Origin of the sequence: Pseudoduganella sp. UC29_71 (assembly GCF_042693265.1) — a bacterium.
Taxonomy (GTDB): domain Bacteria; phylum Pseudomonadota; class Gammaproteobacteria; order Burkholderiales; family Burkholderiaceae_D; genus Rugamonas.
The window spans coordinates 225,375-451,665 of sequence record NZ_CP170549.1 but is presented as its reverse complement, the minus strand read 5'-3'; the positions used below and the strand labels follow the sequence as shown (position 1 = coordinate 451,665).

General features: G+C 65.7%; 198 protein-coding genes, 1 tRNA gene, 1 other RNA gene and 3 pseudogenes (2 of these 203 only partly in view). 83 read left to right on the top strand and 120 right to left on the bottom strand.

Annotation, left to right across the window (positions count from 1 at the left end; all coding sequences use genetic code 11):
• The 5 genes from ACFJI2_RS02045 to ACFJI2_RS02025 form a co-directional block, all read right to left on the bottom strand.
• Positions 1 to 414, bottom strand: partial view of a chemotaxis protein CheW gene (locus ACFJI2_RS02045; protein ID WP_377703548.1) — the 5' portion only. 120 nt of this gene lie to the left of the window's left edge; 414 of the gene's 534 nt are visible here — the first part of the coding sequence; it begins with the start codon at positions 412 to 414; its stop codon lies beyond the left edge, outside the window.
• Positions 415 to 436: 22 nt separating this feature from the next.
• Complete coding sequence (locus ACFJI2_RS02040; RefSeq protein WP_377703547.1) at positions 437 to 2,605, bottom strand: chemotaxis protein CheA; 2,169 nt, start codon at positions 2,603 to 2,605, stop codon at positions 437 to 439.
• 64 nt (positions 2,606 to 2,669) lie between these two features.
• Positions 2,670 to 2,972: a lipid asymmetry maintenance protein MlaB gene (locus ACFJI2_RS02035; RefSeq protein ID WP_377703546.1), complete on the bottom strand. Its 303-nt coding sequence runs from the start codon at positions 2,970 to 2,972 to the stop codon at positions 2,670 to 2,672.
• Positions 2,969 to 3,337 carry a response regulator gene (locus ACFJI2_RS02030; RefSeq protein WP_107876323.1) on the bottom strand — a complete coding sequence of 123 codons (369 nt, stop codon included), beginning with the start codon at positions 3,335 to 3,337 and terminating at the stop codon, positions 2,969 to 2,971. Before ACFJI2_RS02030 ends, ACFJI2_RS02035 begins: the two co-directional genes overlap by 4 nt.
• A gap of 9 nt (positions 3,338 to 3,346) precedes the next feature.
• Positions 3,347 to 4,498 (bottom strand): methyl-accepting chemotaxis protein, encoded by a 1,152-nt coding sequence (locus ACFJI2_RS02025; RefSeq protein WP_377703545.1) that lies wholly within the window; start codon positions 4,496 to 4,498, stop codon positions 3,347 to 3,349.
• A 199-nt stretch (positions 4,499 to 4,697) separates the two neighbouring features.
• Between ACFJI2_RS02025 and ACFJI2_RS02020 the strand changes: the two genes are divergently transcribed.
• Positions 4,698 to 4,774, top strand: a tRNA-Pro gene (locus ACFJI2_RS02020).
• 7 nt (positions 4,775 to 4,781) lie between these two features.
• Here ACFJI2_RS02020 and ACFJI2_RS02015 read toward each other — a convergent pair.
• The 5 genes from ACFJI2_RS02015 to ACFJI2_RS01995 all read right to left on the bottom strand — a co-directional run bounded on the left by ACFJI2_RS02015 (position 4,782) and on the right by ACFJI2_RS01995 (position 9,334).
• On the bottom strand, positions 4,782 to 5,786 hold the full coding sequence (locus ACFJI2_RS02015) for a porin (RefSeq protein WP_377703544.1): 1,005 nt from the start codon (positions 5,784 to 5,786) through the stop codon (positions 4,782 to 4,784).
• 30 nt (positions 5,787 to 5,816) lie between these two features.
• Positions 5,817 to 7,130 (bottom strand): MFS transporter, encoded by a 1,314-nt coding sequence (locus ACFJI2_RS02010; RefSeq protein WP_377703543.1) that lies wholly within the window; start codon positions 7,128 to 7,130, stop codon positions 5,817 to 5,819.
• Positions 7,131 to 7,163: 33 nt separating this feature from the next.
• Complete coding sequence (locus ACFJI2_RS02005) at positions 7,164 to 7,955, bottom strand: substrate-binding domain-containing protein (protein ID WP_377703542.1); 792 nt, start codon at positions 7,953 to 7,955, stop codon at positions 7,164 to 7,166.
• A gap of 105 nt (positions 7,956 to 8,060) precedes the next feature.
• A complete protein-coding gene (locus tag ACFJI2_RS02000) occupies positions 8,061 to 8,969 on the bottom strand; it encodes a LysR family transcriptional regulator (protein ID WP_377703541.1) in 909 nt (302 codons plus the stop codon).
• A 71-nt stretch (positions 8,970 to 9,040) separates the two neighbouring features.
• Complete coding sequence (locus ACFJI2_RS01995) at positions 9,041 to 9,334, bottom strand: hypothetical protein (protein ID WP_377703540.1); 294 nt, start codon at positions 9,332 to 9,334, stop codon at positions 9,041 to 9,043.
• A gap of 177 nt (positions 9,335 to 9,511) precedes the next feature.
• Here ACFJI2_RS01995 and ACFJI2_RS01990 point away from each other — a divergent pair, with 177 nt between their 5' ends.
• On the top strand, positions 9,512 to 11,230 hold the full coding sequence (locus ACFJI2_RS01990) for a galactose oxidase-like domain-containing protein (protein WP_377703539.1): 1,719 nt from the start codon (positions 9,512 to 9,514) through the stop codon (positions 11,228 to 11,230).
• Positions 11,231 to 11,253: 23 nt separating this feature from the next.
• On the opposite strand, the gene ACFJI2_RS01985 is transcribed toward ACFJI2_RS01990, so the two are convergent.
• A complete protein-coding gene (locus ACFJI2_RS01985; protein ID WP_377703538.1) occupies positions 11,254 to 11,922 on the bottom strand; it encodes a glutathione S-transferase family protein in 669 nt (222 codons plus the stop codon).
• A 16-nt stretch (positions 11,923 to 11,938) separates the two neighbouring features.
• On the bottom strand, positions 11,939 to 14,338 hold the full coding sequence (locus ACFJI2_RS01980; protein ID WP_377703536.1) for a DNA polymerase II: 2,400 nt from the start codon (positions 14,336 to 14,338) through the stop codon (positions 11,939 to 11,941).
• A 129-nt stretch (positions 14,339 to 14,467) separates the two neighbouring features.
• Between ACFJI2_RS01980 and ACFJI2_RS01975 the strand changes: the two genes are divergently transcribed.
• Entirely contained in the window at positions 14,468 to 14,941 is a 474-nt protein-coding gene (locus tag ACFJI2_RS01975; protein ID WP_377703535.1) for a lysozyme, read from the top strand.
• 22 nt (positions 14,942 to 14,963) lie between these two features.
• On the opposite strand, the gene ACFJI2_RS01970 is transcribed toward ACFJI2_RS01975, so the two are convergent.
• From ACFJI2_RS01970 to ACFJI2_RS01955, 4 genes are read right to left on the bottom strand one after another with little or no spacing between them, the layout of a single operon-like run.
• Positions 14,964 to 15,752 (bottom strand): sensor histidine kinase, encoded by a 789-nt coding sequence (locus ACFJI2_RS01970; protein WP_377703533.1) that lies wholly within the window; start codon positions 15,750 to 15,752, stop codon positions 14,964 to 14,966.
• A complete protein-coding gene (locus ACFJI2_RS01965) occupies positions 15,749 to 16,273 on the bottom strand; it encodes a response regulator (RefSeq protein WP_377703532.1) in 525 nt (174 codons plus the stop codon). Before ACFJI2_RS01965 ends, ACFJI2_RS01970 begins: the two co-directional genes overlap by 4 nt.
• 1 nt (position 16,274) lies before the next feature.
• The gene (locus ACFJI2_RS01960) at positions 16,275 to 18,788 is read right to left on the bottom strand and encodes an ATP-binding protein (protein ID WP_377703531.1); all 2,514 of its coding nucleotides are present in this window, start codon (positions 18,786 to 18,788) and stop codon (positions 16,275 to 16,277) included.
• Between the two features lie 9 nt (positions 18,789 to 18,797).
• On the bottom strand, positions 18,798 to 19,820 hold the full coding sequence (locus tag ACFJI2_RS01955; RefSeq protein WP_377703530.1) for an ABC transporter substrate-binding protein: 1,023 nt from the start codon (positions 19,818 to 19,820) through the stop codon (positions 18,798 to 18,800).
• A gap of 187 nt (positions 19,821 to 20,007) precedes the next feature.
• Here ACFJI2_RS01955 and ACFJI2_RS01950 point away from each other — a divergent pair, with 187 nt between their 5' ends.
• Together ACFJI2_RS01950 and ACFJI2_RS01945 are read left to right on the top strand one after the other, a co-directional pair.
• Positions 20,008 to 22,401, top strand: a complete 2,394-nt coding sequence (locus ACFJI2_RS01950; protein WP_377703529.1) for a prolyl oligopeptidase family serine peptidase — start codon at positions 20,008 to 20,010, stop codon at positions 22,399 to 22,401.
• Positions 22,402 to 22,545: 144 nt separating this feature from the next.
• Positions 22,546 to 22,851 (top strand): NIPSNAP family protein, encoded by a 306-nt coding sequence (locus ACFJI2_RS01945; RefSeq protein ID WP_377703528.1) that lies wholly within the window; start codon positions 22,546 to 22,548, stop codon positions 22,849 to 22,851.
• 4 nt (positions 22,852 to 22,855) lie between these two features.
• On the opposite strand, the gene ACFJI2_RS01940 is transcribed toward ACFJI2_RS01945, so the two are convergent.
• The 3 genes from ACFJI2_RS01940 to ACFJI2_RS01930 are packed head-to-tail and all read right to left on the bottom strand — an operon-like array spanning position 22,856 to position 25,798.
• Positions 22,856 to 23,302, bottom strand: a complete 447-nt coding sequence (locus ACFJI2_RS01940) for a thioesterase family protein (protein ID WP_377703527.1) — start codon at positions 23,300 to 23,302, stop codon at positions 22,856 to 22,858.
• A gap of 14 nt (positions 23,303 to 23,316) precedes the next feature.
• Positions 23,317 to 24,543, bottom strand: coding sequence for a M20/M25/M40 family metallo-hydrolase (locus ACFJI2_RS01935; protein WP_377703526.1), 1,227 nt, complete (start codon positions 24,541 to 24,543; stop codon positions 23,317 to 23,319).
• A gap of 10 nt (positions 24,544 to 24,553) precedes the next feature.
• Positions 24,554 to 25,798: a urate hydroxylase PuuD gene (locus ACFJI2_RS01930; RefSeq protein WP_377703525.1), complete on the bottom strand. Its 1,245-nt coding sequence runs from the start codon at positions 25,796 to 25,798 to the stop codon at positions 24,554 to 24,556.
• A gap of 112 nt (positions 25,799 to 25,910) precedes the next feature.
• Here ACFJI2_RS01930 and ACFJI2_RS01925 point away from each other — a divergent pair, with 112 nt between their 5' ends.
• Positions 25,911 to 26,846, top strand: coding sequence for a LysR substrate-binding domain-containing protein (locus ACFJI2_RS01925; protein WP_377703524.1), 936 nt, complete (start codon positions 25,911 to 25,913; stop codon positions 26,844 to 26,846).
• Positions 26,847 to 26,923: 77 nt separating this feature from the next.
• Positions 26,924 to 28,681 (top strand): allantoate amidohydrolase, encoded by a 1,758-nt coding sequence (locus ACFJI2_RS01920; protein WP_377703523.1) that lies wholly within the window; start codon positions 26,924 to 26,926, stop codon positions 28,679 to 28,681.
• 19 nt (positions 28,682 to 28,700) lie between these two features.
• On the opposite strand, the gene ACFJI2_RS01915 is transcribed toward ACFJI2_RS01920, so the two are convergent.
• A complete protein-coding gene (locus ACFJI2_RS01915; RefSeq protein WP_377703522.1) occupies positions 28,701 to 29,126 on the bottom strand; it encodes a DUF2442 domain-containing protein in 426 nt (141 codons plus the stop codon).
• Entirely contained in the window at positions 29,113 to 29,361 is a 249-nt protein-coding gene (locus ACFJI2_RS01910) for a DUF4160 domain-containing protein (RefSeq protein WP_377705783.1), read from the bottom strand. The genes ACFJI2_RS01915 and ACFJI2_RS01910 overlap by 14 nt, the downstream gene beginning before the upstream one ends.
• Positions 29,362 to 29,496: 135 nt before the next feature.
• Here ACFJI2_RS01910 and ACFJI2_RS01905 point away from each other — a divergent pair, with 135 nt between their 5' ends.
• A complete protein-coding gene (locus ACFJI2_RS01905) occupies positions 29,497 to 31,380 on the top strand; it encodes an McrB family protein (RefSeq protein WP_377703521.1) in 1,884 nt (627 codons plus the stop codon).
• Positions 31,373 to 32,683 (top strand): McrC family protein, encoded by a 1,311-nt coding sequence (locus tag ACFJI2_RS01900; RefSeq protein WP_377703520.1) that lies wholly within the window; start codon positions 31,373 to 31,375, stop codon positions 32,681 to 32,683. The genes ACFJI2_RS01905 and ACFJI2_RS01900 overlap by 8 nt, the downstream gene beginning before the upstream one ends.
• A gap of 7 nt (positions 32,684 to 32,690) precedes the next feature.
• Here the strand turns inward: ACFJI2_RS01900 and ACFJI2_RS01895 are convergent, their stop codons facing one another.
• The 7 genes from ACFJI2_RS01895 to ACFJI2_RS01865 form a co-directional block, all read right to left on the bottom strand.
• On the bottom strand, positions 32,691 to 33,434 hold the full coding sequence (locus ACFJI2_RS01895) for an ABC transporter ATP-binding protein (protein WP_377703519.1): 744 nt from the start codon (positions 33,432 to 33,434) through the stop codon (positions 32,691 to 32,693).
• A gap of 12 nt (positions 33,435 to 33,446) precedes the next feature.
• A complete protein-coding gene (locus ACFJI2_RS01890; protein WP_377703518.1) occupies positions 33,447 to 34,298 on the bottom strand; it encodes an ABC transporter ATP-binding protein in 852 nt (283 codons plus the stop codon).
• 11 nt (positions 34,299 to 34,309) lie between these two features.
• Complete coding sequence (locus tag ACFJI2_RS01885; RefSeq protein WP_377703517.1) at positions 34,310 to 35,365, bottom strand: ABC transporter permease; 1,056 nt, start codon at positions 35,363 to 35,365, stop codon at positions 34,310 to 34,312.
• Positions 35,365 to 36,387, bottom strand: coding sequence for an ABC transporter permease (locus ACFJI2_RS01880; protein ID WP_132136675.1), 1,023 nt, complete (start codon positions 36,385 to 36,387; stop codon positions 35,365 to 35,367). Before ACFJI2_RS01880 ends, ACFJI2_RS01885 begins: the two co-directional genes overlap by 1 nt.
• Positions 36,388 to 36,420: 33 nt before the next feature.
• Positions 36,421 to 38,052, bottom strand: coding sequence for an ABC transporter substrate-binding protein (locus ACFJI2_RS01875; RefSeq protein ID WP_377703516.1), 1,632 nt, complete (start codon positions 38,050 to 38,052; stop codon positions 36,421 to 36,423).
• Between the two features lie 9 nt (positions 38,053 to 38,061).
• Entirely contained in the window at positions 38,062 to 39,216 is a 1,155-nt protein-coding gene (locus tag ACFJI2_RS01870; RefSeq protein WP_377703515.1) for a mandelate racemase family protein, read from the bottom strand.
• Positions 39,217 to 39,297: 81 nt separating this feature from the next.
• The gene (locus ACFJI2_RS01865) at positions 39,298 to 42,003 is read right to left on the bottom strand and encodes a TonB-dependent receptor domain-containing protein (protein ID WP_377703514.1); all 2,706 of its coding nucleotides are present in this window, start codon (positions 42,001 to 42,003) and stop codon (positions 39,298 to 39,300) included.
• Positions 42,004 to 42,195: 192 nt separating this feature from the next.
• On the opposite strand from ACFJI2_RS01865, the gene ACFJI2_RS01860 reads away from it, so the two are divergent.
• On the top strand, positions 42,196 to 42,942 hold the full coding sequence (locus tag ACFJI2_RS01860) for a FadR/GntR family transcriptional regulator (protein ID WP_107876251.1): 747 nt from the start codon (positions 42,196 to 42,198) through the stop codon (positions 42,940 to 42,942).
• A 111-nt stretch (positions 42,943 to 43,053) separates the two neighbouring features.
• Here the strand turns inward: ACFJI2_RS01860 and ACFJI2_RS01855 are convergent, their stop codons facing one another.
• Positions 43,054 to 43,761, bottom strand: coding sequence for a histidine phosphatase family protein (locus ACFJI2_RS01855; RefSeq protein WP_377703513.1), 708 nt, complete (start codon positions 43,759 to 43,761; stop codon positions 43,054 to 43,056).
• A 96-nt stretch (positions 43,762 to 43,857) separates the two neighbouring features.
• Here ACFJI2_RS01855 and ACFJI2_RS01850 point away from each other — a divergent pair, with 96 nt between their 5' ends.
• Positions 43,858 to 44,766: a LysR family transcriptional regulator gene (locus tag ACFJI2_RS01850; RefSeq protein ID WP_377703512.1), complete on the top strand. Its 909-nt coding sequence runs from the start codon at positions 43,858 to 43,860 to the stop codon at positions 44,764 to 44,766.
• A 104-nt stretch (positions 44,767 to 44,870) separates the two neighbouring features.
• On the opposite strand, the gene ACFJI2_RS01845 is transcribed toward ACFJI2_RS01850, so the two are convergent.
• Positions 44,871 to 45,611, bottom strand: a complete 741-nt coding sequence (locus ACFJI2_RS01845) for a sulfite exporter TauE/SafE family protein (RefSeq protein ID WP_377703510.1) — start codon at positions 45,609 to 45,611, stop codon at positions 44,871 to 44,873.
• Between the two features lie 91 nt (positions 45,612 to 45,702).
• On the opposite strand from ACFJI2_RS01845, the gene ACFJI2_RS01840 reads away from it, so the two are divergent.
• A complete protein-coding gene (locus ACFJI2_RS01840; protein WP_377703509.1) occupies positions 45,703 to 46,626 on the top strand; it encodes a LysR substrate-binding domain-containing protein in 924 nt (307 codons plus the stop codon).
• Here the strand turns inward: ACFJI2_RS01840 and ACFJI2_RS01835 are convergent.
• Positions 46,605 to 47,504, bottom strand: coding sequence for a LysR family transcriptional regulator (locus ACFJI2_RS01835; RefSeq protein ID WP_377703508.1), 900 nt, complete (start codon positions 47,502 to 47,504; stop codon positions 46,605 to 46,607). The genes ACFJI2_RS01840 and ACFJI2_RS01835 overlap by 22 nt on opposite strands.
• Positions 47,505 to 47,606: 102 nt before the next feature.
• Between ACFJI2_RS01835 and ACFJI2_RS01830 the strand changes: the two genes are divergently transcribed.
• Both ACFJI2_RS01830 and ACFJI2_RS01825 read left to right on the top strand, forming a co-directional pair.
• The gene (locus ACFJI2_RS01830) at positions 47,607 to 48,569 is read left to right on the top strand and encodes a TerC family protein (protein WP_377703506.1); all 963 of its coding nucleotides are present in this window, start codon (positions 47,607 to 47,609) and stop codon (positions 48,567 to 48,569) included.
• A gap of 23 nt (positions 48,570 to 48,592) precedes the next feature.
• Complete coding sequence (locus ACFJI2_RS01825; protein ID WP_377703505.1) at positions 48,593 to 49,006, top strand: TerB family tellurite resistance protein; 414 nt, start codon at positions 48,593 to 48,595, stop codon at positions 49,004 to 49,006.
• Between the two features lie 31 nt (positions 49,007 to 49,037).
• Here ACFJI2_RS01825 and ACFJI2_RS01820 read toward each other — a convergent pair whose 3' ends face one another.
• From ACFJI2_RS01820 to ACFJI2_RS01770, 11 genes are all read right to left on the bottom strand, one after another.
• Entirely contained in the window at positions 49,038 to 49,763 is a 726-nt protein-coding gene (locus ACFJI2_RS01820) for a membrane integrity-associated transporter subunit PqiC (protein ID WP_377705782.1), read from the bottom strand.
• Positions 49,763 to 51,376, bottom strand: a complete 1,614-nt coding sequence (locus ACFJI2_RS01815; protein ID WP_377703504.1) for an intermembrane transport protein PqiB — start codon at positions 51,374 to 51,376, stop codon at positions 49,763 to 49,765. Before ACFJI2_RS01815 ends, ACFJI2_RS01820 begins: the two co-directional genes overlap by 1 nt.
• Positions 51,369 to 52,679, bottom strand: a complete 1,311-nt coding sequence (locus tag ACFJI2_RS01810) for a paraquat-inducible protein A (RefSeq protein WP_377705781.1) — start codon at positions 52,677 to 52,679, stop codon at positions 51,369 to 51,371. Before ACFJI2_RS01810 ends, ACFJI2_RS01815 begins: the two co-directional genes overlap by 8 nt.
• 193 nt (positions 52,680 to 52,872) lie before the next feature.
• Positions 52,873 to 54,111 (bottom strand): Zn-dependent hydrolase, encoded by a 1,239-nt coding sequence (locus tag ACFJI2_RS01805; RefSeq protein WP_377703503.1) that lies wholly within the window; start codon positions 54,109 to 54,111, stop codon positions 52,873 to 52,875.
• A 77-nt stretch (positions 54,112 to 54,188) separates the two neighbouring features.
• Positions 54,189 to 55,583: a dihydropyrimidinase gene (gene hydA, locus ACFJI2_RS01800; protein WP_377703502.1), complete on the bottom strand. Its 1,395-nt coding sequence runs from the start codon at positions 55,581 to 55,583 to the stop codon at positions 54,189 to 54,191.
• 18 nt (positions 55,584 to 55,601) lie between these two features.
• Positions 55,602 to 57,086: an NCS1 family nucleobase:cation symporter-1 gene (locus ACFJI2_RS01795; RefSeq protein WP_377703501.1), complete on the bottom strand. Its 1,485-nt coding sequence runs from the start codon at positions 57,084 to 57,086 to the stop codon at positions 55,602 to 55,604.
• Between the two features lie 133 nt (positions 57,087 to 57,219).
• Positions 57,220 to 58,500, bottom strand: a complete 1,281-nt coding sequence (gene preA / locus ACFJI2_RS01790; RefSeq protein WP_377703500.1) for an NAD-dependent dihydropyrimidine dehydrogenase subunit PreA — start codon at positions 58,498 to 58,500, stop codon at positions 57,220 to 57,222.
• A complete protein-coding gene (locus tag ACFJI2_RS01785; protein WP_377703499.1) occupies positions 58,500 to 59,867 on the bottom strand; it encodes an NAD(P)-dependent oxidoreductase in 1,368 nt (455 codons plus the stop codon). The genes preA and ACFJI2_RS01785 overlap by 1 nt, the downstream gene beginning before the upstream one ends.
• Positions 59,868 to 59,903: 36 nt before the next feature.
• Positions 59,904 to 61,406, bottom strand: a complete 1,503-nt coding sequence (locus ACFJI2_RS01780; protein WP_377703497.1) for a CoA-acylating methylmalonate-semialdehyde dehydrogenase — start codon at positions 61,404 to 61,406, stop codon at positions 59,904 to 59,906.
• A 14-nt stretch (positions 61,407 to 61,420) separates the two neighbouring features.
• Positions 61,421 to 62,536 (bottom strand): alanine dehydrogenase, encoded by a 1,116-nt coding sequence (gene ald, locus ACFJI2_RS01775; protein WP_377703496.1) that lies wholly within the window; start codon positions 62,534 to 62,536, stop codon positions 61,421 to 61,423.
• Between the two features lie 19 nt (positions 62,537 to 62,555).
• Positions 62,556 to 63,872, bottom strand: coding sequence for an aspartate aminotransferase family protein (locus tag ACFJI2_RS01770; RefSeq protein ID WP_377703495.1), 1,317 nt, complete (start codon positions 63,870 to 63,872; stop codon positions 62,556 to 62,558).
• Between the two features lie 164 nt (positions 63,873 to 64,036).
• On the opposite strand from ACFJI2_RS01770, the gene ACFJI2_RS01765 reads away from it, so the two are divergent.
• Together ACFJI2_RS01765 and ACFJI2_RS01760 are read left to right on the top strand one after the other, a co-directional pair.
• Positions 64,037 to 65,512 (top strand): PLP-dependent aminotransferase family protein, encoded by a 1,476-nt coding sequence (locus ACFJI2_RS01765; RefSeq protein ID WP_377703494.1) that lies wholly within the window; start codon positions 64,037 to 64,039, stop codon positions 65,510 to 65,512.
• Between the two features lie 14 nt (positions 65,513 to 65,526).
• Positions 65,527 to 66,258, top strand: coding sequence for a TetR/AcrR family transcriptional regulator (locus ACFJI2_RS01760; protein WP_377703493.1), 732 nt, complete (start codon positions 65,527 to 65,529; stop codon positions 66,256 to 66,258).
• Here the strand turns inward: ACFJI2_RS01760 and ACFJI2_RS01755 are convergent.
• On the bottom strand, positions 66,182 to 67,276 hold the full coding sequence (locus tag ACFJI2_RS01755) for a collagen-binding domain-containing protein (protein ID WP_377703492.1): 1,095 nt from the start codon (positions 67,274 to 67,276) through the stop codon (positions 66,182 to 66,184). The two genes, ACFJI2_RS01760 and ACFJI2_RS01755, sit on opposite strands and share 77 nt — an antisense overlap.
• Positions 67,277 to 67,389: 113 nt before the next feature.
• Between ACFJI2_RS01755 and ACFJI2_RS01750 the strand changes: the two genes are divergently transcribed.
• The 7 genes from ACFJI2_RS01750 to ACFJI2_RS01720 all read left to right on the top strand — a co-directional run bounded on the left by ACFJI2_RS01750 (position 67,390) and on the right by ACFJI2_RS01720 (position 72,663).
• Positions 67,390 to 67,953 (top strand): GNAT family N-acetyltransferase, encoded by a 564-nt coding sequence (locus tag ACFJI2_RS01750; protein WP_377703491.1) that lies wholly within the window; start codon positions 67,390 to 67,392, stop codon positions 67,951 to 67,953.
• A 134-nt stretch (positions 67,954 to 68,087) separates the two neighbouring features.
• On the top strand, positions 68,088 to 68,351 hold the full coding sequence (locus ACFJI2_RS01745; protein WP_377703490.1) for a hypothetical protein: 264 nt from the start codon (positions 68,088 to 68,090) through the stop codon (positions 68,349 to 68,351).
• 15 nt (positions 68,352 to 68,366) lie between these two features.
• Positions 68,367 to 69,293, top strand: a complete 927-nt coding sequence (locus ACFJI2_RS01740; RefSeq protein ID WP_377703489.1) for a sensor histidine kinase — start codon at positions 68,367 to 68,369, stop codon at positions 69,291 to 69,293.
• Positions 69,293 to 70,051: a LytR/AlgR family response regulator transcription factor gene (locus ACFJI2_RS01735; protein WP_377703488.1), complete on the top strand. Its 759-nt coding sequence runs from the start codon at positions 69,293 to 69,295 to the stop codon at positions 70,049 to 70,051. Before ACFJI2_RS01740 ends, ACFJI2_RS01735 begins: the two co-directional genes overlap by 1 nt.
• An 85-nt stretch (positions 70,052 to 70,136) precedes the next feature.
• Positions 70,137 to 70,565 carry a VOC family protein gene (locus ACFJI2_RS01730; RefSeq protein WP_107876203.1) on the top strand — a complete coding sequence of 143 codons (429 nt, stop codon included), beginning with the start codon at positions 70,137 to 70,139 and terminating at the stop codon, positions 70,563 to 70,565.
• Complete coding sequence (locus tag ACFJI2_RS01725) at positions 70,529 to 70,972, top strand: YybH family protein (RefSeq protein ID WP_377703487.1); 444 nt, start codon at positions 70,529 to 70,531, stop codon at positions 70,970 to 70,972. Before ACFJI2_RS01730 ends, ACFJI2_RS01725 begins: the two co-directional genes overlap by 37 nt.
• A gap of 74 nt (positions 70,973 to 71,046) precedes the next feature.
• Entirely contained in the window at positions 71,047 to 72,663 is a 1,617-nt protein-coding gene (locus ACFJI2_RS01720) for a PQQ-binding-like beta-propeller repeat protein (protein WP_377703486.1), read from the top strand.
• On the opposite strand, the gene ACFJI2_RS01715 is transcribed toward ACFJI2_RS01720, so the two are convergent.
• The 7 genes from ACFJI2_RS01715 to xapA all read right to left on the bottom strand — a co-directional run bounded on the left by ACFJI2_RS01715 (position 72,655) and on the right by xapA (position 81,302).
• Positions 72,655 to 73,881 (bottom strand): nucleoside deaminase, encoded by a 1,227-nt coding sequence (locus ACFJI2_RS01715; RefSeq protein ID WP_377703485.1) that lies wholly within the window; start codon positions 73,879 to 73,881, stop codon positions 72,655 to 72,657. The two genes, ACFJI2_RS01720 and ACFJI2_RS01715, sit on opposite strands and share 9 nt — an antisense overlap.
• 5 nt (positions 73,882 to 73,886) lie before the next feature.
• Complete coding sequence (locus ACFJI2_RS01710; RefSeq protein ID WP_161072562.1) at positions 73,887 to 74,294, bottom strand: cytidine deaminase; 408 nt, start codon at positions 74,292 to 74,294, stop codon at positions 73,887 to 73,889.
• A gap of 98 nt (positions 74,295 to 74,392) precedes the next feature.
• Positions 74,393 to 75,715 (bottom strand): thymidine phosphorylase, encoded by a 1,323-nt coding sequence (deoA, locus tag ACFJI2_RS01705; RefSeq protein WP_377703484.1) that lies wholly within the window; start codon positions 75,713 to 75,715, stop codon positions 74,393 to 74,395.
• A gap of 115 nt (positions 75,716 to 75,830) precedes the next feature.
• Positions 75,831 to 78,224, bottom strand: a complete 2,394-nt coding sequence (locus ACFJI2_RS01700) for an aldehyde dehydrogenase family protein (protein ID WP_377703483.1) — start codon at positions 78,222 to 78,224, stop codon at positions 75,831 to 75,833.
• Positions 78,225 to 78,245: 21 nt separating this feature from the next.
• The gene (gene deoC / locus ACFJI2_RS01695) at positions 78,246 to 79,202 is read right to left on the bottom strand and encodes a deoxyribose-phosphate aldolase (RefSeq protein ID WP_057153405.1); all 957 of its coding nucleotides are present in this window, start codon (positions 79,200 to 79,202) and stop codon (positions 78,246 to 78,248) included.
• On the bottom strand, positions 79,199 to 80,392 hold the full coding sequence (locus ACFJI2_RS01690) for a phosphopentomutase (protein WP_107876193.1): 1,194 nt from the start codon (positions 80,390 to 80,392) through the stop codon (positions 79,199 to 79,201). The genes deoC and ACFJI2_RS01690 overlap by 4 nt, the downstream gene beginning before the upstream one ends.
• Positions 80,393 to 80,462: 70 nt before the next feature.
• Positions 80,463 to 81,302 (bottom strand): xanthosine phosphorylase, encoded by an 840-nt coding sequence (xapA, locus tag ACFJI2_RS01685; protein ID WP_377703481.1) that lies wholly within the window; start codon positions 81,300 to 81,302, stop codon positions 80,463 to 80,465.
• Positions 81,303 to 81,534: 232 nt separating this feature from the next.
• Between xapA and ACFJI2_RS01680 the strand changes: the two genes are divergently transcribed.
• The 3 genes from ACFJI2_RS01680 to ACFJI2_RS01670 are packed head-to-tail and all read left to right on the top strand — an operon-like array spanning position 81,535 to position 84,506.
• A complete protein-coding gene (locus ACFJI2_RS01680) occupies positions 81,535 to 82,653 on the top strand; it encodes a carbohydrate kinase (RefSeq protein WP_377703480.1) in 1,119 nt (372 codons plus the stop codon).
• A gap of 20 nt (positions 82,654 to 82,673) precedes the next feature.
• Positions 82,674 to 83,594, top strand: a complete 921-nt coding sequence (locus ACFJI2_RS01675; protein ID WP_377703479.1) for a pseudouridine-5'-phosphate glycosidase — start codon at positions 82,674 to 82,676, stop codon at positions 83,592 to 83,594.
• A gap of 12 nt (positions 83,595 to 83,606) precedes the next feature.
• Positions 83,607 to 84,506 (top strand): LysR family transcriptional regulator, encoded by a 900-nt coding sequence (locus tag ACFJI2_RS01670; RefSeq protein ID WP_377703478.1) that lies wholly within the window; start codon positions 83,607 to 83,609, stop codon positions 84,504 to 84,506.
• Between the two features lie 55 nt (positions 84,507 to 84,561).
• Here the strand turns inward: ACFJI2_RS01670 and pcp are convergent, their stop codons facing one another.
• The 4 genes from pcp to ACFJI2_RS01650 all read right to left on the bottom strand — a co-directional run bounded on the left by pcp (position 84,562) and on the right by ACFJI2_RS01650 (position 89,279).
• Positions 84,562 to 85,209, bottom strand: coding sequence for a pyroglutamyl-peptidase I (gene pcp, locus ACFJI2_RS01665; protein ID WP_377703477.1), 648 nt, complete (start codon positions 85,207 to 85,209; stop codon positions 84,562 to 84,564).
• 1 nt (position 85,210) lies between these two features.
• Entirely contained in the window at positions 85,211 to 86,167 is a 957-nt protein-coding gene (locus ACFJI2_RS01660; protein WP_377703476.1) for a DUF979 domain-containing protein, read from the bottom strand.
• A complete protein-coding gene (locus ACFJI2_RS01655) occupies positions 86,164 to 86,958 on the bottom strand; it encodes a DUF969 domain-containing protein (RefSeq protein ID WP_377703475.1) in 795 nt (264 codons plus the stop codon). The genes ACFJI2_RS01660 and ACFJI2_RS01655 overlap by 4 nt, the downstream gene beginning before the upstream one ends.
• A gap of 68 nt (positions 86,959 to 87,026) precedes the next feature.
• Positions 87,027 to 89,279 carry a TonB-dependent receptor gene (locus ACFJI2_RS01650; RefSeq protein ID WP_377705780.1) on the bottom strand — a complete coding sequence of 751 codons (2,253 nt, stop codon included), beginning with the start codon at positions 89,277 to 89,279 and terminating at the stop codon, positions 87,027 to 87,029.
• Positions 89,280 to 89,812: 533 nt separating this feature from the next.
• Here ACFJI2_RS01650 and ACFJI2_RS01645 point away from each other — a divergent pair.
• The 7 genes from ACFJI2_RS01645 to ACFJI2_RS01615 all read left to right on the top strand — a co-directional run bounded on the left by ACFJI2_RS01645 (position 89,813) and on the right by ACFJI2_RS01615 (position 96,224).
• On the top strand, positions 89,813 to 90,808 hold the full coding sequence (locus ACFJI2_RS01645) for a BMP family protein (RefSeq protein ID WP_377703474.1): 996 nt from the start codon (positions 89,813 to 89,815) through the stop codon (positions 90,806 to 90,808).
• A gap of 85 nt (positions 90,809 to 90,893) precedes the next feature.
• Positions 90,894 to 92,423 (top strand): ABC transporter ATP-binding protein, encoded by a 1,530-nt coding sequence (locus ACFJI2_RS01640; protein WP_377703473.1) that lies wholly within the window; start codon positions 90,894 to 90,896, stop codon positions 92,421 to 92,423.
• Positions 92,420 to 93,499, top strand: a complete 1,080-nt coding sequence (locus tag ACFJI2_RS01635) for an ABC transporter permease (protein ID WP_377703472.1) — start codon at positions 92,420 to 92,422, stop codon at positions 93,497 to 93,499. Before ACFJI2_RS01640 ends, ACFJI2_RS01635 begins: the two co-directional genes overlap by 4 nt.
• 4 nt (positions 93,500 to 93,503) lie before the next feature.
• Positions 93,504 to 94,475, top strand: coding sequence for an ABC transporter permease (locus tag ACFJI2_RS01630; RefSeq protein WP_377703471.1), 972 nt, complete (start codon positions 93,504 to 93,506; stop codon positions 94,473 to 94,475).
• Positions 94,476 to 94,700: 225 nt separating this feature from the next.
• Complete coding sequence (locus ACFJI2_RS01625) at positions 94,701 to 95,408, top strand: glycine-rich domain-containing protein (RefSeq protein WP_377703470.1); 708 nt, start codon at positions 94,701 to 94,703, stop codon at positions 95,406 to 95,408.
• A gap of 25 nt (positions 95,409 to 95,433) precedes the next feature.
• Positions 95,434 to 95,745, top strand: coding sequence for a hypothetical protein (locus tag ACFJI2_RS01620; RefSeq protein ID WP_377703468.1), 312 nt, complete (start codon positions 95,434 to 95,436; stop codon positions 95,743 to 95,745).
• A 71-nt stretch (positions 95,746 to 95,816) separates the two neighbouring features.
• Positions 95,817 to 96,224: a VOC family protein gene (locus tag ACFJI2_RS01615; protein ID WP_377703467.1), complete on the top strand. Its 408-nt coding sequence runs from the start codon at positions 95,817 to 95,819 to the stop codon at positions 96,222 to 96,224.
• Positions 96,225 to 96,229: 5 nt separating this feature from the next.
• Here the strand turns inward: ACFJI2_RS01615 and ACFJI2_RS01610 are convergent, their stop codons facing one another.
• A complete protein-coding gene (locus ACFJI2_RS01610; RefSeq protein WP_377703466.1) occupies positions 96,230 to 96,850 on the bottom strand; it encodes an NUDIX domain-containing protein in 621 nt (206 codons plus the stop codon).
• Positions 96,851 to 96,891: 41 nt separating this feature from the next.
• Here ACFJI2_RS01610 and ACFJI2_RS01605 point away from each other — a divergent pair, with 41 nt between their 5' ends.
• The 3 genes from ACFJI2_RS01605 to ACFJI2_RS01595 all read left to right on the top strand — a co-directional run bounded on the left by ACFJI2_RS01605 (position 96,892) and on the right by ACFJI2_RS01595 (position 99,531).
• Positions 96,892 to 97,650, top strand: a complete 759-nt coding sequence (locus ACFJI2_RS01605) for a DeoR/GlpR family DNA-binding transcription regulator (protein WP_107876165.1) — start codon at positions 96,892 to 96,894, stop codon at positions 97,648 to 97,650.
• A 74-nt stretch (positions 97,651 to 97,724) separates the two neighbouring features.
• On the top strand, positions 97,725 to 98,540 hold the full coding sequence (locus ACFJI2_RS01600) for an isocitrate lyase/phosphoenolpyruvate mutase family protein (RefSeq protein WP_377703465.1): 816 nt from the start codon (positions 97,725 to 97,727) through the stop codon (positions 98,538 to 98,540).
• Positions 98,541 to 98,616: 76 nt separating this feature from the next.
• Positions 98,617 to 99,531, top strand: coding sequence for a hypothetical protein (locus tag ACFJI2_RS01595; RefSeq protein ID WP_377703464.1), 915 nt, complete (start codon positions 98,617 to 98,619; stop codon positions 99,529 to 99,531).
• Here the strand turns inward: ACFJI2_RS01595 and ACFJI2_RS01590 are convergent, their stop codons facing one another.
• The 10 genes from ACFJI2_RS01590 to puuE all read right to left on the bottom strand — a co-directional run bounded on the left by ACFJI2_RS01590 (position 99,532) and on the right by puuE (position 116,562).
• A complete protein-coding gene (locus ACFJI2_RS01590; RefSeq protein WP_377703463.1) occupies positions 99,532 to 100,647 on the bottom strand; it encodes a S1/P1 nuclease in 1,116 nt (371 codons plus the stop codon). It abuts the gene before it with no gap.
• Positions 100,647 to 101,864, bottom strand: a complete 1,218-nt coding sequence (locus ACFJI2_RS01585) for a phospholipase D-like domain-containing protein (protein WP_377703462.1) — start codon at positions 101,862 to 101,864, stop codon at positions 100,647 to 100,649. The genes ACFJI2_RS01590 and ACFJI2_RS01585 overlap by 1 nt, the downstream gene beginning before the upstream one ends.
• Positions 101,865 to 101,878: 14 nt before the next feature.
• On the bottom strand, positions 101,879 to 103,582 hold the full coding sequence (locus ACFJI2_RS01580; RefSeq protein WP_377703461.1) for a bifunctional metallophosphatase/5'-nucleotidase: 1,704 nt from the start codon (positions 103,580 to 103,582) through the stop codon (positions 101,879 to 101,881).
• 159 nt (positions 103,583 to 103,741) lie between these two features.
• Positions 103,742 to 107,146, bottom strand: a complete 3,405-nt coding sequence (locus ACFJI2_RS01575) for a TonB-dependent receptor domain-containing protein (RefSeq protein WP_377703460.1) — start codon at positions 107,144 to 107,146, stop codon at positions 103,742 to 103,744.
• A gap of 520 nt (positions 107,147 to 107,666) precedes the next feature.
• Entirely contained in the window at positions 107,667 to 109,154 is a 1,488-nt protein-coding gene (locus ACFJI2_RS01570) for an adenosine deaminase (RefSeq protein WP_377703459.1), read from the bottom strand.
• Positions 109,155 to 109,242: 88 nt separating this feature from the next.
• Complete coding sequence (gene guaD, locus ACFJI2_RS01565) at positions 109,243 to 110,547, bottom strand: guanine deaminase (protein WP_377703458.1); 1,305 nt, start codon at positions 110,545 to 110,547, stop codon at positions 109,243 to 109,245.
• Positions 110,548 to 110,557: 10 nt separating this feature from the next.
• A complete protein-coding gene (gene xdhC, locus ACFJI2_RS01560) occupies positions 110,558 to 111,712 on the bottom strand; it encodes a xanthine dehydrogenase accessory protein XdhC (protein ID WP_377703457.1) in 1,155 nt (384 codons plus the stop codon).
• 2 nt (positions 111,713 to 111,714) lie between these two features.
• The gene (xdhB, locus tag ACFJI2_RS01555; protein WP_377703456.1) at positions 111,715 to 114,045 is read right to left on the bottom strand and encodes a xanthine dehydrogenase molybdopterin binding subunit; all 2,331 of its coding nucleotides are present in this window, start codon (positions 114,043 to 114,045) and stop codon (positions 111,715 to 111,717) included.
• Between the two features lie 11 nt (positions 114,046 to 114,056).
• Positions 114,057 to 115,523 (bottom strand): xanthine dehydrogenase small subunit, encoded by a 1,467-nt coding sequence (gene xdhA / locus ACFJI2_RS01550; protein WP_377703455.1) that lies wholly within the window; start codon positions 115,521 to 115,523, stop codon positions 114,057 to 114,059.
• Between the two features lie 85 nt (positions 115,524 to 115,608).
• Positions 115,609 to 116,562, bottom strand: a complete 954-nt coding sequence (gene puuE / locus ACFJI2_RS01545) for an allantoinase PuuE (RefSeq protein WP_377703453.1) — start codon at positions 116,560 to 116,562, stop codon at positions 115,609 to 115,611.
• Positions 116,563 to 116,644: 82 nt separating this feature from the next.
• On the opposite strand from puuE, the gene uraH reads away from it, so the two are divergent.
• Both uraH and bla read left to right on the top strand, forming a co-directional pair.
• A complete protein-coding gene (gene uraH, locus ACFJI2_RS01540) occupies positions 116,645 to 116,998 on the top strand; it encodes a hydroxyisourate hydrolase (RefSeq protein WP_377703452.1) in 354 nt (117 codons plus the stop codon).
• Positions 116,999 to 117,001: 3 nt separating this feature from the next.
• Complete coding sequence (gene bla / locus ACFJI2_RS01535; RefSeq protein WP_377703451.1) at positions 117,002 to 117,859, top strand: class A beta-lactamase; 858 nt, start codon at positions 117,002 to 117,004, stop codon at positions 117,857 to 117,859.
• Between the two features lie 251 nt (positions 117,860 to 118,110).
• Here bla and ACFJI2_RS01530 read toward each other — a convergent pair whose 3' ends face one another.
• Together ACFJI2_RS01530 and ACFJI2_RS01525 are read right to left on the bottom strand one after the other, a co-directional pair.
• Entirely contained in the window at positions 118,111 to 119,346 is a 1,236-nt protein-coding gene (locus tag ACFJI2_RS01530; protein WP_377703450.1) for a glutamate carboxypeptidase, read from the bottom strand.
• A 59-nt stretch (positions 119,347 to 119,405) separates the two neighbouring features.
• Positions 119,406 to 119,834: an META domain-containing protein gene (locus ACFJI2_RS01525; RefSeq protein WP_377703449.1), complete on the bottom strand. Its 429-nt coding sequence runs from the start codon at positions 119,832 to 119,834 to the stop codon at positions 119,406 to 119,408.
• Positions 119,835 to 119,948: 114 nt separating this feature from the next.
• Between ACFJI2_RS01525 and ACFJI2_RS01520 the strand changes: the two genes are divergently transcribed.
• Entirely contained in the window at positions 119,949 to 120,266 is a 318-nt protein-coding gene (locus ACFJI2_RS01520) for a PsiF family protein (protein WP_377703448.1), read from the top strand.
• A 17-nt stretch (positions 120,267 to 120,283) separates the two neighbouring features.
• Entirely contained in the window at positions 120,284 to 121,762 is a 1,479-nt protein-coding gene (locus tag ACFJI2_RS01515) for a sodium/glutamate symporter (RefSeq protein ID WP_377703447.1), read from the top strand.
• A gap of 29 nt (positions 121,763 to 121,791) precedes the next feature.
• Here ACFJI2_RS01515 and ACFJI2_RS01510 read toward each other — a convergent pair whose 3' ends face one another.
• From ACFJI2_RS01510 to ACFJI2_RS01500, 3 genes are all read right to left on the bottom strand, one after another.
• Positions 121,792 to 123,006 carry a hypothetical protein gene (locus tag ACFJI2_RS01510; RefSeq protein WP_377703446.1) on the bottom strand — a complete coding sequence of 405 codons (1,215 nt, stop codon included), beginning with the start codon at positions 123,004 to 123,006 and terminating at the stop codon, positions 121,792 to 121,794.
• A 62-nt stretch (positions 123,007 to 123,068) separates the two neighbouring features.
• Positions 123,069 to 123,587: a NuoB/complex I 20 kDa subunit family protein gene (locus ACFJI2_RS01505; RefSeq protein ID WP_377703445.1), complete on the bottom strand. Its 519-nt coding sequence runs from the start codon at positions 123,585 to 123,587 to the stop codon at positions 123,069 to 123,071.
• Positions 123,588 to 123,667: 80 nt separating this feature from the next.
• A complete protein-coding gene (locus ACFJI2_RS01500) occupies positions 123,668 to 124,546 on the bottom strand; it encodes a helix-turn-helix domain-containing protein (RefSeq protein WP_377703444.1) in 879 nt (292 codons plus the stop codon).
• A 188-nt stretch (positions 124,547 to 124,734) separates the two neighbouring features.
• On the opposite strand from ACFJI2_RS01500, the gene ACFJI2_RS01495 reads away from it, so the two are divergent.
• The 3 genes from ACFJI2_RS01495 (at position 124,735) to ACFJI2_RS01485 (ending at position 129,099) form a co-directional block, all read left to right on the top strand.
• A complete protein-coding gene (locus tag ACFJI2_RS01495) occupies positions 124,735 to 126,012 on the top strand; it encodes an HlyC/CorC family transporter (protein WP_107876125.1) in 1,278 nt (425 codons plus the stop codon).
• Between the two features lie 122 nt (positions 126,013 to 126,134).
• A complete protein-coding gene (gene pilB, locus ACFJI2_RS01490; protein ID WP_377703443.1) occupies positions 126,135 to 127,865 on the top strand; it encodes a type IV-A pilus assembly ATPase PilB in 1,731 nt (576 codons plus the stop codon).
• A gap of 10 nt (positions 127,866 to 127,875) precedes the next feature.
• Positions 127,876 to 129,099 (top strand): type II secretion system F family protein, encoded by a 1,224-nt coding sequence (locus ACFJI2_RS01485; protein ID WP_107876121.1) that lies wholly within the window; start codon positions 127,876 to 127,878, stop codon positions 129,097 to 129,099.
• Between the two features lie 255 nt (positions 129,100 to 129,354).
• Here the strand turns inward: ACFJI2_RS01485 and ACFJI2_RS01480 are convergent, their stop codons facing one another.
• Positions 129,355 to 129,936, bottom strand: a complete 582-nt coding sequence (locus tag ACFJI2_RS01480) for a TetR/AcrR family transcriptional regulator (RefSeq protein ID WP_377703442.1) — start codon at positions 129,934 to 129,936, stop codon at positions 129,355 to 129,357.
• 123 nt (positions 129,937 to 130,059) lie between these two features.
• Between ACFJI2_RS01480 and ACFJI2_RS01475 the strand changes: the two genes are divergently transcribed.
• The 3 genes from ACFJI2_RS01475 to ACFJI2_RS01465 are packed head-to-tail and all read left to right on the top strand — an operon-like array spanning position 130,060 to position 132,199.
• Positions 130,060 to 130,794: an SDR family NAD(P)-dependent oxidoreductase gene (locus ACFJI2_RS01475; protein WP_377703441.1), complete on the top strand. Its 735-nt coding sequence runs from the start codon at positions 130,060 to 130,062 to the stop codon at positions 130,792 to 130,794.
• 12 nt (positions 130,795 to 130,806) lie between these two features.
• Positions 130,807 to 131,574, top strand: coding sequence for an SDR family NAD(P)-dependent oxidoreductase (locus ACFJI2_RS01470; RefSeq protein ID WP_377703440.1), 768 nt, complete (start codon positions 130,807 to 130,809; stop codon positions 131,572 to 131,574).
• A 28-nt stretch (positions 131,575 to 131,602) separates the two neighbouring features.
• Positions 131,603 to 132,199 carry an NADPH-dependent F420 reductase gene (locus ACFJI2_RS01465; RefSeq protein ID WP_377703439.1) on the top strand — a complete coding sequence of 199 codons (597 nt, stop codon included), beginning with the start codon at positions 131,603 to 131,605 and terminating at the stop codon, positions 132,197 to 132,199.
• A 183-nt stretch (positions 132,200 to 132,382) separates the two neighbouring features.
• Here ACFJI2_RS01465 and ACFJI2_RS01460 read toward each other — a convergent pair whose 3' ends face one another.
• The 3 genes from ACFJI2_RS01460 to ACFJI2_RS01450 all read right to left on the bottom strand — a co-directional run bounded on the left by ACFJI2_RS01460 (position 132,383) and on the right by ACFJI2_RS01450 (position 135,278).
• Entirely contained in the window at positions 132,383 to 132,964 is a 582-nt protein-coding gene (locus ACFJI2_RS01460) for an MEDS domain-containing protein (RefSeq protein WP_377703438.1), read from the bottom strand.
• 128 nt (positions 132,965 to 133,092) lie between these two features.
• Entirely contained in the window at positions 133,093 to 133,872 is a 780-nt protein-coding gene (locus ACFJI2_RS01455) for a 3-hydroxybutyrate dehydrogenase (RefSeq protein WP_377703437.1), read from the bottom strand.
• 14 nt (positions 133,873 to 133,886) lie between these two features.
• Positions 133,887 to 135,278: a GntP family permease gene (locus ACFJI2_RS01450; protein ID WP_377703436.1), complete on the bottom strand. Its 1,392-nt coding sequence runs from the start codon at positions 135,276 to 135,278 to the stop codon at positions 133,887 to 133,889.
• A 253-nt stretch (positions 135,279 to 135,531) separates the two neighbouring features.
• Here ACFJI2_RS01450 and ACFJI2_RS01445 point away from each other — a divergent pair, with 253 nt between their 5' ends.
• The 5 genes from ACFJI2_RS01445 (at position 135,532) to yacG (ending at position 139,535) form a co-directional block, all read left to right on the top strand.
• Entirely contained in the window at positions 135,532 to 136,959 is a 1,428-nt protein-coding gene (locus ACFJI2_RS01445; RefSeq protein WP_377703434.1) for a sigma-54 interaction domain-containing protein, read from the top strand.
• Positions 136,960 to 137,013: 54 nt separating this feature from the next.
• Positions 137,014 to 137,883 (top strand): prepilin peptidase, encoded by an 870-nt coding sequence (locus ACFJI2_RS01440; RefSeq protein WP_377703433.1) that lies wholly within the window; start codon positions 137,014 to 137,016, stop codon positions 137,881 to 137,883.
• Between the two features lies 1 nt (position 137,884).
• Positions 137,885 to 138,535, top strand: coding sequence for a dephospho-CoA kinase (gene coaE / locus ACFJI2_RS01435; protein ID WP_377703432.1), 651 nt, complete (start codon positions 137,885 to 137,887; stop codon positions 138,533 to 138,535).
• Between the two features lie 64 nt (positions 138,536 to 138,599).
• Complete coding sequence (gene zapD, locus ACFJI2_RS01430) at positions 138,600 to 139,355, top strand: cell division protein ZapD (RefSeq protein ID WP_107876110.1); 756 nt, start codon at positions 138,600 to 138,602, stop codon at positions 139,353 to 139,355.
• A gap of 9 nt (positions 139,356 to 139,364) precedes the next feature.
• Positions 139,365 to 139,535 (top strand): DNA gyrase inhibitor YacG, encoded by a 171-nt coding sequence (gene yacG / locus ACFJI2_RS01425; RefSeq protein WP_107876108.1) that lies wholly within the window; start codon positions 139,365 to 139,367, stop codon positions 139,533 to 139,535.
• Between the two features lie 68 nt (positions 139,536 to 139,603).
• Here the strand turns inward: yacG and mutT are convergent, their stop codons facing one another.
• Genes mutT through argJ form a run of 3 tightly spaced genes read right to left on the bottom strand, consistent with a single transcriptional unit; the run spans position 139,604 to position 142,139 of the window.
• Positions 139,604 to 140,017, bottom strand: coding sequence for an 8-oxo-dGTP diphosphatase MutT (gene mutT, locus ACFJI2_RS01420; RefSeq protein WP_377703431.1), 414 nt, complete (start codon positions 140,015 to 140,017; stop codon positions 139,604 to 139,606).
• On the bottom strand, positions 140,018 to 140,899 hold the full coding sequence (locus tag ACFJI2_RS01415; RefSeq protein WP_377703430.1) for an ATP-binding protein: 882 nt from the start codon (positions 140,897 to 140,899) through the stop codon (positions 140,018 to 140,020).
• 1 nt (position 140,900) lies between these two features.
• Positions 140,901 to 142,139, bottom strand: a complete 1,239-nt coding sequence (argJ, locus tag ACFJI2_RS01410; RefSeq protein WP_377703429.1) for a bifunctional glutamate N-acetyltransferase/amino-acid acetyltransferase ArgJ — start codon at positions 142,137 to 142,139, stop codon at positions 140,901 to 140,903.
• A 311-nt stretch (positions 142,140 to 142,450) separates the two neighbouring features.
• On the opposite strand from argJ, the gene ACFJI2_RS01405 reads away from it, so the two are divergent.
• The 3 genes from ACFJI2_RS01405 (at position 142,451) to ACFJI2_RS01395 (ending at position 146,222) form a co-directional block, all read left to right on the top strand.
• On the top strand, positions 142,451 to 143,668 hold the full coding sequence (locus tag ACFJI2_RS01405) for a porin (protein WP_377703428.1): 1,218 nt from the start codon (positions 142,451 to 142,453) through the stop codon (positions 143,666 to 143,668).
• A gap of 21 nt (positions 143,669 to 143,689) precedes the next feature.
• Positions 143,690 to 144,085, top strand: a complete 396-nt coding sequence (locus tag ACFJI2_RS01400; protein WP_377703426.1) for a hypothetical protein — start codon at positions 143,690 to 143,692, stop codon at positions 144,083 to 144,085.
• A 193-nt stretch (positions 144,086 to 144,278) separates the two neighbouring features.
• Positions 144,279 to 146,222: an ATP-binding protein gene (locus tag ACFJI2_RS01395; RefSeq protein WP_377703425.1), complete on the top strand. Its 1,944-nt coding sequence runs from the start codon at positions 144,279 to 144,281 to the stop codon at positions 146,220 to 146,222.
• Positions 146,223 to 146,272: 50 nt separating this feature from the next.
• Here ACFJI2_RS01395 and secA read toward each other — a convergent pair whose 3' ends face one another.
• Positions 146,273 to 149,026 carry a preprotein translocase subunit SecA gene (gene secA, locus ACFJI2_RS01390; RefSeq protein WP_377703423.1) on the bottom strand — a complete coding sequence of 918 codons (2,754 nt, stop codon included), beginning with the start codon at positions 149,024 to 149,026 and terminating at the stop codon, positions 146,273 to 146,275.
• Positions 149,027 to 149,323: 297 nt separating this feature from the next.
• Here secA and ACFJI2_RS01385 point away from each other — a divergent pair, with 297 nt between their 5' ends.
• Positions 149,324 to 149,764 (top strand): DciA family protein, encoded by a 441-nt coding sequence (locus ACFJI2_RS01385; protein WP_377703422.1) that lies wholly within the window; start codon positions 149,324 to 149,326, stop codon positions 149,762 to 149,764.
• On the opposite strand, the gene lpxC is transcribed toward ACFJI2_RS01385, so the two are convergent.
• Together lpxC and ACFJI2_RS01375 are read right to left on the bottom strand one after the other, a co-directional pair.
• Complete coding sequence (gene lpxC, locus ACFJI2_RS01380; RefSeq protein WP_132136585.1) at positions 149,765 to 150,703, bottom strand: UDP-3-O-acyl-N-acetylglucosamine deacetylase; 939 nt, start codon at positions 150,701 to 150,703, stop codon at positions 149,765 to 149,767.
• A gap of 102 nt (positions 150,704 to 150,805) precedes the next feature.
• Positions 150,806 to 151,648, bottom strand: a complete 843-nt coding sequence (locus ACFJI2_RS01375) for a DMT family transporter (RefSeq protein ID WP_377703421.1) — start codon at positions 151,646 to 151,648, stop codon at positions 150,806 to 150,808.
• A gap of 222 nt (positions 151,649 to 151,870) precedes the next feature.
• Between ACFJI2_RS01375 and ACFJI2_RS01370 the strand changes: the two genes are divergently transcribed.
• A complete protein-coding gene (locus ACFJI2_RS01370) occupies positions 151,871 to 152,326 on the top strand; it encodes a DUF2628 domain-containing protein (protein ID WP_377703420.1) in 456 nt (151 codons plus the stop codon).
• Positions 152,327 to 152,332: 6 nt separating this feature from the next.
• Here the strand turns inward: ACFJI2_RS01370 and ACFJI2_RS01365 are convergent, their stop codons facing one another.
• Together ACFJI2_RS01365 and ACFJI2_RS01360 are read right to left on the bottom strand one after the other, a co-directional pair.
• On the bottom strand, positions 152,333 to 152,569 hold the full coding sequence (locus ACFJI2_RS01365) for a helix-turn-helix transcriptional regulator (RefSeq protein ID WP_377705779.1): 237 nt from the start codon (positions 152,567 to 152,569) through the stop codon (positions 152,333 to 152,335).
• A gap of 186 nt (positions 152,570 to 152,755) precedes the next feature.
• Positions 152,756 to 153,269: pseudogene (locus tag ACFJI2_RS01360) on the bottom strand (cupin domain-containing protein); the annotation flags it as partial.
• A 132-nt stretch (positions 153,270 to 153,401) separates the two neighbouring features.
• On the opposite strand from ACFJI2_RS01360, the gene ACFJI2_RS01355 reads away from it, so the two are divergent.
• Together ACFJI2_RS01355 and ACFJI2_RS01350 are read left to right on the top strand one after the other, a co-directional pair.
• A complete protein-coding gene (locus tag ACFJI2_RS01355; RefSeq protein WP_377703419.1) occupies positions 153,402 to 153,938 on the top strand; it encodes a carboxymuconolactone decarboxylase family protein in 537 nt (178 codons plus the stop codon).
• A 95-nt stretch (positions 153,939 to 154,033) separates the two neighbouring features.
• Positions 154,034 to 154,525: an SET domain-containing protein gene (locus ACFJI2_RS01350; RefSeq protein ID WP_377703418.1), complete on the top strand. Its 492-nt coding sequence runs from the start codon at positions 154,034 to 154,036 to the stop codon at positions 154,523 to 154,525.
• A 62-nt stretch (positions 154,526 to 154,587) separates the two neighbouring features.
• Here ACFJI2_RS01350 and ACFJI2_RS01345 read toward each other — a convergent pair whose 3' ends face one another.
• The 20 genes and pseudogenes from ACFJI2_RS01345 to ACFJI2_RS01250 form a co-directional block, all read right to left on the bottom strand.
• Positions 154,588 to 155,091, bottom strand: coding sequence for a peroxiredoxin (locus tag ACFJI2_RS01345; protein ID WP_107876078.1), 504 nt, complete (start codon positions 155,089 to 155,091; stop codon positions 154,588 to 154,590).
• 107 nt (positions 155,092 to 155,198) lie between these two features.
• Positions 155,199 to 156,420: pseudogene (gene ftsZ, locus ACFJI2_RS01340) on the bottom strand (cell division protein FtsZ).
• A 124-nt stretch (positions 156,421 to 156,544) separates the two neighbouring features.
• Positions 156,545 to 157,777: a cell division protein FtsA gene (gene ftsA / locus ACFJI2_RS01335; protein WP_056398831.1), complete on the bottom strand. Its 1,233-nt coding sequence runs from the start codon at positions 157,775 to 157,777 to the stop codon at positions 156,545 to 156,547.
• Positions 157,778 to 157,791: 14 nt separating this feature from the next.
• Positions 157,792 to 158,559 (bottom strand): cell division protein FtsQ/DivIB, encoded by a 768-nt coding sequence (locus ACFJI2_RS01330; RefSeq protein ID WP_377703417.1) that lies wholly within the window; start codon positions 158,557 to 158,559, stop codon positions 157,792 to 157,794.
• A 5-nt stretch (positions 158,560 to 158,564) separates the two neighbouring features.
• Positions 158,565 to 159,533 carry a D-alanine--D-alanine ligase gene (locus ACFJI2_RS01325; protein WP_377703416.1) on the bottom strand — a complete coding sequence of 323 codons (969 nt, stop codon included), beginning with the start codon at positions 159,531 to 159,533 and terminating at the stop codon, positions 158,565 to 158,567.
• 4 nt (positions 159,534 to 159,537) lie between these two features.
• Positions 159,538 to 160,965, bottom strand: coding sequence for a UDP-N-acetylmuramate--L-alanine ligase (gene murC, locus ACFJI2_RS01320; RefSeq protein WP_377703415.1), 1,428 nt, complete (start codon positions 160,963 to 160,965; stop codon positions 159,538 to 159,540).
• Positions 160,962 to 162,041, bottom strand: coding sequence for an undecaprenyldiphospho-muramoylpentapeptide beta-N-acetylglucosaminyltransferase (murG, locus tag ACFJI2_RS01315; RefSeq protein WP_377703414.1), 1,080 nt, complete (start codon positions 162,039 to 162,041; stop codon positions 160,962 to 160,964). Before murG ends, murC begins: the two co-directional genes overlap by 4 nt.
• A complete protein-coding gene (ftsW, locus tag ACFJI2_RS01310) occupies positions 162,038 to 163,249 on the bottom strand; it encodes a putative lipid II flippase FtsW (protein WP_377703413.1) in 1,212 nt (403 codons plus the stop codon). The genes murG and ftsW overlap by 4 nt, the downstream gene beginning before the upstream one ends.
• 3 nt (positions 163,250 to 163,252) lie before the next feature.
• Positions 163,253 to 164,797 (bottom strand): UDP-N-acetylmuramoyl-L-alanine--D-glutamate ligase, encoded by a 1,545-nt coding sequence (gene murD, locus ACFJI2_RS01305; RefSeq protein ID WP_377703412.1) that lies wholly within the window; start codon positions 164,795 to 164,797, stop codon positions 163,253 to 163,255.
• On the bottom strand, positions 164,797 to 165,966 hold the full coding sequence (mraY, locus tag ACFJI2_RS01300) for a phospho-N-acetylmuramoyl-pentapeptide-transferase (protein ID WP_107876061.1): 1,170 nt from the start codon (positions 165,964 to 165,966) through the stop codon (positions 164,797 to 164,799). The genes murD and mraY overlap by 1 nt, the downstream gene beginning before the upstream one ends.
• Before the next feature lie 2 nt (positions 165,967 to 165,968).
• The gene (gene murF / locus ACFJI2_RS01295; RefSeq protein WP_377703411.1) at positions 165,969 to 167,453 is read right to left on the bottom strand and encodes a UDP-N-acetylmuramoyl-tripeptide--D-alanyl-D-alanine ligase; all 1,485 of its coding nucleotides are present in this window, start codon (positions 167,451 to 167,453) and stop codon (positions 165,969 to 165,971) included.
• Positions 167,453 to 168,986, bottom strand: a pseudogene (locus ACFJI2_RS01290) (UDP-N-acetylmuramoyl-L-alanyl-D-glutamate--2,6-diaminopimelate ligase). Before ACFJI2_RS01290 ends, murF begins: the two are co-directional and overlap by 1 nt.
• 8 nt (positions 168,987 to 168,994) lie before the next feature.
• Positions 168,995 to 170,776: a peptidoglycan D,D-transpeptidase FtsI family protein gene (locus ACFJI2_RS01285; protein WP_377703410.1), complete on the bottom strand. Its 1,782-nt coding sequence runs from the start codon at positions 170,774 to 170,776 to the stop codon at positions 168,995 to 168,997.
• On the bottom strand, positions 170,776 to 171,048 hold the full coding sequence (gene ftsL, locus ACFJI2_RS01280; protein ID WP_132136545.1) for a cell division protein FtsL: 273 nt from the start codon (positions 171,046 to 171,048) through the stop codon (positions 170,776 to 170,778). Before ftsL ends, ACFJI2_RS01285 begins: the two co-directional genes overlap by 1 nt.
• Positions 171,045 to 172,013 (bottom strand): 16S rRNA (cytosine(1402)-N(4))-methyltransferase RsmH, encoded by a 969-nt coding sequence (rsmH, locus tag ACFJI2_RS01275; RefSeq protein WP_107876053.1) that lies wholly within the window; start codon positions 172,011 to 172,013, stop codon positions 171,045 to 171,047. Before rsmH ends, ftsL begins: the two co-directional genes overlap by 4 nt.
• Before the next feature lie 12 nt (positions 172,014 to 172,025).
• Positions 172,026 to 172,454: a division/cell wall cluster transcriptional repressor MraZ gene (gene mraZ, locus ACFJI2_RS01270; RefSeq protein WP_107876051.1), complete on the bottom strand. Its 429-nt coding sequence runs from the start codon at positions 172,452 to 172,454 to the stop codon at positions 172,026 to 172,028.
• 579 nt (positions 172,455 to 173,033) lie between these two features.
• A complete protein-coding gene (locus tag ACFJI2_RS01265) occupies positions 173,034 to 175,289 on the bottom strand; it encodes a collagenase (RefSeq protein WP_377703409.1) in 2,256 nt (751 codons plus the stop codon).
• A gap of 189 nt (positions 175,290 to 175,478) precedes the next feature.
• The gene (locus tag ACFJI2_RS01260) at positions 175,479 to 175,757 is read right to left on the bottom strand and encodes a helix-turn-helix domain-containing protein (protein WP_377703408.1); all 279 of its coding nucleotides are present in this window, start codon (positions 175,755 to 175,757) and stop codon (positions 175,479 to 175,481) included.
• A gap of 38 nt (positions 175,758 to 175,795) precedes the next feature.
• Positions 175,796 to 176,248 carry a PAS domain-containing protein gene (locus ACFJI2_RS01255; RefSeq protein WP_377703407.1) on the bottom strand — a complete coding sequence of 151 codons (453 nt, stop codon included), beginning with the start codon at positions 176,246 to 176,248 and terminating at the stop codon, positions 175,796 to 175,798.
• 70 nt (positions 176,249 to 176,318) lie between these two features.
• Positions 176,319 to 177,968 carry a methyl-accepting chemotaxis protein gene (locus ACFJI2_RS01250; protein ID WP_377703406.1) on the bottom strand — a complete coding sequence of 550 codons (1,650 nt, stop codon included), beginning with the start codon at positions 177,966 to 177,968 and terminating at the stop codon, positions 176,319 to 176,321.
• Positions 177,969 to 178,229: 261 nt separating this feature from the next.
• Here ACFJI2_RS01250 and ACFJI2_RS01245 point away from each other — a divergent pair, with 261 nt between their 5' ends.
• Positions 178,230 to 179,225 (top strand): TauD/TfdA family dioxygenase, encoded by a 996-nt coding sequence (locus ACFJI2_RS01245; RefSeq protein ID WP_377703405.1) that lies wholly within the window; start codon positions 178,230 to 178,232, stop codon positions 179,223 to 179,225.
• Position 179,226: 1 nt separating this feature from the next.
• The gene (locus ACFJI2_RS01240) at positions 179,227 to 180,144 is read left to right on the top strand and encodes an AEC family transporter (protein ID WP_377703404.1); all 918 of its coding nucleotides are present in this window, start codon (positions 179,227 to 179,229) and stop codon (positions 180,142 to 180,144) included.
• 15 nt (positions 180,145 to 180,159) lie between these two features.
• On the opposite strand, the gene glpK is transcribed toward ACFJI2_RS01240, so the two are convergent.
• Positions 180,160 to 181,665 carry a glycerol kinase GlpK gene (glpK, locus tag ACFJI2_RS01235; protein ID WP_377703403.1) on the bottom strand — a complete coding sequence of 502 codons (1,506 nt, stop codon included), beginning with the start codon at positions 181,663 to 181,665 and terminating at the stop codon, positions 180,160 to 180,162.
• Between the two features lie 30 nt (positions 181,666 to 181,695).
• Positions 181,696 to 182,037: RNase P RNA component class A (gene rnpB, locus ACFJI2_RS01230), an RNA gene on the bottom strand.
• A 171-nt stretch (positions 182,038 to 182,208) separates the two neighbouring features.
• On the opposite strand from rnpB, the gene ACFJI2_RS01225 reads away from it, so the two are divergent.
• The gene (locus ACFJI2_RS01225; protein WP_377703402.1) at positions 182,209 to 183,909 is read left to right on the top strand and encodes a thiamine pyrophosphate-binding protein; all 1,701 of its coding nucleotides are present in this window, start codon (positions 182,209 to 182,211) and stop codon (positions 183,907 to 183,909) included.
• A gap of 65 nt (positions 183,910 to 183,974) precedes the next feature.
• Here the strand turns inward: ACFJI2_RS01225 and ACFJI2_RS01220 are convergent, their stop codons facing one another.
• The gene (locus tag ACFJI2_RS01220; protein WP_377703401.1) at positions 183,975 to 184,541 is read right to left on the bottom strand and encodes a hypothetical protein; all 567 of its coding nucleotides are present in this window, start codon (positions 184,539 to 184,541) and stop codon (positions 183,975 to 183,977) included.
• A 79-nt stretch (positions 184,542 to 184,620) separates the two neighbouring features.
• Positions 184,621 to 185,697, bottom strand: coding sequence for a porin (locus tag ACFJI2_RS01215; RefSeq protein ID WP_377703400.1), 1,077 nt, complete (start codon positions 185,695 to 185,697; stop codon positions 184,621 to 184,623).
• A gap of 761 nt (positions 185,698 to 186,458) precedes the next feature.
• Between ACFJI2_RS01215 and ACFJI2_RS01210 the strand changes: the two genes are divergently transcribed.
• The 7 genes from ACFJI2_RS01210 to ggt all read left to right on the top strand — a co-directional run bounded on the left by ACFJI2_RS01210 (position 186,459) and on the right by ggt (position 193,873).
• Complete coding sequence (locus tag ACFJI2_RS01210; RefSeq protein ID WP_377703399.1) at positions 186,459 to 187,400, top strand: MerR family transcriptional regulator; 942 nt, start codon at positions 186,459 to 186,461, stop codon at positions 187,398 to 187,400.
• Between the two features lie 131 nt (positions 187,401 to 187,531).
• Complete coding sequence (gene ftsY, locus ACFJI2_RS01205) at positions 187,532 to 188,596, top strand: signal recognition particle-docking protein FtsY (RefSeq protein WP_377703398.1); 1,065 nt, start codon at positions 187,532 to 187,534, stop codon at positions 188,594 to 188,596.
• 22 nt (positions 188,597 to 188,618) lie between these two features.
• The gene (locus tag ACFJI2_RS01200) at positions 188,619 to 189,302 is read left to right on the top strand and encodes a cell division ATP-binding protein FtsE (protein WP_377703397.1); all 684 of its coding nucleotides are present in this window, start codon (positions 188,619 to 188,621) and stop codon (positions 189,300 to 189,302) included.
• The gene (gene ftsX / locus ACFJI2_RS01195; protein WP_377703396.1) at positions 189,299 to 190,213 is read left to right on the top strand and encodes a permease-like cell division protein FtsX; all 915 of its coding nucleotides are present in this window, start codon (positions 189,299 to 189,301) and stop codon (positions 190,211 to 190,213) included. Before ACFJI2_RS01200 ends, ftsX begins: the two co-directional genes overlap by 4 nt.
• 392 nt (positions 190,214 to 190,605) lie before the next feature.
• Positions 190,606 to 191,505 (top strand): RNA polymerase sigma factor RpoH, encoded by a 900-nt coding sequence (gene rpoH, locus ACFJI2_RS01190; RefSeq protein ID WP_132136798.1) that lies wholly within the window; start codon positions 190,606 to 190,608, stop codon positions 191,503 to 191,505.
• Positions 191,506 to 191,644: 139 nt separating this feature from the next.
• Positions 191,645 to 192,088 carry a hypothetical protein gene (locus ACFJI2_RS01185; protein WP_377703395.1) on the top strand — a complete coding sequence of 148 codons (444 nt, stop codon included), beginning with the start codon at positions 191,645 to 191,647 and terminating at the stop codon, positions 192,086 to 192,088.
• A gap of 30 nt (positions 192,089 to 192,118) precedes the next feature.
• Positions 192,119 to 193,873: a gamma-glutamyltransferase gene (gene ggt, locus ACFJI2_RS01180; protein ID WP_377703394.1), complete on the top strand. Its 1,755-nt coding sequence runs from the start codon at positions 192,119 to 192,121 to the stop codon at positions 193,871 to 193,873.
• Between the two features lie 87 nt (positions 193,874 to 193,960).
• On the opposite strand, the gene ACFJI2_RS01175 is transcribed toward ggt, so the two are convergent.
• Positions 193,961 to 194,329: an antibiotic biosynthesis monooxygenase family protein gene (locus ACFJI2_RS01175; RefSeq protein WP_377703393.1), complete on the bottom strand. Its 369-nt coding sequence runs from the start codon at positions 194,327 to 194,329 to the stop codon at positions 193,961 to 193,963.
• Positions 194,326 to 195,444 carry a cytochrome P450 gene (locus tag ACFJI2_RS01170; RefSeq protein WP_377703392.1) on the bottom strand — a complete coding sequence of 373 codons (1,119 nt, stop codon included), beginning with the start codon at positions 195,442 to 195,444 and terminating at the stop codon, positions 194,326 to 194,328. Before ACFJI2_RS01170 ends, ACFJI2_RS01175 begins: the two co-directional genes overlap by 4 nt.
• A 76-nt stretch (positions 195,445 to 195,520) precedes the next feature.
• Between ACFJI2_RS01170 and ACFJI2_RS01165 the strand changes: the two genes are divergently transcribed.
• From ACFJI2_RS01165 to ACFJI2_RS01150, 4 genes are read left to right on the top strand one after another with little or no spacing between them, the layout of a single operon-like run.
• A complete protein-coding gene (locus ACFJI2_RS01165) occupies positions 195,521 to 196,219 on the top strand; it encodes an ArsR/SmtB family transcription factor (protein WP_377703391.1) in 699 nt (232 codons plus the stop codon).
• A 50-nt stretch (positions 196,220 to 196,269) separates the two neighbouring features.
• Positions 196,270 to 196,947 (top strand): signal peptidase I, encoded by a 678-nt coding sequence (gene lepB / locus ACFJI2_RS01160; RefSeq protein ID WP_377703390.1) that lies wholly within the window; start codon positions 196,270 to 196,272, stop codon positions 196,945 to 196,947.
• Complete coding sequence (locus tag ACFJI2_RS01155) at positions 196,944 to 197,678, top strand: ABC transporter ATP-binding protein (RefSeq protein ID WP_377703389.1); 735 nt, start codon at positions 196,944 to 196,946, stop codon at positions 197,676 to 197,678. Before lepB ends, ACFJI2_RS01155 begins: the two co-directional genes overlap by 4 nt.
• The gene (locus ACFJI2_RS01150) at positions 197,675 to 200,080 is read left to right on the top strand and encodes a CPBP family intramembrane glutamic endopeptidase (protein ID WP_377703388.1); all 2,406 of its coding nucleotides are present in this window, start codon (positions 197,675 to 197,677) and stop codon (positions 200,078 to 200,080) included. Before ACFJI2_RS01155 ends, ACFJI2_RS01150 begins: the two co-directional genes overlap by 4 nt.
• A 3-nt stretch (positions 200,081 to 200,083) precedes the next feature.
• Here ACFJI2_RS01150 and ACFJI2_RS01145 read toward each other — a convergent pair whose 3' ends face one another.
• Both ACFJI2_RS01145 and garD read right to left on the bottom strand, forming a co-directional pair.
• A complete protein-coding gene (locus tag ACFJI2_RS01145; protein WP_377703387.1) occupies positions 200,084 to 200,890 on the bottom strand; it encodes an NAD-dependent epimerase/dehydratase family protein in 807 nt (268 codons plus the stop codon).
• 61 nt (positions 200,891 to 200,951) lie between these two features.
• Positions 200,952 to 202,514 carry a galactarate dehydratase gene (garD, locus tag ACFJI2_RS01140; protein WP_377703386.1) on the bottom strand — a complete coding sequence of 521 codons (1,563 nt, stop codon included), beginning with the start codon at positions 202,512 to 202,514 and terminating at the stop codon, positions 200,952 to 200,954.
• 135 nt (positions 202,515 to 202,649) lie between these two features.
• On the opposite strand from garD, the gene ACFJI2_RS01135 reads away from it, so the two are divergent.
• From ACFJI2_RS01135 to ACFJI2_RS01115, 5 genes are all read left to right on the top strand, one after another.
• Positions 202,650 to 203,351: a FadR/GntR family transcriptional regulator gene (locus tag ACFJI2_RS01135; protein ID WP_107980861.1), complete on the top strand. Its 702-nt coding sequence runs from the start codon at positions 202,650 to 202,652 to the stop codon at positions 203,349 to 203,351.
• A gap of 189 nt (positions 203,352 to 203,540) precedes the next feature.
• On the top strand, positions 203,541 to 206,231 hold the full coding sequence (locus ACFJI2_RS01130) for a TonB-dependent receptor (RefSeq protein WP_377703385.1): 2,691 nt from the start codon (positions 203,541 to 203,543) through the stop codon (positions 206,229 to 206,231).
• Between the two features lie 27 nt (positions 206,232 to 206,258).
• The gene (locus ACFJI2_RS01125; protein WP_377703384.1) at positions 206,259 to 207,122 is read left to right on the top strand and encodes a rhamnogalacturonan acetylesterase; all 864 of its coding nucleotides are present in this window, start codon (positions 206,259 to 206,261) and stop codon (positions 207,120 to 207,122) included.
• Positions 207,119 to 208,810 carry a pectinesterase family protein gene (locus tag ACFJI2_RS01120; RefSeq protein WP_377703383.1) on the top strand — a complete coding sequence of 564 codons (1,692 nt, stop codon included), beginning with the start codon at positions 207,119 to 207,121 and terminating at the stop codon, positions 208,808 to 208,810. Before ACFJI2_RS01125 ends, ACFJI2_RS01120 begins: the two co-directional genes overlap by 4 nt.
• Positions 208,811 to 208,820: 10 nt before the next feature.
• A complete protein-coding gene (locus tag ACFJI2_RS01115; RefSeq protein WP_377703382.1) occupies positions 208,821 to 210,680 on the top strand; it encodes a glycoside hydrolase family 28 protein in 1,860 nt (619 codons plus the stop codon).
• A 56-nt stretch (positions 210,681 to 210,736) separates the two neighbouring features.
• Here the strand turns inward: ACFJI2_RS01115 and ACFJI2_RS01110 are convergent, their stop codons facing one another.
• From ACFJI2_RS01110 to ACFJI2_RS01075, 8 genes are all read right to left on the bottom strand, one after another.
• Positions 210,737 to 211,612: an SMP-30/gluconolactonase/LRE family protein gene (locus tag ACFJI2_RS01110; RefSeq protein ID WP_377703381.1), complete on the bottom strand. Its 876-nt coding sequence runs from the start codon at positions 211,610 to 211,612 to the stop codon at positions 210,737 to 210,739.
• A complete protein-coding gene (locus tag ACFJI2_RS01105; protein ID WP_377703380.1) occupies positions 211,600 to 213,174 on the bottom strand; it encodes an aldehyde dehydrogenase (NADP(+)) in 1,575 nt (524 codons plus the stop codon). The genes ACFJI2_RS01110 and ACFJI2_RS01105 overlap by 13 nt, the downstream gene beginning before the upstream one ends.
• 14 nt (positions 213,175 to 213,188) lie before the next feature.
• Entirely contained in the window at positions 213,189 to 214,100 is a 912-nt protein-coding gene (kdgD, locus tag ACFJI2_RS01100) for a 5-dehydro-4-deoxyglucarate dehydratase (RefSeq protein ID WP_377703379.1), read from the bottom strand.
• A 125-nt stretch (positions 214,101 to 214,225) separates the two neighbouring features.
• Positions 214,226 to 214,969, bottom strand: coding sequence for a FadR/GntR family transcriptional regulator (locus ACFJI2_RS01095; protein ID WP_377703378.1), 744 nt, complete (start codon positions 214,967 to 214,969; stop codon positions 214,226 to 214,228).
• Positions 214,970 to 215,223: 254 nt separating this feature from the next.
• Positions 215,224 to 215,805 (bottom strand): TerD family protein, encoded by a 582-nt coding sequence (locus tag ACFJI2_RS01090; protein ID WP_107877216.1) that lies wholly within the window; start codon positions 215,803 to 215,805, stop codon positions 215,224 to 215,226.
• A 14-nt stretch (positions 215,806 to 215,819) separates the two neighbouring features.
• On the bottom strand, positions 215,820 to 216,515 hold the full coding sequence (locus ACFJI2_RS01085) for a TIGR00266 family protein (protein WP_056398695.1): 696 nt from the start codon (positions 216,513 to 216,515) through the stop codon (positions 215,820 to 215,822).
• 2 nt (positions 216,516 to 216,517) lie between these two features.
• Positions 216,518 to 217,093, bottom strand: coding sequence for a TerD family protein (locus ACFJI2_RS01080; protein ID WP_107877218.1), 576 nt, complete (start codon positions 217,091 to 217,093; stop codon positions 216,518 to 216,520).
• 88 nt (positions 217,094 to 217,181) lie between these two features.
• Positions 217,182 to 218,228, bottom strand: a complete 1,047-nt coding sequence (locus tag ACFJI2_RS01075) for a DUF475 domain-containing protein (protein WP_377703377.1) — start codon at positions 218,226 to 218,228, stop codon at positions 217,182 to 217,184.
• A 101-nt stretch (positions 218,229 to 218,329) separates the two neighbouring features.
• Between ACFJI2_RS01075 and nhaR the strand changes: the two genes are divergently transcribed.
• The gene (gene nhaR, locus ACFJI2_RS01070) at positions 218,330 to 219,241 is read left to right on the top strand and encodes a transcriptional activator NhaR (RefSeq protein ID WP_107877222.1); all 912 of its coding nucleotides are present in this window, start codon (positions 218,330 to 218,332) and stop codon (positions 219,239 to 219,241) included.
• A 4-nt stretch (positions 219,242 to 219,245) separates the two neighbouring features.
• Here the strand turns inward: nhaR and ACFJI2_RS01065 are convergent, their stop codons facing one another.
• A complete protein-coding gene (locus tag ACFJI2_RS01065) occupies positions 219,246 to 220,127 on the bottom strand; it encodes a LysR family transcriptional regulator (RefSeq protein ID WP_377703376.1) in 882 nt (293 codons plus the stop codon).
• 111 nt (positions 220,128 to 220,238) lie between these two features.
• Between ACFJI2_RS01065 and ACFJI2_RS01060 the strand changes: the two genes are divergently transcribed.
• Positions 220,239 to 221,426 (top strand): MFS transporter, encoded by a 1,188-nt coding sequence (locus ACFJI2_RS01060; RefSeq protein ID WP_377703375.1) that lies wholly within the window; start codon positions 220,239 to 220,241, stop codon positions 221,424 to 221,426.
• 3 nt (positions 221,427 to 221,429) lie between these two features.
• Here the strand turns inward: ACFJI2_RS01060 and ACFJI2_RS01055 are convergent, their stop codons facing one another.
• Positions 221,430 to 222,104: a CerR family C-terminal domain-containing protein gene (locus tag ACFJI2_RS01055; protein WP_107980792.1), complete on the bottom strand. Its 675-nt coding sequence runs from the start codon at positions 222,102 to 222,104 to the stop codon at positions 221,430 to 221,432.
• A 91-nt stretch (positions 222,105 to 222,195) separates the two neighbouring features.
• Here ACFJI2_RS01055 and ACFJI2_RS01050 point away from each other — a divergent pair, with 91 nt between their 5' ends.
• The 4 genes in view from ACFJI2_RS01050 to ACFJI2_RS01035 are tightly spaced (at most 7 nt apart) and all read left to right on the top strand, a layout consistent with a single transcriptional unit that may run on beyond the window.
• Positions 222,196 to 223,203, top strand: a complete 1,008-nt coding sequence (locus ACFJI2_RS01050; RefSeq protein ID WP_377703373.1) for an HlyD family efflux transporter periplasmic adaptor subunit — start codon at positions 222,196 to 222,198, stop codon at positions 223,201 to 223,203.
• Complete coding sequence (locus ACFJI2_RS01045; protein WP_377703371.1) at positions 223,200 to 225,014, top strand: ATP-binding cassette domain-containing protein; 1,815 nt, start codon at positions 223,200 to 223,202, stop codon at positions 225,012 to 225,014. Before ACFJI2_RS01050 ends, ACFJI2_RS01045 begins: the two co-directional genes overlap by 4 nt.
• Positions 225,011 to 226,174: an ABC transporter permease gene (locus ACFJI2_RS01040; RefSeq protein ID WP_377703370.1), complete on the top strand. Its 1,164-nt coding sequence runs from the start codon at positions 225,011 to 225,013 to the stop codon at positions 226,172 to 226,174. Before ACFJI2_RS01045 ends, ACFJI2_RS01040 begins: the two co-directional genes overlap by 4 nt.
• Positions 226,175 to 226,181: 7 nt before the next feature.
• On the top strand, positions 226,182 to 226,291 hold the 5' portion of the coding sequence (locus ACFJI2_RS01035; RefSeq protein ID WP_377703369.1) for an ABC transporter permease. 1,021 nt of this gene lie beyond the right edge of the window; the window shows 110 of its 1,131 coding nt (coding positions 1–110); its start codon is at positions 226,182 to 226,184; its stop codon lies beyond the right edge, outside the window.

The window sequence follows — 226,291 nt, the reverse complement described above, 5'->3', positions numbered from 1 at the left end:
GATGAATTCCGATCGGATGCGGGCGCCGAACTGCGGCGCCGGCTCGATGTCGGACGGCGGGATGTCGATCACGGCATTGACCGCGTCCACCATCACGCCCACCACCTGCTGCTCGCCGTCCGCGTCGATCTCGACGATGACGATGGCGGTGCGCTTGCCGATCTGCGTGGCGGGCCGGCCGAAGCGCGCGGCCAGGTCCATCACCGGCACCACGGCGCCGCGCAGGTTGATCACGCCGCGCACGCACTCGGGCATCAGCGGCACGGTGGTCAGGCCGTCGTATTCGATGATTTCCTTGATGGCCAGGATGCCGATGGCGAACACTTCGCCGCCCAGCATGAAGGTGAGGAACTGGGCCGATTCCTGCACCACGGCCGGCGGCGCGTTGCGGGCGGCTTGCACCATTGCTGTCATGGGGATCTCCTTGTAGTTCGGTTCAGGCGGCCAGCTGCGGCGCTTCGGCGCCGCCGCTGCTGCGGCCGACAATGGCCGGCACGTCCAGGATCAGCGCCACTTCGCCGCTGCCCAGAATGGTCGAGCCGCTGATGCAGCGCAGCTGGCTGAACATGCGGCCGAGCGGCTTGATGACGGTCTGGAATTCGCCGTGCAGCGCGTCCACCACCAGGCCGATGCGCTGCCCGGCGTGCTTGACCACGACGATGCTCTCGCGCCGCGGCGGCGGCGTGGTGACGCCGAACAGCGAACGCAGGCGGATGAAGGGCAGCACCTGGCCGCGCAGATTGGTGTAGTCGTGGCCGGGCTCGGCGGCGAATTCGATGCACTCGTCTATCATGTCCAGCGGCACCACGAAGGTGGCCGTGCCGAGGCCGACCAGGAAGCCGTCGATGATGGCCAGGGTCAGCGGCAGGCGCACCGTGACGGTGGTGCCCAGGCCGGGCGCGCTGTCCACGGTGACGGTGCCGCGCAGCGCGGTGATGTTCCTCTTCACCACGTCCATGCCCACGCCGCGCCCGGACAGGTTGGTGATGGCGGCGGCCGTGGAAAAGCCCGGCTCGAAGATCAGGCCGTAGATTTCCTGGTCGCTCAGCTTGCGGTCCGGCTCGATCAGCCCGCGCTCGATGGCCTTGGCCAGGATGCGTTCGCGGTCCAGCCCGCCGCCGTCGTCGGACACTTCGATGACGATGCTGCCCGAATCGTGGAAGGCGTTCAGGCGCACGGTGCCGCGCAGGGGCTTGCCGCGCGCGGCGCGCACCTCGGCCGGCTCGATGCCGTGGTCGATGGCGTTGCGCACCAGGTGGGTCAGCGGGTCGCCGATTTTCTCCACCACGGTTTTATCCAGCTCGGTGTCCTCGCCGCTGACGGCCAGGCCGATGTCCTTGCCGATCTCGCGCGCCACGTCGTGCACCACGCGCTGGAAGCGGTTGAAGGTGGCGCCGATCTTCACCATGCGCAGCTGCAGCGCCGAGTCGCGCACCTGCTCCACCAGGTCGCTCAGCATGGAGGTGCATTCGAGCAGCTCGCTGTTGCGCACCTGGCGCGCGATCAGGTTGGCCGAGGCGCCGACGATGATCAGCTCGCCCACCAGGTTGATCAGCAAGTCCAGCTTGTCGGCATCGACGCGGATCGAGCGGCTCTCGGTTGGCTTGGGTTCGCCGGCCTGTTTCTGCTTGGTCAGCGCCGCTTCCACCATGGCCGGTTCGGCCGTGCCCTGCCCCACCAGGATGGCGCCCAGCGGCGGCGCGGCAGCCGGCGAGTGGCCGGCGGCGGCCTGCACCTGCAGCGCCGCGTCCAGCTCGCGCTGGGTGATGCAGCCGCAGCGCATCAGGATGTCGCCCAGCAGCGCCTTCTGTTCGGGCAGTTCGCGGATCAGGCGCACATACTCCTCGACGCGGCTGCGCGGCGGCAGGATGTGCAGCGTGCAGGCGTCCTGCACGAATTCGAACACGCCTTCGATGGCGGTCTTGTCGGCTTCCGTCTCGAGCGCGATTTCAAAGCCGAGGTAGCAGGTTTCCGGGTCCATCTGCTCGGCGGCGGGGATGCCGTCGGCCAGGGTGACGATGCCGACGATGCGGCCGATCTGGCCCAGGTAGCGGATGAAGGACAGCGGGTCCATGCCGTCGCGCAGCACGTCAGGGCCGAAGCGCAGCGACAAGTGCCAGGCGTCGGCCGAGCCGCCCGGCTCGCCCATGCGTTCGACGCCGGGGTGTTCCTCGGCCACCAGTTCGCCGCCGTGGCCCTCGCCGTCGGCCGGCTGGCCCATCTGCACGCGCAACTGGGCCAGCAGCGGCTTGCCTTCGGCCAGCATGGCGGCATCCGCTTCGGTCTGGCCCGCCTCCAGCGCGGTGATCATGCCGGACAGGTGGTCGCAGCAGGACAGCAGCAGCACGATCAGCTCGTCGCTCAGCGCCAGCTTGCCGTCGCGGACTTCGTCAAGCAGGCTTTCCACCACGTGGGTGAAAGCGACGATGTGGTCCAGGCTGAACAGGCCGGCCGAGCCCTTGATGGTGTGGGCGGCGCGGAAGATGGCGTGCACGGCTTCGTCGCTGCCGCCGGCCTGGCCGGCGTTGAGCAGCGCGTTCTCCATGTCTTCCAGCAGTTCCCGGCTTTCCAGGATGAAGGTTTGTAGCGCCAGGTCCAGGTCCATCGTCTTGCCTCCACTAAGGGGGTGCTCTATGGGGGTGCTCTATGGGGGTGCTCTGAGGGGATGCTTAATGATCTTTGCGCGGCTCGATCAGCAGCGCGTCGCCGAACCAGGCGCCCAGGTCCAGCAGTTCGAACACCTCCAGCACGGCCGGGCTGTGGCCGGTGAGGCGCAGTTCGCGCTGCTCGGCGCGCGCCACCTGCTTGGCCAGCATCAGCACCTGCAGGCCCGCGCTGTCCATTTCGGTCACGCCGGCCAGGTCCACTTCCAGGCTGGTGCTGCGCTGCAGCTCGCCCAGCAGCAGGATCTTCATGTCGGCCGCGCGGTAGATATTCAGTTCGCCGTCAATGGCGACGCGGCCGGCGCTCACGGCAGCACCAGTTTCTGCACCGCGCCCAGCAGTACTTCAGGCTTGAAGGGCTTGACCACCCAGGCCTTCGCGCCGGCCGCCTGGCCCTCGCGCTTCTTGGCTTCCTGCGACTCGGTGGTCAGCATGATGACGGGGGTGAACTTATAGTTGGGCAGCTGCTTGATTTCCTTGACGAAGGTGATGCCGTCCATATTGGGCATGTTGACGTCGCACACGACGAGGTTGACCTTTTGCCCGGTCAGCTTGGACAGGGCGTCCATGCCGTCGCGCGCCTCGATCACGTCGTAGCCGGCGCTTTTCAGCGCGATGCCGACCACTTGCCGCAAGGAGGCCGAATCGTCGATGACCATAATGGTTTTTGCCATAGTGCTTTCCTAGAAAAATGTCACTTCGTCGGACGGCGCGGCGATCACCTTCTGTTCGCCCCGGTGCACTGCGTGCTCCTCCGCCATCGCATAGGTTTTCTCCAGCTCGCCCAGCAGCGCCGAGGCTTGCGGCGCCTCCAGCGTAGCCTCATGCTGATAGTGCTGGCGGTTCTCGTCAAGCAGGCTGGGCAGTAAGCCGATATTGTGGCTGACGTGACCCAGCACCTGACTGACGCGGTCCTGGAATTGCAGCTGCACCAGCGCCTCGCCCACTTCGCCCTTGATAGTGACGCTCTCCTGCTTGAGCAGTTCGGACGACTGCGCCATGGCGTCGGTGAGGTTGCGGAATTCGCGCAGCACGGCGTCGATGGTGCCTTCGGACGACTGCATGGCCTGGTCCTCCGCCGCGCTCGATTCGGTGGCAGCCTTGCAGGCGCTGACGATGGCCACGCTGATCTTGCCGACGCGGTCGCTGATGCTGCGGCCGGTTTCGGCCGAGCGGTTGGACAGGTTGCGCACCTCCTGCGCCACCACGGCGAAGCCGCGCCCGGCCGGGCCGGCGCGCGCCGCCTCGATGGCCGCGTTCAGCGCCAGCAGATTGGTCTGCGCGGCGATGCTGGCCACGCCCTCGGCCATGTCGCGCAGCTCGCGCGTGAACTGCTCCAGTTCGCGGATGCGGCTCAGCATGGCGTGCTTGGACGCCAGCGCCGACTTCATCGTGGCCACCACTTCGCCCAGCTGGCGCTCGCTGTTGGAAAATACCTGGCTCAGCGACGCGCCGTCCTGGCTGTCTGCGGCCGCGTTGGACAGGCGCAGCGTGTCGTCCAGCTTGTCGACGATGGTGGAAAAACGGGTGGCCAGTTCGGACACGGCCTCCTCCATCTGGCTGCGCGACGATTCGATGTGGCGGCACCAGACGGGCGTGACTTCTTCCGCGAATTGCTGGCGCGCGTCGAGGTAGTCCTGCACGTTGGCGCTGGCGCCGCCGGCGCTGCCGCCGCTGAGCTGGAACCAGGCGTAGGCGCCGGCGCCGAGGAAGGCCAGCGCGCCCAGCATGCCGTACCAGCCGCCGTTGGGCCAGAACAGTGCCATCAGCGCGCCGGCGATGGCGAGAACGGCCGGATAGTGACGGCCGCCGGTGTTTTCCAGGAGTGAGTTCAATGGTGTCTTCTCGGGTTGGGGAACCTCTAGCCATGCCATGCACACTGCCGGATCATTCTATCAAAAAGCTATTTGCGATATGCAATATCGATGCGCTTGTTCAAAAAAACCACGCTTGCACGAAAATAGTGCCTACTGGTGTTGAACCGGCATAGTTGCCAAATGCGTTAGTTTCTGATGTAATTTAGGCCTACACCGTCGGGGTGTAGCTTAGCCCGGTAGAGCGCTACGTTCGGGACGTAGAGGCCGGAGGTTCGAATCCTCTCACCCCGACCACCCTCTCTCAGAATGAATGGCGCAGGCCGAGATTGGCCGCTTTGCTGCCGCTGCCCTTGTCGGTCGCATTGCCGACCTTGTAGGCCGCTCCGCGGCGATTCAGGATGGAAGCGTAGGCGGCATACAAATCGGTGCGGGGCGATAGCGCGTGAAAATAGCCGAGGCCCCACTGGGTTGCGTCCTGGGCGGCGGCGGTGCGGTCGGCATGCCGTACCCGCGACAGCAGCAGCCGGTTTGCTCCCAAGGGCATGGTCACCCCCATCACCAGATCGCGGCTGTCGGCTGCGGCGGGGCCGCAGTTGCGGGCCGCCGCAGCGTGCAGGATCAGCGCGCCGGCGTCGTAGCTGGCGGCGAGCAGCGTGTTGTTGGTGTGGTCGGTCGCGCCGGCATTGTTCAGCTGATGCGCCGCCAGTTGCAGGCGCAGCGGCCCGCGCGCATAGGCCAGCGCGCCGCTCAGCGCGCGGTTGCCGGCGCTGCCGCCCGCCGTTTCGCCGGCCACATAGGCCAGGTCCGCCTGCAGTCCCCCCGCACTGGGCGTGATGTATTCGACCGCATTGTCCACCCGCGTGTTGGTTGCCATGATATTGCCAGCGCGGCCGGCCAGGTTGACCGCGCCGAAGGCGTCACCGACGTCGCGCAAGGCTTTGTAGTAGGGTGAATACTGCCGCCCCAGCGTCAGCGCGCCGAAGCCGCCGCTCAGGCCCACGTACGATTGCCGTCCAAATAGCAGGCCGCCCTGCCCTGCCGCGCCGGTGTCGGCATTGAGGCCGTTCTCCAGCACGAAGCTGGCCTTCAGTCCTCCTCCCAGGTTTTCGCTGCCCTTGAAACCGAGGCGCGAGCCGGAGGCGACACCGCTGCTCAGATTGGTGACCCTGCCTTTCGGCGCGTCGCTTTCGCGTACCAGCCCGACATCGACGATGCCGTACACAGTCACTTGGCCTTGGGCCTGCACCGGGGCGAACGCCATCGACGCCAGTGCGGTCAGCACCAGCGCGCAGTCATTTCTTTTCATGGTTTTGTCTCGTTGTTGTTATCGTTGTTGTTATGGATATTGCGGGTCAGGCCGCCGCCGCCAATCCCCCCCGCGCGCATGGTAGCGGCGGTACAGGACGAGCGTCGCGCCCAGGCTGCAGGCGGCGGCAAAGCTCATCCACAACGCTGGAGCGGCCTTGTCCCCGCTGGTTTCGATCAGCGCGGTGGCGATGGCCGGCGTGAAGCCGCCGAATACCGCCGTCGCCAGGCTGTAGGCCAGCGAGAAGCCGGCGGTGCGCACCGATACCGGCATGACCTCGGTCAGCGCCACCACCATGGCGCCGTTGTAGCTGCCATACAGGAAGGACAGCCACAACTCCACCGCGAGCATCTTCTCGAAGCTGGGATCGGCCACCAGCCAGCGCATGGCCGGATACGCGCTGGCCATGGTCAGCACGGCGAACACGATCAGCAGCGGCCGGCGGCCGACGCGGTCCGACAGCGCCCCCATCACGGGCAGCCAGATGAAGTTGGACAGGCCGACGCACAGCGTGACGATCAGGCTGTCGCTGCCGCCAAGCTTGAGCACCGCCTTGCCGAAGGTCGGCGTGTAGATGGTGATCAGGTAGAACGACACCGTGGTCAGCGCCACCAGCAGCATCCCGGCCAGCACCAGGCCCCAGTTGTCCAGCATCGAGCGCAGGATGGTGCGCAGGTCCGGCTTGTGGGTGCGGCGCTTGAATTCCTCGGTCTCCTGCAGCGTGCGGCGGATCACGAACAGCACCGGCACGATCAGGCAGCCGATGAAAAATGGAATGCGCCAGCCCCACGCGCCCATTTCGGCCGGCGTGAACCACAGGTTCAAGCCATAGCCCAGCGCCGCCGCCACGATGATGGCGACCTGCTGGCTGGCCGATTGCCAGCTGACGTAGAAGCCCTTGTTACCCGGCGTCGCCATTTCAGCCAGATAGACCGACACGCCACCCAGTTCCGCGCCGGCGGAAAAGCCCTGCAGCAAGCGCCCGGCCAGCACCAGCGCCGGCGCCAGCGCGCCGATGCTGGCATAGCCGGGAACACAGGCGATCAGGATGGTCCCCAGCGCCATCAGGCCCAGGGTGACGATCAGGCCCTGGCGGCGGCCGACCCGGTCCACGTAGGCGCCGAGCACGATCGCGCCCAGTGGCCGCATCAGGAAACCGGCGCCGAAGGTCATCAGCGTCAGCATCAGCGACGCCACCTCGTTTTCGGCCGGGAAGAAGGTCTTGGCAATCGCGGTCGCGTAAAAGCCGAACAGGAAAAAGTCGAACATTTCCATGAAATTGCCGCTGGTAACACGCAGCACCATGCCGACGCGGGACGGCGTCGCCGTTGAATGGGCAGTCATCGTAGTCTCTCTGGATGGACCAAAAGGAAGCGCTTAGCGCGCGGCGGCAGCGGGCGGCACCAGGTCAAGTCCGCTGCCCACGACGGCGTCGTGCGAGTGCGGCGAGGCCAGGAAGTCCAGCAGGCGGCGCGCCGCTTGCGGATGGCGGGCACCGACCGGGATGCCGGCGGCAAAGCGCGTCACGCTCTGCACCGGTTCCGGCAGGCGCGCCACGAAGGTGGCGCCCTGCACCGGCAGGATTTCGCTCACCTGCTGGAAGCCCAGTTCATACTTCCCTTCCGCCACCAGCACGGCGACCGGGGTCTTTTGCACCATGTGCGACTTGGGTTTCACGGCCGCTTCGATATCGAGCTTTTTCAGCAGCTCGCGTTGGATGTAGACGCCGCTGGCGCTGTCGGAATAGGCGATCGATTCAGCCTGCAGCATGGCCTGGCGCAGCGCCGCCACGGTGGAGATGTCCGGCTTGGCATGGCCGTTGCGGACCACCAGCCCGATGCGCGAATCGGCCAGTTCGGTGCGGCTGGCGCGCTCGACCTTGCCCTCGGCGATCAGCTGGTCCAGCGCATAGCCGACCATGATGACGACATCGGCCGGCTCGCCGCGCGCCAGCCGGTTCGGGATCGCTTCCGGCGACTTGCCCATCGACGGCCCCCAGGCGGTGACGAGCGTGTCGCCGCTGGCGGCTTCGTAGCGCGGCTGCAGGGCCTTGTAGGCGGCGGTGAAGCCGCCCGAATTCATGACATCGATTTGCTCGGCGCCGGCGGCGGTTGCAGCCAGGGCGAACACGAGGAAGATGGTGGTGGCGGGCTTGAAACGGCGATGCATGCTGGTCTCCTGATGGGTTAGCTGAACTTATCAGGCGATTATCTGGACTTGCATCGATAATGTAAATTGCATAATTTCTCATCATTGATACCTTCTCGGCATCAATCATTTTTTCCCGGCCAGCGCCTCCTTGAGCAGTTCGTACAGATGCTGGGCAGCGGGCGAGAACACCCGGCCAGATCGGCGTATCACGCCCAGCGTGCGCTCGACGCCCTCGCCGGCCAGCGGCACCGCGCGCAGCATCGCGCCGGCGGCGCCGGCCGGCATGGACAGCTGCGGCACCACCGCGATGCCCATGCCGGCGCGTACCAGCTCCAGCACCGTGGACACATGGCGCGCCTCGATAAAGGAGGTCGGCCGCTGCTCGGCCGGCGCCATGGCCTGGTCCAGCACCATGCGGTTGCCGCTGGATTTGGCGACCGCCATGTAGGGATGCTTGCCGATCTCCTCCCAGCTCACGCTGCGCTTGCGCGCCAGCGGATGCGTGGCGAGGCAGGCCAGCACAAAGCGTTCCCTGAGTATCGGTTCGAAGTCGATGCCCTGTTCGCCGTCGCCGAGGAAGTTGATGCCGAAATCGGCATCGCCGCGCGCCACGATGTTCAGCACTTCATGCGCGCCCTCGTCGGCCACGCGCATGCGGATGCCGGGCAGCTCGGTGTAGAAGCGCTGCAGGATGGGCGGCAGGAGGTTGTGCGCGACGGACGGCACGCAGGCCACGGTCACCTGGCCGAAATGGGTGCGCGAGATATCGCCGATCTTGTGCAGCGAGCGCTCCACGCCATCGAGTATCTCGACGGCCCTGGCGAAGAATTCGCGTCCCATCAGGGTCAACGCCACGCGCCGCGTGCTGCGCTCGAACAGCTTGACGTTGAGCGCCTCTTCCAGTTTGCTGATGCGGCGCGACAGCGCCGGCTGCGACAGGTTCAGGGCGACGGCGGCGGCGCGGAAGCCGCCCTGTTCGACCACGGCCACCATGGCCTGCAAGTCATTCAAATCAAAACGCAGTTGGTTCATCTCGTCGTATCAAAAATACCGGGCCGCAGGCGGAGCGCCGTGGCACCGTCCCGCCGCGCGCGACACGGGCTTCAGATCAGCCCGCGGCGGAAATAGGAGCGCGGCTTGGAGACCGGCAGGTCGGCCACGTCCAGCGTGGGCGCCAGGCCCAGCTGGTCCGAGGCGCGCACCTTGCCCTCGGGGCCGAGCACGCGCGCAATCACGCCATGGTTGATGCCTATGCCTTTCAGGAAGTCCTCCGCGGCAGAGGTGCCGATGTCGCGCTGCACCTCCAGCGCCTGCCGCACCACATACTCCAGCGAATGCCAGCCGGCTGTTTCGGAAGTGGCTTGGGATGGTTCGCGTCGGTCGTGCTCTGGGCGCATGGCAGGCCTCGTCTAAGCATTGGTCGGAAGAATGATGCCATGGTACTTCAATCCGCTCACTTACAGTTCCACAGTTCCACAGTTGCACAGTTCGCGCGATGGCGCGGCATTGCCGAGATAGCATCCTTGTAAAAAAATTCACATCGCCTACCCTTGATTCACAGGGAGGGAACTATCATGGCGATACCAACAAAACGCATATGGATACTGCTGTTCGGCGCGGCGCTGCATACCGGCGCCATGGCTGCGGAGCCGCGCGCCGGCGACGGCTGCCTCAGCGAGACTGCCGAAGCCGCGCTCAAGCTGCGCGAAACCGCCTTGCTGGGTGCCAGGCACGCCAGCGAGCACGCCGAGGCACGCGCCTATCGATGCCGGGTGAAGTCCGGCGGCGTGACGCAACTGGCGGCGGCAGCCGTGCCAACCGCTGCGGCGGGCGGCGCAGCCACCGACGCCGAAGCCGGCCGGTGGAGCGCGCCGTTCGTCATTCCCGTCGCAGGCATCACGGCAGTGCTGCTACACACGGGAAAGGTACTGTTCTGGTCCTACGATCCGGCGAACGTTGCCGCGCCCAACGCCGGCAATACCGGCGTGGCCATGCTGTGGGACCCGGCAACGCGGCTCGGCACCCCCATCACGCCGCCGGAGAATATCTGGTGCGGCGGCCAGACCATCCTGAGCGACGGCAGGGTCTTCGTAGCGGGCGGCAACCTGCGCTATCCAGACCCCACCGCCCCCGCCGGACAGACCGGCTACCAGGGTTCGCTCTCGGCCTACACCTTCAACCCGGCCTCGCAGGCGTGGACGCGGCAGCCGGACATGGCCAACGGCCGCTGGTACCCCACCGTCACCAAACTGGCGGACAACCGCGTGGTGATCACCAGCGGCTATGACGAGACCGGGTCTCAGGCGATCAACCAGGCCGTTGAAGTGTTCACGCCGGCTGCCGATGCGAATGGCGTCGGCAGCATGAGCGCGGTCGCCATTCACAACTCTTTCGGCACGTATCCCCTGCAGTTCGTGATGCCATCCGGACAGGTGCTGCAGGCCGGCCCGCCTTACAACAACAGCGTGCTGCTGACGCCCCAGGCAAGCGGCACGTGGCCGCTCAGCGTCGTGCCGTCCATGCAGGCGTCGCACTACGGCTACGGCAACGGCATCAGCGTGACCAACGCCGAGCAGGCACAGGCCAGGCAGGTGGTGGTCGCCGGCGGCACCAACAACGGCGTGGTCGGGACCAATAACGAATGGCTGGACGGCATGAATCCCGGCACGGGATGGAAGCCTTATCCGCAGTGGCTGCAAGCGCGGCACAACTCGAACACGGTGATCCTGCCGGACGGCACGCTGTTCACGGTGGGCGGCAGCAGCAACGCAGGCACCTATACCGACCCGCTGCTCGAGAGCGAGCTGTATAACAAATCCGCCGAGGACACGTCGGGGACATGGGTACGCATGGCGCCCAACAGCATCCCCGCCGCCTATCACTCCAGCGCCATCCTGCTGCCCGATGCGACGGTGCTGCTGTCGGAAGACGACCGTGACCCCAGCCAGGCCAGCACGCATCGCGCGCAGATCTACTCGCCGCCCTATCTGTTCCGCGGGCAGCGCCCGGCGATCGTCAGCGGGCCGTCGGCGCTGCAGGCCGGCGGCAGCTACGCCTTCTCCGTCGGCACCGGCAAGAAGATCGTCGCCGCCACGCTGCTCGCGCCCGGCGCGGTCACGCATGCAAACGATATGCACCAGCGCCTGGTACGGCTGGCCATGCGGCAAACCGGGGCCGAGATCAGGGTCACCTTGCCTGCTTCCCGGGCCTTGCTGCCGCCCGGCTACTACATGCTGTTCGTGGTGAACGACAAGGGCGTGCCCTCGGTGGCGCGCTTTGTGCGCGTGTCCTGAATGGCATCGGCCAAGGCGGCGGCTCACATCCTCAAGTCGGGCGCGGCAACGGGCGACACGCCTTGCGCCAGCGCCGCGCGCTCCTGCGCCGCCATGGCGCGCCGGTAGCCGTCGCGCGCCTGCAGGCGCTGCCAGTAAGCCAGCACGGCGGGCGTGAAGCGCGGCGCCAGGCCGAGGTGCTGCGCCAGCAGCAAGGCGTAGCCCACCGACACGTCGGCCGCAGTGAAGCGGCCCGCCGCCAGGTAGTCCTGCTGCGCGAGCAAGGGCTCCAGCGTGCGCAGGCGCGCCAGGAACCACCTGGTGTAATCCTCCACCACCTGCGGGCTTTGCCGCTCGGGCGGCTCGAAATGCGCGTAGCGCAGCAGCAGGGTTTGCGGAAAGGTCAGCGTGGCTTCGCCGAAGTGCAGATAGTTCAGGTAGGCCGCGTAGCCCGCATCGCCAGACGGGACGTCCAATGCCGCCGCGCCCGCCCGCGTGGCCAGGTATTGGCAGATGGCGGCCGATTCGGTCATGCGGACGGCGCCATCGAACAGCGCCGGCACGGTGCCCAGCGGATTGAGGTCCAGGTAGCTCTTGTCGAACACGCGCGGCGGAAACGGCAGCATCTTCAGCTCGTACGGCCAGCCCAGTTCCTCCAGCATCCACAGGGGACGGAAGGAGCGCGCGCTCATGCAATGGTATAGCGTGATCATGGTTCAGGGTCCGGTGTCAGAACAGGTTTCCTTGCGACGTGGTCAAGCCCGCGAAGCTGTCGTTCATGGGCAGCAGTATAGCGTCGGCGATGGGCTGCAGCTGCTTGCTCAGGTAGTGTTCGTAGTCGATGCTGGACTTGACCACTTCCAGCGGCTCGGCGCCGCTGGTGGTCATCAGGTAGCTGATCCAGCCGCCGTTCTGGTAGCGCAGCGGGCGCTGCAGGGACTTGTTGTAGTCGTCCGCCAGGCGCGCCGCGCGCACTTGCGGCGGCACGTTCACCTGGTAGTCGTCCAGCCGGTGGCGCAGCCGCTTGCGGTACACCAGCAGTTCGTCGAACTCGCCCGACACGGTCTTGCGCGCGTATTCGCGCACGTAGTCCTGGTAAGGCTGGTTGCGGAAGATGCGGTTGAACAGGCCTTTCTGGAACTCGTGCGCCAACGGCGTCCAGTCGCTGCGCGCCACTTCCAGGCCGCGGTAGATCACTTCTTCCTCGCCTTTGGCGTTGGCGCTCAAGCCGGCGTAGCGCTTCTTGCTGCCCATGTCGGTGCCGCGTATGGTGGGCATGAAGAACTTGCGGTAGTGGGTGTCGAATTCGATTTCCAGCTGGCTTTCCAGCCCCAGCTCGCGCTTGAGCTTTTCCTTCCACCAAGTGTTGATGCTATCCACCAGGCCCTGGCCGATGGCGATGGCTTCGGCGTCCGCGTATTCCTTCTTCAGCCAGATGAAGATGGAGTCCGTGTCGCCGTAGATGACGTCGTAGCCGGCCTGCTCCACCAGTTCGCGCGTGAGCTTCATCATCTCGTGCCCACGCAGCGTCACCGAGGACACCAGCTTGGGATTGAAGAAGCGGCAGTCGGGCGAGCCGAGCACGCCGCAGAAGGAATTCATCAGCAGCTTGAGCGCCTGCGACAGCGCCTCGTTTTTCTGCCGCTTGGCTTCGTCGCGCCCGGCCGACAAGATGTTGACGATGGCGGGCAGGCAGTGGCGCTGGCGCGAGAACACGGCGCCACGGAAGCCGGGCACGCCCTCTTTTTCATCGGCCGCCGCGCCTTCGATCAGGCCGACCGGGTCCACCAGGAAGGTGCGGATGATGGAGGGATACAGGCTTTTGTAGTCCAGCACCACCACGGAGTCGTACAGGCCGGGCTTGGAATCCATGACGAAGCCGCCCGGCGACGGGCCTACTTCGATGTCGCCGACGCTGGGCGCGACATAGCCTTCGCGGTGCATGCGCGGCAGGTAGTGGTGGCTGAAGGCGGCGATGGAGCCGCCGAAGTGGTCGGCCTGCAGCCCGGTCACGTGCGCGCGCTCGAGGATGAAGGCCATCAGCCGCGCCTTGTCGAAGATGCGCGTCACCAGCTCGCAGTCCTTCAGGTTGTACAGCGCCAGCGCGGGCTTGTCCTCGCGGAAGCGGCGCTCGATCTCGGCCATCTTGTCGTAGGCGTCGCCGATGTCCTTGCCCTCGCCCAGCATGGCTTGCGCCACGTTCTCCAGGCTGAAGGACGGGAAGGTCCAGGAGGCCGCGCGCAGCGCTTCGATGCCGTCCAGCGCCACGCGCCCGGCCAGCGAGGCAAACACGTATTCCTGCTTGGCGTGGTGCTTGCGCCAGTCGATCTGCCTGCCCTCGCGGCCCAGCAGCAGCGACACCTTGTGCTTGTCGGCGTTCTTTTGCAGCACGCGCAGGTCGAACTGCACCAGGCTCCAGCCGATGATCACGTCCGGGTCGTGCAGCTGGAACCAGGCGTTGAGCTTTTCGATCAGCTGGCGCGGGGTGGCGCAGTATTCCAGGCTGAAGTCCAGCGCCGGGCTGTCTTCCGGCGCGGCGCCCAGCATGTAGACCTGGCGCTGGCCGCAGCCTTCCAGGGCAATGGAGTACAGGTCCTCGTAGGCGCTGGTTTCGATGTCGAGCGACACCACCTTCAGCGCGGGCCGGTAGCCGGGCGCGGGCTTGAGCTTGCAGCCGGTGACGGTGTGGCCGTGCAGCTCGCCGCCTTCGACCTGCACGGCGGCGGTGATGAAGCGCTCCATCAGGTAGCGTTCGGGCGGGCGGATGTCGGCTTCGTACAGCTTGATGCCGCGTTCGCGCAGCGTGCGCTCCAGCGCGGTCAGCTGCTTGTAGTGGCTGGCGTAGATGCCGACCACGGGCTCGCGGTCGAAGGTTTTCAGCGGCAGCTCGCGCACGTCGATGCGGGCGTCGCCGCGCTGGCCGCCCCGCCCGCCGCCGGTATCGAGCGCCAGCTGGGCTTCGATGGCCGAGCGCTGGCCCGCCTCGGCAAAGGCGACCGAGGTTTGCGCGTCCAGCCTCACCTTGCGCGGCCCGTCGTCGGTGGCCAGCCAGAATTCGATCTCGGTGCCGTCGCGGGTGTCGCGCCAATGGCGGGTCAGGATGAAGCCTTGCTGGGAAGTCGGAGCCACGGTGCGGTATCTCAATGCGATGCCGGAATTATACTGTATATAAACCCAGCACGAATCTCCCGGATAACTGTTGAACTAACCCGGCTATTTCTTGTCCAAGCAATTATCGTGACAAGCACGGAGGCCATCATGCAAATCGGCGACCGAGGCAAGGCCCTGTTCAGGGAATGGGAAGGCGTGGTGCCCCACGTGTATCTCGATTCGGGCGGCGCGCCCACCATCGGCATCGGGCACTTGCTCACGCCGTCGGAGCGCAGTTCCGGCACGCTGTGGCTGCGCGGACAGGCCCTCCGCCTCCAGGACGGCATGACGGCGGACGACTGCGAAGCGTTGCTGGAGCAGGACCTCGAACCGGTGCAGCGCTGCGTCAACAGCGCCGTGACGGTGCCGCTGACGCAGAACCAGTTCGATGCGCTGGTGTCGTTCGCCTTCAACGTCGGCAACGATGCCTTCCTCAACAGTACGCTGCTCAAGCGCCTCAACGCCGGCCGGCTGGACGAGGTGCCGGCCGAACTGGCGCGCTGGAACCGCGACAACGGCCGCGTGGTACCGGGGCTGGTGAACCGGCGCAACAAGGAAATTGCGCTGTGGCTGCGGGCGTAGGCCGGAGGCGCGCGCAGTACAGCTAGGCCAGGCAGCCGGGCAGCGCCACCCAGAAGGTGCTGCCCATGCCGGGCGTGCTCACCACGCCCAGTTCGCCGCCCATCTTCTCCACCAGCTGGCGCGTCATCACCAGCCCCAGTCCTGTGCCCTCCTGGGTGCCGCCCTCCTGCCCCAGGCGGTTGAAAGGCTGGAACATGGCCGCCAGCTGGTCTTCGTTCAGTCCCGCGCCGGTATCCTGCACCGACACGCGCAGCCGCTGCTGGCCCATCTGCGCGCAGTGCACGCTGACGGTGCCATGGTCGCGGTTGTATTTGATGGCGTTGGACAGGAGATTGATCAGCACCTGCTTGAGGCGCACGCGGTCGGCCGTGACGCTGGCATTGTCGCCCACCGCCATGCGCAGTTCCACGCCGCGCACGCGGGCCAGCGGGTCGACCAGCGTGCGGCACTCTTGCAGCACCTGAGACAGCGCCACCGGCTCCGATACCAGCGCCAGCGCCCCCGACTCCACCTTGGCCAGGTCGAGGATGTCGTTGATGAGCCGCAGCAGATGGCGCGACGCTTGCAGGATATTGCCGGCGAATTGCTTCTTCTGCGCCGGCGACGACGGCAGGCTCTCGGAGGTGAGGATTTGCGAGAAGCCGAGGATGGCGTTGAGCGGCGTGCGCAGCTCGTGGCTCATATTGGACAGGAAGGCCGATTTCGCCTGGTTGGCGAGGTCGGCCTGCTGGCGTGCGGCCCGCAGTTCCTCGTTGATGCGCACCAGTTGCACCGCATGCTCGCGCAGGCGGCGTTCCAGGCTGACGTTCATGATGCGCAGCTTGCGCGTTTCCAGCGCGCGCGCGCGATCGCCGGCAGGATGGCCGATACGCGGAAGGGTTTGAGGATGTAGTCCAGCGCGCCGACCTGCATGGCCTGCACGGCCGAGCCGATGGTGCCTTCGCCGGTCATGATGATGCAGGCCAGGTCGGGGTCGATGGCGCGCGCCGCCTGCACCAGCGCGATGCCGTCCAGGCCGGGCATCATCAGGTCCGCCAGCAGCAGGTGGAAACGCGGGCCGTCGTCGGCATCCAGGCCATCGTCGACGGCGGCGATGGCATTGCCTTCGCCGCCGTCCGCGCCGTCCGCGCCGGCTGCGTCCGCCGCGCCGGCCGCCGCAGCGGCCCGCTCGGCGGCCGCCTGGTCCTCGGCGGCCTGCATCAGTTGCAGCGCCATCTCGCCGGAGCCGCAGCCCACGGTCTGGTAGCCATGCTGGCCCAGCGTATCGCACAGGGCGCGCATCTGCGCCAGCTCGTCGTCCACAATCAGGATGCGCACCTGGGCCGCCGTCATCTCAGGCCTCCTCGCCGCAGCAGGCCACCAGCGCTTCGCGCAATTCGCTCAGCTTGGGCGGCTTGCCCAGCACGCGGTCCACGTGTACCGGCAGGTCGCCCTCGGCCACGATGCGCTGGCCCCAGCCGGTCAGCAGGATCACCGGCGTGGACGGCGACATTTCCTTGATCGCCTGCGCCACCTTGCGCCCGTCCACATAGGGCATGCCCAGGTCTGTCACCACCAGCGCGTAGGGTTCGCCGCGCGCCTGGGCGGCGCGGAAGGAATCGATGCCGGCCTGGCCGCCGTCGGCCGCCGTCACCACGTGGCCGTCGCGCGACAGGATGTCGCGCATGGATTTGAGCACCAGCGGGTCGTCGTCCACCGCCAGGATGCGCACGCTGTGCCGCAGCGGCGCGGCCGGGCGCGCCGCCGCCACCGCCGTTGTCGCCGCCGGCAGCGGGAAGCTCAACCGCATGGTGCTGCCCTGGCCCGGCGCGGTGATGATGTCGATCTGCGCCCCGTGGCGCTCCACCATGCCGTACACCATGGCCAGCCCGAGGCCGGTGCCGCGCTCGCCCTTGGTGGTGAAGAACGGTTCCAGGCAGCGCCGCCGCGTGTCTTCGTCCATGCCCACGCCGCTGTCGCCCACCTCGATGCAGACGCGCTGCGCGCCGGGATCGCCCTGCAGCGCGGTGCGCAAGGTCAGCCGGCCGCCTTCCGGCATCGCGTCCACCGCGTTGAACACCAGGTTGGTGAGCGCCTCGCGGATTTCACCTTCCACGCCCATGATGGACGGCAGGCCGGGCGCCGCTTCCAGCGCCAGCCGTATCGTGATGCCGCGCTGCTGGGGCATGTCGTTCCAGCGCGCGCGCGTCAGGTCGGCCACCTGCTGGAGCAGCACGTTCACGTCCAGCGGCGCCAGGCTCGCTTGCGGCTCGCGCAGCCGGTAGAACTCGCGCATGCGCGCCACCGTGGCCGCCACGTCGTCGATGGCGCGCTTGATCACTTCCAGGCAGGAACGCGCGTGCACGCTCAGCCCGGGCTCGTTCTCCAGCAGCGACTCGGTGTACAGCACCACCGGCGAGATGGCGTTGTTGATGTCATGCGCGATGCCGCTGGCCATCTGGCCCAGCGCGCGCAGGCGCTCCTGCTGCAGCGAGGCTTGCTGCGTCTGGCGCATTTCGTCGTAGGCCGCCTGCAGCGCCGCGTACAACTCGCTCTGCTTGGACGCCAGCGCCACGTGCTCGCTGAGCTGGCGCAGGAACTCGCACTCGCCGCTGGAAAAACTGTTGGGGGCGCGCCGCGCCGCCACCAGCACGCCGAACACATGGCTCTCCACCAGCAGGGGCGCGAGCACCAGCGCGCGCAGGCCGCCGCCGGCCAGGCGCTGCGGGAAGGGAAAGTTCACCTCGGCGATGTCGGCCTCGTACACCAGCGCGCCGCGCACGCAGCGCGCCAGGCCGTTCTCGTCGATGTCGATGTGGCCGCGCTCGGTGATCGGCGCGGCCATGGCCAGCGCCGCGCCCTGCAGGCCGACGCAGCTCACCAGCAGCCTCCCGGTGGCGTGGTCGACCAGGCAGATGCAGCCGAAGTCGATCGGCAGCTGGTCCTCCAGCGAGCGCACCACCACCTGGAAGATGCTGCGCAAATCCTGGCGTTCGCCGATCGAGCGGGTGATCTGCTGCAGCAGGTTCAGACGCTGCAGCTGCGCCGTGGTGCGCGCCTCGGCCTGCTGGCGCACGCCGATTTCGGCCTGCAGGGCGCCGTTCAGGCCGGCCAGCGCGTCGCGCGACACGGTGGTCTGCTGCAGGCGTTCCGTCATGCCGTCGAAGGCGCGCGCCAGGTCGCCGATTTCATCGCGCGTGGTCACGTTCAGCTTGAATTCCAGGTCGCCCGCGCCCACCTGCGCCGTGCCCTCGCGCAGCCGCTCCAGCGGCCGCGCCACGCTACGGTAGCCGACGAAGGTGGTGCCGGCCACCGCCAGCAGCGCCACGCCGCCGATCAGGCCCACCACAAGGTTGGCGCGCTGCTGCGCCGCCAGCAGCTCCTGCCGGCTCAGCGCCGACAGGCGCAGCGCATCGGCGATCATGGTCTGCATCTTGTTGCCGATCTGGCCGGCCAGGCGCGATTCGAATTCGTCCGCCACCGCGCGCTCGGGGGTGCCCAGCGGCGGCTTGCCCGGCTGCGCGGACAGGGTGCCGAACAGGCGCTCCAGGCTGGCGTGCGTGCGCTGCAGGCCGGCCAGCAGCGCGGCCTCCTCGCGGCCCTCGAACTCGTCGGCCTGCGTCATCAGCTTGGCCAGCGAGTCGCTGCGCAACTGCCATTGCGCCTCCGAGCGCTGCTCGTGGCGCAGCACGAATTCCAGCGTCAGATAGCGCAGCGCTGTCACGGCGTTCAGCATTTCACCGGCGACTTCGTTCTTGTCCAGTTCCTGCTGCACGCGCTGCGCGGTGGCCAGCAGCACCACCACAATGGTGGCTACGATGGCTGCCGAGAACCAGCCCATCAACTGAAAACGCGTTGCCAGTTTCACGTCGCCTCCCTAATGGATAACCGTCACCGCGGCCGGGGCCACCGTCTTCAGCGGCCGGTAGTCCAGCGCCGTCAGGAAGTTGGGCACGGCGCCCGGCGCCACCAGGCTGTTGGCCACGGCCCAGCGGGTCTGGTCTTCCAGCGCCACCAGCAGCGCCTGGTCCAGGCTGACGGCAAAGCGGTAGGTCGGCCACAGCTCGCGCCACTTGTCGCTGCCGCTCTTGAGCACCGCGCCCGTCATGGCCTGCGCCGCCTGCGGCTGGTCGGCGCAATAGCGGTTGCCCTCGATCAGGGCGCGCAGCAGCTTCTTGATGGTCTCCGGGTGGCTGCGCACGTATTCCCGGCCGCCGGCGATGTTGTACGGGATTTCGTACAGGTCTTCGGCGTCGAACATCACGCCGTTCGCACCCAGTTGCTTGAGCACCGCGTCCAGGTAAGGCTCCCAGCCCGACACCGCATCCACGTCGCCGCGCAGCAGCGCCGCGCCGAACTCCTCCGGCTTCAGGTTGACCATGGTGACGTCGGCGGCAGCCAGGTGCTGCCGGTTGAGGAAGGCGTTCAGCACGAAATGGCTGGAGGTGCTGAGCGTGACGCCCACCCTCTTGCCTTTCAGGCTGGCCGGCGCGGTCACGCCCCGGTCCTTGCGGCCGACGATGCCGTGATCGCGCTCGGCGCGGAAGTAGGTGGCCACCACCGTCACAGGCGTGTGCTCCACCACCGCGAACATAATGGGAATGTCGGCCACCGTGGCCAGTTGGGCGCGGCCGTCCAGCGCGGCCTGCAGCGCCGCCTTGCCGCTGGTGTGCGGCTGGATCTGGGCGGCGATGCCATGGCGCGCAAAATAGCCCTGCTGCTGCGCCGCCAGGATAGGGCACATCGCCACGTAGGCGGTATTGGTGGCCACCACCACTTGCTCCAACGGCATGGCCGAGCCCGGTCCTGCGGCCCCGCCCTGCCACCACCACGCAGCCGCTCCCAGCGCCGCGAGCAAAAGCAGGGCCGCCGTCACACGCTGCACTGTTCGCTTAGCCATTTTGTATCTCCGTAGAAACGAAGGTCACCGGACCAGCTTACACAATCGCCGCAGCGATGTAACATTTTGGCACTTGGCCTTTAGATAAGGCCTCGGCAGGCTTGCAAGCTGATACATGCTTATACAAAAGACCCCCGCCAGTTGCGCTAGAATGCCCGCTCTCCTTTGCCCTTTCCCATAAGAAACGATGCGAACTATTGCCCTTTCCGCGCTTGGCGCGGCACTGTGCGCTGCGCTGGCGATCCCTGCTGCAGCCCAAAGCCCGACTCCCACCCCGATCACACTGGACCAGGCCATGTCCCACCCGGACTGGCTGGGCACGCCGGTGGAAACCGCCTGGTGGAGCTGGGATGGCAAGCAGGTGTACTACAAGCAGAAACGCACCGGGTCGCCGCTGCGCGACACTTTCCAGGCCGCCGCCCGCGCCGGCCTGCCGCCGCGCAAAGTGGCCGACAGCGAACTGGCCGGCCTCGATAGCGCCAGCGTGCAGTACAACCGCGACCACAGCCGCGCGCTGATGCTGCGCAACGGCGACCTGTTCGAGCGCGACTTGAAAAGCGGCGCGCTGACCCAGATCAGCAAGGGCGCCACGCCGGCGCCGGTACAGGCGCAGTACTCGGCCGACGGCCGCAGCGTGCAGTACCGCGTAGGCCACGACTGGTTCAGCTGGAGCCGCGCCGAGCGCCTGGTGTCGCCGGTGGCGCTGCCGCGCACCGCGAAGGACCCGGCCGCCGCGCCGGAGGCGGACTCTATGCGCGACATGCAGCTGCGCCTGATCGCCACGCTGAAACGCCAGAAGGACGATAAGGAGGCGCAGCGCGAGCGCGGCGACGCCGAGCGCGCGGCCGACGCCACGCGCGGCCCGCAGCCGATCTACCTGGGCGACAAGGCCGTCATCGACGCCACCTCGCTGTCGCCGGACGGCCGCTACCTGGTGATCGCCACCTCGCCCAAGGGCGACAAGGGCCGCATCGGCAAGATGCCGCGCTACGTGACCGAATCGGGCTACGAGGAGGTGGACGACGAGCGCACCCGCGTCGGCCGCGACATGCCCAAGGCGCAGACGCTGAAGCTGGTGGACCTGCAAACCCGCGCCGTGCGGGACATTGCGCTCGACGCCCTGCCCGGCATCGCCACCGACCCGCTGGCCGCCATGCGCGAAGCGCAGAAGCTGCCCGCGCAAAAGGGCAACCGCGCCGTGCGGCTGGACGACGAGAGCGACAACGGCATCTCGTGGACCGACAACGGCGCCAGGGTGGCCGTGATGCTGCGCGCGGTGGACAACAAGGACCGCTGGATCGCCGCCATCGACCTGCCGGCCGCCTCGCTCAAGCCGCTGCACCGCATCAGCGACACGGCCTGGGTGAACGGCAGCTACAACGAATTCGGCTGGCTGCCGGACAATGCCACGCTGTGGTTCCTGTCCGAGGAAAGCGGCTATTCGCACCTGTACACCCTGGGCGCGGACGGCAAGCAGCGCGCGCTCACGCAGGGCAACTGGGAAGCCACGCGCGTCACCTGGTCGTCCGACGGCGCCACCGCCTTCGTGCTGTGCAACCGCAAGACGCCGGGCGAGTACGAGGTGTGCTCGGTCAACGCGAAAGATGCGTCGGTGCGCGAAGTGACGGCGCTGGAAGGCGGCGTGGAGCAGTACACCGTGTCGCCGGACCAGCGCAAGCTGCTGGTGCACTACTCGTCGGCCTACGTGCCGGCGCAGATCGCCACGGTGGCCGTCAGCGGCGGCGACACCGCCAAGCTGACCGACACCCGCACGCCGGACTACAAGGCGCGCAACTGGGTGCAGCCGGAACTGGTGGCCGTACCGTCGACGCACGGCGCCGGCCCGATCTGGTCCAAGCTGTACCGCCCTGCCAGGCTGGAGGCGGGCAAAAAGTATCCGATCGTGATGTTCGTGCACGGCGCCGGCTACCTGCAGAACACCACCAAGCGCTTCCCGGTCTACTTCCGCGAGCAGATGTTCCACAACCTGCTGGTTGAAAAAGGCTACATCGTGCTGGATATGGACTACCGCGCCTCGAAAGGCTATGGCCGCGACTGGCGCACCGCCATCTACCGCCAGATGGGCCACCCGGAGCTGGACGACTACGTGGACGGCTTGAACTGGATGGTGGCCAACCACCAGGGCGATGCGGCCAGCGTGGGCATCTACGGCGGCAGCTACGGCGGCTTCATGACCTTCATGGCGCTGCTGCGCGAGCCGGGCAAGTTCAAGTCCGGTGCCGCGCTGCGCCCGGTCACCGACTGGACCACTTATAACCACGAGTACACCGCCAACATCCTGAACACGCCCGAGCTGGACCCGGAAGCGTATAAGGTATCGTCGCCGATCGAATACGCCGACAAGCTGCAGGGCAACCTGCTGATCGCGCACGGCATGGTGGACGACAATGTGTTCTACCAGGACTCGGTGCGCATGGCGCAGCGCTTCATCGAACTGAAGAAGGACAACTGGGAACTGGCCAGCTACCCGCTCGAGCGCCACGCCTACACGCAGCCGGAAAGCTGGTACGACCAGTACCGCCGCATCTACCAGCTGTTTGAGCGCACGCTGAAGAAGTAAGGCAGCGCCAGGGCCGGGAGCGTGGTCCCGGCTCGCGCCGATCGCAGACTAGCCGGCGCCGATGGCCCAGAGCGCAAAGCGCTGCGGAACGCGCTGCGCCGAATTGATATACATTGCTGGTTCCCCGATTTTCAAGGACTGACCATGATCACCTGTCACCTGCGCTACATCATCGATGCAGACAAGCTGCCCGAATTTGAACACTATGCCCGCCTGTGGATTCCACTGGTCGAAAAGCTGGGCGGCACGCACCACGGCTACCTGATGCCCAGCGAAGGCGCCAGCAACGTGGCGCTGGCGTCGTTCTCGTTCGAGTCGCTGGCCGCCTACGAGCAGTACCGCATCGCCGCCGCCACCGATGAGGCATGCGTGGCTGCAGTGGACTACTACAAGCAGACCAAGTGCTTCATCAGCTACGAGCGTTCGTTCTTCCGGCCGGTATTCCGCTAAAAACTCAGCGCGCCACGCTGCTGGGCAGCTCGGTGAAATCGTCGGTCTTCTCGAGGATCTGCCAGGTCGCCAGCAAGGCCGGCGGCGGCACGATCAGTTTGCGCGCCACCAGGTCCAGCCAGCCGCCGGCGCTGGTGATGCGCGCGGCGAGCTTGCCGTCGCCGCGATACACGTCGCTGCGCAGCAGCCAGCGGCTACCGTCCTCGGACATGCCCGCCAGCCCGAGCGTGACGGTGATGGATTCGAGCAGCATCACTTCCTTGAAGTAGGCGATATCGTCCTTCATCACGACCGGGCCGATGTTCTGGCGCTTGAATTCGCCCATGCCAAAGCCATGCTCGGACAGGAACAGCATGCGCACGTCGCCCGCCTTGTCCAGGAAGGCCGTGTTGCGCATATGGCTGTTGAAGTCCATGTCGCCCCAGCCTGCCATCATCTTCTTTTCAAACATACGCAGCTCCTTGTTCAGGCCAGGAAATCGGCCAGCGTCAAAGCGACGATTTTAGTCGCTTTGCGCAGATCGTCCAAAGCCAGGCGCTCATCGGCTTTCTTGGCGTTCGATTCGGGAACGGTGCGCGGGCCGGCGCCGTACAGCACGGCCGGGATGCCCTGCTCGCCGTACAGGCGCGCGTCGGCGTACAGCGGCGTGCCGACGGCGGGAATGTCTTCGCCCAGGATGGCCCTGGCGTTCTTCTGGATGTTGGCCACCAACTGCTCGGAGCCCGGCTGCGGACGCAGCGCATGCGACAGCAGCAGGCGCTTGATCTCGATGCGGATGCCGGGCTCGCCGCGCACCGCGTCCTCGATCAGCGCGCGTACCTGCGCCTCCACCGCCACCGGATCTTCTTCAGGGATCATGCGGCGGTCCATCTTCATCACTACTTTGCCGGGCACCACGTTGGTGTTGGTGCCGCCGTCGATGCGGCCAACCAGCATGGTCGGACTGTCGATGCCGGGCACCTTGGACTTGACTTTCTTCAGCTCGGCCACCTGGCTGTACAGGGCGTTCAGGATCTTGGTGGCAGCCTGCAACGCGTCGTGGCCGGTTTCCGGCATGGCGCCGTGGCCGGACTTGCCGTGCACGGTGATCTCGAACTGCAAGCAGGCGTTGTGCGCGGTGACGATGTTGTAGCTGAAGCCCGCCGCGATGACGAAATCCGGCCTGGTGAGCTTTTGCTCCAGCAGCCAGCCGGGACCCAGCAGGCCGCCGAACTCCTCGTCATACGTGAAGTGCAGTTCCAGCTTGCCCTTCAGCGGCACGCCCAGCGCTTCCAGCGCGCGCACGGCGAAGATGTAGGTGGCGAAGTCGCATTTCGAGACGGCGGCGGCGCGGCCGTAGATGTAGCCTTTGTCCACCACGCCGCCGTAGGGCGGATAGGTCCAGCCTTCGCCCGGCGGCACCACGTCGCCGTGGGCGTTCAGCGCCACCGTGGGGCCGCCGTCGGCGTAGGGCCGGCGCACGATCAGGTTGGTGATGGTTTCCATGCCGTAGTCGCGCACCAGCTGCTCGGGCACGGCGTGTTTCTCGGCCTGCCAGCCGTAGGCTTGCACCGCCTCGGCGATCATGTCCGCGTGCGGCGCGTTGTTGCCCGGCGGGGTGTCGGTGGGCACGCGCAGCACCCGCTGCAGGAAGGCGACTTCTTCATCGAAGTGGGCGTCGATCCACTGGATCAGCTGTTCTTGCTTGTTCATGGTCGTCCTTTTATTTTGCGCCGGATTCGAACCAGGCGGCCAGCTGGGCGCGTTCATCGTCGGTCATATTGGTCAGGTTCGCCAGCGGCATGGCTTTCAGCTGCACCGCCTGTTTATAGATCTTTTCCGCGTTCTGGCGGATTTCCGCCTCGTTCTCCAGCATCACACCGGCCGGCGCTGCGGCAAAGCCAGGCTGCGTGGGCGCCGCCGCATGACAGGACACGCAGCGCTGGGCCATGATGGCCTGCACCCTGGTGAACTGAGAGGCCGGCGCAGCGCTCGCAGCAGCAGCAGCAGCACCAGCAGCAGCCGAACGTGCGGTCGGAGGCGGCGGCGCTATTGCCACTGCCACCGCGATCAGGATCGCCACGCCAACGGCCGGATAGCGCCATTCCACGCGGCCCTTGTGGCGCAGGTTGAAGAAGTGGCGGATGAACACGCCCGCCGCCATGATGGCCGCCAGCACCAGCCATGCGTGCTGGTGGCGGTACGTCATCGCGTAATGGTTGCTGATCATGATGAACAGCACCGGCAAGGTGAAGTAATTGTTATGCACGCTGCGCTGCTTGGCGCGCTGGCCGTGCACCGGGTCCGGCAGGCCGCCGGCCGCCATGGCGGCCACCATCTTGCGCTGGCCCGGAATGATCAGCATCAGCACATTGGCCACCATGATGGTGCCTATCATGGCGCCCACGTGGATGTAGGCCGCACGGCCGCTGAGGAAGTGCGTCAGCACCCAGGCGGCGCCCACCAGCAGCGCGAACACCACCACGCCGAACCAGAAGTCGTGCTTGCCCAGCGGGGAACGGCACAGCAGGTCGTACACGGTCCAGCCGACCACCAGCGAAGCGATGCCCACGCCCACGGCCTGCAGGCTGCTCAGGTCCGCCACGGACTTGTCGACCATCATGGCCTGCGCGTTGAAGTAATAGGCAATGGTCAGCAGCGCGAAGCCCGACAGCCATGTGGTGTAAGCTTCCCACTTGAACCAGTGCAGTTCCTTGGGCAGTTCGGCCGGCGCCACCAGGTACTTCTGCGGGTTATAGAATCCGCCGCCGTGCACCGCCCACAGTTCGCCCGACACGCCTTTTTTAGCGAGCTCGGAACCTGGCGCGGGCGGGCGGATCGAGTTGTCCAGCCAGACGAAATAGAACGAGGCGCCTATCCAGGCGATGCCGGTAATGATGTGCAGCCAGCGCACGATCAGGTTCAGCCACTCAAGGCCATACGGGATCAGATAGGCGAAAACTTCCATGGATTCCTCAAGAATGAAGTAGCGGCAATTTACAGAAGATAAACGGTTTTCGGCCCCGCGCCATGAAATATATCGTATATTCGACATATTCGATCTGATATAAAGCCAGCCCATGTCCAGCCTGCCCAAAAATCTCGATCTGCACCTGATCCGCATCCTCTACCTGCTGCTGGTGGAGAAGAACGTGTCGCGCGTGGCGCTCAAGCTGAATCAGCCGCAGCCATCGATCTCCGCCTCCCTGCGCAAGCTGCGCGAACTGACCGGCGACCCGCTGCTGGTGCGGGGCGCGCGCGGCATGGTGCCCACGCAGCACGGCGAAAGCCTGCTCAAGCCGGCCAAGCGCATTCTCGACGAGACGGAGAACCTGTTCGTCAAGAAGACGCCCTTCGTGCCGCAGGAGGAGGCGCGCGTGTTCCATATCGCCGCGCCGGACTACCTGGACACGCAATTCCTGCCCAACGTGGTGTCGCTGCTGCGGCGCGGCTCGCCGCTCAGCCGCATTGTCATCCACGGCCTGGGACCGGGCGTGGACTACGTGCGCCTGCTGTCGGACGGCGACCTGGACCTGGTGATCGCCAACTGGGACGAGCCGCCCGAGCACCTGCACATGTCCAAGCTGTTCGAAGACCCCATCATCTGCGCCATGCACGCCGGAGCGCCCTACGCCAAGCGCACCGCCAGCGACGCCATGACGGCCGAGGACTACCTGTCCCTGCCGCACGTGGCGCCGTCGCAGCTACTGCCCGGCTACCACGGCGTGATCGACTCCTACCTGGAGCGCCAGAACATGCGCCGCAACGTGATGGTGGAATCGGCCTATTTCGGCCTGATTCCCTACATGCTGACGCAGACCGACCTGGTGCTGACCACCGGCCGCCAGTTCATCCGCTTCCACGAGAAGACGCTGCCGCTGAAGACCTACACGGTGCCGATCAAGTTTCCGCCGATGCGCTTCTACCAGCTGTGGCACGAACGCGTGCACGCCGCGCCGGAACACAAATGGCTGCGCGACCAGGTCAGCGAGGCCGCGAAAGCTCTGCTGAAATGATAAGGGTCATAGGCGGCCGCATATAGCCCGCTTATACCGGCAGATATATCATCGACGCTCCAAGGATGGATAAAACGATGACTACACTCTCCGAACTGAATAGCTGCGACGTCCCCACTTTCGCCGAGCGCCTGCACGGCATCTACGAGCACTCACCATGGATACCGCAGCGCGCCGCCGCCCTGCGCCCCTTCGCCAGCGTGACCGCGCTGAAGCAGGCCTTGCAGGCGGAGGTGAGCCGCGCCACCAACGAAGAACAACTGGGCCTGATCCGCGCCCACCCGGAACTGGCGGGCAAGGCCGCCATCGCCGGCGAGCTGACGGCCGAATCGACCAGCGAGCAGGCCAAGTCCGGCCTGAACCTGTGCAGCGCCGAGGAATTCGCCACGCTGCACAAGCTGAACGCCGACTACAACGCCAAGTTCGGCTTCCCCTTCATCCTGGCGGTGAAAGGCCCGACCGGCAACGGCCTGACGCGCCAGCAGATCATCGCCACGTTCACGCGCCGCTTCCGCAACCAGGTGAGCGACGAGCAGCAGGAGTGCCTGCGCCAGATCCACCGCATTGCCGAGATGCGCATCAACGACCTGCTGGGCGTGAAGCTGGAATTCGGCCCGGCCATCATGCAATGGTCGGAAGAGCTGGCGCAATGGAGCGACGACACCGACGGGCTGACCTGCGCCTACATGACGGAGGCGCACCGCAAATCCGCCGCCCAGCTGGCGGACTGGATGCGTGCGGCCGGCATGGAAGTGCAGATCGACGAGGTAGGCAACGTGGTGGGCCGCTACCTGTCCGGCGCCGCCGGCGCCAGGACGCTGATGACCGGCTCGCACTACGACACCGTGCGCAACGGCGGCAAGTACGACGGCCGCCTCGGCATCCTGCTGCCGATCGCCATCGTCAAGCACCTGAACGAAACCGGCGAGAAGCTGCCGTTCGACTTCGAGATCGTCGGCTTTGCCGAAGAAGAAGGTGTGCGCTTCCGCTCCACCTTCCTGGGCAGTAACGCCATCACCGGGCGCTTCGACATGAGTCTGCTGGAGCAGCTGGACGCGGACGGCGTGAGCATGCGCACCGCGCTGGCCGGCGCCGGCCACAACGTGTCCGCGATTCCGGCGATTGCGCGCGATCCTGCGAAACTGCTGGCCTTCGTGGAAGTCCATATCGAACAGGGGCCGGTGCTGCTGCAGCGCGGCCTGCCGCTGGGCGTGGTCACTGCGATTGCCGGCAGCTCGCGCTACCTGGTCGAACTGCGCGGCCTCGCCAGCCACGCCGGCACCACACCCATGACCATGCGCAAGGACGCAGCCGCGGCGGCGGCCGAAATCGTGCTGCTGGTGGAGCAGCGCTGCGGCACCGCGGACGCGCTGGTCGGCACCGTGGGGCAGCTGCAGGTGCCGAACGGTTCGGTCAACGTGATCCCTGGCGCATGCAAGCTCTCGCTCGACATCCGCGCGGCCGACGACGCAGTGCGCCAGTCCGCCGTGCAGGACGTGCTGGACGGGATCGCCGCCATTTGCGAGCGCCGCCACATCGAGTTCAAGCTGGAGAAGGTGGTGGAAGCGTCGGCCGCGCCGTGCGCGCCGTGGCTGATGGACCAGCTGGGCGCTGCCGTCGAGCGCACCGGCTTGCCGCGTTTCGACCTGCTGTCCGGCGCCGGCCACGATGCCATGGCCATGGCCGCGATCACCGACGTGGCCATGCTGTTCACCCGCTGCGGCAACGGCGGCATCAGCCACAACCCGCTCGAAACCATGACCGCCGACGACGCCGACATCGCCGCGCAAGCGCTGCTCGACTTCCTGCGCCGTTTCCAGCCGAAAGCGCAATAAGCCTGCGGCGGCAATTCGCCTACTCGGCGGCCGATTCCTCGATCTTTCGTGGGCGGCCGCCGAGTTTTCCGTTTTTTCGCGCAGCGGCGGTCTTGGCACCGGACGATGCCTTGCCGCCCACCTTCCCCATCTCGGAAGCCATCCAGCTTTTCGAACCGAGAAAGCCCTCCAGCAAAGCAGGTATGTAGAGATCCGCATCCAGTTTGGGAAAATGAACGCCAAAGCCGGAAGCGCTTATCTCAGCATCAGCAAGATCGGCCGGACGAGCGCCTTCAAGCCCCTGGACGTCGCGCGGTGAAAATGCGATCTGCAAACCAGAGGCAAGCGAAATCACCACCCGCGCGATGCGGCGGTCATAACGTACCCGCACAGCAGCGGGAAAAGCGGCCCTCTTCATCGCACCACGGCGGTTTGCCGCACGAACGTCGCTATCAGAAATTTCCATGCATGGTCCACCAGCCAGCGCACAGCCGCGCCAGATCCACAGTCAGCACAGCGAATATCTTCCCCAGTTCCTTCCTCGAGAAGCCATAGTTTTCCCTCAGTTCGGGCGGCCCGTCGGGACAGTGCAAATTGGAAACTGCCTCACGTCCCTTACCCTGAGCGTGCACATGAGCCGGGCGGTGGTCATTGGAGTAGATGACCACCCGTAGGCCGAACTTCTCGAGCAATGTAGGCATTGTATATAAAACCCAAACGGCTTGGGTTCCCAATAGATGCTCTGATATTGCATAATAGAAATTACCCATGCAATTGAATTGACTATGAACAAAACTCCGAGAGTTTGGAAGGTATCGCACGGTAAAAGCGGTGCAATGAGTGATCTGGATCATGCGTGGCTCACGCAGCGCCAGTACGTAGCCCAAGGCTGGGCGCCGGACGACAAGAAAGGCCAGGGCCAAGGCCAGAGTTTTGCGGAGATCCGCCAGGGCGACTACTTTTACCTGGTGAGAAACGGCAAAGTCATCCTCCTGGGGAAATTCTCAACCAACGTACCTGAGCCCGCCCCTGCAGAACGTCACGGCCTTGCCAAGTGGTGGATACGACAGTACGACATCATCAAGAGTATTGCTGATCAACCATTGCTATCCACTGCTGTCCCAGGCAGCCAGGCATGGAAACCGCAGGGATACTCGACAATCTGGGAGATTCCGACAAAGGACTACGCCGAGTTCGAAACTGCTCTTCTGCGGCCGGCGTTCTCCATGAATTTGGCCGAACTTGGCCTCAACGCATCCGCATCAGGACATTCCATGAGCACGATCAAGCAGTCGCCTGTCATCGCACTGAATCGCATTTTGTATGGTCCTCCGGGTACGGGAAAAACCTTCAACACGGTAGTGGAGACCTTGCGCGTTATTGAAGGAACAGATAAGCCCGAGGGCAGCCACGAAGAGCAAAAGCGACGCTTCGACAAGCTCAGAAAGGAGGGCCGCGTCGCATTCGTCACCTTCCACCAAAGCTTCAGCTACGAAGACTTTGTAGAAGGTGTCCGGGCCGACGTAAGCGGCAACAATCTCAGCTACCGGAACAAAGACGGCATCTTCAAGCAGATGGCGACGTCGGCGCTGTTTGACAAAATCGTCTGGACCAGCGCCAGCGACGTTAGCTTCCCAATCTTGTATCAGGAATTTATCAAGACGGTCAAAGCCAATTTGCCCTATCCGCTGACCTCATCCACCGGCAGAGCCCTGCGGATCACGCACGTTTCAGAGCAGGGCACGATGAATATAGCCCATCACGGCAGCGACATAAGCCATCCGATGGGCGTCAATCGCATGCAGAAGCTCTACGAGGCCTATCCTAGCCGCGAAAAGCTGAAGGCGATCACGAATCTGGAAACTGGTATCAGTGGCGTAATCAAGCAGGGCAATCGCACAGCTTACTGGGCAATGATCTCGGGCCTTCTAGACTTCAAGGAGCGACAATACGATGACCTGAAAGAAGCTCAAAGCGATAACAATGACGGGGGCGATGTCGCGTATGAAGACAAAAAGGCCCGCATCGCAAGCGCGGACGAACCCGTGTACCGCACCGGCAAGCCGTATGTACTGGTGATAGACGAAATCAACCGGGGGAATACCTCACGCATCTTTGGAGAACTCATCACGCTTATCGAGGCCAGCAAACGCATAGGTGCCAGCGACGAGATCCAGTTGCAGCTGCCCTATTCGAACGACACGTTCGGCGTGCCGGACAACCTGTATCTGATCGGCACCATGAACACAGCCGACCGTTCGCTGACCCATATCGACACCGCGCTGCGCCGCCGCTTCGATTTTATCGAAATGATGCCCCAGCCGAAGCTGCTCAAGTTCTCTGTCGCTGGAGTGGACCTGTGCCGGATGCTGGAGGCGATGAACAATCGCATCGAGCACCTGTACGACCGCGAACATACAATCGGCCACGCCTTTTTCATGCACCTGAACGAGAATTCAACCATCGCGGATTTGGCGCAGATATTCAGGAACAAGGTCTTGCCGCTGCTAGAGGAGTACTTCTTCGAAGACTGGGACAAAATAGCCAAGGTGCTGGGAAAGGCAGACATCTATGCCGTCAGGCAGACCAAGGATCTGGGCTTCGAGACAACCACGAAAGTCTATTGGCGCGACACTGAAAAGCTCGAGCAGGCCAGTACCTACATCCGGATCTACGAGCTTCACGTGATGGCGCCGCTTGCGCAAGCCGCGAATGCATGAGCTTTGCCTGAGCGAATACGGCCTGCTGACCCAACAGGATGTCGGCCGAGACGACCTGCAGGTACGCTGGCTTCAAAATCCCCAGGCCTGGGCGCTCCTGGAGGGGTATGCCTACTCCAGCGACAAGCAGCACCGCTTTGTCCAAGTCGCCTCCTATCGCGGCATCAAGGCCCTGCGCGTAGTCAATTTCGTCGGCCTGCTTACCACGCCGGACGGCACGCAGATCGAAATTCTGCCCAAAACGTCGGAACACGGCCAGGATGTGGCGCAGACCCGCGCGCTGCTGTGGAAAATGCTGAGCGTGGTTGAGGACCTGACTTTTCTCGCCAGTACCGAAGCACAGCTCATGCTGCGCAACATGCCGCTGCCGGAAGCACTGATATCGATCTTTCTTCAGCAGGCAGCTACCTTGATACGGCGCGGCCTGCGGCGCGACTATGAGCGCATCGAGGCGGAGGAACCATTCCTGCGCGGGCGCTTGCGGGTGTCCAGCCAAATGCGCCAGCCGCCGGGCCGGCAGCACCTGTTCCAGATCGAATACGACGTCCATTCCGCCAACCGCGCGGAGAACAGGCTGCTGCATGCGGCGATCATCCTGGCCGGCAAGTGGAGCAAGGCGCCCGGCAATCAGCGCCTGGCGCGCGAACTGCGTAGCGCAATGGACCAGGTCCCGGTATCGCAAGATTTCGCGCTGGATTTCACGCGCTGGCAGGATACACGGGACATGGCGCATTACCGCCCCGTGCTGCCCTGGATCAGGCTCATACTCAACCGGCAAAGCCCCTACACGCTGAAGGACCAGCATCACGGCATCTCTTTCCTGTTCCCGATGGAGACGCTGTTTGAGAAGTATGTAGCCGTCGTGCTAAGCAAGCAGGCCCAAGCCCATGGTCTGCACCTGAAGACCCAGCTGGCCAACCGCTGCTTGTCCGACTCGCCGGCTGCATTCCTGCTGAAGCCGGACCTGGCCCTCTACCAAGGCAGCCGCCTGCTGGCCATCCTGGACACAAAATGGAAGCTCATCGACCAGGACACACGATACGACAACGGTGACCCAGATCCCAAGGCGGGCATAAGCCAGGCTGACATGTATCAGCTGTTCGCGTATGGCCACAAGTATCTGTCTGGCGCGGGCAAGCTCGTCCTGATCTATCCCCACTGGCGGGGATTTTCGTCACCACTCCCCACCTTCACTCTCGGTCCCGGCCTAATGCTCGAGACCGTGCCCTTTGACCTTTGCGACGACGGCAACCCGGCCATCGGCGCACTCCTGCGGGATATCGCCGGCCAAGCCGCCGCCTAGGCGCGCATCAAGCCGCCATCCGGGTTGCCTCGACCAGGCTGCGGGTGTAGGGGTGGGTGGCGCCGCCGCTGCTGAGCAGGGCGCTGTCCAGCGTATCGACGATGCGGCCCTGCTGCATCACCGCCACGCGGTCGCACAGGTGGACTACCACGCCCAGGTCGTGCGTCACGAGGATGTAGGTCAGGCCGTCGCGGGCGCGCAGTTCGACCAGCAGGTTGAGGATCTCGGCCTGCACCGACACGTCCAGCGCGGAAGTGGGCTCGTCCAGCAGCAGGATGCGCGGCTCGAGGATCAGGGCGCGCGCGATCGCGACGCGCTGCCGCTGGCCGCCGGACATCTGGTGCGGATAGCGGTAGCGGAAGGAGTCGTTCAGGCCCACCTTCAGCAGCATCTGCCGCACGCGCTCGCCTATGTTGTCCATCTTGTGGATCTTCAACGGCTCCGAGAGCGCCGTGTCTACCGTGTGGCGCGGGTGCAGCGAGCCGTAAGGGTCCTGGAACACCATCTGCATCAAGCGGCAGCGCTCGCGGTCTATCTTGCGTCCCAGCGGCTGGCCGGCGATGCGCATGTCGCCTTCCCAGTGCGAGTACAGCCCGGCCAGGCAGCGCAGCACCGTGCTCTTGCCCGAGCCGGATTCGCCCACCAGCCCGAACACCTCCCCTTCCGCCACCGAGAAGCCCACTTCGTTCAATACCTTGTTGCGCTGCGCGCCGCTGCCAAAGCTGAGCGCCAGTTCATTTACCGTGATCATGCGGTCACACTCCTAGTGAGTAAGCCAGTTGGGATCGCGCTGCAGAACCGGCAGTACCGGGCGCCGCACGTCGATGCTCGGCAGCGCGGCCAGCAAGCCCCGCGTATAGGGATGCTGCGCATTGTCCAGCTCCGCCGCCGCGATGGATTCGACCACGCGGCCGGCGTACATCACCAGCACGCGGTCGCAGAAGTGGCGCACCAGGTTCAGGTCGTGGCTGATGAAGATCAGGCCCAGGTCGCGCTGGCCCACCAGATCGTCCAGCACGGACAGCACCTGCGCGCGCACCGACACGTCCAGCGCCGATGTCGGCTCGTCGGCGATCACCACTTCGGGGTTCGGGATCAGCATCATGGCGATCATGATGCGCTGGCCCATGCCGCCGGAGACTTCATGCGGGTAGCGCTCGTAGACCTTGTGCGGGTCGCGGATGCGGACCTGCTCCAGCATGGCGATAACGCGCTCGCGCACCTCGGCGCGCGGCAGCCGCCGGCCGCTGTCATGCGCCAGCACGGCTTCGGCGATCTGGTCCCCCACTTTCATCACGGGGTTCAGCGAGTACTTGGGGTCCTGCATGATCATCGACATGCGCTGGCCGCGAATGGCGCGCATCTGCTTTTCGCTGGCCTGCAGCAAGTCGGTGTCGCCGAAGCGCAGCGCGCGCGCATCGATGCGGGCGCTGGCCGGGTGCAGCTTGAGCAGCGCCCGGCCCACGGTCGATTTGCCGGAACCGGATTCACCGACGATGGCCAGCTTCTCCCGCCCCAGCTTGAACGACACGCCGCGAACAGCGTCCACCAGCCCGTCGCGCGTGGCAAAGCGCACGCTCAGGTCGTCCACTTCCAGCTTGGTATCTGTTTTCATCCTTGTTCCTTTCAGCTGCGGGGATCGAACACGTCGCGCAGGCCGTCGCCCAGCAGGTTGAAGGCCAGGCTGACCACCATGATGGCGGCGCCAGGCATGGCAACCAGCCACCAGCACTCCATCATGTAGCGGCGACCGGCCGATATCATGGCGCCCCACTCGGCCGATGGCGGCTGCGCGCCCAGTCCGAGGAAGCCCAGGCCGGCCGCCGTGAGGATGATGCCGGCCATGTTCATGGTCAGCCGTACCAGCACCGAGGACAGGCATAGCGGCGCAATGTGCCGCACCAGGATGCGCAGCGGCGAGGCGCCCTGCAGTTGCACGGCCGCCACGAAGTCGGCCTTGCGCAGGGTGCGCGTTTCGGCGCGCGCCAGGCGGGCGATGGGCGGCCAGGCGGTGAGTGCGATGGCAATGACCGCATGCTCCAGCCCCGGCCCGAGCGCGGCCACGAAGGCCAGCGCCAGCACCAGGCTGGGGAAGGAGATGAAAATGTCGGTGATGCGCATGAACAGCGTGTCCACCCAGCCGCCGAAATAGCCGGAGGTGGCGCCCACCGCCAGGCCGACCGGGCCGACCACGATAGTGACCAGGCCCACAATATACAGCGTGGTGCGGGCACCGTACACCAGGCGGCTGAAGGTGTCGCGGCCGTACTCGTCGGTGCCGAACCAGTGCGCGGCGCCGGGTGCCTGCAAGGTGGCGGCCAGGTCCTGGCGCAGCGGGTCGTGGGTAGCGATCCAGGGCGCGCAGCAGGCCACCGCAATCAGCAGCACGATCACGACCAGGCCGGCCAGCGTCATGGGGTTGAGCAGCAGGTGGCGCAGCGCGCGCCGCAGCGATTCGCGCAGCGCCGAGCCGGCGGTGGCGGGAGCTGCCGCGCGCGGTGGAGGTTGCGGCGACGGCGGCGAAGATGGCCGAGACGGCGCGCCGGGTACGCCGGTGTCGCCGGTGTCGCCGGTGTCGCCGGATACCTCGGATACACCGGATAGGCCGGATACGCCGGAGGCGGTTTCGGCGCCGGGGGCCGGGCCGTGGCTGGAAACGACAGGCATGGTAGGTGTCAGCATCAGTGCATCCGTGGGTCGAAGACTTGGTACAGGGCGTCCGAGACGAGGTTGAGCGTGACGAAGATGACGCCGACCAGCAGCACGCACCCCATCACCGAATTCATGTCGCCCAGCAGCAGGCTGTTGGTCAGGTACTGGCCGAAGCCCGGCCAGGCAAACACCGTCTCGATCAGCACCGCGCCTTCCAGCAGGCCGCCATAGGCCAGCGCAACGATGGTGAGCAGCTGCACCAGGATGTTGCGGAAGGCGTGGCGCCAGATCACGGCCGCTTCGGACAGCCCTTTCACGCGCGCCGTGAGGATGTATTCCTGCGACAGCTGCGCCAGCATGAAGCTGCGCGTCATGCGGCTGATGTAGGCCATCGAGTGCAGGCCCAGAATCGCGGACGGTAGCAGGATGTGCTTGACGCTGTTGGCGAACGCGTCCCAGTGGCCGGACAGCAGCGTGTCGATCAGCAGCAGTCCGGTCACGCGCGGAATCATGCCGTCATAGGCCAGCGCAATACGGCCGGAGCCGCCGGCCCAGCCCAGCCAGGCGTAAAACACCAGCAGCCCCATCATGGCGAACCAGAACACCGGCGTGGAATGGCCCGCCAGGCTGATCACGCGCACCACGTGGTCCACCAGGCGGCCGCGCCGGCTGGCGGCCCACACGCCCAGCGGCACGCCGGCCAGCACACCCAGCACGATCGCCAGCGTGGCCAGTTCCACCGTGGCCGGGAATACCCGCGCAATGTCCGCGCTGACGGGGTTCCCGGTCAGCAGAGACGTGCCCAGGTTGCCATGCGCCAGTTCGCCCAGGTAGCGCCCGAACTGCACCCACAGCGGCTGGTCCAGGCCCAGGCGCGCCGCCGCCTCGCGGTAGGTGGAAGCGTCGGCATCCGGCCCGACGATGGACAGCACGGGATCGATCGGCATCACCCTGCCGATGAAAAAGGTCAGCACCAGCAAGCCGAGTAGCGTGGCCAGTGTGCTTAGCAAGCGCGCCCGCATGGTGCCGGCGCGTGCCCAGAAAGCGTTCATGTCTTGTCTCCGTTGTTCTTTGGTGGCGGGCGCCTAGTCTTTGTAGACGTCCCGCAGGTGGGTGGTGGCCGACGGGTGGCCCACGTAGTTGTGCACCCGCTTGCTCAGCACCACGGTCTCCAGCATCTGCGAGATGGGCTGGATCGCGCCCACTTCGCTGTCGTATAGCTGCTGCACTTCGCGGTACATGGCGTTCTGCGCCTCCGGGTCCCGCTCGCGCACGGCCTGCTCGATCAGCCGGTTGATCTCCGGGCTGTGGAAGGAAGTGCGCCAGCCCTGGAAGTTGGTCAGCTTGGCGGCGTCGCGGTTGTCCGGGTTGTAGACCAGAGCGCGCAGGTTGGCGTGCGGATGCGGCTCCACGCCGCCGCCGCCCCGCCCCACCACGATCTCGAACTTGCGGTCGCGCATGGCGCCGTACACCTGGTTGCCGGTGCCGGACTGGATGCTGGCCTGGATGCCCGCCAGCGCCAGCGTACCCTGCAGCGCGGTGGCGATATTGATCATGGGCGGATCGGACAGCACCTTGATGGTGGTGCGGAAGCCGTCCGGGTAGCCCGCCTCGGCCAGCAGCCGTTTCGCGGCCGGCACGTCCAGCTTGTAGCCGGGATCGGGCAGCGTGGCCGCCAGGCCTATCATCACCGGGCGCTGATGCGACACGCCGTAGTGCGGCATGATGGCCTTGTTGATGCCGTCGTAGTCGATCAGCTTGCGCAGCGCCAGGCGCACGCGCTTGTCGGCGAACTTGGTGTCTTTCATGCTGACGGCCACGTAGTACGACGTGCCGCGCAACACCGGCTGCACCACCGCACTGGCGTCGTGCCGCAGCGCCTCGATGTCCGGGCCGGCCATGCCTGCGGCCAGATCGACGTCGCCGCGCGAGATCATAAAGCGCAGCGACAGGGACTCGGGCACATGCCGCATCACCACGCGGCGCAGCTTCGCCGGGCCGCGCCAGTAGGCGTCGTAGCGGTCCAGCAGCATGGCATCCTTGGCGCGCCACTCGGTGAGCGCGTAGGGGCCGGAGCCGGCGGCGTGCGTGAGCAGCCAGCCCGCGCCCAGGTCGCCGTTCTTCTGGTGCGACAGTACCGTGTCCCGGTCCAGGATGGCCGCGCTGACCGATGTGCCCAGCGTGTACAGCACCATCTTCGGGTCGGTGGGCTCGGGCAGCGTGATGCGCAGGGTGCGCGCATCCACGGCCTGGATCAGGCGCTCGGCGTTGCCCGCGCTGAAGCCGTAGCTTTTCCACGGCGAGGCCATGGCCAGGTTCAGCTTGAGCACACGCTGCAGCGACCAGGCCGCGTCGGCCGCCGTCAGCGCGCGGCCGGACTGGAAGCGCGCGTCGCCGCGCAGCGTGAGCGTGATGCTCATGCCGTCCGGCGCGATCTCCCAGCGCTCGGCCAACGCGGGGCGCACCACGCTCAGGTCATGCGGGTCCAGCTCCACCAGGTAGTCGTACAGATTGGCCACCACGCCCAGCACGTCGTTGCCGGTGGCGCCGGCCGGGTCCAGCGACAGCAGGTTGTTCATGTTCATGCCGATCACCAGCTGGTCGCGCGGCGTATCGGCCAGCGCCTGGGCGCACGGCAGCGCCAGCGCCGCAGCCAGCGCCCCAGCCAGCGCGCACGCGCGGGCACGGGAACGGGCACCTTGGATTGCACGTTTCATGGCCGCGCCTTAGTAGGATTCCACGGTGCTGGCCGCGATGTAGTCGAAGTCGATGTCTTCGCCCAGGCCCGGCTGCTGCGACAGGTGCACATAGCCGTCCGCGTCCATCGCATCCGGCAGGCTGCGCAGGTAGGCCGGCGGCACGTCGTAGTCGAGGAATGGATGCAGCAGGCCGCGTTCGTACCATTCGCAGTTCTTGATGGCGGCGGTGACGGCCAGGTTGGCCGCGCCGTTGCCGTGCACTTCGCAGTTCATGCCGAAGGCGTCCGCCAGCGCCGCCACCTTCATGGTGGGCGTGATCCCGCCCACGCCCGGCACGCCGGCGCGCAGGATGTCGCAGGCGCCGGCCTGCACCCAGTCGGCGCGGCTGTGGTGCTTGCCCGAGATGGACTCCGGTCCGACGATGGGAATGTCGAGCTGGTTGGCCAGCCAGGCGTACGACGCTATGCTTTGCTCGTTCATCATCTCCTCGAACCAGGCGAAGTTGAGCCGCTCCAGCGCGCGGCCGATGGTAAGCGCGTCGCTGCGGCTGTACCAATGATACCCGTCCAGCATCAGCGCCACGTCCGGACCGACCGCTTCGCGCACCGCCGCGCAGGCCTTGATGTCCATGGCCACGCTGGGCGCGAAGGACACCGGCGGCATCCAGGTGTGCAGCTTGATGGCCTTGTAGCCGCGCTCCACCAGCTTGACGGCGAAGGCCGCGTATTCGTCCGGCGTGGACAGGCCGCCTTTGAGTTCGTCGCCGCACATGGTGCTGCCGTAGGCCGGCACCTTGTCGCGGTAAGCGCCCAGCAGCTTGTACACCGGCGTGTTCAGCGCGCGCCCGGCGAGGTCCCACAGCGCCTGCTCGATGACGGCCAGCGCGCGGTCGGTGAGCTGGCCGGCGCTGCCGCGCTGCCAGTGCACCAGGTCCTGCCACAGGCGTTCGCGGTCGAACGGGTCCTGCCCGATCAGCACCTTGCGCGCAAACGCTTCCAGGATGTGCGGGCGCACCACTTCCGGCGGGCCGAAGGCGTAGCCCTTGCTGCCGTCGTCGGCGGTTATGGTGATCATGGCCATGTTGGCGCGCTTTTCAGGGCCGGGATGCGAGTGCCCCGCGCTATCGACGCTGCGGCTGGTCAGATAGTGGAACACGGTTCCTTGTACTCGTTCGATTTTCATGTGCTGTCTCGGATTTGGTTCAAAAAAGGGTGGGCGCCGCGCTTCTGGCACGGCGCCCGCCAAAACGGGCCGGGGCCGGCCTTAAAACTCGTAGCTGAGCCTTGCGTTGAACGCGCGCCCGATCGGGCTGGCGATGTTGTTGGCGTAGGCGGTGGAATTCGAATTGGTGACAGGCGGATCCGTATCGAACAGGTTGCTCACGCCCGCCGTCAGCGTGATGTGCTGGAAGCCCTTGTACGACGCCGTCAGGTTCCACACCGAGTACGGCTTGATGTCGCGGAAGTATTCCGGCGCCACGTTGTTCAGGTCGTGGTAGCCGGTATTGAAATTCTGCGTCAGCTGCGAGAACCAATCGCCCTTGGCCCACGACAGGCGCAGCGTGTGCTTCCAGCGGAAGGTGTAGGTGGGGCTGGCGCTCACGTTGCCCGAACCGACAGAACCGAAGCGGCCCAGGTTGGAGATCCACACGCCGTCCTTCTCGTTCTGGTTCTCGAACTGGTTAACATAGGTGCCATCCAGGCCGATCTTGAAGTCACCCACCGGCTGGCGCGGGAAGGCGTAGCTGAAGCCGACGTCCACGCCGCTGGTGCGCAGGTCGCCCAGGTTCATCACGGTGTTCTTCACATAGGCCAGCGAGCCGTCCGCATTGCGCACGAACAGGTCCGCATACTTGGCGGGGTTGGTGAAGATGGCGTTCTGCGGCAGCTGGCCGATGCTGTTGCGGAAGTGGATGTTGTAGTAGTCCAGCGACAGCATCATGTTGCGCATCGGCTCGACCACCACGCCCAGCGTCAGGCTGCGCGACTTCTCGGGCAGCACGTCCGGGTTGCTGCCCTGCTGCACCGGCAGCAGCGCGTTGCACACGATGAGCGGATTGGCGCCGGCCACCGCCTTGCCTGTGCCGGCCAGGCCGGGCTTGCCGGGGCACAGCAGCGGGTCATCCCAGCGGCTGGTGGTCAGCGCGGTGGCGCCCGGCAGGCGGTAGCCATAACGGTCGAACAGCGTCGGTGCGCGGAAGCCGGTGCTGGCCGAGCCGCGGAACATCAGGTTCTTCGCGGGCTGGTAGCGGAAGCTGGCCTTCGGATTGACGGTGTTGCCGAAGTCCGAATAGCTGTCGGCGCGCGCGGCGATGTTGAAGTCCAGCTCCTTGGTCACCGGCAGGTCGGTTTCCACGAACAGGGCGCTGATGTTGCGGTGCCCGGCGGCGTAGCTGGGCAGGCGGTTCTGGTAGGGCACGTCGATCACGCCGTCCAGCGCACGGTCCTTGTTGCCGTCGTGGTGGAACTCGGCACCGGTGGCCAGCGTCAGCGCGCCGCCGCCCAGCTGCATCAGTTCGCGCGTGACGGTCAGGTCCACGCCGGTGTAGAGATTGGTGGTGTGCCGGATCTGGCCACCGTCGGCCGAGATGTCCTTCAGGTAGGCCAGGCCGGCCGCGCTCTGCGTGCCGAAGGGGTTGAGGATGCCGTTGCGCACGCCGGCCTGCAGCTTCAGGCCGTTCACATAACCCTGGCGGAACCAGGAGTCGCGCTCGCCGGCGCCGTAGATGAAGCCCAGGCGATAGTCCCACTTGCCGACGCGACCTTCGTCGGCCACCACCAGGCGCGTGGCCTGCTGCTGGTCGCGCGCAATGGCCGGCCCCAGTTCGGCCACGCTCCACGACACGTTCAGCGTGGAGCCGTTCAGGCCGGGGATGGCCGGAACGCCCGCCGTCCCGCCCGGATAGTACGGGCTGCTCGGCGTGATCTGCGCCACGGCGCCGTTGAAGCCCACCGTGGTGCTGGGCGCGCGCTGCGTGGTGATGTGCTCTTTCGCGTACAGCAGTTCGGCCGTCAGCAAGTGGTCTTCGGACAGCTTCAGGCTGCCCTTGGTGAAGAAGGTGGTCTGCGAGTTGGCGGGCAGCGCCAGCACGTAGTAGTTGGCGTTCTGGATGCAGGTGTTGCGCAGCGCCGGCGTGGAGTACGGCGGCGTGCAGCCGCTGGCGAAGTAAGGGTTGCCGGTGATGCCGGTGCTGGGCGAGAAGATATTGGCCGGCTGCGCGTAGCTGCCCGTGGCCGCGCGCGGCGCGATGCCCAGTTCGGCCAGCCGTTCGGGGCTGGTCAGGTCGGGACGGTCATTGGCGCTCAGCGCGGTGCGCTTGTGCGTGTCCACCGTGGCGTAGATGTTCCAGCCGTCCGTTTCCAGGTCGCCGATGCCGCCCAGGATGCTCAGGCGATGTTCGCGGCCGCCGCCGGACGCTTCCGGCACCACGCCCTGCGCCGTGACGTTCAGGCCCTTGTAGGTGCGCTTGGTGATGAAGTTGACCACGCCGCCGATGGCGTCGGTGCCATAGGTGGAGGAAGCGCCGTCGCGCAGCACTTCCACGCGGTTCAGGGCGCTCATCGGTATCATGTCGACGTTGACGAAACCGTTGCTGAGCGGCTCGTTCACCATGCGCCGGCCGTTGAGCAGCACCAGCGTGCGGTTGATGCCGATGCCGCGCATATTCATGTTGGTGCCGGCGCCGGCGGCGGACGGCACGTTGGTGGAAGCCACCGGCATGGCGGTCACCACGTCGGCCACCGTGGTCAGGGCGGCGTTGGCGAATTCGTCGGCCTTGACGGTGGTGACCGGTAGCGCCATTTCGCTGGCCACGCGCTTGATGGTGGAACCGGTGACTTCAACCTTCTGCATCGGCGCGGCGCCGGCATCGGCCTGCTGCGCGGCGGCCTGCCCGGCCAGGGTCAGGACTGCCAGGGCGATGGATGTGCGGGCCAGCCGGCGCGGCGAAATGCGGGTACGGTACTGCATGGTGTCTCCTCCATGGTGTAAGAATTTTCTTCTTCACGTCGGCGGAGGATCATGCGTTGCCGCGCTGTCCTTTTTGTCTCGCCGTGACGCTGGTATTACCGGCCCCAAGTCATCTGTCGTCTGACAACTTGGAAACAAGTATAATCATCACTTTTAGAAAACGCAACTTGTGTTTTGCGACCCAGCCCATCCATGGATTCAAGCCACCCTACCCCCGCCCCCGCCAAATCACGCTCGCTGGCGCACGGCGTTGTCAGCTATGTTGCGGACCTGATCAAGGACGGCCGTATCGCGCCGGGAGAGAAGGTGCCGTCGGAGGCGGAAATCATCCGCGCGCTGGGCGTGAGCCGCTCGGTAGTGCGCGAGGCGATCTCGCACATGCAGGCGGCCGGCATGGTGGAAACACGCCAGGGCGTGGGCACATTTGTGCTGGGCCGCACGCCGCAGCACATGGGCCTGAGCGTGAAAAATGCGATGACCAAAGAGGATGTGCTGTCCATCCTGGAACTGCGCATCAGCCTTGAAACCGAGGCCGCAGGCCTGGCGGCCAGCCGGCGCAGCGAGCCACAGCTGGCGCGCATCCGCGCCGCGCTCGATGCCTTCCTGGCGCGCTGCAACAGCGGCGGCGAAACCGCCACGGCAGACACCCAGTACCACCTGGCCATCGCACAGGCGGCCAACAACACCTATCTGCACGATGTGCTCAGCCACATCAACCAGGAACTGCTGCCGCGCGCACGGCAGACTTCCGCCCACATCCCGCGCGACGCCCCCGAGGTTTATCTGGAACGGGTGCGGCGCGAGCATGAGGACATCTACAGCGCCGTGGCGCGGCAGGATCCGGAATCCGCGCGCGCCGCCATGCGCACGCACCTCAGCAACAGCCGCGAACGCCTGCGTCGCGCGCACGAACAATACGAAGCGGCCAACAAGGCCTGAGCACTCCGCCCGGCAGCGTCGTAGCGGGCCTTTTTTTGGCCTCAGCCCGTCAGACGTCTGACAGGCTGAGGCCAAAAAAGGCGGTCCATATGCCGCCTTTGTTGCGAAAAACTAACGGTAAGTGACGCTATTGGCCTCGCCCAGCCACTCCAGGTGGGCGTAATTGTTCAGGTAGTTCAGGCTGGTCTTGCCCGGACGGTGCTGCAGTTTGGTCAGCGAGCAGTTGGCGATGGACCAGTTCAATTCCAGCGTTTTGTGGTTGGGCAGGTCCAGCAGGTGCTGGCAGATCGCCGAGATCGTGCCGCCGGAAGTGAACACCACGGTGGTTTCGGACTCGGCGCCCTGCTCGGTAAGGCGCGCCAACGCGGCCACGCAGCGCGCCTGGAATGCTTTCCACGTTTCCGTGTAGTCGGCGTCGTGCTCTCCCCCCATCCAGCGCTGCATGGCCGCGACGAAAATGTGCTCGAAGGCGTGCTTCGGGTCCGGCTGGCGCGCCACGTAGGCCTTGAATTCCTCCGGCGACGAAAACTCGGGACAGTGCTGCACCAGCACTTCCACGTGGTTGAACTCCGCAAAACCGGGGTCGGTGAGCCACTCCGTGTCGGCCAGCAGCGTCCTGGCCAGTTCGGACAGGCAGGTATCCGCCGTTTGCCGGTGGCGCGCCATGCCGCCGCACACCACGCGCTGGAAAATCTGGCGGCTATTGGCGAACCATTGCCCCAGCAGGCGCGCCTGCTCAAACCCCAGCGGCGACAGCTGGTCGTAGTTGGCGGACCCGAACGAGGCTTGGCCGTGGCGCACCAGATAAATTTGTCCCATCGCGCGGTCTCCGTGTAACAAAAAGAATAAAGCAAAGCTTAGCGCCCGATGTAGAATTCATCAAATGAATAGTTTTAATGCATCCGAATAAAGATCATGCATATATCCAAGGTCGACCTGAACCTGTTCGTCGTGTTCGACGCTATCTACACGGAAGGCAGCCTGACGCGCGCCAGCCTGAAGATGAATCTCACGCAGCCGGCCGTCAGCCATGCGCTGGCGCGCCTGCGGCAATTGCTAAACGATGCGCTGTTCGAGCGCCAGGGCCACGTGATGGTGCCCACGCCGCTGGCGCGCAGCATCATCGAACCGGTGCGGCAAGCGCTGCGCGGTTTCGAGGTGACCCTGAGCGGGGCCGAGCGCTTCGACCCCGCCACCAGCGAGCGCACCTTCACGCTCGCCATGCGGGACGTGGTGGAACCCACCATCCTGCCGCCGCTGATGGCCCGCATTGCCGTGGCCGCGCCGTCGGTGGGCGTGAACGCGCTGCGCGTGGCGCGGGGAGACCTGGAAGGCGAGCTGGCGGCGGGCAGCGTCGACGCGGCGATCGACCTGCTGCTGCCGCTGTCCAAGGATATCCGCCAGATGCGACTGCCGTCCGACCAGACGGTGGTGCTGGTGCGCGCCGGGCATCCGCAAGTGCAGCAAGCGCTGGACCTGGAGATGTATCTGCGGCAGGAGCATATCCAGGTGAGTTCGCGCCGCAGCGGGCCTAGCCTGGAAGACGTGGAACTGAGCCGGCGCGGCCTGCAGCGCCGCATCCGCATGCGCTGCCAGCACTACTACACGGCCTGCACGGTGGTGAGCCAGACCGATTTGCTGCTGACCATGCCCGAGCGCTACGGCCAGGTGCTGAACCAGCAGTTCGGCCACCAGCTGCTGGCGCTGCCGCTGGAGCTGGCGCACATCGACAACCAGCTGTACTGGCACGCCAACGTCGACAGCGACCCGGCCAACCGCTGGCTGCGCGAGCAGATCGCCGAGGTGCTCAGCGCCCTGCCGTGACGCACGGCGGGTTACGGCTCCGCCTAACCCGCCCTACGTGATTCGAGGTGGATGCGTAGGGCGGGTTAGGTGCGCAGCACCGTAACCCGCCGGCGCCGCCACGTTCAGTGCCACGCTGCATCCAGCGCCAGGTGCATGCCCAGCAACAGCAGCGCAAACAGGAAGCATTTGCGGAACAAGGCCGGCGCCATGCGGCTGCGCAAGCGCTGCCCCAGCAGCATGCCCGCCACCGCCGGCAGCTGCGCCACGAAGGACATCCCCGCCGCCTCCGGCTGCCACGCCCCACGGGCCGCCAGCGACACCGCCAGCGCCACGGTGGACACCGTGAACGCCAGCCCCATGGCCTGTACCAGCTCATCCTTCTCCAGCTCCAGCGCCTGCAGATAAGGCACGGCCGGTATCACGAACACGCCGGTGGCCGCCGTGATGGCGCCGGTAATCGCCCCCACCGCAGGCGACATCGTCCCCTCGCTGCCGCGCAAACGCCAGCGCACCGACAACAGCCCCATGGCCGCATACGCCACCAGCGCCAAACCCAGCGCCCCGCTGGCCATCTTCGCATCGAAAGCCAGCGCGCCGCCGACCAGCGTGCCGGCACCGGTCCCCACGCAGATCCCGGCCATCATCGGCCACAGGCGCTGCCACAACGGATACACAGGCGATCCAGACAGCAGCTGCCAGACATTCGTCAAAAGCGAAGGCACAATCAGCAAGGCCGCCGCCTGCACCGGCGTCATCACAAGGCTGAGCAGCGCCACCGCCACCGTCGGCAGCCCCATGCCGGTAACGCCCTTAACCATTCCCGCAAGCAGGAACACCACGGTGATGTAGATGATATTTTCCATAGTCCACAGTCTGGCACGGCGAACCGGCGGAGGGAATGTGGAATATACTCAGTGAGCCTACGGCTGTTCCGAAGGCAGAACAAGGAATGCAATGCGATTTGACCTCACCGACCTGCGGCTGTTCCTGCATGTGGCCGAAAGCGGCAGCATCACTTCCGGCGCCGAACAGTCGCACCTGGCGCTGGCATCGGCCAGCGCGCGCATACGCGGCATGGAGGAGATGCTGGGCGTGCCGCTGCTGGAACGCGGCCGGCGCGGCGTGGAGACCACCGAAGCGGGCCGCACGCTGCTGCACCACGCACGCATGATCACGCAGCAAATGGAAAAGATGCGCGCCGACCTGGGCGAATACGCGTCCGGCCTGAAAGGCCATGTGCGGGTACTGTGCAACACCTCCGCGCTGGCCGAGTTCCTGCCCGACGCGCTGGCCGGCTTCATGGCCGCGCACCCGCAGGTGAACATCGACCTCGAAGAAAGGCTCAGCTACGACATCGTGCAAGCCATCAAAGACGGCCTGGCCGACATCGGCGTGATCGCGGATTCGGTGGACAGCACCGGCCTGGAAACCTTCCCCTTCCGCGACGACCGGCTGGTACTGGCCATGTCCCCGCAGCACCCGCTGGCGGCCCGGCTGAAACGCAAGCGCAGCATGGCCTTCGCCGACGCGCTGGGCTACGATTTCATCGGCCTGGCGGGCGACAGCGCGCTGCACAAATACATCGCGGGCCACGCCGCGCGGCTGGGCAAGCGCCTGATCTACCGCGTGCGCCTGCGCAGCCTGGACGCCGTCTGCCGCATGGCCGCCAGCGGCGCGGGCCTGGCCGTGCTGCCCGAATCCGCCGTGCTGCGCTCGCGCGACGTGATGGACATTCGCCACGTTCAGCTCACCGACCAGTGGGCCGTCCGCAAATTGCTGATCTGCGTGCGCCACTATGCCGACCTGCCCGGCTATGCGCGCGAACTGGTGGACGCGCTGCAGCCGAGCGCCGCAGGTCAGACGGACAAGGTGCGCTGAGCGGCCTGGCTGATCGCTTGCGTGATCGGGTGGCTGATGCGACGCTCGGTGGTGATGCCGTACACGCGCTCGCGCAGCGTGGGGATGCTGCCCACCACGGACACGCCATACTGCTGGCACACGCGGCCCGCGATGGCGGCCGGAACGAAGAACAAGCCCGCACCGGACTGCCCGAAGGCCTTGATCATGGCGCTGTCGTCGAACTCGCCCACCACGTGGGGATGCGCGACATGCTCCTGCAGCCACTGCATCAGCTTGGGGCGTACCGCGAAGTCTTCGCCCGGCAGCAGCAGCGGCGCGTGGTTCAGGCAGCCGGGGAAGGCGCCTTGCAAGCCTGCGGCCAGTGCCGGAGCGGCCAGCACCTGCAGCTGGCTTTCGCCCAGCAGGTGGCTGTATCCGCGCACATGCAGGTGGCTGGGCATGGCACGGTCGGCGATGATGAGGTCCAGCTTGTGCACGGCCAGGTCGGCCAGCAAGGCTTCCATGCGCCCCTCGCGGCAAATCAGCCGTGTCGGCGACGGCACCGACAGCGCGGGCGCCACCAGCTCGCAGGCGATGGCCTTGGAGACGGAATCGGAGACGCCGACGCGGAACGTGGCGGTGGCTGCGCCGGCCTGGTCGCGCACCACTTCCAGCAGCTCGTCGCCGGAGCGGAATATCTCCTCGGCGTGGTGCAGCATGCGCTGCCCGGTATCCGTCAGCACCAGCCGCCGTCCTGCGCGGTGGAACAGTTCCACCCCCAGCGTGTCGGCAAACTCGCTCAACTGGCCGGAGATGGATTGCGGCGTCAGGTGCAGCTGCTCCGCCGCCTTGGCGATGCTGCCGGTGCGCGCCACCATCCAGAAGTAGCGCAGATGCTTGAAGTTAAGCGTTGTCATGGCCAGGCAATACGTCCGCTTTTTCGATGTATTGTCCAAGTATATTCGAATTGTTCGATGTGATTCGATTGCTTACCATGGCCTCTCTACAAGGAGGTGGATATGAACGGCCTGGAGCAGTTTGCGACGGCGCCCATGTGGGCCGGCTTCGTCGTTTTCGTGCTGGCGATGCTGGCACTCGACCTGTATGTCTTCGGCGGCGACAAGGCGCACAAGGTGACCGTGCGCGAAGCGGGCACCTGGTCAGTGATCTGGTTCTCGCTTGCGCTGCTGTTCAATGCCGGCCTGTGGTGGTATTTGCGCGGGACCGTGGGGCCGGAGATCGCCGAGCGCAAGGGACTGGAATTCCTGTCGGGCTACCTGATCGAAAAGGCGCTGTCGGTCGATAACATCTTCATCTTTCTGCTGATTTTCTCATCCTTCCATGTGAAGCCCGAGTATCAGCGCCGCGTGCTGATTTACGGCGTGCTGGGCGCCATCGTCATGCGCGCCGTGATGATCATGGCCGGCGCCTGGGTGGTGAGTGAGTTCAGCTGGATGCTGTATGTGTTCGGCGCCTTCCTGGCCGTCACCGGTATCCGCATGATGGTGGCGGCGGACCATGAGCCGGACCTGCAGAAGAACCCCGTGCTGCGTCTGGCGCGGCGCCATCTGCGCGTGGCGGACGGGGACCACGGCGAGAAATTCTTCGTCTTCAAGGATGGCCTGCGCTATGTAACGCCGCTGTTCCTGGTGCTGATCCTGATTGAAGCGACCGACCTGGTGTTCGCGGTCGATTCGATTCCGGCCATCTTCGCCATCACGTCGGACCCGTTCATCGTGTTCACGTCGAACATGTTCGCCATCCTGGGCTTGCGGGCGCTGTATTTCCTGTTGGCCGATATCGCGGGCCGGTTCCATCTGCTCAAGTACGGCCTGGCGCTGGTGCTGATCTTCATCGGCGCGAAGATGCTGATCATGCCCTGGTTCCATATGCCGGTGCATATCTCGCTGGCCGTGGTGGCGACGCTGATCGCTGGCAGCGTGCTGGCCAGCCTGTATGCCACCCGCAAGAGTACCAACTAACCTGACAAAGAAGGAGTAGCACAATGCGACATTACCAACCCAATAGTGCCAGCGCGGCTGGCCGTATCCTGGCCCTGGCCATGGTGGTGGACGGCCACATGGCGCCGTCCGAATTGCGCGCACTGGAACGTTCGCGCCTGCTGGAGCATATCGATATCGACATGGACAGCTTCCATGACCTGGTGCAGGAGCTGTGCTATGACCTGCTGGCCAGCAATGTGAAGAACGACTACGTGGAGCTCGATCCGGACACCACGGACCTGCTGCTGGCCGATATCACCGACTCAGAACTGCGCCGCGAGCTGCTGCGCGCCATGTGGAATATCGCCGACGCCGACGGCGTGCTGGCGGATGGCGAAGCCAAGCTGCTTGCCCGCGCCTGCGTGGTGTGGGCGGCCGAGGCGCGCTTCATCACGGAGCCGGATCTGGCGCCGTAAGGCTGGCCTCAGGCGCAGCTTGGGCGCCGGTTCAGGCGCCGGTTCGCGCGGCGGATTGAGCAGTGGATTGAGCGGCAGCCGGGCAGGCGGCCGCACCGGCGGCTGGCGCGGCGCTGGCCTGCACGCGGATCGCCTGCGAAATGTCGGCGGCGATGCGCGCCACGGCGCGGCGATGGCCGGCCACCAGTGCGTCGTAACCCGGCGCCACTCTTTCCTCGGCCATGCTGCGGCAGGTGAGCACCTTGCTGCTGCCGCTGTTGCTGCCGATCCCGCGCACGCTCCACACGGCGTCCACCAGCGCGTACTGGCCTGGCACGGACTCAAAGCGCTGCACATTGGTGCTGACGCGGTAGACCGTGGCCTGCTCCGGCGTCGGCGTGCGGAACACGTCGATGGCGCCCAGTTCAGACGTCACGCCAAGCGACAAGGCCTGGCCGATTTCCGACGCCAGCGGCGCCGCCCAGCGCTCCTGCTCCAGCAGCTCCACCCTGCCCGCGCCACGCGTCACCACCAGCTGGTTGCGGCTCACTTGCTGCGGCACGGTGACGGCCTGCAGCTCGATGTAGAGCGGCGCCTGTGCCGGAGCGGCGCCCCCATCGGCGGCTCGCGCGGCTGAAGGCACGGCCCCGGCAGTCAGGCTGTAGAAGCGCTCCGCCGGCAGCGAGCTGGCGCAGCCGGCCAGCAGCGCAGCGGCAAGCGAGGAAGCCAGCACGGCAGCCAGGGGCGCGCGGCGCGCGCGGTCGCGGAAAGATTGCATCATTTCTTGTCTCCTTGCTTGCCCCGGATCAGCGACTCCGGATGGCGTTCCAGATAATCCGACAGCGCGTTCAGCGATTGCAGCGTCTGCGTCAATTGCTGCAGCGCCTCGCGCAAATCGGACTGCACCGGTGAATCCTTTTGCAGCAGTAGCTCGGCCGTGCCGAAGGTCTGCCTGGCCGCGCCCAGCGTGTCCTTCATCTCCGGCACTACTTGCGCGTCGAGCTGCTTGAACAGCGCATTGGCGTTCTTCAGCGTAGCGTTCAGGTTGTTGCCGACCTCGGCGAACGGCACCTGATCCAGCTTGCGGGCGATGCTGGCGATCTGCGTCTGCAACTCTTCCAGGCTGTTCGGGATGGTCGGTATCTCGAGCGGGAAGGCGTCCACGTCCAGCTTCACCGCCGGCGAATTCGGGAAGAAGTCCAGCGCGATATACAGCTGCCCGGTCAACAGGTTCCCGGTGCGCAGTTGCGCGCGCAAGCCGCGGCTCACCATGCGCTCGAGCACTTCGGAGCCGGCCTTGCCTTCCGGGTCCGCCGCCAGTGACTGCTGGAAGCGCTTGCCCAGCCGCGCCGGATACAGGTCCACCGTCACCGGCATGCGGAAGCTCTTCTTCTTCGGATCGAACTCCACACCCACCGAGCGCACTTCACCCAGCACGATGCCACGGAAGTCCACCGTGGCCCCGGGCTGCAGGCCGCGCAGTGACTGGTCGAAGTAGAACACGCTCGATATCGGCTGGCCGTCCGGCTCGCGCATGGCGCTGGCCTGGTCTTCGGCCAGCAGGAATTCCGAGCCGGACGGCGCCACCGCATCCGGCTTGTGGCCGCTCATCGATTCAAACGCGATGCCGCCCACCAGCAAGGCCGCCAGCGACTGCGTATTGAGCTTGAAACCGGACGAGTCCAGCCGCAGGTCGACGCCGCTGGCGTGCCACCAGCGCGTGTTCCTGCCTACATGCTGGTCATAAGGCGCATTCACAAATACGCGCATCGTCACGCCCGTGCCTTTCGGCTCAAGCGCGAAGTCGATCACCTGCCCCACCTGGATGCGGCGGTAAAACACCGGCGAACCGATATCGATGGACCCCAGGCTCTCGGCGTGCAGTGTGTACATGCTGCCCTTCTGGTCCACCGTGACCGGGGGTGCGCGCTCCAGCCCCGTAAACTTCTCGCTGCCCAGGGCGCCCTTGCCCGCATCCACGCCGATGTAAGCGCCCGACAGCAACGTGCCCAGCCCGGACACGCCGGACGCGCCCACGCGCGGCCGCACCACCCAGAAGCGGGTATCGGCCGCCGTGAAGCGCTTGGCGTCCTTGCTCATCTCTATCGTCACCAGCACCTTGGACAAGTCCGGGTGCAGCGCGATGCTGCGCACAATGCCGATGTCCACGTCCTTGTACTTCACCTTGGTCTTGCCGGCCTCCAGGCCGTCGCCGCTGCGGAAACTCACCTCCACCACCGGTCCCTGGTCCAGCACCGACTTGGCCACCAGGCCCAGGCCGATCAGCGCGGCCAGCAGCGGCACCAGCCACACCAGCGAGGGCAGCCAGCGGCTGCCCTTCTCCACTTGCGGTTCGGGCAGGACGGGATATTCGCCTTCTTGTTCAGGCATGGTTCTCTCCAGATTTCTGTACAGGGTCCCAGATCAGGCGGGGATCGAATTGCATGGACGCGAGCATGGTCAGCACCACCACCGCGCAGAACGCCAGCGCGCCCGGCCCTGCAGTGATCACTGCCAGCGAACTGAAACGCACCAGCGCCACGGTGAGCGTGATGACGAAAATATCGAGCATGGACCAGCGGCCCACAAATTCCACCAGCCGGTACAGCACCGTGCGCTGGCGCGGCCGCCAGCGCGAGCCGCGCTGCGACGTGAACGCCAGCAGCGCCAGCGCCCCGAGCTTGGCCACCGGCACCACGATGCTGGCGATGAAAATGATGGCGGCCAGCGCGGGCGAGCCGCTGGTCCAGAAGTACACCACGCCGCTGATGATGGTGTCGTCTTCCTTGCCGAACAGGGAATGCGTGTACATCACAGGCAGCAGGTTGGCGGGAATGTAGAGGATGGCCGCGCCCAGCAGCAGCGCCCAGGTGCGGGCGATGCTGTCGGGCTGGCGGCGGTGCAAAGTGCTGCCGCAGCGCGCGCAATGCTGGCGCTGCCCACGCGCGTGAGCGCCGATGTCGGCAGCCACCAGTCCGCACGCATGGCAGGCCAGCGGATGCACACCCTTGGCCAGCGCCGTATAGCGCATCGGCCGCGGCGCCGCTGCCGATGCCGCCGCCGGCACCCCGGCGCCGCCCGGCGCGGAGGCCACCAGCCGGTCGCCTGCCAGCCACAGCGCGCGCGGGTCGAAAGACACCACCACTGTCAGCAGCAGCGTCAGCGCGCCGAACGCGAACAATCCCGGCTGCGGGACCACCTGCGCCAGGCTGGTCATCTTGATGATGGTGATCAGGATGCCTATCATCAGCACCTCGGTCATACCCCACTGGCGCGCCTTGCGCACGGCGCGCAGCAGGCGGTGGAAGCCGGGCGGTTGGTAGCCGGCGCGCAGCGCCAGCGTCACGTACAGCAGCGCGCCCAGTTCGATGGCCGGGAAAACGATGGTAAACAGCAGCACGTTCACGGCCACCACCTGCATCTGCTCGTGCCACAGTACGCGAATGGCGCCCAGCAGCGTGGCGCTGGTCGTGTAGCCGTTCACCTCCAGTTCGACGATGGGGAAGAATTGGGCAATCAGGAAAACGATGATGGCGCCCAACGTGATGGCGGCGATGCGGTCCAGGCTGGGAGGCGCGCCCCGGTACAGCACCGACCCGCAGCGCACGCAGCGCGCCTTCTCGCGCGGCGCGAGCGGTCGCCGGCGATGCAGCACGCCGCAGTCATGGCAGCTGATCAGGTCATTTCGATGCAGGTATTCTTGCACTGGTCTTTATTCGCGTGGGCCAGCCTGCATCATACGTGAAAAGTCGCGAGCGACGCCTGCGCAATGGCGCCAGCTGCCAAGCGGAATGATACCGCCGGTTTCCTCGGCGAGCGCAATGAACTCGGCGGGCGTCACCATGCCGCGCCGGAGATGGCGCCAGCGCAGCGGCGGGCGCGGATCGTCATTGCATGGCTTTTGCCCGCTCCAGCATGGCGTGCAGCAGCACGTTGCAACCGGCTTCGAGGTGTTCAGCCTTGGCATCCTCGATCTCATTGTGGCTGATGCCATCCTTGCACGGCACGAAAATCATGCCGGCCGGCGCCACGCGCGCGGCATAGATGGCGTCATGCCCGGCGCCGGATACCACGTCCATGGTGGAGTAGCCCAGCCTGGCCGTGGCGCTGCGCACCGCGTCCACGCAATCCGGGTGGAAGGGGCACGGCGGATAATACGAAACCCGCTCGATCTTGATGCCGAGGCCAGTTTCGCTGCGCGTCCTGTCGATAAAGGCCAGCATTTCCTCGTGCATGGTGTTGAGCAGTTCGTCGTTCACGTTACGCAAATCTATGCTGAATTTCACCTCGCCGGGAATAACATTCCGGCTATTGGGAAAAACCTGCATCATCCCTACTGTGCCCCGGCCGTAGGGCGGATAGCGGTTTGCTATCGAGACCACTTCCTGGATGATGCGGGTGGACACCTGCATGGCGTCCTTCCGCAGGTGCATGGGCGTGGGGCCGGCGTGCGCCTCCATGCCGGTGACGGTGCAGTCGTACCAGGACAGGCCCATCACCGCGGGCACCACGCCGATCACCTTGTCCTCGTCCTCCAGCACCGGGCCTTGTTCGATATGGGTTTCGAAGTAGGCGCCGATGGGGTGCTGGCCGGGCACCTGGTCGCCCTTGTAGCCGATGCGCTCCAGTTCTTCACCGACGGTCTTGCCCTCGGTGTCCCTGGCGGCGTAGGCGTGTTCCAGCGTGAAGGCGCCGCAGAATACGCCGGAACCCATCATCACGGGCACGAAGCGCGAGCCTTCCTCGTTGGTCCAGAAGGCCACTTCGATCGGTGCTTCGGTCTTGACGCCATGGTCGTTCAGCGTGCGCACCACTTCTATGCCGGCCAGCACGCCGTAGTTGCCGTCGAACTTGCCGCCGGTGGGCTGGGTGTCGATATGGCTGCCGGTCATGATGGGCGGCAGCGCGTTGTTGGTGCCGTCGCGCCGCATGAAGACGTTGCCGATCTGGTCGATGGTGATGCTCATGCCGGCCTCCTTGGCCCAGCCGACCACCAGGTCGCGGCCCTGCTTGTCCAGGTCGGTCAGGGTCAGGCGCTTGACGCCGCCTTTTTCGGTGGCGCCGATCTTGGCCAGTTCCATCAGCGAGGCCCATAGGCGGTCGCCGTTGATGCGTAACTCGTTCATATCGATCTCCTTCTTTGCTTTGTCGTGCCGGGCCGCCGGCTGCTCCCGGCGGGTTACGCGGTGCCCGCTAACCCGCCCTACGCGGCGGTGACGGGTTTGAACGCGGGGCGGTCGATATGGCGGCCGGCGCCTTCCTTCGCGCGCAGCTCGCCCTTGTGCCAGACCACTTTCCCCCCCGCCAGCGTGGTGGTGGGGATGCCTTTCACCGTGCGGCCTTCGAAGACGTTGAAGCCGCCTTTCGCGTGCTGGGTCTTGGCGGAGATGGTGCGCGTGGCCTCGGGGTCCCACACCACGATATCGGCGTCCGAGCCAACCGCGATCAGGCCTTTGCGCGGATAGATGTTGAAGATCTGGGCCGCGTTGGCCGACGTTACCTTGACGAATTCGGATGGTGTGAGGCGGCCGGTGTTTACGCCCGCATCCCACACTACGGCCATGCGGTCTTCCACGCCGCCGCAGCCGTTCGGGATCTTGCTGAAGTCATTTTTCCCGGCCGCCTTCTGCTCGGCGCAGAAGGTGCAGTGGTCGGTGGCGGTGGTGTGCAGGTTCCCGCCCTGCAGGCCGTGCCACAGCGCAGCCTGGTGCTGCTTGCTGCGGAACGGCGGGCTCATCACGTGCGCCGCGGCGAATTCGAAATCCTCGTGCTGGTACACGCTGTCGTCGATGACCAGGTGGCCGGCCAGCGCTTCGCCGTATACGCGCTGGCCGTTGGCGCGCGCCCGCGTGATCGCCTCCAGCGATTCCTGGCACGACACGTGCACGATGTAGAGCGGCGTGTGCATCACGTCCGCAATGGCGATGGCGCGGTTGGCCGCTTCCGCCTCCACTGCGGGTGGGCGCGACAGCGGATGCGAGCTTGGCCCGGTCAGCCCCTGGCGGATCAGGTCTTGCTGCAGCTGGAACACCAGTTCGCCATTCTCCGCGTGCACGGTGGGGATGGCGCCCAGCTCCAGGCAGCGGCGGAAGCTTTTCACCAGCGTTTCGTCGTCGGCCATGATGGCGTTCTTGTAGGCCATGAAGTGCTTGAAACTGTTCACGCCGTGGTCGCGCACCAGCGTGCCCATGTCGCGGTGCACCGACTCGTCCCACCAGGTGATGGCGACGTGGAAGGTGTAGTCGCCGGCCGCCTTCTGCGCCCAGCCGCGCCACTGGTGGTAAGCCTCCATCAGAGGCTGCTGCGGGCTGGGGATGACGAAATCGATGATGGTGGTGGTGCCGCCCGCCAGGCCGGCGGCGGTGCCGGTGAAGAAGTCGTCCGCCGTCACCGTGCCCATAAAGGGCAGGTTCATGTGGGTGTGCGGATCTATCCCGCCCGGCATCACGTACTGGCCGCTGGCGTCGATGACGGTGGCGGACGCCGGTGCGTCCAGGTTCTCGCCCACGGCGACGATCTTGTCGCCGTAGCACAGCACATCGGCCTTGAACGCCCGGTCGGCGTTGACGACGGTACCGCCGCGAATAATGGTGGTCATGTTGCGGTTCTCCTGAAATTAGGGCTGGGCGGCCGGGCGCAGCGCCGCCGCTGCCCTGCCCTTCATCACCACGCCGTACACCAGCGCAGAAATGGCAATGCCGACAAACCAGGCATATGTATAAATCGTTTTGAAGGCGTCGCCCACGCCGGGGAAGGACGCCGGGAAGGCCGCGTTCAGGAAGCCTGGAATGTTCGGCACCACGCCCAGGATGAAGGCGACGATGGCCGCGCTGTTCCAGCCTGCCACGTAGGAATACTGGCCGTCCTCGCGGTACAGCTGCTCCACGTTCAGCTCCGTCTTGCGGATCAGGTAGTAGTCGACAATGAGGATGCCGGCGATGGGACCCAGCAGCGCGGAATAGCCGATCAACCAGGTGAAGATGTAGCCCTGGGTGGACTCCAGCACTTTCCACGGCATCATGACGAGCGCGATGGAGGCGGTGATGTAGCCGCCCGCGCGGTAGCTGATGTGCTTGGGCGCCAGCGCGGAGAAGTCGTACGCCGGGCCGACCAGGTTGGCGGCCAGGTTCACGCTCACCGTATCGATCAGCAGGATCACCAGCGCCACCAGCACGGCCACGCCGGTCATGCGGCTGGCCAGGTCCACCGGGTCCCAGATCGCCTTGCCGTACAGGACCACGGTGGCGGAGGTGACGATCACCGCCAGCGCGGCCAGCAGCCCCATGGGCACGGGCAGGCCGACGCTCTGGCCCACCAGCTGGTCGCGCTGGGTCTTGGCGAAGCGGGTGAAGTCGGGAATGTTCAGCGCCAGCGTGGCCCAGAAACCGACCATGGCGGTCAGCGAAGGCCAGAACGAGGACCAGAACTGGCCGGCCTTCTTGCCGCCTTCGACGAACTGCGATGGCTGCTCCAGCAATGGGCCGAAGCCGCCGGCCTTCTGGTACACCCAGCCGAGCAGCACGAAGCAGATCAGGATCTTCAGCGGTGCGGTGTAGGTTTCCAGCTTGCGGATGGCGTCCATGCCGTGCACGATGTACCAGAACTGGATGGCCCAGAAGGCCAGGAAGCACAACAGCTGCATGCCGTTGATGCCCAGGCCGGCGATCTTGGCGCCGCCGATCTCGCCGCCGAGCAGCACGCCGATCAGGGTGTAGATCATCTGTCCGCCGAACCAGGTCTGGATGCCGTACCAGCCGCAGGCGACGATGGCGCGCATCAGTGCAGGCAGCCGCGCGCCGGCGGTGCCGAAGGAAGCGCGCGCCAGCACGGCGTAGGGGATGCCGTACTTGGTGCCGGCGTGGCCGATGGCCAGCATGGGCAGCAGCACGATGGCGTTGGCGAGGAAGACGGTGAAGACGGCCTGGTAGGCCGACATGCCGCCTTCGATCAGGCTGGCCGACAGGGTGTAGGCCGGGATGCACATCACCATGCCGACCCACAGGGCGGCAAAGTGATACCAGCGCCAGGTGCGCTGGGCGGCGCTGGTGGGCGCCAGGTCTTCGTTCCAGAGTTGGGTGCTGCCGGACAAATCGTTGTTCACTGCATCTCTCCCGGGAGGTTGCGGGTTCTTGGCGGCTCTTGGCGGGTTACGGCTTCGCCTAACCCGCCCTACGTCACTACCGTTGCGTGCGGCCCATTATGCCGTGATGCCACCGTTGTGCGTGATCCATATCTTACGCGGCTTTGACCTCGCGGCGCGGGTTGCGCGGATCTTGCGTCCAGTTCATGTAGGGCTTGCCGGTATCCTGCGGCACCATGGTGATGCAGCCCTGCACGGGACAGGTGATCTCGCACAGGTTGCAGCCCACGCACTCCTCCTTGATCACCTCATAGGTGCGCACGCCCGCCGCGTCGATCAGCTGCGCGATCGACTGGTGCGAGGTGTCCTCGCAGGCCACGTAGCAGCGCCCGCACTTGATGCATTCGTCCTGGTTGATCTGCGCGATCACATGGTAGTTCATGTCCAGGTATTTCCAGTCGGTGGTGTTCGGCACCGCCTTGCCCATGAATTCGCCGACGTTCTGGTAGCCCTTCTCGTCCATCCAGCGCGACAGCCCGTCTTTCATCTCCTCGACGATGCGGAAGCCGTGCAGCATGGCCGCCGTGCACACCTGCACGCAGCCCGCGCCCAGCGCGATGAACTCGGCCGCGTCCTGCCAGTTGCCGATGCCGCCGATGCCCGAAATCGGCAGCCCCCTGGTCTGCGGGTCGCGCGCGATCTCGGCCACCATGTTCAACGCGATCGGCTTCACCGCCGAGCCGCAGTAGCCGCCGTGCGTGCTGGCATTGCCCACGGCCGGGAAGGCCACCATGCGGTCCAGGTCCAGGTGCGTGATGGAATTGATGGTGTTGATCAGCGAAACCGCGTCCGCCCCGCCGGCCTTGGCCGCGCGTGCCGGCGCCCGCACGTCGGTGATGTTGGGCGTGAGCTTGACGATGACCGGCAGCTTGCAGTGCGTCTTGCACCAGCGCGTCACCATTTCCACGTACTCGGGCACCTGGCCCACGGCCGCGCCCATGCCGCGCTCCGGCATGCCATGCGGGCAGCCGAAATTCAGCTCGATGCCGTCCGCGCCGGTGGCTTCCACCAGCGGCAGGATGTCGGCCCACAGTTTCTCTTCGCACGGCAGCATCAGCGAGACGACGATGGCGCGGTCCGGCCAGGCCTTCTTCACCTCGGTGATCTCGCGCAGGTTGATCTCCAGCGAGCGGTCGGTGATCAGCTCGATGTTGTTGAAGCCCAGGACTTCGCGGTTCTTGCCGTAGTGCGCCGAATAGCGCGACGACACGTTGACGGCGGCGGGGTCCTCGCCCAGCGTTTTCCACACCACGCCGCCCCACCCTGCTTCGAATGCGCGCACCACGTTGTACGCCTTGTCGGTCGGCGGCGCGGAGGCCAGCCAGAACGGGTTAGGCGATTTGATGCCGCAGAAGTTGACGCTCAGATCGGCCATTATGCAGCCTCCACTTTGGAAAGTATGTCGTGATGAATCGCCTGCGCTGCCAGCTTCCCGTGCTGCACCGCCTGCACCGTCAAGTCCTGCCCTGGCGCCACGCAGTCGCCGCCCGCGTACACGCCCGGCACCACGGTGCGGTAATGCCCGTCCACGTGGATCTTGTCGCCCTCGCGCTTGATGGCGGACGCCATCGCGTCCGACAGGCTGGCGCCGTCCATGCTCTGGCCGATGGCCTTGAACACCGCATCGGCCGGCAGTTCGAAAGTGACGCCGGTGCCGATCAGGCGGCCGTTCTCCAGCACCGTGTTCTCGAAGCGCATGCCGCACACCTTGCCGTCCCCGTCCAGCAGCACCTGCTGCGGCGCGGCCCAGGTGCGCATGCGCACCTGGTTCGCCTTGGCGATGTCCTGCTCATGGTGGGTGGCGCTCATGTCGTCGAAGCCGCGCCGGTACACCAGCGTCACTTCCTCCGCGCCCAGGCGCTGGATCTGCACCGCCATATCGATGGCCGTATTACCCGCGCCGATGACGATGGCGCGCTTGGGCACCGGCAGCTTGCTCAGGTCGTCCGCCTGGCGCAGCGCCGAGATGTAGTCCACCGCCGCCAGCAGGCCGGGCGCGTCCTCGCCGGTCAGGCCCAGCTGGCGGCTGGCGCCCAGGCCCAGGCCGAGGAACACGGCGTCGTACTGCGCGTGCAGGTCTTTCAGCTGCAGGTTGCCGCCCAGCTTCTGGCCGTGCCGTACTTCGATACCGCCTATGCCGAGCAGGAATTCGACTTCCTTCTGCGCGAAATCGTTGGTCAGCTTGTACTTGGCGATGCCGTACTCGTTCAAGCCGCCGGACTTTTCCTGCGCCTCGTAGATCACCACGTCGTTGCCCAGCATGGCCAGGCGGTGCGCGCACGACAGGCCTGCCGGCCCGGCGCCCACCACGGCGATCTTCTTGCCGGTGGACGGCGCGCGCTGGAAGGGGTGCTGCGTGATGGTCATGTTGTCCAGCGCGTAGCGCTGCAGCAGGCCGATCTTCACCGGCTGGCCTTCGGCTTCGTGGTTGCGCACGCAGGCGTCCTCGCACAGGATCTCCGTGGGGCACACGCGCGAGCAGCTGCCGCCGAGGATGTTCTGCTTCAGGATGCCCACCGCCGCGCCGTTCACGTTGTGGTCGTGGATGTTGCGGATGAAGCTGGCCACGTCGATTTCGGACGGGCAGATGCGCGTGCACGGCGCGTCGTAGCAGTACAGGCAGCGCGCGCTTTCTATCGCCGCCTGGCGCGCGTTGAGCGGCGGCGCCAGGTCGGTGAAGTGTTCGCCCAACTCGGCGTTCGTGGCTTTCGGCTGCGGTAAATGAGTGAGTGTGGCGATCATGTTGTCATCCCGTGTTTTGTCCAGGCTCTTGAAAAGTCACTTCATCTGCGGAAATGCAAATTCCGCGCCAGCGCTGGCGGTGTTGGGCCAGCGCTGCATCACGGCCTTGTGGCGCGTGTAGAAACGCACGCCTTCCGGACCGTAGGCGTGATGGTCGCCGAACAGGCTGCGCTTCCATCCGCCGAAACTGTTGAAAGCCATCGGCACCGGCAGCGGCACGTTCACGCCCACCATGCCCACCTGGATCTGGCGCACGAATTCGCGCGCCACGCCGCCGTCGCGCGTGAAGATGGCCACGCCGTTGCCGTACTCGTTGCTGTTGATGAGTTCCACCGCGTGCACCACGTCCGGACAGCGCATCACGCACAGCACGGGGCCGAAGATTTCTTCCTTGTAGATCGTCATGTCCGGGGTCACGTGGTCGAACAGCGTGCCGCCGACGAAGAAGCCGTTCTCGCGTCCCGGCACCTTGAAGTTGCGGCCATCGACCACCAGTTCCGCGCCCTGCTCCACGCCTTCGCCGATCAGGCGCTCGATGCGCTGCTTGGCCGCGCTGGTGACGACAGGCCCCATTTCAGCGCCCGCCTCCATGCCGTCGCGTACTTTCAGTGCAGCGGTGCGCTGTTTCAGTGCGCCCACCAGCTTGTCGCCCGCGTCACCCACGGCCACCACCACGGAGATCGCCATGCAGCGTTCGCCGGCCGAACCGTAGGCCGCGCCCATCAGCGCATCGACCGCCATGTCCATGTCCGCGTCCGGCATCACCACCATGTGGTTTTTGGCGCCGCCCAAGGCCTGCACGCGCTTGCCGCTTGCGCTGCCGCGCGCGTAGATGTATTCGGCAATCGGCGTGGAGCCGACGAAGCTCACCGCCTGCACCACCGGGTGGTCGAGGATGGCGTCCACCGTCACCTTGTCGCCCTGGATCACGTTGAACACGCCGTCCGGCAGGCCGGCTTCCTTGAGCAGCCTGGCGTGCAGCAGCGAAGGCGACGGATCGCGTTCGGATGGCTTGAGCACAAAGGTATTGCCGCAGGCGATGGCGACCGGGAACATCCACATCGGCACCATCACCGGGAAGTTGAATGGCGTGATGCCGGCCACCACGCCCAGCGGCTGGCGCATGGACCAGGCGTCGATGCCGCGCGAGATCTGGTCGGTGAATTCTCCTTTCAGCATCTGCGGTATGCCCACCGCGAACTCCACCATCTCGATGCCGCGCGCCACTTCGCCTTGCGCGTCGCTGAAGGTCTTGCCGTGCTCGCGGGTGAGCATGGCGGCGAATTCGTCGGTGTGCTGCTGGCACAGCTGCAGGTACTTGAACAGCACGCGGGCGCGCGTCAGCGGCGGCGTGGCGGACCAGGACGGGAAGGCGGCGGCGGCGGCTTGCGCGGCCGCATCCACTTCCTGCGCCGTGCCCAGCGCCACGCGCGCCACCGGCTCGCCCAGCGCGGGATTGAACACGTCCGCATAGCGGCCGCCTTGCGTGTCGGCCTTGGCGCCGTTGATGTAATGGGTGATGGTATCTAAATCGTTCATGCTGCTTGCTCCGGTCAGGCCAACAGGGAGTCGGCCGAAATATAGGGGTAGCCCAGGCCGTGCGCCACCGCTTCATAGGTGACGTGGCCCTGGCAAACGTTCAATCCATTCTTCAGGTGCGGGTTGGCCTGCATGGCGCGCTTCCAGCCCTTGTCGGCCAGCGCCACGGCGTGGCCGATGGTGGCGTTGTTGAGCGCGAAGGTGGAGGTGCGCGCCACCGCGCCCGGCATATTGGCCACGCAGTAGTGCACCACGCCGTCCACGATGAAGGTGGGCTGCTCGTGCGTGGTGGCGTGCGAGGTTTCGAAGCAGCCGCCCTGGTCGATGGCCACGTCCACCACCACCGCACCTTTCTTCATGCGCGAGATCATGTCCTTGGTCACCAGCTTGGGCGCGGCCGCGCCGGGCACCAGCACGCCGCCGATCACCAGGTCCGCGTCCAGCACCGCTTCCTCGATGGTGTGCGCGTTGGAGTACATGGTGGAGACGCGGTTGCCGAACACCAGGTCCAGCTGGCGCAGGCGGTCCACGCTTTTGTCGAGCACCGTCACGCGCGCACCCATGCCGACCGCGATCTGCAGCGCATTGGTGCCCACCACGCCGGCGCCGATAATGGCCACGTGGCCCGGCGCCACGCCCGGCACGCCGCCCAGCAGCAGGCCCATGCCGCCCTTGGATTTCTCCAGGTGGGCGGCGCCGGCCTGGATGGACATGCGGCCCGCCACTTCGCTCATCGGCGCCAGCAGCGGCAAGCCGCCGTTGACGCCGGTGATGGTTTCGTACGCGATGCAGACCGCGCCGGATTTCACCAGCGCGCGGGTCTGCTCCGGGTCCGGAGCCAGGTGCAGATAGGTGTACAGGATCTGGCCTTCGCGCAGCATGGCGCATTCCTGCGGCTGCGGTTCCTTCACCTTCACGATCATCTCCGCGCGCGCGAAGATCTCTGCCGCCGTATCGATAATGGAAGCGCCCGAGCCCTGGTACATCGCGTCGGTCAGACCGATGGCCGCGCCTGCGTTTTTCTGCACCAGCACCTGGTGTCCGCGCAGGACCAGCTCTTTCACGCTGGCCGGGGTAAGGCCAACGCGGGATTCCTGATTTTTGATCTCTTTCGGTACGCCTACTAGCATGACTGTCTCCTTGTGGGTTTTAGTCTAGATTTTTCAGTACCTTGGCCAGCTTCCCAAACAGTTCGTCGATGTGCTTCTTCTCGAACACCAGCGGCGGCGACAGCGCAATGATGTCGCCGGTGGTGCGGATCAGGATGCCGTCCGCAAAGGCCTGCTTGAAGGCGCTGAAGGCGCGCGCGCCCGGCTTGCCCTCGATCGGCGCCAGCTCGATGCCGGCAATCAGCCCGATGCTGCGGATGTCGATCACATGCGGCAGGCCTTTCAGCGAATGCACCGCGTCGGCCCAGTATTCCTGGATGCCCTTGGCGTGTTCAAGGATGTTCTGCTCCTTGAACACTTCCAGCGTCGCCAGCGAGGCGGCGCAAGCCACCGGATGGCCCGAATAGGTATAGCCGTGGAACAGTTCGATGCCGGCCGGCGCTTCCATGAAGGCGTCGTGGATGAATTTTTTCGAGAACACCGCGCCCATCGGAATCACGCCGTTGGTCAGGCCCTTCGCGGTGGTCATCATGTCCGGCTCCACGCCGAAGTAGTCGGCCGCGAACGGCGTGGTGAGGCGGCCGAAGCCGGTGATCACCTCATCGAAGATCAGCAGGATGCCGTGCTTGGTGCACAGTTCGCGCAGGCGCTTCAGGTAGCCCTTGGGCGGGATCAGCACGCCGGTGGAACCGGCCACCGGCTCCACGATCACGGCCGCGATGGTGGACGCGTCGTGCAGCGCGACGATGCGTTCCAGCTCGTCGGCCAGGTTGGCGCCGTACTCAGGCTCGCCGCGCGTGTAGGCATTCTTTTCCAGGTTGTGGGTGTGCGGCAGGTGGTCCACGCCGGGCAGCATCACGCCGTAGGGCTTGCGGTTGCCGGCGATGCCGCCCACCGAGATGCCGCCGAAGCCCACGCCGTGGTAGCCGCGCTCGCGGCCGATCAGGCGCGTGCGGCTCGCTTCGCCGCGCGCCTTGTGGTAGGCCAGCGCGATCTTGAGCGCAGTGTCCACGGCTTCGGAGCCGGAGTTGGTGTAGAACACGTGGCCGAACTTGTGGCCGGTGTAGTCCATCAGCTTTTCGGCCAGGTCGAAGGCGGCCGGGTGGCCCATCTGGAAGGTCGGCGCGAAATCGAGCTGGCCTATCATCTCGCGCACCGCCGCCACGATCCTGGGCTGCGCGTGGCCGCAGGGCACGCACCACAGGCCTGCCGTGCCGTCGAGGATCGCGTTGCCGTCCACGTCCTTGTAGTACACGCCTTCGGCCGACACCAGCAGGCGCGGATTGGCCTTGTAATCGCGGTTGTTCGTAAAAGGCATCCAAAACGACGACATGGATGCTGGTCTGGACTCGTTCATGCATTTCTCCTTATTTTTTACAAACCGTAAAAGTCTTTACCAGTTGGCAAAATCATGGTGCAATAATAGTCAGCCGCTTCACTATGGCACAGATACACAATCAGCAAAACCAGCCAACCGTACAGGCAGCAAAAACGATACAGTTTGAAACGGAGAGCCAGTTGATGGACGAGGCAGTAACAGCAAGCGAGCAGGGCTGCGCCCAGGACGATGGCGGCGGCTGGCCCGTGCTGTCCATAGAACGGGCCGGCAAGGGCAGCCTCGGCAGCCTGGTCGATCAGATCGTCTCGGCCATCACGGGCATGGTAGCGCGGCGGGAGTTGCGCATCGGCACAAAAATGCCCTCGGTGAGACAATTCGCAAAGTGTAATGGCGTGTCCACCTTTACAGTTGTCGAGTCCTACGACCGCCTCGTGACGCTGGGCCTGTTGTCCTCGCGCCGCGGTTCCGGCTATTTCGTGGCCCGCCAGGATGTTCCCGCCACGCTGCTGCCGCAGCCCCACCACCCGACCCCGCTCCATATCGACGCGCTCACGCCCGAGCTGTATTCCGGCGTCTCCGAAGCGCTGCCGGTGGGAGCCGGTTGGCTGCCGCCGGAATGGTACGGCGAGGACACCATCCTGGACGCCGTGCGCCACGCCATGCGCATTCCCGCCAACCGGCTGCGCGGCTACGGCCACCCGCTCGGTTTTCCCACGCTGCGCCAGCACATGGCGGCGGTGCTGACCGAGGAACTCTATCCGGTGGAGCCGGAGCAGATCCTGCTCACGCACGGCGCGACCCACGCCTTCGACCTGGTGCTGCGCACGCTCACCAAGCCGGGCGACACGGTGCTGGTGGAAGACCCCGGCTACAGCAACCTGCTGTCGCTGATACGCCACCATGGCTGCATCCCGGTCGGCATCCCGCGCGACGCCCATGGCCTGGACATGGCGGCGCTGGCCGAGCAAGCCAGGGCGCACAGCCCCAAGTTGATGTTCGTCAACACCGTGCTGCAAAACCCGCTCGGCACCTCGCTCACGCACGCGCAGGCGCACCGCTTGCTGGCCCTGGCCGAGCAGTTCGATTTCTGGCTGGTGGAGGACGATATCTACCGCGAACTCACGCCGCGCGGCGAAGCGTCGCTGGCGGCCATGGACGGCTTGCGGCGCGTGATCCGCGTGGGCAGTTTTTCCAAGACACTGTCGCCGGTGCTGCGGGTGGGCTCCATCTGCGCTTCCAGCTCGCTGCTGCCGGAGCTGCTGCGCGTGAAGATGCTGGCCGGGCTCACCACGTCCGAGATCAACGAGCGCGCCGTGTTCCACGCGATTACCGCGCGGCCCTACCGGCGCATGGTGGAGAAGCTGGCGGGCCAGCTGGAGGAAGGCCGCCGGCGCAGCATGGAGAACCTGGCGGCGGCCGGCTTGCAGCCGCTGGCGCAGCCGCGCGGCGGCATGTTCGTCAGCGCCGGCTGGGAGACGCCGCCCTCGCCCGCCATGAACGGCCGCACCGTGGCCGACCTGGCGCTGAAAGCCGGCATCCTGCTCTCGCCGGGCGAGTTTTTCATGCTGCGCCCCAGCGCCAGCATCTGGTTCCGCTTCAACGCAGCCTACAGCGACAGCCCGCAGCTGCGCCAGTTCCTGCAGTCCGTCCGACCCTAGCCAGAGAGTCCGCCATGCCTGAGACCAAACTGAATATCGTTCCCGGCCTTGCCGCCGCGCCCAAGGTCAAGCGCCGCGTCATCAACCGCGACAAGCTGGAAGCGGATATCGCCCAAGTGGCGGTGCGCATGTTCGCCGAATGCGGCTACGAAGGCACCTCCATCGCTGCCATCGCGGACGCGGCCGAGATGTCCAAGCAGAACCTGATGTACTACTACCCGACCAAGCAGGCGCTCTACCAGCGCGTGCTGGACGACGTGCTGGACGACTGGCTCAAGCGCATGGAAAGCCTGGCCGACGAGGAACACGACCCGCGCGACGTGCTGCGCGCCTACATCCAGGCCAAGCTGCGCTTCTCGCGCGAGCAGCCGTGGGCGTCCAGGGTGTACGCGATGGAGGTCATCAGCGGCGCGCAGCTGTACGGCGAGCAGATCAGGAGCCGCGTGGTGCCGCTGCTGCGCAAGGATATCGACGTGTTTGAGAAATGGATTGCGGCGGGACGCATCGCGCCGCTGAACGCCACCCATCTGATCTTCATGATCTGGGCCATGACGCAGTCCTACGCGGACTTCTCGGCGCAGATGGCGCTGGTGCTGGACAAGAAGCAGCTCACGCGCAAGGATTACGACGATGGCGAGGCCACCATCGTGCGCATGGTGCTGGCCGCGATCAGCGGGCCGGGGCCGGGGCTGGAACCAGGGTTGGGGCCAGAGCAGCCCGGCGGCGGCGCGCCAGCCAGCCCATGACACCCAGGCCGGCGGCGAACAGCGCCATGCTGCCCGGTTCGGGCACGTTGGCGGCGGGCGCGCCGGCTGCGGCGTCCCCGGCCAGCTTGCCGGTAAAGCTCTGCAGGTGGATTTCACCGCGCTGGTTCAAGCCGTTGACGAACACGCCGCCTTCGATGTTCTGGTTGTTGGTCAGGTAGGCGCTGCTGGCCAGCAGCGAACCGCCCCACTGGTTGTTGATGGTGATATCGGTGGCGTTGTAGAAGTTCCACAGCAGCTTGCTGCCGTATTGCTGCGCCGAGCCGCCCAGGAAGTTGGCGCTGATGTTGGCGCTCTTGACGTCGGTGTTCAGGATCACGCTGCTGGCGCCGTTCAGGTTGAAGCGGAACTCGCCTTTGGAGAACAGCACGGTGTCGATCGCGGTCAGGTCGAACACGGCCACGCCGCTGGCATTGGCCACGGCGTTGAAGATGGCCAGGTTGCCGTCGAACGCCACCGAGCTGCCGGTGCTCGCGAGCGACTTGAGGCTGCCGGACAGGCCGCCCAGCACGCTGCCGAAATCGGTGGAGGTCGAGGCGAGCACGTTGGCCAGCATCGCCTCGCTTGGCGTGGCCAGCTTGCCGCCGTTGAAGTTGCCGGAGCTGCCGCCTTCCACGTAGGCCGCGCCGTTCAGGTTGCTGTTGCTGACGCCGCCGTACACCACGCTGTTGCCGCTGTTGACGGTGGAGTTGCTCAGGCTGCCGCCGATCACCGCGCCCAGGCCGTTGACCTTGACGTTGGCGGCGGAACCGGCCACCGTCAGGCCGGCATAGCTGGAGCCTGGCGTATCGTTGATGTGCTGCACGTAATCGCCGCCGGACAGCGCGCCGCCGACGTAGGTACGGCCATCGGTATGCGAGCTGGACGTGGCGCTGCCCAGTACCACGGTATTAAACTGCTGCAGGATTTCCGACGCGGACAGCGGCGAGGCATGCACGGTCGCCGGCAACAGGCTGGACGCGGCAAGGATCAGGGTGGAGGCGGCGCAACGAATCGGCATCTGGCTTCTTTCGCAACTTTAATTTATTTGCATTGTGGTAACATTAGGTGCAATTTTAGCACGAGTCGTCGCCGATTGTGTTCCAGTGGAAATTTAAATTTATAGGTAGAAATATGCCAAGCTTGCCCAAGATAACGTTAAGCACCGAGCGGCTGGTCTTGCGCCCCATCGGCGCGGACGACGCGCCTGCCCTCTACGGCATCTATTCCGATCCGGAAACCATGCGCTACTGGAGCAGCCCACCGTGGGAGCAACTGGCCCAGGCCGAAGCGCATGTGGCAGCCACCCTGGCCGGCTACGAGGACGGTTCCATCTTCACGCTGGGCATCACCTTGCGCGACACCGGCGAACTGGTAGGCGCCTGCCGCCTGCACCACTTCAATCCGCAAAACCGCCGCTGCGAGATGGGCTACATCCTGTCGCGCGCGCACTGGGGCAAGGGCTATATGCAGGAAGCGCTGGCGGCCGCCATCGGCCACAGCCTGGAAGCGTTCGATCTGCACCGCATTGAAGCGGACGTGGACCCGCGCAACGCCGGCTCGGCCGCGCTGCTCAAGCGCCTGCATTTCGTGCATGAAGGCCATCTGCGCCAGCGCTGGATCGTCAACGGCGAGATCTGCGATACCGACTTCTTCGGCCTGCTGCGCGCGGACTGGGAGGCCGCGCGCGGCGAATAAGCGGCGAATAAGCCTGCGCAGTTCGGCACCGGCAGCGCACCGCTTATCCCGCAGAAACGCCGATTCGTCGGATAGCGGCTGCAGCGCGCGGCGCGGATTGCTACATTGGGACCATACCAACCACGGAGGTCCTCATGAAAACCATCAACCGCACCATCGGCGGCGTATTCCGCGAAGTCGGCACGGCAGCCCAACAGATCGGCCGCGCCTTCACCCGCGCGCTGTCGCGCATGTCCTGGCCTGCCCTGCTGGCAAGCTGCATAATGATGGCGCTGCTGCTGACTATCCTGCCGCTGGCGCTGACGCTGTTCGCCATCTTCCTGCTGCTGAAGATCGCCATCGCACTGATCGCCGGCCACCATGCCAGCAAGCACGTCCACGAGAACAAAGAAAACTAAGCAAGGAATATGGAAATGGCATTCAGCCGCACCAAAAAAGGCACCCGCAGCCTGGTCGCGTTTATCGGCGAGGTGGGCGACACCGCCCGCACCCTGTGGTGGAACTTCTTCGACTGGCTGGCCCAGGTCGAATGGCGCAAGCTGGCCGTGATCGCCCTGGTGGCGCTGATCGTGGCCTCGCCGTTCAAGCTGGGCGAGTCGGTGGCGATGTTCATCGTCTTTTCAGTCGGCTTGAAAGTACTGGCTGGCGGCAAGCGCCGCGCCGAGGGCGAGGCGCGCGTGGCGGAACAGCAGGCCGGCACGGAAACGCTGGAGCGCCGCCTGGTCGAAGCGCAGATGGCCGCGCTGCAAGCCCAGGTCGAGCCGCACTTCCTGTTCAACACCCTGGCCCTGATCGGCCAGCTGATCGAAACCGATCCGCCGCAGGCCGCCAAGATCCACGCCCACCTGATCGACTACCTGCGCGCCACGCTGCCGCAGATGCGCGCCAAAGGCAACGGCACGCTGGGCCGCCAGATCGAGCTGTCGCGCGCCTACCTGGCCATCATGCAGGCCCGCATGCGCGAGCGCCTGGCGGTGTCGATCGACGTGCCGCCGGACTTGCTAAGCGCCTCCTTCCCGCCCATGATGCTGCAAACGCTGATCGAAAACGCCATCAAGCACGGCCTGGAGCCCAAGGTGGAAGGCGGCCGCATCGACATCCGCGCCAGCGCCAGCAGCACCGCCGCCGGCAATGTGCTGCAGATCGAGGTGCAGGACGACGGCGTGGGCTTCGACGTGCACGCCGGCGACGGCCTGGGGCTGACCAATATCCGCGAGCGCCTGCGCCTGTTGTACGGCAGCCGCGCCCAGCTCATCATTGAAGCGCCGCTGGACGGCGGCGCCCGCGCCATCATCCGCATGCCCTTCGCCCCCGACATTTTCGCCGGGAGCAAGCTGTGATGAAGACGCCGACCGCCATCATCGCCGACGACGAAGAACCGATGCGCCAGCTGCTGCGCGCGCGCCTGCACGAAGCCTGGCCACAGTTGCAGATCGTGGCCGAAGCGGCCAACGGCGTGGAAGCGATCGCGCTGACCGGGCTGCACCAGCCGGACATCGTGTTCCTCGACATCCGCATGCCCGGCCTGTCCGGCATCGAGGCGGCGCGCATGCTGTTCAACCGCTGCCACATCGTGTTCGTCACCGCCTACGACCAGTACGCCATCGAAGCGTTTGAACAGGGCGCGCTGGACTACCTGTTGAAGCCGGCCGGCGGCGAACGCCTGAAGACCACCTGCGCGCGGCTGCAGGCGCGCCTGGGGAAGGCGCCCGACAACATCGAGCGCCAGCTGACGCAGCTGCTGGCACACACCACGCAGCGCAAGCCGCAGGAATTCCTGAAGTGGATACAGGCCCAGGTCGGCAGCAGCCTGCGCATGATCAGCACGCGCGAAGTGCTGTTCTTCCGCGCCGACGAAAAGTACACGCGGGTGCAGACCATGGAAGGCGAAGTGCTGATCCGCAAGACGCTGAAGGAACTGGAAGACGAGCTGGACCCGAAGGAATTCTGGCGCATCCACCGCTCCACCCTGGTGCGGGTGGACGCGATCAGCGAGGTCAAGCGCGACCTGCGCGGGCGCCAGATGGTGCGCGTGCGCCATTCCGACGAAGAGCTCGAAGTCAGCCGCGGCAACACCCATTTATTCCAGCAAATGTAAGATCCTCGCGCACTGCAACAATTTGCTCCCCCACGCCTGCTGGTCTATATTGTTTGGACACCAAGCACACTACTAGGGGGAGCACATGTCCAGCATACCGAAGAACACACGCGCCACCATCACGCCCTGCCTGCGCTACCGCGACGCGCCCGCCGCCATCAACTGGCTATGCCGCACGCTGGGCTTCGAGCGCGCCCTGGTGGTGCCGAACGAAGACGGCACCATCGCGCACGCCCAGCTCACCTACGGCAACGGCATGGTGATGCTCAGCTCCATCTTCAACACCGAGTTCGGCGAGCTGATGACGCAGCCGGCCGACACCGGCATGAAAGTCACGCAGTGCTGCTACCTGGTGGTAAACGACGCCGACCTGGTGCACCAGCGCGCCGTCGAGGCCGGCGCGCCCATCGTGATGCCGCTCAAGGACGAGGAATACGGCGGGCGCGGCTTCACCTGCCGCGACCCGGAAGGCCAGCTATGGAGCGTGGGCACCTACGACCCGTGGGCGGCCTGATGGAGCAGGCCATGCTGGACGAACTGGCCATCCGGCGCGTGATCGCCCTGTGGATGGAAGCCACGCGGGAGGGCGACATCGACAAGGTGCTGCCCCTGATGACGCCGGACGTGGTGTTCCTGGTGGCGGGCCAGCCGCCCATGCACGGGCGCGACGGCTTCGCGGCCGGCCTGCGCACCATGCTGGCCACGCACCGCATCGAGCCGGACAGCACGGTGGACGAGGTGGAAGTGTGCGGCGACATGGCCTGGTGCCGCACCACGCTCGAAGTGCGCGTGCTGCCGCTGGCCGAAGGCGGCCAGCGCATGCGCCGCGCCGGCCACACGCTGTCGGTGTTCCGCCGCAACAGCAGCGGCGCCTGGCAACTGGCGCGCGACGCCAATCTGTTGGTTCCCGTGCCTATTTGATAAGCGATTGCTCCAAGGGAAATCCAGCTGCGCTATACTGGTGCTTTAAAGAAACACCAAAGGACGACATGCGCTTGAGCTTTCCCAACATGATGGCGGCCGCCGCGCTGCTGACGCTGGCCGCCTGCGGCGGCGGCGGCAGTACCGGTACAGGCAATGGCGGCACCGGCAATGGCGGCACCGTCACGCCGCCGACCACCCCGCCGGCACCATCCGAGCCCATCGTGCTGACACTGACCCCGTCGGCGCCGGCCGTCGCGCAGAACGCCGGCACGGCGACCACCTTCACGGTCAGCATCAAGTCCAACGTCGCCATCCCGTCGACCGTCAACGCCGCCATCGCGGCCAAGGCCGACCTGTTCGCCAACTCCAGCCTGACGGCGCTCTCGGCGCAGGAATACGAGGCGCGCATCACCACCAGCGCCGCGCTGCTGCCCGGCACCTACACCAGCACCATCGAAGTGAAGCTGTGCACCGACGCGGCCGCCACTTGCCGCCTGCCGCTGGCCGGCTCGCCGTGGCAACTACCGGTGACGCTGACGGTGAAAAAAGTCGGCACGCTCAGCCCGCTGACGGCGGTGGCCGGCCTGCATGCCTGGACGCAGCCGCAGTATGATGCCGCACGCACCGGCTACGTACCGGCCACGTTCACGCCGCTGGCGTTCAATTTCCGCTGGTCGGTGGACCCGGACAGCAGCAAGCCGCGCCGCTTCAATCCCGTCGTCATCGCCGACCAGCGTGTCTATCTGATCAGCAGCGAAACGGCTGCCGGCACCGAGCCGCTGTGGAAGCTGCAGTCCATCGAGGAGTCGACGGGCCAGGAACGCTGGCGCGCCAACCTCGGCAACTGGAGCCAGATCAGCGCGCCGGTACTGGCCAGCGGCAGCGTGAGCCTGTTCAGCGCCGGTCCGGCCGGCAATAGCTACCGCCTGTTCAACCTGGCCACCGGCCAGCCGATTTCACAAGCCACCAATCCCGGCATCGTGACAGCCGACTACTCTGCGCCGTTGATCTCGTTCGACCTGGTGTACGGGCAATATGGCGATGCCGGCACGCTCTCCAAATTCGAGCCGGCCACCGGCAAGCGCTTGTGGCAATTCACGGACTCGCGCCGCGCCGGCGGCGGCTGGGCCGTGTCGACCGATGGCACACTGGTGTACAACTACAGCCAGGGCTGGATGCTGGCCATCGATGCAAACAGCGGCACCCTCGCCTACGCATCGGCCAGCTTCCTGCCGTATTTCGGCGGGCCTGCCACCATGGCGCCAGTACTGTCGGCCACACAGTTATTCGTCACCGACTCCGACAGCACCGGCGGTGCGCTGGCGGCGTTCAACATCGCAACCGGGAAACTGAACTGGCAAGTGCAGTCGAGCTTCACCAGCTATCCAGCCTTGGTGGCAGACGTGCTGTACGCGATCAACGGCGGCAAGCTGGAAGCGCGCAGCGCCGCTACCGGCGCGCCGCTGTGGAGCAGCCCGGCGCTGGGCGCCGGGAGTCCCTACACCCAGGTGCTGGCGACCGACAACCTGGTGTTCGCCGCGTCGCAATCGCGCGTGGTGGCGGTGGACTTGGCCACGCATGCGGTGGTATGGGAATACGCGGCCGGCGGCAGCATGGCCATTTCCGAGAACGGCATCCTCTACATCACCCACCCCACCAACGGCGTGGTGGCGATCAACCTACGCTAGGGCCGCCACCAGTTCCGCGTCCGCCACCTGCACCGGGCGGATGCGGATCAGATGCCGGTACAGCGGCGGCATGGAGCGGCAGATCTGCTCCAGCGCCTGCTGCGGCAAGGCCGGCCGCACATACTGGAACTGCGCCGGATTCGATTCCGGCAGCTCCCCCTCCATGGTCGACCCGTACGCGCCCAGCTCCATGAAACTGAGCGCGCCGTCATCCGGCCCGTTGGCGAACACGAACGTGCCGTCCTTCGGATGGCCCAGGTACTGGCGGATTTCCTCGCGCAGCTCCGCGCTGCCGCGGGCGCCGGCGCCGTCGAGCAGCTTGAAGCGCAGCTGCGCATAAGCGCGCGTGCACTCCATGAACGCGGTGCGGATGCCCGACTTGTTGCGCCGCCCCGGCATGCACAGCAGCAGGTTGCCGAACGAATCCAGCAAAGCCACCGCATCGCCCTTCCCGCCCATCACCTTGTCGCGCGCCATGGCCTTCTTCAAGGCGGGCGCCAGGCGCACATCCGGCCGCTGCGGCACGCAGCGCACCGACAGCGCTTCCGGGAACACCTTCTTCAGCGCGACGATGATGGCGTGCTTGGGCGACAGCGTGGCCGGGTCCTTCAGCTGGCCGCGCGGCGGGTCCACATTGAACAGCGCCATCGCGCCCTTGGCCGTGGCCTCGAACACCAGCGAGCACAAAGCCTGCGTCGGCTCGGCGATGGTTTTCCCGATGAAGAAGGACTTCGGCGCCATGCCGTGCGCCGGGCGCGCGTACTGCGAGTCGCCCAGCACGGCCGGATAGCCGAACGTGGCCTGCGCCTGCGCGCGCAAGCCTTCGGGCAGCGCATCGAAATTGGCGCTGCTGTCGTAATTGATGCCCGCGTTGGCATCGGTGGCCGCCACCAGCACGTTGAAGCCGCCGGCCAGGATGGCGCCGGTGCACATGCAGCACGGGTCCAGCGAGGTGACGATGGTGATGTCCTGCGGCTCGGGCAGCGGCGTGCCCTTGGCGCGCTCGGCGTAATACCAGTCGATCAGCTGGCGCTCGCCATGCGCCGTCGGGTCGTACACCATGCCCTGGCGGATGACGTTGTTGTGCAGCGACTTGAGCACCTTGCCGGTCTGATCCAGCATGGCGCCGCCGACGCCGAAGGTGCCCTGCGTTTTCGCCACGATGGCCTCGGCCGCCGCCACGGCGACCGCTGCCTGTACATCAATAACCTTCTTCAAGATGCTTACTTCTTCTTCAGGTCCGCGCCGCCGAAGGCGTTCGGCAGCTGCGCCGCCGCGGTGGTTTCAAAGACATCGCCCTTCAGGTTGGCCAGCACCACCGGCAGCTCGTTGCCGCCCAGCTCCAGGGTCACCTGGCGGCAGGCGCCGCACGGCGCGATCGGGCCGTCGGTCTCGCCGATGACGGCCAGCTTGTCGAAGTCGCCCGGCTTGTAGCCGTGCGCGATGGCGCTGAAAAACGCGGTGCGCTCGGCGCAATTGCACAGTCCATACGACGCGTTCTCCACGTTACAGCCGTGGAACACCTTGCCGTCATTGGTCAGCAACGCCGCGCCGACCTTGAAATTCGAATACGGCGTATACGCCTTCAGCCGCGCCTGCGCAGCTTCCGCAATCAATTGTTCGTTATTCATTGTTTCCCTCAAATAGCGACCGGAGCCGCAGTCGGTGCCGGCCTGAGCCGCATTCGGGGTCTGACCCCGAATGCGGCTCAGGCCGGCTGGTGTGGCGGTCATGGACGGATGGTGCGGTAGATGACCGGGTTGGCGGCGGGGGCGGTGCCGGCGATGGTGTAGGCGGCCTGGACCTGGGCGACGGCGGCTTGCGCGGCCGCGGCGGTGCGGGCGTGCACCTTGGCCAGCGGCTGACCGGCTTGCACCGGCTGGCCCAGCTCGATCAGGTCGGTCAGGCCGACAGCGAAGTCGATCTTGTCGGTCGGCAGGCGGCGGCCGCCGCCCAGCGCGACCACCGCCAGGCCGAGGTCGCGGCAGACGGTCTTGCTGGCGTAACCGGAGGTCAGCGCGGGCACGTCCACCACCACCGGCGCTTGCTCCAGGTGCTTGTCCATATTGCTCATCAGGTCGGACGGGCCGCCCAGCGCAGTCACCATGCGCGCGAAGCGCTCGGCCGCTTCGCCGGAATCGAGCGCGTGCTGCAGCCTGGCGCGCGCTTCGGTTTCGGTGGCGGCCAGCTTGCCCAGCACCAGCATCTCGGCGCACAGCGCCATCGTCACTTCGTGCAGGCGCGCGGGACGGAACTTGCCCGTCAGGTAGTCGATCGCGCCGCGCACTTCGAGCGCATTGCCGGCCCATGGCGACAGCGATTCGTTCATGTCCGTCAGCAGCGCGGAGGTCAGCGTGCCGGCGCCGTTGCCGACGGTGACGATGCTCTCGGCCAGCTCCACGGATTTTTCGTAGCTCGGCATGAAGGCGCCGGAGCCCACTTTCACGTCCATGGCCAGCACGTCCAGACCGGCCGACAGTTTCTTCGACAGGATGGAGCCGGTGATCATGGCCACCGATTCCACCGTGGCGGTGACGTCGCGGATGGAGTAGAAGCGCTTGTCGGACGGCGCCAGCGAGGCGGTCTGGCCGATGATGGCCACGCCCACGTCCTGTACTACTTTGCGGAACTTGTCGTTGTCGGGCACGGTGGAATAGCCGGGGATGGAGTCGAACTTGTCGAGCGTGCCGCCGGTGTGGCCCAGGCCGCGGCCGGAGATCATGGGCACGAAGCCGCCGCAGGCGGCGATCATCGGTCCCAGCATGAGCGATACCACGTCGCCCACGCCGCCGGTGGAGTGCTTGTCCATCACGGGACCGGGCAGGTTCAGGGATTTCCACTCCAGCACCTGGCCGGAGTCGCGCATGGCCAGCGTGAAGGCGACGCGTTCGTCCATGTTCATGTCGTTGAAGTAGACGGCCATGGCCAGCGCGGCGATCTGCCCTTCGCTGACGCTGCCGTCGGTAATGCCGCGCACGAAGAACTGGATTTCTTCGGCGCTCAGCACGCCCTTGTCGCGCTTTTTGCGGATGATCTCTTGGGTGAGGAACATGGGTTACTCTCTATTCTGTAAGGTATTTTGGCCGCAGGCCAGGGTATGGTCTGCGGCCCGTTCCGGCAGGTCACGTAGGGCGGGTCAGGCGGGAACCGCCGTAACTCGCCGGCGCTTACACGCCGTATGGTATCCAGATGTTTTTCACTTGCGAGGCGTGCGCCAGCACGGCGCGGCCGCCCGCTTGCGCGGTGCTGTACCAGTCGCGCCCCTTGGCGCCGCCGGTCCAGGTGCGCTTCAGCGAGGCAGCCGACAGGCGCTCCACTTCGGCGCAGCCCGCGGCCGAGCCGTCGTGGCGCCATACGGCGTCCACATCCGAGTGCGAGGCCAGCGTGCGCGCCAGTTCGTCCGCCGAACCGGTGACGATGTTGACCACGCCGCCCGGCAGGTCGGAGGTATCGAACACCTGGTACAGGTCCGTCGCCGACAGCGGGTGCGCTTCGGACGGCACCACCACCACGCGGTTGCCCACGGCGATGGCCGGCGCCACCAGCGAGATGAAGCCCAGCAGCGGCGACTCGTTCGGCGCCACGATGCCGATCACACCGATCGCTTCGTTCAGCGCCACGGTGATGCCGTGCATCGGCGGCTGGTGCGCCAGGCCGTCGTACTTGTCGGCCCACGCCGCCCAGTAGAACAGGCGCTCGATGGCCGCTTGCACTTCCTTCTCGGGATTCTTGGCGCCGGTCATGGCGCCGATGCGGGCGGCGAATTCCTCGCCGCGCGCGGCCAGGTTTTCGGCGATGTAGAACAGCACCTGCGCGCGGTTGTGCGCGGTGGCCTTGGTCCAGCCGGTGGCCTTGTGCGCAGCTTCCACGGCGTTACGGATGTCCTTGCGGTTGCCTTCGCCCACTTCGCCGATGAACTTGCCGTCGGCGCCGTGGATGGCGCGGCTGTAGGCGCCGTCCGGGCGGGCCTGCTTGCCGCCGATGTAGAGCTTGGCGGTGCGGTCGATGGCGAATGCGTCGGTGGTAGCCGGCGCTGCCTTGGCTTTCGCAGGCGCGGCCAGCACCGGGGCTGCCGGGCGCGCGTCTTCCGACACGGGCACCAGGTATTCGTACATGCCTTCGCGGCCGCCTTCACGGCCGTAGCCGGATTCGCGGTAGCCGCCGAAGCCGCAAGCGGCGTCGAACTGGTTGGCGGTGTTGATCCACACCACGCCGGCCTTGATCTGCGGCGCCACGTCCAGCGCCAGCGAGATGTTCTCGGTCCACACGCAGGAAGCCAGGCCGTACACGGTGTTGTTGGCCAGGGTGACCGCTTCGGGCGGGGTGCGGAAGCTCATCGCCACCAGCACGGGGCCGAAGATTTCGGCCTGCGCCACGGCGGCGGAAGTCGACGCGCCGGTGATCAGCGTGGGCGGGAACCACGAGCCGTCGGCCGGGATGTCGCAGCCGGCCGGCTGGTACACGGTGCAGCCTTCGCTGCGCGCCGATTCCACCAGGCCGTGGATGCGCTGGCGCTGCACCGGATCGACCAGGGCGCCGATGTCCATCGACTTGTCGAGCGGCGAACCGAGGCGCAGGTTGTCCATGCGGGCGCGCAGCTTGTTCAGGAAGCGCTCTTCCACCGATTCCTGGATCAGCAGGCGCGAACCGGCGCAGCAGACCTGGCCCTGGTTGAACCAGATGGAATCGACCAGGCCTTCGACTGCGGCGTCCAGGTCGGCGTCTTCGAAGACGATGAAGGGCGACTTGCCGCCCAGTTCCAGCGACAGCTTCTTGCCGCTGCCTGCGGTGGCCTGGCGGATCAATCGGCCCACTTCGGTGGAGCCGGTGAAGGCCAGCTTGTCGATGCCCGCGTGGTTGACGATGGCTTCGCCCACGCGGCCATCGCCGGTGACGATGTTGACCACGCCGGCCGGCACGCCGGCCTGCACGCAAATGTCGGCGAACAGCATGGCGGTCAGCGAGGTGAACTCGGCCGGCTTGAAGACGATGGTGTTACCGGCGGCCAGCGCAGGGGCGATTTTCCACGCCAGCATCAGGAGAGGGAAATTCCATGGCACGATCTGGCCGACCACGCCCACCGGACGGTGGTTGGCGAACTCCTCGTCCTGCAGCTGTGCCCAGCCTGCGTGGTAGTAGAAGTGGCGCGCCACCAGCGGCAGGTCGGCGTCGCGGGTTTCACGGATGGTCTTGCCGTTGTCCAGCGTTTCCAGCACGGCGAACAGGCGCGAGTGCTTCTGCATCAGGCGCGCGATGGAGTACAGGATCTTGGCGCGGCCATGGCCGCCCAGGCCTTGCCAGGCCGGCTGCGCGCGGCGCGCGGCAGCTACTGCGCGGTCGACGTCGTCGCCGGTGGCCTGCGTCAGCTTGGCCAGCTCCTTGCCGTCGGCCGGGTTGTTCGATGCGAACAGCGCATCACCCGTTGCGGCATCGGTCCAGGCGTTGTCGATGAACAGGCCGAACTGGCGGCCTTTCTGGTCCAGCCACGCTTGCGCTTCTTTCTGGCTTTCTGGTGCCGGGCCGTATTCCATGGTATTGAGGATCTCGTTGATAGTTGGCATAGCGGTGTCTTCTCGATGTTCTTACGGTTGCGCGTGACGATGGGCAGCGGAGTAGTTGCCGGTGACGTAGTGCTCGAGCTGGCGCTCGATGTCGGTCAGCAGGCTCGACGCGCCGATGCGGAACAGGTGCGGCTCCAGCCACTCGTTGCCCAGTTCCTCTTTCATCACGGTCATGTACTGCAGCGCGCCCTTGGCGGTGCCCACGCCGCCCGCAGGCTTGTAGCCGATCTTGAAGCCGGTCTGCTCGTAGAACTCGCGGATGGCGCGCACCATCACCAGCGACACCGGAATGGTGGCGTTCACGCCTTCCTTGCCGGTGGAGGTCTTGATGAAGTCCGCACCGGCCATCATGCACACCCACGAGGCCTTGGCCACGTTTTCCAGCGTCACCAGGTCGCCGGTGGCGAGGATGGCCTTCACGTGCGCTTCGCCGCAGGCTTTGCGGTAAGCCAGCATTTCGTCGTACAGCGCCTGCCAGTTGCCGGTCAGGACGTGCTGGCGGGTGATCACGATGTCGATCTCGGTGGCGCCTGCCGCCACGCTCAGTTCAATCTCGCGCACCTTGGTTTCCATGCTGGTCAGGCCCGCAGGGAAACCGGTCGATACGGCGGCGATAGGCAAACGGCCTTGCAGCACCTGCACGGCCGGCTTGATCATCTCGTGGTACACGCATACGGCGCCGGTGGTCACATTCGAGATACCCAGCGCTTCCACCAGGTCCGAACGCAGCGGACGCATGGCCTTCATGCACAGGCGCTCGACGCGGCCCGGGGTGTCGTCGCCCGACAGCGTGGTCAGGTCGATCAGGCCGATGGCCTTCACCAGCCAGGCGGCCTGGTACTCTTTCTTCACCGAGCGGCGGTTCGCCAGCGAGGCGGCGCGCCGGTCGGCCGCTGCCTTGTTCACGTGGATGTGGTTCAGCCAGCTCAGGTCGAGGGCCATGGCCTCGGTGCGCTTGAAGTCGTGCGGGATGGTCATAGGAGGTTGGTTCCGTTGGAAAGTGGTTTCACGCCCAGGTGGTGGGCCAGCGTCTGGCCGATGTCGGAGAAGGTTTCCGAGATGCCGAGCGCGCGGCCTTGCACGCCCGGGCCGAAGAAGATCATCGGGATGTGTTCGCGGGTGTGGTCCGAGCCCGGCGAGGTGGGATCGCAGCCATGGTCGGCCGTGATCACGCACAGGTCGCCGTCCTTCATCCTGGCGAAGAATTCGGGCAGGCGCGCGTCCATCTCGTGCAGCGCGTTGGCGTAGCCGGCCACGTCGCGGCGATGGCCGAAGGCCTGGTCGAAGTCGACGAAGTTCACAAACGTGAGCGACTTGTCGCCCGCCTCGTCCTGCACCTTCAGCAGCGCGTCGAACAGGGCCATATTGTCCGGGCCTTTCACCACGCGGCTCACGCCTTGCGCGGCGTAGATGTCGCTGATCTTGCCCAGGGCGATCACTTCGCCGCCTTCGTTCTTCACGTGGTCCAGCAAGGTGGGCGCGTGCGGCGGAATGGCGTAGTCGTGGCGGTTGGCGGTGCGCTTGTAGTTGCCGTTGGCGCCCACGAAGGGGCGCGCGATGATGCGGCCGATGTTGTACGGCTTGACCAGCTCATAGGCCTTCTCGCACATGTCGTACAGGCGCTCCAGGCCGAAGTGCTCTTCGTGGCAGGCGATCTGCAGCACCGAGTCGGCCGAGGTGTAGAGGATAGGCTTGCCGGTGGCGACGTGCTCGTCGCCCAGTTCGTTGATGATGGTGGTGCCAGAAGCGTGGCAGTTGCCCAGGAAGCCGGGCACGCCGGTCAGTTCCTGCAGCTTGTCGGTCAGCTCTTGCGGGAACGACGGCACGGTCTTCGGGAAGTAGCCCCAGTCGAACAGCACCGGCACGCCGGCGATTTCCCAGTGGCCGCTCTGCGTGTCCTTGCCGGTCGATTGCTCGCGCGCGGCGCCGTAGGCGGCGGTGAAGCCGTCGCGCTGCGCGAAGCCCTCGGCCCACTGGCCGCTGGCTGCGTGGGCGGCCGCTGCCAGGCCCAGTTTTTCCATGTTCGGCAGCGACATCGGCTTGCCTTCGCTGGCGGCCCATGCGGCGATGTGGCCGAAGGTGTTGGCGGCGCTGTCGCCGTATTTGCCGGCATCGGGCGTTGCGCCCAGGCCGAAGGAGTCCAATAGGAGGATGAATGCGCGTGACATGATAGGCTCGCTCAAAAGGTCAGTTTATGCCGAATAAAGCACAGGGGCGGTCCAGCCGCCCCTTTTGTTATTACGCCTTAGGCGTTTTTGCCACGTTCTCAACGAAGGCCAGGATCAGCTTGATCAGGCTTTCGGCGCCGATGGCGGCGTACTTCAGGGTCTGCTCGTGCGACAGCGGGAACGGCGACAGGCCTTCGGCCAGGTTGGTGATGACGGACACGCCCACCACCTTCAGGCCGCAGTGGCGCGCCGGCACCACTTCCGGCACCACCGACATGCCCACCACGTCCGCGCCCAGCGTCTTGAAGGCGCGGATTTCAGCCGGGGTTTCGAAGTTCGGGCCGGCGTAGGCGATGTAGACGCCGTCGTGCAGCGTGATAGCCTGGTCGGCCGCGGTGTTCTTGAGCAGGTTGCGCAGGTCGGCGTCGTAGGCGTTGGCCATGCTGAAGAAGCGCGGGCCGAAGCGTTCGTCGTTCGGGCCTATCATCGGGGTGCCCGGCAGGAAGTTGATATGGTCGGTCAGCGCCACCAGCGAGCCGGCATCGACTTCAGGACGCAGCGAACCGGCCGCGTTGGTCACGAACAGGAAGTCCACGCCCAGCAGCTTCAGGGTGCGCACGGCGGAGGTCATCACCCCGAGGCCGTAGCCTTCGTAGAAGTGGCCGCGGCCCTTCAGGCACACCACCTGCACGCCGTTCAGCGTGCCCAGCACCATGGCGCCGGCGTGGCCGTGCACGGTGGAGATGGGGAAGCCGGGCAGTTCGTCGAAACCGATGGTGACCGCGTCCGTCATCTGCTCCGCCAGGACGCCCAGGCCGGAGCCCAGGATCATGGCCAGGCGTGGCTGGAAGTTCGCCGGCATGCGCGAACGGACGATGGCGGCGGCCTGGAATGGAGAATTGCTAGACATGGTTATCCTCGTTTTTAAGATGTTTTAACTATGAGATTTGGCGCTGCGGCAATGCGGATATGTGACATACGACTATACAGGCGACACTATGCCTCAGCGCCGATATGTATGGCAAATACCATTTTTCTTGGTCATTTATATGAAAGTCGTATAAATTACGGGATATGCCTCATTTGACAGCATGCAAACAAATGTTTACGATGAAGGACAAATGTTTACAAGGCCATTGCCCGTGACGGACACCTCCAAGAAAGAACAGCTCTACGAGCTGATCCGCGCCAATCCCTTCGTCTCGCAGCAGGACTTGGCGGTCGAGCTGCGGCTGTCGCGCTCGGCCGTGGCCGGCCACATCGCCAGCCTGATACGCGAACGCAGGCTGCTGGGCCGCGCCTACGTGCTGCCGGATAAGCGTCCTGTACTCTGTATAGGCGCTGCCAACCTGGACCGCAAGCTGCGCACGCTGGAAACGCTGCAGATGGGCACTTCCAATCCCGCCTACGCCGAAGAAGTGCACGGCGGCGTGGCGCGCAACATCGCCGAGAACCTGGCCCGCCTCGGCCTGCCCGCCGCGCTGCTGACGGCGGTGGGCGACGACGCGGCCGGCAACTCGCTGCAGGCGCGCGCCGAGAGCGCAGGCATCGACACGCGCGGCAGCCTGCGCCTGAACGACACCTACAGCGGCACCTACACGGCGGTGCTGGACGAGCGCGGCGAACTGGTGCTGGCCCTGGCCGACATGGCCCTGTACGACCAGATGACGCCGGACTTCCTGGCCAGCCGCGCGCCGCAGCGCAGCGGCGCGGCCATGGTGGTGGCCGACCTGAACCTGCCGCTCGACAGCGTGGCCCTGCTGCTGCAGGACGCGCGGCGCGACGCTGTCAACCTCATCATCGTGGCCGTGTCGCAGCCCAAGATGGCGCGCCTGCCGCGCGAGCTGCACGGCCTGCGCCTGCTGGTGCTCAACCGCGGCGAACTGGAAACCCGCGCCGGCCGCGCGCTGCCGGACGAAGCCGCGCTGGCGGCGGCCTGCCGCGAAGTGCAGCAGCAAGGCGCGCAAGACATCATCATCACCTGCGGCGGCGAAGGCGTGTTCCACACCGGAGGCGCGGACGGCGGCCTGGTCTGGCTGCCCGCGCCGCAAGTGGACGTGGTGGACGTGACCGGCGCCGGCGACGCCTTCTCGGCGGGCGTGTGCTGGTCCATCTACCAGGGCAGCGGCGATCTCACGCTGGCCTGCAGGCGCGGCCTGAAAGTGGCCGCCATGACGCTGGAAAGCCCCGACACCGTCTCCCCGCTGCTGGCCGCCGACATTCTCGACGAGATCAGCGAATTCCAACACCTGGCACCTTAGGACTAACTAGGATCAACACCATGCACCAATTCCTCTCCTACTCGGCCGAAGTGGCCAACGCGCGCGCAGCGGGCAAGCCGGTCGTGGCGCTGGAATCGACCATCATCTCGCACGGCATGCCTTATCCGCAAAACGTGCAGACGGCCAAAGAAGTCGAACAGATCATCCGCGACGCGGGCGCCGTGCCGGCCACCATCGCCATCATCGGCGGCAAGATCTGCATCGGCCTGTCGCCGGAGCAGCTGGAATTGCTGGGCAATTCGCCGGACGCCATGAAGGTCAGCCGCCGCGACCTGCCCTACGTGCTATCGACCGGCAAGCTGGGCGCCACCACCGTGGCCGCCACCATGATCTGCGCCGAACTGGCCGGCATCCACGTGTTCGTCACCGGCGGCATCGGCGGCGTGCACCGCGGCGCCGAGACCAGCTTCGACATCTCGGCCGACCTGCAGGAACTGGCCCACACCTCGGTGGCCGTGGTGTGCGCGGGCGTGAAGTCCATCCTGGACATCGGCCTCACGCTGGAATACCTGGAAACGCACGGCGTGCCGGTGGTCAGCGTGGGCCAGCCCGGCTTTCCCGCCTTCTTCACGCGCGAAAGCGGCTTCAACGCCGACTTCCAGCTCGACACGCCGGCCGAGCAGGCCTCCTTCATCAACACCAAGTGGAAGCTGGGCCTGAAAGGCGGCGTGGTGGTCAGCGCGCCGGTGCCGCAGGCCGACGCCATGCCGAAGGCGGAAATCGACGCCATCACCGCCCAGGCGCTGGGCGAGGCGGCCTCGGGCGGCGTCACCGGCAAGAAGGTCACGCCCTTCCTGCTGGCGCGCATCAAGCAGCTCACCGAAGGCCGCAGCCTGGCCACCAATATCGCGCTGGTGAAGAACAATGCGCGGGTGGGCGCCGAACTGGCGCGCGCCCTGCTGGAGCATCCTGTCGCATAAAGAAGGCTTGCCATGTCCATCGACCTGAAACAGCTAAAGTACTTCCTCGCCGTGGCAGAAGAAAAGAGTTTCAGCCGCGCCGCCGAACGCCTGCACATTTCGCAGCCGCCCCTGAGCCAGCAGATCATGAAACTGGAAAGCGAACTGGGCGTGCGCCTGTTCGCGCGCACCACGCGCACCTTCGAGCTGACGGTGGCAGGCAAGGCGCTGATGTCCGAAGCGTCCGACCTGCTGGCCAAGATGCGCATGACCATCGACACCATCCGCCAGATCGACCGCGGCGAGGTGGGCCGCCTGCGGGTGGGCATCGTGGGCTCGGCGATGTGGGGGCCGATTCCCTCGCTACTGGAGGAATTCCAGAGCAAGTTCCCGCGCGTGACATGGACCATCCACGAATTCGGCCCCACGGTGCAATACGAAGCGCTGCGCGCCAAGCAGATCGACGTCGGCTTCTGGCGCGAGCCGCGCCTGAACGATGACGACCTGAAGAACGACAACCTGCGCCAGGAACTGTGCTTCCGCGAGAACGTGTGCGTGGCGCTCAACGAACACCACCCGCTGGCCAAGCAGGACGCAATCGAGCTGACCGACATCGCCAGCGAACCGATGCTGACGCTGGCGCTCGACAAGTCCGCCTTCCCGCGCTACCTGATCCAGTGCTGCGTGAAGGCCGGCTTCCAGCCCACGATCTTCCAGGAAGCGTCCGAGCCGCAGACGCTGCTGGCCATGGTGGGCGCGGGCCTGGGCGTGGCGCTGCTGCCCGAGACCACCAGCCGCATCGGCTGGCCCGGCGTGGTATTCGTCCCAATCCGCACCAATCCCCCGTCAGCCAACCTCTACATCACCTACACCACGCTGGACGACGCCCCCGTCGTGCGCGCCTTCCTCAACATCCTCAAGCCCGCGACCTGAGCGAGCTGAGCCGCATTCGGGGTCTGACCCCGAATGCGGCTCAGCCCGGCTACGGCTACTGCGTGGCCCCGCCCTGCACGCGCAGGTCGGCGCCGGTGGTGAGCGCGGTGCGCACGGCGATGCGGATGCCCTCGACCATGTCCGCCAGCGACATGCTGGCCGCGCCGGAGTGGGCTGCCGCCTGTTGCGGCAAATACGGAATGTGGATGAACCCGGCCCGCATGCTTCCCTTGCGCGAGGCGGCGGCGTGCATCAGCCCATAAAACACGTGATTGCAAACGAAGGTGCCTGCGGTTTGCGACACCGAAGCGGGCAGCCCGGCCGCGCGCAGCGCCTGCACGATGGCCTTGATCGGCAGCGTGGAGAAATAGGCCGCCGGGCCGCCGGGCACGATGGGCTGGTCTACCAGCTGCTGCTGGCGGTTGTCCATGATGGGCGCGTCGTCGATGTTGATGGCCACGCGTTCCACCGACAGGTCGCAGCGGCCGCCGGCCTGTCCCACCGCGATCACCACGGCCGGATCGAGTGCGGCCACCGCCCGCGCCATGGCGTCGTTGGCCTCGCCGAACACGCACGGCAGCTGGCGCGCCACCACGCGGAAGCCGTCCTCGCTCCAGCCGTCCAGCGCGCGCACGGTTTCCCAGGCGGGGTTGATGGTCTCTTGGTTAAAAGGCTCGAAGCCGGTCAACAGTATGGTTTTCATTTCAATAGTGCATCAGGAAGTACAGCAACAGTATATTCGCCCCCAGCAGGGGCAGCGCGGTGGGAACCTGGGCCTTGATGACGGCGTGCTTGTCGTGCAGGTCCAGCAGCGCGGCCGGCACGATGTTGAAATTGGCCGCCATCGGCGTCATTAGCGTGCCGCAGTAGCCGCTGAACATGCCGATGGCGGCCATGATGGCCGGATTGGCGTGGTAGACGTTGACGAGCACCGGAATGCCGACGCCGCCCGCCATCACCGGAAAAGCAGCAAAGCCGTTGCCCATGACGATGGTGAACAGCGCCATGCCGCCGCAGTACACCGCCACCGCCACCAGTTTCCAGTCCATATTGATGTAGGAAGTGCTGACGTGCGCCACGGCCTTGCCCACGCCGGCCTCGGTGAACAGCAGGCCGAGCACGGCCAGCATATGCGGCAGCACGATGGCCCAGCCCATGGCGTCCACCAGGCGGCGCTGCTCGCGCGCGGCCTGCAGCGGCGAGGCGCGCAGCATGACGCAGGCGACGGCCACCGCGATCACCGAGGCGCAGCCCAGCGCGGCCAGCGTCAGGTGCTTCTGGTCGAACAGGAACAGGCCGCCCAGTTTCACGTCCTTGAGCAGCGTGGCGCAGGCCATGGTGACGGCGGGGATGACCAGCGCCGGCACGAACAGCTTGTTGCCCAGGCGCCGGGCGCTGCTGCGGCGCTCGGATTCCGGCAGGTGCTTGGGCGCGCCCATGCGCACGCCGCCAAAGCCGGCCAGCAGCGCCATGGCGATCATGATGGCGCCGGCGGTCGCTTCGGGCAGCGCTTCGCCGCCCAGGTAGATGGTGGCGTACAGCGCCCAGAACAGCGCGGTGCTGTGGCGGCGCGGGTTGCTGCGGTCCACCAGCGTGAACAGCGCGATCAGTGCGAGGACGGCGCCCAGCAGCAGGTAAAAGTAGTCGAGCTTGAAGATCATGGCTGCCCTCCCTGGTGCGGCGGCTGCGGAGAAGACGGCGCGGCGGCAGGCGATGCCGGCATGCCGGCAGCAGCGGCATGCGCGCCGGCTGCCTTGCCTGCGGCGGCAAGCAGTTCGCGTTCGATCTCGCGGTCCAGGCGGCGCAAGCGCCAGGCGTGGATGATGTAGGCCGACACGGCGGTGGGGATGCCCCACAGCGCCATGTGCAGCGGATTGGCCTCGATGCCCTCCCCGCGCAGGATGGTTTGCATCAGCACGATGGCGCCGAAGGCCACGAAGATGTCCTCGCCGAAGAACAGGCCCACGTTGTCGGTGGCGGCAGCCATGGCGCGCACGCGCTGGCGCAGCCGCTCGCTCAGGCCCGGATGGCGCAGCTCGGCCGCCGCTTCGGCCATCGGCGACACCAGCGGCCGCACCATGTTGGGATGCCCGCCCAGGCTGGTCAGCCCGGCTGCTGCCGACAGTTCGCGCACCGTCAGGTAGACAATCAGGATGCGCCCGGCCGTGGCCGACTTCACGCGCGCAATGGCCGCCTGCGCGTGCTCGCGCAAGCCGTAGCGCTCCAGCAGCCCGATGGCCGCCAGCGGCATCAGGTAGATCAGCGGCAGGTTGCGCGTCTTGACGAAGGCCCGGCCCAGCGACGCCAGCAAGGCCTCCACCGGCATCATGGCCGCGAACCCTGTGGTGAAGCAGGCCGCCACCACCACCAGCACCGGATGCGCGCGCAGCAGGAAGCCGATCACGATCACCGCCACGCCCAGCAAGGGCCATAAACTTACCGCTGTCTGCATGCGTCTCCCCAGAAAGTAAAAAAGCCCGCACATCTTACGATGCGCGGGCCTCGCCGATAAGGAAACTATCAGAAGTTGGCTTTGAACTGCACACCATAGGTGCGCGGCTCGTTGACGATGCCGGTCAGGTTGTTGAAGTCGATCGCGGCGATGACTTGCTCGCGGCCGGTGATGTTGCGGCCGTAGGCGGCGACTTCATACTTGCCGTCGGCCCACTTGTAGCCAGCGCGCAGGCCGCCTTCCAGCAGGGACTTGGCCTTGTATTCCTTCGCTTCGTACAGGAACATATTGTACTTGTCGCGGTAGGCCCAGTCGTTGTAGGCGTAGAACTCGCCGTTGGCCACAGGGGTGCTGTAGCGCAGCGTGAAATTGCCTACCCACTTAGGCGCGCGCGGCAGCGGATTGCCGTTGATCAGCGCAACGCGGCTGCCGCCCACGGTCTGGGTCGGGTTGGTCACGGTGCAGCCGTTGCCGCATGGGGACACGAACAGGCCGGCGTCCTTGATCTCGGTGTCGTTGTAGCTGCCGCCGATGGTGGCGCGCCATTCGTCCGAAATGATGGCTTGCAGATCCAGTTCGAAGCCCTGGCCTTCAGCCTTGTCGGCGTTGACCAGGCGGTTCTGGTTGACCGAGCCCGAACCTGCGGTCAGCTGCAGGTCTTTCACGCGGTATTTGAACACCGATGCCGACAGGCGCGCGCGCTTGTTCAGGAAGTCCTGCTTGATACCGGCTTCCACCGACAGGTTCTTCTCCGAGTCGCCCACCGAGATGGTGTCGCCGAACAGCACGCGGCCCTGGATGGACGGAGCGCGGTAGCCGGTCGCAATGCGGCCGTACACATTGGTGTTCTTGTCGATCTCGTAGTTGGTGCTCAGGTCCCAGCTCACGTTGGTGTCCTGCGGATGCGCGAACAGCGGGCCGACGTTCTTGCCGCCGAACGGCGTCAGCGTGCGGGCAGCGACGAAGTCCTTCTTGTCGTCGGTGTAGCGGATACCGGCGCGCACTTTCCATACATCGCTCAGCGCGTAGTTCACGGAGCCGAAAGCGGCCCACGAACGCGAGTTCTGGGTCTGCTGCGCGTAGCCGTTGACCACGCCGCCGCCCAGGGTGTCGAAGTTGAAGCTGTCGACGGTGATGTCTTCCTTGAAGTAGTACACGCCGGCGATCCACTGCAGGCGGTCCTTGGTGTTGGACTCGACGCGGAACTCTTGCGAGATCTGCTTGTGGTCCGGCAGGCCGTCGGCGGTTTCGGAAGTGAACGGGATGAAGGCCGGGGCCGGGCCGGAGGTGGCGCCTGAACCGTAGCCGCCGTCCACGTCGGCGCGGCTGTAGAACTTGGCCTTCTCGTAGCCGGTGATGGAGTGCAGCGTCATCGTCGGCAGGTCGTAGCGCATGGTCAGGCTGGAGCCGGTCACTTTCAGCTTCTGGGTGTTGAAGCCGTCGGTCGGGTAGCTGCCGTAGTCGAAGCCGTCGACGATCTCGTTGGTACCCTTCTTGATGATGCCGGCGCGGAACAAGGTGGCGCTGCCGTCCATGTCGCGGTGGTGCACATTGAACAGGGCGCTGAATTCCTTGGTCGGCTTGAACGCCACCTGCACGCGGGCCGCGTTGTCCTTGTAGCCCTCGAAGTCCTGGGTGCCGGTGATACGCGGGTTGTGCACGCGGTCGTCGCGCGACTGCGACTGCAGCGACACGCGGGCGCTGATCATGTCGTTGACCGGCAGGTTGAAAGCGCCTTCGGCATTGAACACGCCGTCCTTGCCGAAGCCGGCCGACACATAGCCTTCCTGCTTATTGGACGGCTTGACGGAGTCGAACTTGATCACGCCGGCCGGCGAGTTGCGGCCGAACAGCGTGCCTTGCGGGCCACGCAGCACTTCAATCTGTTCCACGTCGAAGACCGGGAAGCCTTTCAGCATCGGCGACTCCTGCACCACGCCGTCGTACACCAGGCCGACCGGCTGGGAAGCGTTCAGGTCGAAGTCGGTGTTGCCCAGGCCGCGGATGTAGAAGCGCGGGAAGGAACGGCCGAAGTCCGACTCCACGTTCAGCGACGGGGTGCGGCCGGACATGAAGCGGATGTCGTCGCCGCCGGCGGTCAGCACGTCCAGCTTTTCGCCTTTCATGGTGGAGATGGCCATCGGCACATCCTTGATGTTTTCCGAGCGGCGCGCTGCCGTCACGATCACCGTCTCGAGCTGGCCGGACTGCGGCTTGGCGTCGGCTTGGGCGGCTTCCTGGGCCATCGCGCCGTGCAGCGGGAAGGCGCCGGCGACCGCCAGGGCGATCAGCGTACGGGACGCGTACTTACTTTTTGTCATCATGAACCACTCCTTGCTGGGACTGCACCGGACGGTGCGAATTATTCGTTTAAGCTTTACAAAAAACAAAGAAAAATCGTTACAAGCGCGAATCCTAGCATGAAAAGTTTTGACTGGAAATTACGCGACAATAGTTTCCATTTATATGTTTGACATATAAATAAGCAATAAAAAACGTATTTGCCATACATATACCGGCTCATGCATAGTAAGCGACTATCCAACCGCCATGCTGGTACATATATGCAGCGAGCGCGCCATAGTGCGGCAGAGTGTGATAAGGGCGTGGGACGGCAGTGCCGATTTGGCTATACCGATCGGCAACTGCATGAAAAAGCAACAAGTGAAAATATTTCAGAGTGTATCGACAATGTTGCATCAACACGACATGGTCGCGACACAATATGACCAAGTTTCACGTTTTGCGTGTGATGCAACAATAACAATCTGGTAAGCGTGGGCGCGAAAAATCGGCCAAATTACATGTTTCCGCCGCAAAAAATATACAATATCGAACTTCCAGGAGCCTACTCATGAAAATCAAACAACTCAGTATGACGATAGCCGCCATGTGCGTGGCAGCTGGCGCTTGCGCCGCTGACCCGAAACTGGCTGTCGTCTACGATGCGGGCGGTAAGTTCGACAAGTCGTTCAACCAGTCCGCTTTTGAAGGCGCCTCGCGCTTCAGCAAAGAAACCAACATCAAGTTCATCGAAGTGCAAGCCAGCAGCGACACCCAGGCTGAGCAGGTGCTGCGCGGCCTGGCCCGCAAGAACCTGGACCTGATCGCCTCGATCGGCTTCGCGCAGACGCAGGCCGTGCAGAAGGTTGCCAAGGAATTCCCCAAAGTGCGCTTCGTGCTGATCGACGGCGTGGCGCAAGGCGCCAACGTGAACTCGGTCACCTTCAAGGAAGAAGAAGGCTCCTACCTGGTGGGCGTGGCCGCCGCCATGGCTTCCAAGACCAAGAAACTGGGCTTCATCGGCGGCATCGACATTCCGCTGATCCGCACCTTCGCCTGCGGCTACGCCCAGGGCGCCAAGGCGGCCGACAAGAAGGCCGAAGTCATCCAGAACATGGTGGGCACCACCTCGGCCGCGTGGAACGACCCGGCCAAGGGCGGCGAACTGGCGCGCTCGCAGTTCGAGCGCGGCGTGGACGTGGTGTTCGCCGTGGCCGGCGGCTCGGGCATGGGCACGCTGCAGACCGCCAAGGAAAAAGGCAAGCTGTCCATCGGCGTCGATTCCAACCAGAACAGCCTGTACCCGGGCAGCGTGCTGACCTCCATGGTCAAGCGCGTGGACAACGCCGTCTACGATTCCTTCATGCAGATGAAGAACGGCACCTGGAAAGCCGGCGTCACCGCCAAGGGCCTGAAGGAAGGCGGCGTGGACTGGGCGCTGGACGAGCACAACCGCAAGCTGATCACCCCGGAAATCGAAAAGAAAGTCCTGGGCGTCCGCAAAGACATCATCGACGGCAAAGTCAAAGTGATCGACTATCGCACCGGCAACAGCTGCCCGGTCTAATCACGTGATTCAAAAAGAGAACGCGCCGGCGGGTTATCCCGTCCGGCGCGTTTTTCAGTCATAGCAACCATCATCCAGTGATCCTATGCACCCAGCAGTAGAATTTCGCGGCATCTCCAAGCACTTCGGGGCGGTCAAGGCGAACACGGACGTCAGCTTCTCCATTGCCAAGGGCGCCATCCATGGCCTGGTGGGCGAGAACGGCGCCGGCAAATCGACCCTGATGAGCATCCTGTACGGATACTACCGCGCCGACGGCGGGGAGATCCTGCTGGACGGCCAGGTCCGCCACATCCACAGCAGCCACGAGGCGATCCGCCTGGGCATCGGCATGGTGCACCAGCATTTCATGCTGGTCGAGAACATGACCGTGCTCGACAACGTGATGCTGGGCGCCGAGGGCGGCTTCAAGCTGGCCGGCAAGCGCGCCGCCGTGGAAGCGCAGCTGCGCGAGATCTGCGCGCGCTACCGCCTGGACGTCGATCCGCTGGCCACCATCCATGACCTGTCGGTGGGCGCGCAGCAGCGCGTGGAGATCCTCAAGCAGATCTACCGCAGCGCCAACATCCTGATCCTGGACGAGCCGACCGCCGTGCTGACCGCGCAGGAGACCGAGTCGCTGTTCGAGATCCTGCGCCTGTTCAAGGAACAGGGCAAGACCATCATCCTGATCACCCACAAGCTGCAGGAAATCCTCGACATCACCGACACGGTGACCGTGATGCGCGGCGGCCGCGTGGTGGGCGCCGTGCAAACCGCGCAGACCTCGAAGGAAGAGCTGGCCAACATGATGGTGGGCCGCCCGATCGAAAACAACCTGCCGCGCGCCGCCTACCATCCGGGCGCGCCGGTGCTGGAAGTGCGCAACCTGCAGCTGACCGACGACCAGGGCGTGAGCCTGCTGAACAAACTGAACTTCACGCTGCGCGCAGGCGAGATCGTGGCCATCGCCGGCGTGTCCGGCAACGGCCAGAGCGAGCTGATGGAAATTTTGTCCGGCATGCGCCTGCCCACCTCCGGCGAAGTGGACTTCCAGGGCAAGCCGCTGCCCTACGCCGGCCGCAGCGACGCCGACGGCCTGCCGCTGGAGTTCCGCCACCTGGGCATCGGCCACGTGCCGGAAGACCGCCTGCGCGACGGCGTGATCAAGAACTTCTCTGTCATGCACAACACCTTCTTCGGCTACCAGGACCGCGTAAAGAACGCCTGGGGCCTGATCGACTTCAAGGGCGTGGCCGAGCGCTGCGCCGGCCTGCTGAAGGCCTTCGACGTGCGTCCGGCCAATCCGGACCTGCGCATCGGCCTGCTCTCCGGCGGCAACCAGCAGAAGGTGGTGATCGCGCGCGAAGTGCTGGCCAAGCCCAAGCTGATGCTGGTGGGCCAGCCCACGCGCGGCGTGGACATCGGCACCATCGAATCCATCCACACCCAGCTGCTCGCGCTGCGCGACGCCGGCGTGGCCATCCTGCTCGTTTCGGTGGAGCTGGAGGAAGTGCGCGCGCTGGCCGACCGCATCCTGGTCATGTGCGGCGGCAGCATCACCGGCGAACTGAAAATCGACGAATTCGACACCACCCGCATCGGCCTGCTGATGGGGGGCATGCATAAATCATGAACACTAACGATATGCCACGCTGGGCGACAGCCTTTGTCCTGCCCGTACTGAACCTGCTCTCGGCACTGCTGGTGGCGGCCCTGGTGATCCACCTGCTCGGCGAAGACCCGGTGGACTCCATGCGCATCCTGATCAACAGCGCCATCGTCAACCCGGAAGGCCTGAGCTACACGCTGTTCTACGCCTCCACCTTCATCTTCACCGGCCTGTCGGTGTCGATCGCCATGCAGGCCGGCCTGTTCAACATCGGCTCCGAAGGCCAGATGTACATCGGCGGCCTGGGCCTGACGCTGGCCATGCTGACGTTCGACGCCACGCTGCCATGGTGGCTGCTGATCCCGTGCGGCATCCTCGGCGCGGCCCTGTTCGGCGCGCTGTGGGGCTTCCTGCCGGGCTACCTGCAGGCCAGGCGCGGCAGCCACATCGTGGTGACCACCATCATGTTCAACTTCATCGCCGCCTCGCTGATGAACTTCTTCATCGTGAAGTACCTGATCCCGCCGGGCGAGCAGAACACCGCCAGCCGCGTGTTCTCGGCCGCCGCGGAAATGCCGCGCCTGAACACCTGGTTCCCGGTGCTGGGCGACACGCCGCTCAACGTGAGCTTCCTGCTGGCCATCTTCGCGCTGGCCATCTACGGCGTGGTGGTGACGCGTTCGGCCTGGGGCTACAAGCTGCGCGCCACCGGCTTGAACAAGCACGCCGCGCATTACGCCGGCATCCGCATCAGCAAGATGATCATCGTCGTCATGCTGATCTCGGGCGCGCTGGCCGGCCTGGGCTCGGTCAACTCCATCATGGGTTCCACCCACTACCTGTCGCTCAACTTCGTCGGCGGCGCCGGCTTCGTCGGCATCGCGATCGCGCTGATGGGCCGCCAGCACCCGGTCGGCATCTTCCTGTCGGCCGTGCTGTTCGGTGCGCTGATCCAGGGCGGCTTCGACCTGTCGCTGGAAAAGCCGAACATCCCGACCGAAACGTTTATCTTCATCCAGGGCCTGATCATCCTGTTCTGCGGCGCCATGGAGAACTTCTACGCACCGGCCATCATGAAGCTGATCAAGGCCAAGGGGTAATGACATGACTTTTGAAGACCTGCACATCGGCAGCATCCTGGTATCGACCGTGCGCAACGCGCCGGTGCTGATTTTCGCCGCCATGGCCGGCCTGTTCGCGGAGCGCTCGGGCGTGATCGACATCGGCCTCGAAGGCAAGATCCTCGCTTCGGCCTTCGTCTCGGCGGCGGTGGCCTTCGCCACGCAGAACCCGTGGTACGGCGTGGCGGCCGGCGTGGCCGTATCGGTGGCGCTGGCCACGCTGCAAGGCTACGTCAGCATCACGCAGAAGGGCAACCAGCTGGTGGCCGGCATCGCCATCAACATCGCCATGAGCGGGCTGACCTTCGTGGTGGCCCAGTTCTTCTTCCAACAAGGCGGCCGCACACCGGACCTGGGCCAGGCGCGCCTGTTCGACGTGGTGCTGCCGGGCAGCGCCGCAGTGGCGGACGTGCCCTTCCTGGGCTGGCTGTACACCAAGCTGATCGGCGGCCATTCGGTGCTGGTCTACCTCGCCTTCGCGCTGGTGCCGCTGGTGCACTGGGTGCTGTACCACACCCGCTTCGGCCTGCGCCTGCGCGCCTGCGGCGAGAACCCGCACGCGGCCGACGCGGCCGGTGTGTCGGTGGAATGGACGCGCTACAAGGCCATGCTGATCGCCGGCGTGCTGTGCTCGTTCTCGGGCGCCTACCTGGCCATCGTGCAAAGCGGCTTCTTCCTGCGTGACATGTCGGCCGGCGCCGGCTACCTGGCGCTGACGGCCATGGTGTTCGGCAACTGGCGTCCGCTGTACACCTTCTTCGGCTGCCTGATGTTCGGCTTCTTCGGCGCGGTGCAGATCCAGATCGAAGGCGTGGACCTGCCGGTGGTGGGCCGCATCCCGGGCTCGCTGATCCAGATGGTGCCGTACGTGGTCACCGTGATCGTGCTGGCCGGCCTGATGGCCAAGTCCGTGGCTCCGAAAGCCATCGGCGTACCGTTCGTCAAATCGCGCTAAGGCGCGTCCCCGTGGATGGCGCCGCGCGCGCCATCCGCATGCATCCTATTACGACAGTCCGCTCCATTAAGCCTCATCATCGCATAGCTGACGCACCTCAAGCCTGGCTGGCCGTATCATTTGACGCGATATTTCGCATATGCAATCATCCTTGCGCGGCGCTGGGTAAACAGCACCTGATGCACCGGCCGGCCCGCTCCCACCTTCGCGTAAAGGCCTGCCACCATGTCGATTCTCGTCACCATCGCCTGCGCCTCGCTTGCCGGGGTCTCCGCCTTCCTGTGGCAGCGCCAGGTCAAGCTGAAGCGGGAAGCCCATATCCGCACCTTCGTGCTGCCCAAGGGCCTGTTCGAGAAACTGACGCAGAAGCATCCCCACCTGAGCACCAAAGAGTGCCAGCTGGTGGCGCAGGGCCTGCGGCAGTTCTTCCTGGCGCACCTGAAGAGCGGCCGGAAGTTCGTGTCCATGCCGTCCCAGGTGGTGGATGACCTGTGGCATGAATTCATCCTGTACACCAAGAATTACCACCAGTTTTGCCAGCACGCGTTCGGACGCTATCTGCACCATACGCCAGCCATTGTGCTCGGCACGGCGCGCCAGGACGATGGCGGCCTGCGGCGCTGTTGGCATTTCGCCTGCCTGGAAGAAAACATCAACCCGGGCAAGCCCAGCCGCCTGCCGCTGCTGTTCGCACTGGACACCAAGCTGAACATTCCCAACGGCTTTATCTACACGCCCGACTGCAGCGGCTTCAGGCGGCAGAACGATAGCGGCGGTACGGTCTACTGCGGCGCCGAACTGGGCAGCAGCGACGGCAGCGGCGGCAGCGATTCGGGCTCATGCGGAAGCGGCGGCAACGACGGCGGCAGCGATGGCGGCGGCGGCGACAGCGGCTGCGGCGGCGGTGGCTGCGGCGGGGGCGGTGGCGATTGAAGGCGCAGCCCGTATAATGCCGCCCATGGAAAAAATCAAAACCCATCTCCTGGCCCGCGTCTGCTGGCTGGCCTTCGGCGCCGTGATGGCCGCCATCCGCGTGGTGGACGGCATCAAGACCGGCTCCACCGGCATGACCGTCACCGGCATCGGCTGGCTGCTGCTGGGCGTGCTGTGGTTTCTCAGCCCCCTGATCATCGGCAAGAAGAAAAGCGACATGGCGCAGCAGCAGCGCCAGGCGGCGCTCGGCTCGGACAACCTGCGCAACAAGCTGCTGTTCACGGCCGGCGGCTGCGTGATCGTGGGCATGGTGCTGCGCTACGGATTCGGCAATTGACGGCAGTCAAACTGGCGCGCCCGCCGCGCTAGCGCTTCTATACTGGCCCGACCCATTTCAAGGAGCGAGCCATGGAATTTCATCGAGGCAGACTGTTTGACCACGTGCACCTGCGCGTGGCCGATGTGGACGCGAGCAAGCGTTTCTACCGGGCGGCGTTCGGCGCCCTGGGACTGGCTGGCGAGATTGTGGAAGGCGAAGGCAACTTCTATCTCGACGACCTGTACGTGGACAAGGCCGACGGCCCGGTATCGCACGTGCACATCGCCTTCATCGCCAAGGACCGCGAGACGGTACAGGCCTTCCACAAGGCCGTGCTGGCGGCCGGCGGGCGCGACAACGGCGGCCCCGGCGAGCGCGAGTACCACCCCGGCTATTACGCCGCCTTCGCCTTCGACCCGGACGGCAACAATGTCGAGGCGGTATTCCACGGCCCGTTCAAGCGCTCGGCCGATTCCGTCGTCTATACCGCCCTGTAAGCGTATCAGCCGACCCGGAACAGCTGCAGCTGCGCGTATTGCAGCAGCATGATGGTTTTCGCGTCGCAGATTTCGCCGCTTTCCATCATCCGGACCGCGCGCTCCAGCGGCAGTTCCAGCACCTCGATGTCCTCGCCCTCGGCCGCCAGGCCGCCCCCGCCGCCGGGACGCGAGGCGGGGTCGTATTCGGCCACGAAGAAGTGCAGCCGCTCGGTGACCGAGCCGGGGCTCATGAAGGCAGAGAACACTTTCTGCACCTCCGCCACCCGGTAGCCGGTCTCCTCCTCCACTTCGGCCTTGATGCGCTCCTCCGGGCTGGCCTGGTCCAGCAGCCCGGCCGGCGCTTCGATCAGGAAGCCGTCGTGCCCGTCCTGCCCGTAGGCCGGGAAGCGGAACTGGCGCACCAGGACCACGCTACGCCGCGCGCGGTGGTACAGCAGGATGACGGCGCCGTGGCCCCGGTCGTAGGTCTCGCGCGACATGGTCTGCCAGCTGCCGTCGCCACGGCGGTAATCGAAGGTGGTTTTGCGCAGCAGATACCAGTCGTCCGACAGGGTCTCCACGGCGCGTATCCTGACGCGGTCTTCCGGCATGCTGCTCTCCTTGCTGTGTGATCGGGTTTCCATGATAGTATGCAAATTCGTGCAATATCAAGAAAATTCGTGCAATGCTGACACGCCAACGCAAAGAGCTGCTGCTCAAGATCCTGCGCGAGGACGGCCAGATCGTGGCCAAAACGCTGAGTGAGAAACTGGGCCTGTCCGAGGACACCATCCGGCGCGACCTGCGCGAGCTGGCCAAGGAAGGCTTGCTGGAGCGCGTGCACGGCGGCGCCCTGCCCGCCTCGCCCGCGCTGGGCAACTTCGCCCAGCGCCAGCAGATCTCGGCCGACTGCAAGCCCGCCATCGGGCGCGCCGCCGCCGCCATGGTGCGCCCCGGCCAGGTGGTGTTCATCGACGGCGGCACCACGGCGGTCCAAGTGGCGCGCCACCTGCCGCGCGACCTGCGCGCCGTGGTGGTGACGCACAGCCCCAGCATCGCGGTGGAACTGGCCGAACATCCCACGGTGGAAGTGATCATGATAGGCGGACGCCTGTTCAAGCATTCCATCGTCGGCGTGGGCGCCGCCACCATGGAAGCCATCGGCCAGGTCCGGGCCGACATTTTCTTCATGGGCGTGTGCAGCGTGCACCCGCAGGCGGGCGTGACCACCGGCGACTACGAGGAAGGCTGCGTCAAGCGCGCCATCAGCGCGGCGGCGCTGCGCACGGTGGTGCTGGCCTCGCCGGAAAAGCTGGACACGGCCGCGCCCTTCCACACCGTGCCGCTGGCGCAGGTAAGCGACATCATCGTCAACGCGGGCGTGGACGAGGCGCTGCTGGCGCCCTACCGCAGCATGGGCATCGCTATCACATTGGCAACTTAAATCGATAACAATGTAAAATAGGCCATTCTTCCACCGCCCACCTACCGCCAACCTACGCACATCTGGAGCCTGCCATGACACGACCCGCGACCGCCTTCCGCCAACTGCACCAGGGACCGGAGCTGCTGCGCCTGGCCAACGCCTGGGACGCGGGCAGCGCCCGCCTGATCGAGAGCCTGGGCGCGCCCGCCGTGGCCACCACCAGCGCCGGCCTGGCCTGGTCGCTGGGCTACGCGGACGGCCACAACATGCCGGCCAGCGCCGCCATCGCCGCTGCGCAGAACATCGTGCGCGTGCTGAACGTGCCGCTCACGGTGGACATGGAAAACGGCTATTCGGACAAGCCGGCCACGGTGGCCGCCTACATCATGCTGCTGGTCGACAGCGGCGTGGCCGGCATCAATATCGAGGACGGCGGCGACGCGCCCGTGCTGCTGGCGCGCAAGGTGGAAGCCATCAAGGAAGCGGTGGCCAAGGCCGGCGGCGACATCTTCGTCAACGTGCGTACCGACGTCTACCTGCGCGGCCTGGCGCCCGAAGGCCAGCGCGTGCGGGAAGTGCTGGCGCGTGCGGAAAGCTACCGCGCCGCCGGCGCGGACGGCCTGTTCGTGCCGGGCATCTGCCTGCCGGACGAGATCCGCGAGGTGGCGGCCGGTGCAGGCCTGCCGCTGAACGTGATGGACTGGCCCGGCATCCCGGCCGCGGCCGAACTGAGCGCGCTGGGCGCGCGCCGCTTCAGCGCCGGCTCCGGCATTGCGCAGGCGCTGTGGGGCGCGGCGCGCGAAATGGCGCAAGGCTTCCTCGAGACCGGCAGCGCCGGCCCGCTGATGCAGAAAGCCATGGCCTACGGCGACATCCAGCAGCTGTTCCTGGCCGGCCGCGCGAAGTAGCGCGGCAAGCAGCCGCGGGCAACGAAACCGCTGCGCGGCGCTTGCTGGCGCGCTGCGGGAATGGCACACTGGCTGAATGGCAGGCACCTCCCCCACCCGCAGGCGTTTTCTGGAGGGCACCCTTTCGGGCTGCCTGCTGCCGGTGCTCGGCAGCGCGGACGCCCGGGCTGCACCGCAACAGATCGTCTATCCGCGCCACATCGAGACGATGAACGAGCGCTACGATTACGACTGGCTGATACTGCGCACCGCGCTGGAGAAATCCGTGCCCGCGTTCGGGCCGTTCGAGATGCGCCAGCTGGACGAGGCCATGTCGCCGCCCCGGGTGACGCAGGAACTGACGCTGCCGCAGGGCCGCATCAACGTGCTGGCGCGCGCCACGTCGCCGGCGGTGGAGCGGCAGCTTCTGCCGGTCCGCATCCCCATCGACAAAGGGCTGCTGGGCTTGCGCGTGTTCCTGGTGCGTGAGGCCGACCTGCCGCGCTTCGGCGCCGTGCGCAGCCTGGCGGACTTGCGCGCCCTGCGCGCCGGCCAGGGCAAGGACTGGGCCGACGTCAATATCCTGCGCGCGGCCGGCATCCCCGTGGTCGAAGGCACTTTCGAGCACCTGTACTCCATGCTGATGGCGGGCCGCTTCGACTTCTATTCGCGCGGCGTGGACGAGGCGCCGCTGGAGCTGCGCGAAGCGCAGGCGCAGTTTCCGCGCATAGCGCTGGAACCGAGCCTGTTGCTGGCCTACCCGCTGCCGCGCTACCTGTTCGTGCGGCGCGACGCCGAGGGCGAACGGCTGGCAAGGCGCCTCACGGCCGGCCTGGAAAGCATGGTGCAAGACGGCACGCTGAGCGCGCTGTTCCGCAAGTACAAAGGCCCCATCATTGAGCGCTGCGGGCTGGAGAAGCGCCGCTTGCTGTCCATCCCCCATCCCGGCCTGTCGCCGGACACGCCGCTGCACCGGCCGGAACTGTGGTACCGGCCGCCTCCCGCGAAGTAGTTACTTCGCCGCCGGCTCCGGCCAGATCGCCTGCAGCAGCGAAGCCAGGTGGTAGCCGCCCTTGATCAGCTGTTCCTTGGCGATGGCCGACGACGGCACCGGATAGTTGTCCGGCACGTTCAGCTGCCACACGGTGTAGACGCTGCCGGTGCGGCTGGTCTGCGTGCCGGCCGGGCCAACGGTGACGCCGGCATGCGCGGCCTTGGCCACCGCCAGCGCGTCGTTGGCCCACTGGTATGGCCAGCTGGCCGGGTCGCCCGAGTTGAGCGCCACGGCGGGCTTGCCGGCGATGGCGATCTGCGCGAACTGCTCCGGCGTGCGCGCACTCACGCGGCGCATGGCGTAGTCCACCACGGTGGTATCCCAGTAGGAGTGGAACGGCTTGGTCTTCGGCGCCGGCTTGGCATCGGCGGCAGGTTTGGCATCGGCAGGCTTGGCCTCGGCGGCCTTGGCTTCCTCGCCCTCTTTCGGCAGCGGCGCGGGGATCAGCGCGCTGCCCATGGCAGCCACCTTGGCGTCGTCCAGCAGCATGTTGTTGCCGCCTTGCGGATTGAAGATGTTCACGCCGTCGATCTGCTCCTGCTTGAGCGGCACCACGAACACGCCCTCCTTGCTGATGAAGGCCGAGCCCACGTGCAGCGGCTGGTGCACGTCACCCGCCAGGTGGGTCAGCAGCAGCAAGGCCTGGCGCCTGGTGAACTTGTGCGGGTTGACGGCCGCGCCGTCCTTGCCCTGCAGGACCCAGATGGCCTGGCGCAGCGACTGCACGATGTCGTGCTCGTCGGTGCCCACGCCGTGGTCACGGTACTCATCCAGCTGGAACGGCACGTCAGTGTAATGGTATTCGCTGTGCTTGGGGTTGGCCGCCGTGTACTCGGTCATCTCGGCGGTCTGCGGGCCGCAGTAGCTGCCCTTCACGCAGTCCATCCAGGTGGCGACCTTTTCCAGGCTCTCGCCCGGCAGCAGCAGCGCGCGCACCTGCTTCTCGGCGTAGCTGCCCTTGATCAGCTGGTCGGCGATGGAACCGACGATGCGGTGGCCGTCGTTGCCCCAGGCCAGCGCATTGGTCGATACAAAGGCGGCGCCCAGCGCCAGCACGCATGCGAGCTTCTTCATTATTCTTCTTTCCCTTTACTTGGCTTCGGATAGGTCTTGTTCACGTCCAGCGGCGCCGCATACGGCGAGTCCCACAACTGCTGGTGCAGCGCGGCGATGCGCTGCGCCATCTGCTCGTTGCGCATCACCACTTCCAGGTTGCGCGACAGGTCGAAATAGCCGCCGGCCCAGTTGCTGGTGCCCACCCACGCCACCTTGCCGTCTATGCTCATGGTCTTGCTGTGGATGACGCGCGCGAATGGAATGAAGCCCTCGGATGCCTTCGGCAAGGTCACCACGCGGATCTCCACGTTGGGCAGCAGCGCCAGGCTTTTCAGGTAGGCGATGGCGGGCGCCTCGGTGTTCCAGTTGGACACCATCAGCTTGATCTTGACGCCGCGCTGCGCAGCCGCGCGCACGGCGTTGTCCACCACCGGATAGTAGGGACGCGTGCCTTTCGGGCCGTAGCTGAGCGGCGCGTAGTCCAGCAGCTGCACCCGCACTTCGCTTTGCGCTTCTTCCAGCAGCGCCGGCAGGCCGCGCTCGGAATCGGCCACGCCGGCCGGGTTGTAGGCGTAAGGGCTGGCCATCAGGAAGGCGTCCGGCGCGTAGTTCGCGCTGGACACCGCCGTGCCGATTTCCGGCACGCGCAGGCCGCGCGCCAGGCGCGCCTGGGCGCTCCAGTCCTGGTCGAAGATGGCCTGGATCTGCTTGACCACCTTGGCGTCCGTGATGCGCAGGCCGGTTTCGTGGATGTGCGTGAACGAGCGCCAGTCGAAGTTCTGGCTGCCCATGTAGGCCACCTCGTGGTCCACCACCAGGTACTTGGCGTGGATGATGCCGTTGCCTGTCAGCTGGTTGTAGTCGAGGACGCGGAGTTCCAGGTTGGGTATGGCCTTCAGGCGCTCGATGGTGGGCGCTTCGGACAGGTTCACGCCCTTCTTGTCGAGCAGGAAGCGGATCTTCACGCCGCGCTTGCCGGCCGCCTCCAGGTGCTCGAACACCTTTTCAAACGCGCTGCCCTCGCGCACCACGGCGTAGAACTGGCCGATGGCGATATCCTTCTTCGCGTTGTCGAACAGCTCAGTCCACACGGCCGCCGCGTCGCGCAGGTCGGGGTTGGCCAGCGTGGTTTCGACCGGCGTGGTCAGCACCAGCTCGTAGCCGGGAATGCGGAAGTCTGCATGGGCGCTGCCGAAGCTCGCGGCCAGCAGTGCGGTCAGTACTGGTTTACGCATGGTGGAGTCCTTGGTCATGGTGGGGATTGCAGGCGCTGGACGCGGCCCGCCTGCTGGGCGGAACCGGCCGGTTTGCCGTCGCGGTCGCGCTGGGCCAGGTAGGCCGCCAGCGCGTCGATGTCGCGGATGGGCGTGGGAGCGCGGCCGGTGCCGCGCGTGAACGTCGGGAAGTAGTCGCCGCCTTCGGCAAGAAAATGGTTGGTTACCACGCGGTAGGTGGCGCCGTCCTCGATCGGCACGCCGTGCAGCAGCACGCTGCCTGGCACCACGCGCTGCCCTTCCGGCTGCCTGGCGTCCCACTGGTAGGTGAAGCCGTTCGACACTTGCAGCAGGCCGCGCGTGACGTTGCGCCCTTGCAGCCACTGCTCTTCCAGCAGCGCGCGCAGCTGGGCGCCGGTGAGGTTCATCACGTCCAGCGCATTCCCGAACGGCAGCACGGCGTGCAGCTGCGCCAGCGTGGTCACGTTGCCGGCGCCGGCCAGCAGGTCGTTGCGCAAGCCGCCGCGGTTCATGAAGGCGATCTGGGCGCCGAACGGCTTGCCTGCGGCCAGCATGGAATCTGCCACCAGGTTGCCGATGGCCGATTCGCTGCTGTCGTCGCCGGTGGCGCGCGCCACCCTGGCCACGGCCAGGCGCGCCACCGGCTTGCCCAGCACTTCGTTGCTGCGTTTGCGCACCGTGTCCATGTAGGCCACCATGGCCGGATCGGCCGGATAGCGGTCCTGCTCCATCACCACGTTGCGTGCGCTTTCGGCCACCACGCTGTTGGTCGCCGTGTCCACGCTCAGCTTAATGCGCGACATCACGTGGCCCGCCGTTTCAGCCTGCGTCACCAGGCGGCCGTCCACGCGGCACAGATAGCCCTTGTGCGAGTGGCCGCTGATGACGACGCGGATGGCCGGGTCGAGCCGCTTGACCACGTCCACGATTTCGCCCTGCAGATTGGGGCAGTCCGGCCGGTCCAGCGCGTCCGTGGTGCGGCCGCCCTGGTGGATCAGCACCACGAACACGTTCACGCCCTGCGCGCGCAGCTCGGGCAGCACGCGGTTGATGGCTTGCGCCTCGTCGGTGAACTGCAGGCCGGCGATGCCGGAGGCCAGCACCACCTGCGCGGTATCCTTCAGCACGGCGCCGATGAAGCCCACCTTCACGCCGCGCACTTCCTCCACGTGGTAGGCCGGCAGGAAGGGCTTGTTGGTGACCATGTCCACCACGTTGGCGGCCAGGTACTGGAATTTGGCGCCCGGGTAGACAGGCCCGAACTTGCAGGCCTTGTCCGGGCGCGGCGATACGCAGCCGCCCTTCTGCTGGCGCAGCAGCTCGGCGCGCCCGGCGTCGAATTCATGGTTGCCCACCGAGCTCGCGTTCATGCGCAGCAGGTTGAGCGCGCCCAGCGTGGTCTCGTCGGCCCACATGGAGGAGATGGCCGGACTGGCGCCGATCAGGTCGCCCGCGCCCACCAGCAGCAGCTGCGGGTCTTCCTTGCGCCAGGCCTGCAGCGCGGCGGCGATGGTGTCGATGCCGCCGGCCAGTTCGCTGCGCGCGGTGCCGCCCGCATCGGTATAGGTGAATTTGCTCGGCTCGATGTAGCCGTGGAAGTCGTTCAGCGTGGCGATGTTGATGTCCACCACGGCGGCGGGACGCTGGCTGGCGCAGCCCGAGAGCAGCGCGGCGGCCAGGGCCAGCGCCATGGCTGGGGATTTGAATGGAGTCTTCATTGCAGGGATGGAGCCGGTAATCGGCTATTGTACCGCTCCGCAGCGGCCCGCTGGCGGGCGCCACGGCCGGCGAAACGTTACGTTACAGAGAAAATGCGGCGTAAAAAAAACGGCTGGTGTCGCCACCAGCCGTTCGTTCAAGCTATCAACGCGACGAGATTAGAACTCGTACTTGACGGTAGCCTGGATGGCCCACTGCGACTCGCCTTTTTCCTGGCGGGTGACCAGCTCTTCCGTGGTGCGGACGTTGTAGATGTAACGGCCCTGGGCGTCGATACCAACGTAGTCGACGAAGCTGCGTACCTGGCCACCAGCGGACTGGAATGCCACTTCATTGATACGGCCCCACTTCTTGTTGATCATGTTGCCAACGTTCAGGAAGTCCAGCGAGAAGATACCTTTGTGGCCGGTCCAGAAGCCTGGCACTTCCTGGGTGACCTTCATGTCGATGCTGTTGGTCCATGGCGAGAAGTCGGTGTTGCGGCCAACCACGCCGCCCTTGTACTTCGACAGGGCGCCATTGGCGTCCACCACTTTCCAGAACGCCGCCTCGGTGGCAGCGCGTGCCGCCGGGGTGGCGCCGAAGAAGGCCACTTCGCCCGAACCCGGTGCTTTCGGGATGTACATCAGGTCGTTGCCGGCCAGGCCGTCGCCGTTCAAGTCGTTGTTGATGGTCCAGCTGAACGGCTTGCCGGTACGGCCTTCATAGAACAGGCCGAAGCCGGTCTTGTAGCTGCCGAAGAACGCCTTCTGCCAGCTCACGTTGGCCGAGATGCGGTCTTTCACCAGGTAGTTCGAGTTGGAAGCGACGTTCTCGTTCGGATCGAACGATGCACGGCCGCCCCAGTTCGAGCTGGAGGTCGACGAGGTCAGCGGCGATACTTCGGTGGCGTCGGTGTAGGTGTACGCTACGCCCCAGCCCAGGCCGGCACGCATAGGCGCGCGCAGCGACAGGGTCAGCAGGTTGCCGGCGCCGCCCGAGGTGCGGGTTGCCTGCAGCACCTGGCCGAAGGCGGCGTTGCTCTGCGCCTTGGTGCGGGTGTCCGGGCAAGCCGCGCCGCCCACTGCGCCACCGGTTGGGGTGTAGCAGGTTGGCAGGTAGCCGGAGTTGGTGTAGTACAGAGGACGGCCGTCGCTACCGGTCTTGGTCGGTGCGCCCAGGTTCAGTTCCTTGTAGTAGATGCCGTCCTTGGTCTTGGTGCGCAGGTATTCCGCGCCGAAGACGATGCCGCCCCATGGCAGTTCATGTTCGAACGCCAGGTTGCCCTTCCAGACCGATGGCTGCGCCATGTCGCTGCTGATGGTGTCGACCTTCATGGCAGGAATGGTGCTGACCACGTTGGTCGGCTGGTTGTTCGGATCGGCGCTGAAGAAACCGCCTGCGGTCGGGCAGGTGCCGGCCGCGAAGGTGCAGGTGATGTTGCGGATCACCATGCCGGAGTTCTGGAACGGGTTGCCCAGCCAGACCGACAGGGCGGCGCCCTGGAACAGGCCGGCGCCACCGCGCAGCTGGGTAGGACGCTCGCTGTCGAACTTGTAGTTGAAGCCGACGCGCGGCTGGTACAGGTTCTGGCCGTCGATGGTGCGGGTGTTGTCCACGCCGAAGCCACCGGTCTGGCGGCCGTTGACCAGCGGGCCGGTCGGCAGCGCAGCGGTCGGGTTGGCCACCGGCACGTCGCCGATGCGGGCGCCGTCCATGCGGATGCCGGCCATCAGGGTCAGCTGCTTGTTGACGGTCCAGCTATCCTGCAGGAACAGGCCGATGTTTTTCAGCTCGAAGCGGGCGATCGCGTCGTCCAGGGTCTTGCCCGGGATGGCTGCTTGCAGCGTGTACGACGAAGGACGGCCCTTGCTGAAGTTCTCCAGCACTGCGGCGGCGTGCTGGGCCGAGGTGGCGCTCGAGCAGTTGATGGCGCCGAACGAGTACGTGAAGGTGCTGCTGCTGTTGATACAGGCGAAGGTGTAGTTGCCGTTCACGTTCTGCAGGAACGCGTTGTAGATCTCGTTCTTGCTGTAGTCGGTGCCGAACTTCACGTCGTGGTCGCCCACGTTCCAGTTGGCGCCGGCGTAGAAGTCCTGGGTCTTGGTCTGCAGCACGTTCTTCTGGCGGCTCAGCTCGGTACCGAAGTTGGCGAAGCGGTTGCCGGTCGACAGGCCGGCAGGCGAGCCGTCAGGCAGCGCGCCGGAGAACTGCAGGCCGATGGCCGGCAGGAAGGCATTGTTCTTCGGGACGCTGTCGTACTTGCGGTTCGACACTTTCACTTCGGTCGAGAAGCTTGGCGTCCACTCGGAGGTCCACTGGCCCACCAGGGTGGTCAGCGACTTCTCCTGGGCGTACCAGTACGAGCTCAGCGAAACACCGGTGGCCGAGAAGCCTGGGAAGATAGGCTCGGACTGTTCGGTTTTCGAGTAGCGCAGCATGGCGCGCTGGTCTTCGGTGATGTTCCAGTCCAGCTTGAGCAGCTTGTCTTCCGACGTGAACTTGGTTCCGCTCGGCACTTGCGAGGTGCCGATGTCCATGCCGTAGCGGTCTTTGGCAATGGTGGCCGCGCTGTCCAGTACGGACTGGGCGATGGCAACGGTGGTCTGGCCGCCTGCGCCGCCTACCGGGCCGAAGGCCGGCGAGTTGCGGCTGCTTTCGGTTTTTTCATAGTTCGCGAACAGGAACAGCTTGTCCTGGATCAGCGGGCCGCCCAGGGTCACGCCCTTGGTGGTTTCTTTCGACGGCGGCGCGTCGAAGTAGGAATCGGTGGCGCTGTTGTAGCGCTCGCCGGCCAGCTTGTCGTTGCGGAACACGTAGTAGACGCTGCCCTTGACCTTGTTGGTGCCGGACTTGGTGACCGCGTTGATGTTGGCGCCGGTGTAGCCCTTCTGGGTCACATCGTAGTTGGCCACGTTGACCTGCACCGACTGGATCGCTTCGATCGAGATCGGCTGCTTGCCGGTGGCGGTGCCGCTGGCTTCCAGGCCGAAGGTGTCGTTCACGGCCACGCCGTCGATGGTCATCGAGTTGTAGCGCGAGTTCTGGCCGGCCACGGAGATTTCGCCGCGTTCCTTGTCGGTCTGCGACAGGCGCGGGTCGACGCGGGCGTAGTCCTGCAGGCTGCGCGAGATCGATGCCTGGGTCGCCAGGTCGGTCGCGGTGATGCTGGTGCCGGTGCCCATGTTGGTGCGGTTGAAGGTCTCCGAGCGGCGGCCGGTAATGGCCACGGTCTGGATCTGGCCCAGCACCGCGTCCACGGAGGCGGTCTCGGCAACTTCGACATAAACGTTTTCGCGCTTCTCGACGACGCCGTTCTTGGTGATGGTGATCGTGTATGGACCGCCGGCACGCAGACCGCGGGCGACGTAGCGGCCTTCAGCGTCGGTGACGACGCTGTTGACCGAGCCCGATTCCGTGTGAACGATGGTCACGGCTGCGCCGGCGGCAGGCTTGCCGTCGTTGGACGAGATGCGGCCCGCGATGGACGACGTGGTGTTCTGTGCGAACGACGGTGCCGCTGCGAGCGCGATGGACAGACTGAGCGCAATCTGCGTCAATCGTAGCCGTTTATGCTTGATCATTGTATAACCCCAAAAAAGACTAATATTATTGAAACGCTGACGGCCGTCCTGTAGGGCGGCCGGGCATTTCCTCTTTACTGTGCTGCAAACCTGGACCGGCGCTGCTGGCTAAGCGACGGGAAAATTCTTCTGTAGCGTAACGAATGAGTCTACTTTGGCAATGTTTCAGGAGCGTGACATCGCCCACTGCAGGTATGACAAAAAACAATTGCAACATGGCACTTTTACAATGCTGATTCCACTATGCATGAAGCAAAAATGCATGACAAATTCGTTTTTCTTCGCGAATTCAGATCCAAAAGCTATAAATCCGACAGTTTTAGTCGGCGAAATGAACTCGGAGTAAGGGATTAGGCGGAATTATAAAGTTGGCTGAAATTAATTCATGGAGAAAATGACAAAAGGACGCATAAAAGCGTCCTTCTTGTTGCATTGCAACCACAATGTTTCAACGATGACATTGCAAAAAACTCTACCCGGCTAACGAACTACACCGGGTGTTACCGCTCGATGACAACCGTTAATGGCTGGCTTTGTGCAGCGAAGATGCAACATCCGCCTCGAAACGGGCGAACTTGCCGTCCAGCGCCTTGAGCAGGCGCTGCTTGTCGGCGGCGGCCAGGAAGCTGTAGCGGATGCTGTCATATGACAGCTTTTTGACTTCCGCATAGCTGGTCGGGTAACGGCTGGCGAACAGCACGTACTCGTTGGCCAGGTTATTACGCGACACGCCCGCATCGTCGGTGGAGATGACAAAGGGCACGCCGTATTTGCGGTACAGGGTAACCGGGTGCGCGTCGCCCTTGATGCCGAGGATGAAATCGTTGCTGGTCAAATTCACTTCCACCGCGATGCCGCGCTCGCGCATGGCTTTCATGGTGGCCAGCGCACCGGATTCGTGGGCGATGTCCATGCCGTGCCCGACGCGGCTGGCGCCGGCCACGCCGATGGCGTCCGCGATGTGCGACTGCAAGCCTTCCGGCGGCACCATGCCCAGCGCCAGCTCGCCGGCGTGCAGCGACAGTTTCACGTCCGGGTACTTGGCCTTCAGGAACTTGAACATCTGCATGTGCAGCTTGTAGTCGCGCATGGAGACGTAGGTGCTCTCCTGGCCGACGATGTTCACGCCCACCACTTTCGGGTTCTCGCGCGCGAGCCTGAAGGCCGACACCATGGACGAGAACACCTGCGACGGCGACAGGAAGCGCAGCACGAAGGGCTGGTAGCGCATGGTGAACTGCTCGTCGTCGATGCCGGCGCTGGAGGTGTCCACGTTCTTCTTGTAGGCGTCCAGCCAGCCGGTCCAGCCGGCGTCCTTGTCCAGCACCGGCAGCAGCGCTTCCAGCTGGGCGTTCAGCGCAGCGCTGTCCAGGTTGGGCGCCAGCACGGCCTTGTCGAAATCGGCGTTGGCGGTGAACGGCGCCAGTTCGAACACCGTTTCGATGTAGCTGACGTTCTCGTTGATGGCGCGCTGCTTCAGCGTGCGCAAGCCGTCCGCGGTGTTGGTCGAGGCGACGGCGTTGAAATAGCCGAAGGTGTCGAAGAAGGTGCGGTCGGGAGGGGTCTGCTGGCCGCTGTGGTTGTAGAAGTCCTTGGTGCCCCAGCGCTGCAACAGCTCGGCCAGCATGGTGTTGTCCAGCATGACGGCTTCGCCGCTGATGCAGGTGCGGGTGGCAGGCGACGCGGCGCGCTCCATGGCCAGCTTGCCGGCGTCGGTTTCGATCTGGTAGTTATTCTTGCGGACGCAGTAGCCCTGCTTGTCCACCCACTGCAGGAACTGCTCGGCGTAGATCGCGCCAGAATAGTGGTGGTGCAGGTCGCCGCCCTTGGGCATCATCGTGAAAAACAAAGTCAGCTCGGCCGACTTGGGCTGGCCGCCCGAAACCAGCGACGCGAAATGGCGGCTGGTCGCTTGCTCGTTGGCGTTCGGCGCAGCCTTCTGCGCATGCGCATTGCAAGCGGCCGCCACGGCCAGCGCCATCATCAGTTTCGGGAAAATCTTTGTCATCGCATGCCCTCGGTTAAACGTGCCCTCGTCAAATGTAGGGCGGGTTAGCACGCAGTGCGTAACCCGCCGCGTGGGCAGCCCCGCGGCATCACCGGCGGCAATGCACCAAGCGCCCCGCCGAATACGTGGCAGCCACGGTGCGGTCGTCGCCCAGAAGCGCCAGCGCAAACAGCAATTCTTCGAGGTTCCCGGTGTGTCCCGTGCGGCGCGCCAGCAACGGCGTGGCCTGCGGGTCCAGCACCACGAAATCCGCCTCCGCACCGATTGCGAAACTGCCTATCGTGCCTTCCAGCTGCATGCTGCGGGCCGCACCCAGCGTAGCCAGGTAGAACATGCGCAGCGCTGGCAGGTAACTGCCCTTCAAGCGCGCTACTTTATAGGCTTCGTTCATGGTTTGCAACATGGAGAACGACGTGCCCGCGCCCACGTCCGTGGCCAGCGACAGCAGCATGCCCGCCTGGTCGGCGCGCTCGAAGTCGAACAGGCCGCTGCCCAGGAACAGGTTGGAGGTCGGGCACACGGCGGCGGCGGCCTGCGTCTCGGCCATGCGGCGGCGGTCGCCCTCGTCCAGCCAGATGCAATGGCCGTACATGGCGCGCGGACGCAGCATGCCGTAGCTGTCGTACACGTCCAGGTAGCTGCGCGCCTGCGGGAACAGTTCCCTCACCCACTTCACTTCGTCCTCGTTTTCGGACACGTGGGTCTGGATATAGGTATCAGGATAAGCGCGCGCCAGTGCGCCTGCCACCGACAGCTGCGCCTCGGTGGAGGTGGGCGCGAAACGCGGCGTGATGGCGTACTGCGCACGGCCCCGGTTGTGCCAGCGCTTGATCAGCTCCTCGCTTTCCCGCCCGCCCGTCTCGGCGCAGTCCTGCAGGAAGGTGGGGCAATGGCGGTCCATCAGCACCTTGCCGGCCACCATGCGCAGGTTGCGCTTCTCGCTGGCCTCGAAGAAGGCATCCACCGATTGCGGATGCACGGTGCAATAGACCATGGCCGTGGTGGTACCGACGCGCAGCAGCTCGTCGAGGAAGAATTCGGCCGTGGCGGCGGCGTGCGCCGGGTCTTCGAACTGGCGTTCGGTCGGAAAGGTGTAAGTGTTCAGCCAGGGCAGCAGGCCGGGCGCCGGCGAAGCGATCATGTCGGTCTGCGGGTAGTGCACATGGGTGTCGATGAAACCCGGCGTAATCACCTTGCCGCGATAATCGTGCACCTCGGTGCCAGGCGGCAGCGTGGCGTGCAGCGCGGCGTAGTCGCCGGCGGCCTGCACCTTGCCGTCGGCAACGACCAGCAGGCCGTCCTGGTGCCAGTGGTGGGCGTCGGGCGTGAAGGCGGGATCGGCGTGGAAGTGCAGCAAGCCTGCGCGGTAGGCTTGCACCTGGGTCGTTTGCATAAGGGTCTTTCTAAACTTTGTATTGCGTGGAACCGGCTGCGCGCAGCAGGGTCGCGGTCTGGCTGAGGGGCTTGGGCATGCGCTCGGCATCCTGCTGCTCCCACACGCCCAGCAGCTGGGCGCAGACGGAAGCGGCGATCACGGCGGGCGCCTTGTTGGTGATGCCTGCGATGCCGATCGGGCAGACCATGGCGTCGATGCGGGCCTGGTCTATGCCCTTGGCCTGCAGGCGGTGTTCGAACTGCATGCGCTTGGTCTTGGAGCCGATCAGGCCGAACCAGTACACGTCCTGGCGCCGCAGGATGGTTTCGGTCAGGCGCTGGTCGAGCGCGTGGTTGTGGGTCAGCACCAGGTAGCTGCTGTTGGGCGGCGCTTCGGCCACGCAGGCTTCGGGCAGCTCGCTTGCTTCCACGGTGACGTTGGCGGGGATATCGGCCGGGAACATGTCCTCGCGCTCGTCCACCCAGGTGACGGTGCACGGCAGCTCGGCCAGTGCGCGCACGATGGCGGCGCCGACGTGGCCAGCGCCGAACAGGGTCAGGTGGGCGCGCGGGGCCAGGATGGGATCGACCATCCAGCGGCGGCCGGAGGCGTCCTGCATCAGGTGGGCGCCACGGTCGCGGGCGAAAGCGGGGGCGGACAGCGGATCGCTGACCGGCATGGCCAGCGGCGCGGCGGACGGCGCGGGAACGGCGGCGGCGGACGACGATGGCGCGGCAATGGAGGACGGCGCGGCGACGGCCGACAGGGCGGCGGCGCGTGCCGATGACAGCGGCTGGCCGTGCATGTCGAACAGCGCGACGGCGGCTGGGCCGTCTACGGCGCTCAGGCGCCAGCAGTCTTCGCGGCGGCGTTCGCGCAGCGCCGCAAGGACCGCGCCGAGCCGCGTATCGACGCGCTCGAACAGCAGGTAAACAACACCGCCGCAGCACTGCCCCAGGCTGGGGCCGAGCGCGAAGCGTTCATAGCGCACGGCCTGCCCGGACAGCATTTCGCGCGCGATGTCGATGGCGCGCATTTCCAGGTGGCCGCCGCCTATGGTGTCGAACTCGCGCTCCGCCGTCACCAGCATCTTGGTGCCGGCCTCGCGCGGGCCGGAGCCCTCCACGCGCGCCACGGTAATCAGCACCGACGGCGCCGAGGGATCTGTCAGCCAGTCGCTCATGTCTATTTCACCGCCGCTTCAACAGCGGCAATGGCCTTGAGGATTTCTTCGGAAGTGGCCGGCGCGTTCAGCGGCGGATTGACCTTATGGCCGCCCACCGACGAAATGGCGTCGCGGATGGCGAAGAACACCGAGAACGGCAGCAGCAGCGGCGGCTCGCCCACGGCCTTGGAGCGGTGGATGCTGTCCTCCACGTTGCGGTTCTCGAACAGGCGCACGCGGAAGTCCTCCGGGCAATCGGACACGCCCGGAATCTTGTAGGTGGACGGCGCATGCGTCATCAGCTTGCCGCCGGCGTTCCACCACAGCTGCTCGGTGGTGAGCCAGCCCATGCCCTGGATGAAGGCGCCCTCCACCTGGCCGATATCGATGGCCGGGTTCAGCGACTGGCCCGCGTCGTACAGCGCATCCGCGCGCAGCAGCTTCCATTCGCCGGTGAGCGTATCGACCACCACTTCCGACACGGCGGCGCCGTAGGCGTAGTAGGAGAACGGATGGCCGTTCATGGTCTTCGGGTCCCAGTGCAGGTGCGGCGTGGCGTAGTAGCCGTCCGACCACAGCTGCACGCGCGCCAGGTAAGCCTTCTGCACCAATTCCGCAAACGGCACGGCATGGCCATTGACGTGGACGCGGTTGTCGTAGAACTGCACCTGCGCCGCGTCACCGCCGTACTGCTTCACCGCAAAGGCAGCCAGGCGCTCGCGGATCTGGCGCGCCGCGTCCTGCGCGGCCTTGCCGTTCAGGTCCGCGCCGGTGGAGGCGGCGGTGGCGGAGGTGTTGGCCACTTTGCTGGTATCGGTCGCGGTGATGCGAACGTGCTCCAGGTCCAGGCCCAGTTCATGCGCCACCACCTGCAGCACCTTGGTGTTGATGCCCTGCCCCATCTCCGTGCCGCCATGGTTCACCAGCACCGAGCCGTCCACATAGACGTGCACCAGCGCGCCGGCCTGGTTCAGGTGCGTGACGTTGAAGGCGATGCCGAACTTGAGCGGCGTGAACGCCAGGCCTTTTTTCAGCAGCGGGCTGCCGGCGTTGAACGCGGCCACGGCCTCGCGGCGCGCGCGGTAGTCGCTGCTCTGCTCCAGTTCCGCCGTCAGTTCCGCGATCACGTTGTCGACGATGACCTGGCCGTACGGCGTGACATTGCGCTCGTCCTTGCCGTAGAAATTCAGGCGGCGGATATCGTAGGCGTCCTGCCCCAGGTCCCGCGCGATCTCGTCGATGATGTATTCGATGGCGATGGCGCCCTGCGGCCCGCCGAAGCCCCGGAAGGCGGTGTTCGACTGCGTGTTGGTCTTGCCGCAGGCGGCGCGGATGTCCACGTCGCTCAGGTAGTAGGTATTGTCGAAGTGGCAGACCGCGCGCGTGGCGACGGGGCCGGACAGGTCGGCAGAATAGCCGGCGCGCGACACCATGTCCACCTTGGCGGCGATGATCTTGCCGTCGTCGCCGTAGCCCACTTCGTATTCATAGTAGAAGCAGTGGCGCTTGCCGGTGACGAGCATGTCGTCGTCGCGGTCGGCGCGCAGCTTGACCGGGCGGCCGGACTTTTTCGCGGCGATGGCCGCTGCCGCGCACCACAGCGCCGATTGCGACTCCTTGCCGCCGAAACCGCCGCCCATGCGGCGGCACTCGACCTGCACGTTATGCGAATGCACGCCCAGCGCATGCGCCACCACGTGCTGCATCTCGCTCGGGTGCTGCGTGGAGCACAGCACCTGCATGCCGTTCTGCTCCTTGGGGATGGCGTAGGCGATCTGGCCTTCCAGGTAGAACTGCTCCTGGCCGCCCACGTACAGCGTGCCCTTGACGGTGCGCGGCGCCTGCTCGAACGCGGCCTGGTAGTCGCCACGCTTGAGCTGCATCGGCGGCAGCACATAGGACTGCGCGGCCTTGGCCGCCTGCGGCGTCAGGATGGCCGGCAGTTCCTCGTAGGTGACGTTGGCGCGGCGCGCGGCGCGGCGCGCGTTGTCATGCGTGTCCGCCACCACGATGAAGATGGGCTGGCCCACGTATTCCACCTTGCCGTCGGCGAGGATGGGATCGTCGTGGATGATGGGGCCGCAGTCGTTGGTGCCGGGGATGTCCCGCACCGTGTAGACGGCCACCACGCCGGGCGCAGCGCGCACCGCGTCCAGATCGACGGCGACGATGTTGGCGTGCGCCTTGGCCGACAGGCCGAGCGCCGCGTGCAAGGTGCCGCGCAGCTCGGGAATGTCGTCCGTGTAGGTGGCCTGGCCGAGCACATGCAGCGCGGCCGATTCGTGCGGCTTGCCCAGGCCGACGGCGGTCCACGCCATGGCTTTGATGTCAGTAGCGCCGGGATGGTTCATGGCGGCTCCTTTCAGGCGCGGCAAGCAAAGGCGTTGACGGCGTTGGCCGCAAGCGGCGCGTCAACACGGGTTTCGAACCAGAAGCGGCGCAGCAGGTTCTGCGCGGTCTTCATCCGGTATTCGCTGGAAGCGCGCATATCGCTCAGCGGCTGGTAGTCCTGCGCCAGCGCGTCCATGGCGACGGCGAGGTTGGCTTCGCTCCACGGCTTGCCGTTCAGCGCCGCCTCGGCCAGCGCGGCGCGCCTGGGCGTGGCGGCCATGCCGCCGAAGGCGATGCGCGCCTCGCGCACCAGGCCGCCATCGAGCGTCAAGGCGAAGGCGGCGCAGACGGCGGAGATATCCTGGTCGAAGCGCTTGGCCAGCTTGTAGGTGCGGAACTGCACCGCCGCGCGCGGCAGCGGCACGCGCACGGCCTGCACGAACTCGTCGGCGCGCAGGTCCTTCTTCTGGTAGTCGAGGTAGAACGCTTCCAGCGGCAAGGTGCGCGTGCCGGACGGGCCGCGCAGCACCACTTCGCTGCCCAGCGCGATCATCCACGGCATGGAATCGCCGATGGGCGAACCGTTGGCGACGTTGCCGCCCAGGGTGCCCGCGTTGCGGATTGGCAGCGAGGCGAAGCGCTGCCACATTTCGGCCAGCTGATCGGGGTAGTGCTTGCACAGCACGGCGTAGGCGTCGTTCAACGACACGCCGGCGCCGATTTCCAGCATGCCGCCGTCTTCGGCGACGGTCTTCAGCGCGTCCACGTGGCCGAGGTAAATGATGTCGTTCAGTTCGCGCATCTGCTTGGTCACCCACAGGCCCACGTCGGTGGAGCCGGCCAGCATCAGCGCCGATGGGCGGCTGGCGCGCAGCGCGGTCAGTTCATCCAGCGTGCGGGGCGCGTGGAAATGGCGTTCGCCCACGCTGTAGGTGGCCAGCTTGTCGCGCTTGAGCGCTTCCAGCTGCTGCGCCAGCGCGGCGCGGTCGAACTCCACCTTGGGCAGTTCGGTCATGCGCTGGGCGGCGTCGATGATGGGGCGGTAGCCGGTGCAGCGGCACAGGTTGCCCGACAGCGCATCGTCCACTTCCTTGCGGGCGCAGGGCTGCGCGTCGTTTTTGAGGTACATGCCCCACAGCGACATGGCGAAACCGGGGGTGCAGAAGCCGCACTGCGAACCGTGGCATTCCACCAGCGCCTGCTGCACCGGGTGCAGCGCGCCGTCCGGCTGCTGCAGGTCCTCCACGGTGAACAGCGCCTTGCCGTCCAGCGTGGGCGTGAACTGGATGCAGGAGTTGACGGATTTCAGCTCAACCTTGCCATCCACCAGCGTGCCGACCACCACCGTGCAGGCGCCGCAGTCCCCCTCGGCGCAGCCTTCCTTGGTGCCCGTGCAGTGCAGGTCCTCGCGCACATGCTGCAGCACGGTCTGCGTCGGCGAGGCCGTGCTCACTTCGTGCACGGCGCCCCGGTAGTAAAAACGAATCGGATCTGACATTGTAGCCTCGGCGTTGTCCCAGATTACAAGGTTAGCAGTTCACGGCCCCCGTTACTTATATTATTCTGATGATGTCAGATATTCGTCAAACTGAATAAGGATGGGTGGCGTGCCAATGCTCGGCGATGTCGATGCGGCGCGTGATCCACACCTTGTCCACACTCTGCACGTAATCGAGGAAGCGCGCCAGCGCTGCGGCCCGGCCCGGACGGCCGATCAGGCGGCAATGCAGGCCGATGGACAGCATTTTCGGGCGGTTCAGGCCGTCCGGATCGCCCTCGGCGTACAGCGTGTCGAACGCATCCCTCAGATAATCGAAGAACTGGGTGCCGGAGTTGAAACCCTGCATGGCGGCAAAACGCATGTCGTTGGTGTCCAGCGTGTAGGGCACGATCAGTTGCGGGCTCACCACATCCAGGCCGGCTTCATTCTTGTGCGCAACGGGCAGCCAGAACGGCAGGTCGTCGCCGTAATGGTCGGCATCGTAGCGGAAGCCGCCGTGCTCCATCACCAGCTTGTGGGTGTTGGGCGAATCGCGGCCGGTGTACCAGCCCTGCGGCGCGCTGCCGGTCATTTCCCTGATGATCTCGACCGCTTCCTGCATGTGAGCGCGCTCGGTGGCCTCGTCCACGTTCTGGTAAGAAATCCAGCGCAGGCCGTGGCAGGCGATTTCATGGTTCAGCTCCTGGAAGGCGGCCACCGCTTCCGGATTGCGCTTGAGCGCCATGGAAACGCCGAAAATGGTCAGCGGCAGCTTGCGCTCCTCGAACATGCGCAGCAGCCGCCACAAGCCGGCGCGCGAGCCGTACTCGTAGATGGTCTCCATGCTAAGGTGGCGCATCGGAAACGCCGCCGCGCCGATGATCTCGGACAGGAAGGTTTCCGAAGCCGGATCGCCGTGCAGCACGTTGTTTTCGGCGCCCTCTTCATAATTGAGAACGAACTGCAGCGCCACGCGGGCGCCGCCCGGCCATTGCGCATGGGGTGGAGTGCGGCCGTAGCCGATCATGTCGCGGGGGTAGTTGTCGTAAGTGCTCATCCGACAATAATATATGGCATTGCCGACACCAGTATAAGATTTATACGATATCGTGGTTCACTTAACGGATATAGGAAGCATCATGGGAAAACTCAGTACGCACGTGCTCGACACGGCAGCCGGCAAACCCGGCACGGGCGTGAAGGTGGCGCTGTTTGCGGTCAAGCCGGAAGGCAAGGTCCTGCTGAAGATGGACATCACCAACGCCGACGGCCGCTGCGCCACGCCGCTGCTGGAAGGCGAGGCCATGAAGGCCGGCCAGTACGAGCTGGTGTTCAACGCGGGCGACTACTTCGCCGGCCAGGGCGTAGACTTGCCGTCGCCGCGCTTTATCGACCTGGTGACCCTGGCGTTCGGCATCGCCGATCCGGCGCAGAACTATCACGTGCCACTGGTGGTCACGCCGTGGTCCTACTCCACTTACCGAGGCAGCTAACAGATGCAACGCCGACACTTCCTGGGCGCCGCCGCGCTCACCCCCTTGATGAGTTTTGCAGCCGACGCGCCGGACGGGCCCCAGAGCGCCTTCGCCGCGCTGGAAAAAGACCTGGGCGGACGCCTGGGCATTAGCGCCGTCAACCTGGCCACCGGCAAGCAGGTCGGCCACCGCGCCAGCGAGCGCTTCCCCCTGTGCAGCACCTTCAAGGCCATGGTGGCCGCCGCCATCCTGCAGCGCAGCGCCAGCGATCCCGCGCTGCTGAAGCGGCGCATCAGCTACACCAAGGCCGACCTGGTGCCGCACGCGCCGGTCACCGAAAAACACATCGACCAGGGCATGACGGTAGAAGAGCTGTGCGCCGCCATGGTCCAGTACAGCGACAACCCGGCCGCCAACCTGCTGATGAAAGTGCTGGGCGGCCCGGAAGCGGTGACCGCCTTCGCACGCAGCATAGGCGACACCGACTTCCGCCTGGACCGCTGGGAAACCGAGCTGAACAGCGCCATCCCCGGCGACCCGCGCGACACCACCACGCCGCAAGCCATGATGCGCAGCCTGCAAGCGCTGGTGGTGGGCGACGCCCTGCCCGCGCCGCAGCGCCAGCAGCTGAAGGACTGGCTGGTCGGCAACACCACCGGCGCCAAGCTGATCCGCGCCGGCGTGCCGGCGGGCTGGACCGTGGGAGACAAGACCGGCGGCGGCGCCTATGGCGCGCGCAACGACGTCGCCGTCATCTGGCCGCCCGGCCAGGCGCCCATCGTCATCGCCGTCTACACCGCGCACGAAAAAGCAGACGCCAAATACCGCGAAGACATCATCGCCGGCGCCACCAGCACCGCCCTCGCCCTCCTTCGCTAACCCCGGGGTCTAACCCCGGGGTCGGTCTAACCCCGGGGGTCAGATCCGGCATCACGCCACAGCCTCTGCCGTAATACCCTGGGGTCAGTTCCGGCATCGCGCCACGGCCTCTGCCGTAGCACCGCTAACGGTTGAGCTTGTGGCGTAATGCCGGAACTGACCCCGCCGTGGAATCGGTTCGTTAAAGCTGAGCTCGTGGCGTGATGCCGGACCTGACCCCGCAGGGGGACGGCGGCGGGTAATCGGTTGGCTTACTTGCCGTATTCTTGTATCAGGCGCGCCAGCAGATAGGCACGCGGCGCGATGCTTTCGACTTCGGCGTATTCTTCCGGTGTATGGATGCCTCCGCCGACGATGCCCAGCCCGTCTATGGTGGGTACGCCGGTGGCGAATGTCAGGCTGGAGTCGGCGGCGCCGCCGGAACTTTCCAGCGTCAGCTTGCGGCCCAGCTCGCCATACACGGCCTGCGCCTTGGCGGCGACCGCATCGGTGACGGGGCTCTTGGGCATCGGCGGGAACCCGCGCCGCAACCGGGCGCTGACCTTGGTGTCCGGGATCAGGTGGTTGGCGGAGATGCGCGCCAGGTCTTGCTCCACGCGGTCGAATTCTTCCGGCACGGCCACGCGTACGTCGGCTTGCGCGGTGGCGTGGTCGGGAATGACGTTGGTGCGCTCGCCCGCTTTGATCACGGTGAAATTGACGGTGGTTTGCTTGCCCGGATCAGCCAGCTTGGACAGCTGCAGCACCTGGTGCGCTGCTTCCATGGCGGCGTTGCGGCCCGCTTCCGGCGCCACGCCAGCATGGGCCGCCTTACCGGTTACGTCGAGTTCGATTTCGCCGCTGCCCTTGCGCATCACCACCAGGCCGTCGGCGGCTCGGCCGGGCTCGAGGTTCAGCGCCACGTCATGCTCCCGGGCCAGCTTGTCCATCAGCGCGCGGGTGCCGTGCGAGCCGGTTTCTTCGTTGGTGTTGAGCAGCAAGGTGATCTTGCCGTAGCCGGTGTCGCCGGACTGTTTCAGGATTTTCAGCGCCGCCAGCGCCACCACGATGCCGCCCTTGTCGTCCATGATGCCGGGGCCGTAGGCACGCGTGCCCTCGATGCGGAACGGCCGCGCGGCCGCCGCGCCGTCCGGGAACACGGTGTCCATGTGCGCTACCAGCAGGATGCGGCCTTTGCCGGTGCCGGTCAGCGTGGCCTGGATGTTGCGGCTCATGGCGGGCGTGGCCGGGAAGGTTTCGACCTTGGCGCCGAGCCGTTTCAACTCTTCCACCGCAATGGCGCCGACCCGGTCCAGCCCGGCGCCATTGAAGGTGCCCGAGTCGATGTTGACGAGGCGCTCCAGCAGCTTGAGCGCTTCCGGCTTGGCCTGCTCCGCCTTGGCCAGCAGTGCCTGGTTAACCTTGCCCGCCTCGGCCGCTGCAGCGCTCCCAGCCGATGCTCCCGCCAGCGCCACCAGCACCGCCGCCACGCCTCTTGTCACACTCATCCGTTTGCCCATCGCTACCCCGCAGGAAATATTGGTGGGCAAATCATAGCGCAAGCGGCCTATTGGGCGGTGAAACGCGCCAGCTGGCCGCTGTCGCCGCTGAGGATGAGGGTCTTGCCTTCCACCTTCCAGGTGCGCGTGGCGTCCAGGGCCTGCAGGTAGGCGTTTTCCTGCTTGCCGCTGGCGTCGTCCATGCAGGCGCGGCGGGTGGAGGCAAGCGGTCCCATCTTCAGGGACTTTCCGCTCCACTGGTAGGCGCCGGTGAAGTTGTTGCAGCCGCCGCTGCCGGAGACGATGCCTTTCGATGAATCGAATTTCAGCGATTGCTTGCCGGCCGGCTGGCCGCCCAGCTCGGCGAGCTGCCATGACGTGTCCGTCAGCGATGCGCTCGGCGCGGAGCCGCTGGCGCCGGTGGTGCTGCAGCCGGCGGCCAGCGCCAGCATGCCGCCCATGGTGGCGGCCGTCATCCATTTGCCCAAAGTTTGCATAACTCACTCCTTCACGTTGTGTTGCATATGAAACACTTAGATACCATGAATAGCGAAATACTGTCGTATAGTTAGCCTTAGCAGTTCCGCCACTCAACTTTACAGGAATACGACATGAAAAAAATTATTGCTGTTATCGCTGCTTTCGGTTTCGCCAGCTCGGCCTTTGCCGCGCCTGCTTCGGCATCCGCGTCGGCAGCCGCTTCGGCGCCGAAGAATTCGCAGCAATCCAAAATGGCGACCTGCAACGCCGATGCCGCCGGCAAGAAGGGCGACGAGCGCAAGGCCTTCATGAAGGAGTGCCTGAGCGCCAAGCCGGCCGCCCCTGCCACGCAACAGGACAAGATGAAAACCTGTAATGCCGATGCCACCGGCAAGAAAGGCGATGAACGCAAAGCCTTCATGAAGGAATGCCTGAGCGCCAAGAAGTAAGCGCCGAGTAAGCGCCGATGACGCCGGCTTGCTCGCCTTGGTATCTGCTGCTGCTCGCCATCCCCATCCTGTTGCTGGGCGAATGGCTGCTGAGACGAGTACCGCTGCTGGCGCGCATTAATATTCCTGTCCCAGTCGCAGGCGGGCTGCTGTTCAGCGCAGCCTGCCTGAGCATCAATTTGTCCGGGCTGGCGGCTGTCAGTTTCGGCACCAAGGTCAGTGCCGGCTGGTGGACCTGGCTGGTGACGCCGGATATCGAATGGCTGGCCCGTCCGGCCAAGAATCTCAATTTGCCGCTGTTGATTGCCTTCTTCACCTGCGTGGGGCTGGGCGCGCCGCTGCGCGTGCTGCTGGGCGGCGGGCGCATGCTGGTGGTATTGCTGCTGGCGACTACCGTGCTGTCGGCGCTGCAGAACGCGGCCGGGGTGGCGGTGGCCGTGGCGCTGGGGGCGCCGGCCTTGCTGGGCGTGGCGTGCGGCTCGCTGACCTTGGTTGGCGGACATGGCACGGCGCTGGGGTTTGCTTCGCGCTTTGAGCAGGCCGGGCTGGCGTCGGCCGCCACCATCGGCGCTTCCGCGGCGACGTTCGGGCTGGTGGCCGGGGCGCTGCTGTCCGGGCCGCTGGGCGCGTGGCTGTTGCGCAAGGTGTCGCCGATCGCCGCACGTGGCGCGAGCGCATCAGGCGCGGGAAACGAAGCGGAAAACAAGGCGGAAAACAAGGCGGGAAACAGGGCGGCAAACGAGGCAGGAAACGAAGCGGGAAACGAGGCGGCAGCTGCGGCGGCCGGGGCGGTGCCAGGCACGGCGGCGATGACGGCGCCCGCGGCGGCGGCCGGGGCGGAGGCGGCGCCCGCAGCGGCGGAGGTGGCGGCCCGGCCCGCCGTGGCGGCGCCGGCGGTGGCGAATTTTGTGGCGGATGTGCGCGCGCTGTTCGCCCTGGGGCGCGGGGCGGCGCTGCATCTGCTGCTCGTGGCAGCTTGCGTGAAAGCGGGCGCATGGGTGAGCTTCGGGCTGGACCGCATCAGCGCCGCCCTGCCCGCCTACATGGGCGCGCTGCTGGTGGGCTTTGCGGTGCGCGCCATCCATGACGCGCTGGGCGGCACCTGGCTGCGCGGCGAGACCATCGCGCGCATCGCCGCCGTGCTGCTGCCGCTGTTCCTGGCGGTGACGCTGGCGGCGCAGAACCTGGCCGACCTGGCTTCGGTGGCCGGCCCCATGCTGGCCATCCTGGCGGTCAATATCGCGCTGACCTTGCTGTTCTGCGCCGCCATCGTGTGGCCGCTGCTGGGACGCAATCACGAGGCGGGCGTGGCCACGGCGGGCCTGGCGGGCTACGGCATCGGCTCCACGGCGACCGCCGTTGCCGCCATGGACGCCATCACCCGCCAGCGCGGACCGGCGCCGCGCGCCACCACCATCGTGCCGCCCACCGGCGGCTTCCTGATCGACCTGACCAACGCGCCGGTGATCAGCGCCTTCCTGCGCCTGCTGGCCTGATCAGGCAGGCGCGGCGCGCGGCCAGCCGCCTATTTCAGCAAGCCTTCATACCAGCTCCGCTTGCTCTTCTCCACAATCACGGCCTGGTAAGCGCCGATGTCCAGCGCGCCCAGCACGGGGCGCGGCATGCCGCCCGCCGGATGCTTGTACTGCATGGTGGGCCGCAACGCCACGCCGGACGGCAGCATCGGCGGCTCGGCGCCGGCATTGATGATCTTGGCGTTCTCGGTCGGCACCAGCACATAGTTGGCCCGGTCCACGAAATCCACTTCCATGGCCGCGTAGTTGCGCCGGTCGATGGCCTTGGCCTGGTTGGTGATCATGCCCTTGCCCATGAAGATGTTGTTCTGGATATGCACCGGCACCTTGACGCGCTCGTGCACGCGCACGAACACGCCGTTGCGCTTGTCGTCGTTGATGAAGGTGTTGTTCACCACGTACAGCATGTCGTTCGCGCCGCTGCCCTCGTTGCCGTAGGCGAGCAAGGTGTTGTTGTCGTTGTCCGCCGGCTGTTCAATGACGTTGCCCAGCACGTAGGCCGAGCCCGCGTTCGGCAGGTCGATTTCAAAACTGGGGCGGCCCGCCGCCGTCGTGCCCTTCTCGCCCGGCGCCAGGCTGGAGAAGCGGTTATAGGCGATGGTGTTGATGCGCGCACGCGACTTCAGGTTGTGGCCGATGTTGGCATCGTGCGAGTAGTTGAAGCGGAACGTCAGGCTGGCCACGTCGCCCACGTAGATGTTGTGGGTCTGGCCGCTGCCGTCGCCGTTGTGGCCGAACTCGCTGTTTTCGATGACGATGCGGCTGGTGGGCGAGGCGCCCGTCAACACGCCGTTCTCGTTGTCGTGCAGGAAGCTGTTCTTCAGCGTGAAATTATTGCCCTCGATGCGCAGCGCGGCGCCGTTCTTGTCCGCCACCTTCGTGTTGAAGATTTCCACGTTGTCCACGGTCACGTCATTGCCGGCGATCACCCACGCTCCCTTGCCTTCGGCACCCCGACCCTGCGCGTCAATGCGCGCGCGGCCGCGCATGCCGCGTATGGTGAGGAAGTTGGGCGTGATGCGGCACACCTCGCCCGGATACAGGCCCGCCTCGATTTCCACCGTATCGCCGCTGCGGGCGGCGGCAAAGGCCAGGCAGGGCCGCGCATAAGCCATGCCCGGCCCCACGGTCAGGGTGGCGCCCCAGGCGGTAGCGCTGAAAGTCATCGATACGGCCAAGGCCAGGCTGCGGGCGCGCAACGTCATGTGCAATCTCCTCGTTTTCGGAATTGCAATTTTACGCCGAAGCGGACGCCTGCCCGCAAGTATCAGCGCGCGATCTCGTTCGGCAGCCGCCCGGCTTTCGGCCCCCGGATCTTGTGCTGCAACTGCAGCAGCCCGTACAGCAGCGCTTCCGGCGTCGGCGGGCAGCCCGGCACGTAGATATCGACCGGCACAATGCGGTCGCAGCCCCGCACCACCGAGTAACTGTAGTGATAGTAGCCGCCGCCGTTGGCGCAGGAGCCCATCGATACCACGTAGCGCGGCTCCGGCATTTGGTCGTAGGAGCGGCGCACGGCACGCGCCATCTTGTTGGTCAGCGTGCCGGAGATGATCATCAGGTCGGCGTGGCGCGGCGACGGGCGCGGCATCATGCCGAACCGGTCCATGTCGTAGCGCGCCGAGGCGGCCTGCATCATCTCCACCGCGCAGCAGGCCAGGCCGAAGCTCAAATACCACATGCTGTTGGTCTTGGCCGCGTGCAGCAGGCTGTCCACCGAGGTCAGTATGAAGCCGTCGCCTTCCAGCGTCGGCGCGCCTGCGCTTGCGTTGCTTGATTCGTCCATTGCCTTCCCCTTTCGTCTGGCCACACGATAAGGGGAAAAGCGCGCGCCTCATTGTACCGACACGACACGCGGCCAGGCATTCACCAGCCCTGCACCACCGCCGGCCGCGAACGCTCGTCGTAGCGCAGCAGGCGCAGTTCGCCCGCGTCCGGGCCGGCCAGCACGCCGCCCGGTGTCCGGCCCAGCAGTTCGCTGAAATCGCGCACCATATGGGCCTGGTCGTGGTAGCCCGCGTCCATGGCGATGCGGGTCAGCTGCCCGCGCGGCAGCGGGCGCGGACAGGACATCATCAGCGCCAGCGCGCGCGCATAGCGCGCCAGGCGGCGCGTCTCGCGCAGGTTCTGGCCGTATGCGGCCAGGAAGCGGCGCTCAAACTGGCGCACGCTGATGCCATGCTGCAAGGCAATCGTTTCCGCCGGACTGAACAGCAGCCCCGCAGGCAGGCGGAAGGCGGCGCGCAGCGCATCGTCGCGCCGCGCGGCCAGCCGCAGCAGCCAGTCCGACATCAGCCGCACCCATTCGCCTGCGCTGCGAGTGGCCAGCAGGCTGTCCTGCAGTTCGCGGCAGGGCAGGCCGGGCACGGCGTCGTCCAGCGCCACGGGCAGGCTGAGCAGTTCGTTGAGCGGCAGGCCGAACAGGCCGGCAAAGCGCGACGGCTCGATCAGCGCGCTGACGAAGGTGGTGCCCGGCTGCCACTCGGCCGGCATGGCGCGCGCCATCGGTCCGCACAGGAAAGCCTGGTTCAGCAGGCGGCGCTGCCCTTGCTCGGGCGGCAGCAGCGAGCCGCCGGCGATGAAAAACGTCAGCTGCGCCAGCGGCGAGGCCGGCACCACCACCCTGCCGGCACTGGCGTACTCGATATGGAAGTGATGCACCAGGCCGGACAGCGCTGGCGGCGGCGGCAGGGCCAGGCGCAGGGCGGCCGCCTCGGCGCCGGGTGGGGAATAGGGTCGGTCCATGGCCGGATTATAGTCCCGTCACGGCTTGCGCCTTATCAAACTTGCATTACGGAAACCGTGTCTGGCTTGCACCATGGCTGGGCTTGACTTAAAATCCACAACTCTGAAGCCGCATTGTGCAGCTTCCCGCTCTGGGCCGGCAACGCCTGACCAGCTACTCCCCATGTCCGCTTCTTCACGGTGACCCATTGGATACCGTTCCCATATGGGCGCAATTCCTTGCGCTTGCATTCCTGATACTTTGCTCGGCGTTCTTCGCCATGGCCGAAACCGCCCTGATGGCGGCCAACCGTTTCCGTCTGCGCCACCAGGCCAAGCGCGGCAGCCGGCGCGCGCTGGCCACGCTGTGGCTGCTCGACCGCACTGACAAGCTGCTGTCGCTGGTGCTGATCGCCAACACGCTGATCAACGCCACCGCCATCGCGCTGGTCACGGCCATCGTGATCCACACCTTCGGCTACGACGAATGGCTGATCGTGGCCTCCACCGCCTGCATGACCTTCCTGCTGGTGGTGTTCGCCGAGATCTCTCCCAAGATGATAGGCGCCACCTATCCCGAGCAGATCGCCCTGCCCACGGCCACGATATTGCGGCCCATGATGGCGGCGGCCAAGCCGGTGATCTGGTTCACCAACCTGTTCGTGGGCGTGGTGCTGAAGCTGTTCCGCATCAAGATGGGCACGCCGCTGCGCGACACCCGCCTGTCGCCGGAAGAGCTGCGCTCGCTGGTGCTGGAAGGCGGCAATTTCATTCCGCAAAAGCACAAGAGCATCCTGCTCAACCTGTTCGACCTGGAAGCGATATCGGTGGAGGATGTGATGACGCCGCGTTCGCAGATCGAAGCGCTGAACCTGGCCGCGCCGGTGGAGGAGATCGTGCAGCAGCTGACCACCTGTTACCACAACAAGCTGCCGGTCTACGAAGGCGAAATCAACCAGATCGCCGGCATCCTGCACGTGCGCAAGGCCATGGCGCTGCTGACGCAGGAGGAAGAACTGACCGCCGAACACTTCCGCGCACTGCTGTCCGAGCCCTACTTCATTCCGCAGGACACCGGCGTGTTCGCGCAGCTGCAGTACTTCCAGGAGAACAAGGAGCGCCTGGGCATCATCGTCGACGAGTACGGCGAAGTGCAGGGCCTGGTCACGCTGGACGATATCATCGAGGAAATGATCGGTGACTTTACGACATCAACGCCGGGCGCCGCGCGCGCCGACAGCTTCAACTGGACCGCGTCCGGCGACTGCCTGCTCGAAGGCACGACGGCCTTGCGTGACATCAATAAGCGTCTGGGATTACACTTCCCATTGGACGGACCGAAAACATTGAACGGGATGCTGCTCGAGTATTTGCAGGAGATCCCGGAGGCGGCCATCAGCGTGCGCCTTGGCGGTTGCGTCATCGAAGTGGTGCAGGTGCAGAACCAGGCGATCAAAGTCGTGAAATTGATACGGGCCGACGCGTAAAGGTTGTCATAGAGCCGCGCACGCCACGTATCGCGCTTTACAAAAGTGATGCCCACGGGCATCATCCGGTGGATGGCCTCGGGCCAGCCCCCTTATGTAGTCTTTCCTGACAGCGCGCTTCTATGGCAGCAGTTCAACCCAATACGGCGTCCAGCGCCCCCATGGCGGGGCTGGCGCGGGCCTTGATGCAAGCGGGCCGGCTCACGCCGGCGCAGGCGGACGCACTGCAAAAGAAGGCCTTGGCCGACAAGCTGCCGTTCATCGACACCTTGTTGGCCAGCAACGCCATCCAGCCGCGCGAGCTGGCTTCCTTCTGTTCCGAAACCTTTGCCTATCCGCTGATGGACCTGGCCGCGTTCAGCATCGACGCGCTGCCGCCCAAGATCATCGACGCCAAGCTGATGCAGGCGCAGCGCGTGATTGCGCTGGCCAAGCGCGGCAACAAGATGTCGGTCGCGATCTCGGACCCGACCAACACCCAGGCGCTGGACCAGATCAAGTTCCAGACCGAATCGCTGGTGGAGCCGGTGATCGTGGCGCACGACGCGCTGCTGGCCCTGCTGGGCAGCCTGGGCCGCAGCGCCGAACAGAACCTCAACGACCTGGCCGGCGACGAGCAGGACATCCAGTTCGCCGAGGAAACCGAGGTGCCGTCGGCCGCCGCCGAACAGGCCGCCAACGAAGTGGAAGACGCGCCCATCGTGCGCTTCCTGAACAAGATGCTGATGGACGCCGTTAACATGGGTGCATCGGACTTGCATTTCGAACCATTCGAAAAGTTCTACCGCATCCGCTTCCGCGTGGACGGCGTGCTGATGGAGCACGCGCAGCCGCCGGTGTCGATCAAGGACAAGCTGGTGTCGCGCATCAAGGTGCTGGCCAAGCTGGACATCTCGGAAAAGCGCGTGCCGCAGGACGGCCGCATGCGCCTGATCGTCTCGCCGACCAAGACCATCGACCTGCGCGTGTCCACCCTGCCGACGCTGTTCGGCGAAAAGACCGTGATGCGTATCCTGGACGCGACCCAGGCGCAGATGGGCATCGATTCGCTGGGCTACGACCCGGACCAGAAGGAACTGCTGCTGGACGCCATCCAGCGCCCCTACGGCATGGTGCTGGTGACCGGGCCGACCGGTTCGGGCAAGACGGTGTCGCTGTACACCTGCCTGAACATCCTGAACAAGCCCGGCATCAACATCTCCACCGCCGAGGACCCGGCCGAGATCAACCTGCCCGGCGTGAACCAGGTGAACGTGAACGACCGCGCCGGCCTGACCTTCCCGGTGGCGCTGAAGTCCTTCCTGCGCCAGGACCCGGACATCATCATGGTGGGCGAGATCCGCGACCTGGAAACGGCCGACATCGCCATCAAGGCCGCGCAGACCGGCCACATGGTGTTCTCCACCCTGCACACCAACGACGCGCCGTCCACGCTGACGCGCTTGATGAACATGGGCGTGGCGCCGTTCAACATCGCCTCCTCGGTGATCTTGATTACCGCGCAGCGCCTGGCGCGCCGCCTGTGCAGCTGCAAGCAGCCGGTGGACATTTCCAACGAGCTGCTGCTGAAGGCGGGCTACAAGCCGGAGGAACTGGACGGCAGCTGGAAGCCCTACGGCCCGGTGGGCTGCGAGCGCTGCAACGGCGGCGGCTACAAGGGCCGGGTCGGCATCTACCAGATCATGCCGATCACGCCGGCTATCGAGAGCATCATCCTGGCGCATGGCAACTCGATGCAGATTGCGGCCCAGTCGGAAAGCGAGGGCGTGAAGTCACTGCGCCAGTCCGGCCTGGTCAAAGTAAAAAACGGGCTGACCAGCCTCGAGGAAGTCCTCGGCTGCACCAATGAATAGGAAGTACACCATGGCCACTACGAGCACTCCGGGCAACCCCATCAAGGAATCGGTCTTCGCCTGGGAAGGCAAGGACAAAACCGGCAAGACCGTGCGCGGCGAACTGCGCGCCGGCGGCGAGGCGGTGGTCAACGTGACCTTGCGGCGCCAGGGCATCATGGTGACCAAGGTGAAGAAGAAGGTCTACCGCAGCGGCAAGAAAGTCACCGACAAGGACATCTCGCTGTTTACGCGCCAGCTGGCCACCATGATGAAGGCCGGCGTGCCGCTGCTGCAATCGTTCGACATTGTCGGCAAGGGGCACTCCAATCCCTCCGTGTCCAAGCTGGTGATGGATTTGCGCGCCGACATCGAGACCGGCACCAGCCTGAACCAGGCCTTCCGCAAGTTCCCGCTGTACTTCGACCCGCTGTTCTGCAACCTGGTGGGCGCCGGCGAACAGGCCGGCATCCTGGAAGACCTGCTGACGCGGCTGGCCATCTACAAGGAAAAGACCCTGGCCATGAAGGCCAAGATCAAGTCCGCGCTGACCTATCCGGTGTCCATCCTGGGCGTGGCCTTCATCGTCACCGCCGTCATCATGATCTGGGTGGTGCCGGCGTTCAAGGAGGTGTTCGCCAGCTTCGGCGCCGACCTGCCCGCGCCCACCCTGGCGGTGATGGCCATTTCCGAATTCTTCGTGTCCTACTGGTATCTGATTTTCGGCGGCCTGTTCGGCTCGCTCTACTTCTTCTTCCAGGCCTGGAAGCGTTCGCCGCAGGTGCAGCGCTTCATGGACGTGACCCTGCTCAAGCTGCCCATCTTCGGCGAGGTGATCCGCAAGGCCACCATCGCGCGCTGGACGCGCACCTTGTCGACCATGTTCGCGGCCGGCGTGCCGCTGGTGGAGTCGCTCGACTCGGTGGGCGGCGCCTCCGGCAACATCGTCTACCTGGAAGCGACGCGCCGCATCCAGAAGGAAGTGAGCACCGGCACCAGCCTGACGGTGGCCATGCAGAACGCGGACGTGTTCCCCAACATGGTGACGCAGATGGTGTCCATCGGCGAAGAGTCCGGCTCGCTGGACGCCATGCTGGGCAAGGTGGCCGACTTCTTCGAGGACGAAGTGGACGAGGCCGTGGCCTCGCTGTCCAGCTTGATGGAGCCGCTGATCATGGTGATCCTGGGCGTGCTGATCGGCGGCCTGGTGATTGCCATGTACCTGCCCATCTTCAAGCTCGGCTCGGTGGTGTAGGGTTAGCTGGTGTAGGTCCTCAGAAAACTTCGCAGTGTCTCAAAATACTTCGCCGTGCGTTCGCGGTAGCGCTACGTCCATCTGACGTAAAGCTACTGGGCAATCCCGCCGTTTTCAGTGCGCGCGAAGCAGAGGTTGTTGGGCCGATACTTTGACTGCAGCCTTGAGCTTTTCCTCCATGTACATGCCGTGCTCGCGGCATAGCGCCGGCACCGGCGTGCCGCTCTCGGCCAAACGCGCTTCATTTCCGGGGGACTACAGTTGCCCAGACTGCTTTGCATCGGTGCCAGGTCGACCTGTCAGGATAGCGCTCGTCATGAGTTTGACGAGATGATCCGCCCGCGGCGCGAATGACGGTTGATCGACTGTCCAGCCAAGCGCCGTTATCAGCGCGAACAGGTCGTCCCCGGTCATGTCGGCGCGTGCCGTTCCTTCGTCCTGGGCACGTAGCAGCAGTCGCGCGCCTGCCGAGTGTACGGCGGCGCACGAAGCGTAAAGCGCGGAGTCCGGATTGGCGTGAGCGGCCGCCATCATGGCGACCACGCCTCTGTAGCTCCGGGTGAATGCAACCAGCTCCCGAAACCAGGTCAAAAGCGCCTCGTCAGCCGAAGCCGAGCCTTCGAGTTCGTCCGCCTTCTGCGTCAGTGTGTCCAGATGGGTACATAGCAAGGCCTCGAACAAGGCTTCCCGTGTCGAGAAATGACGAAGCAAGGTGGCCAGGCCGACACCGGCGCGGCGGGCGATGTCGCGCATCGAGGCCTCGGCGCCATGCTCCGCTACGACGTCGCGCGCGACCGTAAGGATTTGATTGCGATTTTTTTGGGCGTCGGCTCGCATAAGTTCCCTTGACAAGTGGATCAGTGATCCATATATTGATTATGTGGATCGGTGATCCATATAATACAGCGCCAGCTAGGATTTTTCCAGCTTCCGCGCAACGCCAACGAAAGAGCACAACACATGAACAGATTAAATGGAAAGACCGCCGTCATCACTGGGGGTGCAACCGGCATCGGCCTCGCTGCGGCAAAGCGCTTCATCGAGGAAGGCGCCTTCGTCTTCATCTTCGGGCGCCGGCAGGAGGCGCTCGATGTCGCCATCACCACCCTCGGACCCAATGCCCGCGCCGTGGCCGGCTCGGTCTCCGTGCTGGCCGACCTCGACCGGCTCTACGCGGCCGTGAAGGCCGAGCGCGGGACCCTCGACATCGTCCTGGCCAACGCGGGTGCAGGAAGTCCGCTTCCGCTCGGCCAGATCACCGCCGAGCACATTGACGGCACCTTCGACACCAATGTGAAGGGAACGATCTTCACAGTCCAGAAGGCGCTGCCGCTGATGGGTCCGGGCGGTTCGATCATTCTGACCGGATCGAGCGCCGGCACCACGGGAGCTCCGGGGTTCACGGCCTACAGCGCTAGCAAGGCTGCGGTACGCAACCTTGCCCGGACCTGGGCGGAGGACCTGAAAGGCACCGGCATCCGGGTAAACGTGCTGTCGCCGGGGGCGACGGCGACCGAACTCGCCAAGCAGGCGCTAGGCGAAGAGGGGCAGAAGGCGTACGGCGCGATGACGCCGCTGCAGCGTATGGCCGATCCGGCGGAGATCGGGGCGGCGGCCGCCTTTCTGGCTTCGTCGGATAGCAGCTTCATGACCGCCAGCGAGGTCGCCGTTGACGGCGGCCTGGCACAACTCTGAGGAGAAAATCGCATGACACAATCACTGAAGGGCAAGACAGCTCTCGTCACCGGGGCATCAAGGGGTATCGGCCGCGCGATCGCCGAACGTCTCGCCAAGGATGGTGCGACTGTGGCACTGACCTACAACGCCAGCAAATCCAGCGCGGACGAGGCGGTCGCGGCGATCGGGAAAGCCGGAGGCACCGCGTTCGCGATCCATGCGGATCTGGTTGATCCAAAGACCGTCCCAGCTTTGTTCGAGAGCCTTGACGACGAGTTCACCAAACGGAACGGTAGCAAAGCGCTCGACATTCTGGTCAACAACGCTGGCAATGCCGGCTGGCTTGGCTTCAAGGACGCCACGCCGGAAAGTTGGGACACGCTGATGGCCGTCTACGCCCGCGCGCCCTTCTTCATCGTTCAGGCCGCTCTCGATCGTCTTGCCGATGGCGGACGCATCATCAACATTTCTTCCGCTGCAGCCACGAAGCCGGTGACGGCTGCGCCCGTCTACTCGATGGCGAAAGCGGCCATCAACACCCTGACCCACACGCTCGCAATCGAGCTGGGGCCGCGTCGCATCACGGCGAACGCCGTAGCGCCGGGCTTCACGCGAACCGACGCGAACGCCGACTTCCGCGAGAATCCCGAACTCGTCAAGGCGGTCGAGGCCCAAATCGCGCTGGGCCGCTTTGGCGAACCTTCGGAAATCGCCGCCGTCGTGGCTTTTCTGGCCTCCGACGAGGGCCATTGGGTGACCGGCCAAACGATTGAAGCCAGCGGTGGCTACAAGCTCTGAGCGCATGCACAACACGAAGGAGAGACATATGAGTTACGCAATTATTGGCTTCGGCAAGATCGGCCACGCACTAGCCAAGGCGTTCGCCCGCAAAGGCATCGAAGTGGCCGTTGCGACTACGCGCGACCCGGAAAGCTTTGCAGCCGAGGCGGCCGCAATCGGGCCGACGATCATTCCCACACCCCTTGCGGAAGCCGTCAAGGCCGACACCATCTTTTTGGCTGTCCGTTTCGAGTCGCACCCTGTGGTCGCAAAAGCGATATCCGACTGGAAGGGCAAGACCATCGTCGACGTGATGAACACGCAGGCCCCGCTTGAGGAACTGGACGGTCTCCCATCGTCCGCTTTTGTCGCGAAGGCGTTTGCCGGCGCCAGGCTGGTGAAAGGCTTCAACCATCTGGTCGCTGCCGTGCTCGACCAGGACCCGTCCGTACACGGCGGCAGGAGGGTCGTGTTCCTGGCCAGTGACGATGATGACGCTGCTTTGGAGATAGCCGCGCTGGCGGAACATCTCGGCTACGCGCCGATAAAGCTCGGCGGACTTTCGGAAGGAGGACTAGTTGTGCACGCGCGCGGGAAAAGCTGGGGACAGTTGATCTTCCAAGACCTGGTCAGGTTCGACTGATTCGATTGATGCGCGGGCGGCGCTGGCAGTCAGCCGCACTTCGTTCATCCGGCGTGCGCACCGCGGCATCGCGCACGCATTTTCTAAGCGTCATGAGGACAAGGACTGCGAGATACCTGAGAACTACCTAAGTATGTGTGGGAAGCAACTGCAGGGCATCGTGAGTGCCTGCAGCCGGCAAGGCTAGACCGAATACAGCCGCGAGTGGGCGGCGCACACTTCGGCCAGGGCTTGCGCCGGCTGCTGCGTGAAGCCGGTCTTGGGGTAGGCGCAGAACAGCGAGAACGCTTCCTGCTGGCACAAGCGCGTCCACAGGTGTTCCAGCCGGACGGTGGCGCCGCAGTTGCCCTCGGCCCACATCAGCGCCACCATTTCGCCGAAGGCGCGCACCTGGCGGTGCGTGCTGCGCACCTGCTGCAGGATGCCTTTGATGGTCTGGTGGAACAGGACGTCATCCGGCCAGCCGTCCACCATGAACCTGGACAGCGTGTCCTTGGCGTCCAGCGCGATGTACTGCTTGCGTTGCGCAGCGGCCTGAACATCGAAGCCGCCCTCCGCCAGGCGCGCGGCAATGGCCTCCAGGTGGCCCGGGGTGGCAATCAGAATGATGGCATCGCCGGCGCGTATGCCGCCCGCCACGAAGCCCTCCAGCGCGTCCAGGAAGCTGGCGTCGTTCTCGTAAATCTGCACGCAATGGTCGCACGCCGCCATCTCGCCCCAAAACACATCGACCCGGTTCCAGCTCTCTACATCTGCGTAATTCATAACCACTCCTGACTTTTCCCCCTCCACCTTAACACCAAGTCCGCCGCGGCGCCGTTCGCGTGGCTGTCACTACGGCACTGACTGCGCGGCGCGCCCGCCATCATGCTGGCGGTGCGCCGCGCTGCCGCTCATTGCGCGGCCCAGCCGCCATCCATGTTGAGCGCCGCGCCGCGGATCTGGTCGGCCGCCGCGCTGCACAGGAACACGGCCAGCGCGCCGATCTGCTCGGGCGTGGCGAATGCCTGCGAGGGCTGCTTCTCGCCCAGCAGTTTGGCGCGGGCCTGGTCGGGCGACAGCTGCTCGCGCGCGGCCAGGTCGTCGATCTGCTTTTGCACCAGCGGGGTCAGCACCCAGCCCGGGCAGATCGCGTTGCAGGTGATGCCGCTGCGCGCGTTCTCCAGCGCCACCGCCTTGGTCAGGCCCAGCACGCCGTGCTTGGCCGCCACGTAGGCCGACTTGTTCACCGACGCCACCAGGCCGTGCACCGAAGCGACGTTGATGATGCGGCCCCAGCCGCGCTGCTGCATCTGCGGCAGCGCCGCGCGGATGGCGTGGAAATTGGAGGACAGGTTGATGGCCATGATCTGGTCCCACTTTTCCAGCGGGAACTCGTGCACCGGCGCGGTGTGCTGGATGCCGGCGTTGTTGACCAGGATATCGACCGCGCCGAACGCGGCCGTGGCGTCCGCCACCATGGCGGCGATCTGGTCTGGCTGCGCCATGTCGGCCGCGCTGTGGCGCACCTGCACGCCCAGCGCGCGCAGCTCGTCTGCGATGGCGGCAATGGCGGCGGCGTCGCCGAAGCCGTTCAGCATGACGTTGGCGCCCTGCGCGGCCAGCGCGCGCGCAATGCCCAGGCCGATGCCGCTGGTGGAACCGGTGACGATGGCGGATTTATTCTTCAACATGGCAGTACTCCTTCTTAGTAGATGCCGAACGCGTAATAGGTGCCGATCACAACGAACACGGCCAGGGTCTTGATGCAGGTGACGGCGAAGATGTCGCCATAGGACACGCGGTGCGTCAGGCCGCTGACGGCCAGCAGCGTGATGACGGCGCCGTTGTGCGGCAAGGTGTCCATGCCGCCGCTGGCCATGGCAGCCACGCGGTGCAGCACCTCCATCGGGATATGGGCGGCGTTGGCGGCCTGGATAAAGGTGTCCGACATGGCGGCCAGCGCAATGCTCATGCCGCCGGAGGCGGAACCGGTGATGCCGGCCAGCGAGGTCACGGCCAGCGCTTCATTGACCAGCGGATTGGGCACGGCGCGCAGCGCGTCGGCCACCACCAGGAAGCCCGGCAGGCCGGCAATCACGGCGCCGAAACCGTACTCGGACGCGGTGTTCATGGACGCCAGCAGCGCGCCGGAAATGGCCACCTTGCTGCCTTCGGCGAAGCGGCGGCGCACCGTATCGAAGGCCAGCAGCAGCACGCTGGCGATGCCCACCAGCAGCGCCGCTTCCACGGCCCAGATGGCCGCCACCTTGGACACTTCGGTCACCACCGGCTTGGCCGAACCGGCCAGCGCCAGGCTGTGGCTCTTGCCGTAGTACAGCGGAATCATCAAGGTAAACACCTTGTTCAGCACGCCCACCAGCACCAGCGGCAGCAAGGCCACCAGCGGATGCGGCAGCGTCTGCTGCGTGTATTCCTCCGGCTCGTTGCTGTGGCCGCTGCCATAGCCTTCTCCCCTGGCTAGCGCCTGGCGGCGGCGCCATTCCAGGTAAGCCAGGCCGGTGACCAGGATGAATACCGAGCCGATCACGCCCAGCCACGGCGCGGCCCAGGTGTCGGTCTGGAAGAAGGAGGTCGGGATGATGTTCTGGATCTGCGGCGTGCCGGGCAGCGCATCCATGGTGAAGGTGAAGGCGCCCAGCGCGATGGTGCCGGGAATCAGGCGCTTGGGGATGTTACTCTGCCTGAACATCTCGGCCGCGAACGGGTACACCGCGAACACCACCACGAACAGCGACACGCCGCCGTAGGTCAGCACCGCGCACACCAGCACGATGGCCAGCATGGCGCGCTCGCGCCCCACCAGCCGGATGATCAGGGCCACGATGGACTTGGAAAAGCCGGACAGCTCGATCACCTTGCCGAACACGGCGCCCAGCAGGAACACCGGGAAATACAGCTTCACGAAGCCAACCATCTTGTCCATGAAGACGCTGGTGAACATGGGCGGCACCAGGCCGGGATCGGTCAACAGCACGGCCAGCATGGCGGCCACCGGGGCAAACAGGATGACGCTGAAACCGCGGTAGGCGACCACCATCAGGAATATCAGCGCCAGCAGGACGATCAAAAAGCTCATACACGCTCCATTAAGTTAGAACGTTGCATAAAGCACCATCCGTGCCAGCCTTATAAACCCCTGTAAATTCAAGGGCTTAGATATAAGCTGTGGTGATGCCGGAGTGCGGCTGAAATGCATATTGTCCGGATAGCCGGACATTCTGCGTAAAATTACGCAGAAAACCTGTCTGGAAATCCGGACATGGCGTATGAAATACTGGACAGTCGCGTCCGCAGCCGCCAGAATCGGTGCTTTTGCACGGGTGGGCCATATGGAACTGATGCGCTGGTTTACCGAGAATCCGGGCGGCGGCGGCCTGCGCCACCTGGCCATTCCCAAGCTGCTGGAGCGGCTGGACGCGCTGTGCGAAGGCACCATCGCGGTGGACACCGACGCCCGCATCGTCTGGTGCAACGACAAATACCTGCACATGCTGGGCTACACGGACCCGCAATCCCTGCTGGGCCGGGACGTGGAGGACATCATCCCCAACAGCCTGATGCGCCAGGTGGTCAAGACCGGCGAACCCATCCTGCTCGACCTGATGGCCTTTGGCAGCGAGACCTTCGTGGTGTCGCGCCTGCCGCTGACCGGGCCGGACGGCAGGGTGATCGGCGCGGTCGGCATCTGCCTGTACGACAAGCTGCACCACCTCAAGCCGCTGCTGGGCAAATTCGCGCAGCTGCAGGACGAACTGGCCGAAACGCGCCGCCTGCTGGTACAGGACCGGCGCCCGCGCTACACGCTGGCCAGCTACGTCGGCAACAGCCCGGCCAGCCTGGAAGTGAAGCGCCAGGCCCGGCGCGCCGCGCAGCTGGGCAGCACCGTGCTGCTGCTGGGCGAGACCGGCACCGGCAAGGAACTGCTGGCGCAAGCCATCCACGCCAGCTCCGACCGCGCCAGCCAGCCCTTCATCGCCGTCAACGCCGCCGCCATCCCCGAAGCGCTGCTCGAGTCGGAGTTCTTCGGCGCCGCGCCGGGCGCCTACACCGGCGCCGACAAGCGCGGCCGCGACGGCAAGTTCAAGCTGGCGCACGGCGGCACCCTGTTCCTGGACGAAGTGGGCGACATGCCGCTGCAGATCCAGGCCAAGCTGCTGCGCGTGCTGCAGGAACAGGAAGTGGAGCCGCTGGGCTCGAACAAGGTGATCAAGGTGGACGTGCGCATCATCGCCGCCACCAGCATCGACCTGGTGCAGGCGCTGGCCCAAGGGCGCCTGCGGCGCGACCTGTACTACCGCCTGAACGTGCTGTCGATCACCCTGCCGCCGCTGCGCGAACGGCTGCCGGACCTGGAAGCGCTGTGCGAAGGCGCGCTGGAGCAGATCGTCGAGCGCACCGGCATGGGCCGGCGCGAACTCACGCCCGGCGCGCTGCAGCGGCTGGCCGAGCATGACTGGCCCGGCAATGTGCGCGAGCTGCGCAACGTGCTGGAAAAGGCCGTGCTGCACAGCGACAACCGGCGCCTGGTGGCGGACGACTTCGACGCCATCCTGCCGCGTACGCCCGGCGCGCACAGGCCGGGCGCAGCGGACGCGCCGGCCACGGTGCAGCCGCTGGCGCAGGCGGTGGCGGCGGCCGAGCGCGCCGCCATCGACGCGGCGCTGCTGGCGGCGGGCGGCAAGAAAACCGAGGCCGCGCGCCTGCTCGGCATTTCGCGCGCCACGCTGTATGAAAAAATGGCGCAGCTGCAACTGTAGTTGTGCCGCGCCCTGCCTTATACTGTCTGCAAACAATACTACGGAACCCAACCGATGCAGGATATCTTGCTGTTCGCCCCGCCCGCCACCCTGATTGCCGCCATTGCGGCCGGCATCTTCGGCCTGCTGATCGGCAGCTTCCTGAACGTCGTCATCCACCGCCTGCCCATCATGATGCAGCGCGAGTCGGACAATTACGTGGCCTCGGAATCGGGCAAGGACCTGCCGCACACCACACGCTACAACCTGGTCGTGCCGCGCTCGGCCTGCCCGCACTGCCAGCACCAGATCACCGCGCTGGAAAACATCCCGGTGGTGAGCTACCTGGTCCTGGGCGGCAAATGCAGCAACTGCAAGGCGAAGATCTCGCCGCGCTACCCCATCATCGAAGCGTTGACCGGCCTGCTGTCGGCCGCGCTGGTGTGGCAGTTCGGCAGCGGCTGGATGGGCCTGGCGACCCTGTTCTTCGCCTATATGCTGATCGCCATGACCTTCATCGACGCCGACACCCAGCTGCTGCCGGACGACCTGACCTTGCCGCTGCTGTGGGCCGGCCTGCTGCTCAACATCCATGGCATGTTCGTGCCGCTGCAGGACGCCGTGATCGGCGCGGCGGCCGGCTACCTGGCGCTGTGGTCCATCTACTGGCTGTTCAAGCTGGCCACCGGCAAGGAAGGCATGGGCTACGGCGACTTCAAGCTGCTGGCGGCGCTGGGCGCCTGGCTGGGCTGGGCCACGCTGCCCACCATCATCCTGCTGTCGTCCGTGGTGGGCGCGGTGGTCGGCATCAGCCTGATGGTGTTCGCCAAGCGCGGCCGCAACAACCCCATTCCCTTCGGCCCCTACCTGGCCGCGGCCGGCATGATCGCCCTGATGTATGGCGGCCCGCTGACCGCCTTCACCTCCCACTTGCTGGGCCAGTGACGTGAGCGCAGGCGCCAGCGCAGGCAAGTTCAGCGTCGGCCTCACCGGCGGCATCGGCAGCGGCAAAAGCGTGGTGGCGGCGCGCTTTGCCGAACTGGGCGCCACCATCGTCGACACCGACCGCATCGCGCACGGCATGACCGTGGCCGGCGGTCCCGCCATGCCGGCCCTGCTGGCCGAATTCGGCCCCGAATTCGCCGACGCCAGCGGCGCCATGGACCGCGCCCGCATGCGCGCGCTGGTGTTCAGCGACGCCACCGCCAAGAGCCGGCTGGAAGCCATCCTGCACCCCTTGATACGCGCCGCCGCCGAAGCGGCCGGCGCCGCCGCCACCGGCCCCTATGTGATCTACGACGTGCCCCTGCTGGTCGAGTCCGGCACGTGGCGCAGCCGCGTGCAGCGCGTGCTGGTGGTGGACTGCCCGGAGGCAGTGCAGGTGGCGCGCGTGATGGCCCGCAACAAGATGCCGGCCAGCCAGGTGCAAGCCATCATGGCGGCCCAGGCGCCCCGTTCAACGCGGTTGGCAGCGGCCGACGATATCATTAATAATGAGGGGGATCTGGCAGCGCTGGAGCCGCAAATTGCGCGATTACACCATTTATACCTGGCATTTTCCGCAGGAACGATAACAATACCATCGCAACGTTTGTAATTTTGCTTCGCTTGGTTCAGAATCACGGAATTCTTTGCAGGCCCATCTATAGAGGGAAGTCATTTTGATTGTCTACGAATACCCTTTCAACGAGCGCATACGCACGTTGTTGCGGCTGGAAGACCTGTACGAGAAATTCAAGTTCTTTGTGCATCAAGAACACCCCATGCAGCACCATGTCGCGCTGGCCACGATCTTCGACATGCTCGAAGTGGCAGGCCGGGCCGACCTGAAGTCGGACCTGCTGCAGGAACTGGAGCGCCAGCGCCAGACTTTGCTGAGCTACCGTTCCAACCCGAATGTACAGGCCGAAACGCTGGACGCCATCCTGTCCGAGCTGGACAGCGTGAGCAGCGCCCTGGTCGCCGCGCAAGGCAAAACCGGCCAGAACGTGCGCGACAATGAATGGCTGATGAGCATACGCGGCCGCACCATCATCCCCGGCGGCGCCTGCGAATTCGACCTGCCCTCCTATTACGCCTGGCAAAAGCGCAGCGCCGAACAGCGCTTCAACGACATCGCCGGCTGGTTCGCGCCGCTGGCCCCGCTGTTCGACGCCCTGGCCCTGGTGCTGCGCCTGCTGCGCGACTCGGGCGGCCCGGTGAAAATGATCGCCAGCGCCGGCAGCTACCAGCAAATGCTGCAAGGCAAGGTCTACCAGATGCTGCGCCTGACATTGGACGAATCGATGGGCGCCATCCCCGAAATCTCGGCCAACAAATACATGCTGTGGGTACGCTTCACCACCCAGGGTGGCGATTTGAAACCCAAGCCGCTGGAAGAAGATGTACCATTCGAGCTCACACTCTGTAATTTTTAAAGACCAGCCATGACCGTAGTTGAATGCCCGACCTGCTCCGCCAAAGTGGAGTGGACCGAAAAGAACAAATACCGCCCCTTCTGTTCCGAACGCTGCAAGCAGATCGACCTGGGCGCCTGGGCCGAGGAAAAATACGCCATCCCGGCCGCGCCGCCGCGCGATCCGCTCGACGAGGAATAAAACGAAAAAATGGGGTCAGGGTTAGTTTTCGCGCGCGCGAAAACTAACCCTGACCCCATTTATTTTTTTTACGGCAGCGCTGCCGGATCGTGGCGGATCTGGTCCAGCCATTCGAGCAGCGGTATCGTGGCCGGCAGCAGCGGCTCGACGCCGACCGTGCCTTGCCACGCGAACGCCTGCCCTTCCAGGCTTTGCGGTTCGCCGTGCCAGTCGCGGCTGATGTAGAAGTGCAGCCGCACGTGGGCGTGCGGGTACACGTATTCCACGCCGCACCATTCCTGCGCGCTGTTCACCGTCAGTCCCAGCTCTTCGACGAACTCCCGTTTCAGCGCTTCCAGCACGGTTTCGCCCGGATCGACTTTGCCGCCGGGGAATTCCCAGTAGCCGTCGTAGGGCTTGCCAGCCGGGCGCTGGCCCAGCAGCACGTCGCCGTTGGGCTTGATCAGGATGCCGACCGCGACATCCACCTTCTTGTCAGTCATTCACTTGCTTTCTTCGGGTAGTTTGCCGGCGTAATCCTTGGCGAACTGCCAGGCCACACGGCCGGAGCGCGAGCCGCGCTGCAGCGCCCAGCGCAGCGCGTCGCCGCGCGCCGCTTCCACTTGCGCCGGCGTGCAGCCGAAGCTGGCCAGCCAGTGCGCGCAGATGTCGAGATAGTCGTCCTGCTTGAAGGCGTAGAAGGACAGCCACAGGCCGAAACGCTCGGACAGCGAAATCTTCTCTTCCACCGTTTCGCCGGGGTGCAGGTCGCCGTCCTCGTCATGCGTGTAGCTCATGTTGTCGGCCATGCGCTCCGGCATCAGGTGGCGCCGGTTGGAGGTGGCGTAGATCAGCACATTGTTCGACTGCGCGGCGATCGAGCCGTCCAGCGCGACTTTGAGCGCCTTGTAGCCGCTCTCGCCCTCTTCGAACGACAGGTCGTCGCAGAAGATGATGAAGCGCTCGGGCCGGCCCGCCACCAGGTCCACGATGTCCGGCAGCTCGGCCAGGTCGGCCTTGTCGACTTCAATCAAGCGCAGCCCATCTTCGGCGAACTGGTTCAAGCATGCCTTGATCAGCGACGATTTGCCGGTGCCGCGCGCGCCGGTGAGCAGCACGTTGTTGGCCGGGCGGCCGGACACGAACTGGCGCGTATTCTGCTCGATGGCGGCTTTTTGCGGGGCGATGTTGTGCAAGTCGTCGAGCGCGATGCTGGACACATGCGCCACCGCCTGCAGGTGGCTCACGCCGCCATGCCGGCGCCGCCAGCGGTAGGCGTAGCCCAGCTTCCAGTCCGGCTCGCGCGGGGCTTGCGGCAGGATAGCCTCCACCCGTTGCAGCAGGGCCTCGGCGCGCACCAGGAACTGTTCGAGGGGCGTCGCCATATCAGGAACGGTAGTCCGCGTTGATGCTGACGTAGTCGTGCGACAGGTCGCAGGTGTACACGGTGGCCTGGGCGTCGCCGCGCGCCAGCTTCACGCGCACGGCGATTTCGCTCTGCTTCATCACGCGCTGGCCGTCTTCTTCCTTGTAGTCCGGATTGCGGCCGCCGTTCTTGGCCACCCACACGTCGTCCAGGTAGAGGTTGAGCTTGCTCACGTCCAGGTCGTCCACGCCGGCGTAGCCGATGGCGGCCAGGATGCGGCCCAGGTTGGGGTCGGAGGCGAAGAAGGCGGTCTTCACCAGCGGCGAGTGGGCAATGGAATAGGCGATCTTGCGGCATTCTTCCATGTTCTTGCCGTCTTCCACCGTGATCGTCATGAACTTGGTGGCGCCTTCGCCGTCGCGGATGATGGCTTGCGCGAGGAAGACGGACAGTTCGGTGACGGCGGCGGCCAGAGCCTTGAATTCGGGCGAGTCGACCGAGTTCACTTCCAGCGTGCCGGCGCCGGTGGCGATCAGCATGAAGGAGTCGTTGGTGGAGGTGTCGCCGTCGATGGTGATGCAGTTGAAGGACTGGTCGGCAGCCTGCTTGACCAGCACGTCCAGCACCGGCTGCGCCACCTTGGCGTCGACGGCCAGGAAGCCCAGCATGGTGGCCATATTGGGCTTGATCATGCCGGCGCCCTTCGAAATGCCGGTCAGCGTGACTTGGTGGCCGGCGATGTCCACCGTGCGCGAGCCGGCTTTCGGCTGGGTGTCGGTGGTCATGATGGCTTCGGCCGCGTTGAACCAGTTGTCGCCGGTCAGGTTGGCGACGGCCGCCGGCAGGCCGGCCACGATGCGGTCCACCGGCAGCGGTTCCAGGATCACGCCGGTGGAGAACGGCAGGATCTGGCCCGCCTCGCAGCCCAGCAGCTCGGCCAGCGCGGAGCAGCTCTGCTGCGCGCGCGCCAGGCCTTCGTCGCCGGTGCCCGCGTTAGCGTTGCCGGTGTTGACCATCAGCGCGCGGATGGGCTGGCCGCCGGCGTTCACCGCCGCCAGGTTGGCCTTCGAGATCTGCACCGGCGCGGCGCAGAAGCGGTTCAAGGTGAACACGCCGGACACGGTGGCGCCCGGCGCCAGGCGCAGCACCAGCAAGTCCTTGCGGTTCGGCTTCTTGATGCCGGCTTCGGCAAAGCCGATCTCGATACCGGCAACCGGCTTCAGATCAGCAGCGACAGGAATGGGGGAATTGACGGCCATGTGGGTTCTCGGGCTAGTGTAAGGGAAGCCGTTATTGTAATACCTACAGCCAGCCCATGCGGTTGACTACTTTCAGTTACATTCCCAACCTGCACTATTTTCCCAGCCGCCGCAAAAGATCGCCTATAAATACGGCAACGATAGCGAAAAGCTCACAAAACATCGCTAAAAAGCGACAAAAATTTAGAGTACTTATTCGGTACAACGATTTCTCAATCATGCCTGAAAGAAATTCATCTAAGGTTAGCGACGCATGCGGTGCCCCGTGCTTGCCGCTTCTTTTGAAAAATAAAGTGATTGGAATCCGTACGATGAAAAAGCAACTTCTAGTAGCATCCGTCCTGGCGGCCTGCGGCGTCATGCAAGCCCAGGCAGGCTCCCTGGACGACGGCAACCTGAGCATCAGCGGCTTCGGCACGCTGGCCGCGGCCAAGAGCGACACCGACACCGCCCAGTTCGCGCGCTACAACCAGGCCACCGGCATCGGCGACAGCCCGCGCCTGGGCCTGGACACCAATCTCGGCCTGCAAGCCACCTACAAAATCAACGACTGGCTGTCCGGCACCGCGCAGGTACTGACCCGCAAGAACACCAGTCCCAGCTTCACCACCGACCTGACCTGGGCCTTCCTGAAGATGAAGGTCAACGACGAGATCAATGTGCGCGTGGGCCGCGTTGTCATCCCGGCCTTCCTGATTTCCGACTACCAGAACGTGGGCTACGCCAACACCATGATGCGTCCGCCGATCGAAGTCTACGGCCAGGACCCGATCGAGAACGTGGACGGCGTGGACGTGAACTACCAGCACGCCTTCGGCGACACCAACTTCACCGCGCAAGCCTTCTTCGGCTCCAGCCGCGGCAAGCTGTTCGTGCCGACCGCCGGCGGTTCGGTGGCCAAGTACCGCGCACCGGCCCAGGGCATCAGCCTGACGGTCGAGCACGGCCCTGTCACCGTGCGCCTGGGCCACGCCCGCGCCGAACTGCACAGCGACAACCTGCTGCCGATTAACAGCCTGGCCGCCACGTTGACGCAAGTGGGCTTCGGCCAGCTGGGCCGCGACCTGGGCATCGTCGAAGGCAAGAAGATGAGCTTCACCGAACTGGGCCTGACGGTGGACTGGAACAACATCGTGATCCAGTCGGAATACGCGCAGCGCCGCGCGCACGACCCGGTCTACATCCCCGAAACCAATTCCTGGTACGCCATGGCCGGCTACCGCTTCGGCAAAGTGCTGCCCTACTTCGCGCACGCCGCCAGCAAGGGCGCGGGCACGTCGATCACCGTGCCGGCCGCGCTGGCCAAGATCCCGGCGCTGAACGCGGCCGTCAACAACCTGCTGATCTCGCCCGAGCAGTCCACCAACCTGGTGGGCGTGCGCTGGGACTTCGCCAAGTCCATGGCGCTGAAGGTGCAGATTGACCGCGTCAAGCCCAAGGTCAAATCGGGCCAGCTGATCTTCGCGCCGGCCACCGGCCAAAAAGACAGCGTGACCGTGGTTGCAGCCGGTCTGGACTTCGTATTCTAAGGTGACTCCATGAAAAAAATAATGACTTCCGCGATCCTGGCCGCCTTCGCCGCGGCCGCCGTACCGGCCTCCGCCGAGACGGTGGTGATCGTCAACAAGGCCAATCCAGCCACGCGCATGTTCTCCGAGCAGGCGTCCCAGTTCTTCCTGGGTAAATCGAATATGTTCACGCCAGTGGACCAGGCCGAAGGCTCGCACATCCGCAACGACTTCTACCAGAAGGTCGCCGAGAAGGACGCGGCTCAGGTCAAGGCCATCTGGTCCAAGCTGGTGTTTACCGGCAAAGCCACGCCGCCCAAGGAATACAAGTCCAACGCCGAGGTGAAGAAGGCGGTGGCGGACGACCCCAAAGCCATCGGCTACATCGACAAGTCGGCCGTGGACGACACCGTCAAGGTGATCCTGACCCTGCCGTAAGCGCTGCCCATGCAGCACGCCCGCCCGCGCAAGCCGGCGGGCGTTTTTACTTCCGCAGCCTGCGGGGCCGCCACGGCACTCCCTTGACGTAGTTGCATGCGGTATATTGCTATCTGCGGGCGGCGGGCGTCCTGGACAGCAAGGAGTGGGTGTGAGTTTATCGCTGCGTGCGAAGTTTCTGTTGCTGAGTGCCATGGTCCAGGCCCTGGTGGTGGCGCTCCTGATCGGCAACAGCCAGCGCGTCATGGACAACGCGGTCGGCAAGAACGCCGAGCGCGTGGCGCATGAATACGCCGTCACGCTCAACCTCACCCTCAGCCCCTACGCCATCCGCGGCCGGCTCAGCGAGCTGAACGACTACTGGACCGAGATGCTGTCCGACCCGCAGGACAGCTTCGTGCGCTACATCGTGGTGCTGGACCAGAACGACGAACCGGTGGCCACCGCCGGCGAGCGCCCGGCCGAGCTGCCCGAGGCGCTGCGCAACGGCACCGCGCCGGTCATGAACGGCGTGCGCACCTGGCAGCTGGGCAGCACGCTGCACGCGCGCGCGCCCATGCTGCTCAAGGATAACCAGATCGGCTCGCTCAACTTCGGCATTTCCACCAGCGAGCTGGACAAGGCACGCGACGAAGTGCTGTTACAGTCCGGCCTGATTTCGCTGGTCGGCCTGGGCTTGGGCGTGCTGCTGTTCTTCGCCTTCACGCAAGGCATAGGGCGGCGCCTGCGCGCCCTCACCGCCCAGGCCGAGCAGATGATGAAAAGCGCCTTCGGCCGCAGCCCGCCGGAGGGCGACGGCGACGAGATCGAAGTGTACGCGCGCTCGCTCACCTCGATGAGCGTGGCGCTGCGCGAACGCGTGCTGCAGCTGGAAGCGTCGCAGCGCCGCCTGTCCGAATCGGAGGCGCGCTTCAAGACCCTGTTCGACATGGCACCGCTGCCGCTCAGCGTGACCGACCGCCATGGCCACATCATCGGCGCCAACCAGGCGCTCACGCGCGCCTTCGGCTACGGCGAGGAACAGCTGATCGGCAAGCGCTCGGACGCCTTCACTTTCTGGGGCGCGCCCGAGGAGCGCGAGCGCATCTGGCAGCTGTACATGCGCAACGGCAGCGTGCATGGCGAAGTGGCCAGCATGGCGCTGCGCGACGGCGGGGCCGGCCAGGTGGCGATCTGGTCGTCCTCGCTGACCCTGGACGGCAAGGACGCCATCATCTGGGCGCTGCTGGATATGACGGCCGAGCTGAAAGCCAAGCAGGAACTGGAGGAACTGAACGCCTCGCTGGAGAGCCGGGTGCGCGAGCGCTCGGCCGAGCTGGAGCGCGCCAATGATGACTTGTCGCACGCGCTGCAAACCCTGCAGCGCACCCAGCACGACCTGATCGCGTCCGAGAAAATGGCTTCGCTCGGTTCGCTGGTGGCCGGCATCGCGCACGAGCTCAACACCCCGATCGGCAACAGCCTGCTGGCCTCGACCGCGCTGGGCGACCGCGTGACGGAATTCGAAGCGATGCTCAGCGGCGGCACGCTGCGCCGCTCCACGCTCAGCGCCTACAACGAGGAAGTGAAGCTGGCTTCGGCCCTGATCTCCAGCTCGCTGAACAAGGCCGCCAACCTGATCGCCTCGTTCAAGCAGATCGCGGTGGACCAGACCAGCGACCAGCGCCGCGTGTTCAAGCTGCAGGCGGTGGTGGAAGACACGGCGGCCACCTATATGCCGCGGCTGCGCCGCGCGCAGTGCGGCGCCACCTTCGACGTGCCGCCCGGCCTGGTGCTGGATTCCTATCCGGGCAGCTGGTACCAGATCTTCAACAACCTGATCAACAACGCGCTGGCGCACGCCTTCGAGGACCACGGCGATTGCGCCATCGGCATCACCGCGCGCGAGCTGGACGGGGCCATGGTGGAAGTGGTGTTCAGCGACAACGGCGCCGGCATGCCCGACGAGGTGCGGCGCCACGTGTTCGATCCCTTCTTCACCACCAAGATGGGGCGCGGCGGCACCGGGCTGGGCATGAACATCGTGTACAACATTGTCACCGGCGTGCTGGGCGGGCGGGTGGCCGTGGAGTCGCAGCCGGGCCAGGGCACGACGGTGCGCATCGTCATTCCGCGCAGCTCGCCGGTGCGGGCATAAAAACCGGAGCCAGGCTCCGGTTTTTAGTTTGGGGTGCAGCTTACTGCAGCTTAGGCCAGCTTGCCGTGGCAAGCCTTGTACTTCTTGCCGCTGCCGCAAGGGCAAGGATCGTTGCGGCCCACGCGCAGGCCGTCGTCCGTGGCCGGCGCAGGCGCTGCCGCCGTCGGCGCCAGCAGTTCTTCCGGCGCCGCGTTCGGATTGAAGTCGGCGTGCTGGTAGTGCACGTTTTCCAGGTGGGTAGCCTGCATCGCTGCCTCGGCCGCGTCGATTTCCTCGCGCGACTGGATGCGCACCGTCATCACGTGGCGCACCACTTCGTTCTTGATCAGGTCCAGCATCTGGCCGAACAGCTCGAACGCCTCGCGCTTGTATTCCTGCTTCGGATTCTTCTGCGCATAGCCGCGCAGGTGGATACCCTGGCGCAGGTGGTCCAGCGCGGCCAGGTGCTCGCGCCAGTGGCTGTCCACGCTTTGCAGCATGACGTTGCGCTCGAAGCCGCCGAACGCCTCCTTGCCCACCATGTCGATCTTGGCCTGGTACACCGCGTCGGCCGCAGCCAGCACCTTCTCCAGCACTTCCTCGTCGTTCAGGCTGGCATCGGACGCCAGCGCGCCCTGCAGGTCCACCTGCACCTGCCATTCGGTGGCCAGCGCCGCTTCCAGGCCCTTGATGTTCCACTGCTCTTCCACCGACTCTTCCGGCACGTATTCGCGCACGATGTCGGTGAACAGGCCGTGGCGCAGCGAGGCGATCATCTCGGAAATGTCGGTCGCTTCCAGCAGTTCGTTACGCTGCTGGTAGATCACCTTGCGCTGGTCGTTGGCAACGTCGTCGTATTCCAGCAGCTGCTTGCGGATGTCGAAGTTGCGCGCCTCGACCTTGCGCTGCGCCGACTCGATGGAACGGGACACGATGCCCGCTTCGATCGGTTCGCCTTCCGGCATCTTCAGGCGGTCCATCACGGCGCGCACGCGGTCGCCCGCGAAGATGCGCAGCAAAGGATCGTCCAGCGACAGGTAGAAGCGCGAGGAACCCGGGTCGCCCTGGCGGGCGGCGCGGCCGCGCAGCTGGTTGTCCACGCGGCGCGATTCATGGCGCTCGGTGCCCACGATGTGCAGGCCGCCGGCGGCCACCACTTGCTCGTGCAGCGCCTGCCAGCCGTCGCGCAGCGCCTGGGCTTGCGCTGCCTTGTCGGCGTCGCTCAGCTCGGCGTTGGCGTCGATGAACTTGATCTGGTTTTCCACGTTACCGCCCAGCACGATGTCGGTACCGCGGCCGGCCATGTTGGTGGCGATGGTGATCGCCTGCGGACGGCCCGCCTGGGCGATGATTTCCGCTTCGCGGGCGTGCTGCTTGGCGTTCAGCACGTTGTGCGGCAGGCCGCCCTTGGTGAGGATGCCCGACAGCAGTTCCGAGTTTTCAATCGAGGTGGTGCCCACCAGGACAGGCTGGCCGCGCTCGTAGCAGTCGCGGATGTCCAGCATCATGGCGTTGTACTTTTCCTGGTTGGTCTTGTAGACCTGGTCCTGCTTGTCCTTGCGCTGCGAAGGACGGTTGGGCGGGATCACCACGGTCTCGAGGCCGTAGATTTCCTGGAATTCGTAGGCTTCGGTGTCGGCGGTACCGGTCATGCCGGCCAGCTTGCCGTACATGCGGAAGTAGTTCTGGAAGGTGATCGAGGCCAGGGTCTGGTTCTCGTTCTGGATCTTCACGCCCTCTTTCGCTTCCACGGCCTGGTGCAGGCCGTCCGACCAGCGGCGGCCCGTCATCAGGCGGCCGGTGAATTCGTCGACGATCACCACTTCATTGTTCTGCACCACGTAGTGCTGGTCCTTGAAGTACAGCGCGTGCGCGCGCAGCGCCGCGTACAGGTGGTGCACCAGGGTGATATTGGCCGAATCGTACAGCGAGGCGCCTTCCGGCAGCAGGCCCATCTGCACCAGGATGCCTTCGGCCTTCTCGTGGCCGGCTTCGGTCAGCAGCACCGAATGCGCCTTCTCGTCCTTGGTGTAATCGCCCGGCACTTCGATCTTGCCCTTGCCGTCCGAGGTTTCCTCGCCGATCTGCTGGGTCAGCATCTTCGGCACTTCGTTGATCTTGTAGTACAGGTCGGTGTGGTTCTCGGCCTGGCCGGAGATGATCAGCGGGGTACGGGCTTCGTCGATCAGGATCGAGTCGACTTCATCGACGATGCCGAAGTTCAGCGCGCGCTGCACGCGGTCGCGCGCCTCGAACACCATATTGTCGCGCAGGTAATCGAAGCCGAATTCGTTGTTGGTGCCGTAGGTGATGTCGGAACCGTAGGCCGCCTGCTTGGCGGCATGTTCCATCTGCGACAGGTTGATGCCGGTGGTCAGGCCCAGCCAGGCGTACAGCTTGCCCATGGTCTCGGCATCGCGCTGCGCCAGGTAATCGTTGACGGTCACGATGTGCACGCCCTTGCCCGACAGTGCGTTCAGATAGGCCGGCAGGGTTGCGGTCAGAGTCTTGCCCTCGCCGGTGCCCATTTCGGCGATTTTACCGAAGTGCAGCACCATGCCGCCGATCAGCTGCACATCGAAGTGGCGCATCTTGAACACGCGCTTGGACGCCTCGCGGCACACGGCAAAGGCTTCCGGCAGCAGCGCGTCGAGCGACTCGCCGTTGGCGATGCGTTCTTTAAAAGCAGGGGTTTTCGCTTGCAGCTCGGCATCCGACAGCTTTTCCATGGCCGGCTCGAGCGCATTGATTTCGCGTACCGTTTTTTGATATTGCTTGAGCAGACGCTGGTTGCGGCTGCCGAAAATCTGGGTCAGTAAGGACATTGGTTAACGCCGTTAAAAAAAGCTATGGTGTAAGGTGCTCAGCTTGCCGGGGGCAAAAGACCGATGATTTTATCACGCCGTCCGGCGAAGATAGGGTTATTGCCCTTTATAACAATAGCCAGGATTGTAACTAATCAGAATTTTTAGCGCCAAACCGCGCGAAGCGCCAAGCGAACTGAGCCGCATTCGGGGTCAGACCCCGAATGCGGCTCAGTTCGCTTGGGCTGGCAGGCGGGCTGTGGTATGTTTCGGCCCATGCGCTTCTTCAATTCCCTCAATCAAGGCCGGACACCCAAGGTGGCCACCGACTTTCTGAAAAGAAATGACAAGATGGCGGCCCTGCTGCCGGCCGTCGAGCGCATGGCCGCGCTGCAAAAGGATTGCGCGGCCACCCTGCCCAGCATGTTCAGCCTGTGCGAAATCCTGGCGTTCGAGGACGGCAATTTGCTGCTGTCCACGCCCAGCTCGGCCGTGGCGGCCAAGCTCAAGCAGCAGTTGCCGAAATTGCAGGACGCGCTGCTGAAACGGGGGTGGCATATTAACAACATCAAGCTGCGCGTGCAGATGATGAAGGCGGCCGAGATCAAGGAACAGATGCGGGCGCTGACCCTGCCGCCCACGGCCGTCACCGCCTTCGAGGAATTGAGCAAGTCGCTGGAGCAGAGCAAGCAGAACGACAGCCTGATCCAGGCGCTGCAGTTGCTGGTGCAGCGCCGCCGCGACCGGCCGGATTACTGATTACTGATTCAGGTCCCACTCGTGCGTCATCTGGCGCACGTAGGATTCCGGCGCCGATTCCACCGTGTCGTAGGTCACGATTTCATACGCTTGCGGGTCCGCCAGCAAGGCGCGCAGCAGCTGGTTGTTCAGCGCGTGGCCGGACTTGTGCGCCTCGTAGCTGGCCACCAGCGGGTGGCCGACCAGGAACAGGTCGCCGATCGCGTCCAGAATCTTGTGGCGCACGAACTCGTCGTCATAGCGCAGGCCGTCCGCGTTCAGGATGCGGTACTCGTCCATCACGATGGCGTTTTCCAGCGAGCCGCCGCGCGCCAGGCCTATGCCGCGCAGCATTTCCACGTCCTGCATGAAGCCGAAAGTGCGCGCGCGGGCAATCGCCTGCACATAGGTGACGTCGCCGAAGTCGATGGTGGCGCGCTGCGCCGTGCCGTCCACCGCCGGGTGGTTGAATTCGATGAAGAAGTCCAGCTTGAAGCCGTCGTGCGGCACCAGGCGCGCCCATTTCTCGTTGCCGGGCTTGCCCTCGCGCACCTCCACCGGCTTGAGCACGCGGATGAATTTCTTGGCCGCGTCCTGCTCCTGCACGCCGGCCTGCTGCAGCAGGTAGACGAAGGACGAGGCGGAGCCGTCCATGATGGGGATTTCTTCGGCGCTCACGTCCACGTAAAGATTGTCGATGCCCAGGCCGGCGCAGGCCGACATCAGGTGCTCGACGGTGGAGATGCGGATGTCGCCCTTGCTCAGCACGGTGGCCATGCGGGTATCGGTGACCGCCATGGCGCTGGCCGGGAACTCCACCGGCGGCTCCTGGTCCACGCGGCGGAACACCACGCCCACGCCGGGCGCGGCCGGACGCAAGGTGAGCACCACCTTGGTGCCCGAGTGCAGGCCCACGCCGGTGGTGCAGACTTTTTCTTTGATCGTACGTTGTTTTAACATCTGCAAATTATATCGGACTTGCCCGCCCGCCGCCGAAGCAGCCTGAGCCGCATTCGGGGCCAGGCGGGAACGCCAATCCGCGAATGCGGCTCAGGCCGTTCGTCAGGGGTGTTCGGCCTCGGCGTGCACCGCTTCGCGCCGCACCAGGTAGATGCCGCTGCCGATGATGATGGCCGCGCCCAGCAGGGTGTAGGCGTCCGGCAGCGTGTTCCACAGCAGCCAGTCGATCGCCACGCCCCAGGCCAGCGCCGAGTATTCGAACGGCGCCACGATGGAGGCCTTGCCCAGGCTGAAGGCAACCGTGATGGCCAGCTGCCCGAAGAAGCCGCTCAGCGCCAGGCCGCCGATGATGAGCCAGTCCTCGGCACGGATCGCGACCCAGTCCTGCCAGCACAGGGCCACCGAGCCGGTGCCCATCATCACCAGCAGCCAGAACATGATGTGCTCGCTGGCGTCGCTGCGGCTCAGGATGCGGCTGGCAATGGCGGACACGGCGTAGCAGGCGGCCGAGCCGAGCACGGCCAGTCCTGCCAGCGAAATGAAGTTGGTGCCGTCCGGCCGCAGCACCACCAGCACGCCGGCCAGGCCGACCACGATGGCGGCCCACTGCATCGCGTCCACGCGCTCTTTCAGGACGAACACCGACAGCGCCGTGATCAGCGCGGGGGCGATGAAGAAGATGGAATAAGTGTCGGCCAGCGGCAGGCTGCGCAGCGCGTACGCAAACATGGTGAGCATGCCGATGCCGAGCACGCCGCGCAGCAGTTGCAGCGGCCAGCGCACCTTGTGCACGCCGCCGAACTTGCCCCGGTAGGCCAGGTAGGCGCACACCAGCGGCAGCGAGGACAGCGAGCGCAGCGCGGTCACCTGCATGGCGGGATAGTGGGCGGACAGCAGTTTCATGGCCGTGTCCATCAGGGCGAACATGGCGACGGCGATCAGCATGGCGTAGATGCTGCGCAGGTTTTCGGCTTGCGGTGTCAGAGGTGCTCCTTGCGCGTGGCGTGATGCGGGAGCGATCCATTATAGCAACTGTTGCGTTTACACACAGTGCGCGCCGCGCAAGGACTTTATTCGCTGCGGCCACCCGCGAGTGTGACAAAGCGAGTGTTTTGGCGGGCTGGCGGGGCGGTATCATGGCAAGCATCCCCTCCACCAAGGAAACAAATGCCGTTCTGCCAGCAATGCGGCTCCCAGGCCTCGTCCACCGCACACTTCTGCTTCAACTGTGGCGCCGACGTCGCGGCCACGGCGCTTGCGCTGCCGGGCTTGTCGCCGGGCTGGCGCAGCATCTTCGCGGCGCTGCATAAAGGCGGCGGCGTGGCGCTGCCGCAATCGATCGAGCTGAGCCTGGCGGAGCGGGCCATGGTGCTGTTCAATCCCTGGGCGTTCGCATTCGGGCCGTTCTACTACATTGCCAAGGGCATGGCGCGCAAGGCGCTGACCCTGTGCGGGCTGGCGGCGCTGCTGGTGAGCGCGGTGCAGCTGCTGTTCGGCGCGCTCGGCCTGCACAGCCTGATGGCGTCGGCGCTGGTGTGCTTCATCCCTTCCGCGCTGTTTGCCACGCGCGCCAATATCGACTACTTCAAGAAGATGGTGCTGGACGACGACGGCTGGCTGTAGCCGGCGTCAGGCAGCGGCGGCGCTGCGGCGGTAGGCGCCGGGGCCGACGCCGTAGCTGCGCTTGAAAATACGGTTGAACGCGGCTTCGGACTGGTAGCCCACCTGCTCGGCAATCTGCCCCACCGGCGCATGCCCTTGCGCCAGCAGGCGCGCGGCCCTGGCCATGCGCGTTTGCGTCAGCACGGCTGCGGGCGTGCCGCCGGCGGCCTTCTGGAAGACGCGCGCGAAGGTGGCGCGCGACATGTGGCACAGGCCGGCCAACTCTTCCAGCGTCCACGGTTTCGCAGGCTCGGCCAGCATGGCTTGCAGCGCCGCCTGCAGGCGCGGCTCGGCCAGCAGCGCGAACAGGCCCGGCATGCTTGCCGCCTGTTCCAGCCAGGCCCGCAGCAACAGCGCAAACAACGCCGACGCCAGCTGCGACACCACGGCGCCGGCGCCCGGACGCGCCGTTTCGGTCTCGGCGCGCAGCATGGCGATCAGCGCCTGCAGTCCGGCGAAGTCGGCGCGCCCTGCCGTGCGTACGTGGATCAGCTCGGGCAGCGCCGCCAGCAAGGCATTGCGCGAGCCGGAATGCCCGGCGGCGCCGAATTCCAGCCGTCCGCACAGGATGTCGGTGACGGCACCCCCCGCCGCCGTTTTCAAACACCCGCAGCACCTCGGTCCCGTTGGCGGCGCGCGGCACCGGCGGCAGCGGCTGCGCCTCGCCGGTATGCAGCCGGTGCGGCGCGCCGTGCGGGAACAGCACGATGTCGCCCGCCTGCACCGCAACACGCTGCTGCCCGTCCATGTCCAGCCAGCCGCCGCCGTTGACGATCAGGTGGTATGGCGCTACCCCGGCCGCCTCGGCCGGATGGTCGAGCACCCAGGGCGCGCCGAAATGGCAGCGAATGTCCAGCGCTGTCTGGACCGGGTGCAGCGCCAGCAAACGGCTCAAGGCATCCATGATTTTCCTCAATGAGACGATTGAGCAAATTTTAGCGCATTTCAAGCATTAAAAGATTCACTCAACAGGCCTAAACTTCTTTCCATGCCGACACACAAACGAAATCGGCCCCCCACTGAAAAGGAAATGATCATGAGCCGTCTGCACACCGTCGCCACCGCCGAAGCCACCGGCCACGCCGCCCAACTGTTCACCGCCATCAAAGGCGCCATCGGCATGGTGCCGAACGCCTACGTGGCGGTTGGCAGCAACAGCCCGCTGGCACTGGAAGCCGCCCTCAACCTGGACGGCGCGCTGAAAAAATCCAGCCTGAGCGCCAGGGAAATCGAGACCGTGAAATTGGCCATCAGCGAAGACGCCGGCTGTGACTACTGCCTGGCCGCGCACACGCTGATGGGCGGCAAAGCCGGCCTGAGCCGCCCCGCCATCCTGGCCGTGCGCAAAGGCGAGCCATCCGGCGACGCGCGCACCGACGCCCTGGCCACCTTTGCCCACACGCTGGCCACCAGCAGCGGCACCGTGCCGGCCGACGTGGTCGCGGCAGTGCAAGCAGCCGGCTACACCGACGCGCAAATCGTCGACACGCTGCTCGCCATCGCCAGCATCACCTTCACCAACCTGGTGAACCGCGTCAACGACACGGTGCTGGACTTCCCTGCGGCGGACTAAGCGCGCAACACGGTCATGCCGTCCGATATCGGCTGGTTCTAAACACGCTGGCGGCGCGTTTACCACGCGCGCCGCAAGCGCGGTATATTACCGCCATGATTACGCCTACCGACACTCCACTGTTCATCGTCAAAGAATCGCCCATCCACGGCCGCGGCGTGTTCGCGCGCGTGGACATTCCGCCCGGCACCCGCATCATCGAATACACGGGCGAGCGCATCAGCAGCGACGAATCGGCGCGCCGCGCGGAAGCGGGCGGCGGCCCCATCAACCATACCTTCTTCTTCAGCCTGGAAGACGGCAAGCTGATCGACGGTGGCAGCGGCGGCAACGAGGCGCGCTTCATCAACCACGCCTGCGAACCCAACTGCGAAGCCTACGAGGAAGACGGCCGCGTGTTCATCTACTCGCTGCACCAGATCGAGGCCGGCGACGAGCTCAACTACAATTACGCGCTGATCTACGAAGCGCGCCACACGCCCGCCGTCAAGCGCGCCTTCGCCTGCTACTGCGGCGCGCCCTCCTGCACCGGCGTCATGCTCGCGCCCAAGCGCCGCAGCCGCAAGCCGGCAAAAAGCGCCGCGTAAACGCGAAAACGGCGCCGTGGGCGCCGTTTTGCTGTGCTGCTATGCTGCAGAAAGGGCTGTGCTTACAGCTGGCCCAGCAGGGTTTCGGCGTTCGACACTTCGAACTTGCCGCCCTGTTCCACGTTGAGCTGCTTGACCACGCCGTCTTCCACCAGCATGGAGTAGCGCTGCGAGCGGGTGCCCATGCCGAACTTGCTGAAGTCGGCGTCCAGGCCCAGGGCCTTGGAGTACGCGGCGTTGCCGTCGGCCATCATGCGCACGGTGCCGGTGGCTTTCTGGTCGCGGCCCCAGGCGCCCATGACGAAGGCGTCGTTCACGCTGATGCACCAGATCTCATCCACGCCCTTGGCTTTCAGCTCGGCGGCGTGCTTGACGTAGCCCGGCACGTGCTGTGCCGAGCAGGTTGGGGTGTAGGCGCCTGGCAGGCCGAAGATCGCGATCTTCTTGCCCTTTACCAGGTCTTCGACTTTGAAGGTGTTCGGGCCGAGCGAGCAGCCTTCGGTTTCGGTTTCGATGAATTCGGACAGGGTGCCTTCCGGCAGTTTGTCGCCAATCTTGATGGTCATGTCTTGACTCCTTTTGTAGGGTTGAAAAAAAGCCGCGCACAGCGCGGCATGCCTCTGGCACGAACTAGCAGTATGCCAGAGGTTAAGGGGAAGCGTCGGACGCCGGCTTAGTCGGCTTGCTTGCGCAGGAAGGCCGGGATGTCGTAGGTTTCCATGCCCGACTTCTGCAGCGCGTTGACCTGCTCGGAAGCCGATTCGCGGCGCCATACAGCCGGGGCCTTCATGCCATCGAACGCTTGCGCGCCGCCGCCCGAAATGCCGCCGCCCACGCCGCCCATCGTCACCGACGAGGTCACGGCGCCGCCGCCCAGCGCTGCCTGGGGCGCGTTGTGGGTGCCGGTGCGCAGCATCGGCTGCTGTACCAGCTGCACATGCTTCTTGGCTTTGCCCAGGCCGGTGGCCACCACGGTCACGCGGATCGAATCGCCCATCTCGTCGTCATAGGCGATGCCCTGCGCGATCGACGCGTCCGGCGCGGCGAAGGCGCGCACGGCGGCCATGACTTCCTTGATTTCTTTACCCTTCAGGCCGCGCGAGGCGGTCACGTTGACGAGCACGCCGCGCGCGCCGGACAGGTCCACGCCGTCCAGCAGCGGCGACGCCACGGCCTGCTCGGCGGCGATGCGCGCGCGGTCCACGCCGGCGGCGGTGGCCGTGCCCATCATGGCCTTGCCCTGCTCGCCCATGATGGTCTTCACGTCGTTGAAGTCAACGTTGATGTGGCCCGGCACGTTGATGATCTCGGCAATGCCGGCCACCGCGTTGTTGAGCACATCGTCGGCGTGCTGCCAGCCACTCGATCAGCGATTCATCTTCGTAGATCTCTTCCAGCTTCTCGTTCAGGATCACGATCAGCGAGTCGACGTTCTGGCTCAGCTGCTCCAGGCCCTCGTCGGCGATGTCCATGCACTTCTGGCCTTCGTGCGAGAACGGCTTGGACACCACCGCCACGGTCAGCGCGCCCAGCGCCTTGGCCACTTCGGCCACGATGGGGGCGGCGCCAGTGCCGGTGCCGCCGCCCATGCCGGCGGCGATGAACACCATGTGCGCGCCGCGCAGCGCATCTTCAATGCGCGCGCGCGATTCTTCGGCCAGCTTGCGGCCGACGTCCGGTTTCATGCCCGCGCCCAGGCCGGTCTCGCCGATCTGGATGATGTTGCCGGCCTTCGATGCCGACAGCGCCTGCGCATCGGTATTGGCGGCGATGAATTCCACGCCGCTCATGCCCTTGTTGATCATGTGCTGAACTGCATTGCCACCTGCTCCGCCGACGCCGACGACCTTGATGACGGTGCCCAAAGCTGCGTTATCGACCATATCAAACTCCATGATGTGCTCCTATCAGAATGCCGTTTTCAATCGCCAGTCCTCATATCGTTAGGAGAGCTGGGGATTGAAAACTGCGGTTTCAATTAAAAATATATTTCAGACTTCACGCCGCAAACCACATACTTCAGAAATTACCGAGGAACCATTCCTTCATGCGCTGCCATACTGCCTTCACCGATCCATCCTGCCGCGTAACGATATGGCCGCGCAGGTACTGCTTTTTCGCTTCCAACAACAGGCCCAGCACGGTGGCGTAGCGCGGTGAGCGCACCACGTCGGCCAGCTGGCCCCGATAGTCCGGCGTGCCCATGCGCGCCGGCTTGAGGAAGATGTCTTCCGCCATTTCCACCATGCCCGGCATGATGGAGGTGCCGCCGGTGAGCACGATGCCCGACGACAGCACGCCTTCGTAGCCCGATTCGCGCACCACCTGGTGCACCATGGCGAACAGCTCTTCCACGCGCGGCTCGATCACGGCCGCCAGCGCCTGGCGCGACAGGTTGCGCGGGCCGCGGTCGCCCAGGCCCGGCACTTCCAGGTGCTCGCCCGGATCGGCCAGCACCTGCTTGGCCACGCCGTAGCGGATCTTGATTTCTTCCGCCTCCGAGGTCGGCGTGCGCAGCGCCATGGCGATGTCGTTGGTGATCTGGTCGCCGGCGATCGGGATCACCGCCGTGTGGCGGATGGCGCCGTCCGAGAACACCGCCACGTCGGTGGTGCCGCCGCCGATGTCGATCAGCACCACGCCCAGTTCCTTCTCGTCCGGCGTGAGCACCGCATCGGCCGACGCCATCGGCTGCAGGATAAGGTCCGACACTTCCAGGCCGCAGCGGCGCACGCACTTGACGATGTTCTGCACCGCGCTCACCGCGCCGGTGACGATGTGCACCTTCACTTCCAGGCGGATGCCGCTCATGCCGATCGGCTCGCGCACGTCTTCCTGGCTGTCGACGATGAATTCCTGCGGCACCGTGTGCAGCAGCTGCTGGTCGGTCGGGATGTTCACCGCCTTGGCCGTTTCGATGACGCGCGCCACGTCGGTGGCCGTCACTTCCTTGTCCTTGATGGCCACCATGCCGCTCGAATTGAAGGAGCGGATATGGCTGCCCGCGATGCCGGCGTAGACGTTGCGGATCTTGCAGTCGGCCATCAGCTCGGCTTCTTCCAGCGCGCGCTGGATGGACTCGACGGTCGCTTCGATGTTGACCACCACGCCCTTCTTCAAGCCCTTCGATTCGTGCTGGCCCAGCCCGATCACTTCGTGGCGTCCATCGCCCATCACCTCGGCCACCACGGCCACCACCTTGGAGGTGCCGATGTCGAGGCCAACGATCAGGTTTTTCGCGTCTTTTGTCATCTGTTTTGCCTGCTTTACTTGGTTTTCTTAACTTCGGGCGGAATCTTCATACCCGTTGCGCTCAGCGCCAATCCGTTCTGGTACCGCATGTCTATCGTTTCGATGTTCTGCACCCGGCTCGCCAGCTGCGGCCAGATGCCCACCAGCCGGTCCACGCGCTCCTTCAGCATGGACCGGGACTGCTCGCGCCCCAGCTCCACGCTCATGCCGTTGTCGAGCTTCACCTTCCACGCGTAGCGGCTCGACAGGTCCAGCGCCTGCGGCAGCAGCTGCGCCGGCGCAAACCACGCCTTCAGTTCGCCAAAGCGCGACAGCACTTCCTTCTCGCTGCCTTCCGGTCCCGAGAAGGCGGGCAGTTCATGGTCTTCCTCCGCCTCGGCCAGGTTGGCGGTAAACACGTCGCCCTTGGTCGACAGCAGGCGGCCGTCCTCGCCCCAGGTGCCGAGCGCCTCATGCTCTTCCAGCGCCACCACCAGCTGGTCCGGCCATTCGCGGCGCACCGTGGCGCGCCGCACCCAAGGCACGGACTCGAAGGCCTGGCGCACCGAATCCAGGTTGGTGGTGAAGAAATTGCCCCGGATGCGGCCGGCCGTGCCGGCTTGCAGCGTCAGGTGGTTCACATGGCGCAGGTCGGCCTGGTCCATCGTCTCCACGCGGATGGCGCGCAGGTTGAACATCGGCCGCTGCGACACCCACCACACCGCGGAAGCCGCGCAAGCCAGCGCCACCGCGGCAAAAATGCCGCTGGCGGTTGCGTTCAAGGCTTTCGCGTCTTGCCACATGCTGCTTATCCCTTCATCTTCAGTCGTGCGCTGCGCAGGATTTCCACACACAGCTGTTCATAGCTGATGCCTTCCGCGCGCGCCGCCATCGGCACCAGCGAATGGCTGGTCATGCCCGGCGAGGTGTTCACCTCCAGCAGGAAAGGCTTGTTGTCGGCCACGCGCAGCAGCACGTCCACGCGGCCCCAGCCCTCGCAGCCCAGCGAACGGTAAGCCTGCACGGCGATGCGCTGCATTTCAGCAGTGATCGCCGCGTCCAGTACCGCCGGGCAGAAATACTGGGTATCGTCGGTGAAGTATTTGTTCTGGTAGTCGTAGTTGCCCTGCGGCGCGACGATCTCAACGACGGGCAGCGCGCGCGCGTTGACACCGGTGCCCAGCACGGCCACGGTAAATTCGCGGCCGGTGACGAATTCCTCGGCCAGCACCGAGTCGTCCAGCGCGGCGGCGATGTCGTAGGCGGCCTGGAACGCATCCGCCTGCTCCACCTTGGTGATGCCGATGGTCGAGCCTTCATGCGGCGGCTTGACGATCAGCGGCAGGCCCAGATCGGCCGCCACTTTGCCCAGGTCCGAGTGCGCGTTCAGCACCGCGTATTTCGGGGTCGGCAGGTTTTCGGCCAGCCACAGGATCTTGGTGGTGATCTTGTCCATGCCCACCGAGCTGGCCATCACGCCGCTGCCGGTGTAAGGAATGCCCAGCAGTTCCAGCGCGCCCTGCAGGCTGCCGTCCTCGCCGAAGCGGCCGTGCAGCGCGATGAACACGCGGTCGAACTTTTCAGCGGCCAGCTCGGCCAGCGAGCGCTGGCCCGGGTCGAAGGCGTGGGCATCGATGCCCTGGCTTTGCAGCGCCGCCAGCACGCCGCTGCCGGACATGATGGACACGTCGCGTTCGGCGGAGCGTCCGCCGAACAGCACGCCCACTTTGCCGAAGGCTTGCGCTTCTTGCGCGGAGAGGAATGGAGTTGCGTTCACTTCTTCAGGCCTTAACGTAAGTAGTCAGTTTTGCAGGGACGCCGTTGATCGAGCCTGCGCCCATGGTGAGCACGACGTCGCCGTCGCGCACCACGTTCATGATGGTTTCCGGCATGTCGGCGATGTGCTCCACGAACACCGGCTCGACCTTGCCGCGCGCACGGATCGCGTGCGCCAGGGAGCGGCCGTCCGCCGCCACGATGGGCTGTTCGCCGGCCGCGTACACGTCGGCCAGCACCAGCACGTCCACGGAGCTGAGCACGCGGGCGAAGTCCTCGAACAGGTCGCGCGTGCGGCTGTAGCGGTGCGGCTGGAAGGCCAGCACCAGGCGGCGGCCCGGATACGCGGCGCGCGCGGCGGCCAGGGTCACTTCCGTTTCAACCGGGTGGTGGCCGAAGTCGTCCACCAGCGCAAAAGTGCCGGCCCCCGTGCCGGCCCCGGTGCCGGCCCCCGCGCCGCCGGCTGGGATCGCCACCTCGCCGTAGCGGGTGAAGCGGCGGCCCACGCCGGCGAAGCCCGCCAGGCCGGCTTGCGTGTCGGCGTCGGCGATGCCGATCTCGCGCGCGATGGCCACCGCCGAGCAGGCGTTCAGCACGTTGTGCATGCCGGGCTGGTTCAGCACCACGTCCAGGTCCGGATAGCCTTCCTGCAGCACGGTGAAATGCATCTGCACGCCGACGGCGCGCGCGTTCACGGCGCGCACTTCGGCGTCCTCGTGGAAGCCGTAGGTGGTGATCGGCTTGGTCACGTGCGGAATGATGCTGCGCACATGCTCGTCGTCGATGCACAGCATGGCGCGGCCGTAGAACGGCAGGCGGTGCGTGAAGTGGACGAAGGCCTGCTTCAGCTTTTCGAAGTCGTGCTCATACGTTTCCATATGGTCGGCGTCGATATTGGTGATCACTTCGATCATCGGCGTCAGATTCAGGAAGGACGCGTCCGACTCGTCCGCTTCCGCCACCAGGTAGTCGCCCGTGCCCAGCTTGGCGTTGGCGCCGGCGGCGGTCAGGCGGCCGCCGATGACGAAGGTCGGGTCCAGGCCGCCCTGCGCCAGCACCGACGCCACCAGGCTGGTGGTGGTGGTCTTGCCGTGTGTGCCGGCGATGGCGATGCCGCGCTTCAGGCGCATCAGCTCACCCAGCATCACCGCGCGCGGCACGATGGGGATCTTGCGCGCGCGCGCCGCCACCACTTCCGGATTGTCCGCCTTGACGGCGGTCGATGTGACTACCGCGTCGGCATTGCCGATGTGGGTTTCCGCGTGGCCCTGGTGCACCGTGGCGCCCATGTCGGTCAGGCGCTGCGTGACGGCGTTGGCGCCCAGGTCCGAGCCGGACACGTTGTAGCCCAGCGTGAGCAGCACTTCGGCGATGCCGCTCATGCCGCTGCCGCCAATGCCGACGAAGTGAATGTTTTTGACTTTATGCTTCATGATTTCGGTTCCACAATCTGTTCCAGTACTTGCGCGATCGCCTCGTTGGCATCGCGTTTGCCCGCCTTGCGGGCCGCCATGGCCATGGTCTGGCAGGCGCCGCGCGTGAGCGTCTCCAGCAGGGTTGCCAGGCTGCGCGGATTCATTTCCGCCTGCGGCATATGGATGGCGGCGTTCTGCCTGGCCATCCACTGCGCGTTGTCGCGCTGGTGGCTGGTGGTCGATGCCACCAGCGGCACCAGCACGCTTGCCACGCCGGCCGCCGTCAGTTCGGACACGGTGATGGCGCCTGCGCGGCAGATCACAAGATCCGCCTCGGCATAGGCGCGCGCCATGTCGTCGATGAAGTCGACCACGTTGGCCTGCACGCCCGCTTCGGCGTAGGCCGTGCGCAGCGCGTCGATATTCTTCTTGCCCGACTGGTGCGTCACTACCGGGCGCTGCGCATCCGGGATCAGCGCCAGCGCGGCGGGCAGGTTGTCGTTCAGGGCTTTCGCGCCCAGGCTGCCGCCCACCACCAGCACGCGCAGCACGCCGTCGCGGCCCGCGAAACGCTGCTCGGGCGCGGCCATGTCCAGGATTTCCTGGCGCACCGGGTTGCCGGTGACGACGGCCTTGCTGGCCGCCGCGCCGAAGTCGGCGGGGAAGCCGAAGCACACGCGCTCGGCGAACGGCGCCAGCGTTTTGTTCGACAGCAGCAGCGCCGCGTCGGCATTCACCAGCACCGTGGGCACGCCGCGCAGGCGCGCCATCAGGCCGCCCGGCACGGTCACGTAGCCGCCCATGCCCAGCACCGCGTCCGGCTTGCGCTGGCCGAGGAAGCGGAAGCAGTCGGCGAAGGCGGCCAGCATCTTCAGTGCGCCACCCAGGCCGTGCCTGATGCCCTTGCCGCGCATGCCGGAAAACTTGACGGCGTCGATGGCGATGCCGTGTTTGGGCACCAGCTCCTGCTCCATGCCGTGGCTGGTGCCCAGCCAGCTTACTTCCCAGCCGCGCGCGCGCATGGTCTGCGCGATCGCCAGGCCGGGGAAAATGTGGCCGCCGGTGCCGGCTGCCATGATCATCAGTCGTTTCATATTCTGCCGCCGCGCATCAGGACCCGGTTCTCGTAGTCGATCCGGAGCAGGATCGCGAGTCCGACGCAATTAATCACAATGCCGGTGCCGCCATAGCTCATCAGCGGCAGGGTCAGGCCCTTGGTCGGCAGCAGGCCAAGGTTCACGCCCATGTTGATGAAGGTCTGCACGCCGATCCAGATGCCGATGCCCTTGGCCGTGAGGCCGGCAAAGGTCTGGTCGATGGCGATGGCCTGGCGGCCAATGTCGAAGGCGCGCTTGACCACCCAGTAGAACATGGCCACCACGCACAGCACGCCGGCCAGGCCCAGCTCCTCGCCGATCACCGCCAGCAGGAAGTCGGTATGCGCCTCGGGCAGGTAGTGCAGCTTTTCCAGGCTGCCGCCCAGGCCCACGCCAACCAGCTCGCCGCGCCCGAAAGCGATCAGCGAGTGCGTCAGCTGGTAAGCCTTGTTCAATGCGTTGTCCTCTTCCCACGGATTGAGGTAGGCGAAGAAGCGGTCGCGCCGGAACTTCGACAATGCGATGATGGACACGAAAATCGTCACCAGCATGGCCCCGATGCCGCCGAACCAGATGGCGTTGATCCCGCCCAGGAACAGGATGCCCATGGCGATGCAGACGATGACGCCGAAGGCGCCCAGGTCCGGTTCCAGCAGCAGCAGCAGGCCGACGAAGCTCACCGCCAGCGCCATCGGCATGAAGCCCTTGGTCAGCTTGTGCATGTATTCCTGCTTGCGCACGGTGTAGTCGGCCGCGTACAGCACGATCACCACCTTCATCAGTTCCGACGGCTGGAAGTTGAACACCTTGAGCGAAATCCAGCGCTTGCCGCCGTTTACGGTCACGCCCAGGCCGGGCAGGAACACCGCCATCAGCAGCACCAGCGTGCCGATGAACAGATAGGGCGCGCTGCGCTGCCACACCGCCACCGGGATGCGGAAAGTCATCAGGCCTATCAGCACCGCGACGGTGATGAAGATGGCCTGGCGCACCAGGAAGTAGTTGTTCTTGTAGGCGGCGTACTTGGGCGAATCGGGCAGCGCGATGGAAGCCGAATACACCATCACCATCCCCAGCAGCATCAGGATCAGCACCACCCACACCAGCAGCTGGTCGTACTCCATCATCTTCGACGGGCGCGCGCGGCTGTCGATGGCCTTGGAGCCCGAGGATGAAGAGAAGCGGAGTGGCAGCTGGAAGGCCATGGATCAGAGCTCCTGTCCGGCGTCGAGCGCGATCTCGCGCACGGTGTCGATGAACACCTGCGCGCGGTGCGCGTAGTTCTTGAACATGTCCAGGCTGGCGCAGGCCGGCGACAGCAGCACGGCGTCGCCCGGTTTGGCCAGCTTGGCGGCCAGGCGCACGGCGGACGGCAGGTCGGTGCCGCAGTCGGCCAGGTCCACGCCCGCAGCGGTGACGCCGCCCCGCTCCAGCGCGGCGCGCAAGGCCGGCGCGTCGCGGCCGATCAGCAGCACCGAGCGCACGTAGCGCGACACGGGTTCGGCCAATGGGTCGAATTCCTGGCCCTTGCCGTCGCCGCCGGCGATCAGCAGCAGGCGCTGATTGGCGCCGGTGAAGCTCTTGCCCAGGCCGTTCAGCGCGGCCACGGTGGCGCCCACGTTGGTGCCCTTGCTGTCGTCGTAGTATTCGACCTCGTTGATGGAGGCCACCAGTTCCACGCGGTGCGGCTCGCCGCGATACTCGCGCAGGCCGTGCAGCAGCGGCGCAAACGGCAGGCCGATGGCGCGGCACAGGGCCAGCGCGGCCAGCGCGTTGGAGGCGTTGTGCAGGCCGCGGATCTGCAGCGCGTCCGACGGCATCAGGTTCTTCACGGTGGTCGGCACCGGTTCGGGTGCCGGGTCGTTCTTCTTGCGCTTCTTCGGCGGCTCGGCATCCTCGTCCGGCACCGAGGTGGCCAGCCAGTAGATGCCGCGCTCGTTGTGCAGGCCGAAGCTGCCCGCTTCCTGCGGCTCGCCGGTGCCGAAACTCACGTTCTCGCCGACCGGGTTCGCCATGCGCATCACGGTGGCGTCGTCGCGGTTCAGCACGCGCACGGTGTGGGCGCCGAAGATGCGCGCCTTGTCGGCGGCATACGCGTCCATCGAACCGTGCCAGTCCAGGTGGTCCTGGGTGACGTTCAAGACGGTGGCGGCGTCGGCCTGCAGGCTGAAGGTGGTGTGCAGCTGGAAGCTGGACAGCTCCAGCACCCAAATTTGAGGCAGCTGCGGTGCCAGCGCGTCGGCATCAAGAACGTCGCGCAGCACGTCCAGCGCGGCCGGGCTGATATTGCCGGCCACGCGCACGCTGAAGCCGGCGCGCTGGCACAGCTGGCCGGTCAGGCTGGTGACGGTGGTCTTGCCGTTGGTGCCGGTAATGGCGATGACCTTGGGCGCGTAGCCGCGTTCTTCCTTCAGCGACGCCAGCGCCTGCGCGAACAGCTCGATCTCGCCCCACACGGGGATGCTCACGGCGGCAGCGGCCCGCATCAGGTCCGCCACGTCGCCCTGCGGCGCCAGGCCGGGGCTGATGGCGACGAAATCGGTGTCGTACAGCAGCGCGATGTCGAGGCGGCCGCCGATGAATTCGGCGTCCGGCGCAGCGGCCTTCAGCGCGGCCAGGCGGTCCGCCACGGCACTTTCGTCGCGCGTGTCGGCCACGCGCACGCGTGCGCCGCCGCGGGCCAGCCATAGCGCCATCGCCAGGCCGGATTCGCCCAGCCCGAGTACCAGTGCCCGTTTGCCTTCGTAGCTCATCAGCGCAGTTTCAACGTGGAGAGGCCAACCAATACCAGCATCATCGTCACGATCCAGAAGCGGACGACGACCTGGGTCTCTTTCCAGCCCTTTTGTTCAAAGTGGTGGTGCAATGGCGCCATCAGGAACACGCGGCGGCCGGTGCCGTAGCGCTTCTTGGTGTACTTGAACCAGCCCACCTGGATGATGACGGACACGGTTTCGGCCACGAAGATGCCGCCCATGATGAACAGGACGATTTCCTGGCGCACGATGACGGCGATGGTGCCGAGCGCGCCGCCCAGCGCCAGCGCGCCGACGTCGCCCATGAACACTTGCGCGGGATGGGTGTTATACCAGAGGAAGGCCAGGCCCGCCCCCGCCATGGCGCCGCAGAAGATGATCAGCTCACCGGCGCCGGGAATGTGCGGGATGAACAGGTATTTGGAATAGACGGTGCTGCCGGTCAGGTAGGCGAACAGGCCGAGCGCCGAACCGACCATCACGGTCGGCATGATGGCCAGGCCATCGAGGCCGTCGGTGAAGTTCACGGCGTTGCTGGTGCCGACGATGACGCAGTAGGTCAGCGCGATAAAGCCCCATACGCCCAGCGGGTAGCTGATGGTCTTGAAGAACGGGACGATCAGGTCGGCCTTGGGCGGCAGGTCCATGGAAAAGCCGGACTGCACCCAGGCGAAGAACAGCTCGAACACCTTGGCCGGCGTGGGCGCGGACACCGAGAACGCCAGGTACAGGGCGGCGCCGATGCCCACCAGCGACTGCCAGAAGTACTTCTCGGCCGAGCGCATGCCTTCCGGGTCCTGGCGCACCACCTTGCGGTAGTCGTCCACCCAGCCCACTGCGCCGAAGCCCAGCGTGACGACCATGACGGGCCAGATCAGGCGGTTGGACCAGTCGCACCACAGCAGCGTGGACACGCCCACGGCGATCAGCAGCAGCACGCCGCCCATGGTGGGGGTGCCGTGCTTTTTCAGGTGGGTTTGCGGACCGTCGGTGCGCACGGCCTGGCCGTACTTCATGGCGGTCAGCTTGCGGATCACGGACGGGCCGGCCCACAGGCCGATCACCAGCGCCGTGATGGTGGCAAACACCGCGCGCGCGGTGATGAAGTTGAATACGCGCAGGGGACCGAAGTCGTCCTGGTACATCTGTGCGAGCCAAAGCAGCATGATTAGTGAGTTCCTTTGTTAGCTTGTTGCGATCCAATCAAATGCTGCACGACCCGTTCCATTTTCATGAAGCGGGAGCCCTTGATCAATACGGTTGCATCCGGCGTCGCCGCCGCCTCCACGGCGGACAGCAGCGCGTCGAATTCTTCAAAATGCTGAATGTTGCCTGCCGCGCCGGGCTGGCTCATGAAGCGGGCCAGCTCGCCGGTGACAAACACATGTTCCAGCTGCTTGCTTGCCGCGTAGGCGGCGATCTCCTCGTGGAATTCGCGGCCCTGCGCGCCCACCTCGCCCATGTCGCCGAGCACCAGCACGCGCGGCGCGGCGGCCTTGGCCAGCACGTCGATTGCGGCGCGCACGGAGTCCGGGTTGGCGTTGTAGCTGTCGTCGATGACCACGGCGCCGTTCACGGCGGCCTTCTTTTGCAGGCGGCCGCTGACGGGCGCGAAGGTGTCCAGCCCCAGCTTGATGTGCTCGGCGCTGATGCCGGCGGCGTAGGTGCAGGCCACGGCGGCCAGCGCGTTCAGCACGTTGTGGTCGCCCGCGGCCTGCAGGGCGACGTAGAACTGCAGCGGCTCGGCTGCTGCGGCGCCATCGCCTTCGTGCACGGTGATGAACATCTGGTTGCCGAAGTCGCCCGCGCGGTAGGTGCAGGAGACGTTGGCTTCCTTGCTCAGGCCGAAGGTGAGCGTGCGGCGGCCGGCGGCCAGTTCGCGCCAGATGGGCGTGAACTCGTCGTGCTGCGGGAACACGGCCACGCCGTCGGCGGCCAGGCCGGCCAGCACGGCGCCGTTCTCGCGCGCCACCGCTTCCACGGTATGCATGAATTCCTGGTGCTCGCGCTGGGCGTTGTTCACCATGGCGATGGTCGGCTCGGCGATGGCGCTCAGGCGGCCGATCTCGCCGGGGTGGTTCATGCCCATTTCGATCACCGCCGACTGGTGCGCGGCGGACAGGCGGAACAGCGTGAGCGGCACGCCGATCTCGTTATTCAGGTTGCCGCGCGTGGCCAGGCGGCCGTCTTCGCCGTGCGCCGCTGCCAGGATGGCGGAAATCATTTCCTTGACGGTGGTCTTGCCGTTGCTGCCGGTGACGCCGATGACGGGCAGCGCGTACTGCTTGCGCCAGTAGTTGGCAATGCGGCCCAGGGCGGCCAGCGTGTCCGGCACCAGCAGTGCCGGCAGCGTCCAGCCTGCGGGCAGGCGCTCGGCGACGACGGCGGCCACGCCCTTGGACGCCACCGCGCTCGGGCCATCCAGCAGGAAGTCGTGCGCGTCGAAGTTCTCGCCACGCAGGGCGACGAACAGCGAACCGGCAGGCGCGCTGCGGCTGTCGGTGGAAACGCCGTCGAAAGAAACCGCGCCAGCCGCAGCCGGATTGGCGGCCGGGGCAGCGGCATTGGCGGCATTGGCGGCGCCATGCACGGCGCCAGGCACGAAGGTCGCGCCTGGAATCGCAGTGAGCAGCTGGGCCAGTGTTGCTTGCATCAATTGGTCCTCATCATGGTGAGGCGGGCGGACAGCGCCAGCTGCGCGTGGTCGGCGTCCGAGAACGGAATCTTGCGGCCCTTGATTTCCTGGTAGGGCTCATGGCCCTTCCCTGCCAACAGGATCACGTCCGGCTTGGCGGCATGCTTGATGGCGTACAGGATGGCTGCTGCGCGGTCGTCCACCGCCTGGAATACGGAAGTGGGATGGTGCACGTCCATGCCCGCGATAATCTGTTCAATAATGGCGTGCGGCTCTTCGCTGCGCGGGTTGTCGCTGGTGACCAGCACGTGCTCGGCGATCTGCGCAATGCGGCCCATCTGCGGGCGCTTGCCCGGATCGCGGTCGCCGCCGCAGCCGAACACGCACCACAGCTGCCCGCCGCGCTCGGCCGCCACGCTGCGCAGCGTTTCCAGCGTCTTCTCCAGCGCGTCCGGCGTGTGCGCATAGTCGATCACCACCATGGGCGCGTCGTTGCCGCCGATCTGCTGCATGCGGCCCGGCGCGGGCGTCAGGCCTTCGATCGCTTCCACGGCCGCGCGCAGCGTGGCGCCCTTCACCAGCAGCGCACCCAGCACCGCCAGCGCGTTGCTGATGTTGAACTGGCCCACCAGGTGGGTCTTCACCACGGTGCTGCCTTGCGGCGTGTCGAGATGGAATTCGGTGCCGGCGCTGCGGGTGCGCAGCTGGCCGGCGCGCAGCATGTCCACGCCCGGCAGGTCCGGCAGCTCGGCCGCCTCGGCCAGCGTGTAGCCGATCACGCGGTCCTTGCGCGCGGTGATGCGGTCGGCCAGGCGGCGCCCCATCGGGTCGTCCAGGTTAACCACCGATGCTTGCAGGCCGGGGCTGTCGAACAGCTTGGTCTTGGCGGCCTCGTAGGCCTCCATGCTGCCGTGGTGGTCCAGGTGGTCGCGCGTGAGGTTGGTAAACAGCGCCACGTCGAAGTGCATGCCGTCGGTGCGGCCCAGGTCCAGGCCGATGGAAGTCACTTCGATGGCCAGCGCAGTGGCGCCCAGGTCGCGCGTTTCGGCCAGCTTCTGCGCCAGCAGCACCGCGTCCGGCGTGGTGTAGCCGGTGGGGTCGAACTCCACTTCGCCGCGCGCGCGCGGACATGCCCACGCCCAGCGTGCCGATGACGGCGGTCAGGTCGCCCAGGCGGCTCAGCGCCTGGCCCAGCCACACGGCGCACGAGGTCTTGCCGTTGGTGCCGGTCACGCCGACGGTAAACATGCTGGCGTCCGGATAGCCGTAGAAGGCGTGCGCGATGGGACCGGAGCGGCGCTTCAGGTCCTTCACCGCCAGGCGCGGCAAGGTCCACGAGGCGTCCCATGGCCAGGCCTCGGCGCCCTGCTCTTCATAGACGATGGCGGCGGCGCCCTGCGCTACGGCGGCGGCGATGAAGGCGCGGCCGTCCTTGCCTTCGCCCGGGTAGGCGAAGAACACGTCGCCCGCTTTTACGCGGCGCGAGTCGGAGGCCAGCTGCGCGCTGGGCGCCGTCTGCTTGATCCAGTTGCTGATTTCGTTAGGTGTCATGGCGCTCATTACATAACGTCCGCCCCGCCGTCGGCAGGGATGACGATTTCGGTGACGGACGAATCCGGCGGCACATTCAGGGAACGCAACGCATTGGCCGCAACGGCGGCGAAAGTCGGAGCTGCAACCTGGCCGCCGAAGTGGCCGCCCTGGGTAGGTTCGTCGATCATGACAGCGATGATGAAGCGCGGATTCGACATCGGCACCATGCCGACGAAGGAGCCGATGTACTTGCGCGGTATGGCGTAGCGGCCGTTTTCCACCTTGTAGGCGGTGCCGGTCTTGCCGCCCGCGCGGTAGCCTGGAATCTGTGCCTGCTTGGCGGTGCCGTCCTTGCCCGAGACCACGTTCTCCAGCATGGCGCGCATCTGCTCGGCGGTCTTGGGCTTGATGATCTGCTGGCCCACCGGCGGCTCGGTCACCTTCTGGAACGACAGCGGAATGGTGTCGCCGTTGCGGGCGAACATCATGTAGGAGCGCGCCAGCTGGATCAGCGACACCGAAATGCCGTTACCGTAGCTCATGGTGGCCTGCTCGATCGGACGCCAGGACTTATATGGCCGCACGCGGCCCGCCACCGCGCCGGGGAAGCCCCACTTCGGCTGCTGGCCGAAACCGACCTTGGTAAACATCTCCCACATCTCCTGGGCCGGCATGCTCAGCGCGATCTTCGAGGTGCCGATGTTGGACGACATTTCGATAATCTGCGACACGTTGATCACGCCGTGGCCCTTGGTGTCGCTGATGGTGCGGTCCAGGATGGTGTAGCGTCCGGCGCCGGTGTCGATATAGGAATTCGGGTTCACGCGGCCGCTGTCCAGCGCCAGCGCCACCGTGATGGGCTTGAGCGTGGAGCCGGGCTCGAAGGTGTCGGTCATGACGCGGTTGCGCAGCTGCGCGCCGGTCAGCGAACGGCGGTCGTTCGGGTCGTAGCTCGGGTAGTTGGCCAGCGCCAGCACTTCGCCTGTGTGCACATCCAGCACCACCGCGCCGCCGGCCTTGGCCTTGAATTTCTCCACCGCGCCTTTGAGCTGGGTGTAGGCGATGTACTGGATCTTGCTGTCCACCGACAGCGTCAGGTCCTTGCCGTCGTGCGGCTCGTGGATGGAGCCGATGTCCTCGACGATGTGGCCGAGGCGGTCCTTGATCACGCGGCGGCTGCCGGTGGTGCCCTGCAGCGTCTTCTGCTGCGCCAGCTCCATGCTTTCCTGGCCCACGTCCTCCACGTTGGTAAAGCCCACCACGTGCGTCATCACTTCGCCCTGCGGGTAGAAGCGCTTGTATTCCTTGCGCGCCTCGATGCCGTCGATCTTCAGCTCGGCGATCTTGGCCGCCACGTCCATCTCCACCTGGCGTTTCAGGTAGACCAGGTCGCGGTCCGAATCGAGCTTCTTGCGCAGGTCGCCTTCGCTCATCTCGAGCAGGGCCGCCAGCGCGCGGATTTTTTCAGGCGGCGCGGCCAGCACGTCGTCCGGGATCGCCCAGATGGCTTTCACGGGCACGGAGGAAGCCAGCACCTGGCCGTTGCGGTCGGTGATCTTGCCGCGCGTGGCCGGCAGCTCCAGGGTGAAGGCGTAGCGGTTCTCGCCCTGCTTCTGCAGGAACTGCGTCGACACGCCCTGCAGCCACAGTGCGCGGATTGCCAGGGCGGCGAACGCTGCGAACAGCACGAACAGCACCACGCGCGAGCGCCATGGCGGCAGGCTCACCGCCAGCATGGGGCTCTTCGAGAATGGCATGCCCTTCGAGCGTGCCACGCGTGCGCTGTTTGCTCCGCCGCCTGCGCGCATCACTTCTCTCCTTGCGTGAGGTATTGCGTGCGGTTCGGCGTCAGCTGCGTCATGTTCAGGTCGCGGCGGGCGATTTCTTCGATACGGGCGTGCTTGCCCAGCTTGGACTGGTCCAGCTGCAGCTGCGCCCAGTCGATGTCGAGCTGGCGCGCCTTGGCCTGCGCGCGCTCCAGGTCGATGAACAGATGGCGTGCCTGGTACTGCGCGTTCACCAGCGAGAGCGCGCAGCCGACCAGCAGGGCCGCCAGGACGATGTTGATCTTGAAGCTCACGCCGCCGCCTTGTCGTCGTAAGGAAGGCGGCGCGCCACGCGCATCACCGCCGAGCGGGCGCGCGGGTTGGCGTCCACTTCGGCGTCGGACGGCTTGACCTTGGCCAGCAGCTTCAGTTCCGGCTGCGGCAGGTCCACCGCGCGGATCGGCAGGCGCCGGTCCGGCTGCGGCACATTGGCCTTGGACGCGAAGAAGCGCTTGACCATGCGGTCTTCCAGCGAGTGGAAGCTGATGATGGCCAGGATGCCGCCGGGCGCCACGCAGTCGTAGGCGTGGGTCAGTCCGGCTTCAAGATCCTCGAGTTCCTTATTGATGAAAATCCGGATAGCCTGAAAAGTCCGGGTGGCCGGGTCCTTGCCCTTTTCACGGGTCTTGACCGCCCCTGCCACGATACCGGCAAGCTGTCGTGTGGTTGAAATTGGTTCGACTGCCCGGCGAGCAACAATCGCCTTTGCAATCTGAAAAGCAAACCGTTCTTCCCCATATTCTTTTATCACCTTTTCCAGTGTCTCTACGGTTTCGGTAGCCAGCCATTCCGCAGCCGACATGCCGCGCGTGGTATCCATGCGCATGTCGAGCGGACCATCGTTGCGGAAACTGAAGCCACGGGCGGCGTCGTCCACCTGCGGCGAAGAGATGCCCAGGTCCAGCAGCACGCCGTCCACCTTGGGCATGGACCGTTCCGCCAGCGCGGAAGCCATGGTGGCGAAACTGTCATGCACGATCTGGAAACGCGGGTCGGTGATTTGTTCGGCGGTGGCGATGGCCTGCGGGTCCTTGTCGAAGGCCAGCAGGCGGCCTTGCGCGCCCAGGCGCGACAGGATCAGGCGGCTGTGGCCGCCACGGCCGAAAGTGCCGTCTATATAGAGGCCGTTGGCGCGCTCGCCGTCCAGCTGGAGCGCGTCCACCGCCTCGTCTAGCAGCACCGTACGATGCTGGAATTCTGGCACCGCAACTGAAGTCATTTTGGGCGGGCCTTAGAAAGAAAAATCGGAAAGCGCGTCGGGCATGCCGACGTCGATGGTGGCTTGCTCGTTTTCGGCACGGCGGGCCGGGTCCCAGATCTCGAAATGGGTCAGCATGCCCGACAGCACCACTTCGCGGCCCAGGCCGACGGCGTCGCGCAGCTCGGGCGCCACCAGGATGCGGCCGGCCGAGTCCATTTCCACGTCGCTGGCGTTGCCCAGCAAAATGCGCTGCCAGCCGCGGGCCGACATCGGCCAGGCGGCGATCTGGTCGCGCTTGGCTTCCCACACGTGGCGCGGGTACATCAGCAGGCAGCCATCGGGGTGCTTGGTAAGCGTGAGGCGTCCTTCGCACTGGATAGCCAGTGCGTCGCGATGCTTGGCCGGGATGGACATCCTGCCTTTCGCATCGAGAGTGATCGCGGAAGCGCCTTGAAACACGTATTACCTTTTTTAATTAGGGACAGAAAACTCGGTCTGAAAATCCCACAAAACTACACTTTTTCACACAGTTGCCCACTTTAGAGGATGGAAAGATAGTGGTCAAGCGGTTTCCAATTGGGAAAACGTGGATTTTATTAATGAAATTAAGGACTTAGCGTCGATCCTTGATGCGGGCTCTAGTAAAAATGTTTCGTGAAATTAGAGACTTACACAGCATAGTGAAAGTGCTACCTCATCAATCCCACTGCGCCCGGAGCTAGTCTCAGCACGAAAAAGATGTCAAGAAAAAATTGAAAAAGAATTATAAGGTTGCCGTATGACAACTCTTCAGTAGTAAATGGACAACAGCATCAGGCAGCGCTGGCGCGGCTACGCCGCAACGGTCGGAGTGGGGATTTTTTGTGGGATTTGGCACTCTGCCGCGCTTTGCGCGCGATCAGGCAGGACGGGGAATCTTGGGATCAAACCAGTGCTGAACATTTCCTTCTGACTGCAACTGCAACAACTTGTATAGACAAATTCAAGCCCGCGCGGGACGGGCTTGACCTGTATTTATTATACGCAAAGCGCGGCTTTTTACTCGTACATTACGCTTAAGGTGACGCCGGTGAACGGCTGTTTCGCGTCCAGCGTAATGTAATACCAGCGCATTGCCGTCGGATTAGCCAGCGCAATATCTTCCGCATTTCCCGCTTTGGCGGAAAGCTGGTCGTAATTCGCTGGCGTCGGCCAGCGGTCCAGCGCCAGGTACATATTCACGTCGCCGGTGCCGTTGCGGGTGGCCAGTTTCAGGTTTTTCGCCCCGGCCGGCAGCATCAGCGTGAAGTAGGACCGGTAGCTGGACGCCAGGTTGCGCACCGCGCAGTTCTTGCCCAGGTTGCTGGACGAGGCGCAGGCCGGCAGGCTGGCGCCCGGATCGTCGTTCGGCAGCGGCGGCTGGCCGGCCGTGGTGGCCGTGTCCACCCAGGCGGCGAACTCGTTGTCGTAGGCCGTGCCGATCTGGCCGATAGCGGTTTGATAACGCGCGTAGTCGCCCAGCCGGAACTTGGCCAGCATGCCGTCCACGTCCGGGCGGTGCTTTTCCATCATGAAGCGGGTGGCCATATAGCCCCAGCGGTAGGCGCGGTTGGTGTAGTCGCCCATGCTGTAGGTGTTGCCGAAGATCTCACTCAGGCGGTAAGTGCGCGTTTTCGCCATGTCGATGGCCACCTGGTTATCGTTCTTGAGCGACAGGTATTCCGCAATGCCCTCTATCCACCACACGGTGGGCACGGCGGTGGAGGCGCCGAAATCGCCGTACATATTGTAGCGGCCGTCCAGGTAGTGCACATACTCGTGCTCCAGGTTCCACACCTTGAACGCGGGCCGCAGCCAGGACGCCTCGTGCGCGATGAAGCGTGCCTGGTTGCCAGCCTGCGCCGGATTGCCCTCCAGGTACATGCCGCCGTTGTCGGTGCCGATGCCGTAGATGATGCCGGCGTACTTGCTGTAATTGCTATAGTCGTCGAACACCACCAGCTCCAGCGCGGTGTTGTTGTCGCTGGCCACCGGGGTGCGCTGGGTTTGCAGCATGGCGTGCACATAGCCCTCCTCCTGCTGCAGGGCGGTGCACACTTCGGTCATCTGCGCCTCCGTCATGTCCTGCGCGCGCAGGCGCAGGCTGGGGCTGCACTGGCGGCTGTATTTGAGCACGGTATCGGCCAGCTGCTGCTCGTAGTTGCAGGTACCGTACTCGGCGCAGGCGGCGCTGTCGTAATACTTCACGGCGGAAGCGGCGGCCAGCCACAGGCCGCTGTCGGCGCCGGTCATGCTGCTGGTTTGCAGCGTGTTCTGCACCATGGGCTTGACCCCGGCCTTCAGCGCGGCGTACTGCATGAAGCGGAACGCTTCGTTGGCGGCGTCGGTCAGCTCGTAGGCGGCGTTGCTGTTGAGCAGGGCCGCCTTGTTGGCGGTGACGAAGGTGTTCAGCGCGGTGGCGTAGGACAGGTCGGCCTTCAGCAGGTCGGCGCCGCCGGGACGGCCGTGCGCGTAGAACAGCACCATCAGCGCGCCGGTGAGGCCTCCGCCGGCGCTGTTCTGCTTGAGCGCCTCGGCCGCGTTCGGGTAGCCGCTGCGGTTGGTGAAGCGGGTGAGGACAGACTTCACGCTGGGCAGGTAGTACAGCTCGTCGTGCAGATTGGTGATGAGCTTGAAGGTTTCCAGCGCCGTGCTTTCGGCGGCCGCGTTCGGCTGGTACAGCGCGCCGCCCTCGGCCAGCTGCCTGATCGGCGCGCGCAGCGACACGGCCAGCGCGGCGGCCGGTTCCGGCATGGTGCCGGCGCCGGCCAGGTAGTAGCCGGCGCGCAGGTAGAGCACCAGGTTCACCAGCTTCATATTGCTGGCGTTGTAGCCGGCCGCTTCCTGCGCCAGGCGGCTGGCCACCGCGTTCATATTGGTGGCCGAATAGAGGGTGGCGGCCTGCTGCGCGTCCAGCGAGAACAGGCCGTAGGTGCACTCGTAGTCCGGCAGGCCGGCCAGGTAGTCGGCCAGCGCCGCGCCGCTGTAGCTGGCCATGCGCGCCATGTCCTTGCACTCAGGCGTGGCGGCGAGTGTGCCGGCCGCAGTGGCCGGCGCGCTGCTGCGCAGCTGGCGCGGCATCAGGTCGTAGCGCGGCTTCTTGCTCACCGGCAGGTTGTAGCGGCTCTGCTCGGCCGAAGGCGGCAGGCTCTGGCGCGCATGCGGCATGGGCGCCTGGCGCAGGCGGGCATGCTCGGCGTCATGGGTGTCGGCGGCGACAGCTGTGCCGGATGCGATCAATATTGCGAGGGCCGCTGCATTTCTTGGGAATGACATGTGTACCGCTCCTGTTTTATGGTCGATAAGGTCGCCGGAACAGCGCCCCGGCCAGGAAATACTAGCGGCACAAGATTTCCCGAATGACAGCAAAAACAGGCGTACGGAGCCATTCGCTCTATTTAAACGGCAACAGGCTGAGGATCGGCACAGCGGGCCGGCGCGGCCGGCGCAGAAAAGCCACAGCTATCAGTTTGCCAGCGGCGCCAGCGTTGCCAGCAGCGATGCGGCGGCGGGGCCGGCGGATGACGCGCGGCACTGGGCGCGGTACTGCACGGGCGTCTGCCCGGTGAGCGCCTTGAACTGGCGGCTGAAGGCGCTGTGATCGGTGTAGCCGCAATCGGCGGCGATCTCGGCGATGGAAAGCGCGCGCCCGGATTCGATCAGCGCCAGCGCGCCGTTCAGCCGCGTCTGCAGCAGCAGCTGGCGCGGGCTGTAATGGAACACGCGCTGGAACAGGCGCTCCACGCGCGCCAGCGGCAGGCCGGCGTCGCGCGCCAGCTGCTTCAGGCACAGCGGCTCGCGGTAGTGCTCGCGGATATGCTGGCGATGCCGGCGATCTGCCGGTACACGGGGTGATGGTCGTCCGCCAGCCCCAGGTCGTGCGAGGTGCCGACCAGGCCGACGATGGCCCCCGCCTCGTCGCGCAGCGGTACCTTGTGCGTCAGGCACCAGCCGTGGCGGCGGTTCGGGTACAGATGCAGTTCCAGGTGCTGGCGGATGGTGCAGCCCAGCTCGATCACCTGGCGGTCCTGCGCGATGTAGGTTTGCGCCAGCGAGCGCGGATGCACCTCCAGCACGGTTTTGCCGGCCAGCTCCTGCTTGCTGCGCAAGCCGCAGCGCCGCACCAGCGTGTGGTTGGCGGCCAGGTAGCGGCCGTCGCGGTCCTTGACGAAAAACGCCACGTCGCTCAGCGCATCGAACAGCGTTTCGATGGCCGCCAGTTCCACATTGAACATGTCTCCTCCGCCATTATTTTAATAATAACGGCGGATATTACCCGATCTGCGCGGCGCCGGGCCGCGCGGCTCAGGCGGCCTTGCCGAGGCTGTGCGCCAGCGCAGCGCGCCGCTGCCGGGCCTGGCCGGGCTGCGCATCGGACGGCGCGCGCGGCGCGGCGTGGCCGTCCAGCGTGAAGATGCTCACCAGCGAAGCCAGTCCCACCGCCTGGGTGCTCATGCTTTGCGACGCGGCCGTGGCCTCCTCCACCAGCGCGGCGTTCTGCTGGGTGACGCTGTCCATTTGCGCGATGGCCTGGTTCACCTGCTCGATGCCGGCGCTCTGCTCCTGGCCTGCCAGCGTGATCTCGCTCATGATTTCGGTCACGCGGCGCACGCTCACCACCACTTCCTCCATGGTGGCGCCGGCCTGGCTGACCAGCATGCTGCCCGCTTCGACCTGGTTCACCGAGTCGCCGATCAGCACCTTGATTTCCTTGGCGGCAGCGGCCGAGCGCTGCGCCAGGTTGCGCACTTCCGACGCCACCACGGCAAAGCCGCGGCCCTGCTCGCCGGCGCGCGCCGCTTCCACGGCCGCGTTCAGCGCCAGGATATTGGTCTGGAACGCGATGCCGTCGATGACACCGATGATGTCCACGATCTTGCGCGCCGAGGCATTGATGCTGCCCATGGTTTCCACCACCTGCCCCACCACGGCGCCGCCCTTTTCAGCGATGCCCGAGGCGGTCAGCGCCAGCTGGTTGGCCTGGCGCGCGCTGGCCGAATTCTGCTTGACGGTCGAGGTCAGCTCTTCCATCGAGGCGGCGGTTTCCTCCAGCGAGCTGGCTTGCTGCTCGGTGCGCGCCGACAGGTCCAGGTTGCCGGCCACGATCTGGTCCGAGGCGCTGGCGATGGTGTCGGTGGCCACGCGCACCTGGCCGACTATGTGCGCCAGGCTGGCGCGCATGCTGCTCATGGCATACAGCAGGCTGCGGTTGTCGCCCGGCGCCGTGTGCACCTCCACCGACAATTCGCCGGCGGCGATGCGGTTGGCGATCTGCGCCGCGTAGTCCGGCTCGCCGCCCAGGCGGCGCATCAGCCAGCGCGTGATCAGCGCCGCGCCCAGCGCGCCCAGCACCACGCTGGCCGCCAGCAGCGAAATAATCCAGCTGCGCGCCGACGTGTACAGGCGCTCGCCGTCCTGCGCGGCCTGGGTGCCGCCGGCGCCGTACAGCGCCACCAGCTTGTCCACCTGGCCGCGCAAGGCCACGATCAGCTTGTTCGATTCGCCCCGGATCAGCGCTTTGGCTGCCGCGTCGTCGTTGGCGCGGGCGGCGGCGCGGATTTTCACGTCCTCGGCCATGTAGCGCTCCCACATGGAGACAAAGGCGGCGTACATTTCCTTCTCTTCCGGCGTGGCCAGCAGCTGCACGTACTCGGCCTGCATCTTGCCCAGGTCCACCAGGTCGGCGGCGATCACCTTGTCGTACTTGTCCATGTCGGCCTGCTCGGTCGAAATGATGTACTGGAATTCGCGCGTGCGCACCCGCGCAATCTGCGACTTGATGTCCTGGATCACGCGCATGCTCGGCATCCAGCGCGAGGACAGTTCATTGGCCGTGCGGTTCACTTCGGCCAGTTTGAGGATGGAAAACACGCCGACACACACTGTCAGCGCCAGCACCGAAGCGAAGGCCAGGCCCAGCTTGGTCGATAGCTTGCGTTCGCGCAGCCAATTCATATTTTTATTCCTTTGACAAATATTTTTCTTGGTGGAAATATGATACTGCATCGCAATATTTTTTGCTGAAGGCTCTACCAAAAGAGTGCTTTTGGTCAAAATAAAGTTTGAACTACGTAGTTCCCACAATAGCTCGGCAGACTGAAATCGTGTCCGGAATTGTGAATTGCTGCGATGCAGCAAAAAAGCTTGCAATATTTCCCGTTAGTAAGCAATACTCGTATATAGTTGCCATGTGGCAATATTCATGAGGAGCCCGCCATGCTGACGTCCATCGAACAATCCGGCAAAATTTCCATCGTTAAACGCAACTTTTCCTGGGGTGAGGATCTGGACGCCATCCACGCCCTGGTCGCGCAGCACTTCGACGATTTCAACGGCAACGGCTTCTACCCGCATCCGGACGAGGAAGCATTGCGGCGCAAGCTGCTGGCCATCCCCACGCTGCAGCGCCTGGCCCAGGCGATGGCGCAGCGCAAGGCGCGCGGCCTGGCGATCACCGGGCTGGGCCTGGACGGCCTGGACGAGGCGCGCCGCAACGCGGTGCTGTACGCCATCGCGCTGAGCCAGGGCTACCCCACTTCCACCGACCAGCGCACCCGGCGCGTGGCCTGGGACGTGCGCGCCCGCAGCGCCGCCGCGCCGGGCGAAGCGGCGCAGGCGCGCTTTGTGACCTTCTCCGAACGCGTGGGCGGCGCCGACATGCACACCGACTCGTCCTTTTACCCCATGCCCGAAGAGCAGTTCCTGCTGTACGTGGTGAACGCGGCGCGCTGCAACGGCGGCGCCTCGCTGCTGATCGACATCGAAGACATCGTGGCCGAGCTGAACAAGACCAGCGCCGGGCGCGACGCCTACCGCCTGCTGTGCACGCAGCCGGTGCCCTTCCGCGTGCCGTCGGTGTACGCAGCAAGCGAGCAGCAAGTCGAGTATCATCTGGCACCGGTGTTCACGCTGGAGGGCGGGCTGGCGATGCGCTGGCGCTACGACTCCATCGTCAAGGGACTGGCAGCGCGGCCCGACCTGGCCACGCCGCAGCTCAGCGCCGCGCTGGAACTGCTGAACGACATCGTCGAACGGCGCGCCCCGCGCTTCGACCGCTGCCTGCCGGACGACACCCTGCTATGGGCGGACAACCACCGCACGCTGCACGGCCGCGCCGGCTACACCGATCCGGCACGGCACCTGATCCGTATCCGCATTTCCAACACGCCTAACGCCCGGCGCATCGGGCCGTCGGGCATCTCGGCAGACTGACATGCTCGCATCCATCATTCCCGTTTTTTTGATCATCCTGCTGGGCGTGGCCATCCGCCACTACGAGTGGCTGCCGGAGGCCTTCTTCCCGTCGATCGAAAAGTTCTCCTACAACATCGCCTTCCCCGCCCTGCTGTTCGCCGGCACGGCGCGGCTCAGCTTTGCCGGCAGCCAGGTGGGCGAACTGGCGCTGGCCACGCTGCTGCCCACCTTCATCATCATCGGCGTCACCTTGCTGGCCATGCTGGGCGCGCGCGGCCTGCCCGCGGCCAGCCGCTCGTCCGTGGTGCAGGGCGCGATGCGGCCCAACACCTATTTCGGACTGGCCGTGTCGTCGCTGTTCTTCGACGCCGGCACGGCGGCGCTGGTGATGCTGTCGCTGGCGCTGTGCCTGCCGGTGGTGAACGTGGTATCCATCATCGCGCTGTCGTGGTGGAGCGGCAGCAAGGCCGACCTGCGCCAGATCGCCCGGACGCTGGCGCGCAATCCCATCATCCTGTCCACGCTGGCCGGCATGCTGGTGAGCCTGTCCAGCATCACCATTCCGCTGCCGCTGATGAACACGCTCGACATCCTCGGCAAGGCCGCGCTGTGCCTGGGGCTGGTGTGCGTGGGCAGCGGGCTGGTGTTCTCGCTGCAGGGGCTGCGGCCGGTGGCGCTGGGCTGGGCCTCCCTGCTCAAGCTGGTGGCGCTGCCGCTGGTGGCGGCCAAGGTGTGCGTGCTGCTCGCCGTGTCCGGCCCGGTGGCGCTGGCGGCCACCTTCTACTGTGCCCTGCCGACCGCGCCCAACGCCTACATCATGGCCAAGCAGCTGGGCGGCGACACGCGCCTGATGGCGGCGCTGATCACGCTGCAAACCCTGCTGGCGGCCGTCACGGTCCCGCTCAGCAAGAATTTCCTGCCGCTCATGGGCGGCTAGGCCCGGCGCGCGCGGTCAGAGCGGCGCGTCCCAGCCCTTGGCGCGCTCGACCGCGCGCGACCAGCGCGCCAGCAATGCGGCGCGCTGGTCGGCGCCCATGGCCGGCTCGAAGCGGCGTTCGCATTGCCACTGCGCCGCGATTTCCTCTGTCGAATCCCAGAAGCCGACCGCCAGGCCGGCCAGGTAGGCCGCGCCCAGCGCCGTGGTTTCCGTCACTTTCGGCCGCACCACGGGCACACCCAGCAGGTCGGCCTGGAACTGCATCAGCAAATCGTTGCGCGCCGCGCCGCCGTCGGCGCGCACCTCGGTGACGGGGATCGAACGGTGCGACGCGGCCACGTCCTTCTGCATGGCCGCCAGCAGCTCGGCGCTCTGGTAGGCGATCGCTTGCACCGCCGCGCGCGCGATGTGCGCCGCCGTGGTGCCGCGCGTCATGCCCATCAGGGCGCCGCGCGCGTACGGATCCCAATGCGGCGCGCCCAGGCCGGTGAAGGCCGGCACCAGCAGCACGCCGTCGCTGTCGGGCACGCTGTTCGCCAGCGCCTCCACGTCGCCCGACTGCTTGATGATGCCCAGCCCGTCGCGCAGCCACTGCACGGTGGCGCCGCCCATGAACACGCTGCCTTCGAGCAGGTAATCGGTGCGCCCGTCCACGCGCCAGCCCACCGTGGATAGCAGGCGGTTGTGCGACACGGCCGCCTGGCGGCCGGCGTGCATCAGCATGAAGCAGCCGGTGCCGTAAGTGTTCTTGACCATGCCCGGCGCATGGCAGGCCTGGCCGAAGGTGGCGGCCTGCTGGTCGCCGGCGATGCCGGCCACGGGGATCTCGCGGCCGAACAGCGCCGCGCGCGTCATGCCGACTTCCTCGCTGGACGACACCACCTGCGGCAGCATCTGCTCGGGAATATCGAACAGCGCCAGCAGGTCGGCGTCCCAGCGCATCAGGTGGATGTTGAACAGCATGGTGCGGGAAGCGTTGCTGACGTCGGTCACGTGCACGCCGCACAGCTTCCACGCCAGCCAGGAATCGATGGTGCCGAAGGCCAGCGCGCCGTGGCGGGCGCGCTCGCGCGCGCCGGGCACATGGTCCAGCAGCCATTTGATCTTGGTGGCGGAGAAGTAGGCGTCCAGCTCCAGGCCGGTGCACTCGGCGATCAGCCTGGCCTTGCCGTCGGCGCGCAGCTGGTCGCAGATATCGGCCGTGCGGCGGTCCTGCCAGACAATGGCGGGCGCGATCGGCTCGCCGGTCTTGCGGTCCCACACCACGGTGGTCTCGCGCTGGTTGGCGATGCCGATGGCGCTCACCTGCTGCGCATCGACGTGGTGGTCGTGCAGCACCTTGCGGGCCACGGTGAGCTGGCTGTTCCAGATTTCGTTGGGATCGTGCTCGACCCAGCCGGGATGGGGATAATGCTGCGGATATTCCAGCGCCGCGCTGCCGTGGATGAGGCCCTGGTGATCGAACAGGATGGCGCGCGAGCTGGTGGTACCCTGGTCGAGCGCCAGGATGTATCGTTTCATCGGCATGTCCCCATGCAAAACGGTGTATTCAGTTGAAGCAAGCCGATAGGCCGGATTTTGTTACGGCGCTCGCCCTTGCGGGTCTGCGCTATGACAGCCATTCCTCTAGGCGCTGGATTACTCCAGCGCTCAAGCTTTCTACCCGCACGCTCCGCGAGCAGCATCATCGCGTGCCTATTTGAAATTGCACCAGGTGGAGGTTACCGCGTTTCACCGTAACTTAATACGCTCGTCTCTGTGGCCCTATTCCTCGCCTTATACCCCGAAAGGCTTTCAGCGGACGGCCGTTAACCGTCACCCCGCTCTATGGAGTCCGGACCTTCCTCCCGCCTCCGCATTGCTGCATCGGCCAGCGGCTGTCTGGCTTGCTTCAACGCATATTGTACCACGCCGCCCCCTCGCCAAAAAAATGGGGTCAGGGTTAGTTTTTGCAACAAAAAAACTAACCCTGACCCCATTTTGGAAATTTGATGTCGCCATTTCAAAAGCCGCGCGCCGGGGCTGGCCGTAGAATGCCGCATCACTTTCCTTAAAGGTCAGACCATGACGCATCCCTCCCGCACCGGTGGCCAGATACTGGTGGACGCCCTGAAGATCCATGGCGTCGATACCGCCTTCGGCGTGCCCGGCGAAAGCTATCTCGATGTGCTCGACGCACTGCATGAATCCGGCATCCGCTTCATCATCAACCGCCAGGAGGGCGGCGCGGCGTTCATGGCCGAGGCCTACGGCAAGATGACCGGCCAGCCCGGCATCTGCTTCGTCACGCGCGGCCCGGGCGCCACCAATGCGTCCATCGGCGTGCACACGGCCTTCCAGGACTCGACGCCCATGATCCTGTTCATCGGCCAGGTGGGCGGCGATTTCATGGACCGCGAGGCGTTCCAGGAGATCGATTACCGCCGCATGTACGGCCAGATGGCGAAGTGGGTGGCGCAGATCGACCGCGCCGACCGCATCCCCGAATACATGGCGCGCGCCTTCCAGGTGGCCACCAGCGGCCGCCCCGGCCCCGTGGTGCTGGCCCTGCCGGAAGATATGCTGACCACCATGGCGGCCGTGGCCGACACCGGCCGCTACCAGCCCACGCAGGGCGCGCCGTCGCAGCCGCAGATGGCGCAGCTGCGCGCCATGCTGGCCGGGGCCAGGCGCCCGCTGGTGCTGCTGGGCGGCGGCGGCTGGAACGCGCAGGCGTGCGCCGACGTGCAGCGCTTTGCCGAGGCCAACGCGCTGCCGGTGGCCTGCGCTTTCCGCTTCCAGGACCTGCTCGACAACAACCATCCGCATTACGTCGGCGACGTGGGCATCGGCATCAATCCGAAGCTGGCCGCGCGCGTGAAGAATGCGGACGTGCTGATCGCCATCGGCCCGCGCCTGGGCGAGATGACCACCAGCGGCTACGAGCTGCTGTCCTCGCCCGTACCGCAGCAGCGCCTGGTGCACATCCACGCCAGCCCGGAGGAACTGGGCAGCGTCTACCAGGGCGAGCTGATGATCGCCAGCGGCATGCCGCAAGTGGCCGCCATGCTGGCGGCCATGGAACCGGTGGACGCGTCGGCCTGGCAAGGCAGCGTGGCCGAGGCCAAAGCCGACTACCTGGCCTTCCAGCAGCCGCCGCCCATCTTCCAGGACGGCCAGGCCCCGCTGAACCTGTGGCAGCTGGTGCAGGACATGGACGCGCTGACGCCGGCCGACACCATCATCACCAACGGCGCTGGCAACTACGCCACCTGGGCGCACCGCTTCCACCGCTACGGCGGCATGCGCACCCAGCTCGCGCCCACCAGCGGCGCCATGGGCTACAGCGTGCCGGCCGGCGTGGCGGCCAAGATTATCGATCCGTCGCGCACCGTGATCACCTTCGCCGGCGACGGCGAGTACATGATGAACGGCCAGGAGCTGGCCACCGCCGTGCAGTACCAGGCCGGCGTGATCATCATCGTGTTCAACAACGGCATGTTCGGCACCATCCGCATGCACCAGGAGAAGAACTATCCGGGCCGCGTGTCGGGCACCGAATTGCACAACCCTGACTTCGCGGCCCTGGCGCAAGCCTACGGCGCGCATGGCGAGGTGGTCACGGAGACGGCGCAGTTCGCGCCTGCGCTACAGCGCGCCCTGGAGCATACGCGCGGCAAAAACCTGCCTGCCGTAATCGAACTGCGCTACGACGGCAACCTGATCACGCCGGGCGCCACGCTGGAAACCATCCGCAAGAACGCCGAAGCATCCCGCAAGGCATAAGCCACGTGGCACGTAGGGCGGGTTAGCGGAACGCGTAACCCGCCATTGGCAACGCCGCCCGCGCCTCAAGCCTGCTGCGGCTGCGGCGCGGCCTGCTTGACCGGCGCCTCGTGCGGCATCTTCGGCACGGCAGGCGCCTCCTCTTCCGGCTCCAGCGGGGCCGGCTTGGGTGCGGGGCACGGCTTGCAGACCGGTGCCGCGCGCCCGAAATCCTTGACCTTCCTGAGCCTGGACGGCACATCCGGCTGGCCGCAATAGCCGCCATCGAGCACCAAGGTGTCGCCTTTGTCCTGGAACTTGCCGCTAATGGTGCGCTCTTCCTCGTCCACCTGCACCGTGAAATACATCTGCCTGCCTTGCGGGTCGATATTCACGTCGCCGGCCACCAGCGGCCAGCTCAAGCCGCCTGCCGTGAATTCATAAATCACCGTATCGACTTCGGCAAAGCGCTGCACGCTGATGCGCTGGCCGCCGAATTCACCGCTTTCCGGGTGCACGCACAGGTCCGAATACACTGCCATGCCGTAGCGCGGCAAGCCGCCGGCGGCAGGCTTGGTGGCCGCCTTCGGCGCGGCAATCGCGGCACTGGCGGCCAGCAGGGAGAAACAGGCGATTTGGTGAGCAATTTTCATGGGCGCAATTTTAGCACCGGAATAAAAAACGGCGGCCCGCAGGCCGCCGTTCTCAGCATTTAACTCCGTTCAGGCGGAATTAGAAGGTGTGCTTGATGCCGACGTTGAATGCTTTGTCGCCCGTACCGGCTTCAGCGTTGTTACCAACGGTGTAGCTGGCGCCGCGCTTGTTCTTGATCTTGGCGTAAGCAACATAGGTGCTGGTGCGCTTCGACAGAGCGTAGGAGTAGCCCAGTGCCCACTGGTCAGCATCGCGGTTCGCCAGTTCGTTGTCGTCCTTGCGGATGTACGAAGCGATCAGGGTGCCTGCGCCGCCGATAGGAGCGGTTGCGCCGATCAGCATGGTGTCGCTGTCGGTCGAAGCGGCCACGGCGGTAGCGGTGTAGGCGGTTGGGTTAGGCAGCGGGGACGAGGTTGGACCCTTGTCTTTTGCGTACGCGAAGTAGCCTTTTACAACCTGGAAGTCGTAGTTGGCAGCGAACAGGGTGTTGTGCGCGTAGTCGCGGTTCACCACTGGCAGGCCTGCGGTGGCGGTGTCGTTGTTGCGTGCGCTGTAAGCCAGGCGCGCGTTCAGAGCACCGTTGGCGTAGGCCAGCGATGCGCCCAGTTGACGGCCGGCGTCGGCTTTGGCTTGCTCGCCTACGCCATATTGCAGTTCGCCGCTGAAGCCGTTGTAGGTTGGGGTCTTGTAGTTAACCGAGTTCGAGATACGCACGCTGGCGCCCGAAGCGGAGAACAGGTTCTTGGCGGAACCAGCCAGGCCAGCCTGGAATGGGTCGGCTACTTGCACCAGGGCGTTGTACAGCGGGGTGTACTGGCGGCCCAGGGTCAGCGAGCCGGCTTCTTTCGACACCAGGCCTACGTACGACTGGCGCTGGAACAGGCCGGATGCGTCGCCCACGCCGGTGTCGGCTGCGAAGCCCGATTCCAGCAGGAACACTGCGGACAGGCCGCCACCCAGGTCTTCGGTACCACGGAAGCCGATACGGGAAGTATTGGCAACACCACTGCTTACCTTCGTTACGTTACCTGCTTTGCCGCCACGCTCGGAGACCAGGCCGGCATCAACGATACCGTAGATGGTGACGTTCGATTGGGCGAAAGCTGCATTGCTCATTGCACCCAGAACTGCGATGGAGATCAGAGTTTTTTTCATTACGAGTTTCCTTCAGTTTGTGTTGCATAAATGGGTAAAGCTGGAACCACGGCTCAATTCTTGTGCTTGTCGGCGCCCGCTTCGCAGGCACCACACTTTATTATTTGTGAGGGCAATCCCCGATTGCCACACTGCGATTTCGGATAAGAAACGCGTCACTTATATAGGCTGCCGCTCGTTGTTGCCGGCTTGTCACAGAGCGTTTGGCTCTGGAGGCGGCACTATACTGGCCGTTTGCTAATCCAGCAAGTGTTATGAATCGTCCAGTGTGCACCTGTAGACGGAACTGCAAGCTGAACCAAACAGCATTATTTATACAGCAAACCCGCCAATCTTGCTCGGACTTGTTAGTTATAAGTAATATCCACAGTAGAATGTACGGCGGCTCGCGTGCGCCCCTTGACGGCGGCAGCGGCTGGCGTATCGTTTAGCTAACGAGTCCGCTTTGACCTGCTCCCATCCCGCCTCCCCGATACAACACTTCCAGAAATTTTTTTCAATTGGCCGACTTTTTTTGTCTATGACAAAACCATCGCTGGCGGCGGAATCGAGTGCATTGTTCGGGCTGGCTCAACTGTGTCGTGGACAAGGGTAGCCATAGGGAAGTTTCGGGCGAAAACGCCCCCGGGCACGTGTCACTTTCTCTACCGAAACGAATGTAGAATGCAGTTCGCACATGGGCACCAGCCCCCTGCGCATAGAAAGCGCGGCCCCCCCGAACACGTGGCCGCTTAGGCAAAATGAACACTGAGGCCCCCTCTTTGACAGTCCCCAGTACCATCAGCGACGTTGAGCGCGACACCGGCGTGGCCAAAGAGACCTTGCGTGTCTGGGAGCGCCGTTACGATTTCCCGCAGCCCCTGCGCGACCCGTTCGGCGAGCGCGTCTACCCGACCGAACAAGTGGTCAAGCTGCGCCTGGTCAAACGCCTGATCGACCTCGGCTTCCGCCCCGGCAAAGTCATCCAGTACAGCCCGGAAGAGCTGCAGGCGCTGGCCGAGAAGGCGGCCGACAGCAACAAGGTGCGCAGCCGCGCCCAACACCCCGAACTGCAGGTCTACCTCGACTTGTGCAAGGCGCACCAGATGGACGCGCTGCGCCGCAAGCTGTCGCAGGCGCTGCTGGTGATGGGCTTGAAAAGCTTCGTTATCGACCTCGTGACGCCGCTGACCGTGATGGTGGGCGACGCCTGGGCCTCGGGCCGCTTCGCCGTGTTTGAAGAACATTTGTTTGCCGAATCGCTGCAGATGGTGATGCGTAGCGCGATTTTCTCGGTGCCGCAGGCGAACGCCAACCACAACGGCGCACCGCGCCCGCGCATCCTGCTGACCACGCTGCCGCAGGAACGCCACGGCCTGGGCCTGCTGATGGCCGAGGCCCTGTTCGCCGCCGAAGGCGCGCACGCCATCTCGCTCGGCATCCAGACCCCGGTGCCCGACATTGCCGACGCCGCCCGCAGCCTGGGCGTGGACATCGTGGCGCTGTCGCTGTCGGCGTCCATGAACCCGCGCCAGGCGCTGGACGGCTTGAAAGAGCTGCGCGCGCGCCTGCCGGACACGGTGGAAATCTGGGCCGGCGGCAACTGCTCGGCCCTGCGCAAGCGTCCGCCTGCCTTCGTGCGCGTGTTCCAGCTGGCCGAAATCGGCGGCGGCATCGCCGACTGGCGCGTGCGCGTGCGCACCCAGGCCTTGCCGATCGGTTGATGATCGCGCCATGACCGGTTAATGATCGGACAACCCCGCCGCGGCTGGCCGCCCGCGCTCTGGTAGAATACCGGCAGATTTCCCCGTCCGGCGCCGCCGGACCTTCGCTTGAAGCCCTCTACCGCACACCAATGTTTAGCTTCTTCAAGAAAAAACCTGTCCAGCCTGAGACTCCTCCCGTCCTGCCCACGGCAGCCGCCCCCGCGCCAACGGACGCCCCGGCGCCTGCCGCCGACGCTGCCGGCACGCTGCTGCCGGCCACGCAAGCCCCATTGACCGCCCCCGGCGCCGAGCAAGACAAGCCGAACTGGATGGCGCGCCTGAAAGCCGGCCTGTCCAAGACCTCCGCCAACCTGTCCGTGCTGTTTGTCGGCGCCAAGATCGACGACGACCTGTACGACGAGCTGGAAGCGGCGCTGCTGATGTCCGACGCCGGCATCGACGCCACCGAATTCCTGCTCGACGCGCTCAAGCGCAAGGTCAAGGAAGACAAGCTGCTGGACGCGGCTGCCGTGAAGGCCGCGCTGAAAACCCTGATGATCGAGCTGCTGGCGCCGCTGCAAAAGCCGTTCGAGCTGGGCCGCCACCAGCCGCTGGTGATGATGATTTCCGGCGTCAACGGCGCCGGCAAGACCACCACCATCGGCAAGCTGGCCAAGCACATGCAGGGCCACGGCCAGTCGGTGCTGCTGGCCGCCGGCGACACCTTCCGCGCCGCCGCCCGCGAGCAGCTGATGGTGTGGGGCCAGCGCAACAACGTCACCGTCATCTCGCAGGAGTCCGGCGACCCGGCCGCCGTGTCCTACGACGCGGTGCAGTCGGCCAAGGCCAAGGGCATCGACGTGGTCATGATCGACACCGCCGGCCGCCTGCCGACCCAGCTGCACCTGATGGAAGAGCTGAAAAAGGTCAAGCGCGTGCTGGGCAAGGGCCTGGAAGGCGCGCCGCACGAAACCCTGCTGGTAATCGACGGCAACACCGGCCAGAACGCACTGGCGCAGGTGAAAGCCTTCGACGACGCGCTGCAACTGAGCGGCCTCATCATCACCAAGCTGGACGGCACGGCCAAGGGCGGCGTCATCGCGGCCATTGCCCGCGTGCGCCCGGTGCCGGTGTACTTCATCGGCATCGGCGAGCGCATCGAGGACCTGCAGCCGTTCAACGCCACGGAATTCGTCGAAGCCCTGCTCGGATAACGGATAAGGACAGCGCGCGCCCATGATCGAATTCCAGCACGTTAGCAAACAATACTCGGCCGACGCCACCGCGCTGCGCGACGTGTCGCTGACCGTCAACAAGGGCGAACTGGTGTTCCTGGCCGGCCCGTCCGGCGCCGGCAAGTCCACCCTGCTGAAGATGATCGCCGCCATGGAGCGCCCCAGCTCCGGCAAGGTCATCGTCAACGGCCAGGACATCGGCAAGCTGAAGCCGGCCGGCGTGCCCTTCCTGCGCCGCAACCTGGGCCTGATCTTCCAGGAACAGCGCCTGCTCACCGACCGCTCCATCCTCGCCAACGTGATGATGCCGCTGATGGTGACCGGCCAGCCGCGCGCGCAAGCCGAGCAGCGCGCCCGCGCCGCGCTCGACAAGGTGGGCCTGGGCGAGCGCGCCAGCGCCTCGCCGCTGGCCCTGTCCGGCGGCGAACAGCAGCGCGTGTCGATCGCGCGCGCCATCGTCAACCGCCCGCAGATCATCCTGGCCGACGAGCCGACCGCCAACCTGGACCGCGCCAGCGCCGACCGCGTGCTGGAGGCGCTGCGCGCCTTCCACTCGGTGGGCGTGACGTGCCTGATCTCCACCCACGACGACCAGGTGCTGGCCGGCGCGGCGCGCGTGATCCATCTGAAACAGGGCCAGCTGCACGGCGCCGGCGACGCAGCCGCGCAGGAGGAGGCCGCATGACCAGCTGGTTCCGTCAACACGGCTTCGCCCTCGGCGCGGCGCTGGTGCACCTGCGCAAGGCGCCCGGCAGTTTCCTGTTCAACATCCTGGTGGTGGCCATCGCCCTGGCGCTGCCCTTCATGGGGCTGACGCTGCTGGACAATGTGCGCCCCCTGTCCGAGCAGATGTCGGTCGATCCCGAAATCAGCCTGTTCATGAAACAGGACGTTTCGCGCGAGCAATCGGCCGCGCTGGCCACGCCGCTGCGCGAGCTGATGAAGGACGCCAAGATCATCTTCGTGCCGCGCGAAAAGGCGCTGGACAACCTGAAAGGCAAGAGCGGCCTGTCGGACGTGATCGCCACCCTGGGTGAAAACCCGCTGCCGGACAGCTACATCGTCAAGCTGGACGCCTTCCGCAGCGCGGCAGCCGGCCTGGACGTGGACTTGCTGGCCGAACAGATGCGCGCCCTGCCCGGCGTGGACACGGTGCAGATCGACTCGGCCTGGGTCAAGCGCCTGGCCGCGCTGATCGGCGTGCTCAAGCTGGCCCTGCTGCTGCTGGCGGCCACCTTGGGCACCGTGGTGGTGGCGGTGGTATTCAACACCATCCGCCTGCAGGTGCTGACGCAGCGCGAGGAAATCCTGGTCTCCAAGCTGATCGGCGCCACCGACACCTTCATCCACCGCCCCTTCTATTACACCGGCGCCCTGCTCGGCCTGTGCGCCGGCGGCGTGGCGCTGGGCGCGGTGGCGCTGGCGCTGCAGCCGCTGAACCAGGCCATTGCCGAGTTCGCCCGCCTGTACGCCTCCGAATTCCAGCTCGCCCCGCTGGAGCCGCTGCCCATGGCCGGCCTGCTGGCCGTGTCCGCCACGCTGGGCCTGATCGGCGCCGTGCTGTCGGTGCAGCGCCATCTGGCCCGCCTGAACTGAGTTACGGCGGGTTACGCGCGCAGCGCTAACCCGCCCTACAACGTCCATCGTAGGGCGGGTTAGGGCGCAGCCCGTAACCCGCCGAAAGTGCGTTCACGCACAGTCCCCGCCGCCTCCCCCGGCTATCCTATGCATATTGACGTTTCGCAAATACAACGCGGATAGCCGCGCCTTTGCCAAAAGCCATCGACTAGAATCAGCCCATAGCATTACCGCTATCAGGGGCATTGCAACTGGCGATTGGCACTCACCGATTGAGAGTGCTAATATATGCCCATCGATACCTCATCTCATGCTTGAAAGCAAGATTAAGCTGAGTTTAAGAAGTGTCAAGCAAGATGCAAGAATCCGAAACATTCCGTGTTCGACGAGCGAGGGAACAAAAAATGACTATGATGACCGCACCTGCCGCATTGGTACCATCCAATAAAAATGCCATGGCACTGGGACTGGGATTCACTGGCAACCTGGGCAACCTGGACGCCTACATTTCGGCGGTCAACCGCCTGCCTATGCTCACGCCTGAAGACGAAAAGCGCCTGGGCCGCAACCTGAAGGAAAACAACGACCTGGGCGCCGCGCAGGAGCTGGTGCTGTCGCACCTGCGCCTGGTGGTTTCGATCGCGCGCGGCTACCTGGGCTACGGCCTGCCGCACGCCGACCTGATCCAGGAAGGCAATATCGGCCTGATGAAAGCCGTCAAGCGCTTCGACGCGGACCAGGGCGTGCGCCTGGTGTCGTATGCCATGCACTGGATCAAGGCTGAAATCCACGAATACATCCTGAAGAACTGGCGCCTGGTCAAAGTGGCCACCACCAAGGCCCAGCGCAAGCTGTTCTTCAACCTGCGCAGCCACAAGACCGGCCTGGACGCCATGTCCCCGGCGCAGATCGACCAGCTGGCCAAGCTGCTGGACGTGAAGCGCGAAGAAGTGATCGAGATGGAAACCCGCCTCAGCGGCCGCGACATCGCGCTCGAATCGCCGACCGACGACGAGGACGACAAGTTCGCCCCGATCGCCTACCTGTCCTCCGAGCAGAGCGAGCCGACCCGCGTGCTGGAAGCCGAGCAAGTGACGCGTCTGCATTCCGAAGGCCTGGAAACGGCGCTGGGCAAGCTCGATCCGCGTTCGCGCCGCATCGTCGAAGCCCGCTGGCTGGCCAACGACGACGGCTCCGGCGCCACGCTGCACACGCTGGCTGACGAATTCGGCGTCTCCGCCGAGCGCATCCGCCAGATCGAAGCGGCCGCGCTGAAAAAAATGAAAGGCGCGCTCGCCGCCTACGTGTAACACAGGTAACACAGGTAACACAGCAGCACCCGAAAATGGGGTCAGGGTTAATTAAATAATTAACCCTGACCCCATTTTCACGCGTGCGCCGCGCTTGATGTGTTTTAGCTAATATTTTAATCCGTAGAGGAGAATGAATATGCAGCTCAGAATCATCAGCTTACTTGCCGCCTTCGCCGGTTTCGGCATTGTTGCATGCAGCGTGGTGGCGCAGAATGGCGGCGGGGATGCGCCGGCGCCGACGCCAGCGCCGCAGCGCAAGAGCGCCACCTATACCTTGAGCGCCGGCCAGAGCGTGGCGCTGACCCCCACCGCCACTCTGAAACTGGAACGCGTCAACGACAGCCGCTGCAAGACCGGCGCGGTGTGCGTGTGGGAAGGCTATATCAGCTACAGCTTCGTGCTCACCAACAATGGCAACTCCAGCAGCTTCGTGCTGGCGGAAAAAATGCCGGGCGGCAGCAATACCGCCACGCAGCAGGGTCTGCGCTTTACCCTGACAGGGCTGGAACCGCCGGAACCGCCGGCCTTGAATGCTCCTGTGCCAACTTATCGGGTAAGCTTGCGGGTGGATATTTCCTAGCCACCAAGCTCAGCTACCGATAAGAGACCCATGACCTCGCCACATCGCCGCGCCCTCCCTTCCCTGCTTGTTTCTTCCATCATCATTACCGTCGCCGCCGCGCCGGCCGCCTGGGCCAAAAGCCCGGTGGCGACCGGCACCGGCGGCGCCGCCGCCACCATCAGCGAACAGGCCACCCAGTCGGCCATGACCATCCTGAACCAGGGCGGCAACGCGGTGGACGCGGCCGTGGCGGCGGCCGCCACGCTGGGCGTGACCGATCCGTTCAGCTGCGGCATCGGCGGCGGCGGCTTCATGATGATCTATCTGGCCAAGGACAAGCGCGTGATCACCATCGACCACCGCGAAACGGCTCCGGCCAACTTCCAGCCCACCATCTTCCAGCAGGACGGCAAGGAACTGGACTTCGAGCAAACCGTGGCCAGCGGCATGTCGGTTGGCGTGCCGGGCACGGTGCGCGGCTGGCACGAGGCGCTGGACCGCTACGGCTCCATGCCGCTGAAGAAGGTGCTGCAGCCCGCCATCAAAGTGGCGGCAGAGGGCTTCCGGGTAAACGCCAATTTCTCGCGCCTGGTGGCCTCCAACGAGGCCAAGTTCTCGCTGTTCCCGGCCACGGCCAAGCTGTACCTGAAGGACGGCAAGGCGCTGCCGGAAGGCGCCCTGCTGCGCAACCCGGACCTGGCCAAGGCGTACCGCGAACTGGCGGCGGGGGGCATCAAGGTGTTCTATGAAGGCAAAATGGGGCGCGCCATCGTCGATGCGGTGAACAACCCCGGCGCCAAGGTGCGCGCGGGCGCCATGACCATGGCCGACCTGGCCAACTACGAGGCACGCATCCGCCAGCCGCTGCGTTCCACCTACCGCGGCTACGACATCTACGGCATGCCCCTGCCCAGCAGCGGCGGCGTGGCGGTTGCCGAAGCGCTCAACATCCTGGAAGGCTACGACCTGAAGTCCATGCCGCGCGAGAAGGTGGAGCATCTGTACCTGGAGGCGAGCCGGCTGGCCTTCGCCGACCGCAACGCCTACCTGGCCGATCCGGAATACCTGGAAGCGCCCGTGCAGGGCCTGCTGAGCAAGGACTACGCGGCACGCCGCCGTGAGCTGATCAATCCGCAGCGCGCAGCCAGGCGCGCGGAAGCGGGCGACCCGTATCCGTTCCAGAACGACCAGAGCGTGCCGCTGCGGCCAGCCAATGTCAAGCTGTTATCCGAAGGCGCACACACCACCCATCTGACCGTGTCGGACAAGGACGGCAACATCGTTTCCTATACCTTCACCATCGAGTCCTGGGGCGGCAGCGGCATCACCGTGCCGGGCTACGGCTTCCTGCTGAATAACGAAATGACGGACTTCGACTTCAGTGGCCCGCATCCCAACGTCCCGGAAGCGGGCAAGCGTCCGCGCAGCAGCATGTCGCCCACGCTGGCGTTCAAGGATGGCAAGCCGGCGTTCTCGATCGGCAGCCCGGGCGGTTCCACCATCATTACCACTGTGCTGCAAACCATCGTCAACCACGTGGACCTGGGCATGACGATGGACCAGGCGGTGGACGCGCCGCGCCTGTCCCAGCGCAACAACGCCGTCACCGACGTCGAACCGGGCTTCGGCGGCAGCGACGCGGCCAAGGCGCTGGAAAACCTCGGCCAGCGCTGGAGCCCGGCTCCGCAGGAAATCGGCGCGGCCAATGCGCTGCTGTTCAACACGGATGGCACGGTGACCGCCGTCAGCGAAGGCAAGCGCCACGGCGTGGGCAGCGCGCTGGTGCAGAAGAAGGGCCATTAAAGCAGCGGCTGTGCGCCATGCGGCTGGGCGGCTGTGCGTCCGGGCGGCCCTGCGGCCCTGCGGCTGTGCAGCTGTGCGGCCCCGCGGCTATGCGCACGGCCGGCCCTGCGCGGCGGCGTGCCGCTCGCGGCTATCGGCGGGCGCCTGCGCGCGCTCGTTCATGCCATAGTCGCGCACCACGCCCGCAATGCGTAAGCGGTAATCCTCAAAGATGGCAGCGCGGCCCGCCGACTGCGCGGTGCGGTGCGCTTCCAGCTGGCGCCATTGCGCTATCGCCGCCTCGTCGCGGAAGAACGATAGCGAGAGCAACTTGCCGGGCTGGCTCAGGCTCTGGAAGCGCTCAATCGAAATGAAGCCGTCCACCTGCTCCAGCAAGGGCCGCAGGCTGGCGGCAATGTCCAGGTACTCCTGCTTGTGCTCGGCCTTGGGCCAGACTTCAAATATCACGGCGATCATGCTGTCTCCTGGTCTTGAATGAATTCGGGGATGCGGGCGTTCACCGACGGCCGGTAGCGCCATGCCATGGGCGCGGGCAGACCGTCCCGCAGCAGCACCTCCAGCGCGGCGGCGGCGATGGTCTGCGACAGCGCCTGGCCAGGGCAGGCATGCGCGCCCCGGCCGTAGCCATAGCCTTGCTGCGCGCCATGCTGGGCGCCTTGCAGCGCCGCATGCCGCGAGGCGGCGGCCAGCAGCACCAGCACCGCCTGCCCTGCCGCAATGCGTGCGCAACCGATCTGTACGTCGCAAGCGGCGAAGCGGCGCGTGTTCTGGATGGGCGGATCGTCGCGCATCACATCGGCCACCAGCACGGCGGCGGGCAGCGCGGCCTTGGCGGGGTCGCGCATCAGCGTCACGACGCTATTGCCGATCAGCCCCGCCGTGGCTTCGTAGGTCTGCGACAGCAAGCCGACCAGGTTGGCCAGGATGGCGTGCGAATTGCTCCATCCCGCCGCTTCGGCTTCGGCAAGCACGGCCGCCAGCAGGCTGCCCTCCATCGGCGCCGACGACTGCAGCATGGCTTTGAAGCTGTCCAGCAGCGCCAGCGCAGCGCGGTGCGAACGCGCGATCTGCTCCGCGCCGCTGAGCGGCGACAGGCAGGCCACGAAGTCGGCCATCCACGCGGCCACCTGCGGCAGCTGCGCGTCCCGGAAGCCCAGCAGGCTGGCGACCGTTTGAACCGGCACCGCAAACATCCAGGCCGACAGCGCCACCGGCGCATCGGCCAAGCCCATGCCCGCTATCGCGCTGGCTCGCGCATGGACGGCCGCCAGGTCCAGCGCGCCTAGCGCGCGCTGCAACACCAGCTTGGGCGCCGCATGCCGCTCGCCGTCATTCATGCGCACCAGCGCGCCGAACACCTGCCCGGCACTGCCGCCTGCGATAGCCGCCGGCACCGGCTCCGCCGCCGGCCGCACGCGCAAATCCGCATGTCCCAGCACCGCGCCCACGTCGGCCGCGCCGGCGGCTATCCATAGCTTCAGATGCGCATCAAAAAACAGCCCCGGCCGCGCTGCCAGTTCGGCGTAATACGGATACGGATCGGCGTGCGTCACCGCTGCGATAGCGTCCATGTTCTCCCCTTTGCATATGTCGATGGAGTGCAGTATCCTGAAAAAGCCGCCACCACACTTCGCTCCAGCCCAAACTATGAATGCAGACAACCACCTGGCCCGCATCGCAGGCGCCATCGCCGAACCGGCCCGCGCACGGATGCTGTGCTGCCTGCTGGACGGCCACGCCCGCACCAGCACCGAACTGTCCGTGGTGGCCGAAGTGAGCGCCTCCACCGCCAGCGCCCACCTGGCCCGCCTGAAGGACGAACAGCTGGTGCAGCTACTCGCGCAAGGCAAGCACCGCTACTATCAGCTGGCGGACGCCAACGTGGCCGCCGCCCTGGAAGCGCTGCTCGTGGTGGCGGGCCTGCCGCGCCCGGCCTTCAAGCCCAATACGCCGGATCGGCTGCGGCACGCACGCACCTGCTACGACCACATGGCCGGTACGGTGGCGGTACGCCTGCATGACCATATGACCGCACAAGGCTGGCTTGCCGGGAGCGGCGGCGAAGGCAGCAACGGCGAATACCAGCTTACGCCCGCCGGCGAACAGGGCGTGTTCGCCCTCGGCATCGACACCGGCGCGCTGCGCAAGCTGCGCCGCCGCTTCGCCTGCCCTTGCCTGGACTGGAGCGAACGCAAGCCGCATGTCGGCGGCGCGCTCGGCGCCGCCATGCTGCAGTTGGCGCTCAGGAAGGGCTGGGTGGAACAGGACCTGGACAGCCGCGCATTGGCCGTTCCGCCCAAGGGCCAGCGCCAGATGCTGGCCGCCTTTGGTCTAAGCGAGGTTTAAGATTCCCGTCGGATGATGTGATGTCAACTTAACCACTGCGGAGAAGAAAAATGAAGAGCTGGCTGCGCGCGAACAAAGGCTTTATCGCCTTCCTGATGCTGTTTGGCCTGTTCCGCACCGCCGTGGCGGACTGGAATCCCATCCCCTCCGCTTCCATGCACCCCAACCTGCTGGAAGGCGACGTGGTGTTCGTCAACCGCCTCGCCTTCGACCTGAAAGTGCCGCTCACCGACGTGGTGGTGGCGCACTTGGGCGAGCCGCAGCGCGGCGACATCGTCACCTTCTCCTCGCCGCTGGACAAGACCCGCCTCATCAAGCGCGTGATCGCGCTCCCCGGCGATACCGTCGCGATGCAGAAGGACCAGATCATCATCAACGGCCAGCCCGCCGGCTACAGCATGCCGTCCCAGGCTGTCGAGGCCATCGACCATGTGGGCACGCTGCAGGCGCTGCAGCTGACCGAAAAATCCGGCAGCAGCGAACGCCGCATCCAGCTGCTGCCGCAAGTGGTCAGCAGCAAGCGCGACTTCGCGCCCATGACCATACCGCAAGGCAGCTACCTGGTGTTGGGCGATAACCGCAACAACAGTTTCGACTCGCGCTACATCGGCCTGGTGCCGCGCGAAATGCTGATCGGCCGCGCCGAGCGCGTGCTGGTGTCGGCCGACATCGTCGGCAACTGGATGCCGCGCACCGAACGCTTCGGCATGGCGCTGGGCGGGCAATGATAGAGTTCCAGGCGCTGTCGAAATCCTACGGCGGCTTCGAGGCCGTCAAGCCGCTGTCGTTGACGGTGCCGCGCGGCGAGGTGTTCGGTTTCCTGGGGCCGAACGGCGCGGGCAAGACCACCACCATCCGCATGCTGATGGGCATACTGGTGCCCAGCGCCGGCCGCGTGCTGGTGGACGGCCTCGATTGCCATGCCGACGCGGCGGAGGTCAAGCGCCACGTGGGCTACTTGCCCGACACGCCGATATTCTACGACTACCTGCGCGGCCGCGAGATCCTGCAATTCGTGGCCGAGATGCACGGCTACTCGCGCTCCGAAGCGGCCGGCCGGGCGCACCGCCTGCTGCGCGAACTGGGGCTGGAAGACGCCACCGAGGACTTCGCGGTGAACTATTCGCTGGGCATGAAGAAGAAGCTCGGGCTGGCCTGCGCGCTGGTGCACAACCCGAAAGTACTGGTGCTGGACGAACCGATCAACGGGCTCGATCCGCGCGCCGCGCGCGACGTGCAGGAGCGCCTGCTGGCGGCCGCCGCGCAAGGCACCACCATCTTCGTGTCCACCCACCTGCTCGACATGGCGGAGCGCATGTGCAGCCGGGTAGGCATCATCCACCGCGGCGCGCTGGTGGCCAGCGGCACGCTCGATGAACTGCGCGGCGCCGCCTCTGCGGACAGCTCGCTGGAAGAAGTGTTCCTGAAGATTACCGACGAAGCCGGCGAGCCGGCATGAAGGCGCCAGCGCCTTCCGCCGGCAAAGCCATCTGGCTGCTGGCGCGGCTGCGCCTGCTGCGCCTGCTCAACATGACGGGCGCGCTGCGCTTCGGCAAAGCCGCCAACAGCAAGAGCCGCGCCGCATCGCACGGCAAGCGCAATAGCCGCTGGCTGCTGGCGACGCTGGTGGGGCTGGGCATGCTGTTCAGCTTCACCCACATTGCGCGCACATCGGTACTGAACCTGCACTGCAAGATCGATCTGCCAGGCGTCTGCGCCGCACTGGCCAAAACGCATTCAGTCGAGCGCATGACGGACACTGCGGCGGCGCATCTGCACGCGGCGCACGTCAGTCCCGCGCTGGCGGCCGCGCTGACGCTGGTGACGCTGCTGATGTGGCTCGTCGGTTTCCTGATGCCGCTGGGCAGCCGCGAACTGGCGCAGCAGGACTGGGACCTGGAATGGCTGGTAACGCTGCCGGTCCGGCGCGGCACGCTGCTGTGGGCCAGGGTGCTGGAGCGCAGCGTGGCCAATCCGGTCGGCTTGCTGGCATTGGGGCCGCTGTGCATGGTGCTGGCCTGGTACGGCAATCGCGGCTGGGCGTCGCTGCTGCTGGGCGCCGCCGTGGCGCTGCCTTTGCTGATGCTGGCCGCCATGATGCGCACGCTGGCCGACACCGGGCTGCGGCTGTCGCTGCCGGCGTCGCAGCTGCGCAACCTGCAGGCGCTGGCATCCATCCTCAGCATGCCGCTGATGTATGTGGGGATTTCGTACTCCATGTGGTCCAACAATTCCTTCACATTGGACTGGGCACGCAGCTTCCCGGCGTGGACCCTGTGGACGCCGCCCGGCCTGGCGGTGCAGGCACTCACCGCAGCCACTGCCACCGCCGCCGCGCAGGCCGGCGCGCTGCTGCTGGCGCAAACAGCCGTGCTGCTGGTGGCTGGCATGGCCCTGCTGCACCGCCAACTGCGCCACGGCGTCGTCGCCAGCGGCGCCCGCGAATCCGCCAACGCCCCCACCCACACCCGCGCCGGCGCCGCAGGCCGTGCCGCGCCCGTGCCTGTGCCGCCATCCCGCTGGCGCATCGGCACCATCCTGCAGCGGCGCGAACTGATGCTGCTGAGCCGCGACCGCAACTTCCTCGCGCAAAGCCTGCTGATCCCGGTGGTCATCATCGTTAGCCAGCTGCTGGTGAGCGGCCAGCTGTCCAGCATCACGCTGCTCGGCCAGAACCAGCAGCTGATGGCGGTCATCGCCTTCGGCATCGGCAGCTACGTGCTGCTGCTGTCGGCCTTCCAGGCCATCAACACCGAGGGCAATGCGCTGTGGATGCTGTACACCTTCCCGCGCCACATCGACAGCCTGCTCAAGGAAAAAGCCCAGCTGTGGGCCGCGCTGGCCGCGCTCTACCCACTGCTGATCTTCGCCACCGGCCTGTATTTCACGCCCGACTTCAACTGGCGCCTGCTGTGGTGGTTCGTGGTGGTCATGGCCGGCATTCCCGTGTACGCGCTGATCGCCGTCTCGCTGGGGGTGTTCGCCAGCGACCCGCACGCACAGGAAACCCAGGCGCGGGTGCGGCCCACCTACGCCTACCTGTACATGATGCTGTCCAGCCTTTACATCTTCGCGCTGTACGCCGTCAGCTGGCTGCAGACGGTGGCCATCATGATCCTCACCGCCTCGCTCGCGCTGGCGCTGTGGCAAAAGGCGCGCGACGAACTGCCCTACCTGCTGGACCCGGCCGCCGCCCCGCCCGCGCGCGTGGCCCTGTCCGACGGCCTGATCGCGGCCACGCTGTTCTTCGTGCTGCAGCTCATCGTCGGCCTGATGCTGCGCGGAGGACGCAGCGGCAGCGGTGGTGCCGGCCTGGAAGACAGCGTATTCGCCTTCGTCTGCGCCGGCGCCACCGTGTACCTGCTGATGCGCTACCTGTACTGGCGCCACAAGACGGCCGGCATTCCCGCCATCCTGAACGCGCAGCAGCACGGCGGCAAAGCCGCCGCCGCGCGCCACGCCGCCCTCACCAGCCTGGCGGGCGCCGCCGCCGCGTGCGCGTTTGGCGCCGCCTATATGTGGCTGCTGCGCGACACGTCCTGGTGGCCGGCGCGCACGCCATCCGCCGCCACGCTGCGCCTGCTGCTGCCATTGACCGTGCTGGCCGCGCCGCTGTTCGAGGAATTCATTTTCAGGGGACTGATTTTCGGCGGCCTGCGCCGCCTGATGGGCGCATTGCCGGCAGCGGCGGGCAGCGCAGCGCTGTTCGCCATCGTGCACCCGCCGCTGGCGATGGTGCCGGTATTCGTGCTGGGATTGTGCGCCGCGTGGGCCTATGAGCGCAGCAAGTCGCTGCTGGCGCCGATGCTGGTGCACGCCACCTACAACGCCCTGGTGCTGGGCGTGCAGGCGGCGCTGTAGAACTTACACGTACTGCGGACCGTCGTTCAGGAAGCCGCCGCCCTGGTAGGTGGTGGCCACGTCGTCCTTGTCCGGATACGCGCCGGTGTCCGGGAACAGGTGCTTGAACTGCTCCGAGCTGTCCTTCGGCTTGAAGCCGAGGAAGGCCACCTTGCTGTTGTCCCACCATACCGCTTCGTTGTTCGACTGGCCGTACAGGATGGCATGGCCGACGCGCGGCGCCATCAGCGAGCAGCGCAGCGCCTCCACCAGGTCGTCGTAGCTCAGCCAGGTGCGCATCATGCGCGGGTTCTTCGGCTCGGGGAAGGAGGAACCGATGCGCAGGCACACGGTCTCGATGCCGGTGCGGTCGAAGTAATAGCGCGCCAGCTGTTCGCCGAACACCTTGCTGATGCCGTACATGCTGTCCGGGCGGGTCGGGCTGTCAGCGTCCAGCACTTCGGTCACCTTGTGGTAGCCGATGGTGTGGTTGGAGCTGGCGAACACGATGCGGCGCGTGCCCGCCTTGTGCGCGGCTTCATACAGGTTGTAAGTGCCCTGGATGTTGGCTGCCATGATGGCTTCGAAATTGCTCTCGGTGGAGATGCCGCCGAAGTGCAGCACCGCGTCCACGCCTTCCAGCAGCTTCAGCACCGCCGGCTTGTCGGCCAGGTTGCAGCGCACGATTTCCTCGCCTTCGCGCGCTTCGCCCATGTCGCCGATGTCGCTCAGGCGCACCACGTCCGCCCATGGCTTGATGCGGTCGCGCAGGATTTTGCCCAGGCCGCCGGCCGCGCCGGTCAGCAGGATGCGTTTAAATGGTTTGCTCATAAAGTCCAATTCCCAATGCAGTTGTATGACGTCGTATGATCTCCGTATGATACAACCAAAATCAGGTCACCGGTGCGGGATTGAACAAGACTAATGCATTATGCAGCTTCCATTGTTCGGCCCAGGTCTTGCGGCCGCTGGCCACTTCCAGCATCAGGTGGAACATTTCCCAGCCCACGTCCGCGATGGAAGCGTCGCCGCTGGCGATGCGGCCCGCGTTCACGTCCATCAGGTCGTGCCAGCGCGCGGCCAGCTCGTTGCGCGTTGCCACTTTGATCACAGGCACTTCGGCCAGGCCGTACGGCGTGCCGCGGCCGGTGGTGAAAATGTGCAGGTTCATGCCGGCCGCCAGCTGCAGCGTGCCGCAAATGAAGTCGCTGGCCGGGGTGGCCGCGTAGATCAGGCCCTTCTGGGTCAGCTTCTCGCCCGGCGCCAGCACGCCGGAGATCGGCGCGCTGCCGCTCTTGACGATGGAACCCATGGCTTTTTCAACGATGTTGGACAGGCCGCCCTTCTTGTTGCCCGGTGTGGTGTTGGCGCTACGATCGACGCCGCCGCGCTTCAGATACTGGTCGTACCAGTCCATCTCGCGGATCATCGCGGCCGCCACTTCCTCGTTCACGGCGCGCGAGGTCAGCTGATCGATGCCGTCGCGCACTTCGGTCACTTCCGAGAACATCACGGTGGCGCCTGCGCGCACCAGCAAATCAGTGGCGAAACCGACCGCCGGGTTGGCCGTCACGCCGGAGAACGCGTCGCTGCCGCCGCACTGCACGCCAACCACAAGTTCCGATGCCGGCACGGTTTCGCGGCGGCGCTTGTCCAGCACCTGCAGCTGCGCTTCGGCGGTGTTCATGATGGAGTCGATCATGGACTGGAAGCCGACGTGGCCCTGGTCCTGCAGGCATACCTGGGCAGGATCGGCGCCGCCCGCGTTCTGGATCGGGATCGAGCCTTTCGGGAACAAGCGCGTCGGCTGCAGCTTCTCGCAACCCAGGCTGACCACCATGGCCTGGCCGCCGAAGTTCGGGTTCAGGCTGATATTGCGCAGCGTGCGGATCGGCACGTTGGCATTCGGGGCGTCGATCGCCACGCCGCAGCCATAAGTGTGCTCCAGGCCCACCACGTCGTCCACGTTCGGGTATTTCGGCAACAGCTCGGCCTTGATGCGGCGCACCGCGTGCTCCACCACGCCCGCCACGCACTGCACGGTGGTGGTAATGGCCAGGATGTTGCGCGTGCCCACGCTGCCGTCCGGATTGCGGTAGCCCTGGAAGGTGTAGCCTTCCAGCGGCGCCTGCGGCGGCGGCTTCACGGTGGCGATGGGCAAACCGGTCAGCTCGCGCGCGGCGGGCATGTCCACCTGCGCCTCGGCAATCCAGCTGCCCGCTTCGATGTCGCGCGCGGCGAAACCGATAGTTACGTTGTAGCGAATAATCGGGTCACCCTTGGCGAAGGCGCGCAGCGCGACCTTGTGCCCTTGCGGCACCGCCTCGCGCAGCGTCAGCCCGTCGGGAAACACCGCGCCCGCCGGCAAGCCGCCGTCGTTGACGACGATGGCTACATTGTCGTTCTCATGCATGAGGATGTAGCGCGGGCTGTTCGCGCTCGGCTCTGTCGTCATTTTTACGTCCTTATTGGTTACCTGCTGTCCAGACCAGTATGGCAGATTAAAAAAAATTTGGCTAGTCCAGATTGATTATTTGGTCAGACCACCTTAGAATGGTCTGACCAAACGAACACAGCGGGACATCCCTTGATCCAGAAAAAACCCACCTTGACGCCGGAAGCCGCCAGCCACGAGCCGCGCCTGTACCGCGTGGTGGCGGACCGCATCCAGCAACTGATCGCCAGCGAAGGCATCGCCGCCGGCGAACGCCTGCCGTCGGAACGCGACCTGGCCGCCAAACTCAGTGTCAGCCGCGCCTCGTTGCGCGAAGCCTTGATCGCCCTCGACCTGGGCGGCGTGATCGAAGTGCGCGGCGGCTCCGGCGTGTACGTGTGCGAAGTGCCCGAGGCGGAAGTGGCGCTGCCGGAAGGCGGCCCCGGTCCGTTCGAAGTGCTGGCTGCGCGCCGGCTGATCGAAGCCGAAGTGGCGGCCATCGCCGCGCGCGTGGCCACGCCGGCCGACGTGGACGCCATCCTGCGCGCCGTGGAGCAGATGGAAGCGAGCCATGCCAACAAGGCCAGCAACGAACAGGCCGACCGCGCCTTCCACCTGGCCATTGCGCGCGCCACCGGCAACAGCGCGCTGGTGGGCGGGCTGGATTACCTGTGGAACCAGCGCGGCCGCCTGTGGCACAAATTGAAAGAGCATTTCCAGACCGAAGAACTGCGGCAGGAAACGCTGAAGGACCACCGCCGCATCCTGGAGGCCATCGCCGCCGGCGATCCGGCCGGCGCCAGGAAAGCCATGCGCTCCCACCTTGAGCGCGTCACGCGCACCTTCTCGAGAGGATAGCGCCCCGGAGCGCGCCCGCCCCGCAGAGGGCGGCGCCCGGCAAATAAGTTTTCAACCGCCTGCGAGCTAGGCCGCGCCTGACCGCGCAGCCCTCCTCGCAGCGGCACGGAGCACGCGAGGTGCTCCACCAGCGGCCGCGCTGCGTGCGCACCGCATAACTTCATTTGAAACATCAGGAGACTAAGCTTCATGAACACAATCGACAAAGCGCAGCCGCGCCTGCTGCTCTCGTCCATCGCCCTGGCCGTGCTCACGCTGATGAACAGCGCCACCGCCCAGGAAATGCAACGCGTGGAAGTGACCGGCTCCAGCATCAAGCGCCTGGCCACCGAAGCGGCGCTGCCGGTATCGACCATCAAGGCGGAAGAATTCGCAGAACGCGGCATGACCACCCTGGCAGACGTGATGATGGCGCTGCCGCAATCGGCTTCGCTGGCGCCGTCGAACGCCGGCTCGGGCACCAACATCAACCTGCGCGGCCTGGGCGTGAACCGCACCCTGGTGCTGCTGAACGGCCGCCGCCTGGCCAACGAGGCCATCGCCGACGGCTACGCCAACCTGGACGTGATTCCGATGAGCGCCCTGTCGCGCGTGGAAATCCTGCGCGACGGCGCCTCCTCCATCTACGGTTCGGACGCCATCGGCGGCGTGGTCAACTTCATCACCAAGCGCGACTTCGAAGGCGCCTCCGTCACCGCCCAGTACATCCAGCCTGAAAAGCACGGCGGCGGCGACGAGCAGCGCCTCACGCTGACCGTGGGCAAAGGCAGCCTGGCCAAGGACGGCTGGAACGTCTACGCCACCGTGGACGCGCACCGCCGCAGCCGCCTGGCGCAGAAGGACCGCGCCGAACTGAGCTCGGCCGAACTGCTGACCAGCATCGGCCGCGCGCCCACGCTGGGCAGCGGCGGCAACGCCATGCCGGCCAACTTCACCACGGCCACCAACAAGAATGCGCAGAACCCCTACTTCGCGTCCGGCTGCGTAGCGCCGTATTCCATCGTCGGCGGCAAGAACACCTGCATCCTGAACAACAACGAATACGGCACCGCGCTGCACGAGAACGAGCAGATCACCTTCTACGCGCGCGGCACCAAGCGCTTCAACGAAGACCACACGCTGAGCATCGACTACATGCGCGGCCAGGAATCCATCAACGCTGCGCGCAACCCGACCAACGCGGTGGCCGTGAACGGCGTGAACGCCATCCTGCCATCGACCAGCAAATGGTATCCGGGCGGCGCCGGCGGCGTGCCAGCAGTGGCCGGCCTGAAAGGCGAACCGCTGACCGTGACCTGGGCCGTGGCCGACTACGGCGTGGCCGTGCAGAAGGACAAGCAGGTCAACCAGCGCATCTCCGTGGCGGACGAAAACCGCTTCGGCGAATGGGACGTGCGCAGCGGCCTGGTGATCGGCGTGAGCGACCGCGAGAACTACTACGACAACGGCTTCTTCACCGGCCAGGGCCTGCTGGACGGCCTGAAGTCCGGCGCGCTCAATCCCTTCGGCCTGCAGGACCAGGCCGGCCGCGACTACCTGAAATCGATCTCGGTGGACGGCCAGAAGAACCGCGACTCGCGCTCCACCTTCACCGGCGTGGACGTGAACGCCAGCCGCACCCTGATGGAACTGGCGGGCGGCTCGATGGCGCTGGCACTGGGCGCGGACATCCACCGCGACACCACGCGCGACGACAAGCTGGCGATCCAGAACTCGGTCACCTACCTGAACTCCACCGCTTCGCACGGCGAAGGCGCGCGCAATGTCTACGCGGCGTTCGCCGAACTGGACGTGCCGCTGACCAAGCAGCTGAACCTGAACCTGGCCGTGCGCGACGACTATTTCAGCGACTTCGGCAATACCTTCAACCCGAAAGCCAGCTTCCGCTACGAGCCATCGAAACAGCTGATGTTCCGCGGCTCGGCCAACACCGGCTTCCGCGCGCCGACGCTGTTCGACGCCTACGGCTACCGCCTGCCCGGCGCCACCGGCAAGACCGCTGCCAAGTGGGACGATCCGCTGCTGTGCCCAGGCGGCAAGCCTGGCGTGGCCGGCACCGGCACCGCGCTGCCCGGCTTCGTGGCATCGGAAGTGTGCAACGTGGCGCTGCCCAAGCAGGTGGGCTCGAACGCCGACCTGCAGCCGGAAAAATCGCGCGGCTACACGCTGGGCGTCGTGCTCGAACCGGTCAAGTCGCTCACGCTGTCGTTCGACTACTGGAACATCCGCATGAAGGACATGCTGGCCAACCTGCCCGAGCAAGTCTACTTCCTGAACCCGGAGAAGTACCAGTCGTTGATCGTGCGCAATCCCGACCGCACCATCAATTACATCAGAAACGTGACGATGAACCTGGGCGGCCAGAAGGCGGCCGGTATCGACGTGTCGGCCACGTACGACTTCCCGCGCAACGACTACGGCAACTTCAAGGTGCAGCTGGACGGCACCTACCTGACCCAGTTCGACAACCAGCTGGAAAAGGACAGCCCGTTCGTGTCCAACGTGGGCCGCTTCGGCCTGGCCAGCAACGGCACCACCAGCAGCTTCCCCATCATTACCTACCGCTGGAAGCACACGCTGAAACTGGGCTGGAGCAAGGGCGACTGGTCGGCGCAGATGACGCAGAACTACAACTCCAGCTACGAAGACCAGAATCTGGTGGCGCAGCAGTACTGGCGCGACATCGAATCCTATAAAGTGTGGAACCTGACCACGTCGTACAAGGGATTCAAGAACATCCAGATCACCGCCGGCATCACCAACCTGTTCGACACCAATCCGCCGGTGACGAACCACAGTGGTTATTCCAACGGTTACCTGAGCAGCGCGGCCAGCCCGATCGGCCGTTCGTTCAACCTGCGTGGCACCTATAACTTCTAACAACTTCTCATGTAAGGAGAGCAGACGATGACCAGTACTTCCAACACTGGTTCCCGTCGCCACTTTGCCGGGGCCGCTGCGGCCCTGGCGCTGAGCACCGCCGCCCTCGTGGCGGCGGCGCCAGCAGCGATGGCGGCCGAGACCAAGCCCGTACGTTTCATCCTGGTGGGCGACTCCACCATGGCCAACAGCAGCGGCTACGGCGATGCACTGTGCGCGCGCATCAACCGCAGCGACACCTGCATCAACCTGGCCCGGGGCGGCCGCAGTTCCGGCAGCTTCCGCGCCGAAGGCCGCTGGGATGAAGTGCAAGGGCTGCTGCGCGGATCGGCCGCCTATCGCGCTACCTATGTGTTGATCCAGTTCGGCCACAACGACCAGCCGGGCAAGCCCGGACGCTCGACCGACCTGGCTACCGAATTCCCCGCCAACATGGCACGCTACGCGCAGGAAGTGAAAGCGCTGGGCGGCGTGCCGGTGCTGGTAACACCGCTGACGCGCCGCACCTTCAAGGGCGACGTTTTGGAAAACAACCTGCAGCCGTGGGCCGACGTTGTGCGCAAGATCGCCGCGCAGGAAAACGTGCCGCTGATTGACCTGAACGCCAAGAGCCACGCCGCTGTGCAGGCCATGGGGCAGGATGAAGCCGACACGCTGGCCGTGGTGCCGCGTCCCGCCAACTACATGGCGCCCGCCGTGCTGCCCGGCACCGCGCCCGCTGGTGGCGCCGGTGCAGCCGCCACCGAGCCGCAAGGCGCGCCCAAGAGCGCCTTCGATCGCACCCACCTCGGCGTCAAGGGCGCCAACTACTTCGCGCGCATGGTGGAAGACGAGCTGAAAGCTGTCATCCCCGCCGTCGCCCGCGAATTCCGTGCCGAGGGCCAGCAATGATACGCAGCGCCGCACGCGCGGGCCTGCCCGCAGCGCCCGGCATCGGCGGTGAGCTGCGCAAGCCGGCGCGCGCCGCAATGCACGCCACAATGCGCGGGACCATGCACGCGACCATGCGCGCCACAATGCGCACGGCGGCGCTGGCGGCCGCCGTGCCGCTGGCCGTCCTGCTCGCCCTGCCGAGCGCGGCCCAGGCGCCCGCGCGTGCCATGTCCCCAGCCGCACAGCCCACGCCCGCTGCGCGGCCCGACGCGGCGAGCGCCAACGCGGCAGACAGCAGCACCGCCGCCCGCGCCACGCCCAGCACAGGCACCGCCCGTCCGCAGCTGAGCGCCGCGCAAGCCGCGCAGTACTCGTACAGCGAAGTGCTGAAATACGCCGGCCCCGCCGGCAACGAGCGCATCGATCCTTGGGACCCGCTGGCCGACCCGCTGGCCCAAGGCGCCACCTTCACGCCAACCTACATTGTCGACGCCGCCGCCAAGGCCGACGGCGTCAAGACCTTCAACACCGTGCAGGCCGCCGTCAGCCGCGCCGCAGCCGCAGGCCAGCGCCAGCGCCTGTACATCCTGCTCAAGCCCGGCGTGTACAAAGAGCTGGTCTACGTCCCCGCCAGCGCCGCCCCGATCACCCTGTACGGCGAAGGCGCCGACGCCGCCGCCACCAGGATCACCGCCAAGCTGGACGCCGCCACCACCGGCGCCAGCTACACCGCCCAATACGCCGGCCAGTTCGCCTCCGCCGATCCCGTCATCCAGGCCATGCACGCCATCGTCAAGGAGCGCGCGGCAGCCGGCAACGGCAACATCGGCACTTTCGGCTCCATGACGGTGTGGGTGCAGAACAACGGCTTCCAGGCCCGCAACCTCACCATCGAAAACGGCTACAACAAGGACACCGGCAACGCCCGCGAAGAATGCGGCGAACGTCCCTGCGGCAAGACCGACATCAACCCGCAACAGAACGTGGTGCACCACCAGGCCGTGGCGCTGCAGGTGGAAGGCGCCGACAAGGTACAGTTCGAGAACGTCCGCCTGATCGGCTTCCAGGACACGCTGTTCCTGCGCGCGGCCGACACCCGCGTGACGGTGCGCAGCTTCTTCAACAAGTCCTACATCGAAGGCGACGTCGACTTCATCTTCGGCGACAGCACGGCCTACTTCCACGACACCGAAATCAAGTCGCTGGGCGACCGCAGCACCTCCTACGTCGGCGCCCCCAACACCAACCACAAGACCCGCTACGGCCTGGTGTTCGACCACTGCCGCTTCACGCACGACGGCTCGCCGTTCGCGCTGGCCGGCAAGTTCTACCTGGCGCGCCAGTGGTTCCACAACTCGCGCTGCACGCCCTACGGCAAGGTACCGCTGCCCGGCTACGCCTGCGTGCTCGGCGCAGCGAGCCAGTTCAAGTCCCCGTCCGGCACCATCACGTCCACCGTGCTGGAAACCGTCGGCAAGATGGCCGTGCTCAACTCCCGCATCGGCGCGCACATCAACCGCGACACCCCATGGTCTGACTGGAACCGCAACGGCACGCTGTCCTACCGGCCCGCGCAGTTCAACTCGGACGACTACTGGGCCAACCTCAAGGGCGCCGGCATCGACCCGCTAAAAGACCTCGGCTACGCCGGGCAGCCCGCCCCGGCGGACAGCTACCTGGCCGAATACAACAACACCTATGAATAACGGAGATCGTATGAGCAAGACCATCAACCAGCAGCGCCGCAGCGTGATGAAAGCCGCGTCGGCCACCAGCCTCGCGCTGGCGGGCGGCGTGCCCGCGCTGGCCAGCGCCGCCACTGCGGTGGACCCGTGGGAGCGCGCGGCGGACATCGTCAAGCGCCTGTCCAAGCCGCCGGTATTCCGCAAGCAGGACTTCGACGTCACCAAATACGGCGCCGCCACCTGCAAGCTGGTCAAGGTAGAAGCCTGGAAGTCCTTCGAAGAGCAGGACGAAATGAACACCCCGGCACCCGGCGCGAAAGACTGCTACCCCGCCTTCGCCGCCGCCATCGCCGCGTGCAGCAAAGCCGGCGGCGGCCGCGTGGTCATTCCGGCCGGCGACTGGTACTGCGCCGGCCCCATCGTGCTGCTGTCCAACGTGAACGTGCACCTGAAAGCCGGCGCCCACATCTACTTCAGCAACCAGCCGGCCGACTACGCCAAATACGGCGACTTCGACTGCGGCAAGAACGGCAAGCTGGTGATCACGCGCTGGCAGAGCAACGACTGCCTGAACTTCGCCTCGCCCATCTACGCCTACGGCCAGGACAACATCGCCCTCACCGGCGAAGACTGGACCAGCATCATCGACGGCCAGGGCGGCGTGCCGTTCAACAGCGCCGGCGACTGCTGGTGGACCTGGAAGGGCAAGACCCGCACCAAGAACTCGGTGGCGGAAAACTCGGTGCCCAACTTCGGCCCAGGCAAACTGGCCGGCAATATCGAAAACCCCGCCAACCCGGCCTCGCTGGCCGAAGTGGCGCCCAACCTGACCGAAGAAGAACGCCTGCAGATCCAGGGCGAAGGCGGCAAATGGCGCGCCGACGAACAGTACCTGCCGGCGCTGTCCGAAGCCGGCGTGCCGCTGGCCAGGCGCGTGTTCGGCCTGGGCCACTACCTGCGTCCGTCCATGGTGCACATCATCAGCTGCACCAACGTGCTGCTGCAGGGCTACCAGGTGCAGCACACCCCGTTTTGGCAGCACCACCCGGTCCACTGCCGCAACATCGTCATCCGCAAAGTGCACGCCGTCAGCCACGGCCCGAACAGCGACGGCTTCGACCCCGAAGCATGCGACCACGTGCTGGTCGAAGGCTGCACCTTCGACGCCGGCGACGACTGCATCGCCATCAAGGCCGGCAAGAACCAGGACACGCATTTCGGCCCCTCGCAGAACATCGTCATCCAGGACTGCATCATGCACAGCGGCCACGGCGCCGTCACGCTGGGCAGCGAAATGGCGGGCGGCATCCAGAACGTCTACGCGCAAAACCTCGTGTTCCAGAACGCCCACTGGAAGACCAACCCGCTCAACACCGCCATCCGCCTGAAGACCAACCTGAACCGCGGCGGCTACCTGCGCAACTTCTACGTGCGCAACATCAGCATCCCGAACGGCGTGCAGACCAGCCCCGCGTTCTACGCCTCGCTGCCGGGCTCCCCGATCCAGTCGCGCACCGTGGCCACGGCCGCCGGCGCGGTGGTGACTTTCGACTGCGACTACGCCCCGATCGCCGACACGGTGCGCACCCGCCCCCCGGTGGTGGACAACATCCACATCTCGAATGTGAAGGTGGGGAATGTGGAAGCCAAGGGCGGCAAGCAGGCATCGTGCTACCAGGCCGTGGTGATCCTCGGCCCGGTCGCCTCCGACTACAACGGCCGCGCGCCGATGCCGACCGTGGTGCCGGTCACCAACGTCACCATCAGCGACTGCGACTTCGGCACGCCCGCCAGCACCGAATCGCCATGGTTCCTCTACAACGTGAAAGGCCTGAAGCTCAACAACGTCACCATTGGCGGCAAAGTCCACAACACCGACCTCTCCGCCTAAAGCGAGCTGAGCCGCATTCGATGGGGCAAAAAAAAAGCGCCGTGAGGCGCTTTTTCTTATCCTTTGAACCGTGTTTCCACGACGCCTTTGACGCCGGGCCGCAGCAGCACCACGGCGCCGCCCCATTCCGCGTCTTCCGGCTTGCCGGAGGGGATGGAGGTGACCAGCAGCGTTGCCATGTCGGCGCCGCCGAAGGCGCACATGGAGGGCTTGGCGAAGGGGACGTCGACGCGGCGGTCGAACTTGCCGTCCGCCGTGAAGCGCAGCAGGCAGCCGGCGTCGTTGGCGCAGGTCCAGTAGCCGCCTTCGGCGTCCACCGCTGCGCCGTCGGGACGGCCCACGTGCTGGTTCAGGTCGGCGAACACGCGGCGGTTCGACGGCACGCCGCTGGCGGTGTCGTAGTCGAACGCCCAGACCAGCCGGCTGCTGGGGTGCGAGTCGGACAGGTACATGGTGCGCCCGTCGGGCGACCAGGCCAGGCCGTTCTGCGTCACCAGCCCGGACACCACCGGCGCGGACAGGCCCTGCTCCGCGCTGTAGCTGTACAGCTCGCCGATCGCGCGCGCGGCCGCCATGTCCATGAACATGGTGCCGCTCCAGAAGCGCCCCTGGCGGTCGGTGCGGCCGTCGTTGAAGCGCATGCCTTCGCCCAGCGTGGCGGGACGCGCCAGGCGGGTTTCCCCGGCTTGCTCGCCCTCGCCCAGCTCAAGGCTGAACAAGCCCGTTTCCATGCCGGCGATCAGGCCGCCGCTTTCCTTGGGCGCGACGCAGGCCACCATCTCGGACGTGCTCCAGTAGCGCAGCGCGCCACTGTTCCCGTCCAGATGCCAGACCCGCTTCGACACGATGTCCACCCAGTACCAGGCCGCGCTGTGCGCGTCCCAGACCGGGCTTTCACCGACCTTGCATTGGATGTCGCTTACGCGTTCCATACCAGGTCGCCGTCTTCCACGCGCGGAATCGCCAGCGGGTTGCCGTCGGCCAGCGCTTCGGCCAGCAGTTCGGCCGGCACGTCCTGGTAGCTCACCGGACGCAGGAAGCGGTCGATGGCGGAGGCGCCAACGGAGGTGCTGCGGCTGTCCGAGGTGGACGGGAACGGGCCGCCGTGCACCATGGCGTGCGACACTTCCACGCCGGTGCCGAAGCCGTTGAACAGCACGCGGCCGGCCTTGCGCTCCAGCGTCGGCATCAGGCGCTTGGCGAACGGCAGGTCGGCTGCGGTGGCGTGCACGGCTGCGGTCAGCTGGCCTTCCAGGTGCTCGGCCACGCGCACCACTTCGTCTTCGTTGCGGCAGCGGATCAGCAGCGAGGCCGGTCCGAAGATTTCGCCTTCCAGGTCAGGGTTCGACAGGAAGGTTTCGGCCGCCACTTCGTACAGCGCCGCTTGCGCGCCGCATGGCAGCGCGCCGGTCTGGCCCTGGCCGACCAGCTTCACGCCAGGGATCGCGGCCAGCTTGGCCACGCCCGACGAGTAAGCCTGGTGGATGCCCGGGGTCAGCATGGTCTGCTGCGCCTTGGCGGCCAGCGCGGTGGCCACGCCTTCGGTGAACGCTTGCAGCAGCGGGCCGTCCACGCCGATCAGCAGGCCTGGGTTGGTGCAGAACTGGCCGGCGCCCAGCGTCAGCGAATCGACGAAGGCTTGCGGCAGCTTGGTGTTTTCCAGCGCGCCTGCCAGCAGGAACACGGGGTTGATACTGCTCATTTCAGCATAAACAGGAATCGGCTCGTGGCGCGCTGCGGCGGTGCGCATCAGCGAGGTGCCGCCGGCGCGCGAGCCGGTGAAGCCCACGGCCTTGATGGCGCGGTGCGCCACCAGGTTCTGGCCGACGCTCACGCCGGAGCCGATCAGCATCGAGAACACGCCTTCGGGCATGTCGCATTCGATGGCGGCTTTCTGCACGGCGCGGGCCACCAGTTCGGAGGTACCCAGGTGCGCCGAGTGCGCCTTGACCACGACCGGGCAGCCGGCCGCCAGCGCGGAGGCGGTGTCGCCGCCGGCTACCGAGAAGGCCAGCGGGAAGTTGCTGGCGCCGAACACGGCGACCGGACCCAGGCCGATCTTGCGCAGGCGGATGTCCGAACGCGGCGGGGTACGGTCCGGCAGCTTCGAGTCCAGCGTGGCGGACAGGAAGCGGCCGTCGCGCACCACCTTGGCGAACAGGCGCAGCTGGTTGCAGGTGCGGCCGCGCTCGCCTTCCAGGCGGGCTTGCGGCAGGCCGGTTTCCTGCATCGCGCGTTCGATCAGCGCTGGACCGATGTCCATGATGCGGTCGGCGATGGTTTCCAGGAAGCGGGCGCGCTGCTCCAATCCGGTTTCACGATAACGGTCGAACGCCTGTTCGGCCAGCGCGCAAGCTTGCTGCAGCTCGGCTTCGCCACCCAGCCCGAAGGCCGGTTCGATTTGCTCGTTGCGGGAAGGATCGGTCGCTTTGATCGTACCTTCCTGGCCGCGTACTACGTTACGGCCGATAATCATTTCACCGGATACTTGCATAACTACTCCTTAGATTATTGCGCGCCCTGTGCGCGCATCAGTTTTTCCAGCATTGCACATTCTTCTTCGGTCAGGTCGGTCAGCGGTGCGCGCACCGGACCGGCGTCGTAACCGGCGATCTTGGCGCCAGCCTTGACGATCGATACTGCGTAGCCCGATTTGCGGTTGCGGATCTCCAGGTACGGCAGGAAGAACTCGTCCAGCATCTTGTTCTGCGCAGCGTGGTCGTCGTTGGCGACGGCGTGGTAGAAGTCCATGGCCAGCTTCGGCATGAAGTTGAACACGGCCGACGAGTATACCGGCACGCCCAGCGCCTTGTAGGCGGCAGCGTAGACTTCCGCGGTCGGCAGGCCGCCCAGGTAGCTGAAGCGGTCGCCCATGCGGCGCCAGATCTGCATCATCAGTTCGATGTCGCCCAGGCCGTCCTTGAAGCCGATCAGGTTAGGGCAGCGGTCGGCCAGCTTTTCCAGCGAGTCGGCGTTCAGGCGGCACACGTTGCGATTGTAGACCACTACGCCGAAGTCCACCGAGGCGCACACCTCTTCCACGTGGCGCATCAGGCCGTCCTGGCTCGCTTCGGTCAGGTAGTGCGGCAGCAGCAGCACGCCTTGCGCGCCCAGGCGCTCGGCTTCCTGCGCGAAACCGATGGCGGCGCGGGTGGAACCGCCGGCGCCGGCCAGGATAGGCACTTTGCCTTTGCAGGTGTCGACGGCGGTCTTGATGACGTCGCTGTATTCGTTGTTGGTCAGCGAGAAGAACTCGCCGGTGCCGCCGGCGGCGAACAGCGCGCTGGCGCCGTACGGGGCCAGCCATTCCAGGCGCTTGGCGTAGGTGTCGGCGCGGAAGTTGCCCTGCGCGTCGAAGTCGGTGACCGGGAAGGACAGCAGGCCGGACGAAAGGATGGTTTTAAGGTCATTAGGATGCATGTCTTCTTCTCCAGTGGGGACTAAAAATGGCTAGGCGCCGAATTGTTGTATGACATCGTACAACTATAATCGAAGTCGGGCAAGCGTTTTGATGCAGCTTTTTAGTCCTTATCCTTTAGGAAACATCAGGAAACATCGGCGGGGACCACTTCCTGCTGGGCGCGCCGCAGGCGTTCGCGGCTATTGCTCAGGTGGGTGCGCATGGCGGCGCGCGCCCCTTCCGCATCCTGGCGCGCGATGGCGTTGTAGATATTCTCGTGCTCGCGGTTCACGCGTTCCAGGTAATGGGCCGGGTCGTCGTGCGCCAGCTGCGCCGAATTGACGCGGGCGCGCGGAATGATGGTGGTGCCCAGGTCGGTCAGGATGTCGACGAAATAACGGTTATTGGTTGCCTGCGCGATCAGCAGGTGGAACTGCACGTCCGCCTCCACCGAGCCGCCGTCCAGGATGCGCTGCAGCGCCTCGCCCATGGCGGCCAGTTGCGCTTCGCTGCGGCGCGAGGCGGCCAGCCAGGCCGCTTCGGTCTCCAGGCTGATGCGCAGCTCGAGGATGGACAGCACGTCGCCGATGGTGCGCACGGTGTCCGGCGAGATGCGCAGCGCGGCCGGCTGCGGCTCCAGCACGAAGGTGCCGATGCCGTGCTTGGTCTGCACCAGCCCGGCTGCCTGCAGGTGCGAAATCGCCTCGCGCACCACGGTGCGGCTCACTCCGTGCATCTCCATGATGACGGATTCGGTCGGCAATTTGTCGCCCGGCTTCAGCTGTCCGCCCGTGATGCTGGCGGTAATGCTCTCCACCACGCCCTGCGCAAGATTGCGATGGCGCTTTTTGGGAGGCTGCAGGGCGTTGACGGCGGCGATGTCGTTCATGGCTAGGTCGATTCGAATGAAGCCTTGATTATAGCAGTTGTATGACAACTTTTCCTCGCCCTGCCCTGGTGCGCAATCCCAGGCAAACAGGGCGGCATGCAGCCCGCCCAAAAAAAACGGCAACCTGAAACAGGCTGCCGTATAAAAGGCGCGTGCCATGGGGAACACGCTCCGGGAAGCAAACATCGGGGTGGGCGCCCGACAGACCGGCCTGCCGGGCGCCCGGTACTACACTTGCTCGTTACAGCCGCGTGTTACAGGTGCGGCGCGATCTGCGGCAGCAGGTCGTCGAAGGTGCGGCCGGTGCCGTTTTCGCCGATTGCGTGCATTTTCCATTCGCCGTTGTGGCGGTACAGCTTGGCCATGATCTGGGCCGAGTGCTTGCCCTGCACGGACAGGTTGAAGCGCGCCACTTCCTTGCCGTCGGCCGCGTTGATCAGGCGGCAGTAGGCGTTCTGCACCTGCTCGAAGGTCTGGCCGGTGAAGCTGTTGACCGTGAACACGATGCTCTTCACGTTGGCCGGCACGCTGCTCAGCGACACGCTGATCTGTTCGTCGTCGCCGTCGCCGGCGCCGGTGCGGTTGTCGCCGCTATGGACCACGCTGCCGTCCTGGCTTTTCAGCTGGCGGAACCAGACCACGTCCAGCGGGCGGTTCTCGGTGTCGAACAGCACGCACGAGGCGTCCAGGTCCACTTCCGCGCTGCCGCCGCCGAAACCGAAGAAGCCCTTGCTCTTGACGGCGTCCCAGCCCAGTCCCATCACCACGCGCGACAGCGCGCTGCCGGCTTCCTTGTCCAGAGAGATCTTCTGGCCTTTTTGCAAATTGACTGACATAGCTACCTCCTAGTTTATTGTCCGGTTCCGCGCACCCAGCCCAGGAAACCCTGGCGGCTGCGCGAACACACCAAAATCTTGCCCTGGCCCGAGAAGCGCAGGACCATGCCCTCGCCGCTGGTCTGGCTGTTCACCAGATTGCTCAGGAAGCCGCCGCTTTGCGAGGTCGCCACCGACATCTCGTAGCGCAGCGAACTGTCCCAGCACACCACGTGCGAGTTATCGATCGTCACGTCCTTGCCCGGCTCCACTTCCAGCTGCGAGATCGAACCGAAGCCCGACACCGCCAGCTGGCCGCTGCCCTGCGTCTCCGTGATGAAGAAGCCGCCGCTTTGTGCAAACAGCGCGTTGCCCAGGCTTTGCGTGCGCACCTTCAGCTCGACGCCGGAGGTGGCCGCCACGAAGGCGCCGTCGCTGATCATGTACTGGCGCGGGCCGACGTCCACCACCTGCATCGCGCCCGGCAAGGTGGGCGACAACAGGCAATCGCCGTTGCCGCGCACCGCTTCGATGTGCTGCTGGAAGAACGATTCACCGTTGGCAAAGGTGCGCATGATGGCGCTGCCGATACCGCCTGTGATCTTGCCCTTCAGCTCCAGCGCCGATTCCATCATCACCATCGCGCCGGACTCGCAGTAGATCTTTTCGCCCTGCCGCAGCGAGACGTGCAGGAAGGGATCGACATCCCCTGTAACGGTGAACACCGGCATGATTACACCGCGACGCCGAAGGACGAAGCCAGCGCGCCCAGGCCGCCTTTGTAGCCCTGGCCGACAGCGCGGAATTTCCAGTCGCCGCCGTTGCGGTACACCTCGCCGAACACCAGCGAGGTCTCGGTGGAACCGTCTTCGGACAGGTCGAAGCGGGCGATCTCGGTGTTGCCGGCGGCGTTCACGCAGCGCACGAAGGCTTTCTGCACCTGGCCGAAGTTCTGGCGGCGGGAATCGGCTTCGTGGATGGTGACGCAGATCGCGATGCGGTCCACTTCGGCCGGCACCTTGGACAGGTCGATGGTGACGGTTTCGTCGTCGCCGTCGCCGGCGCCGGTGCGGTTGTCGCCCGAGTGCGTCACCGAGCCGTCGCTCGATTTCAGGTTGTTGTAGAAGATGAAGTCGTTGTCGGCGCGAACCTTGCCGTCAACCTTCAGCAGGAAGGCGGAGCTGTCGATGTCGAATGCCGCGCCGTCCGTATTGCGGATATCCCAGCCCAGGCCTACGACCATCTTCGACAGGCCCGGAGCTTCTTTGCTCAGATTAACGTTACCGCCTTTTTGCAGACTGATTGCCATGATTTGTGACTCCTAAAGTAGTTGAACACCTTGCTGCATGCGCGGCGGGCCGGTGTTCTATGGGCGCGCCGCGTTTTCTTTACACCGCTCAGGCAGCGACGCCGAGCGCTTCTTGCTGCTTGCGGTGGCGTACCGACGACCAGATGGAGGCCCCGATGAACGCCACACCGATCAGACCCGTGAAAATCTCGGGAATGTGGAACTTGATACTTGCCAGCATGATCACCGCCAGGATGCCGATGGCGTAGTGCGCGCCGTGCTCCAGGTAGACGAATTCGTCCAGCGTGCCCTTCTCGACCAGGTAGATGGTCATGGAGCGCACGAACATCGCGCCGATGGCCAGGCCCAGCATGATGATGACCACGTCGTTGGTGATGGCGAACGCGCCGATCACGCCGTCGAAACTGAAGGACGCATCCAGCACTTCCAGGTACAGGAAGCCACCGATACCGCCGCGCTTGACCATGTCGCCCACGTTGCTGCCTTCTTCCTCCGATTCGAGCAGGCTGCTCAAGCCGTCAACCGCCACGTAGATCAGCACACCCCACAGGCCGGCGATCAGCACGATCAGCTTCTGGCCTTCTTCCACCATGCCCAGGCAGGCCAGCAGCGCGCCGATGGTGACCATGACGGAGACCGACGACATCTTGCCCAGCGAACCCAGCTTCTTCTCGACATTGCCCAGCCAGTGCGTTTCCTTGTCCTTATCCAGCAGGAAGTTCAGGAACACCAGCAGCAGGAAGGCGCCGCCGAATGCCGCCACTTCAGCGTGGTGGTTGGTCAGGTGGGTGGAATAGGCTTTCGGGTCGTTCAGCGCCAGCGTCCACACTTCACCCAGGCTGAGATCGGCCGCGACGGCCACGATCACCAGCGGGAACAGCAAGCGCATGCCGAACACGGCGATGATGATGCCCACGCCCAGGAACAGCTTTTTCCAGAACGCATCCCAGGTCTTCAGCACCGAGGCGTTCACCACCGCGTTGTCGAAGGACAGCGAAACTTCCATCACCGCCAGGATCGTGGCGATGCCCAATGCCGTGAGCGCGCCGCCCCAGCCCGTATGTTCGTAACCCCACCAGCCCGCAACTGCAAGACAGATGAAGGAGACAATGAATGACACTCTGAAGTGTTTCATCTGTATTTCCTTTCTTATTGATGAATGTGATGCAGTGTAGAGATTTCCGCTTCGTTTAAAAATAGAAGATAATCGAAGTATTACTTCTGAAAAGCAGAACCATGAAAACAGCGGGCATCAACTTCAGGCATCTATTTTTCTTCTGGAACGTGGCCAAGGAAGGCAGCGTCACGCGCGCCGCCGAGCGCCTGGGCCTGGCGGTGCAGACCGTCAGCACGCAGCTGTCCCAGCTCGACCAGCAGCTCGGCACCGCCCTGCTCAAGCAGCAGGGCCGGCGCCTGGTGCCCACCGAAGCGGGCCGCGTGGCGCTCGACTATGCGGACCAGATCTTCCAGCTGGAAGACCAGCTGCAGCAAGCGCTGACGGACGTGGACGCGGGCCGCATGCGGCTTTCCGTGGGCATCTCGGACTCGCTGCCCAAGCTGGTGGCCTACCGCCTGCTGGAAATGACGCAGCACCTGAGCAAGAAGGTAAAGCTCATCTGCATGGAAAATGAATTCGATTCATTGCTGGCCGACCTGGCGTTGAACAAGCTGGACGTGGTGCTGACCGACCGCGCCGTGCGCGCCACGCCCAGCCTGCGCGTGTTCAGCCACTTGCTGCTGGAAAGCGAGATGCAGCTGTTCGGCGCGCGCAAGCTGGCGGCCAAATACCGGCGCAATTTCCCGCACAGCCTGAACGGCGCGCCGCTGCTGCTGCCCACGCGTAACAACGCGCTGCGCGGCCGCATCGACGCCTGGTTCGTGCGGCACGGCGTGCGGCCGGACGTGGTGGGGGAATTCGAGGACAACGCCATGCTCAACACTTTCGGCCGCAACGGCATGGGCCTGTTCTTCGCGCCGTCCGTGCTGGGGCACGACATCCAGGAGCAGTTCGGCGCCGTCCACGTGGGCGACGCGCCCGAGCTGAAGGAACAGTTCTACGCCATCTCGAACGAGCGCAAGATCAAGCATCCGGCGGTGGAAGCCATCCTGGAAGAGCTGCACACGGGCGCGTTCACCAGCGAGCCCTGAGGCGCTACAGCCCGCGTTCCGCCATGAAGTCGATGAAGGCGCGCAGCCGGGGCGTGAGGTGGCGGCCGGAGGGCCACAGCAGGCGGAAGGTGATGGTGCGGTCCACGTAGTCGTCTAGCACCGTGCGCAGCGTGCCGGCCGCCAGCTCGGCGCGCACCGCGAAGGCCGGCAGGCAGGCGATGCCCAGTCCCTGCAGGGCGAACCAGACCCGCGTTTCCGCGTTATCGCAGATCATGGAAGTGGGCAGGCGCGGCTCGGCTTCGCCCGCCTCGCGCAGCAAGGGCCACACTTCCAGCTTGCCGGAATTCGGAAAGCGGTAATGCATGCACGGATGGCCGGCCAGGTCGGCCGGCCGCTGCGGCACGCCGTGCTGCGCAAAGTAGACCGGGGAACCGACGATGACGGTGGCGAAGCTGCCCAGCTGGCGCGACGACAGCCGCGAGTCCAGCAGTTCGCCGGTGCGCACCACCGCGTCGTAGCCCTCCTCCACCACGTCCACCATGCGGTCGGTGAATGACAGGTCCAGCTCAACGGCAGGATAGGCGCGCATGAAGTCGGCCAGCACGGGCAGCACCAGCCCGCTCACCAGCGGCAGGCTGACGCGCAACCGGCCCTTGGGCACGCTGGCCGACTGCGACAGTTCCTGCTCGGCGGCCTCGATCTCGGCCAGCACGCGGCGGCTGCGCTCGAGCAGCATCATGCCCTCCGCGGTGAGCGTCATGCTGCGCGTGCTGCGGTGGAACAGCCGCACGCCCAGGCGCTCCTCCAGCCGCGCCACGCTCTTGCCGATGGCCGATGCGGAAATACCCAGCGCCCGGCCCGCCGCCACGAAGCTGCGCGTCTCGGCCACCTGCACAAATACATTGAATCCGCTCAGACTTTCCATTGCCGCTCCGATTCAGGACAAGACTGTCCGTAAAGTCGGGAAGTCTAGCCCACTTTTTCCGCAGCCGCAGGAACGGTACTGTGGCCGGACTTTCCATTACCGGGCTACGCCATGACCAAACCTGCTCCCACCTTCCCGCTTTCCGGCCTGCTTGCGCTGGCCACGGCGGGCTTCATCACCATCCTCACCGAAGCGCTTCCCGCCGGCCTGCTGCCGCAGATGGGCGCCAGCCTCGATGCCAGCGGCGCCATGGTCGGGCAGCTAGTCACCAGCTACGCGCTGGGCTCCCTGCTGTGCGCCATACCGCTCACTGCCGCCACGCAGGGCGTGCGCCGCAAGCGGCTGCTGCTGGCCACCATCGCCGGCTTTGCGCTGGTGAACGGCGTTACCGCGCTGTCCACCAGCTACCCGCTGACGATGGCGGCGCGCTTCGTCGCCGGCGTGTTCGCCGGCATGCTGTGGGCGCTGCTGGCAGGCTACGCGGTGCGCATGGTGGCGCCGCAGCACAAGGGCCGCGCCATGGCCGTGGCCATGGCCGGCATCCCGGTCGGGCTGTCGCTCGGCGTGCCGGCCGGCACGCTGCTGGGCGCCACGCTGGGCTGGCAGTACGCGTTCGGCATCATGAGCGCGATGGCGCTTGCGCTGATCGCGTGGGTGACGGTGGCCGTGCCGGACTTTCCCGGACAGAGCGGCCCGCGCCGCGCGCCGGTCGGCCAGGTGCTGGGCATCAGCGGCGTCAAGGCGGTGCTGGCCACCACCTTCGTCTACGTCCTCGCGCACAACATCCTGTACACCTATATTTCGCCCTTCCTGGCGCCCGCAGGCCTGGAACGCAAGGCCGATGCCGTGCTGTTCATCTTCGGCGCCGCGTCCATCGTGGGGCTGTGGCTGGCCGGCCTGCTGATCGACCGCCGCCTGCGCGCCGTGGTGCTGGCCAGCACCGCTGCGTTTGGCCTCGCTGCCATGGCGCTCGGCTTGTGGGGCACCCATCCGGCTGCGGTCTATATTGCGGTGGGCGTGTGGGGTGTGGCCTTCGGCGGCGCGCCAACCTTCTTCCAGACGGCGCTGGCCAACGTGGCAGCCAACGTGGCGGCTAACGAGGGGAACAGCGCGGGCGATGTGGCGCAGTCGCTGCTGGTGACCAGCTGGAACCTGGCCATTGCGGGCGGCGGGCTGTTCGGCGGCTTGCTGCTGAGCGCAGCGGGCGCGGGTTCGCTGCCGTGGACGCTATGCCTGCTGCTGGCCGGCGCGCTGGCGATTGCGGCGCACTCCAGGCAGCACGCCTTCCCGGCGCGCTGAAGCTCAGGCGCGGTACTGCGCGGCCAGCGCGTCCATGCCGGCCAGCGCATAGCGCAGCAGGTCGTCCGCCAGCTGCGCGGGCTCGCCGCCCAGTCCGGGCAGCACGCTGGTGCGCAGCTCGGCCGGCGCCAGCAGCATGGCGAGGCACGGCGCCATGGTGAAGAACAGGCTGCGCTGCATGGCCGGATGCGTAGGCGGCAGGCCGACAATACGGCTGACAATGCCGATCAAGACCATGGCTTTCGGTGCGATGGCCTGCTGCACCAGCGCCGGCGCATGCTCGCTCGGCGACAGCAGTTCGCGCACCACCACCCGGCTGCCCCAGTGCGCGCGCGGCCCGGTCACGTGCTCGACGATGCGGCTGATGATGGCGCGCAGCTGCGCGCGCGGATCGTCCACGGCCGCGGCCAGCGCATGCATCTCCTCCAGGCGCAGCAAGTGGTTGTGCGCCTCCACCAGCACCGCCTCGTACAAGCCGCCACGGCTGCCGAAGTGGTAATTCACCGATGCCATGTTCACGCCCGCGCGGGTGCAGATTTCCTTGCTGGTGGCGTCGGCAAAGCCGCGTTCCGCGAACACCTGGCCCGCTATATCGAGGATGGCATTGCGCGTCGCGTCGCCGTCGGAACGGGCGGCGCGCGCCGGCGCGGCGGAAGGTTTAGGCTTGGTGGTAGTCATGGGGCGACATTGTAGGGGATTTCACTAATTTAAATTCAAATTTAAATTTGATGTACAATTCTCGCATACTTTGGGACCGGAGGGCTGCAATATGAACAAGAAGATCATCATCGGCACAGTACTGCTGCTGTCAGGCGTGGCGGCGGCGTGGTATGCCATGCGTCCGGCTCCGGGGGAGAATGGGCTGGTCCTGTACGGAAATGTGGACGTGCGCCAGGTGTCGCTGGCGTTCAATGGCAGCGAGCGCATCGCCACTCTGGCGGTGCAGGAAGGCGACCGCGTGAACGCGGGACAGGTGCTGGGCAGGCTCGACACCACCACGCTGGAACTGCGCATCGCCGAGTCGCGCGCGCAGGCAGCGGCGCTGGAGCAGACACTGGCGCGGCTGCGCGCCGGCAGCCGGCCGCAGGAGGTGGGCCAGGCGCGCGCGCAGACGGCGGAGGCGCAGGCCGAGGCGGACGTGGCGGCCAAGAGCCTGGTGCGCCTGCAAGGGCTGGCGCAAGGCCCGGTGGGCCGCGCGGTGAGCCTGCAGGACGTGGACAATGCGGCGGCGCGCAGCAAGGCGGCGCAAGCGCGGCTGGAGGGGGCGCGCAAGGCGCAGGAACTGGTGCAGGCCGGCGCGCGCAAGGAGGACGTCGCGCAGGCCGAGGCGCAGCTGGAAGCGGCGCGCGCGCAAACGGCCGTGCTGGCGCAGCAGTTGAAGGACGCGGAACTGCGCGCGCCCATCGCGGCCGTGGTGCGGGCGCGGCTGATGGAACCGGGCGACATGGCATCGCCGCAGCGGCCGGTCTACACGCTGGCCATTACCGATCCGAAGTGGGTGCGCGCCTACGTGCGGGAGGCGGAACTGGGCCTGGTGAAGCCGGGCATGGCGGCCAGCATCGCCATCGACAGCCTGCCGGGCCGGGCGATCGCGGGCAAGGTGGGCTATATCTCGTCGGTGGCGGAGTTCACGCCGAAGACGGTGCAGACGGAGGACCTGCGCACCAGCCTCGTTTATGAGGTGCGCGTGCTGGCGGAGGACAAGGAAGACCGCCTGCGTTTGGGCATGCCAGCCACGGTGCGCATCGCGCGCCCTGCCGCGCAGGCGCAGAGATGACTGCCTTGGCGGCAACCGCCGGCGCGGCGGGAGGCGCGCCCGGCCTGGCCCTATCCGGCTCGGGCCTGTGCAAGCGCTTCGTGGTGAAGGAAACCGGGCGCGCGGTGGACGCGTTGGGCGGCGTGTCGCTGGCTGTCCCGGCGGGCGCGCTGACGGCGCTGGTGGGGCCGGACGGCGCGGGCAAGACGACGCTGCTGCGGCTGGCGGCCGGGCTGATGTCGCCCAGCGCGGGCGAACTGCAGGTGCTGGGCATCGACGTGGCGCGCCACCCGCAGCAGGTGCAGGACCGCATCAGCTACATGCCGCAGCGCTTCGGCCTGTATGAAGACTTGAGCGTGCAGGAAAACCTGGACTTGTACGCGGACCTGCACGGCGTGCCGGCCGATGTGCGGCGCGAGCGTTTCGCGCGGCTGCTGCACATGACGGACCTGCAGCGCTTCACGGAGCGGCCGGCGGGCAAGCTGTCCGGCGGCATGAAGCAGAAGCTGGGACTGGCCTGCACGCTGGTGCGCTCGCCCGAGCTGCTGCTGCTCGACGAGCCGACCGTGGGCGTGGACCCGCTGTCGCGGCGCGAGCTGTGGGACATCGTGCAGCAGCTGGTGGACGAGCAAGGGCTGACGGTGGTGGTGAGCACGTCCTACCTGGACGAGGCGGAACGCTGCGCGCATGTCTGCGTGCTGCATGAAGGGCTGGTGCTGGCGTCCGGCACACCGGAATCCATCCGCAGCCGCGCGCAAGGCTTGTGCTACTTGGCTACGCCCCCGGCAGGGGTGACGGCGCGCGCGCTGCAGGCGCGGCTGCTGGACGCCAGCGCCAGCATCGTCGACGCCGTGCCGGAGGGCGGCAAGGTGCGCTACATCGTGCGCAGCGGCGCCGCACCGCAAGCCGTGGCCGAGCTGCTGCAAGGCGCCGCCACCGCCGCCGCCGAGGCACGCCTGGAAGACGGCTTCATGCTGATCCTGCGCGAACAGAAACGCAGCCCCGAGCGCGACCGCAGCGGCGGCGGGAGCGGCGGCAGCAAAACGGTGCTGGCGTCTGCCGCCGGGCAGGCGCACGAAGCGGCGGGCGAGCCGGTCATTGAGGTGCGCGACCTGGTGCGCAAGTTTGGCGACTTCACGGCCGTCTCAAGCACCAGCTTCAGCGTGGCGCGCGGCGAGATCTTTGGCCTGCTGGGGCCGAACGGCGCTGGCAAGACGACCACTTTCCGCATGCTGTGCGGCCTGCTGCCGGCCAGCAGCGGCTTCCTGCAAGTGGCGGGCATGAACCTGCGCCACGCGCGCGCCGAGGCGCGCCGCAAAGTCGGCTACGTGTCGCAGAAATTTTCCCTGTATGGCAATCTCACCGTGGCCGAAAACCTGAAATTTTTTGGCACGGCCTACGGCCTGCACGGCGAGCGCTTGCGCCAGCGCACTGCGGACGTGATGGCGCAATTCCAGCTTGCCGGCCAGGAAGACATGGCCAGCGGCCAGCTTCCCGGCGGCTTCAAGCAGCGCCTGCAGATGGCCATCGGCCTGCTGCACTCGCCCGAGATCCTGTTCCTGGACGAGCCTACCAGCGGCGCCGATCCGCTCGCGCGGCGCGAGTTCTGGCGGCGCATTACGGCGCTGGCGGCGGCTGGCGTGACGGTCATCATCACCACCCACTTCATGGAGGAAGCTGAGTACTGCGACCGCATCGTGATCCAGGACGCGGGCAAGCTGCTCGCCATCGGCACGCCGCAGCAAGTGCGCGAGCAGGCCGGCGGCGCGGCAGGCATGGAGCAGGCATTCATCGGCATCGTTGAGCAGAACCGGCAGGGAGGCCCGCAATGACGCGACAAAAAGAGCCCGGCAGCAGCGATGGCGGCGCCAGGCTGCGCGCGCTGGTGCGCAAGGAATTCCGGCAGTTGCTGCGCGATGCCAGCAATCTCGCCATCGGCGTAGCCCTGCCCATCGTGCTGATCCTGATTTTCGGCTACGGCCTGTCGCTGGACGTGAAGAACGCGCCGGTGGCCGTGGTGCTGGAAGACGCCTCCCCCACCGCCGCCAACGCCGTCGCTGGCTTGATGAACACCACCGCCGTCGCGCCCGTGCTGCTGGGCTCCATGCGCGAAGCCGAGCAGCTGATGACCGAGCGCCGCGTGGACGGCATCGTCCGCATCCCCGCCGACTTCTCGCGCCGCCTGGCGCAGGGCGACGCGCACGTGCAGGTGCTGGTCCACGGCACCGACGCCAACCGCGCCGGCATCATCCTGCAATACACCAGCGGCGCGCTGGCGCAATGGGGCGCCATCCAGGCCGACCGCCAGGGCCGCGAAGCGAACGCGCCCGCAGCCGCAGCCGCCGGCATGGTCACCATCGAACAGCGCATGTGGTACAACGCCGCCAACACCAGCACCTGGTACCTGGTGCCCGGCTTGATCGTCCTCATCATGACGCTGGTGGGTGCCTTCCTCACCGCGCTGGTGATGGCGCGCGAGTGGGAGCGCGGCACGCTGGAGGCGCTGTTCGTCACACCCGTGCGCCCGGGCGAGATCCTGCTGGCCAAGATCATCCCCTACGTCACGGTCGGCATGGGCGGACTGGCCCTGTGCCTGCTGGCCGCCCGCTTCCTGTTCCACGTGCCGATGCAAGGCTCGCTGGTCGTCCTGCTGCTGGCCTCCGTGCTCTACCTGTTCGTGGCGGTCGGCATGGGCCTGGTGATCTCCTCCGTCACGCGCAACCAGTTCCTGGCCAGCCAGGTTGCGCTGCTGAGCAGCTTCATGCCCTCGCTGATGCTGTCCGGCTTCCTGTTCGACCTGCGCAACGTGCCGCGCGTGATCCAGTACGTCGGCAACGCCCTGCCCGCCACCTACTTCATGGAACTGATCAAGACCCTGTTCCTGGCCGGGAACGTGTGGCCGCTGATCTTCAAGAACTGCGCCATCCTGGCCGCCTACGCCGTGCTGCTGCTCGGCGTGGCGCGCGCCGTCACCCGCAAGCAACTCGACTGAGGCCGTCATGTTCGCAACCGTCATCGCATCGCTGCGCCGTATCGCCAATATGTGCCACAAGGAGTTCCTGGCCGTGGTGAAGGACCCGAAAACGCGCGCCATCCTGTTCGTGCCCGC

Excerpts from the sequence above, each read along its gene's own strand:
- ACFJI2_RS02040 (WP_377703547.1), bottom strand. The coding sequence starts at position 2,605 with ATGGACCTGGACCTGGCGCTACAAACCTTCATCCTGGAAAGCCGGGAA.
- ACFJI2_RS02030 (WP_107876323.1), bottom strand. The coding sequence starts at position 3,337 with ATGGCAAAAACCATTATGGTCATCGACGATTCGGCCTCCTTGCGGCAA.
- ACFJI2_RS02015 (WP_377703544.1), bottom strand. The coding sequence starts at position 5,786 with ATGAAAAGAAATGACTGCGCGCTGGTGCTGACCGCACTGGCGTCGATG.
- ACFJI2_RS02010 (WP_377703543.1), bottom strand. The coding sequence starts at position 7,130 with ATGACTGCCCATTCAACGGCGACGCCGTCCCGCGTCGGCATGGTGCTG.
- ACFJI2_RS02005 (WP_377703542.1), bottom strand. The coding sequence starts at position 7,955 with ATGCATCGCCGTTTCAAGCCCGCCACCACCATCTTCCTCGTGTTCGCC.
- ACFJI2_RS02000 (WP_377703541.1), bottom strand. The coding sequence starts at position 8,969 with ATGAACCAACTGCGTTTTGATTTGAATGACTTGCAGGCCATGGTGGCC.
- ACFJI2_RS01995 (WP_377703540.1), bottom strand. The coding sequence starts at position 9,334 with ATGCGCCCAGAGCACGACCGACGCGAACCATCCCAAGCCACTTCCGAA.
- ACFJI2_RS01990 (WP_377703539.1), top strand. The coding sequence starts at position 9,512 with ATGGCGATACCAACAAAACGCATATGGATACTGCTGTTCGGCGCGGCG.
- ACFJI2_RS01985 (WP_377703538.1), bottom strand. The coding sequence starts at position 11,922 with ATGATCACGCTATACCATTGCATGAGCGCGCGCTCCTTCCGTCCCCTG.
- ACFJI2_RS01975 (WP_377703535.1), top strand. The coding sequence starts at position 14,468 with ATGCAAATCGGCGACCGAGGCAAGGCCCTGTTCAGGGAATGGGAAGGC.
- ACFJI2_RS01970 (WP_377703533.1), bottom strand. The coding sequence starts at position 15,752 with ATGAACGTCAGCCTGGAACGCCGCCTGCGCGAGCATGCGGTGCAACTG.
- ACFJI2_RS01965 (WP_377703532.1), bottom strand. The coding sequence starts at position 16,273 with ATGACGGCGGCCCAGGTGCGCATCCTGATTGTGGACGACGAGCTGGCG.
- ACFJI2_RS01955 (WP_377703530.1), bottom strand. The coding sequence starts at position 19,820 with ATGGCTAAGCGAACAGTGCAGCGTGTGACGGCGGCCCTGCTTTTGCTC.
- ACFJI2_RS01950 (WP_377703529.1), top strand. The coding sequence starts at position 20,008 with ATGCGAACTATTGCCCTTTCCGCGCTTGGCGCGGCACTGTGCGCTGCG.
- ACFJI2_RS01945 (WP_377703528.1), top strand. The coding sequence starts at position 22,546 with ATGATCACCTGTCACCTGCGCTACATCATCGATGCAGACAAGCTGCCC.
- ACFJI2_RS01940 (WP_377703527.1), bottom strand. The coding sequence starts at position 23,302 with ATGTTTGAAAAGAAGATGATGGCAGGCTGGGGCGACATGGACTTCAAC.
- ACFJI2_RS01935 (WP_377703526.1), bottom strand. The coding sequence starts at position 24,543 with ATGAACAAGCAAGAACAGCTGATCCAGTGGATCGACGCCCACTTCGAT.
- ACFJI2_RS01930 (WP_377703525.1), bottom strand. The coding sequence starts at position 25,798 with ATGGAAGTTTTCGCCTATCTGATCCCGTATGGCCTTGAGTGGCTGAAC.
- ACFJI2_RS01925 (WP_377703524.1), top strand. The coding sequence starts at position 25,911 with ATGTCCAGCCTGCCCAAAAATCTCGATCTGCACCTGATCCGCATCCTC.
- ACFJI2_RS01920 (WP_377703523.1), top strand. The coding sequence starts at position 26,924 with ATGACTACACTCTCCGAACTGAATAGCTGCGACGTCCCCACTTTCGCC.
- ACFJI2_RS01915 (WP_377703522.1), bottom strand. The coding sequence starts at position 29,126 with ATGGAAATTTCTGATAGCGACGTTCGTGCGGCAAACCGCCGTGGTGCG.
- ACFJI2_RS01910 (WP_377705783.1), bottom strand. The coding sequence starts at position 29,361 with ATGCCTACATTGCTCGAGAAGTTCGGCCTACGGGTGGTCATCTACTCC.
- ACFJI2_RS01905 (WP_377703521.1), top strand. The coding sequence starts at position 29,497 with ATGAGTGATCTGGATCATGCGTGGCTCACGCAGCGCCAGTACGTAGCC.
- ACFJI2_RS01900 (WP_377703520.1), top strand. The coding sequence starts at position 31,373 with ATGCATGAGCTTTGCCTGAGCGAATACGGCCTGCTGACCCAACAGGAT.
- ACFJI2_RS01895 (WP_377703519.1), bottom strand. The coding sequence starts at position 33,434 with ATGATCACGGTAAATGAACTGGCGCTCAGCTTTGGCAGCGGCGCGCAG.
- ACFJI2_RS01890 (WP_377703518.1), bottom strand. The coding sequence starts at position 34,298 with ATGAAAACAGATACCAAGCTGGAAGTGGACGACCTGAGCGTGCGCTTT.
- ACFJI2_RS01885 (WP_377703517.1), bottom strand. The coding sequence starts at position 35,365 with ATGCTGACACCTACCATGCCTGTCGTTTCCAGCCACGGCCCGGCCCCC.
- ACFJI2_RS01880 (WP_132136675.1), bottom strand. The coding sequence starts at position 36,387 with ATGAACGCTTTCTGGGCACGCGCCGGCACCATGCGGGCGCGCTTGCTA.
- ACFJI2_RS01875 (WP_377703516.1), bottom strand. The coding sequence starts at position 38,052 with ATGAAACGTGCAATCCAAGGTGCCCGTTCCCGTGCCCGCGCGTGCGCG.
- ACFJI2_RS01870 (WP_377703515.1), bottom strand. The coding sequence starts at position 39,216 with ATGAAAATCGAACGAGTACAAGGAACCGTGTTCCACTATCTGACCAGC.
- ACFJI2_RS01865 (WP_377703514.1), bottom strand. The coding sequence starts at position 42,003 with ATGCAGTACCGTACCCGCATTTCGCCGCGCCGGCTGGCCCGCACATCC.
- ACFJI2_RS01860 (WP_107876251.1), top strand. The coding sequence starts at position 42,196 with ATGGATTCAAGCCACCCTACCCCCGCCCCCGCCAAATCACGCTCGCTG.
- ACFJI2_RS01855 (WP_377703513.1), bottom strand. The coding sequence starts at position 43,761 with ATGGGACAAATTTATCTGGTGCGCCACGGCCAAGCCTCGTTCGGGTCC.
- ACFJI2_RS01850 (WP_377703512.1), top strand. The coding sequence starts at position 43,858 with ATGCATATATCCAAGGTCGACCTGAACCTGTTCGTCGTGTTCGACGCT.
- ACFJI2_RS01845 (WP_377703510.1), bottom strand. The coding sequence starts at position 45,611 with ATGGAAAATATCATCTACATCACCGTGGTGTTCCTGCTTGCGGGAATG.
- ACFJI2_RS01840 (WP_377703509.1), top strand. The coding sequence starts at position 45,703 with ATGCGATTTGACCTCACCGACCTGCGGCTGTTCCTGCATGTGGCCGAA.
- ACFJI2_RS01835 (WP_377703508.1), bottom strand. The coding sequence starts at position 47,504 with ATGACAACGCTTAACTTCAAGCATCTGCGCTACTTCTGGATGGTGGCG.
- ACFJI2_RS01830 (WP_377703506.1), top strand. The coding sequence starts at position 47,607 with ATGAACGGCCTGGAGCAGTTTGCGACGGCGCCCATGTGGGCCGGCTTC.
- ACFJI2_RS01825 (WP_377703505.1), top strand. The coding sequence starts at position 48,593 with ATGCGACATTACCAACCCAATAGTGCCAGCGCGGCTGGCCGTATCCTG.
- ACFJI2_RS01820 (WP_377705782.1), bottom strand. The coding sequence starts at position 49,763 with ATGCAATCTTTCCGCGACCGCGCGCGCCGCGCGCCCCTGGCTGCCGTG.
- ACFJI2_RS01815 (WP_377703504.1), bottom strand. The coding sequence starts at position 51,376 with ATGCCTGAACAAGAAGGCGAATATCCCGTCCTGCCCGAACCGCAAGTG.
- ACFJI2_RS01805 (WP_377703503.1), bottom strand. The coding sequence starts at position 54,111 with ATGAACGAGTTACGCATCAACGGCGACCGCCTATGGGCCTCGCTGATG.
- hydA (WP_377703502.1), bottom strand. The coding sequence starts at position 55,583 with ATGACCACCATTATTCGCGGCGGTACCGTCGTCAACGCCGACCGGGCG.
- preA (WP_377703500.1), bottom strand. The coding sequence starts at position 58,500 with ATGGCCGATCTGAGCGTCAACTTCTGCGGCATCAAATCGCCTAACCCG.
- ACFJI2_RS01785 (WP_377703499.1), bottom strand. The coding sequence starts at position 59,867 with ATGATCGCCACACTCACTCATTTACCGCAGCCGAAAGCCACGAACGCC.
- ACFJI2_RS01780 (WP_377703497.1), bottom strand. The coding sequence starts at position 61,406 with ATGAACGATTTAGATACCATCACCCATTACATCAACGGCGCCAAGGCC.
- ald (WP_377703496.1), bottom strand. The coding sequence starts at position 62,536 with ATGCTAGTAGGCGTACCGAAAGAGATCAAAAATCAGGAATCCCGCGTT.
- ACFJI2_RS01770 (WP_377703495.1), bottom strand. The coding sequence starts at position 63,872 with ATGAACGAGTCCAGACCAGCATCCATGTCGTCGTTTTGGATGCCTTTT.
- ACFJI2_RS01765 (WP_377703494.1), top strand. The coding sequence starts at position 64,037 with ATGGACGAGGCAGTAACAGCAAGCGAGCAGGGCTGCGCCCAGGACGAT.
- ACFJI2_RS01760 (WP_377703493.1), top strand. The coding sequence starts at position 65,527 with ATGCCTGAGACCAAACTGAATATCGTTCCCGGCCTTGCCGCCGCGCCC.
- ACFJI2_RS01755 (WP_377703492.1), bottom strand. The coding sequence starts at position 67,276 with ATGCCGATTCGTTGCGCCGCCTCCACCCTGATCCTTGCCGCGTCCAGC.
- ACFJI2_RS01750 (WP_377703491.1), top strand. The coding sequence starts at position 67,390 with ATGCCAAGCTTGCCCAAGATAACGTTAAGCACCGAGCGGCTGGTCTTG.
- ACFJI2_RS01745 (WP_377703490.1), top strand. The coding sequence starts at position 68,088 with ATGAAAACCATCAACCGCACCATCGGCGGCGTATTCCGCGAAGTCGGC.
- ACFJI2_RS01740 (WP_377703489.1), top strand. The coding sequence starts at position 68,367 with ATGGCATTCAGCCGCACCAAAAAAGGCACCCGCAGCCTGGTCGCGTTT.
- ACFJI2_RS01735 (WP_377703488.1), top strand. The coding sequence starts at position 69,293 with ATGAAGACGCCGACCGCCATCATCGCCGACGACGAAGAACCGATGCGC.
- ACFJI2_RS01730 (WP_107876203.1), top strand. The coding sequence starts at position 70,137 with ATGTCCAGCATACCGAAGAACACACGCGCCACCATCACGCCCTGCCTG.
- ACFJI2_RS01725 (WP_377703487.1), top strand. The coding sequence starts at position 70,529 with ATGGAGCGTGGGCACCTACGACCCGTGGGCGGCCTGATGGAGCAGGCC.
- ACFJI2_RS01710 (WP_161072562.1), bottom strand. The coding sequence starts at position 74,294 with ATGAATAACGAACAATTGATTGCGGAAGCTGCGCAGGCGCGGCTGAAG.
- deoA (WP_377703484.1), bottom strand. The coding sequence starts at position 75,715 with ATGTTCCTCACCCAAGAGATCATCCGCAAAAAGCGCGACAAGGGCGTG.
- ACFJI2_RS01700 (WP_377703483.1), bottom strand. The coding sequence starts at position 78,224 with ATGCCAACTATCAACGAGATCCTCAATACCATGGAATACGGCCCGGCA.
- deoC (WP_057153405.1), bottom strand. The coding sequence starts at position 79,202 with ATGACCATCCCGCACGACTTCAAGCGCACCGAGGCCATGGCCCTCGAC.
- ACFJI2_RS01690 (WP_107876193.1), bottom strand. The coding sequence starts at position 80,392 with ATGTCACGCGCATTCATCCTCCTATTGGACTCCTTCGGCCTGGGCGCA.
- xapA (WP_377703481.1), bottom strand. The coding sequence starts at position 81,302 with ATGTCTAGCAATTCTCCATTCCAGGCCGCCGCCATCGTCCGTTCGCGC.
- ACFJI2_RS01675 (WP_377703479.1), top strand. The coding sequence starts at position 82,674 with ATGCACCAATTCCTCTCCTACTCGGCCGAAGTGGCCAACGCGCGCGCA.
- ACFJI2_RS01670 (WP_377703478.1), top strand. The coding sequence starts at position 83,607 with ATGTCCATCGACCTGAAACAGCTAAAGTACTTCCTCGCCGTGGCAGAA.
- pcp (WP_377703477.1), bottom strand. The coding sequence starts at position 85,209 with ATGAAAACCATACTGTTGACCGGCTTCGAGCCTTTTAACCAAGAGACC.
- ACFJI2_RS01660 (WP_377703476.1), bottom strand. The coding sequence starts at position 86,167 with ATGATCTTCAAGCTCGACTACTTTTACCTGCTGCTGGGCGCCGTCCTC.
- ACFJI2_RS01655 (WP_377703475.1), bottom strand. The coding sequence starts at position 86,958 with ATGCAGACAGCGGTAAGTTTATGGCCCTTGCTGGGCGTGGCGGTGATC.
- ACFJI2_RS01650 (WP_377705780.1), bottom strand. The coding sequence starts at position 89,279 with ATGACAAAAAGTAAGTACGCGTCCCGTACGCTGATCGCCCTGGCGGTC.
- ACFJI2_RS01645 (WP_377703474.1), top strand. The coding sequence starts at position 89,813 with ATGAAAATCAAACAACTCAGTATGACGATAGCCGCCATGTGCGTGGCA.
- ACFJI2_RS01640 (WP_377703473.1), top strand. The coding sequence starts at position 90,894 with ATGCACCCAGCAGTAGAATTTCGCGGCATCTCCAAGCACTTCGGGGCG.
- ACFJI2_RS01635 (WP_377703472.1), top strand. The coding sequence starts at position 92,420 with ATGAACACTAACGATATGCCACGCTGGGCGACAGCCTTTGTCCTGCCC.
- ACFJI2_RS01630 (WP_377703471.1), top strand. The coding sequence starts at position 93,504 with ATGACTTTTGAAGACCTGCACATCGGCAGCATCCTGGTATCGACCGTG.
- ACFJI2_RS01625 (WP_377703470.1), top strand. The coding sequence starts at position 94,701 with ATGTCGATTCTCGTCACCATCGCCTGCGCCTCGCTTGCCGGGGTCTCC.
- ACFJI2_RS01620 (WP_377703468.1), top strand. The coding sequence starts at position 95,434 with ATGGAAAAAATCAAAACCCATCTCCTGGCCCGCGTCTGCTGGCTGGCC.
- ACFJI2_RS01615 (WP_377703467.1), top strand. The coding sequence starts at position 95,817 with ATGGAATTTCATCGAGGCAGACTGTTTGACCACGTGCACCTGCGCGTG.
- ACFJI2_RS01610 (WP_377703466.1), bottom strand. The coding sequence starts at position 96,850 with ATGGAAACCCGATCACACAGCAAGGAGAGCAGCATGCCGGAAGACCGC.
- ACFJI2_RS01605 (WP_107876165.1), top strand. The coding sequence starts at position 96,892 with ATGCTGACACGCCAACGCAAAGAGCTGCTGCTCAAGATCCTGCGCGAG.
- ACFJI2_RS01600 (WP_377703465.1), top strand. The coding sequence starts at position 97,725 with ATGACACGACCCGCGACCGCCTTCCGCCAACTGCACCAGGGACCGGAG.
- ACFJI2_RS01595 (WP_377703464.1), top strand. The coding sequence starts at position 98,617 with ATGGCAGGCACCTCCCCCACCCGCAGGCGTTTTCTGGAGGGCACCCTT.
- ACFJI2_RS01590 (WP_377703463.1), bottom strand. The coding sequence starts at position 100,647 with ATGAAGAAGCTCGCATGCGTGCTGGCGCTGGGCGCCGCCTTTGTATCG.
- ACFJI2_RS01585 (WP_377703462.1), bottom strand. The coding sequence starts at position 101,864 with ATGCGTAAACCAGTACTGACCGCACTGCTGGCCGCGAGCTTCGGCAGC.
- ACFJI2_RS01580 (WP_377703461.1), bottom strand. The coding sequence starts at position 103,582 with ATGAAGACTCCATTCAAATCCCCAGCCATGGCGCTGGCCCTGGCCGCC.
- ACFJI2_RS01575 (WP_377703460.1), bottom strand. The coding sequence starts at position 107,146 with ATGATCAAGCATAAACGGCTACGATTGACGCAGATTGCGCTCAGTCTG.
- ACFJI2_RS01570 (WP_377703459.1), bottom strand. The coding sequence starts at position 109,154 with ATGACAAAGATTTTCCCGAAACTGATGATGGCGCTGGCCGTGGCGGCC.
- guaD (WP_377703458.1), bottom strand. The coding sequence starts at position 110,547 with ATGCAAACGACCCAGGTGCAAGCCTACCGCGCAGGCTTGCTGCACTTC.
- xdhC (WP_377703457.1), bottom strand. The coding sequence starts at position 111,712 with ATGAGCGACTGGCTGACAGATCCCTCGGCGCCGTCGGTGCTGATTACC.
- xdhB (WP_377703456.1), bottom strand. The coding sequence starts at position 114,045 with ATGAACCATCCCGGCGCTACTGACATCAAAGCCATGGCGTGGACCGCC.
- xdhA (WP_377703455.1), bottom strand. The coding sequence starts at position 115,523 with ATGTCAGATCCGATTCGTTTTTACTACCGGGGCGCCGTGCACGAAGTG.
- puuE (WP_377703453.1), bottom strand. The coding sequence starts at position 116,562 with ATGAGCACTTACGACAACTACCCCCGCGACATGATCGGCTACGGCCGC.
- uraH (WP_377703452.1), top strand. The coding sequence starts at position 116,645 with ATGGGAAAACTCAGTACGCACGTGCTCGACACGGCAGCCGGCAAACCC.
- bla (WP_377703451.1), top strand. The coding sequence starts at position 117,002 with ATGCAACGCCGACACTTCCTGGGCGCCGCCGCGCTCACCCCCTTGATG.
- ACFJI2_RS01530 (WP_377703450.1), bottom strand. The coding sequence starts at position 119,346 with ATGAGTGTGACAAGAGGCGTGGCGGCGGTGCTGGTGGCGCTGGCGGGA.
- ACFJI2_RS01525 (WP_377703449.1), bottom strand. The coding sequence starts at position 119,834 with ATGCAAACTTTGGGCAAATGGATGACGGCCGCCACCATGGGCGGCATG.
- ACFJI2_RS01520 (WP_377703448.1), top strand. The coding sequence starts at position 119,949 with ATGAAAAAAATTATTGCTGTTATCGCTGCTTTCGGTTTCGCCAGCTCG.
- ACFJI2_RS01515 (WP_377703447.1), top strand. The coding sequence starts at position 120,284 with ATGACGCCGGCTTGCTCGCCTTGGTATCTGCTGCTGCTCGCCATCCCC.
- ACFJI2_RS01510 (WP_377703446.1), bottom strand. The coding sequence starts at position 123,006 with ATGACGTTGCGCGCCCGCAGCCTGGCCTTGGCCGTATCGATGACTTTC.
- ACFJI2_RS01505 (WP_377703445.1), bottom strand. The coding sequence starts at position 123,587 with ATGGACGAATCAAGCAACGCAAGCGCAGGCGCGCCGACGCTGGAAGGC.
- ACFJI2_RS01500 (WP_377703444.1), bottom strand. The coding sequence starts at position 124,546 with ATGGACCGACCCTATTCCCCACCCGGCGCCGAGGCGGCCGCCCTGCGC.
- pilB (WP_377703443.1), top strand. The coding sequence starts at position 126,135 with ATGGCAGCAGTTCAACCCAATACGGCGTCCAGCGCCCCCATGGCGGGG.
- ACFJI2_RS01485 (WP_107876121.1), top strand. The coding sequence starts at position 127,876 with ATGGCCACTACGAGCACTCCGGGCAACCCCATCAAGGAATCGGTCTTC.
- ACFJI2_RS01480 (WP_377703442.1), bottom strand. The coding sequence starts at position 129,936 with ATGCGAGCCGACGCCCAAAAAAATCGCAATCAAATCCTTACGGTCGCG.
- ACFJI2_RS01475 (WP_377703441.1), top strand. The coding sequence starts at position 130,060 with ATGAACAGATTAAATGGAAAGACCGCCGTCATCACTGGGGGTGCAACC.
- ACFJI2_RS01470 (WP_377703440.1), top strand. The coding sequence starts at position 130,807 with ATGACACAATCACTGAAGGGCAAGACAGCTCTCGTCACCGGGGCATCA.
- ACFJI2_RS01465 (WP_377703439.1), top strand. The coding sequence starts at position 131,603 with ATGAGTTACGCAATTATTGGCTTCGGCAAGATCGGCCACGCACTAGCC.
- ACFJI2_RS01460 (WP_377703438.1), bottom strand. The coding sequence starts at position 132,964 with ATGAATTACGCAGATGTAGAGAGCTGGAACCGGGTCGATGTGTTTTGG.
- ACFJI2_RS01455 (WP_377703437.1), bottom strand. The coding sequence starts at position 133,872 with ATGTTGAAGAATAAATCCGCCATCGTCACCGGTTCCACCAGCGGCATC.
- ACFJI2_RS01450 (WP_377703436.1), bottom strand. The coding sequence starts at position 135,278 with ATGAGCTTTTTGATCGTCCTGCTGGCGCTGATATTCCTGATGGTGGTC.
- ACFJI2_RS01445 (WP_377703434.1), top strand. The coding sequence starts at position 135,532 with ATGGAACTGATGCGCTGGTTTACCGAGAATCCGGGCGGCGGCGGCCTG.
- ACFJI2_RS01440 (WP_377703433.1), top strand. The coding sequence starts at position 137,014 with ATGCAGGATATCTTGCTGTTCGCCCCGCCCGCCACCCTGATTGCCGCC.
- yacG (WP_107876108.1), top strand. The coding sequence starts at position 139,365 with ATGACCGTAGTTGAATGCCCGACCTGCTCCGCCAAAGTGGAGTGGACC.
- mutT (WP_377703431.1), bottom strand. The coding sequence starts at position 140,017 with ATGACTGACAAGAAGGTGGATGTCGCGGTCGGCATCCTGATCAAGCCC.
- ACFJI2_RS01415 (WP_377703430.1), bottom strand. The coding sequence starts at position 140,899 with ATGGCGACGCCCCTCGAACAGTTCCTGGTGCGCGCCGAGGCCCTGCTG.
- argJ (WP_377703429.1), bottom strand. The coding sequence starts at position 142,139 with ATGGCCGTCAATTCCCCCATTCCTGTCGCTGCTGATCTGAAGCCGGTT.
- ACFJI2_RS01405 (WP_377703428.1), top strand. The coding sequence starts at position 142,451 with ATGAAAAAGCAACTTCTAGTAGCATCCGTCCTGGCGGCCTGCGGCGTC.
- ACFJI2_RS01400 (WP_377703426.1), top strand. The coding sequence starts at position 143,690 with ATGACTTCCGCGATCCTGGCCGCCTTCGCCGCGGCCGCCGTACCGGCC.
- ACFJI2_RS01395 (WP_377703425.1), top strand. The coding sequence starts at position 144,279 with ATGGTCCAGGCCCTGGTGGTGGCGCTCCTGATCGGCAACAGCCAGCGC.
- secA (WP_377703423.1), bottom strand. The coding sequence starts at position 149,026 with ATGTCCTTACTGACCCAGATTTTCGGCAGCCGCAACCAGCGTCTGCTC.
- lpxC (WP_132136585.1), bottom strand. The coding sequence starts at position 150,703 with ATGTTAAAACAACGTACGATCAAAGAAAAAGTCTGCACCACCGGCGTG.
- ACFJI2_RS01375 (WP_377703421.1), bottom strand. The coding sequence starts at position 151,648 with ATGCTGATCGCCGTCGCCATGTTCGCCCTGATGGACACGGCCATGAAA.
- ACFJI2_RS01370 (WP_377703420.1), top strand. The coding sequence starts at position 151,871 with ATGCCGTTCTGCCAGCAATGCGGCTCCCAGGCCTCGTCCACCGCACAC.
- ACFJI2_RS01365 (WP_377705779.1), bottom strand. The coding sequence starts at position 152,569 with ATGTCGCGCGCCACCTTCGCGCGCGTCTTCCAGAAGGCCGCCGGCGGC.
- ACFJI2_RS01355 (WP_377703419.1), top strand. The coding sequence starts at position 153,402 with ATGAGCCGTCTGCACACCGTCGCCACCGCCGAAGCCACCGGCCACGCC.
- ACFJI2_RS01350 (WP_377703418.1), top strand. The coding sequence starts at position 154,034 with ATGATTACGCCTACCGACACTCCACTGTTCATCGTCAAAGAATCGCCC.
- ACFJI2_RS01345 (WP_107876078.1), bottom strand. The coding sequence starts at position 155,091 with ATGACCATCAAGATTGGCGACAAACTGCCGGAAGGCACCCTGTCCGAA.
- ftsA (WP_056398831.1), bottom strand. The coding sequence starts at position 157,777 with ATGACAAAAGACGCGAAAAACCTGATCGTTGGCCTCGACATCGGCACC.
- ACFJI2_RS01330 (WP_377703417.1), bottom strand. The coding sequence starts at position 158,559 with ATGTGGCAAGACGCGAAAGCCTTGAACGCAACCGCCAGCGGCATTTTT.
- murC (WP_377703415.1), bottom strand. The coding sequence starts at position 160,965 with ATGAAGCATAAAGTCAAAAACATTCACTTCGTCGGCATTGGCGGCAGC.
- murG (WP_377703414.1), bottom strand. The coding sequence starts at position 162,041 with ATGAAACGACTGATGATCATGGCAGCCGGCACCGGCGGCCACATTTTC.
- ftsW (WP_377703413.1), bottom strand. The coding sequence starts at position 163,249 with ATGGCCTTCCAGCTGCCACTCCGCTTCTCTTCATCCTCGGGCTCCAAG.
- murD (WP_377703412.1), bottom strand. The coding sequence starts at position 164,797 with ATGAGCTACGAAGGCAAACGGGCACTGGTACTCGGGCTGGGCGAATCC.
- mraY (WP_107876061.1), bottom strand. The coding sequence starts at position 165,966 with ATGCTGCTTTGGCTCGCACAGATGTACCAGGACGACTTCGGTCCCCTG.
- murF (WP_377703411.1), bottom strand. The coding sequence starts at position 167,453 with ATGCAAGCAACACTGGCCCAGCTGCTCACTGCGATTCCAGGCGCGACC.
- ACFJI2_RS01285 (WP_377703410.1), bottom strand. The coding sequence starts at position 170,776 with ATGCGCGCAGGCGGCGGAGCAAACAGCGCACGCGTGGCACGCTCGAAG.
- rsmH (WP_107876053.1), bottom strand. The coding sequence starts at position 172,013 with ATGACTTCAGTTGCGGTGCCAGAATTCCAGCATCGTACGGTGCTGCTA.
- ACFJI2_RS01265 (WP_377703409.1), bottom strand. The coding sequence starts at position 175,289 with ATGTCATTCCCAAGAAATGCAGCGGCCCTCGCAATATTGATCGCATCC.
- ACFJI2_RS01255 (WP_377703407.1), bottom strand. The coding sequence starts at position 176,248 with ATGTTCAATGTGGAACTGGCGGCCATCGAAACGCTGTTCGATGCGCTG.
- ACFJI2_RS01250 (WP_377703406.1), bottom strand. The coding sequence starts at position 177,968 with ATGAATTGGCTGCGCGAACGCAAGCTATCGACCAAGCTGGGCCTGGCC.
- ACFJI2_RS01245 (WP_377703405.1), top strand. The coding sequence starts at position 178,230 with ATGCTGACGTCCATCGAACAATCCGGCAAAATTTCCATCGTTAAACGC.
- ACFJI2_RS01240 (WP_377703404.1), top strand. The coding sequence starts at position 179,227 with ATGCTCGCATCCATCATTCCCGTTTTTTTGATCATCCTGCTGGGCGTG.
- glpK (WP_377703403.1), bottom strand. The coding sequence starts at position 181,665 with ATGAAACGATACATCCTGGCGCTCGACCAGGGTACCACCAGCTCGCGC.
- ACFJI2_RS01225 (WP_377703402.1), top strand. The coding sequence starts at position 182,209 with ATGACGCATCCCTCCCGCACCGGTGGCCAGATACTGGTGGACGCCCTG.
- ACFJI2_RS01220 (WP_377703401.1), bottom strand. The coding sequence starts at position 184,541 with ATGAAAATTGCTCACCAAATCGCCTGTTTCTCCCTGCTGGCCGCCAGT.
- ACFJI2_RS01215 (WP_377703400.1), bottom strand. The coding sequence starts at position 185,697 with ATGAAAAAAACTCTGATCTCCATCGCAGTTCTGGGTGCAATGAGCAAT.
- ftsY (WP_377703398.1), top strand. The coding sequence starts at position 187,532 with ATGTTTAGCTTCTTCAAGAAAAAACCTGTCCAGCCTGAGACTCCTCCC.
- ACFJI2_RS01200 (WP_377703397.1), top strand. The coding sequence starts at position 188,619 with ATGATCGAATTCCAGCACGTTAGCAAACAATACTCGGCCGACGCCACC.
- ftsX (WP_377703396.1), top strand. The coding sequence starts at position 189,299 with ATGACCAGCTGGTTCCGTCAACACGGCTTCGCCCTCGGCGCGGCGCTG.
- rpoH (WP_132136798.1), top strand. The coding sequence starts at position 190,606 with ATGATGACCGCACCTGCCGCATTGGTACCATCCAATAAAAATGCCATG.
- ACFJI2_RS01185 (WP_377703395.1), top strand. The coding sequence starts at position 191,645 with ATGCAGCTCAGAATCATCAGCTTACTTGCCGCCTTCGCCGGTTTCGGC.
- ggt (WP_377703394.1), top strand. The coding sequence starts at position 192,119 with ATGACCTCGCCACATCGCCGCGCCCTCCCTTCCCTGCTTGTTTCTTCC.
- ACFJI2_RS01175 (WP_377703393.1), bottom strand. The coding sequence starts at position 194,329 with ATGATCGCCGTGATATTTGAAGTCTGGCCCAAGGCCGAGCACAAGCAG.
- ACFJI2_RS01170 (WP_377703392.1), bottom strand. The coding sequence starts at position 195,444 with ATGGACGCTATCGCAGCGGTGACGCACGCCGATCCGTATCCGTATTAC.
- ACFJI2_RS01165 (WP_377703391.1), top strand. The coding sequence starts at position 195,521 with ATGAATGCAGACAACCACCTGGCCCGCATCGCAGGCGCCATCGCCGAA.
- lepB (WP_377703390.1), top strand. The coding sequence starts at position 196,270 with ATGAAGAGCTGGCTGCGCGCGAACAAAGGCTTTATCGCCTTCCTGATG.
- ACFJI2_RS01155 (WP_377703389.1), top strand. The coding sequence starts at position 196,944 with ATGATAGAGTTCCAGGCGCTGTCGAAATCCTACGGCGGCTTCGAGGCC.
- ACFJI2_RS01150 (WP_377703388.1), top strand. The coding sequence starts at position 197,675 with ATGAAGGCGCCAGCGCCTTCCGCCGGCAAAGCCATCTGGCTGCTGGCG.
- ACFJI2_RS01145 (WP_377703387.1), bottom strand. The coding sequence starts at position 200,890 with ATGAGCAAACCATTTAAACGCATCCTGCTGACCGGCGCGGCCGGCGGC.
- garD (WP_377703386.1), bottom strand. The coding sequence starts at position 202,514 with ATGACGACAGAGCCGAGCGCGAACAGCCCGCGCTACATCCTCATGCAT.
- ACFJI2_RS01130 (WP_377703385.1), top strand. The coding sequence starts at position 203,541 with ATGAACACAATCGACAAAGCGCAGCCGCGCCTGCTGCTCTCGTCCATC.
- ACFJI2_RS01125 (WP_377703384.1), top strand. The coding sequence starts at position 206,259 with ATGACCAGTACTTCCAACACTGGTTCCCGTCGCCACTTTGCCGGGGCC.
- ACFJI2_RS01120 (WP_377703383.1), top strand. The coding sequence starts at position 207,119 with ATGATACGCAGCGCCGCACGCGCGGGCCTGCCCGCAGCGCCCGGCATC.
- ACFJI2_RS01115 (WP_377703382.1), top strand. The coding sequence starts at position 208,821 with ATGAGCAAGACCATCAACCAGCAGCGCCGCAGCGTGATGAAAGCCGCG.
- ACFJI2_RS01110 (WP_377703381.1), bottom strand. The coding sequence starts at position 211,612 with ATGGAACGCGTAAGCGACATCCAATGCAAGGTCGGTGAAAGCCCGGTC.
- ACFJI2_RS01105 (WP_377703380.1), bottom strand. The coding sequence starts at position 213,174 with ATGCAAGTATCCGGTGAAATGATTATCGGCCGTAACGTAGTACGCGGC.
- kdgD (WP_377703379.1), bottom strand. The coding sequence starts at position 214,100 with ATGCATCCTAATGACCTTAAAACCATCCTTTCGTCCGGCCTGCTGTCC.
- ACFJI2_RS01095 (WP_377703378.1), bottom strand. The coding sequence starts at position 214,969 with ATGAACGACATCGCCGCCGTCAACGCCCTGCAGCCTCCCAAAAAGCGC.
- ACFJI2_RS01090 (WP_107877216.1), bottom strand. The coding sequence starts at position 215,805 with ATGTCAGTCAATTTGCAAAAAGGCCAGAAGATCTCTCTGGACAAGGAA.
- ACFJI2_RS01085 (WP_056398695.1), bottom strand. The coding sequence starts at position 216,515 with ATGCCGGTGTTCACCGTTACAGGGGATGTCGATCCCTTCCTGCACGTC.
- ACFJI2_RS01080 (WP_107877218.1), bottom strand. The coding sequence starts at position 217,093 with ATGGCAATCAGTCTGCAAAAAGGCGGTAACGTTAATCTGAGCAAAGAA.
- ACFJI2_RS01075 (WP_377703377.1), bottom strand. The coding sequence starts at position 218,228 with ATGAAACACTTCAGAGTGTCATTCATTGTCTCCTTCATCTGTCTTGCA.
- nhaR (WP_107877222.1), top strand. The coding sequence starts at position 218,330 with ATGAAAACAGCGGGCATCAACTTCAGGCATCTATTTTTCTTCTGGAAC.
- ACFJI2_RS01065 (WP_377703376.1), bottom strand. The coding sequence starts at position 220,127 with ATGGAAAGTCTGAGCGGATTCAATGTATTTGTGCAGGTGGCCGAGACG.
- ACFJI2_RS01060 (WP_377703375.1), top strand. The coding sequence starts at position 220,239 with ATGACCAAACCTGCTCCCACCTTCCCGCTTTCCGGCCTGCTTGCGCTG.
- ACFJI2_RS01055 (WP_107980792.1), bottom strand. The coding sequence starts at position 222,104 with ATGACTACCACCAAGCCTAAACCTTCCGCCGCGCCGGCGCGCGCCGCC.
- ACFJI2_RS01050 (WP_377703373.1), top strand. The coding sequence starts at position 222,196 with ATGAACAAGAAGATCATCATCGGCACAGTACTGCTGCTGTCAGGCGTG.
- ACFJI2_RS01045 (WP_377703371.1), top strand. The coding sequence starts at position 223,200 with ATGACTGCCTTGGCGGCAACCGCCGGCGCGGCGGGAGGCGCGCCCGGC.
- ACFJI2_RS01040 (WP_377703370.1), top strand. The coding sequence starts at position 225,011 with ATGACGCGACAAAAAGAGCCCGGCAGCAGCGATGGCGGCGCCAGGCTG.